The organism is Paenibacillus sp. J22R67 (genome assembly GCF_059692175.1).
Map to the genome: position 1 here is coordinate 57,672 of NZ_JCAUAX010000010.1, position 228,598 is coordinate 286,269.

General features: G+C 48.2%; 229 protein-coding genes, 9 tRNA genes, 1 rRNA gene, 1 other RNA gene, 1 pseudogene and 2 riboswitches. Of the genes and pseudogenes, 77 read left to right on the top strand and 164 right to left on the bottom strand.

Annotation, left to right across the window (positions count from 1 at the left end):
- Positions 1-562: 562 nt before the first annotated feature.
- From AC58VC_RS28955 to AC58VC_RS28970, 4 genes are all read right to left on the bottom strand, one after another.
- Positions 563-1,765 (bottom strand): MFS transporter, encoded by a 1,203-nt coding sequence (locus AC58VC_RS28955; RefSeq protein ID WP_497373913.1) that lies wholly within the window; start codon positions 1,763-1,765, stop codon positions 563-565.
- Positions 1,766-1,915: 150 nt separating this feature from the next.
- Positions 1,916-2,446 (bottom strand): hypothetical protein, encoded by a 531-nt coding sequence (locus tag AC58VC_RS28960; RefSeq protein ID WP_497373915.1) that lies wholly within the window; start codon positions 2,444-2,446, stop codon positions 1,916-1,918.
- Complete coding sequence (locus AC58VC_RS28965; RefSeq protein WP_497373917.1) at positions 2,409-2,903, bottom strand: hypothetical protein; 495 nt, start codon at positions 2,901-2,903, stop codon at positions 2,409-2,411. The genes AC58VC_RS28960 and AC58VC_RS28965 overlap by 38 nt, the downstream gene beginning before the upstream one ends.
- Before the next feature lie 71 nt (positions 2,904-2,974).
- Positions 2,975-4,330, bottom strand: a complete 1,356-nt coding sequence (locus AC58VC_RS28970) for a TrkH family potassium uptake protein (RefSeq protein WP_497373919.1) — start codon at positions 4,328-4,330, stop codon at positions 2,975-2,977.
- A 213-nt stretch (positions 4,331-4,543) separates the two neighbouring features.
- Here AC58VC_RS28970 and AC58VC_RS28975 point away from each other — a divergent pair, with 213 nt between their 5' ends.
- The gene (locus AC58VC_RS28975) at positions 4,544-6,418 is read left to right on the top strand and encodes a PAS domain-containing sensor histidine kinase (RefSeq protein ID WP_497373921.1); all 1,875 of its coding nucleotides are present in this window, start codon (positions 4,544-4,546) and stop codon (positions 6,416-6,418) included.
- 57 nt (positions 6,419-6,475) lie between these two features.
- On the opposite strand, the gene AC58VC_RS28980 is transcribed toward AC58VC_RS28975, so the two are convergent.
- From AC58VC_RS28980 to AC58VC_RS28990, 3 genes are read right to left on the bottom strand one after another with little or no spacing between them, the layout of a single operon-like run.
- Positions 6,476-7,591 (bottom strand): Ger(x)C family spore germination protein, encoded by a 1,116-nt coding sequence (locus AC58VC_RS28980; protein WP_497373923.1) that lies wholly within the window; start codon positions 7,589-7,591, stop codon positions 6,476-6,478.
- Positions 7,591-8,700, bottom strand: a complete 1,110-nt coding sequence (locus AC58VC_RS28985) for a GerAB/ArcD/ProY family transporter (protein WP_497373929.1) — start codon at positions 8,698-8,700, stop codon at positions 7,591-7,593. Before AC58VC_RS28985 ends, AC58VC_RS28980 begins: the two co-directional genes overlap by 1 nt.
- Positions 8,700-10,259: a spore germination protein gene (locus tag AC58VC_RS28990; RefSeq protein ID WP_497373933.1), complete on the bottom strand. Its 1,560-nt coding sequence runs from the start codon at positions 10,257-10,259 to the stop codon at positions 8,700-8,702. The genes AC58VC_RS28985 and AC58VC_RS28990 overlap by 1 nt, the downstream gene beginning before the upstream one ends.
- Before the next feature lie 165 nt (positions 10,260-10,424).
- On the opposite strand from AC58VC_RS28990, the gene yfhS reads away from it, so the two are divergent.
- The 3 genes from yfhS to AC58VC_RS29005 all read left to right on the top strand — a co-directional run bounded on the left by yfhS (position 10,425) and on the right by AC58VC_RS29005 (position 12,207).
- Complete coding sequence (gene yfhS / locus AC58VC_RS28995; protein WP_186456703.1) at positions 10,425-10,631, top strand: mother cell protein YfhS; 207 nt, start codon at positions 10,425-10,427, stop codon at positions 10,629-10,631.
- Positions 10,632-10,718: 87 nt separating this feature from the next.
- On the top strand, positions 10,719-11,330 hold the full coding sequence (locus AC58VC_RS29000) for a superoxide dismutase (protein WP_497373936.1): 612 nt from the start codon (positions 10,719-10,721) through the stop codon (positions 11,328-11,330).
- A gap of 193 nt (positions 11,331-11,523) precedes the next feature.
- Complete coding sequence (locus tag AC58VC_RS29005; protein ID WP_497373937.1) at positions 11,524-12,207, top strand: Crp/Fnr family transcriptional regulator; 684 nt, start codon at positions 11,524-11,526, stop codon at positions 12,205-12,207.
- Between the two features lie 91 nt (positions 12,208-12,298).
- Here AC58VC_RS29005 and mutY read toward each other — a convergent pair whose 3' ends face one another.
- The gene (gene mutY / locus AC58VC_RS29010) at positions 12,299-13,420 is read right to left on the bottom strand and encodes an A/G-specific adenine glycosylase (protein WP_497373939.1); all 1,122 of its coding nucleotides are present in this window, start codon (positions 13,418-13,420) and stop codon (positions 12,299-12,301) included.
- Positions 13,421-13,519: 99 nt separating this feature from the next.
- Here mutY and AC58VC_RS29015 point away from each other — a divergent pair, with 99 nt between their 5' ends.
- Both AC58VC_RS29015 and AC58VC_RS29020 read left to right on the top strand, forming a co-directional pair.
- Entirely contained in the window at positions 13,520-14,077 is a 558-nt protein-coding gene (locus AC58VC_RS29015; protein ID WP_497373941.1) for a hypothetical protein, read from the top strand.
- A 1-nt stretch (position 14,078) separates the two neighbouring features.
- Positions 14,079-14,489: a c-type cytochrome gene (locus AC58VC_RS29020; RefSeq protein ID WP_497373943.1), complete on the top strand. Its 411-nt coding sequence runs from the start codon at positions 14,079-14,081 to the stop codon at positions 14,487-14,489.
- 5 nt (positions 14,490-14,494) lie between these two features.
- On the opposite strand, the gene acpS is transcribed toward AC58VC_RS29020, so the two are convergent.
- The gene (gene acpS / locus AC58VC_RS29025; RefSeq protein WP_497373945.1) at positions 14,495-14,881 is read right to left on the bottom strand and encodes a holo-ACP synthase; all 387 of its coding nucleotides are present in this window, start codon (positions 14,879-14,881) and stop codon (positions 14,495-14,497) included.
- Positions 14,882-15,110: 229 nt separating this feature from the next.
- Here acpS and AC58VC_RS29030 point away from each other — a divergent pair, with 229 nt between their 5' ends.
- Positions 15,111-16,088 (top strand): aldo/keto reductase, encoded by a 978-nt coding sequence (locus tag AC58VC_RS29030; protein ID WP_497373947.1) that lies wholly within the window; start codon positions 15,111-15,113, stop codon positions 16,086-16,088.
- A 170-nt stretch (positions 16,089-16,258) separates the two neighbouring features.
- Here AC58VC_RS29030 and nadE read toward each other — a convergent pair whose 3' ends face one another.
- The 12 genes from nadE to AC58VC_RS29090 form a co-directional block, all read right to left on the bottom strand.
- Complete coding sequence (nadE, locus tag AC58VC_RS29035; protein WP_497373949.1) at positions 16,259-17,068, bottom strand: NAD(+) synthase; 810 nt, start codon at positions 17,066-17,068, stop codon at positions 16,259-16,261.
- Positions 17,069-17,223: 155 nt separating this feature from the next.
- Positions 17,224-17,661: a BrxA/BrxB family bacilliredoxin gene (locus AC58VC_RS29040; RefSeq protein WP_145669054.1), complete on the bottom strand. Its 438-nt coding sequence runs from the start codon at positions 17,659-17,661 to the stop codon at positions 17,224-17,226.
- Positions 17,662-17,767: 106 nt separating this feature from the next.
- On the bottom strand, positions 17,768-19,189 hold the full coding sequence (locus AC58VC_RS29045) for a DUF4179 domain-containing protein (protein ID WP_497373951.1): 1,422 nt from the start codon (positions 19,187-19,189) through the stop codon (positions 17,768-17,770).
- A gap of 35 nt (positions 19,190-19,224) precedes the next feature.
- Positions 19,225-19,566, bottom strand: coding sequence for an RNA polymerase sigma factor (locus AC58VC_RS29050; RefSeq protein WP_497373953.1), 342 nt, complete (start codon positions 19,564-19,566; stop codon positions 19,225-19,227).
- Between the two features lie 122 nt (positions 19,567-19,688).
- Positions 19,689-20,075, bottom strand: a complete 387-nt coding sequence (locus AC58VC_RS29055; protein WP_497373955.1) for a DUF3905 domain-containing protein — start codon at positions 20,073-20,075, stop codon at positions 19,689-19,691.
- A complete protein-coding gene (locus AC58VC_RS29060; protein ID WP_497373957.1) occupies positions 20,072-20,956 on the bottom strand; it encodes a prolipoprotein diacylglyceryl transferase family protein in 885 nt (294 codons plus the stop codon). The genes AC58VC_RS29055 and AC58VC_RS29060 overlap by 4 nt, the downstream gene beginning before the upstream one ends.
- Before the next feature lie 64 nt (positions 20,957-21,020).
- A complete protein-coding gene (locus AC58VC_RS29065; protein WP_497374326.1) occupies positions 21,021-21,674 on the bottom strand; it encodes a polysaccharide deacetylase family protein in 654 nt (217 codons plus the stop codon).
- Positions 21,628-21,882, bottom strand: coding sequence for a hypothetical protein (locus AC58VC_RS29070; protein WP_497373959.1), 255 nt, complete (start codon positions 21,880-21,882; stop codon positions 21,628-21,630). The genes AC58VC_RS29065 and AC58VC_RS29070 overlap by 47 nt, the downstream gene beginning before the upstream one ends.
- A gap of 210 nt (positions 21,883-22,092) precedes the next feature.
- Complete coding sequence (locus AC58VC_RS29075; RefSeq protein WP_497373961.1) at positions 22,093-22,779, bottom strand: PspA/IM30 family protein; 687 nt, start codon at positions 22,777-22,779, stop codon at positions 22,093-22,095.
- Positions 22,780-22,782: 3 nt separating this feature from the next.
- Positions 22,783-23,247, bottom strand: a complete 465-nt coding sequence (locus AC58VC_RS29080) for a PspC domain-containing protein (protein ID WP_497373963.1) — start codon at positions 23,245-23,247, stop codon at positions 22,783-22,785.
- Entirely contained in the window at positions 23,216-23,911 is a 696-nt protein-coding gene (locus tag AC58VC_RS29085) for a PspA/IM30 family protein (RefSeq protein ID WP_497373965.1), read from the bottom strand. Before AC58VC_RS29085 ends, AC58VC_RS29080 begins: the two co-directional genes overlap by 32 nt.
- A 38-nt stretch (positions 23,912-23,949) precedes the next feature.
- Positions 23,950-24,246, bottom strand: coding sequence for a LiaF transmembrane domain-containing protein (locus tag AC58VC_RS29090; protein ID WP_497373967.1), 297 nt, complete (start codon positions 24,244-24,246; stop codon positions 23,950-23,952).
- Positions 24,247-24,460: 214 nt separating this feature from the next.
- Between AC58VC_RS29090 and AC58VC_RS29095 the strand changes: the two genes are divergently transcribed.
- Complete coding sequence (locus AC58VC_RS29095) at positions 24,461-24,691, top strand: spore germination protein (protein WP_145669084.1); 231 nt, start codon at positions 24,461-24,463, stop codon at positions 24,689-24,691.
- Between the two features lie 49 nt (positions 24,692-24,740).
- On the opposite strand, the gene AC58VC_RS29100 is transcribed toward AC58VC_RS29095, so the two are convergent.
- The 3 genes from AC58VC_RS29100 to AC58VC_RS29110 are packed head-to-tail and all read right to left on the bottom strand — an operon-like array spanning position 24,741 to position 26,685.
- Positions 24,741-25,424 carry a hypothetical protein gene (locus AC58VC_RS29100; RefSeq protein WP_497373969.1) on the bottom strand — a complete coding sequence of 228 codons (684 nt, stop codon included), beginning with the start codon at positions 25,422-25,424 and terminating at the stop codon, positions 24,741-24,743.
- Complete coding sequence (locus AC58VC_RS29105) at positions 25,421-26,317, bottom strand: ABC transporter ATP-binding protein (RefSeq protein WP_497373971.1); 897 nt, start codon at positions 26,315-26,317, stop codon at positions 25,421-25,423. The genes AC58VC_RS29100 and AC58VC_RS29105 overlap by 4 nt, the downstream gene beginning before the upstream one ends.
- Positions 26,317-26,685, bottom strand: a complete 369-nt coding sequence (locus tag AC58VC_RS29110; RefSeq protein WP_127458717.1) for a GntR family transcriptional regulator — start codon at positions 26,683-26,685, stop codon at positions 26,317-26,319. Before AC58VC_RS29110 ends, AC58VC_RS29105 begins: the two co-directional genes overlap by 1 nt.
- A gap of 175 nt (positions 26,686-26,860) precedes the next feature.
- Between AC58VC_RS29110 and AC58VC_RS29115 the strand changes: the two genes are divergently transcribed.
- Positions 26,861-27,901, top strand: coding sequence for a metallophosphoesterase family protein (locus tag AC58VC_RS29115; RefSeq protein WP_497373973.1), 1,041 nt, complete (start codon positions 26,861-26,863; stop codon positions 27,899-27,901).
- 55 nt (positions 27,902-27,956) lie between these two features.
- Here AC58VC_RS29115 and AC58VC_RS29120 read toward each other — a convergent pair whose 3' ends face one another.
- From AC58VC_RS29120 to AC58VC_RS29130, 3 genes are all read right to left on the bottom strand, one after another.
- On the bottom strand, positions 27,957-29,039 hold the full coding sequence (locus AC58VC_RS29120; protein WP_497373975.1) for a hypothetical protein: 1,083 nt from the start codon (positions 29,037-29,039) through the stop codon (positions 27,957-27,959).
- A gap of 1,024 nt (positions 29,040-30,063) precedes the next feature.
- On the bottom strand, positions 30,064-31,587 hold the full coding sequence (locus AC58VC_RS29125) for a sensor histidine kinase (protein WP_497373977.1): 1,524 nt from the start codon (positions 31,585-31,587) through the stop codon (positions 30,064-30,066).
- A complete protein-coding gene (locus AC58VC_RS29130; RefSeq protein WP_145669100.1) occupies positions 31,584-32,267 on the bottom strand; it encodes a response regulator transcription factor in 684 nt (227 codons plus the stop codon). Before AC58VC_RS29130 ends, AC58VC_RS29125 begins: the two co-directional genes overlap by 4 nt.
- 243 nt (positions 32,268-32,510) lie before the next feature.
- Between AC58VC_RS29130 and AC58VC_RS29135 the strand changes: the two genes are divergently transcribed.
- Positions 32,511-33,392, top strand: a complete 882-nt coding sequence (locus tag AC58VC_RS29135) for an FAD:protein FMN transferase (RefSeq protein WP_497373979.1) — start codon at positions 32,511-32,513, stop codon at positions 33,390-33,392.
- A 156-nt stretch (positions 33,393-33,548) separates the two neighbouring features.
- Positions 33,549-34,805, top strand: a complete 1,257-nt coding sequence (locus tag AC58VC_RS29140; RefSeq protein WP_497373981.1) for a BaiN/RdsA family NAD(P)/FAD-dependent oxidoreductase — start codon at positions 33,549-33,551, stop codon at positions 34,803-34,805.
- Between the two features lie 185 nt (positions 34,806-34,990).
- Here the strand turns inward: AC58VC_RS29140 and AC58VC_RS29145 are convergent, their stop codons facing one another.
- The 4 genes from AC58VC_RS29145 to AC58VC_RS29160 form a co-directional block, all read right to left on the bottom strand.
- Positions 34,991-36,346: a dicarboxylate/amino acid:cation symporter gene (locus AC58VC_RS29145; RefSeq protein ID WP_497373983.1), complete on the bottom strand. Its 1,356-nt coding sequence runs from the start codon at positions 36,344-36,346 to the stop codon at positions 34,991-34,993.
- Positions 36,347-36,524: 178 nt separating this feature from the next.
- Positions 36,525-37,244 (bottom strand): hypothetical protein, encoded by a 720-nt coding sequence (locus AC58VC_RS29150; RefSeq protein WP_497373985.1) that lies wholly within the window; start codon positions 37,242-37,244, stop codon positions 36,525-36,527.
- Positions 37,245-37,460: 216 nt separating this feature from the next.
- Complete coding sequence (locus AC58VC_RS29155; protein WP_497373987.1) at positions 37,461-37,868, bottom strand: hypothetical protein; 408 nt, start codon at positions 37,866-37,868, stop codon at positions 37,461-37,463.
- 70 nt (positions 37,869-37,938) lie between these two features.
- On the bottom strand, positions 37,939-38,784 hold the full coding sequence (locus tag AC58VC_RS29160) for an inositol monophosphatase family protein (protein ID WP_497373989.1): 846 nt from the start codon (positions 38,782-38,784) through the stop codon (positions 37,939-37,941).
- A 168-nt stretch (positions 38,785-38,952) separates the two neighbouring features.
- On the opposite strand from AC58VC_RS29160, the gene AC58VC_RS29165 reads away from it, so the two are divergent.
- A complete protein-coding gene (locus tag AC58VC_RS29165) occupies positions 38,953-39,918 on the top strand; it encodes an aldolase catalytic domain-containing protein (RefSeq protein WP_497373991.1) in 966 nt (321 codons plus the stop codon).
- A 93-nt stretch (positions 39,919-40,011) separates the two neighbouring features.
- On the opposite strand, the gene AC58VC_RS29170 is transcribed toward AC58VC_RS29165, so the two are convergent.
- Positions 40,012-40,335, bottom strand: a complete 324-nt coding sequence (locus AC58VC_RS29170; protein WP_497373993.1) for a hypothetical protein — start codon at positions 40,333-40,335, stop codon at positions 40,012-40,014.
- A gap of 200 nt (positions 40,336-40,535) precedes the next feature.
- Between AC58VC_RS29170 and AC58VC_RS29175 the strand changes: the two genes are divergently transcribed.
- The 3 genes from AC58VC_RS29175 (at position 40,536) to AC58VC_RS29185 (ending at position 43,382) form a co-directional block, all read left to right on the top strand.
- The gene (locus tag AC58VC_RS29175; protein ID WP_497373995.1) at positions 40,536-41,291 is read left to right on the top strand and encodes a response regulator transcription factor; all 756 of its coding nucleotides are present in this window, start codon (positions 40,536-40,538) and stop codon (positions 41,289-41,291) included.
- On the top strand, positions 41,288-42,655 hold the full coding sequence (locus AC58VC_RS29180; protein ID WP_497373997.1) for a sensor histidine kinase: 1,368 nt from the start codon (positions 41,288-41,290) through the stop codon (positions 42,653-42,655). Before AC58VC_RS29175 ends, AC58VC_RS29180 begins: the two co-directional genes overlap by 4 nt.
- Before the next feature lie 205 nt (positions 42,656-42,860).
- The gene (locus AC58VC_RS29185; RefSeq protein WP_497373999.1) at positions 42,861-43,382 is read left to right on the top strand and encodes a C40 family peptidase; all 522 of its coding nucleotides are present in this window, start codon (positions 42,861-42,863) and stop codon (positions 43,380-43,382) included.
- A gap of 108 nt (positions 43,383-43,490) precedes the next feature.
- Here the strand turns inward: AC58VC_RS29185 and AC58VC_RS29190 are convergent, their stop codons facing one another.
- Positions 43,491-43,949, bottom strand: coding sequence for an Hsp20/alpha crystallin family protein (locus tag AC58VC_RS29190; RefSeq protein WP_497374001.1), 459 nt, complete (start codon positions 43,947-43,949; stop codon positions 43,491-43,493).
- 134 nt (positions 43,950-44,083) lie between these two features.
- On the opposite strand from AC58VC_RS29190, the gene AC58VC_RS29195 reads away from it, so the two are divergent.
- The 5 genes from AC58VC_RS29195 (at position 44,084) to AC58VC_RS29215 (ending at position 46,017) form a co-directional block, all read left to right on the top strand.
- Positions 44,084-44,311 (top strand): spore germination protein, encoded by a 228-nt coding sequence (locus AC58VC_RS29195; RefSeq protein WP_497374003.1) that lies wholly within the window; start codon positions 44,084-44,086, stop codon positions 44,309-44,311.
- A gap of 35 nt (positions 44,312-44,346) precedes the next feature.
- Positions 44,347-44,556 carry a spore germination protein GerPB gene (locus AC58VC_RS29200; RefSeq protein WP_145667757.1) on the top strand — a complete coding sequence of 70 codons (210 nt, stop codon included), beginning with the start codon at positions 44,347-44,349 and terminating at the stop codon, positions 44,554-44,556.
- Positions 44,557-44,627: 71 nt separating this feature from the next.
- Positions 44,628-45,368, top strand: coding sequence for a spore germination protein GerPC (gene gerPC / locus AC58VC_RS29205; protein ID WP_497374006.1), 741 nt, complete (start codon positions 44,628-44,630; stop codon positions 45,366-45,368).
- A gap of 5 nt (positions 45,369-45,373) precedes the next feature.
- Positions 45,374-45,553 (top strand): spore germination protein GerPD, encoded by a 180-nt coding sequence (locus AC58VC_RS29210; protein WP_497374328.1) that lies wholly within the window; start codon positions 45,374-45,376, stop codon positions 45,551-45,553.
- 2 nt (positions 45,554-45,555) lie between these two features.
- Positions 45,556-46,017, top strand: coding sequence for a spore germination protein GerPE (locus AC58VC_RS29215; protein WP_497374008.1), 462 nt, complete (start codon positions 45,556-45,558; stop codon positions 46,015-46,017).
- Positions 46,018-46,076: 59 nt separating this feature from the next.
- Here AC58VC_RS29215 and AC58VC_RS29220 read toward each other — a convergent pair whose 3' ends face one another.
- The gene (locus AC58VC_RS29220) at positions 46,077-47,711 is read right to left on the bottom strand and encodes an S-layer homology domain-containing protein (protein WP_497374010.1); all 1,635 of its coding nucleotides are present in this window, start codon (positions 47,709-47,711) and stop codon (positions 46,077-46,079) included.
- Positions 47,712-47,863: 152 nt separating this feature from the next.
- Positions 47,864-48,793: a diguanylate cyclase domain-containing protein gene (locus AC58VC_RS29225; RefSeq protein ID WP_497374012.1), complete on the bottom strand. Its 930-nt coding sequence runs from the start codon at positions 48,791-48,793 to the stop codon at positions 47,864-47,866.
- A gap of 318 nt (positions 48,794-49,111) precedes the next feature.
- Between AC58VC_RS29225 and AC58VC_RS29230 the strand changes: the two genes are divergently transcribed.
- Positions 49,112-49,813 carry a response regulator gene (locus tag AC58VC_RS29230; RefSeq protein WP_145667767.1) on the top strand — a complete coding sequence of 234 codons (702 nt, stop codon included), beginning with the start codon at positions 49,112-49,114 and terminating at the stop codon, positions 49,811-49,813.
- Here the strand turns inward: AC58VC_RS29230 and AC58VC_RS29235 are convergent.
- Positions 49,810-50,544, bottom strand: coding sequence for a DUF554 domain-containing protein (locus tag AC58VC_RS29235; RefSeq protein WP_497374014.1), 735 nt, complete (start codon positions 50,542-50,544; stop codon positions 49,810-49,812). The two genes, AC58VC_RS29230 and AC58VC_RS29235, sit on opposite strands and share 4 nt — an antisense overlap.
- A 136-nt stretch (positions 50,545-50,680) precedes the next feature.
- On the opposite strand from AC58VC_RS29235, the gene AC58VC_RS29240 reads away from it, so the two are divergent.
- The 4 genes from AC58VC_RS29240 to AC58VC_RS29255 all read left to right on the top strand — a co-directional run bounded on the left by AC58VC_RS29240 (position 50,681) and on the right by AC58VC_RS29255 (position 53,392).
- Positions 50,681-50,914: a hypothetical protein gene (locus tag AC58VC_RS29240; RefSeq protein ID WP_145667771.1), complete on the top strand. Its 234-nt coding sequence runs from the start codon at positions 50,681-50,683 to the stop codon at positions 50,912-50,914.
- Positions 50,915-51,003: 89 nt separating this feature from the next.
- The gene (locus AC58VC_RS29245; RefSeq protein WP_497374016.1) at positions 51,004-51,645 is read left to right on the top strand and encodes a thiamine diphosphokinase; all 642 of its coding nucleotides are present in this window, start codon (positions 51,004-51,006) and stop codon (positions 51,643-51,645) included.
- Between the two features lie 109 nt (positions 51,646-51,754).
- The gene (locus AC58VC_RS29250) at positions 51,755-52,861 is read left to right on the top strand and encodes a polysaccharide deacetylase family protein (protein WP_497374018.1); all 1,107 of its coding nucleotides are present in this window, start codon (positions 51,755-51,757) and stop codon (positions 52,859-52,861) included.
- Positions 52,862-52,942: 81 nt separating this feature from the next.
- The gene (locus tag AC58VC_RS29255; protein ID WP_497374020.1) at positions 52,943-53,392 is read left to right on the top strand and encodes a PilZ domain-containing protein; all 450 of its coding nucleotides are present in this window, start codon (positions 52,943-52,945) and stop codon (positions 53,390-53,392) included.
- Here AC58VC_RS29255 and AC58VC_RS29260 read toward each other — a convergent pair.
- From AC58VC_RS29260 to AC58VC_RS29275, 4 genes are all read right to left on the bottom strand, one after another.
- Complete coding sequence (locus AC58VC_RS29260) at positions 53,385-53,876, bottom strand: GAF domain-containing protein (RefSeq protein WP_497374022.1); 492 nt, start codon at positions 53,874-53,876, stop codon at positions 53,385-53,387. The two genes, AC58VC_RS29255 and AC58VC_RS29260, sit on opposite strands and share 8 nt — an antisense overlap.
- A gap of 260 nt (positions 53,877-54,136) precedes the next feature.
- Complete coding sequence (gene araD / locus AC58VC_RS29265; RefSeq protein ID WP_497374024.1) at positions 54,137-54,826, bottom strand: L-ribulose-5-phosphate 4-epimerase; 690 nt, start codon at positions 54,824-54,826, stop codon at positions 54,137-54,139.
- Positions 54,827-54,966: 140 nt separating this feature from the next.
- Entirely contained in the window at positions 54,967-56,196 is a 1,230-nt protein-coding gene (locus tag AC58VC_RS29270; protein WP_497374026.1) for an S-layer homology domain-containing protein, read from the bottom strand.
- 245 nt (positions 56,197-56,441) lie between these two features.
- Positions 56,442-56,891, bottom strand: coding sequence for a hypothetical protein (locus AC58VC_RS29275; protein WP_497374028.1), 450 nt, complete (start codon positions 56,889-56,891; stop codon positions 56,442-56,444).
- Positions 56,892-57,068: 177 nt separating this feature from the next.
- Between AC58VC_RS29275 and AC58VC_RS29280 the strand changes: the two genes are divergently transcribed.
- The 4 genes from AC58VC_RS29280 (at position 57,069) to AC58VC_RS29295 (ending at position 61,858) form a co-directional block, all read left to right on the top strand.
- On the top strand, positions 57,069-58,331 hold the full coding sequence (locus AC58VC_RS29280; RefSeq protein WP_497374030.1) for a hypothetical protein: 1,263 nt from the start codon (positions 57,069-57,071) through the stop codon (positions 58,329-58,331).
- Positions 58,332-58,599: 268 nt separating this feature from the next.
- Positions 58,600-59,166: an RNA polymerase sigma factor gene (locus tag AC58VC_RS29285; protein ID WP_145667779.1), complete on the top strand. Its 567-nt coding sequence runs from the start codon at positions 58,600-58,602 to the stop codon at positions 59,164-59,166.
- Positions 59,153-60,445: a hypothetical protein gene (locus tag AC58VC_RS29290; RefSeq protein WP_497374032.1), complete on the top strand. Its 1,293-nt coding sequence runs from the start codon at positions 59,153-59,155 to the stop codon at positions 60,443-60,445. Before AC58VC_RS29285 ends, AC58VC_RS29290 begins: the two co-directional genes overlap by 14 nt.
- 141 nt (positions 60,446-60,586) lie before the next feature.
- Entirely contained in the window at positions 60,587-61,858 is a 1,272-nt protein-coding gene (locus AC58VC_RS29295) for a MerR family transcriptional regulator (RefSeq protein WP_497374034.1), read from the top strand.
- A gap of 79 nt (positions 61,859-61,937) precedes the next feature.
- Here AC58VC_RS29295 and AC58VC_RS29300 read toward each other — a convergent pair whose 3' ends face one another.
- The 3 genes from AC58VC_RS29300 to AC58VC_RS29310 form a co-directional block, all read right to left on the bottom strand.
- Positions 61,938-63,455 (bottom strand): HD domain-containing phosphohydrolase, encoded by a 1,518-nt coding sequence (locus tag AC58VC_RS29300; RefSeq protein ID WP_497374036.1) that lies wholly within the window; start codon positions 63,453-63,455, stop codon positions 61,938-61,940.
- 115 nt (positions 63,456-63,570) lie between these two features.
- Positions 63,571-65,016, bottom strand: coding sequence for a flotillin family protein (locus AC58VC_RS29305; RefSeq protein ID WP_497374038.1), 1,446 nt, complete (start codon positions 65,014-65,016; stop codon positions 63,571-63,573).
- Positions 65,017-65,055: 39 nt separating this feature from the next.
- On the bottom strand, positions 65,056-65,583 hold the full coding sequence (locus AC58VC_RS29310; RefSeq protein WP_497374040.1) for an NfeD family membrane protein: 528 nt from the start codon (positions 65,581-65,583) through the stop codon (positions 65,056-65,058).
- Between the two features lie 185 nt (positions 65,584-65,768).
- On the opposite strand from AC58VC_RS29310, the gene AC58VC_RS29315 reads away from it, so the two are divergent.
- Both AC58VC_RS29315 and AC58VC_RS29320 read left to right on the top strand, forming a co-directional pair.
- Entirely contained in the window at positions 65,769-67,328 is a 1,560-nt protein-coding gene (locus tag AC58VC_RS29315) for a copper amine oxidase N-terminal domain-containing protein (protein WP_497374042.1), read from the top strand.
- 114 nt (positions 67,329-67,442) lie between these two features.
- Entirely contained in the window at positions 67,443-67,775 is a 333-nt protein-coding gene (locus AC58VC_RS29320) for a hypothetical protein (RefSeq protein ID WP_497374044.1), read from the top strand.
- Between the two features lie 101 nt (positions 67,776-67,876).
- Here AC58VC_RS29320 and AC58VC_RS29325 read toward each other — a convergent pair whose 3' ends face one another.
- Positions 67,877-69,232, bottom strand: a complete 1,356-nt coding sequence (locus AC58VC_RS29325) for an 8-oxoguanine deaminase (RefSeq protein WP_497374046.1) — start codon at positions 69,230-69,232, stop codon at positions 67,877-67,879.
- Positions 69,233-69,291: 59 nt separating this feature from the next.
- A riboswitch (purine riboswitch) is annotated at positions 69,292-69,388 on the bottom strand.
- Positions 69,389-69,576: 188 nt separating this feature from the next.
- On the opposite strand from AC58VC_RS29325, the gene AC58VC_RS29330 reads away from it, so the two are divergent.
- Positions 69,577-69,777, top strand: a complete 201-nt coding sequence (locus tag AC58VC_RS29330) for a cold-shock protein (protein WP_028555458.1) — start codon at positions 69,577-69,579, stop codon at positions 69,775-69,777.
- A gap of 71 nt (positions 69,778-69,848) precedes the next feature.
- Positions 69,849-70,049, top strand: a complete 201-nt coding sequence (locus AC58VC_RS29335; RefSeq protein ID WP_161406717.1) for a cold-shock protein — start codon at positions 69,849-69,851, stop codon at positions 70,047-70,049.
- Between the two features lie 122 nt (positions 70,050-70,171).
- Here the strand turns inward: AC58VC_RS29335 and AC58VC_RS29340 are convergent, their stop codons facing one another.
- The 10 genes from AC58VC_RS29340 to AC58VC_RS29385 all read right to left on the bottom strand — a co-directional run bounded on the left by AC58VC_RS29340 (position 70,172) and on the right by AC58VC_RS29385 (position 78,695).
- Entirely contained in the window at positions 70,172-70,552 is a 381-nt protein-coding gene (locus AC58VC_RS29340; RefSeq protein ID WP_497374048.1) for a YflT domain-containing protein, read from the bottom strand.
- A gap of 76 nt (positions 70,553-70,628) precedes the next feature.
- Positions 70,629-70,793 carry a DUF1328 domain-containing protein gene (locus AC58VC_RS29345; protein WP_127458160.1) on the bottom strand — a complete coding sequence of 55 codons (165 nt, stop codon included), beginning with the start codon at positions 70,791-70,793 and terminating at the stop codon, positions 70,629-70,631.
- 80 nt (positions 70,794-70,873) lie between these two features.
- On the bottom strand, positions 70,874-71,407 hold the full coding sequence (locus AC58VC_RS29350) for a DUF1003 domain-containing protein (protein ID WP_497374050.1): 534 nt from the start codon (positions 71,405-71,407) through the stop codon (positions 70,874-70,876).
- 648 nt (positions 71,408-72,055) lie between these two features.
- A complete protein-coding gene (locus tag AC58VC_RS29355) occupies positions 72,056-72,949 on the bottom strand; it encodes a CheR family methyltransferase (protein ID WP_497374052.1) in 894 nt (297 codons plus the stop codon).
- Positions 72,919-75,714, bottom strand: a complete 2,796-nt coding sequence (locus AC58VC_RS29360; protein ID WP_497374054.1) for a CHASE3 domain-containing protein — start codon at positions 75,712-75,714, stop codon at positions 72,919-72,921. The genes AC58VC_RS29355 and AC58VC_RS29360 overlap by 31 nt, the downstream gene beginning before the upstream one ends.
- Positions 75,715-75,807: 93 nt before the next feature.
- A complete protein-coding gene (locus AC58VC_RS29365; protein ID WP_497374056.1) occupies positions 75,808-76,623 on the bottom strand; it encodes a PPK2 family polyphosphate kinase in 816 nt (271 codons plus the stop codon).
- A gap of 13 nt (positions 76,624-76,636) precedes the next feature.
- Positions 76,637-77,404, bottom strand: coding sequence for a sigma-70 family RNA polymerase sigma factor (locus AC58VC_RS29370; RefSeq protein WP_497374058.1), 768 nt, complete (start codon positions 77,402-77,404; stop codon positions 76,637-76,639).
- Complete coding sequence (rsbW, locus tag AC58VC_RS29375) at positions 77,401-77,859, bottom strand: anti-sigma B factor RsbW (protein WP_497374060.1); 459 nt, start codon at positions 77,857-77,859, stop codon at positions 77,401-77,403. Before rsbW (AC58VC_RS29375) ends, AC58VC_RS29370 begins: the two co-directional genes overlap by 4 nt.
- Entirely contained in the window at positions 77,856-78,224 is a 369-nt protein-coding gene (locus AC58VC_RS29380) for an STAS domain-containing protein (protein WP_497374062.1), read from the bottom strand. The genes rsbW (AC58VC_RS29375) and AC58VC_RS29380 overlap by 4 nt, the downstream gene beginning before the upstream one ends.
- Positions 78,225-78,239: 15 nt before the next feature.
- On the bottom strand, positions 78,240-78,695 hold the full coding sequence (locus tag AC58VC_RS29385) for a DUF948 domain-containing protein (protein ID WP_497374064.1): 456 nt from the start codon (positions 78,693-78,695) through the stop codon (positions 78,240-78,242).
- A 184-nt stretch (positions 78,696-78,879) separates the two neighbouring features.
- Between AC58VC_RS29385 and AC58VC_RS29390 the strand changes: the two genes are divergently transcribed.
- Positions 78,880-79,338 (top strand): Dps family protein, encoded by a 459-nt coding sequence (locus AC58VC_RS29390; RefSeq protein ID WP_497374066.1) that lies wholly within the window; start codon positions 78,880-78,882, stop codon positions 79,336-79,338.
- 85 nt (positions 79,339-79,423) lie between these two features.
- Here AC58VC_RS29390 and rsbW (AC58VC_RS29395) read toward each other — a convergent pair whose 3' ends face one another.
- The 6 genes from rsbW (AC58VC_RS29395) to AC58VC_RS29420 form a co-directional block, all read right to left on the bottom strand.
- Positions 79,424-79,843 carry an anti-sigma B factor RsbW gene (gene rsbW, locus AC58VC_RS29395; protein ID WP_497374068.1) on the bottom strand — a complete coding sequence of 140 codons (420 nt, stop codon included), beginning with the start codon at positions 79,841-79,843 and terminating at the stop codon, positions 79,424-79,426.
- Positions 79,840-80,172, bottom strand: a complete 333-nt coding sequence (locus AC58VC_RS29400) for an STAS domain-containing protein (RefSeq protein WP_145667817.1) — start codon at positions 80,170-80,172, stop codon at positions 79,840-79,842. Before AC58VC_RS29400 ends, rsbW (AC58VC_RS29395) begins: the two co-directional genes overlap by 4 nt.
- Positions 80,173-80,312: 140 nt before the next feature.
- Complete coding sequence (gene glgD / locus AC58VC_RS29405; RefSeq protein ID WP_497374070.1) at positions 80,313-81,407, bottom strand: glucose-1-phosphate adenylyltransferase subunit GlgD; 1,095 nt, start codon at positions 81,405-81,407, stop codon at positions 80,313-80,315.
- Between the two features lie 50 nt (positions 81,408-81,457).
- Positions 81,458-82,651, bottom strand: a complete 1,194-nt coding sequence (locus AC58VC_RS29410; RefSeq protein WP_497374072.1) for a glucose-1-phosphate adenylyltransferase — start codon at positions 82,649-82,651, stop codon at positions 81,458-81,460.
- Between the two features lie 7 nt (positions 82,652-82,658).
- Complete coding sequence (gene glgB / locus AC58VC_RS29415) at positions 82,659-84,560, bottom strand: 1,4-alpha-glucan branching protein GlgB (protein ID WP_497374074.1); 1,902 nt, start codon at positions 84,558-84,560, stop codon at positions 82,659-82,661.
- Between the two features lie 138 nt (positions 84,561-84,698).
- Positions 84,699-85,838: a SpoIIE family protein phosphatase gene (locus tag AC58VC_RS29420; RefSeq protein WP_497374076.1), complete on the bottom strand. Its 1,140-nt coding sequence runs from the start codon at positions 85,836-85,838 to the stop codon at positions 84,699-84,701.
- A gap of 225 nt (positions 85,839-86,063) precedes the next feature.
- Between AC58VC_RS29420 and AC58VC_RS29425 the strand changes: the two genes are divergently transcribed.
- Together AC58VC_RS29425 and AC58VC_RS29430 are read left to right on the top strand one after the other, a co-directional pair.
- Positions 86,064-86,567 (top strand): YtxH domain-containing protein, encoded by a 504-nt coding sequence (locus AC58VC_RS29425; RefSeq protein ID WP_497374078.1) that lies wholly within the window; start codon positions 86,064-86,066, stop codon positions 86,565-86,567.
- Positions 86,568-86,602: 35 nt separating this feature from the next.
- Positions 86,603-87,016 (top strand): hypothetical protein, encoded by a 414-nt coding sequence (locus tag AC58VC_RS29430; RefSeq protein WP_497374080.1) that lies wholly within the window; start codon positions 86,603-86,605, stop codon positions 87,014-87,016.
- 374 nt (positions 87,017-87,390) lie between these two features.
- On the opposite strand, the gene fumC is transcribed toward AC58VC_RS29430, so the two are convergent.
- Entirely contained in the window at positions 87,391-88,773 is a 1,383-nt protein-coding gene (gene fumC / locus AC58VC_RS29435) for a class II fumarate hydratase (protein ID WP_497374082.1), read from the bottom strand.
- A gap of 209 nt (positions 88,774-88,982) precedes the next feature.
- Here fumC and AC58VC_RS29440 point away from each other — a divergent pair, with 209 nt between their 5' ends.
- Entirely contained in the window at positions 88,983-89,375 is a 393-nt protein-coding gene (locus tag AC58VC_RS29440; protein ID WP_497374084.1) for an acyl-CoA thioesterase, read from the top strand.
- Positions 89,376-89,386: 11 nt separating this feature from the next.
- Here the strand turns inward: AC58VC_RS29440 and AC58VC_RS29445 are convergent, their stop codons facing one another.
- Positions 89,387-89,956, bottom strand: a complete 570-nt coding sequence (locus AC58VC_RS29445) for a pyridoxamine 5'-phosphate oxidase family protein (RefSeq protein WP_497374086.1) — start codon at positions 89,954-89,956, stop codon at positions 89,387-89,389.
- Positions 89,957-90,152: 196 nt separating this feature from the next.
- Here AC58VC_RS29445 and AC58VC_RS29450 point away from each other — a divergent pair, with 196 nt between their 5' ends.
- Together AC58VC_RS29450 and AC58VC_RS29455 are read left to right on the top strand one after the other, a co-directional pair.
- Positions 90,153-90,314, top strand: coding sequence for a hypothetical protein (locus AC58VC_RS29450; protein ID WP_497374088.1), 162 nt, complete (start codon positions 90,153-90,155; stop codon positions 90,312-90,314).
- Between the two features lie 171 nt (positions 90,315-90,485).
- Positions 90,486-91,094, top strand: a complete 609-nt coding sequence (locus AC58VC_RS29455; protein WP_497374090.1) for a DUF3298 and DUF4163 domain-containing protein — start codon at positions 90,486-90,488, stop codon at positions 91,092-91,094.
- Here the strand turns inward: AC58VC_RS29455 and AC58VC_RS29460 are convergent.
- Both AC58VC_RS29460 and AC58VC_RS29465 read right to left on the bottom strand, forming a co-directional pair.
- Entirely contained in the window at positions 91,091-92,065 is a 975-nt protein-coding gene (locus AC58VC_RS29460; RefSeq protein WP_497374092.1) for a TRM11 family SAM-dependent methyltransferase, read from the bottom strand. The genes AC58VC_RS29455 and AC58VC_RS29460 overlap by 4 nt on opposite strands.
- A 34-nt stretch (positions 92,066-92,099) precedes the next feature.
- Positions 92,100-92,996, bottom strand: a complete 897-nt coding sequence (locus tag AC58VC_RS29465; RefSeq protein ID WP_497374094.1) for a LysR family transcriptional regulator — start codon at positions 92,994-92,996, stop codon at positions 92,100-92,102.
- Positions 92,997-93,123: 127 nt separating this feature from the next.
- On the opposite strand from AC58VC_RS29465, the gene AC58VC_RS29470 reads away from it, so the two are divergent.
- Positions 93,124-94,194, top strand: coding sequence for a branched-chain amino acid aminotransferase (locus tag AC58VC_RS29470; RefSeq protein WP_497374098.1), 1,071 nt, complete (start codon positions 93,124-93,126; stop codon positions 94,192-94,194).
- Between the two features lie 326 nt (positions 94,195-94,520).
- On the opposite strand, the gene AC58VC_RS29475 is transcribed toward AC58VC_RS29470, so the two are convergent.
- The 5 genes from AC58VC_RS29475 to AC58VC_RS29495 all read right to left on the bottom strand — a co-directional run bounded on the left by AC58VC_RS29475 (position 94,521) and on the right by AC58VC_RS29495 (position 99,448).
- A complete protein-coding gene (locus AC58VC_RS29475; protein WP_497374104.1) occupies positions 94,521-96,038 on the bottom strand; it encodes a malate:quinone oxidoreductase in 1,518 nt (505 codons plus the stop codon).
- A gap of 346 nt (positions 96,039-96,384) precedes the next feature.
- On the bottom strand, positions 96,385-96,810 hold the full coding sequence (locus tag AC58VC_RS29480; RefSeq protein ID WP_497374106.1) for a YkvA family protein: 426 nt from the start codon (positions 96,808-96,810) through the stop codon (positions 96,385-96,387).
- Positions 96,811-96,895: 85 nt separating this feature from the next.
- Positions 96,896-97,516: a LysE/ArgO family amino acid transporter gene (locus AC58VC_RS29485; RefSeq protein ID WP_497374108.1), complete on the bottom strand. Its 621-nt coding sequence runs from the start codon at positions 97,514-97,516 to the stop codon at positions 96,896-96,898.
- Positions 97,517-97,519: 3 nt separating this feature from the next.
- Positions 97,520-98,395: an N-carbamoylputrescine amidase gene (gene aguB / locus AC58VC_RS29490; protein WP_497374110.1), complete on the bottom strand. Its 876-nt coding sequence runs from the start codon at positions 98,393-98,395 to the stop codon at positions 97,520-97,522.
- A 6-nt stretch (positions 98,396-98,401) separates the two neighbouring features.
- Entirely contained in the window at positions 98,402-99,448 is a 1,047-nt protein-coding gene (locus AC58VC_RS29495; RefSeq protein WP_497374112.1) for an agmatine deiminase family protein, read from the bottom strand.
- A 241-nt stretch (positions 99,449-99,689) separates the two neighbouring features.
- On the opposite strand from AC58VC_RS29495, the gene AC58VC_RS29500 reads away from it, so the two are divergent.
- Complete coding sequence (locus AC58VC_RS29500) at positions 99,690-100,325, top strand: FMN-dependent NADH-azoreductase (RefSeq protein ID WP_497374114.1); 636 nt, start codon at positions 99,690-99,692, stop codon at positions 100,323-100,325.
- Between the two features lie 151 nt (positions 100,326-100,476).
- Here the strand turns inward: AC58VC_RS29500 and AC58VC_RS29505 are convergent, their stop codons facing one another.
- From AC58VC_RS29505 to AC58VC_RS29515, 3 genes are read right to left on the bottom strand one after another with little or no spacing between them, the layout of a single operon-like run.
- On the bottom strand, positions 100,477-100,809 hold the full coding sequence (locus tag AC58VC_RS29505) for a hypothetical protein (RefSeq protein WP_497374116.1): 333 nt from the start codon (positions 100,807-100,809) through the stop codon (positions 100,477-100,479).
- Between the two features lie 3 nt (positions 100,810-100,812).
- Positions 100,813-101,547, bottom strand: coding sequence for a metallophosphoesterase family protein (locus AC58VC_RS29510; RefSeq protein WP_497374118.1), 735 nt, complete (start codon positions 101,545-101,547; stop codon positions 100,813-100,815).
- A gap of 21 nt (positions 101,548-101,568) precedes the next feature.
- On the bottom strand, positions 101,569-103,176 hold the full coding sequence (locus tag AC58VC_RS29515; RefSeq protein ID WP_497374120.1) for a beta/alpha barrel domain-containing protein: 1,608 nt from the start codon (positions 103,174-103,176) through the stop codon (positions 101,569-101,571).
- Between the two features lie 538 nt (positions 103,177-103,714).
- On the opposite strand from AC58VC_RS29515, the gene hmpA reads away from it, so the two are divergent.
- Positions 103,715-104,929, top strand: a complete 1,215-nt coding sequence (gene hmpA / locus AC58VC_RS29520; RefSeq protein ID WP_497374122.1) for an NO-inducible flavohemoprotein — start codon at positions 103,715-103,717, stop codon at positions 104,927-104,929.
- Here the strand turns inward: hmpA and AC58VC_RS29525 are convergent.
- From AC58VC_RS29525 to AC58VC_RS29535, 3 genes are all read right to left on the bottom strand, one after another.
- The gene (locus tag AC58VC_RS29525) at positions 104,924-105,430 is read right to left on the bottom strand and encodes a Crp/Fnr family transcriptional regulator (protein ID WP_497374124.1); all 507 of its coding nucleotides are present in this window, start codon (positions 105,428-105,430) and stop codon (positions 104,924-104,926) included. The two genes, hmpA and AC58VC_RS29525, sit on opposite strands and share 6 nt — an antisense overlap.
- A gap of 61 nt (positions 105,431-105,491) precedes the next feature.
- Positions 105,492-106,007, bottom strand: coding sequence for a hypothetical protein (locus tag AC58VC_RS29530; RefSeq protein WP_497374126.1), 516 nt, complete (start codon positions 106,005-106,007; stop codon positions 105,492-105,494).
- Between the two features lie 125 nt (positions 106,008-106,132).
- Positions 106,133-107,308, bottom strand: a complete 1,176-nt coding sequence (locus AC58VC_RS29535; protein WP_497374128.1) for an ROK family protein — start codon at positions 107,306-107,308, stop codon at positions 106,133-106,135.
- A 172-nt stretch (positions 107,309-107,480) separates the two neighbouring features.
- Here AC58VC_RS29535 and xylA point away from each other — a divergent pair, with 172 nt between their 5' ends.
- Positions 107,481-108,800 (top strand): xylose isomerase, encoded by a 1,320-nt coding sequence (xylA, locus tag AC58VC_RS29540; RefSeq protein WP_497374130.1) that lies wholly within the window; start codon positions 107,481-107,483, stop codon positions 108,798-108,800.
- Between the two features lie 790 nt (positions 108,801-109,590).
- On the opposite strand, the gene AC58VC_RS29545 is transcribed toward xylA, so the two are convergent.
- The 6 genes and pseudogenes from AC58VC_RS29545 to AC58VC_RS29570 form a co-directional block, all read right to left on the bottom strand.
- Positions 109,591-110,091 carry a CBO0543 family protein gene (locus AC58VC_RS29545; protein WP_497374132.1) on the bottom strand — a complete coding sequence of 167 codons (501 nt, stop codon included), beginning with the start codon at positions 110,089-110,091 and terminating at the stop codon, positions 109,591-109,593.
- A 10-nt stretch (positions 110,092-110,101) separates the two neighbouring features.
- Positions 110,102-110,581 (bottom strand): CBO0543 family protein, encoded by a 480-nt coding sequence (locus tag AC58VC_RS29550; RefSeq protein ID WP_497374134.1) that lies wholly within the window; start codon positions 110,579-110,581, stop codon positions 110,102-110,104.
- A gap of 92 nt (positions 110,582-110,673) precedes the next feature.
- Complete coding sequence (locus AC58VC_RS29555) at positions 110,674-110,877, bottom strand: YiaA/YiaB family inner membrane protein (RefSeq protein WP_497374330.1); 204 nt, start codon at positions 110,875-110,877, stop codon at positions 110,674-110,676.
- A 39-nt stretch (positions 110,878-110,916) separates the two neighbouring features.
- Positions 110,917-111,126 (bottom strand): annotated as a pseudogene (locus AC58VC_RS29560) (YiaA/YiaB family inner membrane protein); the annotation flags it as partial.
- 110 nt (positions 111,127-111,236) lie between these two features.
- Positions 111,237-111,692: a hypothetical protein gene (locus tag AC58VC_RS29565; protein ID WP_497374136.1), complete on the bottom strand. Its 456-nt coding sequence runs from the start codon at positions 111,690-111,692 to the stop codon at positions 111,237-111,239.
- Positions 111,693-111,702: 10 nt separating this feature from the next.
- Positions 111,703-112,476, bottom strand: a complete 774-nt coding sequence (locus tag AC58VC_RS29570) for a hypothetical protein (protein ID WP_497374138.1) — start codon at positions 112,474-112,476, stop codon at positions 111,703-111,705.
- A gap of 188 nt (positions 112,477-112,664) precedes the next feature.
- Between AC58VC_RS29570 and AC58VC_RS29575 the strand changes: the two genes are divergently transcribed.
- Positions 112,665-113,954 (top strand): glycosyl hydrolase family 18 protein, encoded by a 1,290-nt coding sequence (locus AC58VC_RS29575; RefSeq protein WP_497374140.1) that lies wholly within the window; start codon positions 112,665-112,667, stop codon positions 113,952-113,954.
- 68 nt (positions 113,955-114,022) lie between these two features.
- On the opposite strand, the gene AC58VC_RS29580 is transcribed toward AC58VC_RS29575, so the two are convergent.
- From AC58VC_RS29580 to AC58VC_RS29605, 6 genes are all read right to left on the bottom strand, one after another.
- Complete coding sequence (locus tag AC58VC_RS29580; protein WP_497374142.1) at positions 114,023-115,564, bottom strand: AraC family transcriptional regulator; 1,542 nt, start codon at positions 115,562-115,564, stop codon at positions 114,023-114,025.
- A 97-nt stretch (positions 115,565-115,661) separates the two neighbouring features.
- Positions 115,662-116,243, bottom strand: coding sequence for a nitroreductase family protein (locus AC58VC_RS29585; protein ID WP_497374144.1), 582 nt, complete (start codon positions 116,241-116,243; stop codon positions 115,662-115,664).
- 45 nt (positions 116,244-116,288) lie between these two features.
- Positions 116,289-117,329 carry a FecCD family ABC transporter permease gene (locus AC58VC_RS29590; RefSeq protein WP_497374146.1) on the bottom strand — a complete coding sequence of 347 codons (1,041 nt, stop codon included), beginning with the start codon at positions 117,327-117,329 and terminating at the stop codon, positions 116,289-116,291.
- On the bottom strand, positions 117,326-118,336 hold the full coding sequence (locus AC58VC_RS29595; RefSeq protein WP_497374148.1) for a FecCD family ABC transporter permease: 1,011 nt from the start codon (positions 118,334-118,336) through the stop codon (positions 117,326-117,328). Before AC58VC_RS29595 ends, AC58VC_RS29590 begins: the two co-directional genes overlap by 4 nt.
- A 66-nt stretch (positions 118,337-118,402) precedes the next feature.
- Entirely contained in the window at positions 118,403-119,395 is a 993-nt protein-coding gene (locus AC58VC_RS29600; RefSeq protein WP_497374150.1) for an ABC transporter substrate-binding protein, read from the bottom strand.
- A 296-nt stretch (positions 119,396-119,691) separates the two neighbouring features.
- Complete coding sequence (locus AC58VC_RS29605; RefSeq protein ID WP_497374152.1) at positions 119,692-121,428, bottom strand: methyl-accepting chemotaxis protein; 1,737 nt, start codon at positions 121,426-121,428, stop codon at positions 119,692-119,694.
- A gap of 269 nt (positions 121,429-121,697) precedes the next feature.
- Between AC58VC_RS29605 and AC58VC_RS29610 the strand changes: the two genes are divergently transcribed.
- From AC58VC_RS29610 to AC58VC_RS29630, 5 genes are all read left to right on the top strand, one after another.
- Positions 121,698-124,289 (top strand): Ig-like domain-containing protein, encoded by a 2,592-nt coding sequence (locus AC58VC_RS29610; RefSeq protein WP_497374154.1) that lies wholly within the window; start codon positions 121,698-121,700, stop codon positions 124,287-124,289.
- Between the two features lie 132 nt (positions 124,290-124,421).
- Positions 124,422-125,039 carry a PH domain-containing protein gene (locus tag AC58VC_RS29615; protein WP_497374156.1) on the top strand — a complete coding sequence of 206 codons (618 nt, stop codon included), beginning with the start codon at positions 124,422-124,424 and terminating at the stop codon, positions 125,037-125,039.
- Between the two features lie 101 nt (positions 125,040-125,140).
- Complete coding sequence (locus AC58VC_RS29620; RefSeq protein WP_497374158.1) at positions 125,141-125,530, top strand: hypothetical protein; 390 nt, start codon at positions 125,141-125,143, stop codon at positions 125,528-125,530.
- Positions 125,531-125,673: 143 nt separating this feature from the next.
- Positions 125,674-126,795 carry a carbohydrate kinase gene (locus AC58VC_RS29625; protein WP_497374160.1) on the top strand — a complete coding sequence of 374 codons (1,122 nt, stop codon included), beginning with the start codon at positions 125,674-125,676 and terminating at the stop codon, positions 126,793-126,795.
- Positions 126,792-127,703, top strand: a complete 912-nt coding sequence (locus tag AC58VC_RS29630; protein WP_497374162.1) for a pseudouridine-5'-phosphate glycosidase — start codon at positions 126,792-126,794, stop codon at positions 127,701-127,703. Before AC58VC_RS29625 ends, AC58VC_RS29630 begins: the two co-directional genes overlap by 4 nt.
- Before the next feature lie 251 nt (positions 127,704-127,954).
- Here AC58VC_RS29630 and AC58VC_RS29635 read toward each other — a convergent pair whose 3' ends face one another.
- Positions 127,955-128,530 carry a nitroreductase family protein gene (locus AC58VC_RS29635; protein WP_497374164.1) on the bottom strand — a complete coding sequence of 192 codons (576 nt, stop codon included), beginning with the start codon at positions 128,528-128,530 and terminating at the stop codon, positions 127,955-127,957.
- Between the two features lie 429 nt (positions 128,531-128,959).
- Between AC58VC_RS29635 and AC58VC_RS29640 the strand changes: the two genes are divergently transcribed.
- A complete protein-coding gene (locus AC58VC_RS29640) occupies positions 128,960-130,570 on the top strand; it encodes an S-layer homology domain-containing protein (protein WP_497374166.1) in 1,611 nt (536 codons plus the stop codon).
- A gap of 147 nt (positions 130,571-130,717) precedes the next feature.
- On the top strand, positions 130,718-131,194 hold the full coding sequence (locus AC58VC_RS29645) for a YuzC family spore coat inner layer protein (protein ID WP_497374167.1): 477 nt from the start codon (positions 130,718-130,720) through the stop codon (positions 131,192-131,194).
- Positions 131,195-131,204: 10 nt separating this feature from the next.
- Here AC58VC_RS29645 and AC58VC_RS29650 read toward each other — a convergent pair whose 3' ends face one another.
- The 4 genes from AC58VC_RS29650 to AC58VC_RS29665 all read right to left on the bottom strand — a co-directional run bounded on the left by AC58VC_RS29650 (position 131,205) and on the right by AC58VC_RS29665 (position 135,807).
- Positions 131,205-132,002 (bottom strand): energy-coupling factor transporter transmembrane component T family protein, encoded by a 798-nt coding sequence (locus tag AC58VC_RS29650; protein ID WP_497374169.1) that lies wholly within the window; start codon positions 132,000-132,002, stop codon positions 131,205-131,207.
- Positions 131,993-133,486, bottom strand: a complete 1,494-nt coding sequence (locus AC58VC_RS29655) for an ABC transporter ATP-binding protein (RefSeq protein ID WP_497374171.1) — start codon at positions 133,484-133,486, stop codon at positions 131,993-131,995. Before AC58VC_RS29655 ends, AC58VC_RS29650 begins: the two co-directional genes overlap by 10 nt.
- 6 nt (positions 133,487-133,492) lie before the next feature.
- Complete coding sequence (locus AC58VC_RS29660; protein ID WP_497374173.1) at positions 133,493-134,089, bottom strand: ECF transporter S component; 597 nt, start codon at positions 134,087-134,089, stop codon at positions 133,493-133,495.
- Between the two features lie 99 nt (positions 134,090-134,188).
- Positions 134,189-134,298: riboswitch (TPP riboswitch) on the bottom strand.
- A gap of 63 nt (positions 134,299-134,361) precedes the next feature.
- Entirely contained in the window at positions 134,362-135,807 is a 1,446-nt protein-coding gene (locus AC58VC_RS29665; RefSeq protein WP_497374174.1) for a methyl-accepting chemotaxis protein, read from the bottom strand.
- Positions 135,808-135,993: 186 nt separating this feature from the next.
- On the opposite strand from AC58VC_RS29665, the gene AC58VC_RS29670 reads away from it, so the two are divergent.
- Positions 135,994-136,725: a DUF3105 domain-containing protein gene (locus tag AC58VC_RS29670; protein WP_497374176.1), complete on the top strand. Its 732-nt coding sequence runs from the start codon at positions 135,994-135,996 to the stop codon at positions 136,723-136,725.
- 19 nt (positions 136,726-136,744) lie between these two features.
- Here AC58VC_RS29670 and AC58VC_RS29675 read toward each other — a convergent pair whose 3' ends face one another.
- The gene (locus AC58VC_RS29675) at positions 136,745-137,527 is read right to left on the bottom strand and encodes an AraC family transcriptional regulator (protein ID WP_497374178.1); all 783 of its coding nucleotides are present in this window, start codon (positions 137,525-137,527) and stop codon (positions 136,745-136,747) included.
- A gap of 119 nt (positions 137,528-137,646) precedes the next feature.
- Here AC58VC_RS29675 and pyk point away from each other — a divergent pair, with 119 nt between their 5' ends.
- Complete coding sequence (gene pyk, locus AC58VC_RS29680) at positions 137,647-139,059, top strand: pyruvate kinase (protein WP_497374180.1); 1,413 nt, start codon at positions 137,647-137,649, stop codon at positions 139,057-139,059.
- Between the two features lie 142 nt (positions 139,060-139,201).
- Entirely contained in the window at positions 139,202-140,158 is a 957-nt protein-coding gene (gene uvsE / locus AC58VC_RS29685) for a UV DNA damage repair endonuclease UvsE (protein ID WP_497374182.1), read from the top strand.
- A 517-nt stretch (positions 140,159-140,675) separates the two neighbouring features.
- Here the strand turns inward: uvsE and AC58VC_RS29690 are convergent.
- On the bottom strand, positions 140,676-141,569 hold the full coding sequence (locus AC58VC_RS29690) for a YihY/virulence factor BrkB family protein (RefSeq protein ID WP_497374184.1): 894 nt from the start codon (positions 141,567-141,569) through the stop codon (positions 140,676-140,678).
- Positions 141,570-141,722: 153 nt separating this feature from the next.
- Here AC58VC_RS29690 and AC58VC_RS29695 point away from each other — a divergent pair, with 153 nt between their 5' ends.
- Together AC58VC_RS29695 and AC58VC_RS29700 are read left to right on the top strand one after the other, a co-directional pair.
- A complete protein-coding gene (locus AC58VC_RS29695) occupies positions 141,723-143,963 on the top strand; it encodes a UvrD-helicase domain-containing protein (RefSeq protein ID WP_497374186.1) in 2,241 nt (746 codons plus the stop codon).
- 61 nt (positions 143,964-144,024) lie between these two features.
- Positions 144,025-144,927: a manganese catalase family protein gene (locus AC58VC_RS29700; RefSeq protein ID WP_497374188.1), complete on the top strand. Its 903-nt coding sequence runs from the start codon at positions 144,025-144,027 to the stop codon at positions 144,925-144,927.
- Between the two features lie 52 nt (positions 144,928-144,979).
- Here the strand turns inward: AC58VC_RS29700 and tpx are convergent, their stop codons facing one another.
- From tpx to trxB (AC58VC_RS29715), 3 genes are all read right to left on the bottom strand, one after another.
- Positions 144,980-145,504, bottom strand: a complete 525-nt coding sequence (gene tpx / locus AC58VC_RS29705; protein ID WP_497374190.1) for a thiol peroxidase — start codon at positions 145,502-145,504, stop codon at positions 144,980-144,982.
- A gap of 65 nt (positions 145,505-145,569) precedes the next feature.
- Positions 145,570-145,881 carry a thioredoxin gene (gene trxA, locus AC58VC_RS29710; RefSeq protein ID WP_497374192.1) on the bottom strand — a complete coding sequence of 104 codons (312 nt, stop codon included), beginning with the start codon at positions 145,879-145,881 and terminating at the stop codon, positions 145,570-145,572.
- A 79-nt stretch (positions 145,882-145,960) separates the two neighbouring features.
- Entirely contained in the window at positions 145,961-146,905 is a 945-nt protein-coding gene (gene trxB / locus AC58VC_RS29715) for a thioredoxin-disulfide reductase (RefSeq protein WP_497374194.1), read from the bottom strand.
- A 332-nt stretch (positions 146,906-147,237) separates the two neighbouring features.
- Between trxB (AC58VC_RS29715) and AC58VC_RS29720 the strand changes: the two genes are divergently transcribed.
- Positions 147,238-148,167, top strand: coding sequence for a peptidyl-prolyl cis-trans isomerase (locus AC58VC_RS29720; RefSeq protein WP_497374195.1), 930 nt, complete (start codon positions 147,238-147,240; stop codon positions 148,165-148,167).
- A gap of 77 nt (positions 148,168-148,244) precedes the next feature.
- Here AC58VC_RS29720 and pdaA read toward each other — a convergent pair whose 3' ends face one another.
- The 4 genes from pdaA to AC58VC_RS29740 form a co-directional block, all read right to left on the bottom strand.
- On the bottom strand, positions 148,245-148,979 hold the full coding sequence (gene pdaA / locus AC58VC_RS29725) for a delta-lactam-biosynthetic de-N-acetylase (protein WP_497374332.1): 735 nt from the start codon (positions 148,977-148,979) through the stop codon (positions 148,245-148,247).
- A gap of 174 nt (positions 148,980-149,153) precedes the next feature.
- Entirely contained in the window at positions 149,154-150,272 is a 1,119-nt protein-coding gene (locus AC58VC_RS29730; RefSeq protein WP_497374197.1) for an HD-GYP domain-containing protein, read from the bottom strand.
- Positions 150,269-150,697, bottom strand: coding sequence for a response regulator (locus AC58VC_RS29735; protein WP_497374199.1), 429 nt, complete (start codon positions 150,695-150,697; stop codon positions 150,269-150,271). The genes AC58VC_RS29730 and AC58VC_RS29735 overlap by 4 nt, the downstream gene beginning before the upstream one ends.
- Positions 150,690-152,243 (bottom strand): sensor histidine kinase, encoded by a 1,554-nt coding sequence (locus AC58VC_RS29740; RefSeq protein WP_497374201.1) that lies wholly within the window; start codon positions 152,241-152,243, stop codon positions 150,690-150,692. The genes AC58VC_RS29735 and AC58VC_RS29740 overlap by 8 nt, the downstream gene beginning before the upstream one ends.
- A 158-nt stretch (positions 152,244-152,401) precedes the next feature.
- Here AC58VC_RS29740 and AC58VC_RS29745 point away from each other — a divergent pair, with 158 nt between their 5' ends.
- Positions 152,402-153,043 (top strand): response regulator, encoded by a 642-nt coding sequence (locus AC58VC_RS29745; RefSeq protein ID WP_497374203.1) that lies wholly within the window; start codon positions 152,402-152,404, stop codon positions 153,041-153,043.
- A gap of 60 nt (positions 153,044-153,103) precedes the next feature.
- On the opposite strand, the gene lepB is transcribed toward AC58VC_RS29745, so the two are convergent.
- The 4 genes from lepB to AC58VC_RS29765 form a co-directional block, all read right to left on the bottom strand.
- A complete protein-coding gene (gene lepB / locus AC58VC_RS29750; protein WP_497374205.1) occupies positions 153,104-153,664 on the bottom strand; it encodes a signal peptidase I in 561 nt (186 codons plus the stop codon).
- A 35-nt stretch (positions 153,665-153,699) separates the two neighbouring features.
- Positions 153,700-154,374, bottom strand: a complete 675-nt coding sequence (locus AC58VC_RS29755; protein ID WP_497374207.1) for a hypothetical protein — start codon at positions 154,372-154,374, stop codon at positions 153,700-153,702.
- A gap of 71 nt (positions 154,375-154,445) precedes the next feature.
- Complete coding sequence (locus tag AC58VC_RS29760; protein ID WP_497374209.1) at positions 154,446-155,216, bottom strand: hypothetical protein; 771 nt, start codon at positions 155,214-155,216, stop codon at positions 154,446-154,448.
- Between the two features lie 58 nt (positions 155,217-155,274).
- Entirely contained in the window at positions 155,275-155,736 is a 462-nt protein-coding gene (locus tag AC58VC_RS29765) for a hypothetical protein (RefSeq protein ID WP_497374211.1), read from the bottom strand.
- Between the two features lie 118 nt (positions 155,737-155,854).
- On the opposite strand from AC58VC_RS29765, the gene AC58VC_RS29770 reads away from it, so the two are divergent.
- The 6 genes from AC58VC_RS29770 (at position 155,855) to AC58VC_RS29795 (ending at position 161,628) form a co-directional block, all read left to right on the top strand.
- Positions 155,855-156,373 (top strand): DUF1761 domain-containing protein, encoded by a 519-nt coding sequence (locus AC58VC_RS29770; RefSeq protein ID WP_497374213.1) that lies wholly within the window; start codon positions 155,855-155,857, stop codon positions 156,371-156,373.
- Between the two features lie 224 nt (positions 156,374-156,597).
- On the top strand, positions 156,598-156,876 hold the full coding sequence (locus tag AC58VC_RS29775; RefSeq protein WP_497374215.1) for a hypothetical protein: 279 nt from the start codon (positions 156,598-156,600) through the stop codon (positions 156,874-156,876).
- Between the two features lie 855 nt (positions 156,877-157,731).
- A complete protein-coding gene (locus tag AC58VC_RS29780) occupies positions 157,732-158,529 on the top strand; it encodes an AraC family transcriptional regulator (protein WP_497374217.1) in 798 nt (265 codons plus the stop codon).
- Positions 158,530-158,637: 108 nt separating this feature from the next.
- Positions 158,638-159,615, top strand: a complete 978-nt coding sequence (locus tag AC58VC_RS29785; protein WP_497374219.1) for an ABC transporter substrate-binding protein — start codon at positions 158,638-158,640, stop codon at positions 159,613-159,615.
- 4 nt (positions 159,616-159,619) lie between these two features.
- The gene (locus AC58VC_RS29790) at positions 159,620-160,633 is read left to right on the top strand and encodes a FecCD family ABC transporter permease (RefSeq protein ID WP_497374221.1); all 1,014 of its coding nucleotides are present in this window, start codon (positions 159,620-159,622) and stop codon (positions 160,631-160,633) included.
- 50 nt (positions 160,634-160,683) lie between these two features.
- Positions 160,684-161,628: a FecCD family ABC transporter permease gene (locus AC58VC_RS29795; protein ID WP_497374334.1), complete on the top strand. Its 945-nt coding sequence runs from the start codon at positions 160,684-160,686 to the stop codon at positions 161,626-161,628.
- 141 nt (positions 161,629-161,769) lie between these two features.
- Here AC58VC_RS29795 and AC58VC_RS29800 read toward each other — a convergent pair whose 3' ends face one another.
- The 4 genes from AC58VC_RS29800 to AC58VC_RS29815 form a co-directional block, all read right to left on the bottom strand.
- The gene (locus AC58VC_RS29800) at positions 161,770-165,345 is read right to left on the bottom strand and encodes an Npt1/Npt2 family nucleotide transporter (RefSeq protein ID WP_497374223.1); all 3,576 of its coding nucleotides are present in this window, start codon (positions 165,343-165,345) and stop codon (positions 161,770-161,772) included.
- A 150-nt stretch (positions 165,346-165,495) separates the two neighbouring features.
- A complete protein-coding gene (locus AC58VC_RS29805) occupies positions 165,496-165,936 on the bottom strand; it encodes a DUF6526 family protein (RefSeq protein WP_497374225.1) in 441 nt (146 codons plus the stop codon).
- On the bottom strand, positions 165,933-166,160 hold the full coding sequence (locus AC58VC_RS29810) for a DNA-binding protein (RefSeq protein ID WP_161406859.1): 228 nt from the start codon (positions 166,158-166,160) through the stop codon (positions 165,933-165,935). Before AC58VC_RS29810 ends, AC58VC_RS29805 begins: the two co-directional genes overlap by 4 nt.
- Positions 166,161-166,244: 84 nt before the next feature.
- Positions 166,245-167,006 (bottom strand): GTP pyrophosphokinase, encoded by a 762-nt coding sequence (locus AC58VC_RS29815; protein WP_497374336.1) that lies wholly within the window; start codon positions 167,004-167,006, stop codon positions 166,245-166,247.
- A gap of 229 nt (positions 167,007-167,235) precedes the next feature.
- Between AC58VC_RS29815 and AC58VC_RS29820 the strand changes: the two genes are divergently transcribed.
- Both AC58VC_RS29820 and AC58VC_RS29825 read left to right on the top strand, forming a co-directional pair.
- A complete protein-coding gene (locus AC58VC_RS29820) occupies positions 167,236-167,619 on the top strand; it encodes a hypothetical protein (protein WP_497374227.1) in 384 nt (127 codons plus the stop codon).
- Entirely contained in the window at positions 167,616-168,011 is a 396-nt protein-coding gene (locus AC58VC_RS29825) for a hypothetical protein (protein WP_497374229.1), read from the top strand. The genes AC58VC_RS29820 and AC58VC_RS29825 overlap by 4 nt, the downstream gene beginning before the upstream one ends.
- Positions 168,012-168,053: 42 nt before the next feature.
- Here AC58VC_RS29825 and AC58VC_RS29830 read toward each other — a convergent pair whose 3' ends face one another.
- Positions 168,054-169,352, bottom strand: a complete 1,299-nt coding sequence (locus tag AC58VC_RS29830; protein WP_497374231.1) for an NCS2 family permease — start codon at positions 169,350-169,352, stop codon at positions 168,054-168,056.
- A 204-nt stretch (positions 169,353-169,556) separates the two neighbouring features.
- Between AC58VC_RS29830 and AC58VC_RS29835 the strand changes: the two genes are divergently transcribed.
- Positions 169,557-170,366, top strand: a complete 810-nt coding sequence (locus AC58VC_RS29835; protein ID WP_497374233.1) for an MBL fold metallo-hydrolase — start codon at positions 169,557-169,559, stop codon at positions 170,364-170,366.
- A gap of 286 nt (positions 170,367-170,652) precedes the next feature.
- Here AC58VC_RS29835 and AC58VC_RS29840 read toward each other — a convergent pair whose 3' ends face one another.
- The 5 genes from AC58VC_RS29840 to AC58VC_RS29860 form a co-directional block, all read right to left on the bottom strand.
- The gene (locus AC58VC_RS29840; protein ID WP_497374235.1) at positions 170,653-172,791 is read right to left on the bottom strand and encodes a CocE/NonD family hydrolase; all 2,139 of its coding nucleotides are present in this window, start codon (positions 172,789-172,791) and stop codon (positions 170,653-170,655) included.
- A 12-nt stretch (positions 172,792-172,803) separates the two neighbouring features.
- Positions 172,804-173,970 carry a dipeptidase gene (locus AC58VC_RS29845; protein ID WP_497374237.1) on the bottom strand — a complete coding sequence of 389 codons (1,167 nt, stop codon included), beginning with the start codon at positions 173,968-173,970 and terminating at the stop codon, positions 172,804-172,806.
- Positions 173,971-173,982: 12 nt separating this feature from the next.
- A complete protein-coding gene (locus tag AC58VC_RS29850) occupies positions 173,983-174,957 on the bottom strand; it encodes an ornithine cyclodeaminase family protein (protein WP_497374239.1) in 975 nt (324 codons plus the stop codon).
- An 83-nt stretch (positions 174,958-175,040) separates the two neighbouring features.
- Complete coding sequence (locus AC58VC_RS29855; protein ID WP_497374241.1) at positions 175,041-177,695, bottom strand: hybrid sensor histidine kinase/response regulator; 2,655 nt, start codon at positions 177,693-177,695, stop codon at positions 175,041-175,043.
- Between the two features lie 175 nt (positions 177,696-177,870).
- Entirely contained in the window at positions 177,871-178,362 is a 492-nt protein-coding gene (locus tag AC58VC_RS29860; protein WP_497374243.1) for a CcdC protein domain-containing protein, read from the bottom strand.
- A 234-nt stretch (positions 178,363-178,596) separates the two neighbouring features.
- On the opposite strand from AC58VC_RS29860, the gene AC58VC_RS29865 reads away from it, so the two are divergent.
- From AC58VC_RS29865 to AC58VC_RS29875, 3 genes are all read left to right on the top strand, one after another.
- Entirely contained in the window at positions 178,597-179,865 is a 1,269-nt protein-coding gene (locus tag AC58VC_RS29865) for an MDR family MFS transporter (protein ID WP_497374245.1), read from the top strand.
- Positions 179,866-180,200: 335 nt separating this feature from the next.
- Positions 180,201-180,608: a CHRD domain-containing protein gene (locus AC58VC_RS29870; protein WP_497374247.1), complete on the top strand. Its 408-nt coding sequence runs from the start codon at positions 180,201-180,203 to the stop codon at positions 180,606-180,608.
- Between the two features lie 173 nt (positions 180,609-180,781).
- Positions 180,782-181,654, top strand: a complete 873-nt coding sequence (locus tag AC58VC_RS29875; RefSeq protein ID WP_497374249.1) for a DNA-primase RepB domain-containing protein — start codon at positions 180,782-180,784, stop codon at positions 181,652-181,654.
- 83 nt (positions 181,655-181,737) lie between these two features.
- Here the strand turns inward: AC58VC_RS29875 and AC58VC_RS29880 are convergent, their stop codons facing one another.
- The 3 genes from AC58VC_RS29880 to AC58VC_RS29890 form a co-directional block, all read right to left on the bottom strand.
- On the bottom strand, positions 181,738-182,271 hold the full coding sequence (locus AC58VC_RS29880; RefSeq protein WP_497374251.1) for a DUF3231 family protein: 534 nt from the start codon (positions 182,269-182,271) through the stop codon (positions 181,738-181,740).
- 171 nt (positions 182,272-182,442) lie between these two features.
- Complete coding sequence (locus AC58VC_RS29885) at positions 182,443-183,450, bottom strand: ABC transporter substrate-binding protein (protein ID WP_497374253.1); 1,008 nt, start codon at positions 183,448-183,450, stop codon at positions 182,443-182,445.
- Between the two features lie 119 nt (positions 183,451-183,569).
- Positions 183,570-184,382, bottom strand: coding sequence for a helix-turn-helix transcriptional regulator (locus tag AC58VC_RS29890; protein WP_497374254.1), 813 nt, complete (start codon positions 184,380-184,382; stop codon positions 183,570-183,572).
- Between the two features lie 203 nt (positions 184,383-184,585).
- Here AC58VC_RS29890 and AC58VC_RS29895 point away from each other — a divergent pair, with 203 nt between their 5' ends.
- Entirely contained in the window at positions 184,586-184,981 is a 396-nt protein-coding gene (locus tag AC58VC_RS29895; RefSeq protein ID WP_497374256.1) for a VOC family protein, read from the top strand.
- Positions 184,982-185,420: 439 nt separating this feature from the next.
- Here AC58VC_RS29895 and ssrA read toward each other — a convergent pair.
- From ssrA to AC58VC_RS29955, 12 genes are all read right to left on the bottom strand, one after another.
- Positions 185,421-185,786, bottom strand: a transfer-messenger RNA (tmRNA) gene (ssrA, locus tag AC58VC_RS29900).
- Positions 185,787-185,953: 167 nt separating this feature from the next.
- Positions 185,954-186,436, bottom strand: coding sequence for an SsrA-binding protein SmpB (gene smpB, locus AC58VC_RS29905; RefSeq protein WP_497374258.1), 483 nt, complete (start codon positions 186,434-186,436; stop codon positions 185,954-185,956).
- A 97-nt stretch (positions 186,437-186,533) separates the two neighbouring features.
- Positions 186,534-189,581: a ribonuclease R gene (gene rnr, locus AC58VC_RS29910; RefSeq protein WP_497374260.1), complete on the bottom strand. Its 3,048-nt coding sequence runs from the start codon at positions 189,579-189,581 to the stop codon at positions 186,534-186,536.
- Between the two features lie 44 nt (positions 189,582-189,625).
- Positions 189,626-190,423, bottom strand: a complete 798-nt coding sequence (locus AC58VC_RS29915) for an alpha/beta hydrolase (RefSeq protein ID WP_497374262.1) — start codon at positions 190,421-190,423, stop codon at positions 189,626-189,628.
- A 74-nt stretch (positions 190,424-190,497) separates the two neighbouring features.
- Complete coding sequence (gene secG / locus AC58VC_RS29920; RefSeq protein ID WP_145668116.1) at positions 190,498-190,734, bottom strand: preprotein translocase subunit SecG; 237 nt, start codon at positions 190,732-190,734, stop codon at positions 190,498-190,500.
- A 112-nt stretch (positions 190,735-190,846) separates the two neighbouring features.
- The gene (locus AC58VC_RS29925; protein WP_497374264.1) at positions 190,847-191,563 is read right to left on the bottom strand and encodes a M50 family metallopeptidase; all 717 of its coding nucleotides are present in this window, start codon (positions 191,561-191,563) and stop codon (positions 190,847-190,849) included.
- Positions 191,564-191,651: 88 nt separating this feature from the next.
- Positions 191,652-192,944 carry a phosphopyruvate hydratase gene (eno, locus tag AC58VC_RS29930; RefSeq protein WP_477502391.1) on the bottom strand — a complete coding sequence of 431 codons (1,293 nt, stop codon included), beginning with the start codon at positions 192,942-192,944 and terminating at the stop codon, positions 191,652-191,654.
- 37 nt (positions 192,945-192,981) lie between these two features.
- Positions 192,982-194,520: a 2,3-bisphosphoglycerate-independent phosphoglycerate mutase gene (gpmI, locus tag AC58VC_RS29935; protein ID WP_497374266.1), complete on the bottom strand. Its 1,539-nt coding sequence runs from the start codon at positions 194,518-194,520 to the stop codon at positions 192,982-192,984.
- A gap of 1 nt (position 194,521) precedes the next feature.
- Positions 194,522-195,274: a triose-phosphate isomerase gene (gene tpiA, locus AC58VC_RS29940; RefSeq protein ID WP_497374268.1), complete on the bottom strand. Its 753-nt coding sequence runs from the start codon at positions 195,272-195,274 to the stop codon at positions 194,522-194,524.
- Positions 195,275-195,301: 27 nt separating this feature from the next.
- Positions 195,302-196,483 (bottom strand): phosphoglycerate kinase, encoded by a 1,182-nt coding sequence (locus tag AC58VC_RS29945; RefSeq protein WP_497374270.1) that lies wholly within the window; start codon positions 196,481-196,483, stop codon positions 195,302-195,304.
- Between the two features lie 136 nt (positions 196,484-196,619).
- The gene (gene gap / locus AC58VC_RS29950) at positions 196,620-197,624 is read right to left on the bottom strand and encodes a type I glyceraldehyde-3-phosphate dehydrogenase (RefSeq protein ID WP_497374272.1); all 1,005 of its coding nucleotides are present in this window, start codon (positions 197,622-197,624) and stop codon (positions 196,620-196,622) included.
- Between the two features lie 79 nt (positions 197,625-197,703).
- Positions 197,704-198,726 carry a sugar-binding transcriptional regulator gene (locus AC58VC_RS29955; RefSeq protein ID WP_497374274.1) on the bottom strand — a complete coding sequence of 341 codons (1,023 nt, stop codon included), beginning with the start codon at positions 198,724-198,726 and terminating at the stop codon, positions 197,704-197,706.
- Between the two features lie 233 nt (positions 198,727-198,959).
- Here AC58VC_RS29955 and AC58VC_RS29960 point away from each other — a divergent pair.
- Both AC58VC_RS29960 and clpP read left to right on the top strand, forming a co-directional pair.
- A tRNA-Arg gene (locus tag AC58VC_RS29960) sits at positions 198,960-199,031 on the top strand.
- Positions 199,032-199,256: 225 nt separating this feature from the next.
- The gene (gene clpP, locus AC58VC_RS29965; protein ID WP_029195996.1) at positions 199,257-199,838 is read left to right on the top strand and encodes an ATP-dependent Clp endopeptidase proteolytic subunit ClpP; all 582 of its coding nucleotides are present in this window, start codon (positions 199,257-199,259) and stop codon (positions 199,836-199,838) included.
- A gap of 114 nt (positions 199,839-199,952) precedes the next feature.
- Here the strand turns inward: clpP and AC58VC_RS29970 are convergent, their stop codons facing one another.
- The 25 genes from AC58VC_RS29970 to AC58VC_RS30090 all read right to left on the bottom strand — a co-directional run bounded on the left by AC58VC_RS29970 (position 199,953) and on the right by AC58VC_RS30090 (position 224,322).
- Positions 199,953-200,150 carry a hypothetical protein gene (locus AC58VC_RS29970; protein ID WP_497374276.1) on the bottom strand — a complete coding sequence of 66 codons (198 nt, stop codon included), beginning with the start codon at positions 200,148-200,150 and terminating at the stop codon, positions 199,953-199,955.
- Positions 200,151-200,208: 58 nt separating this feature from the next.
- The gene (locus AC58VC_RS29975) at positions 200,209-201,978 is read right to left on the bottom strand and encodes a stalk domain-containing protein (RefSeq protein ID WP_497374278.1); all 1,770 of its coding nucleotides are present in this window, start codon (positions 201,976-201,978) and stop codon (positions 200,209-200,211) included.
- A gap of 217 nt (positions 201,979-202,195) precedes the next feature.
- Positions 202,196-202,465, bottom strand: coding sequence for an HPr family phosphocarrier protein (locus tag AC58VC_RS29980; protein WP_028555561.1), 270 nt, complete (start codon positions 202,463-202,465; stop codon positions 202,196-202,198).
- A gap of 148 nt (positions 202,466-202,613) precedes the next feature.
- Positions 202,614-203,546 carry a DNA-binding protein WhiA gene (whiA, locus tag AC58VC_RS29985; RefSeq protein WP_497374280.1) on the bottom strand — a complete coding sequence of 311 codons (933 nt, stop codon included), beginning with the start codon at positions 203,544-203,546 and terminating at the stop codon, positions 202,614-202,616.
- 5 nt (positions 203,547-203,551) lie between these two features.
- Positions 203,552-204,535: a YvcK family protein gene (locus AC58VC_RS29990; RefSeq protein WP_145668143.1), complete on the bottom strand. Its 984-nt coding sequence runs from the start codon at positions 204,533-204,535 to the stop codon at positions 203,552-203,554.
- 31 nt (positions 204,536-204,566) lie between these two features.
- Positions 204,567-205,454 carry an RNase adapter RapZ gene (rapZ, locus tag AC58VC_RS29995; RefSeq protein WP_127458363.1) on the bottom strand — a complete coding sequence of 296 codons (888 nt, stop codon included), beginning with the start codon at positions 205,452-205,454 and terminating at the stop codon, positions 204,567-204,569.
- An 84-nt stretch (positions 205,455-205,538) separates the two neighbouring features.
- The gene (locus AC58VC_RS30000) at positions 205,539-206,486 is read right to left on the bottom strand and encodes an ROK family glucokinase (RefSeq protein WP_497374283.1); all 948 of its coding nucleotides are present in this window, start codon (positions 206,484-206,486) and stop codon (positions 205,539-205,541) included.
- Positions 206,487-206,640: 154 nt separating this feature from the next.
- The gene (trxB, locus tag AC58VC_RS30005; RefSeq protein ID WP_497374285.1) at positions 206,641-207,588 is read right to left on the bottom strand and encodes a thioredoxin-disulfide reductase; all 948 of its coding nucleotides are present in this window, start codon (positions 207,586-207,588) and stop codon (positions 206,641-206,643) included.
- A gap of 101 nt (positions 207,589-207,689) precedes the next feature.
- A complete protein-coding gene (locus AC58VC_RS30010) occupies positions 207,690-209,426 on the bottom strand; it encodes a tetratricopeptide repeat protein (protein WP_497374287.1) in 1,737 nt (578 codons plus the stop codon).
- 103 nt (positions 209,427-209,529) lie between these two features.
- Positions 209,530-210,480, bottom strand: a complete 951-nt coding sequence (locus tag AC58VC_RS30015) for a ribose-phosphate diphosphokinase (RefSeq protein ID WP_127458367.1) — start codon at positions 210,478-210,480, stop codon at positions 209,530-209,532.
- Between the two features lie 75 nt (positions 210,481-210,555).
- On the bottom strand, positions 210,556-211,362 hold the full coding sequence (gene hisJ / locus AC58VC_RS30020; RefSeq protein ID WP_497374290.1) for a histidinol-phosphatase HisJ: 807 nt from the start codon (positions 211,360-211,362) through the stop codon (positions 210,556-210,558).
- 26 nt (positions 211,363-211,388) lie between these two features.
- Positions 211,389-212,045 carry a bifunctional phosphoribosyl-AMP cyclohydrolase/phosphoribosyl-ATP diphosphatase HisIE gene (gene hisIE / locus AC58VC_RS30025; RefSeq protein WP_127458369.1) on the bottom strand — a complete coding sequence of 219 codons (657 nt, stop codon included), beginning with the start codon at positions 212,043-212,045 and terminating at the stop codon, positions 211,389-211,391.
- Positions 212,042-212,800, bottom strand: a complete 759-nt coding sequence (gene hisF, locus AC58VC_RS30030; RefSeq protein ID WP_497374292.1) for an imidazole glycerol phosphate synthase subunit HisF — start codon at positions 212,798-212,800, stop codon at positions 212,042-212,044. The genes hisIE and hisF overlap by 4 nt, the downstream gene beginning before the upstream one ends.
- Before the next feature lie 254 nt (positions 212,801-213,054).
- Positions 213,055-213,657, bottom strand: coding sequence for an imidazole glycerol phosphate synthase subunit HisH (gene hisH, locus AC58VC_RS30035; protein WP_497374294.1), 603 nt, complete (start codon positions 213,655-213,657; stop codon positions 213,055-213,057).
- Positions 213,658-213,659: 2 nt separating this feature from the next.
- Positions 213,660-214,268: an imidazoleglycerol-phosphate dehydratase HisB gene (gene hisB, locus AC58VC_RS30040; RefSeq protein ID WP_497374296.1), complete on the bottom strand. Its 609-nt coding sequence runs from the start codon at positions 214,266-214,268 to the stop codon at positions 213,660-213,662.
- Entirely contained in the window at positions 214,268-215,554 is a 1,287-nt protein-coding gene (gene hisD / locus AC58VC_RS30045; RefSeq protein ID WP_497374338.1) for a histidinol dehydrogenase, read from the bottom strand. Before hisD ends, hisB begins: the two co-directional genes overlap by 1 nt.
- 19 nt (positions 215,555-215,573) lie before the next feature.
- Positions 215,574-216,212, bottom strand: coding sequence for an ATP phosphoribosyltransferase (hisG, locus tag AC58VC_RS30050; RefSeq protein WP_145668163.1), 639 nt, complete (start codon positions 216,210-216,212; stop codon positions 215,574-215,576).
- A 74-nt stretch (positions 216,213-216,286) separates the two neighbouring features.
- Positions 216,287-217,498, bottom strand: a complete 1,212-nt coding sequence (locus AC58VC_RS30055; RefSeq protein WP_497374298.1) for an ATP phosphoribosyltransferase regulatory subunit — start codon at positions 217,496-217,498, stop codon at positions 216,287-216,289.
- Between the two features lie 217 nt (positions 217,499-217,715).
- On the bottom strand, positions 217,716-218,210 hold the full coding sequence (locus AC58VC_RS30060; protein ID WP_497374300.1) for an acyltransferase: 495 nt from the start codon (positions 218,208-218,210) through the stop codon (positions 217,716-217,718).
- The gene (gene ppaX, locus AC58VC_RS30065) at positions 218,207-218,866 is read right to left on the bottom strand and encodes a pyrophosphatase PpaX (RefSeq protein WP_497374302.1); all 660 of its coding nucleotides are present in this window, start codon (positions 218,864-218,866) and stop codon (positions 218,207-218,209) included. Before ppaX ends, AC58VC_RS30060 begins: the two co-directional genes overlap by 4 nt.
- Complete coding sequence (gene lgt / locus AC58VC_RS30070; RefSeq protein WP_497374304.1) at positions 218,844-219,821, bottom strand: prolipoprotein diacylglyceryl transferase; 978 nt, start codon at positions 219,819-219,821, stop codon at positions 218,844-218,846. Before lgt ends, ppaX begins: the two co-directional genes overlap by 23 nt.
- 42 nt (positions 219,822-219,863) lie before the next feature.
- Positions 219,864-220,805, bottom strand: a complete 942-nt coding sequence (hprK, locus tag AC58VC_RS30075; protein ID WP_161406842.1) for an HPr(Ser) kinase/phosphatase — start codon at positions 220,803-220,805, stop codon at positions 219,864-219,866.
- A 183-nt stretch (positions 220,806-220,988) separates the two neighbouring features.
- Positions 220,989-222,110, bottom strand: coding sequence for an ABC transporter ATP-binding protein (locus tag AC58VC_RS30080; RefSeq protein ID WP_497374306.1), 1,122 nt, complete (start codon positions 222,108-222,110; stop codon positions 220,989-220,991).
- A gap of 113 nt (positions 222,111-222,223) precedes the next feature.
- Positions 222,224-223,339, bottom strand: a complete 1,116-nt coding sequence (locus tag AC58VC_RS30085) for a PucR family transcriptional regulator (RefSeq protein ID WP_497374308.1) — start codon at positions 223,337-223,339, stop codon at positions 222,224-222,226.
- A gap of 131 nt (positions 223,340-223,470) precedes the next feature.
- Positions 223,471-224,322 carry an NlpC/P60 family protein gene (locus tag AC58VC_RS30090; protein ID WP_497374310.1) on the bottom strand — a complete coding sequence of 284 codons (852 nt, stop codon included), beginning with the start codon at positions 224,320-224,322 and terminating at the stop codon, positions 223,471-223,473.
- Between the two features lie 234 nt (positions 224,323-224,556).
- Between AC58VC_RS30090 and AC58VC_RS30095 the strand changes: the two genes are divergently transcribed.
- The 4 genes from AC58VC_RS30095 to AC58VC_RS30110 all read left to right on the top strand — a co-directional run bounded on the left by AC58VC_RS30095 (position 224,557) and on the right by AC58VC_RS30110 (position 227,508).
- Positions 224,557-224,949: a hypothetical protein gene (locus AC58VC_RS30095; RefSeq protein ID WP_497374312.1), complete on the top strand. Its 393-nt coding sequence runs from the start codon at positions 224,557-224,559 to the stop codon at positions 224,947-224,949.
- Between the two features lie 3 nt (positions 224,950-224,952).
- Positions 224,953-225,552 (top strand): gluconate 2-dehydrogenase subunit 3 family protein, encoded by a 600-nt coding sequence (locus tag AC58VC_RS30100; protein WP_497374314.1) that lies wholly within the window; start codon positions 224,953-224,955, stop codon positions 225,550-225,552.
- Positions 225,549-227,111 (top strand): GMC family oxidoreductase, encoded by a 1,563-nt coding sequence (locus tag AC58VC_RS30105; protein ID WP_497374316.1) that lies wholly within the window; start codon positions 225,549-225,551, stop codon positions 227,109-227,111. Before AC58VC_RS30100 ends, AC58VC_RS30105 begins: the two co-directional genes overlap by 4 nt.
- A gap of 94 nt (positions 227,112-227,205) precedes the next feature.
- Complete coding sequence (locus AC58VC_RS30110; protein WP_497374318.1) at positions 227,206-227,508, top strand: MTH1187 family thiamine-binding protein; 303 nt, start codon at positions 227,206-227,208, stop codon at positions 227,506-227,508.
- A gap of 100 nt (positions 227,509-227,608) precedes the next feature.
- Here the strand turns inward: AC58VC_RS30110 and AC58VC_RS30115 are convergent.
- The 9 genes from AC58VC_RS30115 to AC58VC_RS30155 all read right to left on the bottom strand — a co-directional run.
- A tRNA-Lys gene (locus AC58VC_RS30115) sits at positions 227,609-227,681 on the bottom strand.
- A gap of 9 nt (positions 227,682-227,690) precedes the next feature.
- Positions 227,691-227,772, bottom strand: a tRNA-Tyr gene (locus AC58VC_RS30120).
- A gap of 47 nt (positions 227,773-227,819) precedes the next feature.
- Positions 227,820-227,892: transfer RNA gene (locus AC58VC_RS30125), tRNA-Phe, on the bottom strand.
- A gap of 44 nt (positions 227,893-227,936) precedes the next feature.
- Positions 227,937-228,013, bottom strand: a tRNA-Asp gene (locus AC58VC_RS30130).
- Between the two features lie 27 nt (positions 228,014-228,040).
- Positions 228,041-228,116: transfer RNA gene (locus tag AC58VC_RS30135), tRNA-Thr, on the bottom strand.
- A 13-nt stretch (positions 228,117-228,129) separates the two neighbouring features.
- Positions 228,130-228,205 (bottom strand) — tRNA-Val (locus AC58VC_RS30140).
- Between the two features lie 16 nt (positions 228,206-228,221).
- Positions 228,222-228,298, bottom strand: a tRNA-Met gene (locus AC58VC_RS30145).
- A 29-nt stretch (positions 228,299-228,327) separates the two neighbouring features.
- Positions 228,328-228,419 (bottom strand) — tRNA-Ser (locus AC58VC_RS30150).
- Between the two features lie 76 nt (positions 228,420-228,495).
- Positions 228,496-228,598: ribosomal RNA gene (locus AC58VC_RS30155) — 23S ribosomal RNA — on the bottom strand; the annotation flags it as partial.

The following is a 228,598-nucleotide window of genomic DNA, read 5'->3' on the forward strand; positions in this document are numbered from 1 at the left end:
TTTAGTAAATACGACAAAAAAGGACGGAATCCTGCTGAAAATGTGTTAAAATTCACAAAAATCTTTGTTTTTTTCTAAAAACCTCGTGAAAGCGCTTAAATGCAAGCGTTTTCAACAAATTGCGCGCGATTCGTCCACTTATCCCCTGGCTTGACGGGGATTGGAGATCGACCTGATGTGGGATTACCTGCATATTTGGATTGGAAACATCATTCGATGGAACGTGGAACACTGCGGAGGCATCTGCAACGATGAGAAACATCGTTCGGCATCCCCCGTGATACATTGAAGGCATCTCTAACGATGTAAATCATCCTTGCAGACCGCGTACGGCGCGAAGGTTGACCTTTTCTCATGCTGCAACGATGAGAAACATCATTCCGCATCCCCCGTGATACGTTGAAGGCATCTGTAACGATGTAAATCATCCTTGCAGACCGCTTACGGGCGCGAAGCTGACCTTTTCTCATCGTTGTTATCCGCGCATAGCGGAGGCGTCCTGCTTCAGCAAAAAAGCTACCCAGAATGTCTTTACAGACACTCATGGATAACTTTTATCAGGCTAAGTCGCTGTCGACTCTTTAACGACCACTTGCGGGCCGCGATATTTGTAGAAAAATGCCACGCCGATCAGCGCAAGTCCGTTGATGGCAAAAACCAGAGGGATGCCGAGCCAGCCGCCCAAGAAGCCACCGATGATCGGCCCGCTCATCGTCCCAAGCTGCGTAGCTGATTGGTTGAGGCTGAAGGCCCTGCCCCGAAAGCTGGGGTCGGTAAATTTCACAATCAATGCGTTTAACGCCGGATAGACGGCCGCGAAGAACAGCCCATAACTAAACCTCAGAATGCCAAACGCCAGCAAATGATGAGTGCCCAGCTGCAGCAGATTACCAATCCCTCCGCCTAGCAGCCCGATGAACAGTGTTTTGGAGTAGCTGAGCTTTTGCCCAAGCTTGCCCCATCGAGGCGCAGCGATGACTGTCGCTACACCAACCGCTGAGAAGATGATGCCTGAGCTTAGCGACGCAGAACTTTGGGTGCCTCCCATTTGGAGCACATAGATGGTAAGCAGCGGCTCAACGATCATGACCGAGGTAGCCACCAGCATGGTGACGCCGAGGATCATCATGAATGAGCGGTTGTGCGCAGCCGATTTCAAGTCATCCCAGACGCTGGAACGCACGGCTGAGCGGTTGAAGTTTTTCTCCTTGGCTCCGAATAGGCCGATGAAGGCCGCGACCAATACGACACAGCCAGACACCAGGAAAGACTCCCTGTTCCCTACCCAGTGGCTGACAAAACCGCCAACTAGAGGGCCAATCACGCTTCCAGCAGCCCCTGCCGTAGACATAACGCCAAGGGCGTAACCGACTTCTTTCTCCGGAGTGTTCGTGGCAACTAGCGCAATGGCGGCTGGAACGAAGCCGGCAAGCAGTCCCTGCAGGATTCGTACACCTAAGAACAAATAAGGATCATGCACGAAAAACGTCGCAAAATAAAGAACGCTTAAACTGAACCCTGAGCGGATGAGCATCGGTTTGCGACCATATTTGTCGGCAAGCGATCCCCAGTAGGGTGCAATTAAAGCGCTGGCAAGAAAAGTAATCCCAAATGTTATGCCCGACCATGCTTCGAGCCCTTTATCAATCCCAAGCTCCGTGTGCAGGAATATCGGCAAGAATGGAACCGATATGGTATAAGCCATCCCACAGAAAAAAACGCCGATCCACAATGTAACCAGATTTCGCTTCCAAGAAAATTCCATGTCATTTCCCCTCCTAATGATTTTTTCTGCACGTAAGTGCTCGTCCACTCTCTTATCTCTCCCGACAACCGCGAAACGATAACCTTATTTTATCATCTTTATCCCTATAGTAGAAATTTTAAATCAACCAAATAAAAAAGCCACCTGATTTCAGTGGCTCCGAGCTTTATATTCCCTCAATACTTTTTCTGTCACATGATAAACAATCATGTATAACGTGAACACGACAAGATACACAAAAGGTGAGTACCACAGCTTCCATCCATTAAACGTGAACACGTGACAAAGGCAGGCCAACCATTCAAATAATACGGACAGCCCCGAGAATACGCCCACATATATGATCCGGACTATACCTGTAAATTTCCATTTATCATAAAAATACAAAAAGATGTAGGTGTATGGAGGATAGCTAATATAGTAAATAACAATGTCCATCAGCTCATACTTGGAGCTATCATTTACATCGTACATATCGAAGGGTTTAACAGCAATCAGCGAATCAACCGACTGCGATATACATACTGTAAACACGGTATATACAGTAATCGCAATGGGAGAGAAACGTTTGGGCAGCAGAAAAGCGATGGTTACTGTGACAGCGAGTGAAATCAAGGTGAACCACTCATTGATATCAAAGCGTTCAGGTGGATACAGGATCATGGCTGTCACACTTTCCAAGCATTTTTCTAAAGACCAGGCAGAAGCAGGTTGATTCCAGCAAAGCGATATACCAGATCACCGCGGAATAACCGACGTTCCACCCCGTTAATTTCAAAATACCAAAGAGCTGAAATAAATGATAAGAACCCGTTAAGGCTGAAAACCAGATGCCTATATAGAGGATTTTGATCAGAAAACGTGTATTCGCCTGAAAAATAGGAACGAGCAGCCACAAGGTGGCAATCGGGAAAATAATGATTTGAACGAGCTTATAAAAGAAAAAGGCCGAATACGATTCGGTAAATTGTATCAATTTGAAATTATCTACAATCGCTGAGTGCAGTTGTTCAATCGCAATTAAGATGACCATGTAGTACACCCATTTTTCGAATCGGTCAAAAAGCTTGGGTATCTTTCTCAAGGAAACCACTGCGCCAATGGCTATCAATGTCGTGCAAACATTTAATAAGAACACGGTAGAAAAAACCTCCAATTAGGAAAAGTTTTACCTTACTATTCCCAGTTGAAGGCTCTGTATTCAATAAGTTATCCAATCGTAATCTTCCCTTCCGGGTAGCGATAATGCTCTTTCTCCGGCAGCGGAATCAAAATGTAGGCGAGTGTAACGGGCCCAAGCCGCCCAATGAACATCAGAACCGCAAGAAAAACCTTGCCGAATTCCGTCAACTGCGATGTTAACCCCATGGACATCCCTGCTGTCGCATAAGCCGATGTGACCTCAAACAATACGCCAAGGAACGGATAGCTCTCTGTTATGGTAAGAACAATGGTGGCAATGACAATTAATGAAAAGGAAAGCAGCGTAAATGTAATCGCCTTATAGATCCGATCCTTCGAAATACGCCGGCGGAACAGCACAATCTCCTCATTGCCTCGCATCATCGCGATGACGGCGCCGACAAGAATAACGAAGGTCGTCACCTTGATGCCCCCTCCGGAGGAACCAGGCGAAGCCCCGATAAACATCATGATAATGATGAAGAATTGCGTTGCCTGACGCATTAGTGGAATATCGATCGTATTAATGCCTGCTGAACGTGACGAAACGGACTGCAGCAGAGAGCTGAGCAGCTTGCCCATAGGCGAGAGAGGTTGCAGTGTATGCGTATTCGTGAACTCGAAAATAAGGATGACAAGAGCGCCGATGAATATGAGCGCAGCCGAAGCACTAAGCACCACCTTGCTGTGCAGGGTTAGCTTTCTATTCTTGGGATAGGTCAGCAAGTCGGAAATCACGATAAATCCGATTCCGCCTAGAATGACAAGAAGCATAGAGACGATGTTAATGACAGGATCTTCGACATAATGCATCAAACTACCGGGTCGGTCAGGCAAGCTGCCAAATAGATCGAACCCGGCATTGTTGAATATCGAGATGCTGTGGAAAATGCCGAAGTACACGGCCTGGCCGATAGGCATCTCAAACGACCAGCGAATCGCGTACAGCACAGCGCCAGCCAGCTCAATGTAGAGCGCGTAAATCAAGACTTTTCGCACAAGCCGAACGATCCCTTCCGTGGACTCATGGTTCATCGCTTCCTGCAGAATGAGACGCTCCTGGAAAGAGATGCGTCTGCGCAGAACGAGTGCAATGAGTGTGGACATGGTCATAAAACCAAGACCGCCAATTTGAACAAGAAGAATAAGTACAATTTCCCCAAAGTTTGATAAATGCGCGCCTGTATTGATCACAGACAACCCCGTTACACAGGTGGCAGAGGTTGCCATGAACAGGGCGTCGTTCCAGGTCATTTGGCCTTCCCCCTCTAAGGAAATGGGCAAAGACAGCAGGATAGACCCTACGAAAATGATCAAAACAAACCCAATAGCGAGCACTTGAGGGGGACTTAAGCGGAATTTCTTTCTCGAATTATTTATCATTGCGGGCAGCTCCGTAAGTAAATGAGTTTGCGATCATTGTATAATTTGGTAGAAGCAATGTAAAGAACTGTCAGTTTAAGAGGAATCCTCGCCTCATTCTAAGACTTTCCACCTAAATTATAAGTCGTAGAGGCAGGAATAAGCCCCTCCCTAGTAGAACACTTCATTGGAATCATGCGTTAAGTTAAGCCCGTAGCGGAGGTAGTTTTGGCCATGTCCATAGACCGAAGATTAATAAATGAATCTTTATTTATACAAGCTTTTGAATATGCTCCGATCGGCATGGTTCTCGTTGCATTGAATGGGCGCTTTCTCAAAGCTAATCCAGCTATTTGCTCCATCCTAGGGTATTCGGAGTTGGAGTTGTCCACCCTGACTTTTCAGGAGATCACCCATCCGGAGGACTTGGTCCTTGATCTACAATTAATGACAGAACTGCTTGCAGGCAAACGGGATTCCTACCAAATGGAAAAAAGGTACTTTCATAAAGACGGACGTATCGTCTGGTCTCTATTGGCTGTTTCCCTTGCTCAAGATGAGGATAGTCATTCGCCCTTCTTCGTATCTCAAATTATCGATATCAGCGATCGAAAGCAAGCGGAAATCGAGCTGCGGGAGAAAGAACGCCTTCTCCATGAAAAGGACGCCCACTATCGTGTCAGCATGATGATACATTTAGAACAGGTTCATGAACTATATCGTATTATTTCCGATCATGCTCTGGACATCATTACAATTGCCTCACCAGAGGGTGTAACTCGTCATATTTCTCCGGCTGTACGTAATTTGCTTGGCTATGAAATGGACGAAATCGTAGGAAATAGAATGATGGATCTTTGGCATCCGGATGATCTGCTTGCTTTGGATGAGCGCTGTCTCCTTAAAAACTCGGATGTCGATATGTTTATATGCCGTGTTCGTCATAAACAGGGCCATTACGTTTGGTTCGAAACGACTGTCAAAATGATTCGCAATGAAGCCGGCGATGTCGAGAAGATCGTTGCCGTCGGCCGAGATATTACGAAACGTAAACAAGCCGAAGATGAACTCTGCTCGACTAAGGAAAGACTTGAATCTTTCATCAAGAACAATGGGGACGCGATTTGGGTCATCGACCGTGACGAAAAGGTCGTTGAAGCCAATGCGGCATTCGGTAAGCTTTTTCAGTGGAAATCAGAAGAAATTATTCATCAATCGCTGCCCATTACCCCACCAAATCTCGTTGATCAGACAAGGGCACTTCACGAACAGGTCCTCTCCGGGCAATCGGTGATCGGTTTCGAAACGATTAGACTGCGCAAAGACGGAACTATGGTTGATGTGAGCACGACGCTATCTCCTATTCATGACACGACTGGCCATATTATTGGCATAGCTGGTACCTGTCACGACATTACGGAAAAGAAACAGGCTGAGCAGTTGCTAATTAACTCGGAGAAGCTGTCTATCGCTGGTCAATTGGCTGCGGGAATCGCCCATGAGATCCGCAATCCGATCACAGCGATTAAAGGCTTCATTCAGCTCATGAAATCAGGGGTTTCCGAGAAGAAATTGTATTATGAGATTATGTCATCGGAGATCGAGCGTATCGAAATGATTCTCAGCGAGCTGCTAATTCTGGCTAAGCCTCAGATGATCCACTCCGATCGCAAAGATATTCGCAATATTCTTGCTCAAGTCACTACATTGCTAGAATCCCAAGCGATTCTTAATAATGTCGAAATCATAACGGAATGTGAATCTGGTCTTTCCCCGATTTTGTGCGATCAGAATCAATTGAAGCAGGTTTGCATTAATTTCATTAAGAACGCGATAGAGGCTATGTCACTTGGCGGAACCCTCCTCATTCAAGTGAAAACATGGAACGAGAACAGCCTCATTCTGCGTTTCATCGATCATGGTTGCGGAATCCCCGAGCACATTTTGTCGAAGCTTGGACAGCCCTTCTACACAACTAAGGAGAAAGGCACAGGCCTTGGATTCATGGTCAGCAAAAAAATTATTGAAAGCCACCATGGAACGGTAAGCGTATTCAGTAAAGAGAATGAAGGAACAACGGTCGAAGTTTGCCTTCCAACTTTTAGCTAGTTATGTGCTATCAGAGACTTAGAGCCATTCTGCCTCCAGGATGGCTCTTTCTCTACCCTACTTAACTTCACCTACATCTTTGACTATCGGATTTACATGCACGTTCACTTCCGCCTTGGCGAATACCTCTCCCCAACGATCATCTACCTTCTTCCATGCTTCATATTCATGAGCACGTGCGAACAAACCAAGTCCAATTGGATCGATTTGGTGCTTCTGAAATTTGTCGGTAAGTTCTTTCATCTGCTTGTCCAGTTGCGTCTTGATCATCTTCTCCAGTTTCTTGCCCTCCTTATCTGCATCCAAAGCAAATAACTTCTCTGTTATGAAAATAGGCAGATTCAGCACGACATCGAAATGGAACTGATCTTGCGAATAAGTCACCTTCACTTTCCTCGTAAAATGGAGGATATAAAAAGTGACCGCTCCTTCCGAAAAAAGGTCGTCACTACTCTCTTCCGGCAAATGAAGGGTAAAGGAAAGGCTTCCTTCTATCCCTCCTTGAAGCAATAGCAGAAGTTGATTTTCTCTAGAGTTCAACTTCTCTACATATTTTCCTTTCTTATTCAGCAGTGCGGTTCCCGTCGCGACAATTTCTCCATTTTTGCGTAATTGCGGCAGGTATGGCGTTATCCCCTTCTCATACACCTGACTGTGCAGATTATGCAGGGTTGTCGCCGTAATCAGATTTCTTTCCTTCGCTGTATCAATTAGCGTAGCCACATGCAGAGGAAGCCTCCGTTTATTCGGGGGCTTAAAGAACATGATGTCCTCAACCGGACCGTCGACAGCAATAACCTTCGCCAAAATATTCGATTTGGAATCTCGGAAACAGATATCCAGCATCTTAAGCCATCCCTCATGCTCTAAAACGCGCGATCCAACGAGAATACTTTGGACCTTACCAGAACTTATAAGCGCTGAAACACGAGCATCCAATTCGTTTCTTGCTCCTCTCACAGTTGGGGAATACACCTTGGTTTGCTCATTTTTTTCCTTCGCCTCCTTATTAAATACCGGGCTTGAAGAATAAAACACAAGATGATTGTCCTTATCCAGATCAATACCTAACATAAGAAGAAGGGAGATGTCCTCCAAGTCAACCCGATCATCACATCCTGGAAGTACCAACAGCACAGCAATCAGGAGCAACATAGCTCGTCGAAACCGCATCAATTCCGCCACCTTGCTATTCGATTCTTCACCATAAGAAGTCCCCATAAACCAAAAGGAAGCAAGTAAGCTATGACCACTCCTAGCTGATTAAAACGTGCGATCCAAACTTTACTTTGGTGCCAACTCAGATCCCAAAAGAAGGTGAGCACGATCATGCCAGCCAGCATAATAATCATATGTGCATTCGTTTTCCCCCTTGCAACCAATTGTTCCGTGCATTGCACGGCAATAAGAAGTGCAGGAAACCACGTTTTACAAATGAGGAGTACATACACGGATAAAAAGATAATATCGAATCTCTCCAGAAAACGAAATTCAATGATTTTCGCAGCGGAAAGCGGTGATAGCGGATATTGGGTGATTTCGTCCGGGCTGAAGACAACAAAACAAATGATCGTCACAAATAAGTAAACCGCAAGAGTTAGGGTGTTAGCGATTACCACGTTGGCGGAAGCTGTCTTCTTATTTTCTAAATAAGGGTAAAAAAACAACACCCCTTCAAATCCCAAAAAGGAAAGGATCGTTGAGCTTACACTGTGCCAGACCGGCATCCAACCTTCTTTTAGAACCGGTAGAAGATTTATCCAATTTGCCTCCTTAAATACATATAGCAGGATGAACGGCATCCAAATGGTGCTTAAAATTACGACTTCCGCGAAACGTCCTAAACTTCGGACGCCTCCCTTCACGACCATAAAGGCTGGTACAACAAACAGCAACATGAGCACATACGTATAAGATTGCTGCATGATCCACGTTTTGATGAGAAGAGCCATTCTGCTAAAAATTAAATAGGCGAACATCATCATATAGGCCGCAAAGATTACGGTTAAAAGAGTGCCGGACCATTTGCCAAAGTGATGCCTCACCAATTGAATAACGGTGCCATTTGGGTATTTCTTCATAACTTGGATCATCGCCAGACTCGCCAATACGGAACATACCCAGCCCCCAAAAATGGCGATCCACCCATCTGTACCGCTAATTTCCGCCAAAACGGATGGCATCGTTATCACGCCTACCCCTACCTGCATCCCATGAATCAAAAAGATAAACTGTAAACGTGTTATTTTGTTGTTTTCATAGGTATTTCCTGTTTGTGGCATTAGTTGTCATCACCTTCTGCGCGTTTTGGAGCCATCTTCTTTTTCTGAAGAGTTCTTATACTTTGGGGGCGCATAACCATCTTCCACAGTGGCAGGCGTACGAAACTGTCTTTCCAATCCTCTAGTCGTAGGGGAGCAATCGGTGAGGTATAGGACTGACCAAGTGATTTTAAATTTACGAGATGCGCGACCAGAACCATGTATCCTGCTATGATCCCGACGATGCCAAATATCGAGGCAATAATCATCATAGGAAATCGAATCAACCGAATGGAAGAGGCCATGTCATAGTTAGGCAGAATAAAGGAAGCCACTGCTGTAGAGGCCACAATCACGACCATAAGGTTGCTGACGAGCCCGGCTTGAACTGCCGCTTGTCCGATGACAATCCCACCAACGATGCCTACCGTCTGGCCCACAGGAGCTGGCAATCGAATACCGGCTTCACGGAGCATTTCGAGCATAATCTCCATAATTAATGCTTCGATAAGCGGCGGATATGGAACAGCTGCCCTAAATTCACCAATAGATAAAATGAGATCTAAAGGAATCACTTCATGATTGAAGGAAATGCAGGCAATATAGATACCTGGCAGGAAGGCAGCAACAAAACAGGCCAATATGCGCAGCAGCCGAAGGAAAGTCGCAATGGGCCAACGCATGCTGTAATCGTCAATCCCCTGAAAAAAAGAGACAAGACTCATCGGCGCAACCAAGACACTCGACGAGCGGTCCAACACCACACAAATTCTTCCTTGCAAAATTTGAGAAGCTGCCGTATCCGGACGTTCTGTCGTAACAAATTGCGGGAACAAGGAGAAGGTATTATCCTCGATATATTCAGCTAGTTCTCCTGTATTTAGGATGCAATCCACATCCAGCTTCGTAATCCTGTTTTCCATTTCCTGCAATAGTTCTGGCAAAGCAACATCTTCTAAATACAAAATAGAAACCTTGCTGCTAGCTCTTCGACCAACGTAGTACTCCTTAATTTTCAGTTCCGTGCTGCTGATATACCGGCGGATTAATGCAATATTTTGACCGTCTGTCTCGACGAATCCTTGGTGAGCTCCTTTTAAAGACGCTTCGATCTGCGAATCCGTAATTGCTCTCTGAGGCCAACCCTGCGTATCCATGGCATAGGCATGAGGCAGCCCATCAATGAACAGGACGCTATACCCGTGCAAGATGGATGTCTCTATTTGCTCCCATGTCGTTATCGTGATCATAAGTCCAAGCGTTACAGGCAGTTCACCATCTACTGCTTCCACCTTGTGAAACATGAGCTGGTGCAGGACATTGTTGTTAATGGCATTTTTATCTACAAGTCCGGACAGATACACAAGTGCAGCTTGACTCTCCGTTTGTTTATAAACGAAAGTGCGGACAACCAAATCTGGTGTTTTGTTAAAAATCGCTTGTAGTGCCATTACATTCTCTGTAAGAGTTGTATGCAGCAAGTTGCTCGCTGGTGCAAAATTGCTGTTCTGCCCCGGTTCGGCCGCTTGAATGAATATTCGGTTCGTCCAGCGAAATAATCGGCGAACAAAACTCATCATGTACACCCTCTTACCTCATCCATTGTTGTCGTCTCATTTTCCCTTGAATTTCCATGGATTATTCATGCTTTTTTCACTGGACTAGAGAAATTCAGCTTTCTGCAAATAACGTGTATAAAAAGTGGAAAAATTTCGGATGTTATAGAAGGAATGCGAGGTGAAACCATGTCTACCCACGAGGAATCCAATTCAGAATATCCGCGGAAAATCCGCGACTTCCAAGTACTAAGCACGATAAAGCCCAGTGAATGGACGGAAATTGAACTCCACAACAGCCACAGGCAAATGAGCGATTTATCCCCTTGGCTCAATGAGCAGGGCACCCATATCCACAGTCAAGTCATTCAGGAAATCGAACGTCGCGGCGTCTGACTTAGTAAACATAGATGTTGCTTTATTATCGAAATTCCTTCATAATGAAGAAGTTGAATCTACATAATTTTAGGAGGTATTTATACAATGGCACATCAACTACCAGCTCTTCCTTATGCGAACGATGCACTTGAGCCACACATCGATGCTAAAACGATGGAAATTCACCACGATCGTCACCATAACGCTTACGTGACTAACTTGAATGCAGCTTTGGACAAGCATCCTGCTCTGCATGATAAATCCCTTAACGACCTGATCGCTGACCTGAACAGCCTTCCTGAAGATATTCGCACTGCTGTTCGCAACAACGGCGGCGGACACGCGAACCACTCCCTATTCTGGGAAGTCATCGGACCAGAAGCTGGCGGAGCACCTACAGGTACGCTTGCAGCAGCTATTGAGAGCGAGCTTGGCGGTTTTGACAAATTCAAAGCTGACTTCGCTGCAGCAGCAACAACACGCTTTGGTTCTGGCTGGGCTTTCCTAGCTGTTGACAAAGCTGGCAAATTGAAAGTATACAGCTTGCCTAACCAAGACAGCCCGATCATGGAAGGCGAAACGCCAATCCTTGGTCTTGATGTTTGGGAGCACGCTTACTACCTGAACTACCAAAACAAACGTCCTGATTACATCGCAGCGTTCTGGAACGTTGTGAACTGGGCTGAAGTTGGCAATCGTTACGACGCTGCGAAATAAGCTAGCCATACAAGGAGCTGTCCTACGAGTAGATCTTTCTACTTGGGGGCAGCTCTTTTTTATTTGAGGCACAGGGTGGTGACCTAGCGACATCCTCCTTTGGGACTATTAATGATGGAAATTGTTTACGGGTTTTCGGGAAAGTAGTACGATAACGGTAACCAATATTATCCTGAAATGAGATGAGAGCCCGGTGAAAACAATCGTCCCCCTACTTCAAAACGTTCCTCTTTTTCAAGAACTCTCACAAGCTGATTTATTAGGCATTGCCCCTCTATTCGTAGAAAAGAAAGTGAAGAAGGGCAGCATTCTATTCTTGGAAGGCGATGCAGGCGAGGAGCTATTCCTGATCAAATCAGGTGTCGTCAAAATATATCGGTTGGATGAAGCTAAGGAAATCATTCTGGCTTTGTTTCGGGACGGGGATTTTTTTGGCGAAATGTCTCTAATAAGCGCTGGGCTTACCCGATCGGCAACCGCTGAAACGCTGGAAGCCTGCACACTCTATGCTTTGAAACGCACCTCCTTCGTGCAATACATGGAAAAGAGCCCCAGGCTATGCCTAAAGCTCTTGGAAACCACTATGGGGCGACTTCGTCAAGCCAATGACCAAATCTACGATCTAACGTTTCTGGGTGTACGCTCACGAATCATTAAAACGATCATCCGCCTGTCCGAGCAGCATGGTATTCCTGCACAGGACGGCCTTCTGATTAATGTCAAACTGACTCATCAGCAGCTCGCCAATATGGTTGGCACCGTGCGAGAGTCCGTTACCAAAGTGCTGCAAGAGCTGCAGGACGATGACCTCATACAAATCGATAAAAAATTAATCACATTAATCAATGTGGATGCTATTAAGGCCGAAATTCGCTAATACCTGAGGATTAGGAAGCCATTGAGCATTGGAGAGGTGGGTCATTGGGTCATTGGACCAGTGGATCAGGGATCAGGGGATCAGGGAGCACCTACTCGTTGCTCTCCTGCCACTCTTTCATAATCCGAATGAACACATTCGGGAAAGCGTATTGCTGCAGCTCATCCGGGCCAACCCAGCGGTAATGGAACGGGATCCATTCTCCCCCGCTTGTGGGGTGGCTCAGGCTGGTCAGCTTCGCGCGAAATACTTTCATTTTCCAAACAATATGGCTGAAAATATGTTCCGTATCCATGAACCATTCGCCAGGCTGGATGATGATTTGCTCTTGGTCTGCAAGCGCTTTGCGCAGCACATCCTTGTTCTCCTCATCGGCGAGCCATCCTTCAGACTCCCAAGACACATGCGGCAGCTCCCACATACGGGCGAGCAAACCCTCCTGCGGACGCTGTCTGATCAGCCATTTCCCCTCATTCTCGCCCGTGCCTTCGATCAAAGCCACTGCCCGCAGCTCAGGACGAGGCGGCTTGGCTTTTTTCTTGATGGGCAGGGCTTCTTCCATGCCGGCTTCACGCGCAGAGCAATGCGCCATGACGGGACACGTCAAGCAGTGCGGCGACCGAGGCGTGCATACCATGGCCCCAAGCTCCATCAGCGCTTGATTAAAGTCACTCGCTGTTCCTTCCAGAATCAGCTCGCGCGCCAGCTTCTCCATGCGGGTCCGAGTCGCCGGCTTCATAATATCTTCTTCAATAAGGAAATAACGCGACAACACACGCATGACATTACCGTCTACAGCCGGCTCCGGCTTATTGTAGGCGATGCTTAGAACCGCTCCAGACGTATAGGGACCAACACCTTTTAACGATGAAATCTCTTCTTTCGTCTGTGGAACGATGCCGCCATAACGCTCGTGAACTTCACGTACCGCATTTTGAAGATTCCTCGCACGCGAATAATAGCCTAGTCCCTCCCAGGCTTTCAGAACATTCTCCTCAGGTGCAGTCGCAAGGGCTTCTACCGTTGGAAATTGATCGATGAACCGGTGGAAATAAGGAATGACCGTATCCACTCGGGTTTGCTGCAGCATGACTTCGGAAATCCATATATAATAAGGGTTTTTACTTCTTCGCCATGGTAAATCACGTTTGTGCGTATGGTACCAATCCAGTAAATTTGTGGAAAAATAAAGCATTTGTTCTTGACTGTACATGAGCTCTCCTTCTCTATGGGGCGCGTTCCAGTTATAATGAATGAATGGACATGACTCCATTATACGAGAATTGCGGAACATAAAACTAGAGGTGAATGTATGCAAAACGAGAAGCAAGTACATAAAAGGAAATTATGGATCGGCGAAGCACGTGCCCTCCTCCCTCTGCTCTTCATCTGGGGTGCGGAGTGGATATTCAGTGCGCTTGTGGATATAGCGATCTATTGGCACGACCTGGATTGGCTCAAACAGGCCGCACTCCTTACGGCTGTCATAGCGAGCTTGGTGCAGCTATGGAGTTTGCGGAAGGATTTCCGCGCTGACGGGGAAGGCTTGAAGGACCAGAGCGGCTGGGGGCACCCGGCTCTGCTGCTGCTGACAGGCGTGATGCTGATCGCTGCTATCGCTTTGCTCGAGGCAATTGGCGCTATCGGGCCTTTATTCGCCCCTGTGCTGCGAGCTTTCATTCTCGCGATTGGATTTGTACAGATCGGGCTGCTTCTGGGCAGACCTTTGATTTATTTGGGATTGTGGCTGTTCGCCCTGTCCGCTGTGATGGGCGTGTGGTATTTAGGTTATTCCGCCGTCATACTCGAGGGCATGGGCGGTATCAGTCTGATCGTAAGCGGATATATGCTGCGCGTTTGGGGGCGTTAGGATGGATAGGACATCCGCTATGGAAGAAGCCATGCTGCGTACAGCATGGCGGAGAAGAATTGGCGCACTCTTCGTTGCGCCGATGGTGCTCGCGTTAGCCGCGTGCGGCGGGGCTTCAAGTGGCGAAGCCACACCGAAGCCTCCAGCAGCCACCGCAGCAAGCGAGAGCAACCCTGCGTTCGTGAAGGCGCAGGAGCTCTTCACAGCGAACAAGTGCATCAGCTGCCACGGCGTTGATCTGGCTGGCAGAGCCGGTGCCAAGACCAATTTGACAAAGGTCGGCAGCCAAATGACCAAAGAGCAAATTGCGGGCCAGATCAAAAACGGCGGCGGCGGCATGCCTGCGTACAGCAGTAAGCTGTCCGAAGAAGAAGTTGGACTGCTGAGCGACTGGCTCAGCTCCAAAAAATAGCAGCCCTAGAGCTGCTCCACAATCGCGTAGGCGGCAGCCATCGATTCCGTATGCGTAATGCTGATATGGATGCGGTGGCTGCCTATTAAGCCTGCCCGCAGCAGCGCTTCCTCGCGCACGTGGCATACCGGTTTGCCTAGCCCATCGGGCAGCACCTCTACATCCTGAAAGCCAATCTGCTTGCCGATGCCGCAGCCGATTGCTTTGACAACAGCTTCCTTTGCCGCAAAACGGCCCGAAGCAAACTCCGCTAACCGTCCTCGCCGTTTATGCGCAAGCTCTCTCTCCTGAGGCGTCAAAATCCGTTCCAGAAACCTCTCGCCCGCTGAACCTTCCAGCATCTTGCGCACTCGCGCAATTTCCACTAAATCCGTTCCGACGCCAATAATCATCGCCCGTGAGCACCACTTTTCTGCTGCGTTTTGCGTCCACTGTACACGATTCGGTCCTCACGGTCAAGGGGACTGTTTACTTACAGGGTGTTTGCAGGGTGCATCTAAGTTACTTACAAACCACTTCTAGTTACTTCCAGGTAAGTAAGTTACCCTATTTTCAGTTCTTCTGCCAAGCAGGAACTAGGCGTATACTGTACATAGATTAAATGCTGGGAGGCCTACATTAATGAGAATAATGCCACTTGAAAAACGTGGAATATCGAATAGCCGAATTGCTTTTGGATGTATGAGCCTTGGCGGGGATTGGACAGCAGCTCCCTTGACCAAAGAAGATTATATCGTTGCTGAGAAAGCTGTGGAAGCTGCGCTTTCCATTGGCATTACCATGTTCGATCATGCGGATATTTATAAAAGAGGAAAGTCCGAGGTTGTCTTCGGGGAAGTCCTTAAGAAAAGACCCGATCTTCGCGATCAAATCATTCTCCAATCCAAAGTGGGCATTCGTTTCCAGGATGATGTGCATCCACAGCGTTTTGATTTTAGCAAAAATCACATGATTCCCGCCGTCGATGGCATTCTTAGCCGTCTAGGCGTGGAGCACCTGGATGTCCTGCTGCTTCACCGTCCAGATCCACTTATGGATCCGGAAGAGATCGCAGAAGCTTTTAATCTTTTGCGCTCTTCTGGCAAAGTGCGTCACTTCGGCGTCTCCAATATGACCGCTGCACAAATGCGCTTCATTCAAAATTCCTTGCCGGAACCGCTTGTCGTGAACCAGCTGGAATTAAGCTTGGCACGCCTGGACTGGATTGAACAAGGTATCCTTGTCAATCAAAAGGCCGGCGTAGGCGTCAATTTCGCCGATGGCATCCTAGAGCACTGCCAGATGGCAGATATTCAAATTCAGGCTTGGGGCCCGCTGGCTAAAGGCATCTTCTCCGGCAAAGTGTTGGAAAATGCGCCGGACAACGTCGTAAAAACGTCAGCCCTCGTTAAGCAACTGGCTGCCGAAAAAGAAACAAGCTTAGAAGCCATCGTGCTTGGCTGGTTAATGAAGCATCCGGCTCGCATTCAGCCGGTTATCGGCACTTCATCTGTTGAACGCATACTGGCTAGCCAAGATGCGATCCGCGTCTCTGAAAATATGACACGCGAAGAGTGGTATACGCTGCTTGAGAGCTCACGTGGTGTGCGCGTTCCATAGGCTCCACGCACGCTTGCTTGCATGCGAGCTCTCCCGCTCGTGCAAATAGATGGAATTCCTATCGCTAAATTCTTGGGTGTTGCGGCCACTCGGTCGCTCCCTTGAAGATCACTCCAGAGCAAACAAACAACCCCCGACCTGAAAAGGCCGGGGGTATTTATTTTACAGGCTTAAACACCCGGAATCGGAATGCGTTTATGCTCCGTTTTGAGATATTGCTTCTCCAGCTTCTCTTGGACGGCTGGATCGATTTGCTTGCCTTCCAAGTAGTCGCTGTTATCGCCATATGTAATGCCGAGCTCATTCTCATCCGTCTGACCGTCCCATAGGCCGGCAGTCGGCGCTTTATCCAGAACGCTTTGCGGAACGCCTAGCTTCGCTGCAAGAGCACGCACCTGCCGCTTATTCAGCGTGCTCAGCGGTGTGATGTCGACGGCGCCGTCGCCATATTTGGTAAAGAACCCCGTAATCGCTTCGGAGGCATGGTCTGTGCCCACAACGATTAATCCCAGTTCAAAAGCAAGAGCATACTGCATCACCATGCGCGTCCGCGCTTTGATGTTGCCTTTGCCGCCACGGCTTACATGCTGATGAACGCCGATATGCTTGAGCCCGTACTCGACCTCAATGGCAATTTCGTCGACAGCTTCTTCAATATTGTTCTCGATTTGATATTTCAAATCGAATGCTTTGGCCACCGCGTAGCTATCTTCGATGTCTACTTGCTGACCGTATGGTTGAAATACGCCGACCGTCTTGTACTCGGTGCCTTTCTCCGCAGTCAGCTCGTCTGTTGCCTGCTTGCACAAACCTGTCGCTACAGCGCTGTCGATTCCGCCGCTGATTGCGATCAGCAGACCGTTTGCTTTCGCGCCAAGCACATAATTTTTCAGAAAGTCCACACGTTTGCGGATTTCTTCGTCACTATCAATTTCCGGCTTAACCCCAAGCTTCGCGATAATTTCTGCTTGCAAACTCATGCCTCTCTCCACCTTTTCTATAGTGTGAAACACAACCTTCTTTGAAATCTAGTATAGACTTTCAACCCCAAAATTTCAAAGAATAATCGCATTTTTCTGCCCATAAAAAGGAAAAGACCCGCCATGCATCAGCTGCAATAGCGGGTCTTGATTCCTTATTTGCAATATTCGTTGAAAGCACCGATCAAATCGCCAGCGATCATATCAGCGGAACGGTCTTCAATTTGGTGACGTTGGATGAAGTGAGTAAGCTCACCATTCTTGAACAATGCGATGGATGGGGATGATGGCGGGTATGGTGCCAAATACTCACGAGCCTTCGCTGTTGCATCCTTCTCTTGACCTGCGAACACAGTGTATGTGTACGTTGGCAGTGTATCATTTTGAAGCGCTTTGGCTACACCCGGACGACATTGACCTGCTGCACATCCGCAAACGGAATTGATAACTAGCAGCATCGTGCCATCTTTGGACTTCTCAATCGCTTCGTCCACTTGCTCCGGAGTCAGAAGCTCCGTAATTCCCAGACGAGTCAAATCTTCCCTCATCGGTTTAACCATATCTTTCATGTAAGAATCAAAAGACATTGCCATATGTTCCACCCCTTAGGATTTAATAGTTACTCTCAAAACGTAATCGTTACAACTTATATTATACATCCGATGGCGGCGAATGCAAAGTACTAGTCGACCTGTTCCATTAATTCGCAGGGAATACTTGAACCATTTTAATCTGATACGGTTTCTCCGTATAGTACCAGAAGATGCCTAGCTCATCTTCTGTTCCTTCATAATTGGCATACATATCAATAGCTTTATTATTGCCATCACCGCCAAAATTAGCCGTTACTTGCTTGCCCACGAGGCGCTGCGCGCCTTTCCCCATGTAAGTCTGATTCACCCCGCCAAAACTCGGGTCTGCGCATTCGCTTTGCACATACAAATTGTTACCCTGCTTATAGTACGTCCAAACAACGGAATAATTGCCCACCCTGGTGGTCATGGTCTGTTTCTGTTCACTAATATTCGTAAGTTTGATTGGGTCTTTAGCGTCTTTATGCTCTTCTACAAGATGACTGGCTATAAAATGGATAATAGTATCCTCATTAATCTCCATACTTATAGGCCGTTCAAATCGAAAAATGGTCTCGGTAGGGTCATCCTCATTATACTGAAAACCCCCTTCCAGTTTTGTTCCATTCATATCGATCGCATAGTTCATATAAGGAAATCTTGCGTATTTCTCATGCTTGGCAATGATTCGAATTTGCGTAGGTGTTATTACCATTTCTTTGAGGAGCATAGCAACCCCTGATTCCATCATTGGAATGTTCATTTCGCGCTTTATCGTCCCGCTAAGCATCTGTTTTTTATCCAGGTGAAGCTTGTAAGTCCACTCGTTATCGAACCTTCTAGACTCTTTCGTATAACTAAGTTTATAGACAATACCTGCTGACTTCAGTTCTTCTGCGCTGTAAAACTGTTGTCCTGTATACTCCCCGTGCTCCCCTGGCGCTCCGAATGCACCAATACTGGCTTCCTTCAAAAGAACTCCGTCTTTATAGACAGCAATGTGAGGAAATGCGACGGCTTTCGCCTCGTCGTTTTGGAATGTAATCGCAGACTTGAATAGCATCTTCTCCCCTTGCTCAAAAGTTTGCAGCTTCAAATTTTCAATGCCGTCTTGACGAATCGTATATTCCCCCACTTGCCCCTCTGTAGGATTAAAATCTATTTCACGCTCTACGGAGGAAAAAGCTTGCAGCTTCTGAGCCGTTAACTGCACCTCAGCATCCTGCTGCGAGGGGGTCCACTCCGTTTCGAAATACCCATTCATGGATTGGGTAGCTTCCTCCCACCTTTGATAATGATTGCCCTCAATGATTTTCCCTTGGCTATCCTTCATGGTCATTTGGGAAAAATATAAATCCTTCGCTGAATTTACTTCACTGCTCAGACTGTATAAAATAACCGTTCGATTATCGTCGACAATGGCTTTATTGATCGTAAGCTTAATACCCTGCTGCGTGACTGACTCATCCATCACTTGTCCAAGTCCCATTTGCATAGCTGACCCTATGCCGATGCGGTGCGCGAAAAATTGCTCCCAATTCATGGACATCGCCGCATAGACCGGCGTTGCGGCCAGAATAGCTGCTAGTACGGCAATTGCTCAAGCAGATGGGCGCATTCCGACGCTAACTCCTTTTCTGCAAAAATGGCATCCAGCGTTTTCGCCGATACAAGAGCTTGAGCTTGCTGCCATTTGACTTGCTTCGCATGGTCTCGCGAGTCCTTTTTCAGATTGTTTAGACACTGATTGACGGCTACTCGCAAGATCCATGTCTTCAAGTGCTCGACTTGACGCCACTGATGTTTAAATACATTCATAAATACTTCCTGGCATACATCTTCAGCGTCTGCTTCATTCTGCAGCATGTAATAACAAGTTCGATAAACTTCTTTGTTATATAAGTGGAATAATTCCTTTTCAGTCACTCACTCCTCTCTTTACCCCTATAAACAATTCCAATTGGTAAAAGGTTCATTTTTCACAAAAAAAAAGACCTCCCGAATACGATCGGCAGGTCTCTATAGCTGTATGAAAATTTGGCCTGTGTCTATGCCTCATCCTTCTTCTTCTTACTAGAAGCCTCTCCCGGCTCAAATGAAACATCCTTATCCGGATGCGTAAAAATTCCGCTTTGCGGCAAGATGCCTTCTTCGAAATATTCGCGGTTCTCGGCGCTTTGAAACCCAATGTCCTTATACGGATGAACCCATTCATCGCCTGCCATGACTTCGGGATCGGTCTCAGCCGTCCACTGCTCCAGCGGGGAATTATCCGATTCGTACTCATGATCACCGATGACGACACCGTGTTCGTTCACGAACGCCTCACGCGGACCGCGCCCCTGCTCAAATTGCGGGAGAAAATCGATCTCGAACGGATCGAGATTGCTTTGGTCCTCAGCGGACTCAGCTGCCTTCTTCGGATCCTTGCTCATGTCGATGGCCGGTTGGGTCCGTCCAGTTTTTTGTCCACAAAGCCCTCTTTACCTGCGCCTGATGACTTCTCGCGTTCCTTGTTTTGCTGCTCTTGTTGAATTTGGGTTTTGGAATCGTTTTGACTCATTAAACTCAGCTCCCTTCTGCCAGTATTATGTGCCAAAGCAGGTAGAAGCATTCCAACTACGAGCATGAAAAGAAAGATCAGTTGTGCCAAGCTTAGATAAAGTAGTTCTGGCTTTGCAGCGGCAAAAAAACTGGCTAGCATGCCTGCCGCGCCACCATAAATCAGCGAGTATTTCAGTAAAATCCCGCTTCCCAAGCGATTTCGCCGTCCCTCATACCCTATCTGCCAAATAAGCAGCGGCACAAGCAGCAGCGAATAATAGGCCCGATAAGGATGAAAACGGGAAATCGTGCCTTCAATACCGATGCCCCATGGCCATGTGGTCGGTAATCCGTATGCTGGGATCAACGCACAATATACAAATACGGCCGCAGTCAGACCCGTTACGAATATATTAAGAAATACGTATAGCGGTATACGCTGTTTTCGTATTTGAACGTACATATAAATACAGGCCAATAGCAGTCCAAGCACTATTTCTGTGCTAGAGCCTACCACCATAAGCAGTTTCAATGGGCTTGTCCAAAGCAATGAGGGCTGTGTAACGATAACGCCAAGCTTCCATGTGAGCAATACAATGATAGCCCCAACAAAAACAATATCATCTAACGGTTTTGTCGTAGGGGTCTCTTCTCGACTACTTAATTGCCGCGCTGCTCTTCGAATCAACCATAAGCCCAAAGCGCAGGCTAGAAGCAACGCCACCAGCTTCCCTTGCAGCTGGAGCGGTCCGAGCTGAAATACATCTGGCATCATTTACGCCATCCTCTCTTTCAATTACTTCCATCGTAACGAGAGGAGACGAGATGTGCAACTATCAAGGCCCTAGGAACTGAAAGGTAAATGAGGATTTCTGCAATTTCTCAAAACGGAAGCCGGCTGCTTTCAGCCTTCTGATCACGATAGGAAGCGCCTCAAGAGTCGTTGTCTTATACGTGTTATCGTGCATAAGTACGATGATACGCTTCTTCCCCTTGCTTGCGCTCAGTACAGAGTCGATTATCATGTCTCTATCCTGCACGGGTGCAGCTGCGTCCGTCGAGCTTACGTTCCAGTCAAAATACTGGTAGCCCTGCGCTTTCACCTCGGCCGCCACCTTACGCATGACTCCCTTGCCGCCGGACTTACGGCTCAAATGATTGTCAGAACCTCCTGGAAACCTTAGAATATCAGGTCGATAGCCGACCGTCTCCTCCAGGAGTTGATCCAATTTGCGCACATCTTTCATGAAGGCTTCAGGTAATTTGTAAATGCGGTTATAGTTATGCGAATAGGTATGATTGCCAAGTGCGTGACCTGCCGTAGCGATTTCCTTATATATCGATTTGCCCTCGCTCGTTTCTGTGCCTATGACGAAGAAAGTTGCTGTTACCCCATAGGTTTTTAAAATATGTAAAATCTTCCTTGTACTGTTTGACGGTCCGTCATCGAACGGGATAAGGCTTGTGGTGTGGAGGTCCCGTGTAAAAATGTCTCGTTTCCACGGCTGTTATTTCTATGTCTTCTGTCGCCGGAGCAGGACTTCCCTCCAATACCTCACTCGCTATTTGTCCTGGCAACTGTTTAGGCACTTGTGCCGCTTGCTCTGTATGTATTTGTTCAGCCGCACACCCTACTAAATTGGCACTAATCATTAACCCTATTAAATAAACGGCTGTTCGCCGTTTCTGATCGCCCATGGATGCTCCCCCTCTTCATGCGTTTCCTGCGCTATTTTAGTATGGCTATCCTCGCTTTCGACATTAAACCCAATATTTCCCGGGAAATCCGACAGGAACTGCCTTATCCCCTCTTTATGTGACTATCTCTCACTGATCTAGCAAGAGTAAAGAAAAAGCCTATCCTCAGGTAAATTTCTACCCAAGGATAGGCCTATCGTAACCAGCTAATTACTCAGCAACGTTGCCGTTTAATTTCTCTTTCAGCAGGTTCATCTGCTCATCAACCTTTGCTTGCTTCGCCACATCAACAGGTGTATAGCTGCCTACTGTACCCGCCGGTACATATGGCTTGCGAGCGATTTCTGCTTCAACTTCCAATTGAATGATCTTTTCTTCCATGCGTTGGAAGCCACGGGATGCGCTGCCGCTCTCAATAACGCCGTTGTAGGAAACTTGCGCCATTTGTTTTTTCGCTTTGGCAAGCTGAGCACGGGACACAAGCTCGTTGCGCTTGTTGCGCATTTTGTAGAATTCATCTTTCATTTCATGAAGCTGTTGCGTCAACTCATCAGCATGCGCTTTGGCAGAAGCATATAAATCCGTGTACTCGACAATTTTATCTTCATGATACAATTTTTCTTCAACGGCTTGGCGAGCAATGCCTTCTTGACCGTTTTTGATCGCTGTGGAAGCTTTCACTTCACGGTCAGCTACTAAACGAACGGACTCCTCAAGGCGTTGTTTCAATTTACGCTCACTTGCAATTTGTCTTGCTACTGTTACTTCAGCCTGTGCAATTTCTTGCTCCATGTCACGCAGATACTGATTCAACATGACGATCGGATCCTCAATTTTATCCAATACCTCGTGAATTGATGCTTTTGTCATATCCTTCATTCTTGTAAATACTCCCATGGTTTACACGTCTCCTTTTTTAATATCAATTGGTTGTTGTTCAAAACGAGCGACTTTGGCTCTTAGTTCTTCCACTTCTCTTTGCAAAGCTTTCTTCTCGATATCTTTCATCATTTCATCGATGTTGTTAGTGGTTTTGTTTGCCTCATAAGCAGCGTTATAGCCTGCGTGATGCGGCGGTACGTGACCTGGGTGCGGCTTGTGAGCCGTCGTGTTCCAACCACCGTTGTACGGAGGGCGGGAATACGAGCCCGCATAAGGATCGAACGGCGGATGATCGTAGCCAGGTTCCTTCGGGATCACAATCGCGGCGATAAAGTAGATGAAGATGACCGTTCCACCTGTGAAAAATGTCGTGATGACTACTAGCAGTCTTAGCAGCGTAGCATCAACATTCATAGCTTCGGCAAGTCCACCACAAAGACCGGTTACCTTTTTATCTCTTCGTGAGCGGTATATTTTGCTCATGATTGCTTGTTCCCTCCTGATTCAGCTTATTCCGTAGGGCCTCAAGCTCAGCGTCTACTGCCGGATTCCCCGCACCGTAATAGCTTTCGCGGCCCATACGTCGTACATCTCGGAGCGTTCTTGCATGAAGCTCCATATCGGATACGCGCTCTTCCAAGCGACCGAACATCCGTGGTGACGCATCCTGCGACACACTGCTGCGAGCATGTAATCTTTGCTGCAAACGGGCGGATTCCATTCGTGCTAGGTAGTAGCTACGTTTATCTGCCACTTCTTTGTAATCTGCTCTGAGCTGCTGCAGCTCTTCATCCAAGTCTAGGATGGATTGCTTAGCTTGCTCATATAATTCGCGATATTGCTCGCTTTTCTCCTCAGCTTGCAGTTTCTCTTGAAGCACGATTCGTGCCATATGTTCTTCGCCGGCCTTCAAAGCCAGGAGCGCTTGCTGCTCGCGCTTCTCTTTGGTTTCTAACGCCGTCAGATATTGCTGTCTTAGCGAAGCTGCGTGAGTGACGCATTGCTGGTACAGCCTCTCGGATTGCTGAAGCTGTTCGCGCTGAGCAGCTAAGTATTGGTCGATCAATCGAACCGGATCTTCGGACCGTTCCAAATGTTCATTCAGGGATGCTACGGTAATGTCTCTCATTCGCCTCAATAGGCTCATCTCTCATACCACCTTTTCCACTCTGTTTTTCCAACCTATTAAACGGTTCTTCTTGTCAACATCGAAACCCCGTAACCAATCAATCCAATCGCCAGAAGAATAATGATCCAGCCCGCTAATTTGCCGACCAGGATGATACCTCCAATCCCTGCAATTAACCAACCGAATTTATTGCCATTCTGAATGCCAATATATCCTAGACCGACCATACCAATCGGGATTAGGTATCCCATCACCGAGCCAATAAAGGGTCCCATGTGAAGTCCCAGCTTGTTAAGCAGAATCAGTGCGCCGAATGCAATTAGCAGTGCGGCTAAGCCTGTATTTCTTTTCATGATTTCGTCACCGCCTTTCGTCATGTGCTGAGCTCTTGTTCATGTCTTTATTCTAGGTAAAATCGCGCCTTTCCAAAACGGACCGTGGACGGTATTTGATACTAGACCTTAGTCGGGGCGCTTCTAAGACCTCTGTTCGGAGCACAAATATAGCGGTGGCAGATAGGCTTCCGTATACATACAATAAGAAGTGATTGGGAAGGGGGCCGAACCAATGCCTTCAGTGGTCTATGGTGGTGTCAAAATTCTAAGTGTGAACTCGGGTTCGAATGTCCAGTTTGGTGATACCGCCTTAATACGGCTATCGAGTAATTCCAAGATTTATGCGGGCGCCAACTCATTTTCCCCGGGGGATAGCTTCGGAAGTGTCCAGAACGTTCTAAACGGCAGTGCCAACACGGTTGATCCGGATCTCATCGATACGAATACCAATAATGTGGTGTAACGCAAAATGAACCCAGGAACAAGTTCCCGGGTTCATTTCTTATTCACGATTAAGCTGCTGCCCTGCGCAACAAGCCATACGCGGCAAGTAAATAAACAGCAAGCAAAGGTACCAACCACCAAAACAACGCTAGATAATGTTGGATGATCCAGGAGAAAATACTTCCCCACATCCCGAATTGGGACAGTAACATAGATCCTCCAGTACCTATTAGAAGCGCTACAACGAAGAAAATTATCATGCCTAACGCTCCGAAACGTCTATGAATGCTGGAAATGGCAAAGCCGAGAAAGTACATTTGCAGCAGGAGAATCAAATACATACCGAAAACCGCGATGGGAGAGATATCTCCCAAAAATGCGACTTTGAAAATATGCAAGCGAACTCCCCATCCACCCGTGCCTTCTTCAATTACTGCCAAAATCACGAGCAGTGCCGCTGTACAGATACTGTAGAGGAAAGTCGTTAAAGCCGTTCCAACGAAATAGTCCTTTCTACGGATGCTGAGTCCCAAAGCAAATGGGAATGTATCCTTGAGGGTCACGGCGCCTGAAACTAACGTGTAAATAAATATGGAAAACAGGCCACCTGTATTCATGGTCTCTTCCTCGCTCAGGGACAGCGCAATGATAAAGCTGATAACAAAGTTCAATCCAAGAATCATCCAAGGGACTATTAACCACGACATTTTATTCCTCATATGAAGCTTAATGACGTTACTTACTCGATTCATACCCGCTCAGACCCCTTTCCCACAAGTGGAGTACGTGTCAGATGCACAATAAGCTGCTGCAGGGATACTGGCGCAAACTCCAGCCCCAGCGACTCCGCTTCTCTCCGTTCATGATCAGTTAAAGCACCAAGAATCGTGGCCGTTGCAGCAGCACCCAAGTACTGACGTTCGAGCACTTCCTTGCCTCTTGAGAACGCGTCTATCGCCGTAGCCAAGCCAGATACTGTGCAAGCGCGGCCGCGCAGCGCATCCGCATCTTCATCAAGAATCAGCTTACCGTCATCGATTACCAATATATGCTCAAGCAGACGGCTTACTTCGTCAATCAAATGCGTAGAAAGAATCACCGTTCGTGGATACTCCGCATAATCCTCCAGCAGGCGGTCGTAGAATAAGGCTCTAGCCACGGCATCCAAGCCTAAATACGGCTCATCAAAGATCGTAAGCGGCGCACGGCTAGCCAAACCAACCACAATGCCAACAGAGGAGAGCATCCCTCTGGACAATTTCTTTACTCTTCTTTTCAGCGGCAGCCGAAAATCCTCAATCAGCGACTTGGCATACGCATCGTCCCAATCTGGATAAAGCGTTTTGGCAATCTCCATCACATCTGCGACACGATAGCTCTCCGGATATTTCTGGCTTTCCTTAATGAAGCAAATTTGATTCAAAACACGGCTATTTTCAAAGGGGTCTTCGCCAAATACCTTCAACTCGCCACTTGTAGCAAACTGCTGGGCTGAAAGGATATGCATGATCGTTGTTTTCCCAGCACCGTTTCTGCCTAGTAAACCATAAATTTTATTCACTTCTACCTTGAAGCTAACATGATCAACTGCTGTTACGTTTCCATAGGACTTCGTCAGCCCGTTTACTTCCACGATGTGGGTCATCACACTTTCCCTCCTCTTCGCACCATTTCAGTTAGCTGCTCCACCGTTATACCTAGCTTTTCAGCTTCTTTCACCATCGCCACAACATACTGTTCATAAAATAATTCTTTTCTCTTCTCCATCAGCTTCGTTCGCGCTCCCTCCGCTACAAACATGCCAATCCCGCGTTTCTTATACAAAATGCCTTGGTCCACCAACAAATTTACACCTTTCGCCGCGGTCGCCGGATTAATTTGATAAAAAGCTGCGAATTGATTCGTAGAAGGTACCTGCGATTCCTCCGGCATTCTTGCCTCAATGATGTCATCCTCAATTCGTTCCGCGATCTGTACAAAAATCGGGCGGCTGTCATCCATCGTCAAACCCATTTCCTCACCACCACATTGGTTAGTTACTCATGTAATTAACCATACAACCAAAGGACTTAATTGTCAACAGGCAACACGTATTTTGGGCAGTCCTTCAAACATAAATCCCCTCCAAACTGGGAATACCACTAGAACAAACCGTCATCTACTACTCACATGAGAGGTAAATCAGCCTATGTTTTTATCTAAAATACGACTAACCTTCGTTGCCCTGATGCTTGTATCAACGTCAGTAGCCGCCTATAGTGCAGAGTCACAAGTACAAGAGGTGCAGAGCGCTGGGAGCCACCATGCCGAAAGCAAAACAAACGAGGCTCCCTCTAACCTGCAGGCAACCCCGTTGTTTTCCTTCTCCGTGCTTAGTGATACTCATATCATGACCACGGATAATGTATCTCAAGTGCTGCTCAGTCGCGCGCTGGCGGATCATCACAAGCTGCGCCCCGAGAGCAAACTGCTCGTCCTCAATGGCGACCTGACCGGGGGCACCGAGGGCGACTATCGCAGCTTGATGGGGCTGCTTGGCAGCCAGCCGCATGCCCCTGTGCACGCGACCATGGGCAACCACGACTACTACGGCGTATGGCGTACGCCGGAGGGTGGCATGGATACATCGAAGATGAATCCAGCCTGGTCCAGTAAGCAAGCGGTTGCGTTATTCGACCGCGTATGGGGCTATGATAAGCCGTATCACGAGCTTATCGTAGAGGGCTACCGCTTCCTCTTCCTTAGCGGGGAAGCGTATCGTGACGTGAACGCATCCAATAAGGAAGATGCGTTCCTCTCTCCCGAGCAGCTCACTTGGCTGCGCGATAGGCTTACGGCCGCGGGCACGGCGGATGCCGGCAAGCCCGTGTTCGTGTTCCTCCATCAGCCGCTGCCGCAGACGCTGGATGGCACGGATCGGGAGCTGGGCGTCGTCCAGCACCAGGAACTTCGGGAGCTGCTTGATGCGCACCCGAACGTTATTTTGTTCAGCGGCCATACTCACTGGAACCTGGAGACGACCAACCAAGTCAAGCAGCTGAAGTTTCTGGCTGCTTCCAGTGCCTCCATCCGCGAGGTATGGAACGCGCAGAACGAACCGGAGACGATTGGCGTCAGCCAGAGTCTCATCGTGGACGTCTACAAGGACCGCGTGGTTATCATGCGGCGTGAGCATACGACGAAGCGCTGGATTGAGCCTTCCATCGCCAAAGGCTACGACGTCAAATAAAAAAAGCCGCACTCCAATCCCCTATTCTTGGGGAAGGAGTGCGGCTTTTTTTCGATTAGTTTGTCGTAGCCGGAGCTTGCGCTGCCTCATCTTTGCTAGGCTTGTCTTTAGGACCGAAGCCTTTTTGCTCGACTTGCTTTTTGATGCTATCTGTCATGCTGTCTTTGATTTTGCTGATCAGATCATCTTCGCTGATGCCTTTGGCAGAAGCCACTTCAGCAAGAGATTTCCCCGCTTCTAGTTCGGTTCTCAGCTCCTCTTGGGTCATGCCCAGAATCTGTGTTACCGCTTCAGGGTTGCCGAAGAATCCAGGGCCAAAACCGCCAGGACCTCGGTGATCGCCGCCTCTGCCTTCAGGACCGCCCTCAGGACGAGTGCTTTGCACTTGTTTCGTAATACGGTCGGATAGATCGGAAAGCATTTTATCCGCTTGCTCTTGTGTCAGCTTGCCAGCAGCAACCTCCGCGTTGACCGCCGTTGTCTCGGCAGCAACTAGCTTCGCTACGAGATCTGCTTCTGTCAGGCCTTTTTCAACCGCGAATGCTGATAACGTTTTTCCTGCCTTTAAAGCTTCCTGCACTGCGCTTGGCTCAACGCTAAGGATGGTTGCTGTTTGCTCAAGAAGTTTGTCTCCACCATGCCCTTTGCCGCCTCGGTTACCACCTGGGAAGCCGCCTTTGAAACCTGTTCCATCAATTTGTTTCGTCAATTGGTCAGAGAGACCACTCACAATCTTGTCCGCTTGCTCTTGCGTAAGTTTACCCGCTGTCACCTGAGCTGTAATCGATGTCGTCTCTGCTGCGACTAGTTTTTGCAGGTAGTCGGCTTTCGTCAAGCCCTTCTCTTCTGCGAATGCGGACAGTGTTTTGCCTGCTTTCAATGCCTCTTGCACAGCGCTTTCCTCAACACCTAGGATCGTTGCTGTTTCTTTCAGCACATTCCCGCCACGGAAGCCTCCGCGATCACCGAAATCTCTTCCTCCCTTGCCTTGACCTGCTTTATGAGTCATGTCGTTCGCGGAAGTGCTTGTTGGTGTAGCTGCAAATGCTTGATTATGTAGGGCTCCAACAAAACCGACACCAAGTACAAAAGAAGCGATTAATGAACCTGTAAGAATTTTTCTGGAGATAGTTTTCATCGTTTGTTCCACCTTTTCTTTCAATTATTTTTGTTTGTTGCTTACAAAACCAAGTATAGATGCCTAACCTGAATTTGATCTGAGTATAAACTGAAGGTTGGTTGAGAAGTTTCTGAGAATTGGCTGAAAAAGGAAAAGTCTTAGGATGCGTGCATGGACAGATTCGGTTGGGGAACTATAGTCCTTTATTTTGCGGGGAATCCGTGTTTCCGCCAGTCAAAGGGAACTGGGGGCTGCTATTTTGCCAATAAGTGCTTGTATGTAAGCTTTTGAAGGTGAATTAGACCCTCTAGTTCCCCCCGAAACTGAAATGAGCTTATTTCGCTCGATTAAGACCCTGTAGTTCCGCTACAAGCGTTGTGGTTTGGGTTGGAGACCGTTTGCTGCGGGGATATGCTAGGGAGGGCTAACTGATAAGCTGCTATTGGCGGGTTTATGGCACTTTAACTAGTTAGCTGCTATTGGTGGGCTTCATGGCACTTTAACTAGTTAGCTACTATTGGTGGGTTTATGGCACTTTGGCTAGTTAGCTACTATTAGTGGGTTTATTGCACTTTAACTAGTTAGCTAATTGTCGGTGGGGGCATATTACTTCAACCGCCAGATAACCGCCTTATGAGCATTTCTATGGGCTAACGGACTGAGGTGACTCTACTTGCTGTTTTGGGGATAGGATTAGCAGCTAACGGACTCACGAGCCGCTAATCGCCATGAAACTTCCTATACCAGTTACAAATCAGTAGATAACGGCTCCTTAGTCCGTTAGCTCCCAAATTCAGCTGAATTTGGCAATATAACGGCTTCTGAGTCCGTTAGAAGTGCTGCCTCCGAGAGAGAGGGGGTTCGGGTTCGGGTTCGGGTTCGGGTTCGGGTTCGGGTTCGGGTTCGGGTTCGGGTTCGGGTTCGGGTTCGGGTTCGGGTTCGGGTTCGGGTTCGGGTTAGTCTGGGGCCTTGGGCTCGGCTTTGGCTTGTAGCCAATCCCCAAAACAAAAAACCTACCCCGGCATCCCGCCGAGATAGGTTCTCATTTCACCCAAGGGAGAATCACTTTAAAGGTGGTTCCCTCTCCCACGATACTATGCACTTCAATCAACCCGCCGTGGAGCTGGACAATCGAATGTGTGATCGATAAGCCCAGCCCGGCGCCGCCGCTCCGTCTTGCACGCGAGGTATCGATGCGGTAAAACCGGTCAAACAAATGAGGAAGATGCTCGGGGGCAATGCCCTCCCCATTGTCATGGATCGCAATTTCAACACCAGTTGGCGTTTGAGTTAGTGTAAGACCGACCTGCCCGGTCATCGGGTGCGTATGCTGCACAGCATTGTGGAACAGGTTAAGCACAACCTGCTTGATTTTATCCGGATCATACAGACATCGGGTCTGGGGCGCTAGGTGGAAGGTAACTTTCCTGTCTCCTGCCAGTAGACGAAGCTGAGGCTCCATCTCATGCAGCATCTCATCAAGCACTCCTTCCGTCTTCTGGAAAGAGGGGGAACGGTCAAGCCGCGCCAGCAAAAGGAGATCCTCGACAAGTTTGTTAATTCTCACAGATTCCCCGTGCATACTTTTTAATGCTTTCAGCAATGGCTCCGGCTGCTGATACGCTCCGCGAAGCAGCACCTCCAGGAAGCCGTGTATGGACGTTAGCGGTGTGCGAAGCTCATGCGAAGCATCTGCCGCAAAACGGCGCATCTGCTCCTTCGCTTCCTTTTCCGCCTCAAAAGACACCTCCAACCGTTCTAGCATCCCATTAAATGAGGCGGCCAGACGATCCATTTCCAACTGTCCTTGATGTGCGGGGAACCGTTCGTTTAGGTTACCTGCATCAATCTGCTTGACCGTATCCACCATGTTGGAGAGAGGAACCAGCGTTCGGCGTAAGACGGGAAGGAAGCCTAGAAGACCAAACACCATGGCTAACAAGGATAGAAAAATAAAGGTCAACAGCTGCTGTACCAGCACATCACGAATCGGTGCAACACTGGTGCTGGCTTGGATAATGCCCTGAAAACCTGGCCCGCCGGGACCGCCCCGGGATCGTTCAGGCTCACCGCCAACTTGATGAAAAACCACTAGCTGCTCATTGCCCTTTTCATCTTTGATGATGCGGTGCTCTAACTTCATTTTTTTCTTTGTCAGAAGACTCAGATATTCCTCTTGGCTTAGTTGTGGCGTTGGCTGCTCAAAAGGTGAGGAGATCAGCTTATAATTCCCTTTGTCATCAATAAAAGCAATCGATAATTCCGATACGAAAATCCGCTCCTGCTCGCCCGTAAGCCCAGGACGGTTATCACGGTTTGAGGGAAACACGGGACTTTGCCCGTCTCCAGCTCCCAAGCCCAGACGCAGCATATTCGGGGGCAGCGCAGCAAGCTGATTGCGGATCGTCTCCGCTTTATTTTGGTACATGAAGCGCTGCATAACCACATACTGAAACACACCAATGAGAAGCAGCAGCACGGAAAGTACCAGTAAGGTTCTAGAAAGCAGTTGAAATTTCAGAGAGCCTGTCACAAAAAGATCGGCAAACCGGCCCTTCCTTTTCATGTCAAATCCATCCGGTAGCCAGCCCCGCGAATCGTGCGAATCAGCTTATGTTCCTTATCGTTCAGCTTATCGCGCAGCGACCGGATGTACACCTCCACAATGTTCTCTTCGCCTCCAAAGTCATATCCCCAAACTTTATCGAGAATCATCGATTTGCTGAGCACAAGCCCATGATTAATCGCCATAAATTTGAGCAGCTCATACTCGGTTGGGGATAGCTCCAGCACTTTGTCATGCAGGCTAATCTCTTTGCGCCGGTCATCCATACGGAGTGGTCCAATGACAACCTCGCCGAACAGGTTTGGAAAATGATTGCGTATCCGCGCATAAATGCGAGCAAGCAGCTCTTCAAAGCTGAACGGTTTGACCATGTAATCGTCCGCACCGATGGTAAGTCCTTTGACCCGGTCATCGATCTCGTCCTTGGCTGTCAGCATGATAACGGCGACATTTTCCGTCTTTTTGATCATACGGCAGACTTCGAATCCGTCCATTCCCGGCATCATCACATCCAGAATCGCGATATGCGGCTGAAATTTATTGCACGTCGTGATAGCGGAAAGTCCATCCGACGCTGTCATGACCTCGAAGCCTTCATTCGTCAGGCCTAATTCTAAAAATTCCAAAATATGAGGCTCGTCATCTACGAGCAGAATTTTGATTCCTTTTAACTGACGCATGGGGTTGTTCCTCCCGGGTTCAATTCGATACAAGACATTTTCTATAGTCAGTATCCCATATCCTGCCTAAAAGCAACCTGAGCACAAGCTGAAAGGTTGCTGAATACTTTTGCCGACAGACCCCAATTCCGCTTGAATCCGAACTTTTCAGTAATTTTTCAGCTAACTATCAATTGAATCTCAGGTAACACTTCTATAATTAAATCATCAAAGTAAGGACACCAAAGAAAAGAGGAAACACTTATGGAGCCATTTGCCCCCTCCTTCCATTCGTTTCATTTCCAATCACTCAGATCTGAGATCGAATTATTGCTCCGCTGTGATGATCAAGAACACACGCTCATTACTAAATTAACTGATGATTGGTTTCGCAATGTCGATAAGCGTTTCAGCCCCACTCTTGCTGACAGTGAAATCTCTCTACTAAATACATTGGCCGGGGAAAATTGCATGGTTTCGAATACGATGTTAGAGGTTCTTTTTTTAGCTGAAATGTACCAAGCTGTAACCGATGGCTATTATAATCCACTCCATGCGAAAGGTTTGCAGGCCGCCGCCCTTCTGGAATGGGAAGTAGATCCCTCTATGAAATCGATTAAGCTCCCCCACAATACCAACATTCATTTGAGAGGGCTGGAACAGAGTTGGGCGGTCAAACGATTAGCTGAATATATGCAAAAAAAGCTTTCCCTAGAGCAAGGATTAATCCTTGCGGGAGGAGAAATCACCGTCTGGGGTCGAAGCTCGCGGGGGATAGATCCTTGGATTATTGGTATTCAAAATCCCTGGCATGCCAATACCAAACTAGGCGCCATCGCTTTACCCGAGGGTTCCCTTTCTACCTACAGTCAATTCGAAGAACCGGATGCAGGCTGCGCCCATGATGTCGTGCAGTGCACGGTTGCCGGCCAGGATCTTGTGGAATGCCAGGTGTGGGCTAGGACACTTGCAAAACTTGGTGTTAATGAAGGGCTGGCGCTACTGGCTAAGCGCACCTCCGTGTGTGAAGCGGTCGTGGTCACTGCCGAACAGGAGCTTCACTATTTCGGGAAAAAAGCCTCTCTCCACCGAAGATGGCTGGATATGCGAATCGATCACTATCACTTTCAGGATAAGGTATCTTAAGTCTCTGGTACCTTTATCCACAAACTTGCGCACATTATCCACATTCTTAAGATGATTTACCCACAAAGATGGTTATTTTATTAACAAGTTATCCACAGGTTGTTAGTAAGAACGAAAACATGATACAATTTTTCAAAAATGAACTAGAGGTATCGTATGAAGTATGATGTCATTGTCATCGGCGGAGGCTCGGCTGGCCTCATGGCCAGTATTGCCGCAAGCCGCCAAGGCGCGAAGGTTCTCCTCCTCGACAAAGGAGATAAACTCGGCCGTAAGCTTGGCATCTCCGGAGGCGGCAGGTGCAACGTAACGAATAACAAAGACATGGATGAGCTTATTCAGCATATCCCGGGCAACGGGCGCTTCCTATATAGTGCTTTGACGCAGTTCGGCAACAAGCACATTATCGATTTCTTTGAAAGTCTCGGAATCCGTCTGAAAGAAGAGGATAACGGACGTATGTTTCCCGTCAGCGACAAGGCCAAAACCGTCGTAGACGCGTTGGTCGGCCAAGTTCGCTCGCAGGGTGTGGAGATCCGGACGAACAGTCCGGTCAAAAGGGTCCTTTTCCAGGACGGCAACGTCCAAGGCGTCCAGCTCCACTCCGGCGAGAAGATGGACAGCCGTGCTGTCATCATCGCCTCAGGCGGATGCTCCGTTCCGCATACAGGCTCCACGGGAGACGGTTATGCGTGGGCTGAGGCGGGCGGGCATACGATCACGCAGCTTTTCCCAACCGAGGTGCCGCTAACCTCGAAGGAAGCTTGGATCCGCAGCCGCGAGCTGCAGGGGCTTTCTTTGCGGGACGTGACACTTTCGGTGTGGAACGCCAAAGGAAAGGCTGTCATCTCCCACCGAGGGGATATGCTGTTCACACACTTCGGGCTATCCGGCCCGATTGCCCTGCGCTGCAGCCAGTTCGTCGTGAAGGAACTAGCCAAAACCGAGCGCAAGGAAGTTCTGCTCACCGTAGATCTCTTCCCTGATCTGAGCATGGATGAGCTGTACAAAGAAAGCATGGCTCTTACGAAGGCTGAGGCCAAGAAAGCAATCAAGAACGTGCTGAAGCCCCTCCTATCCGAGCGTCTGATTCCTATGCTGCTGGAGCGATCCGGTCTGGACGATCAGCTTACACACGACAACATTCCGAAGCAGAAATGGCTCGACATGTGCAAGCTCATGAAAGCCTTTCCCGTGCACATACACGGGACGCTTTCTATTGAAGAAGCCTTCGTCACGGGCGGCGGCGTGCACCTCAAAGAAGTCGACCCCAGCACGATGGCGTCGAAATTGGTACATGGACTTTATTTCTGCGGAGAAGTCCTTGATATTCACGGCTATACAGGCGGTTATAACATCACCGCTGCTTTCTCTACTGGCTTTATGGCCGGCCAAAATGCGGCGCAGCAGTAGGCAGGTGGGGGTCTCTGGCTGTTCCTATCTCGCTCCCTGCCTCTGAGCAGCTCGGATTAACGGTAGTTAATCCAGTTAATTGCCTTGGCTTGAAATAACGGGACGGGAGGATTCCCCGTTCCTATACCCAACTAAAAAGGACCCGCATCCCATGGATGCAGGTCCTTTCATCTTTTTACAAGAGATTAAGCTGTTGCCGCTTCGAGATCATCTTCCTCATCACGATCAAATGACGCGCGGTCGAATTCGCCTTCGGACTCAGCTACAAGCAAAGCTGTAACTGTTGTACCAGTTGCGTTAACGGCTGTACGACCCATGTCGATCAGCGCCTCGACGCCAAGTACAAGACCCATACCTTCCAGAGGCAAACCAAGAGCTGTCAATACAACGGTCGTCGAAATCGCAGCAGGTCCCGGAACACCGGCAACACCGATGGAGGAAATTACGCTTACTAAGATAAGGATAAAATAGTCAGATCCGCTAAGCGGCAGGTTGTAAACTTTCGCTACGAAAATCGCTACAACCGCTGGCCACACACCGCCGCAACCGTTGAAGTTCATTGTCGCGCCGAGTGGTGCTACGAAGCTGGCAATACGCGGTGAGATGCGCAGACGCTTCGTGATAACTTCCAAGTTCACTGGCAGCGTTGCATAGCTGCTTCGTGTTGTAAACGCGACAGCGATCGTCGGATACGCTTTTTTGAAAAACTTAATAGGGTTAACCTTCGCTACGAGAAGGACCAAACCACCGAAAATCAATACGAAATGAATGATAAGTGCTACATAAGAAGTTAAGATAATTTTAGCAAGCGGAGCAAGTGTATCTAAGCCATATTTCGCCGCCATACCTGCGATCAATGCATATACGCCATATGGTGTCAGACGAATAACATACTTAACAACTTGGTGAATCACAGCTGTTGCTGATGTAATGAACGATTTAACAGCTGCTACGCTCTCAGGCTTCTTGGAACCAACGTGTACAATGGCTACAGCCACGAAGATTGCGAAGATCAGAACCGGTACAACTTTTCCTGTCGCCATATCGTTAATCGGGTTGGACGGCACCAGATCCAGAATAACTTGGGAGAACGTCGGAATTTCTTTTGCTTTAAAATCTTTTGGCACAGCCTGTGCAATCCCGTTACCCGGATCGAACGCCAGCGCAATAAGCAAACCAATCACGGATGCAATCCCTGTTGTTAGCAAGAACCAGCCGATCGTTTTCAAACCTAATTTACGAAGCTGACCAAGACTGGATAAAGAAGAAATACTATTAATAACTAGGATAAGGACCAGAGGCATTACGAGCATTTTGATCAAGTTAACGTAAATCGTTCCGATCGTACTTACACTTTTGTACTCCAAATGCAGTTGGTTAAACGCTACACCGGCGACTAGACCAAGACCTAACCCGATGAAAACGCGATTACCAAAGCTTACTCTTTTTCTCCCCAAGAAAACGAGCAAACCAATAATTAATATTGATACGACTAAGCTGACCCAGTTCGATGACAATGCGGTGACTAGGTTATTTTTCACTAGAATCATCTCCTTAATTCCTACGAGCTTACTTGGTTTAATGGAATTAGAATATGACATTAGAAGTTACATGTCAATGGTTAATTTAAAAAAACCTAAAAAAACCGAACTTTACACTCGGAAACCCGAGGTAAAATGCGGTTTTTTCGCATAATATTTAGAAAATAACGAATGAAATTTACATTGTATGCTGATCATGTACGATAGCGACCAAAAACCACTGCCCGCCCGAGTTCTCGAACACGAGCCTTAAACTGGTCCAGTCCATCCCCTGATATTGCGGATCAAGCCCAGGAAAATGATACTCCACGGTAATATATGTCGACGTCGGATAAGTGCTGAATACATTATTAATCATGTTTCCTTTTCCAAGTATCGCGTTATAGCTGATTTGTGGTGCTGCTGCAAAGTCTTGATTATAGACGAATTTATCCCAATAATCCGGAAAAGTAAGATCGATCGGATCGCCAGAGCCGTCGTACTCTCCCCAATGGGTTGTACCGGTATTCGCCCACAGTGCGGCTAGCCCGCTGCCCATAACCTGAACATCACTGGTTGTATGAATGTAGGAATACGGCGAGAACTGCACGCCTTTCTTCGGATGGATCAACTCGGCAAGCTTCGCCATGTCATGCTCTTTCAGCACTTTTATCGTTTCCTTGGCACGCTGCTCGATCGCTTTCTTGGCATCAGCTTCTTTGGCATAAGAGCTTAATGTTGGCGTAGTAGATGGAGTAGTAGTTGGAGTAGTAGTTGGAGTAGTGCTGGGTATTGGTGATGATGTAGAACTCGGACTGGAAGATGTGCTGCTTGTGTTTGTATTTGCTGCCTCCATACATCCTGACATCACACATGCTAAAGCCGTTACCAGAACAATCCCTGCGATGCGCCCTCCCATATGACCCACTCCTCCATATTGCTCGCTTCCTTCTAACTACCAGACGTTTCCAAACCTTCAAATGTTACAGAACCTGAAGTATCTACAATAAAAATAGGCGCTTGCCTTTCGCGCAGACGAAAAGGGCTACCCTAGGTCATGCCTGACCAAATGGACAGCCCCCATCTACTTCGCTTAACTCCGACTCAAAAGCCTGTGTGACAAGACAACCTCATCTCAGATCCGAATACCGGCGCTGAAATGATTATAGTCGTCAGAAGACGGGTCAAAAGCCGCCTCTTCCTCGCTCGGCACGGTATCTGCATCACGCGACGAAGCATAATTGTCAGGCCAATCCTCATTCACAGTGTGCGCCGGGATGCGGATAGAGCCCTCCAGATCATACGCCATAGCGAAGGTATCTGGCTCTGACTGCGTAGGTTGCCGCTCCACTAGACGGCCGCCGTGTGACTGCGCGATTTCGAGCGCTGAGGTCATCTCCTGGTCGTCGAGGTGGATGTGCAGCGTCGTCCGTTCTCCTTCCAGCAGCTCCGGCTTATAGCCGAGCTCCTCCAGGGTATCCAGCGCAAGCAGCGCATCCCGCTCCTTATCAAAACCAAAAAAGATAGGAACAAAGTTCTTCATCGCATAGCATCCTTTCTTCCTCCAAATGAAAAGTCTGCCATTAGCTTCTGCAACTTGTACCCTGCCTATTCTACTTTAACGCTTCCTGCACGAATTTGAGCAGCTCCGCATGGTATTCAGGTACTGCGGCAACGATGTAAGCCGCTTTCCCGTGCTCATCCCCCGCTCCAGCACCAGAAACCTCCGTCCCGCCTAGATGAGCAAGCGGATTCCCCTCGTAATCCGTCACCTTCACACCCGCCTCCTGCGCTAACAGCAGTCCCGCGTACAAATCCTCCCCTTCGGAATTGTATAGGACAATGCCGTGCAGGTCGCCTCTAGCAAGCATCGCCCAAGTCAAAGACGGCGCCCACATACGCAGCACTCTCTTCACCGAATGCTCGAGATGATGCCGGAGCCTTAGTGCCCCGTGATCATTTTTACCGACCGCATGGCCTTGAATCCATGAGATGGTGGATTTCACAAGCGCTCCGCTGGGCTTAGCCGCAAGCTTCGTCCCATCCTGCCAAGCGCCTTCCCCCTGCAAAGCAGCATAATTAAGCCCGAGCGCCGAATCATGGATCACACCGAGTACAATCCGGCCCTGATAGCTGAGCGAGATGGAAACTCCGTAAAGGGGTATCCCGAGAGCGAAATTATTCGTTCCATCCAGCGGATCTACGTGCCAAACCCACTCACTTGCCGCACCGCCTTCACCAGCTTCTTCACTATAAATACGATGGGTTGGAAATACCGCCATGATCTCATCTACAATGAGGCGATCCGCTTTCACATCAACCTCGGTCACCAAGTCACCGCGCTCATCCTTGTGCTGAATCTTGAGCTTACTGCCAAAGTGCTCCCTTGCCAATTCTCCAGCCTTGGACGCTGCTTTCACTGCAACTTCTCTAGCTAATGTCCACTCATTACGATTCATATCCCGGGGCCCCTTTGTACAGACATTATTAAATGTAACCATTTTACCATATGTTCCCTACGAAAGTTGCCTTGTGTGAAGTGCCCTGCATTGACAAGCAGCCTCTTCATAAGTGATAATATAGCAAAATCTTAAGCGATATGAGCAGTCGAAAGGGGCATTACGAGCATGGTAAAGCATCATCAACACAAGATTTTGGATTGTACGATTCGGGACGGCGGTTTGGTGAACGATTGGGATTTTAGCGTGGAGTTTGTCCAAGACATGTATCGCGGCTTAAGTGCAGCCGGCGTAGAGTATATGGAGATTGGCTACAAGAACTCGGAAAAGCTGCTGAAAGGCGGAGCATCCGGTCCATGGAGATTTTTGAATGAGTCTTTCCTGCGTGATGTCATTACCAAAAAGACGGATACGAAGCTATCTGCGCTAGTAGACATCGGCCGTGTCGACGAGAAAGACATTTTACCCCGTGAAGATAGCTTACTTGATCTAATCCGTGTCGCTTGTTATATCAAAGATGTGGACAAAGGTCTTGAGCTTGTTCAAAAGTTCAACGACATGGGTTACGAAACATCTCTGAATATTATGGCGCTTTCCCACGTGATGGAAAATGAGCTGATTGAAGCTTTCGAAGAAATTAATAGAAGCCCCGTTGACGTTGTCTACATCGTAGACTCCTACGGCAGCATGGCTCCTAAGGATATTGATTACCTAGTAACGAAATTCCAGCGCCTGCTTCCTGAGAAAGAGCTTGGCCTGCATATGCATAACAACATGCAGCTTGCTTTCGCTAACACGATTACTGGCGCATCCAGTGGCGTAACCTACTTGGATTCCTCCGTGTACGGCATGGGCCGCGCGGCAGGAAACTGTACGACAGAATTGCTGCTTAGCCATTTGAAAGGCGCGCGCTACGATATTCGTCCTGTACTCGAAATCATTGAGAAACACATGATCACGATGCGTGAGAAATGGGATTGGGGTTACCTCATCCCTTACATGATCGTAGGTGCGCTCGATGAGCACCCACGCACAGCCATGGCGCAACTCAGCTCTGCGGAAAGAAATAACTTTGTCGATTTCTATGACCGTTTGACTTCCGTTGAGACCGTACCTGCTTCTCACAAAGGCTAATTCATTCGCCTAAAGAAACCCCTTGTCAGCTTATTTCCAAGGCATTGCCTTCGGAAGAGCAACAAGGGGTTTTTCGTATGGCCACGAAACGGGTTATTTGATGATTTTGGCTGACACAACGTAATCCTCGGCAAATTCCCGATCAATGAGGAATGTGAAATCCTCTTCGTCCCGGCGAGTGCTCCCCCTTTTGCGGAACACCTCGATATATTCACTGTCAATAAGCTTCGTGCAATCCTCGTCCGTATAAATCAGGCCGCCGTCCAACCGTTTGATCGCTTCAGCCATCACTTCGCGTGACTTTAAACCACCCTCAATTTGCACGTAAACTCTTCCTATCGCATCTTGATCCTGCAGTAAAATCACTACTTTCTGTATAGCTTTGGCGCGGATTCTTTTATTCGGCGATATGCTCATCTGTTCAGCTCCTTTATCGGCATTCTCTGTGCTAGTTTATGTCACTAAGGCTAAACGCGGACTAGGCTAATGATCACACTATGCAAGACTGGGCAGCAAGGAACTGAGCACTCATGTATGTAAAAGTATCTTACCTGAGAAACTAAGACGATGAATTGATGCCGCTGTTCTGGCGGAGCTGGGAGTGAACATTTTTCCGAATGAGCCGCATATTGCTGATCGAGGACGAAGAACGTATCGCCCGCGTGCTGAAGCTTGAGCTTGAGCATGAGGGCTATGAAGTACATACGAAGTCAGACGGGCGCGCAGGACTAGATGCTGCCTTGTCTGGGACCGAGTGGGATCTTATCTTGTTAGATGTCATGCTGCCGGAACTAAACGGTCTAGAAGTGCTGCGCCGTATACGCCAGGTTAATGCTACATTGCCTATTATTCTGCTGACTGCCAGAGATGCTGTGTCGGACAGGGTCAGCGGATTGGATCAAGGCGCTAATGATTATGTGACGAAGCCTTTTGCCACGGTTGAACTGTTAGCACGCATACGCAGCTTGCTACGGCAGCGTAGTCTACAGGATCAGCCGGCTGAGCAGCCCCATTTGCTGAAAATTGATGACTTAACCATGGACTTGAAAAGTAGATCCGTAGTCCGCGAGGGAACTACTATTGAGCTAACCCCGACTGAGTTTGAACTGCTGCGTTTCCTGATTCAACATCAAGATGAAGTCATGACGAGGGAACAGATTATTTCCGAGGTTTGGGGATATGATTTTGTAGGGGACACGAACGTCGTTGACGTCTATATACGTTATCTTCGGCAAAAAGTGGACAAACCTTTTTCCTCCAAGCTTATACAAACTATTCGGGGAATCGGTTATTTGATCAAAGTTGATTCGGCGCAAGCATCCAAAGAAACAGACGAAGCATCGGGTGCTGCCCACAAAGAGAAGTCATTATGAGTCTTAAGCTGAAAATTACCCTTGGCGTTACCGTCGGTCTCATGTTGATTCTTTTTATCAGCTTTACCTTTGCCTACTACATGTTCATTCGGGTTACCACCAAAGGCGAAGCCGATTTGCTCAAAGAAAAAGCAAGGTCGCTGCTGCTAAAAGATTTGCCCAATCACCCTGAGTATTGGAAGGACAATTCCCAGATGGAAGAACTCCTCATCCCTCAGGAAATGCTGCGCTATATCGGCCCGGATTCCAAGGTGATTTATCAAATCTTTTCCGATGAGACGTTAACTCGCTATCCCGTCACCTATGTGAACAAAGATACCATAACCGTAGAAACAGCTTCGGACGGCATCTATGTCTTTGTGAAAATGCCCGTTTTTAAAGAGGGCCATCAGATTGCCACTCTCGAAATCGGCCGCAGTCTGCGTAGATTAGGTCAATATGCGGACATGCTTATCTCTGTCCTCCTTTTGACCTCCACGGGTACGCTGATTCTTGCTCTTGTCGGGGGTTATTTCTATACGAATGTTCTCTTCCGGCCTCTTCAAGACTTCGTATGCACGATGCAAAACATTGAGCAGAGCGGCTCCTTCCGGCATATCAACCTGCCAGCGAAGGCGACGAACGATGAACTGGTGATACTGGGCGCGACATTCAACCGAATGATCGACAGACTGCAGGATATGTTTCAGAAGCAGGAACAATTTCTTGCTGATGCTTCCCACGAGCTGCGCACACCACTGACCATCATTGAGAGCTACGCGAGCTTACTCAGAAGATGGGCTTTCCATGATGAAAAGTTGCGGGAGGAAGCGCTCGAAGCGATTATTTCCGAATCAGCTCAGTTGAAGCAGCTTACGCAAAATCTGCTCTCTCTCACGGACGTTGTTCGTGAAAACTGTGAGCAAGAGGTCACCTTCGACCTGCTTCCTCTCGCCCGCCAAACCGCGGCTTCCCTTCGCATCACATCTGGAAGAGAAATTATAGTGCAGCTCGCTTCGGACTGGCAAGAGCTTCTTATGACGGGTGACTCTTATAAAATTAAGCAGTTACTTATTATCTTGTTAGATAACGCACTAAAATATAGTCAGCAAAAGATCGTTATGCATATCAATCTCACGGAAGATAATTGGGTCATTCTTAAAGTCATCGATCATGGCATCGGTATTGCTGAAAGTGATATCCCCCATCTCTTTGACAGGTTCTATCGCAGTGATAAGGCAAGGAATCGCAAGCAGGGCGGTGTCGGGCTGGGACTGGCAATAGCCCTGCATATCGTGCAGAAGCATAAAGGGACTATTGAGCTTCAAAGCCGTTTGGGAGAAGGGACTACGGTGATTGTGAAGTTACCGGCATCGTGTCAATAAAAATATATTAATAGGATTTTCATCATTCTCTCAGAAAGCGAAGGAAAACCAGGAACAGCATAGTGAAAGGGCTTTCAAGGTAAATATTAGGGTGAATTTCATCTGCTATACTTGAGGCATGTCAAACGTAACAGACATAACGTCACTCAATAGATAAGTCTGGTGAAGCAATATCAAACAACTAAGGTTCTAGGGGGCTACTACGATGAATAAGCAAACCAACTGGTACAAGAAATTAGTCGTTACGGCGTTGACAGTTTCCATAGGACTCTCCACGGGAATGATATCTGCACCTCATCAAGCTGACGCAGCCACAGCTTCAACGACTGCCGCCTCGATCACAGCAACCTCCCGTGGCAACAGCGTCATCAGCATTGGTCGAAACTATTTGGGAACACCTTATCTGTTCGGTTCTAGATCAGGCCAAACGAACACATTCGACTGTTCATCCTTCACCCAATATGTATTCAAGCGCGTAGGCGTCAACTTGCCGCGAACATCTAAGAGTCAAGCTCATGTGGGCAGCTATGTATCTAGAAGCAATCTTCGCGCTGGTGATCTCGTGTTTTTCTCGAATCCGGGCAAGCCAGGCGTCATTAACCATGTTGCGATCTACATGGGCGGTGGAAACCTCCTGCAAACTTACGGGGCAGGCGGCGTACGCATAACGAACATTCATAGCGGAACTTGGTCATCCCGTTACATGACAGCTCGCCGCGTATTGTAAGATTCACACCACACACGATTAACCAAAAACCGTTCTTTAGTAAGATGGGGGTACCTTAGGTACACCACCCCCACTTACGATAGGAACGGTTTTTTTGCTTCAAAGCTGCTAATACCGAATATAGGCTTCCGTATAGTTCTCTTTTAATCCTCTTTTACGCACTTTTATCTGGAGTAAACGCTGCTTGTAACTAACTCTCGCCGATCTTGGAAGCACAAGCGTCGGAAATTTGATAATTCGGCCTTTACCGCTGGTGAATCCCGTCAGCTTCAACTGATTTGATTTTACAAACACGCGAAGTGCCTTAGGATCTTCGCCTTTGGCGATTTTTACTTTGATAATGACATGTTCATGCGTTTCAAAAATTTCTGCACCTGACGGTCCCTGCGAAGAAATGCTTGCATCCATGCCCGGCATAGCTTTTTTCAGCATGTCCTGTACATATCCCTCAACCCACGTCATATTATCTAGAAAGGTCTGCCCTTTTTCAGCGAAAGGCAGCTTTTGCCCGAGAAACTTCTCTACATGATCCCATTTCAGCCAAGGATGGCGATTAAACCCGCTCAAGCCTATCACCTCGTTTTCTCTTGCAGTATATGTGCCTATGCCCTGATGTGACACCAATCTGAAAAACAGATCACCTCTGGGCGAATACCCTCATATACTGAAGGTGTGAGAAGCCTGAAGTCAGGGAGGCCGATATGCCATCTATTGTAGGGAATGTGAAAATCATCAGCGTTGGTTCTAGCTCAGTTGTCCACTTCGGCGATACCTTTATCATCGCACCTAACAGTTCTTCCAAAACATTCGCAGGAGCAGGCTCCTTTAATACGGGTGATTTCCCTCGTGTCTATAATGCATACAGCACTACCATCACTAATGATTCGGATCTCATCGAAGCGAACGCCACCAGCGGAGTGATCGTCTAGAATGAGCGATGTCAAACACAGCGAGGTGTTCCTCTATGAACATGATCATTCACCAAACCATCATGATTCAGCAGCTGAAAGTGAACTCCGTTGCCAACTCCTCTGTGCTTCAAATCGGTACCGCAGGTTCTATCCGCTCCTTATCAAACCTGTATAATACAGGCGGTTTTGTTGAACCTACGCCAGAGCTTGGTTCAAGTGAAGTGAATCCCGTTTCGCTCGTTCGTTTGCCGCCGCCTACCTGATAGCCGCTATGAAGTGACCATCATGCTTGTCATAAAAGGTTTTCTACCGAAACCGGAAGGAGGTGCCATATATGCATAACTCAATCACGTGGCAGCAATGGGCCCAGCAGCTTACCGCCTATATTGACATGCAGAAGCAGCGTATTGATAAGTTGGAAGAAACCGTCACGAAACTGCAATCCGACCTCGATGCTCTAAAAGTCCAAAAACGGGTACACATCGATAAAATCGAATATAATTTCGATCAACTGAAAGTGGAAAAACTGGACGGAACCTTAACCATAGGCATCAGCCCGAGCTCGCTAGATAATGTCGACGACTTCACAGTCAATGGCGCCTCAGTAGGCAAGGATGCTGGGCAATATCCAAATCAAAATCAGAATCCTTTTACCCAGGGACAAGGGATGGGGATAGGGCAAGGTCAGGGGCAAGAACTCGGAATTGGACCTATGCAGACCGATAACATGAGAAAGCAGCAAGGCACTGAAGGGCAAGCCCAACCAGGAGCTGCGATGCAGCAGGACGTTTCGAAAGGCATTGCGCATTATCTGCAATATGGGCTAGAGTCCGATATGCTCAATCTAGAAAACAAATACCAGTACCACTTGGACGAAGATTATAAAGAGCTTATCGTGGACGATATTCGCAAACAATTGGATGCCCGTATCCAGCATTACGTCAATCAATACCGCGGAGTAGGATTTAAAGAACCTATGGAAGCTGTAACGACCAGCATTATTGATAAAACAAAACAAGACATTATCAGCGCAGTTGAAAGCTACATATCAAGTCTGCCAAGAAATGAGGGCTAATTATGATGAACTTACATGTGGAAAACAAGCAAATTTTCGTAGGTGATGTACGCATCGTCGGGGTGGCCAGCTCCTCCGTCTTTCTCATCGGTGACACAGAAGTCATCTCCTTGTCTTCGATGTTCGACACACCTCCGGAATCCGTCATCATCTCGCCATTCGTCCCGCTTCCACCTGAGTTATAAGGATGGCTCGCCTATCCATTGTCGGCTATGTCTATGTGAATTCCATTGGTGCAAGCAGCGTCATGCAGGTTGGAGATAATGTCACCACCGCTCTGGAAAACAGGGTCTTCGCTGTGCAGCGCGAAGTTCCGATTTATTACGGAAATGAAGGCAGCTTCGCAGCTTATCCTTTCTATCGACGCCCTATTCCCACACCTCAACCACCTGAGCCATTTACAATGTGTGTGGATAACTGGGGATCTTTTATCCGGGTGCGGGGCATCAAAGTTCTAGGCATTAATTCCACCTCCGTGCTCCAGATCGGCAGCAACCGTCTGATCGGAAGCGAAGCCCGAATTAAAAACATCCGTCAATTCGTTACCGACAAGCCCGGTCCCCATAAAAAGGAAACCTTTATTAAACTGGGCTCCGAAGACGTCATCGGCGAAGTCCTGCCCGCCATCAAGCCGCCGCCTGGCTTGTAAAGATTACAAATCAAAGAACCGCCCCCACCCTACTCGGTGGAAGCGGTTCTTTGGCGTGCTCACTTCGTGAGCAGCGGCTGCGCGCGGCTTAGCAGCGCAGCCATCTCCGCGCGCGTCAAGGACGCGCTAGGGCGGAACGTGCCGTTCGCGTAGCCGTCGACAAGGCCATTGCTGCTCATCGCAGCAATAGCCTCCGACGACCAGCTGCCTGCCGGCACGTCAGAGAAGCTCTTCGCAGCGGCTGAGCCGCTCTGCGAAGTCAAGTGCAGAGCGCGGGAGAGCAGCATGCTCATCTCCTCCCGCGTAATGATCTGATCCGGTGCGAAGCGCTCGTCGCTGATCCCTTGGATCAGCCCGCTGCTCTTCGCGATCCGGATATCCTGCCAGGCCCAGTGGCTGGCAGGCACATCCGTGAACGAGGCGCTGCTGGCTGCCTCGCCTTGCAAGCCCAGCGCGCGCACGATGATCGTCGCGGCTTCTGCTCTTGTGAGTGCCGCGTCCGGCGCGAACCGGTCTGCGGCAGTGCCTAGCATCCAGCCGCGGTTCGCAGCGGCGAGTACAGCCTCTTTCGCCCAGTGCTGCTGTACGTCTGTGAAATAGAAGCCGTCAGCCCATAGACCATAATAATCCCAGGTATCCGCTGTTTCCTGATTGAGACTCCAGCTTCCAGTACCTTTCAAATTATACTTGCTGACCAGCTTCAACTTCGCTTTCAACGATTGTTCGTTCTCAAACCAAACCGTGTAATCGCCTGGCTCTAGGTTATTGCCGTTAATGCTAAACGGCTCATCCGTTGGACGAATTGTAAAAGAGGCAACGGGAGACTGGCTAGCGGTGTCGAAACGAACCGTGCCCCCATACGTTTGGGTAAGCTTGCTTAGAGTTTGAGCAGACACGCCTGCTCCGTTATCAGCAGCATTTTGATTCCAATACCTTCCGTAAAACGGTATCCCGAGCACGATTTTATCCACAGGGGCTTGTGAAATCGCATATTGAATCGACTTCTCTACAAAGGGCAAACTAGCCACAGGTCCAGGCGTCGTGTCGCCAGGATAGCTTTCGTCATAAGCCATGACCATTAAGTAATCACTAACAGCGGCTAACGCCTTATAATCATACAGACCTGTCCATCCTTGTGTTGTACCCGTTGGATTAGCCGCCACTGCGACGGAAACTTCCTTATCACCGCTTAGTTTTTCGCGAATGATTTTCACCAGATCGGTGTATTTATCCCGGTAAGCGGCATCCACATTTTCGATATCGAATTGAATCCCATCGAGGTTGTTATCCTGAATGGCCTTAACAATTTGATCCGCCAGCGCTTCGCGATTATCGATCGCTTTCTCTCCAAGTGACCGATCAAAATCATTGCTAAGAAACGGAACAACCCGTTTTCCCCTCTGATGCATGTCTGCAATGAAAGAAGCTAGCAGGGAATCGGATAGTTCCAAGCTGCCATCTGTGTTTAAATGAAAATAGCTAGGAGCAACAACATCGAGCGTTTGCCCACTTTTGTCCACTTGTGATGTATACGTACTCGGATTTCCAAAATACATATATGACATATTGAATTTACCCTGCTCCGAACTAGCTTGGGCCAGAGCATCGTGAGGTTCTGAGCTTGCTGCTATCGTCAGTATCCCCGCTGCTGCTAGTATAGCAACGAATTTACGCCATCGCTTGTTCGTCGGCATTTACACTCATTCCCTTCTCTAGCAATCTCTGAAATCGTCATTACTCTATCATCTTAGAAAGCGCATTAAATCGCTAGTTGTAAATATTGGTGAACGCAAAAAAACCGCTATACAGCAGGCTATTGCCCCTATAGCGGTTAATTGAAAAGTCTCTATTCGTCTATCGTTTCTTGATAAAATTGGAAGTGGTTTCGGCCCTTGCTCTTCACTTGATAGAGCGCGATATCCACTTCTTTCATCATTTGCGATGCGTCCGCCTTGTCTGCGTTATACATCGTAATTCCCATGCTGACCGTAGCTCTAAACAGATGGCCTAGAACATCCCATGGCTGATCCACGCCATGCAGGATTCGCTTAGCCACGCTATTCACATGCTCCCCGCAATCTACGGACGGCAGCAGAATTGCGAATTCATCTCCACCCATCCGGGCAAATAAATCGACCTCGCGAAGGCAGCCTTGAATACGATTGGCAAAGTTCTGCAAGAAGGCGTCGCCCACATCGTGACCCATCGTGTCATTGATCATTTTAAAATCATCGATATCTACATATAAAAGCGCGAAAGGCCTATTCGTTCGTTTAGCCTGCAAAAACATTTGCTGCAATTGCTCCTTGAACAGCCGCCGGTTAGGCAAACCCGTCAATGGATCATGGAAAGCCATGGCGATTAGCCGGCTCTCATGATTCTTGCGCAGCGTAATGTCGTTAAGCATGAAACAAATCTCTGTGAGGTTTCCTTCCTCATTACAAATCGGTATCGCGGTACATTCAAACCAGTTGAAGCTCTCACTGGTCCCTTTCATACGAAACTCCAGCTTACTGCTGCTGCTCGTCTGCAAGGTTTTGATAAACATTTTATGGATATCCATCCGATATTCAGAATCGACAAAGTCTACAATTTGTTGAAAATCCTCAGGGATAAGGCCGATCACGGGGTTAAAGCTCTTGGACGCATAGGTTAAATTTCCATGAATATCGAACATGCAAAACAAATCCCAAGCCCGCTCAATAAATTGGCGTACGAAGTTATCCTTCTGCAACCATGGATGTGTGACCGAATTCAAATCAGTCGAATGACTCATTACTTTCGTCGCCCCCTTCTCTACTCATGCATAGAGACAAGGGTAGATTAGCATGGGAACATAAAGATTTCATAAAGGCAAGCTAAAATTTGCGTCAAATAAAGCTTGTTTTCGTCCATTTTCTTCCTTTTTTGCTAAAGTTCGCGCTAGCAATAGGGCAAAGTACCCTCTTTCTACTAGAAACCACACCAAATCTCGCGATCTGTCAATAAAAGGATAGAAATTTTTAGGAGAATCGTTCTATAATGAAGGTAATATTTGTGAGCGGATTCTCCGCTCCCATCATGAGCCGTTCCGTTACCGAGGAGGATTTCTAGTATGGCAGGAGAAACAATTTTAGTCGTGGATGATGAACAAGAAATTGTGCAACTGATCCAACTCTATTTAGCAAGAGAAGGATACAAAGTCATCAGCGCCAACAATGGACAAGATGTTTTTGAGATCGTTAAGGAATATAAACCCGATCTAATTGTTCTGGACATTCTGCTGCCAGGACTTGATGGCATAGAAGTTTGCCGACAGCTCCGCAAAACCAGTAATACGCCAATTCTGTTCATCTCCTGTAAAAGCGAGGATATCGATATCATTCTTGGACTCAGCATGGGCGGCGACGATTATATGACGAAACCTTTCAGCCCTAGTCAGCTTGTTGCAAGGGTGAAGGCCCTTCTACGCCGCAATTCGATCCGCGAACAGCATCAGGATGATCCGCAGTTGGTGAAGTTTCCTGGTCTTGAGATTGATCTAGTGAGCCACATCGTTCGTGTGAATGGGCAGACCATCTCGTTATCCGCCAAAGAATTCGATTTACTTTCCCTTATGGCCAAGACTCCTAACCGAGTTTACAAAATCGAGCATTTGTTTGAGCTTATCTGGAGCCTGGATAGTATGGGTGACCCGCGAACGCTCATTGTACATATCAGCAATCTACGCAAGAAAATTGAAGTGAATCCGGCTGATCCTCGGTACATTATCACTGTACGCGGTGTCGGCTACAAATTTAACGGTTCTGCGGTCTAGAACAATCGCTCCCACCAAGCGGAGAAATGATTCTGCAGAGGCACGGCGGCTGCCGCTATAACAAGAGCCGGAAGCATATTAGCAACATTTATTTTTCTAATTTGAAGAATGTTGATGCCTACGCCAATTACCAGAATACCGCCAACGGCTGTAATTTGAATGATCATCGCATCCAGTGACGCTTGGCTAAATGCCATGGCGATCAAAGTTGCGGCCAATGCAATCGTTCCTTGCATGATGAAAACGGATACGGCTGAGAAGATCACACCTACGCCTAAAGTTGAAGCGAAGATAATGGATAGGAAGCCATCCAGCAACGCTTTCGTGTACAAAATATCATGATTATGCCGCAAGCCGCTGTCCAGCGGACCCAGAATCGCCATAGCTCCGATGCAATAGATCAGCGTGCATGTTACGAAACCTTCGGATACGCTGCCGTGGTGTTGCGAAGAGCGTTTGTGCATTTGCGCCTGCAGCCAGTCACCAAGCTGACCTAACCGGTATTCGATGCGGAGCAGTTCTCCCAGAATGCCTCCGATGACGACGCTTAAAATGACTAGTACAATTTGACTCGATTTCAAAGCCATGGTAATCCCCAGCACAGTAATTGCGAGGCCTAGGCCCTGCATGACTGTGCTTTTTATGCCTTCCGAGATACGCGGCAGAAGCAGCCCCAATAATCCCCCTAGGATAATGGCGGCAGCATTCACGATCGTTCCCCATAATGCCATTCTGTTCATTTCCTTTCTGCCTGACAAAAGTATGTATTCCGTATATGACAACCTTATCATTCTACATGATTCTACTCATAATTTCCTCCATCCTTGGAAATGGTATGGGTAAGCAACAGGAAAGGAGGAATACGGCATGGCTAAAGACAAAACAATGGAACCGATGACAGGCGATATTGTGGAGACAGACGGTATTTATGCCAATGAGGCAGGGCAAGAGGTTACCCTCAAACGCGGTGATGAATTTCCTGCGGACCTCGTGCTTGGCCGAACAACTTGGGAATTGCAGGGCTTCGCGGAAGAAGCCGAGATTGATCACGATCAAACAGAGCTTAATCCTATGCGCAAGCGCGTCGATAACCGAACCTAATCTTAGAACCGGGCTGCTAGGATGCAGCTCGGTTTTTTGCCTCAATATGGTATACTAAGGGGATGATACTAAGCGCTGGGGGAACAAGCATGAACGGGAAACGAATTATTATTGTAACTGGCGGTACACTTGGGGATTGGGCTCTGGGTATCATTCAAGAGGACGATGTGCTAGTTGGCTCAGACCGCGGTGCCTTGTATTTGATTCAGCATGGCTATAAGCCTCATATTTCACTAGGGGATTTCGACTCAGTAACAGCTGAAGAGTTAGGCCTTATTCGTTCTTCAAGCGTTTCGTTTATCGAATGCGATCCTATTCATAAAGATTTGACGGACACAGAGATGGCCTTCAATTGGGCTCTAGCTGAGCAGCCTGAACAAATCATCCTGCTGGGTGCCCTGGGCACTCGTTTTGATCATTCATTAGCTAATGTTCATCTGCTTCGCAAAGGAACGGAGCTTGGCATTGCCTGCTCCATTATCGATGCCAACAACCAAATTATCGTTATGAATCAAACGACTCGCATTGAGCGTGGAAGCTATTCGCACATCTCTCTGCTTCCGCTCAGTCTAGAAGTTACCGGAATTACACTCCATGGCTTCGCATATCCGCTTCATCAAGCGACGTTAGAGATCGGCCAATCCCTCGGGATCAGTAATATACTCAAGGAACCAGAAGGTCTCATCGAGCTTCAGACAGGCCTCCTCCTGGTTATTCAAAGCAAAGATTAACAAGTTTCGGTATTTCCAGTAATCTCTTCAACGGATTAGGTATAATTCTTCCAACCATTGCTTACAAATAGAGTAATAGAATATTCCTCTAGAAATGGTTGGTGTGCCTATGAGCTTTCGAAGAAAGGAAATCCTGTCGTTTTCGTTATTTATCGGGATTTTCACGATATTGCTGCTGCTCTTAGTTAGCTGCCTTCCCGCCGCGAACTACGGAACTGAGGAGGCAGCTGACGTAGCTGCTGCTGATGATGTGCGGCCGGAGCTCCCCGCTCTACAAGCGGACGAGCCCCAGCTAAAAGGTGAACCTGTTACGGCGTCTAGTCCGGTACCAGATGCGGCGTCCGATACAGTGCCTAATTCTGTGCCCGATGCTGATCCTAGCGCTGAACCTGGCGCCGAACCTGGTGCCGAACTCGAGCAAGATTCCAACGCAGGGTATACGCTGTTTCTTCCACTCTCCGTGGACACGAAGCCGACTCCCCCCTCCGTAACTACGAACATTTATGTCCCTATTGTTCCACAAAAGATCACGGGCAAGCCTTCGTCCAAAGTCGGCATTCCCGTGCTCAACTACCACAGTGTAGCGATAGATCCAGGGAATATTGTCGTCATAACTCCGGAGAAGCTGGCAGAGCAAATGGCGTATTTGCACGATCATGGCTACACGCCGCTCTCATTAGAAGCATTTATTCGTCTTCTGGAAGGAGACATATCCGAGAAAGCCCCAGAGAAGCCTGTACTGCTAACATTCGATGACGGCTATCTCGATAACTATGAGCAGGCTATGCCGATACTGGCTAAATACGGGTTCCCTGCCACTCTCTTTGTTTCCCCTGGCATGACGGAGCAGGACGGCTATCTCAATTGGGAGCAGATTAAGAAGATGCAAGCAGGAGGCTGGGCTATTCAGCCGCACGGCATGTCGCATCCTCACCTCCCCAAGCTGACGGCAGAGGAGCAAGCCTACGAAATCGTAGAAGCCAGAAAGCTCATTGAGGAGCATCTGGGAACGAAAGCCGATGTCTTTTGCTATCCATACGGTGAACGTAACAAAACGACGCTGAAGCTTTTAAAACAGCATGGATTTCGATATGCTTTTACAATCGATCAAGGATTAGCAACAAATGAGCAGTCCCCTTTCCTGCTGAAAAGGCTTTTTGTTAATGGAGAAGAAGATTTACAAGCATTCGAAGCCAAGCTCCTTAAGCTCAAATAAGGGGCTTTTCTTTGTGGATATACGGTTCAAAATATCTGCTCTTATAGTATAATATACCTATTAATTAAGAGGAGCATCTTCATGTCACAACCAAATAAACGCTCCAGTTTCCGGCTGCATCTCCAAATACCCTTAACCGCCCTTTTCAAGATTATAGGGATCAAAAATAAAGCTACAGACACGAAGCATTCCAAAATCATGATTAAGGATATCAGCTCAGGCGGCATTCGCATGCACACGCCCTTGAATCTTCCTACCGAGATGAGCTTGCTATTGGAATTTACTTTTCATCTGTTTCATCAAGAAATGAAAATACTAGGGATCATTAAACGAAAAACGATGCTGAACCCCTCCCTCTATGAATACGGGATTGAATTCAGCATCGCAGACAAGGCGATCGAACATCAGTTGACTAGTCACCTGATTATGTTAGGTTCTCGCTTAAGGCATACCAACGTACTGGCAAGCTGCAGCTTTACTTCCGATGAAGATATGGAAGATATTTATTCGATGTCCTACGACATTACATAGCAGCAGCGAGCGCCTGCACGAACTGCTCCAAATAGCGCTGATCAAGTTCATCAAAACGGTTGAGACTAGGGCTATCGATATCCAGCACACCGATCAACTCATCCCCGAGAAGGATAGGAACGACAATTTCCGATTGCGAAGCGGCATCGCAGGCAATATGACCCGGGAACGCATGAACGTCCGGTACAAGCACCGTTTCCCGAAGCTGAGCAGACGTACCGCAAACTCCTTTACCTAGCGGAATCCGTACGCATGCCGGCAATCCTTGGAAAGGCCCCAGAACGAGCTCTTCCTTCTCTTGCGTCTTGTCCACCAGGTAGAAACCTACCCAATTCACATCTGTCAAAAACTGTCCGAGCAGCGACGCTGCATTCGCCAAGTTGGCAATTCGGTTCGGTTCATCATGTATCAATGCTTTAACTTGCTGAATCAGCAAGGTATAATTCTCTTCTCTTGTTCCTTCATAACCTGACTTTGCAAACATCACTGATCATCCTTCTTCCCCTTAACATTCTTACTCTCTCATCATACCAAAAAGTGTACATCTCCGCCAAAGGATAAGATTTACTTCACTATCCACCTAAATTAGATCGCTGGGCTACTGAGTGCCTTAGTCTGACCGTCCCCTGGGCGCTGGGCCACTCAGCTATTTCAATTGAGGCGCCTTATAGACAGCACCGTTCCTTGCTCCAAGGGCAATAAAAAAAAACAGCCAGCATCCGCGAGATGCCAACTGTCCTGCTTTTATTTCTGCCCGTAATACGCGTTAACTCCGTGTTTTCTCAGGAAGTGCCGATCCAGCAGCGTTTGATCCATTGGCTGGATCGCCGGGTTCAACTGGAAGGTGCGATAAGCGATCTTCGCCACCTCTTCGAGCACAACCGCGTTATGCACCGCATTGTGCGGATCCTTCCCCCAACTGAACGGGGCATGGCAGTTCACCAGCACACCCGGCACCATCGCCGGGTCGAGATCTCGGAACGTCTCGATGATGACGTTGCCCGTCTCCAGCTCGTAGGCTCCTTTAATCTCAGCCTCCGTCATGAGACGTGTGCAGGGCACTTCGCCATAGAAGTAGTCCGCATGGGTTGTCCCCAGCGCAGGGATGCCTCTCCCGGCCTGCGCCCAGCTTGTCGCCCACGGCGAATGCGTGTGGACAATCCCGCCAATGGCCGGGAATGCCCGGTACAACGCCAAATGGGTTGGCGTATCTGAGGAAGGCTTCAGCGTGCCTTCTACAACTCGGCCTTCCAGATCAACGACAACAAGATCTTCGGCCTTCAAGTCCTCGTAAGGCACACCGCTAGGCTTGATCACAACAAGCCCTTGCTCCCGGTCAATCCCGCTGACATTGCCCCACGTAAATGTTACGAGCCGATATTTCGGCAAATCCAAATTTGCTTCCAGTACCGCTTGTTTCAAACTCTCCAGCACGTGTACTCAACACCTTCCGATAGGAATGTACGTATAATGTACTATTATACACTTGTACGTACATGTTATCTAGATAGTGAGGAGATAAAGTTTGAGGTGTACAACTTGTATGTACACCTCAAACTTTATGCCGTTAATGATTAAGCATGTATGATTGAAAAAATAATGGTTTTGCCATCTGGCTCAAGCCGCGTTTCTACGGAGAAACTGCCAATTTGCTTCGTCGTTGTTTCCAATACGCCCTTCGCTGCTGCGCGCTCACACGCATCCGTGAAATGGCGGTAGAAGATATCCGCATCATATCCAAAAAGGAAATCCGTAAACTTGCGAATGCTTTCCATATTGCGGGCTAGAGTTCCATCCTCAAGGCGAACCGTTACGCCATAAGTCAGAAATTGAGGATCAAGCCACAGCGAAGCCTCATTGCTATTACGCACACCAGCCGTCGCTCCGTTCACGGCGAGTGCTTTGGCATCCGCATCCCGGAACAGGCGGAGCGTTGTTTCTTCCAAATCGTAGTTCGTCCCGCGAAGCTTGCCTGCATCTTCCATCATGCTATAGGCATCAAGCATACGCTGATCAGGGAATATCAGCTTTTTATAGCTGCCATCCTTGGTTGGAACGACTTTGATGAAAGCGTCCCCTTCGTTCTTCACACTGATCCGCTTGGACTTCGTCTGCAATCGAGTAATAATTTGCAAGGCTTCCGCACGGGTAACATCTCGACCCACACCAAAATACCCATTTGGGTACCCTTCCATAATCCCCTTCGTCATAGCTTCGCCAATAAATTTCTGCTGCCTGGTCGTCGCACTTTGCAGATCACCGAATTGAGAAGCTGCTTTGAGGCTGTATACCTCATCTTCCAAATACTCTGTTTCCTTCAGCAGGTAATACAAAATCTCCGCTACGTCTTCGCGTTTCAGCTTCGCCTTATAGTCCGTAAATTGTCCCTTACTAATGAAATGAAGATCGCTGGCCAGATCCAAGTACGGCTTCGCCCAATACCCGACCGTGCTTGGCTTGAACGTGAAATCCCGGTAATCCTGTTTCAAAATGCTCTGATTGCCCGCGCTTAATGCTTGCAGAAAGCTTGTTTTCCAATTGCGCTCGCCATTCGGAAACTTGTCTGTAAAAGCAAGTAAAACGATTTTCACAAATTGGTCAGCCGTCACGGCATCATCTGGTCGAAACGTCCCATCTGGGAAGCCGTCCAGCAGCCCTTGCTGCGCCATCTGGGTAATTGTCTGCTCTGCCCAGTGACCTCGCACGTCTGACAGACCCGCCGCTTCACTTCTTGTTTGTCCAACCCCTATGGTCATTACACAGCAAACCACTGCTATGGCTATCCATTTATTCAACTGCCCCATGTTAAGATTCTCCGCTCTCTACAAATTTTCGGTACCAACTTGTACCATTCTCTAGGATAAGGCTTCTATTAACCTTTGAGAATAGCCTTAAAGCCTAGTAAGAGAGACGCGCCAAGCACTAGCAGGCGTGGGTCTATAGCCGCAGGGCCTAGTTTAAATAAGAGAAGCTGACTCCGTCTTTCTGCATATCAAAAAGGACCATATCCTCTACATACGTAGATAATATAGTCCCACTATGCCAGCACCTAGCCTAACTTTCTGCCAGCGCCTACGGTTTTCATTGAATTATAGTAACGCAGCCAATCGGTTATGTATAACATTTTCGTCAGGAAGTCCGGCGCATTCCCTTGCAGGTAGGCATATTTCTCCTGCTGCAGCAGCTGATGCATCTCGAAGCTTTTCAGGAATATGGCTTTCACAAAAGCCTCTTCTGTTTGGGGCTTGTGAAGATCCGTTCCCCGAGAGAGTTCAATCTCCTCAAAAATCACACCTCTGTAGTAAGGATGCACATTGACCTGTCGCCCCATATCTACATATGCAAGACCTGTATATTCAAAAGGCAGCCAAATTAAATTCGTCTTCTTATCTTCCAGTTTAACGGTATACACTAAGCCCAAATTCAAAGCAACTGGCTGAGGGTAATTGTTAATGACTCCGGAACGCAGGTGATCCATGACATGCTCAACGAAATTCATCGTGTTCTTCCTCTCCATAGGACCTGATTTACATGCAGTATCCTTCCTACATATTGCGTGCTAATACCTAATATTGTCAAGGCTGCAATTCAGTTTCGGCCTATGATTTGCATAAAAAATACCAATAATTGTGATACTAGTCCAAAGACATTTTGAAGTGAAGAGGACGGGTTTTCTTTGCCAACACATTCCACCCCCAGATGGACAATGGCTGCTGTCAGAAGGTTCGATATTATCTATGCCCAGCGACGTAACCCCTACATGGTTGCCTGGTGGTCGGCCTCCTTCCCTGGCTTTGGACATCTGCTCATGTACAAAAATGCGACAGGTGTTCTGTTAACGCTTTCTGAAGTCATTATTAATTCATTGGCCAAAATCAATCTAGCTATGGTGTATTCGTTTAGCGGGAATTTCGCGATGGCAAAGCAAGTTTTGCATCCTGGGTGGCTATTTGGTTATATGTTTATTTATTTCTTTGCGATCTGGGACAGCTATCGCTGTTCTATCGAAGTCAATAAGCACTACGAGCTGGCTATCTTAGAAAACGGGAGAATCCCCGTACATCTCATGCGTTCAACCGGCATCCAGTTTCTTGAGAAGAAGAGACCACTTATTGCCGCCTATTGCTCATTCCTTTTTCCAGGTCTTGGGCAGCTTTACAACAAGCACATTTGGCTTGGCTTTTACGGGATTCTCTGGTGGTGGATTTATCTCACATTTTCTCACTTCTATGAGGCGCTTATGGCTCTCATCTTGGGACATAATCAAATGGTTGTCAGTATTCTGAACCCTCAGTGGCTCATGTTCATGCCTTCCGTTCTAGGAGGTGCTATGTACCACTCTTATACAAGTGCGATTGAACAAAATCGGCTCTTCCGCATCACACAGCGCCAATATTTAACCGATTATTATGAGAAGGCCAGGATAGCACCGATGAATGGTACCGAAATGAACTCCCCTTTGTTGATGATTGGCACATTTGAGCATTGTACGGAGTTAGAACAAGCTTTAAGCATGCTGGAGCACAGAGGTATTCATCCAAGCCGGATTCGTCCTGTCCTCATGGATGCCCATGCAGACAAATCACTATCCATTGTTGATCAACGCTTTGATCAAACAGCTAAATCCGTTGAAATTGGCTTTGCCAGCGCAACAGCCTGCAGTGTCTTAGGGATCAGTCTAGGCTTCATCTTAGAATGGGGTCCAATCATTTGGGGACTTATCTACGGTTTTGGCGGCTTCCTGCTTGGGTTTGGCATCGGGCTCCTCATCAAATCCAAGCATAGCCTCCCTCATCAAAAGCATAAACTTCCCGAAGTGACCGTTCTTGTACAGTATCTAAATGAAGAAGAAGCTGCGCTTATTCATGAAACTTTTTGGCGTTACAAAGCTATTACAGTGGGGAAAATCGATCGCAAACACGCTGATTCTGCCCTTTAAACGGCTGAACAACACGTTAGAACACTTTAGCCGTTTCGGCCAGACAGTTGCAGAACGCGCCTTTTCTATATAAAGGAACGATTCTCTTCCCCAGCGCCAATCTCCTCTTGATTCCGACCTATCTCTTTCTCCAAATTTAACTTCATTCTCCGACTCTTGCGGCAATATCCTTGCGAATGATATAGGTATGGGATTGTTCCGTAAAATATTTTGGGCGTTTTGCGAACTTTTTCTAACCTGCAAGCGTCTAATTCAGTGAGGTGAGAGAATGGAGACGACCGGTGTCCATGTATTTGAGTATTTAAAGTACGTATCTGAAACGACGGATCAAAAAGTAATTCTTCGTAATTTGATGGAGACCTATGGAAATGATGTTTGGAATTACGCCTTCAGCATTTGCCGTAACTCCGATTTGGCTGATGATATTGCCCAAGATGCCTTCCTAAAAGTTTATCGCAATCTTACTACATTCCGCGGCGAGGCTTCGGTCAAAACCTGGCTTCTTACCATTACACGTAATACAACTTATGACTATTTACGCAAAGCTTTCTGGCGCAAAGTGACCCTTGTTGGCTTCATTCAATCAGCGGGTACATCGAACTCCGCCGAAACAGAAGCAATGGAGAAATTATACGCTAGCGATATTTGGAAAAAAGTAATTTCCCTCCCACCGAAATATCGGGAAATTCTTATTTTGCATGCCCACTATCAGCTCTCAACGAAAGAAATGGCGTCTATTCTTAATATTTCGGAGGGAACCGTTAAATCACGGCTTCATCACGCCAGACTCAAGGTGGTCAAATTGAAGGAGCGTGAGGCTCTTGAACAATCCTGATCCGGATGATTTACGCAAGCAATTGGAATCAGGACCGCTAGAGCGCCCCGGCTTTACTTCCAAGCTTCAGCGTGATATTGAAGAAGCGGTTGAGCGCAAAGAACGAACGAAGCCAAGGATCAAACCCGTGCTTTGCTTCGCAGGCGTCGGTGCGATCGCTGCCGTAATCTTGCTTTTCCCTTGGAATACGTTACATACCCAAAGTGATGCCGCACCTGCGACAGATACAGCCGTCACGGCAACAACAGCATCCTTAAGCCTCTCTCCTGCGCCGATTACCACGGCTCTGTTGATTGGTTTAAGAACGGAGCATGAACCTGCCAGCGAACCTGGACGCGTGCTGAAACCCATGCGCTATAGTACTTATCGCACGATGCTGATCGCGCCAGTTCGCGGGCAGCTGCAGAAAACTTCCGAAGGCACAGGAATTCTTATGCCTTATAAGCAAAACTTCTGGAAGATCGATTCGCTAGTCCATCGAACCAAAACGGATGAGTTCCACTATTTATCCGCTCATTTGGCGGATCAGCCTGTGAAGCCGGAAGCTTTCCCTGATCAGGAAAGCGAACAGCTCAATCGGACAGAAACCCTGCTGTTTGCGGGGAATCAATATGTATCTATTGCCGAGTCGGAACAGACTTTGCGTGGCGGCGCGCCCTATCAAGCGGATCGCATCTGGGTCCGCAGTCTGCCGCAATTAAAAGAAGGGCACACCGTCGAGTTCTACAATAAACCGGTGGACAAGAATCATGTGTCTATCGCCGATGTCTACGGCACTAACACGAATATCAGCGGTGTGCTTGCAAGTATATCCAGCAGTTTGCGCGGCGAGGTGTCTGGCCAAAGCTGGACGGTTCAGCGCGAACCGGGCCATTGGGTTGGCAAGGTCGCTGAAACACCGCATGTCACAGCCGCTGCGGCAGCACCAGACAGCTATGCACTGCATGACTTCCCGCGAGAGCTGCCCGATAAAGTCGTCAACCATGACGATCTATGCTGCAACTGGAACGGGATTCAGTCCTCTTGGCCGCAAGCGACCGACGCTCTGACTTCACCGATGAACGATATGCTCGTCATCTTTGAGGATGGCAAGCTCAAGTTCTATCCCTACGGTCAGGCACCAGGCAATGATCCGCAGCTCATGCTGGATCTTCTCCCCGGCGAGCAGCTTGTTATGGCGCAGTGGGCCACAGACCATTACGTCGAGGAATGGATCGATAAGGTTGGCCGATATTTAGCACCAGAGACGGATAAGCTTGTTCCGTCGATTGACTATTAAGCAGATTAAGGATCCGTTCTCCAGTTACTGGGAACGGATCTTTTTTTTTCATTGTCATTTGTTTCATGTCCTGAATACAATGTTACAGCTAAATGCCTAAGCCTAAAGAACTTAAGGACGAAAGGATGACGATAAAGGACAATGAAAAGATCATATAAACTCACCGAAATCGCTGGCAAAATCGGAAAAACACGTGCATCTGTGGTGGAATGGTCAAATCACTTTCGCGAATTTCTTCCGATCGTAGCTGTTAACGGATCACTCCGGTACACAGAGGAAGCCATCGAAATGTTTCAGACCATTGCCAAAATGAAAGATGCCAATAAACCACTTAAGTTTATTAAAGAACAGTTACAGGAAATGTGTGATAAGGAAACTCTGGCTATTCCCAAAGAAATACAGCCTGCACCTCCTGCGCCCTCCACTACTGTGAGTTCCAATTTACCTCCGCTAGCTGTTAACAAATCGAACTCGCAGTTTAGTAATGAAACAATTGAATTACGTAATTCGGTGCAACTCCTCAAGCAAAAAATAGAGTCAAATAAAACACCAGAAAAGTTAAAGGACTATGCGGATAACCTCAATCAAAAGGCTAATATAGCTTCCATTGCGGCAACCAAGGCCTCCTCCCCTGTGATGGATCACTCCAACTTTCAATTCGACCTGTTAACGCATAAATTTACAGAGCTAAGTGCCATCGTCCATTCGCTCATGCAGAAGGTCATACAAACGCCAGAACAAACAACTAAGGAAGAAAACTTGATAACCACAGTTGAAGCATTGAATACGCGGTATCATACGGTTTCGGATGAAATCGCGGACCTGCGTAACGAAATTCAAACTCTCGTGCAAGCACAAGCACAAGCAGAAGCACAAGCACAAGCAGAAGATCAGCCCGATGTTTCGGAAACGGACCTCAAGGGTGAGATACTTGCCGCCGCAACGGAGCTATTGAGTCCACAATTCGAGGGTGTTTCGGAGGAAGTACAGAAGCTGGGCAACCGATGTGATGCGCTTACCGAAGAAGTAACAGAGCTGAACAGCGCCAATCAGATTCTCGTTAACAAGATCGCTGAGCTCATTGAACAGGACATCCGAAGTGAAGTTGCTACAACAATTGAATTACTACACAGACAATTTGAAGGCACTTCTATCAAAGTAAAAGGACTGCAGAATGTAATCCAAGCCGTTCAACAACAGATTCAGGAAACTTCGGAACAAGACCTCAAAGGGGAAATACTTAAAGCCACAACGGAGCTGCTGAACCAGCAGTATGAAGGCGTTACTGGGGATATGAAAGAACTGAAAGAAGATCTAGACAGAAAATACGATGACATGTTTCAAAAAATGAACGCACAGCAACGATTACTTGATAGGATCGCCGAATTCTTAGGCTATCCGGTTATTAATTAATCATCATTGATTGCATAAATAATAGAACTTTCACGCAGCTAGCGGGCTCTATTATTTATGCTCTTGCTGTTTCATGCGTTCAGCTTACATTTGAAGTCGTTTTCACATGGTATGAGCTCATGAATACATCCATAAACGTCTGCGCATATCGGGGATCCCACTGCGTCCCCTTGCCTTCCGCGAGAATGGCCATAGCCTTCTCGACAGCCATCCCCTTCCGATAAGGACGATCGGAAGTCATGGCATCGAACGCATCAGCTACTGCAATAATGCGTCCAAATTCTGGGATTTCCTGGCCTTTCAGGCCGTCCGGATATCCCTTGCCATCATAGCGCTCATGGTGCGAGCGCACGCCTGGAAGCAAAGGCGCCATCGCCTCCGCCGGCTCAATTTGCTTCAAGATCGATTCGCCCAGCACCGGATGCAGCTTGATTTTCTCAAACTCCTCATCCGTCAATCGGCCTTCCTTCAGCAGTACATTGTCGCGCACGCCAATCTTCCCTATGTCATGCAGCAGCGCTGTTTTGTTCAATAAATCGAGATCCTGCTCACTTAGAGCCACAGCTTTCCCAATCAGTAGAGAGTACTGCGCAACGCGTGTGGAATGCCCCGCCGTATAAGCATCTCGGGCATCGAGGGCAGCCGCTAATGTGGAATAATAGCTCTGCAGCAGCTGATTATTCATACTCTCACGGGCTTCAAGTCCCTTGACCATATGATTAAAGCCCGTAACCAATCTTGAAAATTCATCCGAATATAAATCCGAAGCTCTAACCTGCAAATCCCCGGATTGCACTTCTTTCATTGCTCGGTGCAAATCCTCGATAGGCTGTTGAATATCTCTGGCCAACATACGTGCCCCAAGAGAGGAAAACCCCACGCCAAGCAGCAAAATGATGCCCGCCCATTTCCAATAATCCACCGTGAAATTCGACGACTGTGAGATAAGACGAATTTGCGTAGCTAAGCTGAAGAGAAACAGCGGCATCGTTCCAATCAGGAACGCGCTCAGCTGGAACTTGCGTTGAATGGAGACAATCACATGCCCATCCAAAGAGACGTCCTCGCCGTAAAGTCGCTGACCTACCTCACGTATATGTATAAGAACCGGTCGGATCGCCTGCGCTGTCGTGAAAAACTCAAGCAAAGCATGCATGCTCGCCACAAGCACAGCACCTATTCCAGCAAGCCCAATGTAATAAGCCGGCAGTGATAGCCAGCCCATCGCAATCCCGATAGACGCCATCGTCATAGCTGGAATCGACAGACCAAGAAAATGAGGACCCAGAATCCGTCTCACGGAGAGCGCTGGAAAGCGGTGTGTTTGCAAATAAGCGTTCCGAATGGCCGTTAAATTAGGAGACTCCTGCTCCAGCATGGCGCGAATGGGTTGCATGTGCCGGCGAAACACCAGCAGCTCCGCCAACATCATTACTCCTAGGGAAATGATCATAATGATGAAAATACGCAACATTTCTGCATTCGAAATGGATAATGTCGTTGATATAATGACCCCGCCCACCACAACAACAGCAATACCCGAACCTATGATATAATTGCGGATCAAATCTCGTAGAAACCTTTGGTAGATCATCATGATTAATGCCTCATTTCACTCTAAACTTAGTCCTTATTGTATAGCAATTCGACCTTTTACGCTTATAAAAAAAGCCCCCGACCTGATAGGTCGAGGACGCATTGCTACTGTGAAATCATTCCGTTTCCTTATTCAAATTAGTCACAATGTCCTTGCCAAGGAAGGCGCGAGCAAGCTCCGTCACACTCTGACCTGTTAATGTCTGAGTAATTTCAGGCACCTGGGCGATCATTTTGACAATGTCGCCTGTTATCTTGTTCACGCCGGATGTCGCGCCGTCTTGGGAAATCACCGTGATTTTGTCCACGTTGCTCAGTGGTGCCGCAATCTTCTCCGCTAGCTCCGGCAGAATGCGAAGAATCTCCACCGTCACCGCCGCCTGCGTGTACTGCTTGTAAGCTTCCGCCTTCTTCTCCAGCGCCTCCGCTTCAGCCAGACCTGCCAAGCGAACGACTTCCGCATTCGCTTTCCCTATGGCGAGCTCCGCCTCGGCCGTCGCTTCACCGCGCTTTCTCGTTGACTCGGCATCAGCCTCGGCTTCGAGAATTTGCCGCTGTTTGCTCACCTCGGCGCGCATAATTGCCGCCTGCTTTTCTGCTTCCGCTGGCTTAATGACAGACGCCTCGAGTTCCTTTTGCTTCAGCTCAACCTCAATCTGCCGAACGGTCTTATTAGCTTCAGCTTCCATCTGTCTAATCTTCACCTGTTCCGTCACAAGTGATTGCTGAATCTGTTTCTGCTTCAGCTCATAGGCCAAGTCCGCTTCGGCCTGCCGGCTCGTCGTTTCCTGCTTAAATTCTGCTTCTCGCATGCTAAGTTCCTTGCGGTACTGCGCTTCTTTGGCCGATGCAACCGTTTCGGCTTCGATCTTAAGCTGGTGCGCTTCTGCTTTGCGAATAGCGGATTCTTTCTCCGTATCGGCTTGACGAATCTGTATGTCTCGTTCAACCTCAGCTCTGGCAATGCTGGCGCTTTTGCGAATGCGCTCCACTTCCGGTACGCCAAGGTTCTCAATATAACCTTGATCATCCGCCACACGTTTGAGGACGAAGGAGATCAAGCTCAGCCCCATTTTATCCAAATCCTCTGAGCACGTTTCCCTCATCTTGCTGTTCAACTCATCTGGATTCTTAAGAATGGATTCCACCGTCAATTGCCCTACTAAACCGCGCAGATGTCCTTCTACGGAATGCAAAATCATCATCTCTCGCTCGAGCAGCGTATGGTCCAGAAACTGCTCGGAGGCTGTGCCAATGGCGATAGGGTCGCTTTGAATTTTGATTTGAGCGACCGCCTCGATTTTGAGTCGAATCCCCTGTTGGGAAAACATCGGTTGATCGGGCTTGACGTCGAAACTCATGAGCATCATCGAGATCGTTTTGAAGCTCTGGAAGCCTGGGATCACGAACGTTCCTCCGCCCTGTACGACGCGTTTGCCGCCTAAACCGAACACAATCATCGCCTCATTCGGCGGAACTTTCTTATAAGCTCTAACAATGGTAGTAAGTAGAATGAAAATAACAACTACAATCGCAACAACCGTATACATAACCGTTAACATGATCGAATAACCTCCCGGAAGTTAGTAGTACCTCAAAGCTTAGTCGCTAAATTGACTTACTGTAGCGACTCCTTTGTCCATATGAAGAATGACCACTCTCGCTCCTTTGGCTATTGATTCTCCAAGCTCAGATCGCGCGCTGATGGATCGTTTGGTCCCCTGCATGACAATCACCATCTCGCCGATGCCCTTCCCGTTTATGGGCACAATCAGCTTCCCTAACTGTCCATTGAGTTCAAAATCGCTTTCTTTCATACTGTCATCATGCTTATAGATGACTTTGGCATAGAAAAGGAAGAACAGCCACCCCACGAAAAGCCCGGCACCAATGGCAATGAGCAGGACGAGTAAACTGTTGGTCACTCCTACCTCACTCAGCATATACCCCATCCCGCCGAATACCGTTAAGCTCGCTAAGAGGGAAGACAAGTTGAAAAAGGATGGTCCCCCATGACCATGGGCTCCTCCGGTATCTCCGTGGACTTCGAAGAAATCACCGCCAAAAAATGTAACAAGAACAGTTAGTACAAGGCCTACAAAAAAACATACGGCAAACAAAGTCATCATAGACGTCACCTCCTTGCGGCCTCCTTCAGGAAGCATATTCCATCTAATAAATATAGACGAAATTGGTAATAAAAGGTTTCGGTAAAAAATAAACCGTTTGCGTGCGAATCCTTCTTCTGAGCGTCGCGTATAATTATTGAACGTCTTTTTGATATTTCTATTAAAACTAAGGAGTAGATTAGCACATGTACAAAAAGAAAATGACTTGGTGGGTATCCGCCGCCATGGTGTTCCTGCTGCTTACGCTGACAGGCTGCCAAGCTGTACAAGGCTTAGACATTGCTGCGGCGATCAAAAACAGTGCAACCGTAAAGTCCTCCGAATCCAAAGGCACCTTGCAGATTGAACTAGTGCCCGGCGACACCTCCAAGCTAACAGCTGACGAGCAAAAATCGCTCAATGCTCTGCAAAACGTAAAAGTTGAGCTTACGAACGTGAAAACACAGAATGCACAACAGGTTTCTGCAGAGGGTACAATTACATATGGAAAAGGCTCCATCCCATTCAAGCTTGCCACTGAAGGCACGAAGATTATTTTGAATATCGAAGGTGAGAAAAAACCGATTGTTTATGATCTCTTAAGCGGATCGAATGTAACGTTCATGAACATGCTGCCAACCGTCCTTCAGGAACAGTTCGGAAACAAAATAGCCGAGATTAAACCGTCGATTATTGGACTTATTTTAGCGAATACGGCAAATCCTTCAAACATCACAGTCTCAGCGGTTACGGACAAAGTTAACGGTGCTGACCTGTCTCTCCAGCAAGCACATATAGAATTAAACGGCACTGAGCTCGCCTCTCTGTTACGTACACTGTTCAGTAATATCCTGGCAGACGAAGCCGGATTAAAAGAGCTGCTGAGCCAATTGTACGATGCTTTGTTACCTGTAATTGAAGAGCAAATCAATGCTGGCTCCGCAGACTTCTCCTTAAAGATTTTGAGCAACAAGCAATTAGCCGTTGGACTCGTCTACGAGCCTATCCGTGACTTCCTGGAGAAAACGGCAGCTTCTTTCGAAGAGGCCATTACCGGGGATGCCGAGCAAGGCGTAATGCCCCTTAACGGCTTATTTGACAGCAAAACCACGCTGCAAGCTGATATTTACATGGATGCCGACACATTCATTCGCAAGCAAACACTTGCTGTGAGCATGCCGCTTCCGGATAAAGGCACTGGCGTTGCAGGGCTTAAACTTTCCTTCGCTAGCGAAACTTGGAATATGAATAAGCCGGTTACAGCCGAAACAATTGATATCTCTGGCGGTGCGGTACTAGTTGGAAAGGACGCATCCTCCATCTACCACGTACTGGATAACTTGGATAAACAGTCCCTTTTCTACAAAATGCTTCGCGAAGATATGAAAGTAACGAAGAAGGAAGTTAACTTGAAGCTGACGGATGGCGGGGCTGGTTCAACAAGCGATACTCCGCAGCCATTCATTAACGCAGACAACAAAACAATGGTGCCGGTGCGCTTTATTTCCGAAAAGCTTGGCGCTGAGGTTGGCTGGAACGGCGACTTACAGGAAGTCACCATCAAAGATTTGTTATCCGGTAAGACGATTGTTCTGAAACTGGACAGTAAAATAGCTACGGTGGACGGTGCTTCAATAGAGTTGGAGAGCGCTGCAACGCTCCATAATGGATCTACCTTCGTGCCGATTCGTTTCATCGCTGAATCGCTTGGCGGTAAAGTATCCTTCAACGATGAGACCCGTGTAGTGACAATTAAACGTGATTAACCTCTGATAAGAGATTAGGCTAATGCACCTTTTTCTGACGACTGAATAGTCTGTAGTGAACCTAGGCAATAAGCCTACCGCTGCGCGCAGCCGTACGAAAAAGGAGCGAAAGCCATGTATATGAATCCGTCGCAACACCCTGGACATCACGGACCTCAAGTTCTTTATCAAGCAGACCCCAACTGGCAGCATCAGATGATGCAAAAGAGGAATACCCTCATGGGTGCTCTTCACCCCCATGTTGGTCGTACGATTCGTGTCACAACTATTGACGGGCATACGCATGAAGGTGTGCTGGTGAACGTGGATGGGCATCACGCTTATCTGCAAGTCAACACGCATGCTCAGCCTCACGGGCATCATAGACCTATTTATACTCCTGCCCAGTACAATCAAATTTTGACGTTAGTGCTGTTCGAGTTGCTAGTCATTCTACTGCTTGCTTAAAATGAAAGTTCGCCCTCACCCGGCCTACAAAGACCTTGGGTGAGGGGCGGGCTTTTTTTTGAGATTGAAGACTGTCGCGCGTGGCGGGGAATGGATGTGATCTACTGCTGCATAAATCGTTCAAATGAAGCTTGGCAGTCACTCGCAAGCCGTTCCTCATCTTCCCCAACAAGCCTGCCGTTCTCGACGACGACCTTCCCAGCCACAATGGTGTAGTCCACTGGACGTTTAAGGCCGACCGTTGCCAACCATGATTTGGGGTCAGTCTGCGTCCCTACAGCGTCAATATGGTCTACACGAACCATGAACAAATCCGCTGCCTTCCCTACCTCTAGCGATCCAATATCGCTTCTCCCTAATATCTCAGCGCCGCCTCTGGTGGCGATCTTCAATAAATCATAGCCGCTTGGCGCTTGGGCGCTAGATTGAAGTCTGTGCAGCAAATACGCTACCCTGAGCTCCTCAAGCAGGTTCGATCCGTCATTGGAAGCACTGCCATCCACTGCTAAACCTACGGGAATCCCCAAGTCCAGCATTTCCGGGACTCTGGCGATACCCGACGAAAGCTTCATGTTGGAAATCGGGCAATGCGCGATGCCTGTTTTGGTTTGCGCGAGCAGCTTCATTTCCTCATCGTTAAAATGGATGCCATGGGCGAACCACACGTCAGGTCCTAACCAGTCCAGGCTTTCCATGTAAGCCAGCGGTCTCATCCCGAACCTTTCAAGCGTGTAGGCTTCTTCATTTTTCGTCTCAGCGAGGTGTGTGTGAAGCCGCACTCCCTTAGCTCTAGCCAGCTTCGCTGATTCCCGCATCATCTCTGCGGAAACGCTGAACGGTGAGCAAGGCGCCAGCACCACTTGGCGCATCGAGCCTGCGCTGGCATCGTGATAAAGATCAATCAGCCTCTCGCTGTCAGCAAGGATCGTATCCAGATCCTGTACGACGCTCATAGGGGGCAGCCCCCCTTGATCCTTGCCAAGCGTCATGGACCCTCTGGATGCAACGAAGCGAATGCCTAAGCGCTTAGCTGCTTCAAACTGTTTATCGATGAAATGGACGCTATTTTGCTGTGGGAACACATAATGATGGTCGAAGACCGTGGTACAGCCGTTTTTCATGAGATCGGCAATGCCCGTTAGGGAGCTGTGATAGACAGTATCAGGCGTGATCCCTTTCCAAATTTCGTATAGATAGCGGAGCCAGTCGAATAACTCCAGCTTTTGTACCTGCGGCAAATTGCGCGTAAACGTTTGATACAAATGATGATGTACGTTAATTAGGCCTGGGTACACAAACATTTGCGAGGCGTCAATGACCCTGTCTGCTTCATACAAATCCTTACCCATCTTCGCAATCCGATTCCCCTCAATGAGGATATTCGCCCGTTCCAATACGCGATCCTCGGCATCCACCGTAACAATAGCTTGAGCATTACGAATCAATATTGAACCCATCTTCATTCCTCCTCAACGTAAATAAGGGAACAAAAAATCCTAACCAACAAACACAATATATGGACATATATTGTGTTCGTAGTTAGGATTTAGGTTCCCAGTAGAGCCCCCGAACCAAATTATCGAGGTTATACGAACTATGAAATTATGTGGCGCAACGATATTTAGCCTCAGTATAGGCAACTTTTGGCAGCACGTCAATTGGTTTGAAATGAATTTTTCATGAAATTGGAATAAGCTCCCTTCTAATTGGATATATTATCAAAGCTGCGTTAACAAGCTGTCAGGTTCTGAATGATCCAGAAGCAATACGCAGGAACAAATTATTGGAGGTTTATGTCTACATGGAAACAGGTACGGTTAAATGGTTTAATGCAGAAAAAGGATTTGGTTTTATCGAAATGGAAGGCGGCAATGATGTGTTCGTTCACTTCAGCGCTATTACGGGGGAAGGTTTCAAAAGCTTGGATGAAGGCCAACGCGTACAATTTGAAGTTGTTCAAGGTAACCGCGGACCGCAAGCTGAAAATGTAGTCAAGCTGTAGTCCTTACCACATATTGCTATACACTGCTTGCGAGTCTGAGGCTGAGTCTATAATGACAAGGAGGAGTTCATATGTACTTTTCAAAGAAATCGATGGAACCTGTGCCCGAAGAGCAAACGAACATTTGGACCTGCAGCACAGAACAGTGCTCATGTTGGATGAGAGATAACTTTTCATTCGCCGAAAGTCCGGAATGTCCGATTTGTCATTCTGCCATGGTCAAGGATTCAAAGATGCTCCCAACCTTATCGAACACAAGCAGCAGGCGATAATTTAGTAATAGCAGCCTACGGCAGTACCCAAAGCCCTAATTGTCTTCGTAATGGAGGCAATTAGGGCTTTGCTATTATCAGAAGGAAAAGGAGACCCGCTAAGGAGTCTCCCTTGTCCATTTTTATAAAATCGTTCGTTGAAAGTCTGCTTCATCATAGGCTGTGTACTCACTGGAGGGCTTCGCCAGAACAAGGATTTTCCCTCTATCCAGCTCACCTTCCAAACGACTAGCCTCCATCTCGGGTACGCCGAGTGCCTTCATCTTCGCCCTAAGCTCATCGCCGCGGGAACGGAAAAGATTCGCAATGGCTGTCAGCATACCCTCCTCCTCCAATGTAATTTGCTCTGCACCCGTATAATTCGCGACGAAATCGGTACCTTCAGCACTATGCGTCAGCACATAAATGTGTTCTCTCGAAAAGCCTTCCCTGTACAATTGCTGTACTTTGTCCTGCGCTTCTTGAAGATTGGTTGTCACACTCACTCTTGTGTACGTACTCATGGTAATTCCTCCTCTTTCGATTGATTTTATAGGGTAAAGCGATTGTTACTGCGGGTTCATGTGGACTAGTTGCGGATTAGATGCCTCTGCGTCTGCCGAAAATCAACGATACGACAAACATGATCAGGAATACGAAGAACAATACTTTGGCAATTCCTACTGCCGCTGAAACAATTCCAAAAAATCCGAATACACCAGCTACAAGAGCAATGATTAGAAACATGACAGCCCAGCCTAACATAGGAAACACCCTCTTTTCATCGGTAATTTGTGTTGCTTGGCTATGCTATCTATTAACCGCTTGTCCTTAGAATGAAACACTTATTGGTGAAAAATCTCCCGCTCAATTCTCTCCAGCCTCTGATCCATCCGCTCGAGCAGCTCCTTCATCTCCATATTCTCCTGTTCAGCCCGATAGTTAATGGCAAAATCAAGAATAGCCTCCTGCTTATCTCGATTCGCCTGGCGATTCTGGCTCATGAGAATAACCGGCGCCTGAAACGCTGATATGCAGGAAAGTATCAAATTGAGCAAAATGAACGGCGGCTTATCGTAGGCGAAGCGCGTCAGATTGAGCGCCATCCAGCTCACCAGAAACAGACCAAACAGCAAGATAAACGTCCAGCTTCCTCCGAAAAGCGCGATACGGTCGGCAATGCGGTCCGCCCAGGACGACTTTTTGGCCTGCTGCTGCGTCAAATGCGACTTGATATTCCCTTGATACTCTCTGACCATAGCGGTAATCCGGGTTAATTGCTCTATGTTAAGCTTGGCATTCGTTTCATTGTCCAACTCTTCAATCAGCTTGTCGGGCATGCGCTCATCTGGAGATAAATGCTCGTCTTCTGTGCTCATTGTGATCCCCTTCTTTCTGTTGATTTATAACATAGTTTAACCGCCGCCGCTGTGGGCGAAACAGGGGAAGGCGCGGTAGGGCGCGCCTTCGGAGAACTTCTAACGATGTTTCTCATCGTTGGGGGGACTCTACCGCGGCTCTCGTGCTCTCCAACGATGTTTTTCATCGGTGCAAGTAGGAGTCGCTCTCGGCTTCTCGCTACGCGGAGGCTTCTAACGATGTTTCTCATCGTTAGGGGGCCTCTGACGCGGCTCTCGCTCTCTCCAACGATGTTTTTCATCGGTACACGTGGGAGTCGCTCTCGGCTTCTCGCTTCTCGGAGCCCCTAACGATGTTTCTCATCGTTGGGGGGCCCCTGATGCGGCTCTCGCCCTCTCCAACGATGTTTTTCATCGGAGCAAGTAGGAGTCGCTCTCAGCTTCTCGCTACGCGGAGGCTTCTAACGATGTTTCTCATCGTTGGGGGGCCTCTGAGGCGGCTCTCGCCCTCTCCAACGATGTTTTTCATCGGTGCAAGTAGGAGTCGCTCTCGGCTTCTCGCTACGCGGAGCCCCTAACGATGTTTCTCATCGTTTGGGAACTCTGCCTTGCCGCTCGCGCACAACAAAAAAACCACTTGAGACGATACCCTCATCGTCTCAAGTGGTTTTATTTCTTACGATATATACGTTCCTGTGGAACATACTCTTCATAATGCACGCCTTCAGGCACGAAAAGGATGGACTCCTTCTTGCCTAACCCCAGATACCCTCCTCCTACTAAGCTGTCGTGAAACAAGCTGTGTACCTGTGTCTGCAGCTTATGATCGAAGTAGATCAAGACATTGCGGCACAATATCACATGAAACTCGTTAAAAGAACCGTCCGTTGCCAGATTGTGCTGCGCAAACATCAAGTTATCCTTCATGACCGGCTGGAAATAGGCATACTGATGATCCGTCGTGTAATATTCGGAGAAAGCTTTGGTTCCGCCAGAATCCAAATAATTCTTAGTGAAGTATTGCATCTGCTTAAGCGGGAATGCTCCTTTTTGCGCAGCATCAATCGCCTTCTCGTTCATATCCGTTGCATAGATCTTCGTTCTCTCCGCCAAACCCTCTTCCTGCATCAGGATGGCCATGGAGTACACTTCCTCCCCCGTGGCACAGCCAGCGTGCCAGATGCGAATCTCGGGGTACTGTCTGAGCTCAGGCACGACCAAATTGCGAAAAGCACGAAAAAAGCTAGGATCCCGGAACATCTCGGTGACGCGGATCGACATGTCATTGAGCAAGCGATCCACGAAGCCAGGTTCATGCAGAACCTTCTCCAATAGCGCCGTGACATTCGGCAGCTTCTCTGCTTTCATACGGTTAAGGACCCGCCTCCGTAAGGAAGACCTGACATAGTGCCGGAAGTCAAACCCGTACATTTGATACAGGCCTTCTAGGAGGAGATTAATCTCAATGTTTTGTCGTTCATCCTCATACGGTGGTTTCTCCAAATCGACGGGCTCCTCCACAGGCTTACGATTCAATGTTTCTTCACCTGCTTCGTTAGCCATACACGCATGAGCGAAAATAGCTGATCCATATTTAGCGGCTTCGTAATATAATCGGAAGCGCCGGCTTCCAGACATTTCTCTTTCTCACTTTTCATCGCTTTGGCCGTAAGGGCGATGATTGGCAGCTCACGCATGTGCAGTTCTCCTCGAATCGCCTGCATGGCTTCATAACCGTCCATGACCGGCATCATGATGTCCATCAAAATGAGATCGTAGTCGGCATCTTCGCTTAACATCTCCAAAGCATCTTTCCCGTGATCTGCCACATCCACGGTAACACCCTTCGTCTCCAGCGCTGTAACGAGCGCAAAAACGTTACGCGCATCATCATCGACGAGCAGCACTCTTTTGCCGTGGAACAACTGCGTATCCGAATGGATGACTTCCACGTCCGAGATGATCGTTTCAACCGACGAAACGCCAGAACTCGGCTCCGGGGCTTGTGTAGAGATAATCGTTCGCTCTTCAACGGCTGCAGCAATTTCTCCCTCATGTGGGTCCTTGCCAGACGTCTCATTCTCCTGCTCCGTTTCAGCTGCGTTAGGCACGTAAAGCGTAAACGTACTGCCTTTGTGCACCTCGCTTTTCACAACAATAGAGCCTCCGAGCAGACGCGTAAACTCGCGGCATATCGATAAACCAAGCCCTGTTCCGCCAAATTGGCGGTTTGTTGTCCCATCCACCTGGCGGAATGCTTCGAAAATGACCTGCTGCTTGTCGATTGGAATCCCGATACCCGTATCCGTAATCGAGATGGCAAGCACTTTCTCTGCCGGGTCCCTGTGCAGGAGTTCCTTCACACGAACCGGGTCAGCAAGCGCAATTTTCATCATGACGGAGCCTTGTTCGGTAAATTTAAACGCATTGGAGAGCAGGTTCTTCAATATTTGCTGAAGTCGCTGACCATCCGTTTGAATGACATTCGGCACATCTGGTTCCAAGCTGACGTCGAAATCGAGCCCCTTTTTCTCCGCAACAGGCGCAAACATTAGCTTCATCAGTTGCGGCAGTTCGGTCACATTGAAATCGTCCGTCATTATTTCTATTTTGCCCGCTTCAACTTTGGATAAATCCAGGATATCGTCGATCAGCGCCAGCAGATCTTTCCCTGCGGCATTAACCACGCGCGAATACTCCACAATCTCTGACATTTGCAGATCGCCATTATTCTCCGCGAGCATCTGTGACAAAATCATGATGCTGTTCAGAGGTGTGCGCAGCTCATGCGACATATTCGCCAGAAAATCGGATTTGTACTGGGAGCTTGTCTCCAGCTTTAGTGAATAATCCTCCAGCTCGTCTTTCGCTTTCTTTAATTCCAACGCCTTTTGCTCAGAGAAATGGTTCTGCTCCTCTAAGAATTCGTTGGTCATGCGCAGCTGCTCCTGCTGCATATGCAACTCTTCCGACTGAGCTTGAAGCTCCTCGGATTGCGCTTGAAGCTCTTCCGTCAACATCTGAGACTCGGATAACAGTCGATCTACTTCCATTCGGCTGCGCACATTCGTGATGGCCGTGCCGAATTTCTCCTGCAACGAGTCAACCAAGGTTAAATGCTGAGCTTGAAACGTATGAAGAGACGCTAACTCGATTACAGCCTCTGTACGGCCATCCACGAGAATAGGTGCTACCAGCAAGGTACGAGGGGCAGAGGCACCTAAACCAGACGTTAGTTTTACATGATTTTCAGGCAGGTTATCAATCAGGAATATGCGCTGATCCAGTGCACATTGACCAATCAAACCTTCCCCCAACCGAAAAACAGTCGCAGAAGGGTCCTTCCCAGATGCCGCATAACCGGCTACTTTCACATAGCGGGCTTCCTCCTCGATATTTTCTCGTAGGTAGACAACGCCATATACACTATCAAGCATCGGCGCCAGCTTGCTTATAAAGGTTCCGCCCAACGTGCTGATATCATTGATCCCTTGGTACAAAGTGGCGACTTCAGCGATATTCGTTTGAATCCAGTTTTGCTTCTCCAAGTCCCCCAACATATCATTGGTGGCTTCTGCCAACTCTCTTATTTCATCGTGACTGGTCAGTTCGATTCTTGATGCCAAATTCCCTTCGGAAGAAGTAATATATCGAATCATTCTCGTAACTTGCTTTATCGTATTCGTAATAGAGTTAGATAAGATTAGAGCGACTACGATAGCAAAAATAGAAATGACGCCTAGAAGGGTAAAAAGGACAATTCTAAGATTTTCATTACTTTGAGCAAGCTGATCGGCCCTGGCCTTCGTCAACTGCTTCTCGGCCGCGAGAAAAGAATCAAACTGTGTGCGCAGTTGATCCATCAGTTTTTTTCCTGAGTTCTGCTTAAAATAGTCGTCGATTGCCGCTTGCTTGTTTTCTTTCTTTAACTGAATGACATTATCCCCAGCCGTGCGGACCCAGCTTTGAATCGTTGGCTTAATACGCTCTAAACTTTCCTTCTGAGCTGGGTTATAGCTGATTAACTGTAGTAGTTTATTATAATTATCGAGCCACGTTTTGTTGGCTGTGTCATAGGGTTCCAAGTACTGAGCGTCTCCTGTGATGATGTAGCCCCGCATGCCGGTTTCCATATCCACCATGTTTTTCTGTATGGCGTTAATAAGATCATGCGCTTCCAAATCGTGGCTGGCGACGAAATCCACTTCCTTCTGCAGCGAGCTGACACGACCGCTCACAATGAGAAGAGCTATTCCTAAGCATATGATAATAAATACATATCCCATAATAATTTTTGCACGTATATTCATACGAAAAAATTTGCCCATAGCTGCCTCCTAGTACAGTTGCTAGAGAACGTATGTTAACATTCTACTATTCTAACTATACCATAATTGCGGAGGTAGAGAGAAAAACTACGCCTATTCCTGTAGTTTTTCTAGTATTAAATCAAGCTCCGGATCCGATTCCGGAAATGCTAGATTCATGCTCTCAAGTGCTTCTACCGCGATTTGCAGCACAGCCCAATCCCGGTACCAGCGGTGATTAGCTGGCACTATGTACCATGGTGCTGATTCAGAGCTGCAATGCTTAAATACGGCTTCATAGGCTTCCTCATATTCGGCCCATGACTCCCGCTCTACCAAATCATTCTTATCAAATTTCCAATGTTTTGTGGGGTCTGTCAGCCGATTCCGCAGTCTGGCAAGTTGGAAATCCTTCGAGATGTGGAGAAAAATCTTCACGATTTTCACGCCGCCGCTCTCTAGCAATTTCTCAAACCGATTAATATGCTTGAATCTGCTCTTCACTTCCTGCCCGCTAATCCAATTATGGACTCTCGTAATGAGCACATCTTCGTAATACGAACGAATGAAGGCTCCGATCATCCCTTTGGCAGGTGCAATCTGATGAGCGCGCCATAAGAAGTCATGCGCTGTTTCCTCTTCCGTAGGCGCACGGAAACTGTTTACCTTAAACCCCTGCGGATGCAAGCCGCCAAGAGCACGCTTAACTAAGCCGTCTTTACCACTGCAATCCATCCCCTGGATAACAAAGAGAACGGATTGCTTCTTCCCGGCGTACAGCTTATTCTGCAAAGCTTCCAGCTGCTCTTTCAAGCGCTCCATTTCAGCTTCTACTTCTTCCCTTTCATGTTGGGCCCCTGTATCATTTGGGTCGATACTCGCTAAACGAATTTTTTTACCATGTTCCAATTTAAAATGCTGGACTGGCATAGGCCGGCCTCCTCTAAGGATTGGGTGTAAGAACTGCCTTCAACTTCAGTATTGCCCGCTTCTGAATGCGGGAAACACTCATCTGGGAGATCCCTAGCTGATCCGCAATTTGACGCTGTGAAAGCCCTTCTTGATAGATGAGGTGAATGACTTTCTTCTCTTCCTCTTTCAAGCAGGTCATCGCCTCTTCCAAATCCATTCGTCGCTCCAGAGATTGATACTCGTCGGTCGAACCGGCAATCATATCACCAATCGTCGCACTATCCCCTTCACTATTAAGCGGCGTATCCAACGAGGTGTAGTGGTAATAGTCACGACCAGCCAGAATTTCTATGGTCTCTTCCGTGCTCAGCTCCAAATAAGCCGCCATTTCATCGATATTCGGCGAGCGTTCAAGCTTAACGGTGAGCTCATCCAAGGCTCTCTGGACAAGAGCCCCCTTTTCCTTAATTCTTCGTGGGACCTGTATGTACCATGACTTGTCACGCAAATAATTCTTCAGGTGACCGATCAGGCTTTTCATCGCATAGGCTTCAAAGGGAGTTTCCAGTGTACTATCGTACTGGGTGAACAGCCGCAGCAAGGACATCTGCCCGACTTGATACAGATCTTCATATAAATCAGGACGGCTCCGTGACATCTTGCCGACTGCCATACGAACGATAGGTTCATAGTGCAGCAGCAGTGCCGTAGCCGTCTCTTCGCATGCTGTTTCTTTGTAAATTTTCATTTTCAAATACATGTCATATAGAGGTTTGGAGGATGATGCATTCACATTCATACCATTTCCTCTTTTCTATTCATTTGCCCTATTAGCTGCTTCTTCAAAACAACCTGAGTACCTCTTCCGCTATCCGTTAGCACCTGCACATCATCCATTAAAGCCTGCATGAGGAACAATCCTAACCCCCCCACCGCCGCTTCATTAATGGATTTGTGATGCAAAGCAGCCGTCTCTGATTCGGCTTGCACGTAATGAAAGCTGTTCCCTTCATCCCTGACGCTAATTTGCAAAAAACCATCCTGCTGCTCGTACTGAATCTCAATTGTTCCTGACTGTCCTTGCTCATAAGCATGCAGAATGGCATTATTGCAAGCTTCTGCTACAGCTACTTTCATATCTTCAATATCTTCAAATGAGAAGCCCGCTTTCGAGGCTACACCGTATAAGGTAAGTCGAACAATATCTAGATATTCCGCCTGTGCGGGGATCGTAAGACCGATGTATGGGTTCATATTATTTCTTCTTTCCTTTCTGCTCTGCCTTGATTGTGAATTTGCAGTTCACCGTCCACCAAATAGCGGGTAACACCCGTGATTTCAAATAAACGCTGAATTCTGGCGGGAATATGCTGAATACGGAAGGATGCGCCCATCGCAGCTCTTACTTTGAGCACCGAAACGATCAAGCCGATCCCCGTGCTGTCAATATAGCGTAACTCTTTTAAATCTAACGTTAAGCTCTGATCGCCTAGGGAGACGACAGAATCTAGGACGGCCGCAAGCTCGGATGCTGCTGACAAATCAAGTTCCCCGCTTAAGTATATAATATTTTCTTCCCCATTCGATTGCTTATAAACCGTAAATTTGCGTATGTTCACAAAGATAGCTCCTCTCTATTTCATGCTGCCCATATGTGGTGTCTTTTTGGCTTTGAATTTTTTCCACATCTCCATCGAGACTGCTGCGCCCTGCAAAATGGTTTGCCATCTGCGGCTTAATGTCGGCGTATCCTTAGGCAACCGCGTTTGTTTCACCGCGTCGATGAAGCCTGTAGCTGATTGTTTCATAGAAGACGTAAGTTCGTGAACGACTTGACCGACGTCGTTCACTGAGCTGAATAGATGATTCAGCTTAGCCAGCTTCGCACGAACATCTATAGCCATCTCATTGGTATTGAGAATAACGTCCTGTACTTCGGAAGAAATCTGTGTGACCTCGTCCTTCATTTGTCCCATCGTCAGAGTGATCTGATCCAGGGATATCTTCAGTGATTTCAAGGTTTGAATCAAATAGAAGACAAGGAATACGAAAGCTATGGCTGCAAGGACTGCGCTAAGTTCGACTAACATGTCAATCACCCCTGTTCGCTTGATTAGTTTACTTGATTACTTATCGTTACCCGTATTTCTGAGGAATGAAACAGCCCCTCATCAATTTCCAGATGTTTCTACGTCTGTTTCAAAAGTGGAGCTTCCGGGTAAAGATGAGATAGGAACAATCAACAATCCTATAAATTGAATGGAGGAATTCCACATGGTGAAAACCGCTTTGAAAGAAAGTGCTATGACAGAAACGTTGGACAAGCAGGTAGCGAACTTCTCAATTCTATATATGAAGCTGCACAACTATCATTGGTACGTAAAAGGTGAGAATTTCTTCACCCTGCATCTGAAATTCGAAGAACTGTACGTAGAGGCTGCGCTGCATCTGGACGTCATCGCGGAGCGAATGCTTTCGCTGCGCGCCATACCAACAGCTACCTTGCAGGAGCATCTCGAGCTTGCTTCCATCAAAGAAGCGAGCAAAGGGGCATCCGCATCGGAGATGGTGAAGCAGCTGGCAAGCGACTTCACCTTGATCTGCACCGAGCTGACCGAGGGAATCGCGCTTGCCGAAGAGAGCAAGGATCAGCCGACAGCTGACATGCTGATCAAGATTCGCGCTTCACTCGAGAAGCACAGCTGGATGCTGGAATCTTTCCTCGGTCGCTAGGGTTCCGGGTTGAACGTAGTTCCCACAATCAAAAAGGGCTATCTCCATAAGGTCATGCCTGACCTTGTGAGATAGCCCCTTTATTTTATACATATTTGACGAGTGTGACTTCCGTCCCTTGCTCGGTGTTCACCGTCACTTCATCCATCAACGCTTGCATGAGATAAATGCCAAGGCCACCGGACTGCAGCTCGCTGACGGTCTGGCCAACCGGCGGTTCCGCCGACTGCTCTTGTTGACTCTGATAATCAAAGCCAGGGCCGTCATCTTTCACTTTCACAATCAGCCTGCCTTCACCGAGCTCATAGCTAATATAGATTTGCCCCAGAATGGCCGACGTCTCCCCATGAAGCACCGCATTGTTGCAGGCTTCCGAAACCGCTACTTTCATATCCTCGATGTCCTCATAGGAAAAGCCCAGCTTAGAGGCAACCCCGTAAAGACTAAGCCTGACGATGTCTAGGTACTCCGCTGCTGCGGGTATGTGCAGACGAACGACGTTCATGCGGTTCCTTCGATCCCTTCGTTAAGAAATCCGGAGATGCCTGTAAGGTCAAAAAGCCTTTTGATACCGGACGGAATATGGCGCACTGCGAACGGCGCTTTCAACTCATCCCGTATTTTCAAAGCAGAGACCACAATACCAATCCCCGTGCTATCGATATATGTTAACTCACCTACGTCTAGAATTAATGCTTTGTCAGTCCTATGAACAACCGCCTCAAGCGCATGACGGAACGTTAAAGCCGCTGCCAAATCGAGTTCACCACGGATATGAAGCTGTATAGATTTCTCCAATTCTTCTTGATCAACTTGGAACTTTTCAACAGACATGAGCCACACTCCTTCTATGTGATTTGCTCCCTCAAGTGTAACAAGAGCCTAACCTTTATACAAGCTTTATGGCCAAAAGCCTGACATGTCAGGCTTTTCGCAGACATGCAACGAAGCCGGCCAATCCGGCCAGCCTCCTCTTACAACACTCCGCTCTTCTCCGCTACAAAAGGATGGGCGTATTCACCGCAAATGATCGCCCCCTGCTCCACCATAACCTGTTTGTCCAAAATAACCCTGTCCAAATAAGCGCCTGCCTGGATGATGCAATCCTGCATGATCACGCTGTTTTTGACATGTGACCCCGGATGAACGACCACCCCCGGGAACAAGATGCTATTCTCCACGTAGCCTTCTATTCGGCAACCTGGCGCGACGAACGTATTGCGAATCAAGGCTTGCTGATGGCAAGCGATCGCAGCCTCGTCCTCTTTTCGCGTATACACAGATTCTTGATGCTTCATGAACTGCCTCCATCCTTGCGGCTGCAGAAGCTGCATACTGTGCGCATAGTAGCTGTCGACGGAATCCATGATCGCCATGTAGCCATGGTTGGCATAACCCTGTACATGAAGCTGGGTCAGCTGCTCCCAAATAACCTGTTTCAGATCCATGTCTTTTCCCGGCTTCATGCTCATCTCAATGAGATCAATCAACAGCTTTCGCTCCAGTACCATCGTATCCAGATCAATGTTTTGCGGGGCGAGACTCGGCATCGCATGGTAGGTGGGAGCGGCACGAACGACGCGGCCTTGATCATTCATCTCTAGGCTATAAGCATGTCCAATATGCGCATGGCGGTCCATCTCGGTCAAATGTTTGAAGAGCGTCGTAATCTCCGCTCCACTGCTGAGATGGTAATCGATCATTTGATCATAATGAGAATGATAAATAATCCGGCTGGATGCAAGCAAAACGTACTTCTCAGCTCGCGATTTCAAGTAAGCTAGATGGTTGTCCAATTGAGGCTGGTTGCCGTGCTGGGCAGTCAGCGTGTGCAGCGCCTCCAAACCGTAATGCTGCCCGTTTCCGATATGATGGAGCAGCGATTCCGCCTTCGGAGTCGCCAGCACCACCACCTCATGAATACCTGCGTTGCTCATATTGGAAAGGGCAAAATCTGCTAACCGGTAGCGACCGGCAAAAGGCACCGCGCCTACACACCGGTCACGGGTAAGTGTAGACAAATCACTTTGTTCGTTCATGAGATTAATCAAGCCAAGAACATTCTCCATACGGCATTCCTCCTCCGAATTCTGCTTGGTCAGAAAAACTAGACGAGTGCTTAAACGAAATTCAGCCGCGTACCGGTCAATTTAGCAGGTATGGAGGCTGGGTAGTGACGGCCAATCACGGATCTCTCACCGACAACCGTAACTCCTGGATTCCCCGGTTTGCCTACAATAGCGCCATCTTTAATAATCGATCCTTCCCCGATAATGGCATTAAGGATAAGTGCATGCTTCCCGATCTGAACGCCGGGCATAATGACGCTGTTCAGCACCCGGCTATGCTCGCCAACCGTCACACCATCGAAGAGCACCGAGTGGCTGACATTCCCGTAAATAGAGACACCGTCTCCAATTTCGGCATTATTGACCCGCGCGTCAAGCGCCACTTCGCTTTTGGGGAGATCCCGCTTTGCCGTCCATACTGGCCATGCCTCCTGATTCATTTGCAGCCTCGGATAATAACCAAGTAAATCCATGTGAGATTCCCACAGGCTTTCTATCGTACCGACGTCCTTCCAGTATCCTTCAAATGGATAGGCCGATACATGCGCCCCAGCAGCCAGCAGGCCGGGAATAATGTCATGGCCAAAATCATGGCTCGAAGCCGGATTATCTGCATCCTGCTCCAGACAGGACTTCAGGAACTCCCAGTTAAATACGTATATCCCCATGGAGGCCAAGTTGCTGGCTGGTTTGAACGGCTTTTCCGCAAAAGCGGTAATCCGGTGCTGCTCATCTGCGCTAACAATCCCAAACCGGCTGGTTTCCTCCCATTTCACAGGCATAACCGAAATCGTAGCATCTGCACCGGTTGCCTGATGATGTTCCAGCATCGTCCGATAATCCATGTTATAGATATGATCGCCTGAGAGGATTAACACATAGCTCGGGTTATGCTTCTGCAAGTAAGCTAAGTTTTGATAAATAGCATCTGCGGTTCCTTTATATGCATTAGGTGCCCCGGCTTGCCGTTCCAGGATAGAGATGCTGCTATTACCGCTGTTACCACCTTCCACCTGCCAAACGTCCCCGCTCCCGATGTGCGCATGCAGAACAGCCGGCTTATACTGCGTCAGCACACCAACCGTACCGATCCCTGAATTACGGCAATTGCTTAAGGCAAAATCAATCATGCGGTATTTCGCTCCAAAATGAACGGCTGGCTTCGCCATATACTTCGTTAACGGGCGAAGCCTGCTGCCTTCACCGCCAGCTAACAGCATAGCCACACATTCCTGCTTTTTCATCATCATCTCATCCTTCCATTTGGTTTTTTTTGAAAATGACAGCCGCCAGTGGCGGTATCGTTACCGTAATACTGTAAGGTTGGTTCTGACACGACCACTCTTCCGCAGTCCGTGCAGACTCGTTAATCACGCCCGATCCGCCGAAATCTGAGTGATCACTGTTCAATACTTCGCGGTATTGCGCAGGCTCCTTAACCCCGATGCGATAACCTTCGTGAGTCTCAGGTCTGAAGTTGCAGACCATGATGAGAGCTTCGTCCTCCTCCCCTTTCCGGCCAAACAGCACCAATCCATCAGCCTTATCCTCAAAATCAATCCCTTCAAACCCGTCAGGCGCGTAATCCCGCTCCCACAGAGCCTTCTCCGATATGTAAAAATGATTCCATGTTTTCACAAAATGTTGGAACTGTTCATGTTCACGATCCTGCAGAACGTCCCAAGAAAGTGCAGCTTCCGAGTCCCAATCCTGCTCCTGGCCGAACTCGCTGCCCATGAATAGGAGTTTTTTACCTGGATGCCCGATCAGATAAGCGTACAGCACACGCAGATTGGCAAATCGCTGCCAACTGTCGCTTCCCGACATTTTACCCAGCAGAGATTTATCAGGATGGGCCATCTCATCATGCGCATAAGGGAGGATGTAATTCTCATTCCTCGGCAGCTGCAGCGACTTTGTCAACTGCGGCTCCAGTCCGCTGCGCTGCTCTTGATTCTTCTTCATATAATCGAGTGTGTTCCACGTAAAACTTAAATCCCACTTGTAATTAAAACCTAATCCTCCCTGCTCAACCGGCTTCGTTACTCCCGGGAATGAACTGGAGTCCTCCGCCATCATCAAGGCGTTCGGGTATCTGGCGAATATGACGGCATTCAGCTTTTGGAGAAAAGCTATGCCTTCCAAATTTTCCTCGCCACCCTCGTTATTCGTGATGCGGTCTTCTTCCGACCTGTCGAAATTCAGCGTCAGCATACTGTACACCGCATCGACGCGCAAGCCGTCAATATGATAAACATCCATCCAGAACAAAGCATTGGAAATTAAAAAGCTATGCACCTCAGGTTTCCCATAATCGAAAATATGAGTCCCCCACGTCGGATGCTCACCTTTGCGGCTATCCGCATATTCATAAAGCGGTACGCCATCGAATCGGGATAATCCATGAGCGTCTTTGCAGAAATGCGCCGGGACCCAATCCATAATGACGCCGATCCCCATCTGATGGCAGCGATCCACCAGATACATGAATTCCTGCGGTGTGCCAAAACGGCTAGTCACCGAGTAATAACCTGTTATCTGATAGCCCCAGGATTTATCCAGCGGATGCTCCATAAGCGGCATAAGCTCGATGTGGGTAAAGCCATGCTCCACAACATAGTTGACCAACTCGTTAGCCAATTCACCATAACTGTAGAAACCGCCGTCCTCCTTGCGCTTCCAGCTGCCCAGATGCACTTCATAAATCAGAAGCGGCTGCTGTAAAAATTGGTGCGAGGTCTTCCTTGCAAGCCAATCTTCATCCTGCCAAGCGTAACCTTCCAAGGAAGTTACAATGGAAGCGGTTCCCGGTCTAAGTTCCGAAGAAAACGCGTAGGGGTCTGACTTCAAATAACAATCATCGTCTGGCGTAATGATTTCGTATTTGTATAAAGTACCTTCCTTCAATTCGGGGATAAAAAGCGACCACACACCATCTGACACCGCCATCGCGTGATTTCGGCCATCCCAGCCGTTGAAGCTGCCCGATACGTTCACTTGCTTCGCATTTGGCGCCCAAACAGCAAATTGGACACCCCTCACAGCATCTCTTTCTTCCAAGTGAGAGCCCAGAAACCGGTAACTTTGATATTGCGTACCCTCATGAAACAGATATAAAGCGTCCGAACTGGGTGACGATGTCATCGTTGTCATCCATTTTCCTCCCCGCCATCGAATGATTTCATACCTCTTATTACCCCCAATCCCGCCTATTGAAACAAAAAATGCACAAGTTGCCCATTTTCTGGGACGAACTCGTGCATGTATCCTTTTTGTATACATAAGTGACACTTACGAAATGCTGATCATGACCAGGCACATGTCGTCCTGTGGAGCCCCGCTTTTGTCATGCGGATAGACGCGCTCCACTAGCTCCTCTGGGTCGTGAGCGCTGCCAGAAGACTGCAAACCTTGCCGTATTTTCGCGATACCGTCCTGCTCCTCATCATCCAGCCATTCCGATAGACCGTCTGTGAATAGAACAATACGTGCTTCTTGCTCATAACGAATGACACCTTTCGTCACTTCAATTCCCTCAAAGAAACCAATGGCGCAGCACCCTTCCGTCAACAGCTTCACCTCGCCGTCGAGCATCGCAATGCCAGCCGGATGCCCCGCATTCACATACTCAATCGTCCGTTCATCCGTATCGAGCACCATATAGATCGCCGTAAAATAATAATTGATCAAACTGTCCGATTGGTGCAGCTGATTCATCCGTCCGTTCAGCTCGCGCATCACACCCTCCGGATCGCAAATATGCGTAATGGTATCCTTCAATGCCGAGTAAATATACATACATACTAAGGAAGATGAAATACCGTGCCCCATCATATCCAGCAAAATAACCCCATACCGATTCGGCCCAATCGGATACCACGCGTAGAAGTCCCCCGCCAATTCCGACGATGGCTTATACACCGCAGAGATGCGGATATCTTCCTCCTCTATGGGGTTGCTGAGCACGCTGCGCTGTACCTGTTTCGCCAAATCCAACTCATATTTAATCCGCTTATCCCGCTCTTTGTGCCAATCCTTCTCATATTTCAAACGGAGCGTCGAACGGATTCGGGCGAGCAGCTCCACCTTATTAATCGGCTTCATCACATAATCAAGCGCCCCTGCATCCAAAGCCTCAGCGAGCTTATTGGAATCCCCCATCGCCGTCACGAAGATAATCGGAATATCCCGCAGCCTCTCATCCGCTTGAATCGTACGGCAGGCCTCTACACCATCGATTTCCGGCATCATCATATCCATTAAAATAAGATCTACCGGCACCTCCGCTGGACTGGGTGAATGCATATCTAATAATTGATACAGCTCTTTTGCCGAGGACACCATTTGGAGATCTGTGTATCCGGCTTTAAGCAGAATTTTTTCGATAATTAGTAAATTTGTCGCGTTATCGTCCACAATGACAATACCCATCGTCATAACCCCTTTCGGGTAAAAGTTAACTGGAACCCTCACCTAGTTTACCATATTTTAAAAACAAACAGCTTCCCTATGTACTACCCGCCTGCGAAAGTTTCAATCATTACCAACGGACCTCCACGCATAAAAAATACCTTCCCTGTTTCAAAACCACGGAATAGGGTTACATCCTAGTATAAGGCATGACCCACTATACCCCAATCGAAGGAGAGATGACTCATGAGTGAAACTGTCGAAACAAACAGAAGCGGACTATTGTTAGGCCTAGTAATCGGTGGTGCGGTAGGCGCTGTAGCCTCATTGTTATTAGCCCCGAAAAAGGGAGCAGAGCTGCGAGACAACCTCACAACAACATATCGGAATTTATATGATAAAACAAACGAATTTGCCGCAGCTCTAGGACAAAAGACGAAGGAAATGGCTGCCAAAACCGGTGACAAAACCGAAGAGATGGCGGAAAAGATGAGCGATAAAGTGCAGGACATGGCCGAAATGACAGGTGATAAGGTGCAGGAATTTGGTGAAAAGGCAAGTGACAAAGCACAGGAGTTTGGCGAGCGAGCTAGGGACATCAGCGAACAAACTAGTGAGAAAGCAAAAGACATTGGCGAGAAGGCTAGTGAAAAAACGCGGGACTTCGCTGAGAAAGCGAGTAGTAAGGTGCAAGAGGTTGCCGCCCCTTTGCAGTCGACGAAACCGGAGTACTCAAGCAATCGGCACTAAACTCGTTAGCCACCTTTTGAAAGGAGTGATCTGAAATGGATAAAGGCATGCTGCATCGACAGCTAACCGACCTAGGATTAGAACGTGTGAAATATACGGAGAAGGCCGTCTATCAATACAATATTTATAGTGAGGCTACAGCAGCCTCCTATCCGCTTACATTGATAATGCTCACCTCCGAGCTTGGAAATACCACTGTGCACTTCCATGAGGCTGACTTTCCGGACCATAAATTCGTTCCGCTGGAAGTCCGCCGGGCCGCCCTGGACAAGCTGATCGAACTTGAAAGGCTGTGCAACGGTTCCTCTGGTAAAACCTTGGAGGAAGCCAATAACAGCTCCATGGCCCAGGATTTGGACGAGATCAAGAAGCTCGGCAATGAAATGAAGCACATGAAGACCAACAGTGAGCTGATCGAGAAGAATCTGATTCCGGATCCGATTCAATAAAAAAAGGTTGGACAGGACAATCCTCCTGTTCAACCTTTTTTGTTTCCAGACGTCTTCATGATCCAAAACAATTTTTTCATATGAGAACTCGCAGAAACCTAACTTTTAGGAGCGCCGCCATAGATTAACGGGAGATACTACCGCTATTTAATTGAGTAACACAGCTACTGGGTGAATACATGGAATTTCTCCTGTTAATGGAGAAGATTGAGCCAGAAGTAGATGAGTTGGAATGAATTAACGGTATTTCTTCCAGTTATCTGTTTTTTCAAACCGGAATTGCATTAATAACGGGAGTTTTTCCCGTTAATCTTAAAACAAATATAAAAAGAGGCCGTCCCAAGTCATCTTATGACCGCGGGACAGCCTCATTTTTATTTCGGCTGCACCATATCCTCCGGCCGTACGTAAGTGTCGAACTGCTCCGCCGTCAAGTAGCCGCTGCGAACAGCTGACTCCTTCAACGTCAGCCCTTCCTTGTGGGCTTGCTTCGCAATGCTGGCCGCTTTCTCATACCCGATATACGGGTTGAGCGCAGTAACCAGCATGAGCGACTGCTCGAGATTGCGCTGAATCACCTCGCGATTCGGCTCCATCCCCACGAGGCAGTTATCGTTGAACGAGCGCATGCTATCTGCCAGCAGCCGCACGGACTGCAGGAAGTTGTGGATGATGACGGGCTTGAACACGTTCAGCTCGAAATTGCCCTGGCTGGCGGCGAAGCCGATGGCCGCATCGTTGCCCATCACCTGGCACACGACCATCGTCATCGCTTCGCTCTGGGTCGGGTTGACCTTGCCCGGCATAATCGAGGAGCCGGGCTCGTTCTCTGGGATCGTAATTTCACCGATCCCGCAGCGGGGACCGCTCGATAGCCACCGCACATCGTTGGCTATCTTCATTAAATTCGCCGCGAGCGCCTTCAGCGCGCCGTGAGCGTACACGATCTGATCATGGCTAGTCAGCGCATGAAACTTGTTCGCCGCCGAGACGAAGCGTGTGCCCGTCTCGCGCGAGAGCTCTTCGGCGACCTTAGCGCCGAACTCCGGATGCGCGTTCAGCCCGGTGCCCACCGCGGTGCCGCCTATGGCCAGCTCGCGCATCGTATCGACGCTGCTGCGCACCATGCGCGCGCTCTGCTCCAGCATCGCCCACCAGCCGCTGATCTCCTGTCCCAGCGTCAGCGGGGTTGCGTCCTGCAGGTGGGTACGGCCGATTTTGACGATGGAGGCATAGGCCTCCATCTTGCTGTGCAGTGTAGCCTTCAAATGCTCTATCGCAGGCAGAAGCTCTTCCTCCACCGCGAGAACGCCGGCAACGTGCATCGCGGTAGGGAACGTATCGTTCGAGCTCTGCGAACGATTCACGTCATCATTGGGATGGATGCGCACCCCATTCCCGAGAAATTCGCTGCCGCGATGCGCAATCACCTCGTTGACGTTCATGTTCGACTGCGTTCCGCTGCCAGTCTGCCAGACAACGAGCGGGAACTCGCCGCTCAAGCGGCCCTGCACGATTTCGTCCGCCGCTTGCGAGATAGCCTTCGCCTTCTCCGGCGTTAACCCGCCAAGCTCATAGTTGACAAGGGCAGCCGCCTTTTTCAACAAAGCAAAAGCCCCTATCAATCGCTCCGGCATCCGCTCGGTTCCAATTTTAAAATTCTCAAAACTGCGCTGCGTCTGAGCCCCCCACAACTTATCCACAGGTACTCTGATTTCCCCCATCGTATCTCGTTCAATCCGGAATTGCTGCTCCAATCTAATCTTCCTCCTTAGTAGGCGCTGACCGCCAATACCTTCTGTTAACCAGCCAATAGCTAGCGTCAAACACATGAAGTATAGTTTGCCCAACTGATGGAACGCTATGAGCCATAAACTGGTTTTCTCCCCTGCAATCGAGCTATAATCAAAGATAAATACCAACAACATGTGCCCCTGGACAGGGGTAGGCAAAGGAGCTCTCACGCATGGAATCCAGACTTGATATCATCGTCCGCTCAACGGAAATCGATGTGAACGGCCACGTTAACAATGCCAAATACTTGGAATATCTGGAATGGGGCCGTGAAGAATGGTACGAGCTTTCCCAGCTGTCCTACGAGACCTTTGGCTCGATGGGCATTCAAACCGTAACGGTGAACATCAACATTAATTACAAAAAAGAGTGCAAGCAAGGTGAACACCTCACCATTACCTGCCGCCCGGATAAAATGGGACGCTCCAGCTACGTGCTGAAGCAGGAAATTTATAACGAGCATGGGGCGCTATGCGCAGATGCTCTGGTAACCAGCGTCACTATGGATAGCTCGACACGCAAAAGTGTGGAAGCGCCCGAGGCGCTGCGGAAACATTTTAGCTGAAAAAGAATGCTTTAATGGCTCTTTGTGGATAACTTTTCCCCGAGAGGTGTCGGCATGCCGTCCATGCTGATCATGTTTTTCTCCTGCCAATATGCCAGCAGACCTTCTTCGCCTTTAGTCACAGCCCATTTCTGCAGCGTATTACGCTCCCCCTCATAATTGTAATAAGGTACGCTGAAACCGCAGGAGGTCTTGACCTCATGAACTTGAACATTGATGATTTGCCGAGCTCCAGGCAGCATAGTGAACATGGGGGCTAACGCCTCCCACTCCGGGGTTTCCGGCAGAACGACGCGCCCTTGCCCATATAAGCGCAAAATCATCGGCGGCCCTTCGAATGCCGTGAACATAACCGTAATTCGGCCGTTCTCTTCGAGATGCGCACTCGTTTCGTTCCCGCTCCCCGTTAAATCCAAGTAGGCCACTTCATTCGCATTAATAATACGCAGAACGTCATGGCCTTTCGGTGATAAATTCACATGCCCCTCCCCCGACAGTGGGGCCGATCCTACGAAAAAGATGTGCTGTTTCGCAATAAACGCCGCATGCTCCGGCAGTATGGCCTCAAATGATTTCCCCATTGCGTTTTCCACCTTTCCATTTTCTTCTATTATGCTCCTCCTTACTCTATTTGTGAAATACATTTCTTAGACATGCTTGATAGTTATTACCTATGGATCTGCCGTATAACTTTCAAAAAAACATGGAAATATTTTGTATAATTTGAGAACCTTGGAGACATACTTAGTTGGTAGAAAAATGAGGAGGTGAGTGTTCATGTCAACGAACAATCAAAACGATGTGGTAAGTCATGCCATCAATGCGGCCCAGGCCAATGCGGAAGACAGCCAAGCGCAGCAGCAGGTGGAAGAGCTAAGCTCAATGCTGCAAAGCTCAACGGCCGATGCCAATGAGGATACGTCCTCTGAAGAGGAGTAGTACAACGCTATTTTTACATGAGACAAAAAAGAGCTTTCCCACAGGTCATCTGGACCTAGGGAGAGCTCTTTTTATATCCAGCAGGACTAGGTTCTCTACCTCCTTCCCCATGAACCAAACGCCCATCCGCGGAATAAATTGTAGCAAAAACGTTAGGGATGGATGTTAAGCATGGACGGATTAGATCACCCCGTAGGTATACAAACCTATCAACTGCTTCGCGACAAATTAAAATTGTTATACCCCGCCGTTATCCATCACACGCCTTACACGGCGGAGCGCGCCATGAACGTAGCGATTGTTAATGCCGTTAACAAGCAGCTTCGCGATCAAGGCTACCCCAAAAATCCGATGACAGACGTTACCGCCTATTATGAACTGAAAAATAATCAGCGGGGCGTGCTCAGCCTGACCTTATGGAATTATGCATTTTCCGGCGGCGCGCATGGTCTCACGATTCAAAACGCTTTAACTTTCAATACAGAAACCGGCAAGGCTTATGCGCTAAAAGATCTATTTAAACCGGGCAGCAATTATGTTGGCAAGCTAAGCGAAATGATTCAAGCTGAAATTAAACTGCGGGATATTCCGTTGCTGGTTGATTTTAAGGAAATTCGGCCGGATCAGGATTTTTATATCGCTGATAAGTCGCTCGTTATCTATTTTCAAGTCTATGAGCTGGCAGCTTATGTGTACGGTTTTCTTTATTTTCCTATTTCTGTGTATGCCATTCAAGACATCATTGCCGAAGATGGTCCACTGGGTAAAATGTTCAGTTAAACGCAGACGATAATTTGTCGGCTGAACTTTCCTTTGTTGACTGCGCAGCGCTCCGCAATGTGGAAGCCCGCCATCTCGATGAGCGGATCGATCTGCTCCGTCGTAATAATGACCGCACGCAGCGCCAAGCGGCGTGCGGACTGCAGCATTTGCAACTGCTCGTCCTCTGGCAGCTTCGAGCATAGGTTGTACGGCATGTCGAGGATTAGCGCGTCATAGCGGCTCTGTGCGCTGCCAGTGGGGGCAGCAGCTGAGGTAGGGGAGGTCGCTGGCAGGCCCAGCGACCTCATGTCTGCGAGCGTGACCACGTTCGGCATGCCGAAGTGGGCCAGATTCACCCGCGTACCGCGCACAGCCAGCGGGTTCATGTCATTGCCGACGATGTCGATGCCCATCGACATCGCTTCCACCAGCACCGTGCCGATGCCGCAGCACGGGTCAATGACCCGCGTGCCCTCCGTGACGGGCACGGCAATGTTCACCACCGCCCGCGCTACGCGCGTACTCAGGGCGGTGGAATAGTTCTGCGGCTTCTGTTGATGCAGAAGCCAAACGGCTTCGCCGTAAGAGCAGTCGCCGAATAACCAGCGGCCTCCCAGCTGCGTCACGGCGAACCACTGCTCCGGCTTCCGCATCTCCGCTTTGCCGCCGAGATGCCGGCCTAGTTCGCGTTCGACGTCCCGCCGCCGGTCATAGCCCACCGGCGTGTCCGTCTCCGCGAACACAACCTTGAACGTTGACCCGCGCACGGTCAACGTCTGGACCTGCGAGGCCAGTTCCGACAGACTGCCGGCCTCGAACACAACATCCAGCCGCAGCTTCAGGAACGGGCTGCGGCTTGGTTCCACCCTGCGCGGGCTGATCGCGTAGCCCGCGCCGAGCACGGTTCCTGCGCCCAGTAAGGTGCGCAGCTCTAACTGACATAACGCCTGCTCGTCTTCATGGCAGGCGTAAATATATATATGTTCCATAGATAAGTTTCCCTCATTTAAATATAAATCTGTGTTAGGCGGTGACATCTTTGCTTTCGCTTAGGAATTGCTCCGTAACCTGCTTCATGAAGGTTCTGGTCGTCTGACACAGGAACATATCCTTGCGATATACAATGCCAACTTCCTTTTGCGGCACAGGGTTCATAATCGGAATGCAGCGGATCTCGCTGCTCTGAATGCTTGCTACATAGGAGCCAGGCAAAACCGCGCCGCACACATTATTTTTAGCCATTTGCAGTAAAGATTCCAACGTGGACAACTCCAACACCGGCTTACATAGCAAATCCGCTTGTTTGCAGCATGCCTCTATCATATGCCGGACGTAAAATTTCTTAGGAAGCATAGCTACTGGAAGCTGAACAAGATCCTCTAGCCGAATCTCCTTGGCGCCAGATAACGGATGATCTTTCGAGACGACTAACCGTAGTTTTTCCTTATACAAAGGAATCTGAACAAGCTGCTCATTCTCTTCCGGCAAAAAAACAACGCCTAAGTCCAGCTGATTGTTCAGCAATCCTTCTATCGTCTCTTCGGTGGCCAGCTCGGCTACCGACAGCTCTATTTTCGGATACTTGGCGTGAAAAGCCATAATCGTAGCCGTCAGCAGATGATTGCCTGAGCAGCCAATTCGCAGCCGTCCCCGCTGCATGCCTTGAATCTCATTGAAAGCAGCCTGCGCTTGGTCCAGCTCATGGAAAATATTCCGGCTGTGCTTAAGCAGAATCTCTCCCGCCTCTGTCACGTAAACTTTTTTGCCGATGCGCTGGAAAAGAGGTGAACCGACCCGCTGCTCCAAGGTGCGAATTTGCTGACTTAACGTCGGCTGACTAATCCCTAGCTTCTCGGCGGCTTTCGTGAAATGCAGTTCTTCGCATACAGCCAAAAAGTAGGCCAATAACCGATAATCCATCCTCTTAGCCTCCGTTCATAGCGATTAACTATGATCGTAATTGAAATTTCACAATTGATCAATGATTGTTATTTTTCTATAGTATAGAATAACGGTTAAGATCGTAAACGAAAGGTGGTTACTTACCATGTATGGACAAATTCGATTTGAACGCAATCCGCACCTCAAAACAAAACCAGGCATCCAGGATGACTTAGGATTTGGACGTATCTTCACAGACCATATGTTTGTACTGGACTACGAGCAAGGACAAGGTTGGCACGATCCGCGGATCATTCCTTATGCACCGCTCTCTTATGACCCTGCCGCGATGATTTTTCATTATGGGCAAGCTGTTTTTGAAGGGTTAAAAGCATTTCGGACCGAAAGCGGTGAGATCCAAATTTTCCGCCCGGACCAGAATGCCAAACGACTCAATCGTTCGAGTGAACGCCTTAATATGCCTCCGATCGATGAGACATTCATCGTAAACGCCATTCAGGAGCTCGTTCGTGTCGATGCGGACTGGGTACCAAGCAAACAAGGCGCGTCTCTCTATATTCGTCCCTTCGTGATTGCTACCGAAGCCGGTCTAGGTGTACGCCCTTCTTCGCGCTACTCCTTCGTCGTCATTATGTCGCCAGTTGGCGCTTACTATGAGGAAGGCCTTCAGCCCGTCAAAATCCTCGTAGAGAGCCACTACGCTAGAGCAGTTCAAGGCGGCACTGGCGGCGCCAAAGCTGCTGGTAACTACGCAGCTAGCTTGAAGGCGCAAGTGCTCGCTAAGGAGCATGACTGCGCTCAAGTGCTGTGGCTGGACGCTATCGATAAGAAAAGCTTAGAGGAAGTCGGCAGCATGAACGTCTTTTTCAAAATCGGCGGGGAAGTTGTGACGCCAAGCCTCAGCGGCTCCATCTTGGAGGGTATCACCCGCAAAAGCATCATCCACTTGCTGAACGATTGGGGCATCCCCGTCACGGAGCGGAGAATCTCCATCGATGAAATCGTGCAAGCCTATGAAAACGGCACGCTGGAAGAGGCCTTCGGCACTGGCACAGCCGCCGTTGTCTCGCCTATTGGCAGCCTGCTGTGGCAGGGCACTCCAATGATCATTAACAATGGCGAGATCGGTGAGCTCGTCCACAAGCTTTACGACACGATCACTGGCATCCAGTACGGCCGTATCGCGGATAAACACGGTTGGATGGTAACTTGCTAAACCTACCCGGATATATTGAAGAACCTTTCCTTCCACACAGGTGGCTTGAAAGGTTCTTTTTTCGTCCCCCTCCAGCACCACCCCGTCACACTATTCACCTATAGCCAACTTCCACCTCACCAGCCACTAACAAATTTCAAAAACCTAGCGAGAATTTCGCTAAGGCTTTATCTCAGGGAACTTGAATCCAGGTTGGAGAAAGAGTTGCGGGTTTGCGGGCTACCGAATGGATGGATTCCTCGCAATTAATGCCAATTACTCCTGGCACTTCCACCAACACAAATAAAATAAGGGTTAAGCTTCCGCTCAACCCTTATTTCGTTTATTTATGATACGGTGCGGCTTGCTACCTTTAACGGCACGTTCTCAACGAGACCAAGCGCCCGCGCTGTTGAAGAATCAATTTGTTTGATAAGCTCAGGGTTTTTCAAAAGTGACACTCCGAAAGAAGGAATCATCTCTTTGATTTTTGGTTCCCACGCTTTTACCTGTTGCGGGAAGCACTTTTTGATTAGGTCAAGCATAACGGAAACCGCAGTAGATGCCCCCGGAGAAGCGCCTAGCAACGCAGCGATTGAACCGTCAGCGGCACTAACAAGCTCTGTACCAAATTGAAGTGTTCCTTTGCCGGCAGCCGTATCTTTGATAACCTGCACACGCTGGCCAGCGATGACCAAATCCCAATCCTCGCTTTTGGCGTTCGGCACAAACTCACGCAAAGCTTCCATGCGCTGTTCTTTGGATAACATAACTTCCTTGATCAGGTATTTCGTTAATGACATGTTTTTGCTACCCGCCGCAAGCATCGTTACAAGATTATCCGTTTTGACCGAAGTAATTAAATCAAACATGGAGCCGGTTTTTAAGAACTTCGGTGAGAAGCCTGCGAATGGTCCAAAGAACAATGACTTTTTCTTGTCGATAAATCTTGTGTCCAGATGAGGAACCGACATCGGAGGAGCACCTACTGGCGCTTTGCCGTATACTTTTGCAAAATGCTGTTCTACAATTTCCGGTTTCTGACACACCATAAATATGCCGCTTACCGGGAATCCGCCGATCCCTCTTCCTTCAGGGATACCGGATTTTTGCAGCAAATGCAAACTTCCTCCGCCTGCGCCGATAAAGACAAATTTCGCTGTATGATGATCGACGTTACCGCTATCGAGGTTCCGCACTTTCAGCTCCCACGAGCCATCGTTCGTACGTTTCATATCATCCACGCTATGTTTGAACTTAATATCGACGTTTTGGCTCTTTAGGTGAGTAAACAAGTTCCGCGTTAATGCGCCAAAGTTGACATCAGTGCCTGATTCAATTCTTGTTGCCGCGATTGGTTCATTCAATTCCCGATCTTTCATAATAAGTGGAATCCATTCCGCTAGTTTAACCGGGTCATCGGAAAATTCCATCCCTTGAAACAATGGATTGCTTGTCAGTGCGTCAAAGCGTTTTTTCAAAAATGCTACATTCTGTGCCCCTTGTACTAGACTCATATGAGGCAGCGGTGCGATAAAGTCTTGTGGATTGCGAATCAAATTGCTATTGACCAGGTAAGACCAGAATTGTTTGGAAATCTGAAACTCTTCATTCGTTTTGATAGCTTTGCTAATATCTATGGATCCGTCCGCTTGTTCGACGGTGTAGTTAAGCTCACATAATGAAGAATGTCCCGTTCCCGCGTTATTCCATTCGTTAGAGCTTTCCTCTCCAGCGCTTGCGAGTTTCTCAATCACTGTAATTTCCCATTCCGGCACTAACTCTTTCAACAGTGACCCCAAGGTCGCACTCATGATTCCGGCACCAATTAAGATAACATCTGTTTTAATTTGTCTGTTGCTCATTTTAACCGTCCTTATACCCTAAGATTTGCAGAAAGGATGTAGGCGTTCTTGGTTAGACGCTACAGCAAGCCAGGGAGCAAGCTAGTCACACATCTTTTCTGGATCAAAACTAACCCAATTTCATAAAATATTTATTTAACTATTATATGATAGTTATAAGCCATACGACAAGAAGTAAGGCAAAGAAGCCTTGCAGGATAATCCTTACAGCCTGCCAATAAGCTTCCACGAAAGCCATTTCAGTGGCATTTATACCTATCTTTACATAGTAATTTGATGCAATTTATCGTATTTAACCCCGCAGTAGTAGACTGCGGGGCGAATTCTGTTACAGCGACGTGAACTCTCAGTGCTGCTCAGGCGCTTCTTTCTTTTCCTGATCAGCCACGATTTTCCCGTCAATATCGATAATATCCTTGGATTTCACAGCTTCATCTCCGAAAAAGTCTCTCAGCTTGTTCTTTGCCTTGAGCTTCACGTCGTCATCGATGTTCTTCGCGACAACGGCGAGAGCTAATCCAAGGGCGCTCAGATCATCGACATAGCCAACAACCGGCAGTAAATCCGGGATAAGATCCAGCGGCAGGATGAGATAGCCAAGTGTCCCGTAGATTTGTACTTTAGCTTTGAGTGGTGTTCTTGGACTTTCAACCGCATAGTAAAGCAGCAAACCGCTGTAGACCGCTTTGCTTCCTACCTTTTTAGCGCCTTTTTTCAGTTTGGACCAGAAATCGTCCGGATTGAAATACTTTTGATATTTAGAAGCGTCCATATTGATCACTCCATTCTTATCCCAATTATACCATTATTGATGGCAATGAGCGAAATCATACCCTCTCGCACCCACAGCACAAAGGCTACTCCCCTAGGAGCAGCCCGATAATGGCCACAAGGCCAAATATAGTTAAAGTGATACCTGATATCCGGTTAATCCAGCGATACACGGACTCATGAATGCGATCGCGAAACATCCCGATCACGAAGCTAAGCGCCAACCACCACAAAGCAGAGCCGGCGAATACGCCAATCACCAAAGCGATAGCCGCAGCCATGCCGGTTTGCGCGCTACCCATACCTAAGCCGGCAAATGCGCCGAGGAAGGACATGATGGTCATTGGGTTGGTGATAGTGAGCATAAGAGTCGACGCATACGATTTGAGCAGCGTGTCGCCAGTGGCTTTGGCCGCTTCTGTAGCAGGCCGAGAACGAAAGGTTTGCACGCCTAAGTAGATCAGGAATAAACCGCCCACCGCTTGCAGCAACACTTTCTGGTCAAGGAGAAAGCCGGTGACAAGTGTCAGACCGAAACCAGCGATAAAGCCGTAGAAAGCGTCTGCTGTCGCAGCACCCAGCCCTGACAGAAAGCCATGCAAGCGGCCCAAGGCGATTGTTCTTCGAATGCATAAGATACCAATGGGTCCGACCGGCGCTGCGATCGAGAGCCCAAGTAAAATACCTTTCAACAATGGAATGAGCATAAATTACAGCACCTGATCTCCATCGTAGGTAGCAATTTTTTTGTAAAGATCCGGACGACGGTCGCGGAAAATGCCCCACTCGATCCGTTGAATTTCCAACTGATCCAGGTCGAACTCAGCGACAAGCACTGTCTCTTCCGTGCGGCCTGCCTCCTCGATCATGTTGCCTTGCGGGCCGGCAATGAAAGATGAGCCATAAAAGTCGATGCTGGAATCCTCATCCACTTCTTTGCCAATGCGATTCGAAGCAATAACCGGCATCAGGTTCGACGCGGCGTGTCCGCGCATACACATTTGCCAGTGATCTTTCGAATCAATGGAGCCGTCCTGCGGCTCAGAGCCGATTGCCGTTGGGTAGAACAGCAGCTCTGCACCCATCAAAGCCATCACTCTTGCAGCTTCCGGGTACCATTGATCCCAACAAACGCCTACGCCGATTTTGGCGTAACGGGTTTTCCACACTTTGAAGCCGGTGTCGCCAGGATTGAAATAGAACTTTTCTTCATACCCCGGACCGTCCGGAATGTGGCTTTTGCGGTATGTGCCAAGCACTTGACCATCGGCGTCAATTACAGCTAGCGAGTTGTAACGTGCATAATTCTTTTTCTCATAAAAAGAAATTGGCAGCACAACTTGAAGCTCTTTGGCAATTTCGCGGAAATGATTGATTGCTTTATTATTCTCTAGTTCTGTAGCGTAAATGTAATAATCCGATTTTTCTTTTTGGCAGAAATAAGGCGTCTCAAACAGCTCTTGAATCAAAATAATTTGCGCGCCTTTCGCGGCCGCTTGGCGAACTAACGCCTCTGCTTTGCGAATGTTTTCATCTATGTTTGTGGAGCAACTCATTTGCGTTGCCGCTACTTTGACATTTCTCACCATTCATCACCCTTTCTGGCTTACAGGCATTTGTTGCGTTGTACAGTGGACGTTTCCGCCTTCTTTGATAATGGACATGCCATTGATTTTGCGAATTCTGCGATCCGGGAACGCCGCGCTCAGCACTTCTTCTGCTTTGCGATCCGTCTCTTCTGCTGTCCCACCGAACACCGGCAAAATGATACCGCCATTTACAAAATAAAAGTTCAAATAGCTTAGCGTTAAACGCTGCTCTTCAAAAAACGTGAGGGGTGGCTGTTCGATTTGGATAATCTCGAAGGAACGGCCTTTGGCATCTGTCGCATTGCGCAGAATCTCTAGGTTTTCCTGTGTGATGGCATAATTGGCATCGGAAGGGTCATTGCACACTTGCAAAATGACTTTGCCCGGAGCAGCAAAGCAGGCGATGTTGTCGACATGACCGTCTGTTTCGTCCCCGTCGAGTCCCTTGTTCAGCCAGATGATTTTCTCAACATTCACGAAGTCCTTAACAAGTCCTTCAATCGCTTCACGACTGAGTTCCGGGTTACGGTTCGTGTTCAGCAAACATTCTTCTGTCGTCAAAAGCGTGCCTTCTCCATCGACATGAATGGAGCCGCCCTCCATCACTAGCGGAGCGTCAAAACGCTTCACACCATGATGCTCCAAAATTTGCGGAGCCACGTTATCATCAAGGTCCCAAGGCGCGTATTTGCCACCCCATGCGTTGAATTTCCAATTGACCGCGGCAATCTCTTGCTGCTCGTTCAGCAAAAAGGTAGGGCCGTTGTCACGGAACCAGGCATCATTATGTTCAATCATTAGGAAATCAACATTATGCTCAGTAAACATCGCTTTGACCTGATCGGCATCGGCAGGGTTTACAATGACTGTCACAGGCTCGAACTCAGCGATAGCTTTCGCCAAATCCGCATAGCCTTTCGTTACAACGGCATGATCTTCTGGGTACACCATGGAAGCTTGGACAGGCCACGAAATGAATGTGCGTTCATGTGTTGTCCACTCTGCGGGCATTTTATAGAGTAAATCCTTAGGTTTCGTCAATTCATCCATCTCACTTTATATAAAATTTATTGGGTTGATCCTGATTATACGAATTTGAGGCCAAAAAGCACCGTCTTTCATCATATAACAAAAGGGGCTTCCACTCAATGTATAGAGGTTTACAATTTTAGAATGTCATGCTAATCCGTATTCAAAGTCCATCCAGAATTAACTTCGTATAGTTTGCTTCCAGTTAATGAACATTAAAAAGGCTTGAACAGCGCACAACACATTAGGGAGGATGACGACTTTGGCAACTATTTTACACATTACCGCACACCCTCATGATCATCAGACTTCCTTCAGTATGGCTGTAGGGAAATCCTTTATCGACGCTTATCGGGAAGCCAATCCTAACGACGAAGTGATCCCAATCGACTTATACAAAATCTCGGTACCCCACATTGACGCCGATGTGTTCAGCGGATGGGGCAAGTTAAGGAGCGGCCAAGAATTTAATTCGCTAAGCAAAGACGAACAGGCCAAGGTGGCTCGACTTGGAGAATTAACCGACCAGTTTGTCGCCGCGGATAAATACGTTTTTGTAACTCCGATGTGGAACTTTTCCTTTCCTCCAATTATGAAAGCCTATCTCGATTCGTTGTGTACAGCAGGTAAAACCTTCAAATACACAGAAAGTGGTCCAGTCGGCTTATTGCCTGATAAAAAGGCGCTGCACATCCAAGCCCGAGGCGGCGTGTATACCGAAGGTCCGGCAGCTGCTATGGAGATGGGACATCGGTATATTGGCATCATTATGTCCTTCTTTGGCATTACCGACTTCCAAGGGCTTTTTGTGGAGGGACATGCTCAGTTTGCTGATAAAGCGCAGCAAATTAAAGAAGAGGCGATTGCTAAGGCCAAGGTTTTGGCGAAGAGCTTCTAGCGGCCTCTTTCTAGAGACATCCACCTTGCTTAACACATAATGAAATCAAAAAAAAAAGTCTGTCCCAGAAGTAGCTAATCGTAGCACTTCTGGAACAGACTCAAGTAGTTTTTAAATGAGGGGCTAAGCGGCTTGTATGTGCTTAGCTCCTTTATTTTGTTGAGGGAGCACAGAGCGGGTAATGCTGCGGTTTTTCAGAGCTGTAACGATGAAAAACAGCGTTACAGTGCTTCCCTGCCGCTACTGAGGCCGCTTTAACGATGTATAACATCGTTAAAGTCAGTGCAGAGCGAGCAACGCCGCCCTTCTCCAGGCTGTAACGATGAAAAACAGCGTTACAGTGCTTCCCTGCCGCTGCTGAGGCCGCTTTAACGATGTATAACATCGTTAAAGTCAGTGCAGAGCGGGCAACGCCGCCCTTCTCCAGGCTGTAACGATGAAAAACAGCATTACAGTGCGTGCCAATGTTGTGGGACAGAGACATGGTTTATGTTTTTTTGCGGCCCCGGTATTGCCCCGTACGCAGCTCCAGAATGTAAGCATCGGCATCAAGCATCTGCTCATCCTTGGCATGCTGCACAGCAAGCTCGATATCGTAGGGAACCCTCACATGCTGCAGATTAAACGTACCAGGCTGCTTGCTGTGATAATGCCCTTCCAATAGGACATAAGAAGCCTGCGTCATATCTAACGGGTTGCCTACGCTGCCAGTATTGAAAAGCATTCGTCCCTTGAGAATTTGCAGAAAAGCATTGTGGACATCGGCGTAGCCTGCCACATCCGCTTCCCTAGGATCCCCGCAAGCCTCTGAGGATTCGAACATCGACAAGCGACTCTCCATAGAATCCCACGGCTGGATGCGTTCATAGACGCTCCTTGGTGAAGCGTGGAACAATCTCACAAACTTACCGCTCATCCAAAATTCATAGGAAAAAGGCAGCTCTTTTAAATACGTCGTCCGTTCTTTCCCTAACCGTTCCTGCTGCCAAAGTAAAATCGGGTCCGTCACCTTGTTTCCAATGAAATCATCCCAATTTCCTTTGATCACCACATCACAGGTTTCCCGTACACGGTCCACGACCTGTTCGGAATGCGGTCCTTTGCCGACGAGATCGCCGAGACAAATGATTTGCGTCACATTCCGTTCCTGAATATCGTGCATGACCGCTTCATATGCAGGCATATTGCCATGGATATCTGAAATAAGGGCTAGTTTCTCCATCAAGCTGCACCTGCCTTTAGGTTAAAATGGTTCCTCCGCTGGTTTTGCTGACACTGACAATTCCGCCCCTCTACCTGCCCTCCGAACCAGAAATGGGTACATCAGGTATAGGCCAAATCCATACAGCAGCACAGCTATGTAAACGGGAAGCAAATGAATGAAATCTGTATAACCAATGTGAAAATGGACCAGTAACCCCGCTGTAAAGCCTGGTATTCCGCCCCACAGAAATGTCCACCAGAGCCAGCTTTCGCCTTGGTTCACTCCCCAGAGGGCTGAACCTGCAATCGCTACAGCCAATGAAAATAAGGCGCCCCCAAAACCCGCCCTATCATGCGCGATAAGCGGAATAAGATGCTCGTTCCAATCAGCAAGAAGCTGAGCGGTTACACCGAGATAAGCTAAATCGGTCGGCACGAACACTTGAGTGATCCCGACGAAAGCAATGGTCAACCCGCCTATCGCCAGACCAAATCCAAGCACGACGAAGCAGCACTGCCCCCACTGGGCTCTGCGCCAGACCGCGTCATTCCGTAAGCCCGGCGGTTTCCGAGAAGGGTAATCTTTCAACCCGCGTAGGGTGAGCAGCAGCATGGGAAGGAGCACGGCGGCTGCGATAGCATGCAGCGGATCGAAATAGCCATAGCCGAGATACAAGAAAAAGCTGCTGAACCCTACTGTACATGAGGCAAGGAGCGCGGTGCGAGCCCAGTGCGAGCCAAACCGCAGACCATGTGTGGCTAGTTGGTAATAAAAAATGCCAAGCGAGATCATCGTCCCCGCTAAGGTAATACGGTCATGGGACATGAAATGTATAATATGCCCATTAAATCGATTTATGACACTTCGGCTCACGCCAAGGAAGGTTTCATCATAAGGCAATAGCACGCTGGTTGAGGCGATCAGCCAAGCCAGCACACCGCCGATCATCATGGCAATGCCGAGCAAGCTCATCCAGCCCCAATTCGCCCAAAACGACGGCGGCTCTGGCTCCACTATTTCACGAATGCGCTCATAGAGAACCGCTTCGTTCATTCGCTTAGGCAGCCCTGGCCCCGCGTAGACAAGCCCGCTGTGCAGCTGCACGCTATTCGCGCCTGCGGCCAGCAGCTCTAGGGCATCCTGCGGCTGGCCGGCAGCGCCAGCCGCAACGATCGTGGCCGTCCCAGCTGCGCGGAGCCGGCGAACCAGGCTCAGCTGTGCGCTGAGGACAGCATAGCCGCCAACGCTGATGCGGCGGCTTCCCTCCTCGCGCAGCGCTTCGCCGACGACGACCCCGCTCCAGCTCGCCAGCTGGGCGGTGAGTTCCCGCAGCATCCCTTCGGGCAGCTGCGGCGGCACATACAGCAGCGCAGGCTTGCCCGCTGCTGCTGCTAGCTGGCGTACCTCCGTGAGGTACGCCAAAGCTTCATCCGGTGGCCAGCCTTCGGCGAGGCCATCGATATAGAAGCCAGCCGCGTACGGCGCCAGCTTCTCCAGCAGCTCCTGCTGCTGAAGCAGCGCCTCGGGCGGCGAGCTGCCCGGCATCGGCCGCAGCCGCACGAAGTGCGGCAGGCGATGCCCTGTGCCCTTGCGCAGCCGCTCAGCGAGCGCATCTGCGCCAGCGTTGGCATAGCCATCGGGGTACACGATGGCTTCCTGCTCGGGGACGCGCTCGATAGGCGCGTCGCAGCGCACCTCGCGCACGGTGACGGGGCCGAGCTCGATGAAGCCGATCCCGAGCTGGGCCAGCGCTTTGTGCGCGGTGCCCGCAGGATCGAGCGCTCCGCTCAAGCCGACGGGACACGAAATAGGCACCCCTGCGATTTCATCTTGCAGCAGGGCCGACTGTTCGAAATGTCCCATCGTTTTGATGACGAAGGTACCGCCCGGCATGCGGCTTAGACCGCCCATCGTCTGTAAAGTAAGGTCTCTCGCGATCTTAGACGGCAAACGAAACAAAATGGGTTTGAATATCGAATGATAAGACCAGTCAGGCATCTATGCACTCCTGTCTCTTATAATGATATGGAAATTTGTTCATTTCTAGTATAACGCGAAAAAGATTGAAATGAATACAGACACAGATTGTTGTCTTTTCATGTGATTACAATCACATCTCAGCCATTTGCTTTTTACTATACTTACTTCATAACCACCAAAACTTTGAGAAGTGAGGCGATTCCCTATGCTAAGTCAACAGGCTATCGATATCATTAAATCCACAGTTCCCGTATTAGAAATACATGGTACAGCCATCACGAAACGCTTCTATGAAATGTTATTCACTTCCCACCCCGAACTGCTCAACATATTTAACCATGCTAATCAAAAACAAGGCAGACAGCAAACAGCTTTGGCTAATGCGGTTTACGCGGCTGCGCTGCACATTGACCGGCTCGAAGCCATTTTGCCAGTCGTGAAGCAGATTTCTCATAAACACCGCAGCCTTGGGGTGAAGCCTGAGCATTACCCGATTGTAGGCCAGCATCTCCTTGCCGCCATTCAAGAGGTGCTTGGAGAAGCGGCTACGCCAGAGATTCTTCAAGCTTGGGCCGAAGCCTATGGCCTCATTGCTGATGCTTTTATCGGAGTTGAAGCAGATATGTATCACCAAACAGAATCTCAAAAGGGCGGCTGGTCGGATTTCAAACGGTTTCGAATTGCTCGGAAGGTGAAGGAAAGCGATGTGATTACTTCATTCTATCTTATGCCTGAGGACGGGGCTCCACTCCCAGCATTTGAACCGGGGCAATATATCAGCGTCAAACTCGAGATTCCTGGCGATGCGTACACGCATATCCGCCAATACAGTCTCTCCGACGCTCCAGGAAAACCTTATTACCGAATTTCTGTGAAACGGGAAGAACGGATTGCAGATCGCCCTGAGGGAAAAGTTTCGATGTTCCTGCACCAAGGGACAAAGGAAGGCGATGCTGTGCTGCTCTCTGCGCCAGCTGGAGATTTCACGCTGGATCAACAAGATACCCGTCCTGTGGTACTCATCAGCGGCGGCGTGGGATTGACACCGATGGTCAGCATGCTGCAAACACTAGCCAGCACGAATCCCGAGCGCCAAGTGACGTTCATTCATGCCGCTCAGAACGGGCAGCATCATGCCTTCAAGGGACATATTGAAGAGCTTGCCTTGCAACATCCTGCACTTAATGTTTATTGGTGCTACGATAAGCCTACGGCTTCGGATCGGGCAGAGAACACTTTTCATAGAGAAGGTTACATGACACTGGACTGGCTTCAAAGCGTTGTGCCTACGTCCGCAGCAAGCTTCTACTTCTGTGGTCCTGTCCCTTTCATGAAAACGATCAACAACGCCCTGTACGAGTGGGGGATTCCTGAAGAGGATCGACACTTTGAGTTTTTCGGTCCTGCCGGAAGCCTATAATTTAGCAACTTTCTCCCGCAGGAGCCTGTTCACGGTCTCCCGCCGCAGCCCAATCAATTGGCCGATCTCTTCTTGTGTTAGCACATCAGTTAAAACTGTAGTGCCTAGGTAACTGTGCATCCACTTTTCTAGCTTTTGCAGTTTCACCGTCGGTGTTACTTCGGTCAATTGATCAATGCGCTGCTGCATCATCCTTAGCTTCTCTTGGAGCTGCTGCGCAATGATTCGAAAGCGCTCAGGGTTGTGATCCAGCTCACGATACCATTCGTCGGAAGGAATGGTTTCGATCTCACTAGCCACTAGGGCAACCGCCGTTCCATAATAGGGCTTGGGACTAATCAGAGAATGGTGAGGAATCGTCTCCTCTGGCACAATGATATTGACAAGTGTGGCATGGCCATCTTCATGTACACGGACAATTTTGAGCAGTCCGCTCTTGAGCCGATACAAGCCTCCTGATTCCCCTTGGCGAAACAGCGTCTCGCCTTTATGCAGCTTCATACTTCAGTCTCCTCTACGAGAAAAAGCGACAGCAGTTCTTATGCTGGTCGCTTTTATTTGTTTACAGTTCTTTTTTAATAGCTGTTGGTGTTGGCGTTAGTTTGCTCAGTCTGCTGCGAAACTGCGAGAAAGCTTCCGACCATTTGGTGATGACCGGCACTTGCTCGACTTTCCCAATGAGCCAAACAAACATGATTAGACCCAGCAGGGAAACCAAAACGGCAATTGGCAGAGCCCAAATCGAAGTCGTGTGCGCAAAAAAAGGAATGAACGACACCGACAAGATCGGAGCTGCGTTCCATTTAAAAACTTGAATAAGTGAAATCGTAATAATCGCTGTAAGAAAAAAAGAGAGCGTGCCGTGACTAATGCTGTACATCACACTTCCGAGGGTGACCGCAATAATCGCTCCCATCGTAATTCGCCCGACATCTTTAATTTGATCAACCCGATGCATGAAGAGGAAGCTGAAGGCACCGAGCGTTGGATAAAAGACCATCCGGAGTGATGGAAAATGATAGGATGCCCAGTAAGCACCCATTAAATAGCAGCAAACGACGAGCGAACGTAAAAGCATCGTTGATTTCCGTCCTTTAATTATAAGTCATAAGAGGCTTCAAAACCCTTCTTATTTTACAAAAGATCGGATAGGGGGTCAAATGCAATTTCATATATCTCATGCATTATTAACCACATTAATTACTAATTACCATCGATAGAAACCGTCGTTGAAGCAAAAAACTTCGATACCGCAAAGGAGGCTGCACCTAGAACAGTTGAACGGTCGCTAAGCTGGGAGAACTCCACGTTCAGAAGCTTCCGCGGAAGCGGCAATGAGCGTTTCTCCAACAGTTGGAGCAGCGGCTTCATGAGCCACTTCTCGGCTCCTGCCAAACGGCCTCCGAGAATGATGAACTCGGGGTTATAACCGTTAATGATGTTAACGACACCAACTCCGAGGTAATAGCCAAGCCGCTCGAACAGAGCGATGACCTTCTCATCGCCAGCTTCCGCCTTACTCAGCAGCCTATCTAGCTGAACGGGTTCCCCCAATTCTAGGCGAGCTTGCTCCAGCAGCGCATGCTCGGAGGCGTACAGCTCCCAGCAGCCTAAGCTGCCGCAGCGGCACTTCGGTCCGTCATGCTGGATCGAAATGTGCCCGATCTCGCCCGAGAATCCGGTCGCTCCACGGTACAGTTCACCCTTAATGATGATGCCTGCGCCGATCCCGATCCCAATCGAGATGTACACGAGGTTGGCTGTGTCTTTCCCCGCCCCGAACTGTTTCTCTCCTACAGCTCCCGCATTCGCTTCATTATCAATAACGACAGGAATGTTGAACGCTTCCTCGATATCCTTTTGCAGTGGCACGTTTTCCCAGCTTAGGTTAGGAGCGAAGAGCAGATTTCCGTCATCATCGCAGATGCCCGGCACACCAATACCGATGCCTATGATGCCGTAGGTGCTCTGCGGCGCACTGTCGATCAGCTCGCGGATCGTTGTCTTCAGAAGCTGAATGACAGCTTCAACGGACGCGTTGTCATGCTGAACTCTTTTTTCGCTGATCACCTTTCCGGTTAAGTCTGTCAAAACAGCCAATATATCATGGACGCCCAGATCGACACCGATGGCATATCCTGCCGTCCCATTGAATAAGAGCATCATCGGCTTACGACCGCCGCTGGATTCGCCGGCGCCGATTTCTTCGACTAGGCTGCTTTCGATCAATTCGTTCACGAGGCTGGATACCGTCGCCTTCGTAAGTCCTGTAATCTCCGCGATCCGTGCGCGGGATATGGGCGAATCCGTGCGAATATGGTGCAGCACGATGGATTTATTTATTTTTTTCACTAAATTCAGATCGCCTGTTTGTTTCATAGCTAGCCCCCACACCGCTCCAATAGCTTATCTTTTCTTGTAATTGAACTGATTTTAACACGAATGACATCCTCACGCACTAACTAAGTTTGTTTAATGAATTTACAAACTTTGCGAATGATGCTATGATGACTGCATAAGCATTTATAAACTCATTTTGGAGGCTGAATTCATGAGCTACTTTGATAACATCCAACAAATTAAATACGAAGGCCGCACATCGACGAACCCGCTGGCATTTAAATTTTATAACCCTGACCAAGTGATTCTTGGCAAAACGATGCGTGAACATATGCGTTTTGCAATCGCTTACTGGCACTCCTTCTCTGCTAACGGTTCTGACCCATTCGGCAGCGGTACAGCTGTTCGCGCTTGGGATCAATACTCCGGCCTGGAGCTGGCAAAAGCGCGCGTTGACGCATGCTTCGAGCTGCTGAACATTCTTGATGTTGACTACTTCGCTTTCCATGACCGCGACATCGCGCCAGAAGGCAGCACACTGCAAGAAACGAATCAATACCTGGATGAGATCGTAGGTCTAATCAAAGACAAAATGCAAGCTACAGGTAAAAAATTGCTGTGGAACACAGCGAACATGTTCACGAACCCACGTTTCGTGCACGGCGCTGCTACGACGAACAATGCTGACGTTTTTGCTTATGCTGCTGCACAAGTGAAAAAAGCTTTGGATCATGCCAAAGAACTCGGCTCTGAGAACTATGTTTTCTGGGGCGGTCGTGAAGGGTATGAAACGCTGCTGAACACGGATCTGGGTCTTGAGCTCGACAACCTTGCCCGCTTCTTGCACATGGCAGTTGATTATGCCAAAGAAATTGGCTACACAGGCCAATTCTTGATCGAGCCTAAGCCGAAAGAGCCATCCAAGCATCAGTACGATTTCGATGCAGCTACGACGCTTTCATTCTTGCAAAAATACGACCTGCTTCCGTATTTCAAATTAAACCTGGAAGCTAACCATGCTACGCTGGCTGGTCACACTTTCGAGCACGAGCTTCGCGTTGCCCGTATTAACGGTGTTCTTGGTTCCATCGATGCGAACCAAGGTGATCTATTGCTCGGCTGGGATACCGACGAGTTCCCGACAGACCTGTACGCAACAACACTCGCGATGTACGAAATCCTTCTTAACGAAGGCGGAATCGGCAGCGGTGGCGTGAACTTCGACGCCAAGGTTCGCCGTACGTCCTTCGAGCCAATTGATGTGGTGTATGCTCACATCGCAGGTATGGACTCCTTTGCACGCGGTTTGGAAGTTGCTGCAAAAATGATCGAAGACCGCGTATTCGATAACATTCTCGACACGCGTTACGCTTCCTTCAAATCCGGCATCGGCGCGGATATCGTGTCCGGCAAAGCAAACTTCAAGACACTTGAAGCTTACGCGCTTGAGAACAGCCACAACATTGTTAACCAATCCGGCCGTTTGGAATTGATTAAGGCTACGGTTAACCAATACCTGATTAACTCCTAATTACACTTGCCCAGCTGGGTGGAACTCACGCTGGATAATGAGGCTGTCTCCGAAGGTCAGAAATGACCTTCGGAGACAGTCTTTTTCGTCTGTTTTACGCTGGTGCCTATGGGAACGGATCTGCAAGCTCTCTATGTTGTACTCAGTACAATATAATGAGGGGTTGATCCGGTATTTCTCCCCTTCATTGTACAAAGTGCAATGAAATCACAGGATTTATGCTCAAACATTAGCTTTTGAGGGCAAATGGTTGCAGAAAGTGCAGTGTAGCTTACTCAAGCCTGGCAGTTACAGCCAACTAGTTGTAGAAAGTGTAACATAGGGCGACTTGGACTCGGCCGTTGGGGGGAACACGGCGGGTATGGGCGTCCACGTGGATATCACCTGCCAACTTCGATTCCGCCGCTGTATCGATATTTTTCATCGCTAACGCAAGTAACACGCATCAAGTGCCCACTGTAACGATGTAAAACATCGTTAACTGTCGTGGAAGTTCCCGGGATTGGGCTTTCACGTGGCAGCTAAGCTTGTTTTACAGCGTTAACGCAGACTTTTCGAGCGTTGAGCACACTTTAGCGCTGAAAACAGCATTACAGCGGGAAACAAGGCGGGATTGGGCTTCCACGCGACAGCTAAGCTTGTTTTACAGCGTTAACGCAGACTTTTCGAGCGTTGAGCACACTTTAGCGTTGAAAAACAGCGTTACAACGGGAAACACCGCGGGGATTGAGCATCCACGCGGCAGTTAAGTTACAGCGTTCACACAGACTTTTCGAGCGCTGAGCACACTTTAGCGCGGGACCTCCGCCTGTGCCCCCGCATCCCCATCGTCACGCCCAAAAAACCAACGATTAAATACAAGTGAAAGCAGCAAAGTCACCCAAATGCTAATAAACGTCCAATACCAGTTCCAAGCATGATATTTGATCAACTCAGTTTGCGTTTCAAGTATAATTTCGACCACCGTAATCGCTGTCGGAAAGGCCAGCACGAAGAAAAAGCGTGCCCATCCCTTTTTCACCTTTGGGTAATAAATATTCAAATACACGGCAATGATCGGGTACCCAATAAATTCAAACGTTAGACTCGAATAATTGCGTTGAAGCTCTCTTACCGGATATTCCAACCATCTGTGTTCCACAACGATAAGACCTAGAATCCAGTTTAAAAACTGCTGAAATAGAAAAGCAACATGCGCTTTACGACGGTAGCGTTTGGGCACAAGGAGCATTCCAATGGCAGAAATCGCCCACACAGCTAAGATAATGAGATAGTCTACCTTAACATTCATACCCGTCGTTCTACCCTTCCTTCTGTATCTTCCTTTGAAAAAACCATTCCGCATACCTTCTTACCGCATTCAAGACCAGCCATAAGAGAACCACGTGAAGGACAATATTGAAATGCACATATTTCAGAATTTCTGTATAGCTGGAAATAAACATTAAATAGATCGCCAAGAACAAGACGACACGAATGTGATAAAAAAACCTGATTACCCCCGACTTCTGACTTGGATAATAAAGTGCAAACAATGTTGAAACCAGCGGGAAAAAGAGATAATTATTGGTAAAGTTACTCCCCGAGGCAGCCGGAAATTCGCGTACTGGATTCTCAATGGCCTGCCACTCGACTAACAGCAAGCTCATGATCCAAGTGATCATCTGCGTAAATAGGAATAACAGAACGGCCTCCCGAGTTCGATGTTTCGGTATCTTGATCGGTATGATAATGAGACAAACGATCCAAACGATGATCAAAATAACTCGTTCCATTGCCATGGTTCTCAGCCTTTCTGCATGAAATCTCCTAATTCCCAATATGCCCGAATTACTTCCAATTATCCCCGAGATAAAAAAAGAAGAGCTTCAACTTACAGCTCTTCAATATTTTTTTCTGCTGGTTGCAGCGGCTCATCGTCGTTGTTGTCACGAACTGTTTTTTGGAGTACGAAAGAAGACATGGTTAGGAATAAGGCCGTAACTGCGTAATACCCTTTTACAGAAAGCAGTTGTTCGAGATTAATGATGCCAATGAACATGCCCAGCAGCGCAAGTGCGAAGGAGCTCCAGGCCAAGAAGGTGAAAGCCGATGTGTTGCGTTTCCGGGAATCGTAGCTGTCTTCTAAATTATCGCGGATGACCTTTTGCAGCACGAACGCCGACATCGTCAGGAATAAGGCGCATACCGCGAAATAACCTTTTACACTTAGTGACTCCTCTAGCGTATATATACCGATAAACATGGCCAGAAAAGCGCCGATAAAAGATGCCCATGCCATAAAAGTAAATGCCGTTGTATTCCGTTTGCGAGTACTCTGTATCATCTTTGAAATCCTCCTGTGGCTGCCGCTGCAACCATTTAGTATCTTGCTCTTGATACTTATTATAGGAGAAGGAAAACATTCCAAATAGTACTATTTACCACTAGTACCGATCAATCGCAAACAGCCACACCTAACGCCATATGCTCCCAAAACATCGTCTGGATGTACTTGGCCTCCTCCTTGGTACAGTTGACGAGGACAACCACTTCGGTCTTCTTACCCGGTGCTGGATTCTTCACACCTTTCTTCTTTTTATGCAAAATATCAATAAGGAGCCCTAGCGTGAACCCCACAGCTGCGCCAATAAGCCCCCAAAGAATCGCTCCTCCTTTTAATACAAACCCATAAGTGGAACCTATGACCGTGAAGGCTGTTGCCAAGGCAGCGCCCGCATCAAATAAACTAACGCCATCAGATCCATGGATGCTGTCGAACATCCTCTTCTTGCTTGGTCTTTCCTGAAGCGGCACCGCATAGATATTTTCCTTGAGAATACCCGCTTCTTCAACAGCCGTTATCGCCAACTCCAAATAAATTGAATGTTCAAATGACGCTATGACATGCATGGTATCCTCCTCATTTGCGCAGCGGTGATTTAGGAAATGAAAATTGCCCAGGCTGATAGCCATTTTTTAACATTACGGCCTGTTCATGATCAAATAGCTTGTTGTACTCGACCGTATTAACGTACGCATCGTAAACCGCGAACCCATAAATGGAAGGCAGAAAGAGAATCCAATGCATATGCAGAACGCTGCCCGCTCTAGTTAGATCCCAATACAGGAGATAATGAATGCCTTCAAGCAAATGAGACCAATAAGATACAAGAATCCAGTTCCCGAGAACAAAGAAGGCATTAATAATACGATGTGTATAGAGCTGCCCCATCCCCGGCATCAACAGGGACCAGACAATCGCCAGCCAAGGGGACCGTTTGTCTAGATAATTTATTTCCATTCCAGACATTTTGAAGGGTTCAATCGGTGCGTTTTCCCGTCTGGCAAGCAAATATTGATGGTTCATATCCACAGCCGTGCGATAAGTATCATAGATGGAAAATAAATAAACAGGAGCATAAAGGGACATCCACCGGATGTTTAGCACCTCATTGGCCCTCTCGAATTGCCCTGTAAAGGTGTACACAATAGCTTCGTTTAAATGCATCTCGCTGTTGATCAGCATCTCCCAACCAATTAGCATAAAGCCGCGAAAGTACTTGGATAGCAGCAGGTGTCCAAAGCCTGGAAAAGCCGCAGACCACCAAGCAATAATGTAGGGATTTCGCAAATGCAGCTGGGTAATGCCTAATAAACTGACGAAAGCAATTTGACGGCGGGGTTTCTGTGGCATGTGCAGCATCCTTATGAAGAATATGTTTCCAGTTATTCTATTATCTTCGCTGGTGGGCAAGATATGCATCCGTTTTCAACAATTGTTTGCGTGTAGACATACACCCACCTGCTTCACCTCGAATATGGTAAAGAAAAAAGTAGGCTCGGATATGGTTCCTTGCTTACGTTAGAAAGTGAGGAATCCCCATGCAAATCCACGTTGTCCAAAGGGGACAGACGTTATATCGCATTTCACAAACATACGGTGTGTCCGTGGATACGATTGCAGCAGCCAATGAGATGACGCCCAGTCAATCACTGGTCATCGGACAGGCATTGGTCATTCCAATCGTAGGCTCGTACTATTGGGTGCAGCCCGGCGAAAGCCTCTATTCGATTACTCATAAGCTCGGTCTTGATCTCAATGAGCTCGCATCTATCAATGGACTCACCTTGTACCAGCCATTACCCGTGGGTTTCCGGCTATATATCCCGCCAACTCCCCGCACACAAGCGGAAGTAAATGCCTACTTGGAGGCAAGGGGGAACGAGGTGTCACCCTCCCTGCTTCAAGCCGCTAGGGAAGCAGCTCCACACCTTACCTATTTAGCCCCCTTCTCCTTCCGCATTCAGCGGGATGGCACTTTGCAGCCTCCACCTCTCAACGAGCTTGGGGGAATCGCCTCGCAGTACGGGGCCACTCTGATGATGGTTGTGACCAACCTGGAGAATGATCAGTTCAGCGCGGAGCTCGGGCATATTATTCTCACGGACGAAACCGTTCAGGACCGCTTGCTCCAAACCATTTTATCCACGGCTAAGGAGCTTGGCTTCAAAGATATTCACTTCGATATTGAGCATCTATATCCGGATGATCGCGATGCTTATTCCCGCTTCCTGCGGAAAGCGGCGGATCAAATTCATCAACAAGGCTACTTGATGTCCACGGCCCTCGCGCCCAAGACCAGCGCAACCCAAGCCGGCGAGTGGTACTCCGCTCACGACTACAGGGCGCATGGCCAAATCGCGGACTTCGTCGTGATTATGACTTACGAGTGGGGCTACAGCGGCGGTCCCCCTATGGCAGTCTCTCCCATCGGTCCTGTGCGCAAAGTGCTCGAGTATGCCATAAGTGAAATGCCAGCGTCCAAAGTAATGATGGGTCAGAACCTGTACGGTTATGACTGGACGCTGCCTTTCGTGAAAGGCGGCCCATTCGCCAAGGCTGTCTCCCCGCAAGCTGCGATTGATTTGGCTCGCAAGTACAATGCACAAATCTTATACGATTACACAGCGCAAGCTCCTCACTTCAACTATTGGGATGATGCCGGCAAGGAACATACGGTCTGGTTTGAAGATGCCCGCTCCATTCAGGCAAAGTTCCGTTTGCTGAAAGAGCTTGGCTTACGAGGTATCAGTTACTGGAAGCTGGGGCTTAGATTCCCTCAAAACTGGCTGCTGCTGGAGGAGAATTTCAAAGTCGTTAAACGTGCATGACAGCAGCATAAAACATTAAAAAACCGTCAGGGATCCCTGACGGTTTCGGTTATAACGGCAATGTTGGATTAATCCTCCCATTGCTCCAATCTATCGATGATTTGATGCTGACCAGTCGGCACCCAGCTCATTCTGACCCAGTTCGGTATGAGATACGTTTTCAGTTTCTGAGCAGCTAAAGTTCGGTGCCCGGTTGGTATCTTCAGCAACTGGCTGTCCGCCAGCGAGTCCTCGTACACCAACAAATAATCGGTTTCGGACGACATCAAGCTCTCATACGTAACATCCTTATTCCTTTGGTTCCAGGGCACACAGTTGCCCGGCTGCAGCCCCAACTCGTCGTACAGGAGATTATTCAATGGATGATCTTTTCTCCCTTGGAGACGAATCTTCCCGGCTTGCAGCCTGATCATAGAAACCGTTCTATTGCCGAACGTATGGGAAAGACGCTCCCTCGCTGTTAACACTCTGGCAGCAAGTTGAAGGCAGTTATGCCTTGCCTCCGTTTCTCGACCAATCAATTCGGCTAATTGCATATAACCCATCCGCCAGTCCATGCTGAGACGAAGAACAACCGTAGGTGCAATCTGTTTCAGCTGCTCATAGATAGGCAGATGCCGAACATCGGCAAGGATAACATCCGGGCGATATTCCCGCATTTGCTCCAGTTGAAGTTCCACAAGGTGCCTATCCTCCCCTGAACGAATGAACCGATATGCGCTCAACTCATAAGTATCCTCTACACCCAAGGAGTGCAAGCAGTCTTTATACCCGAAGCAGGAGGCTGAAGCTACCTTCAATTGCTTTCTTTTGATATAAAGAGTTGGTGATAAGCCAACAGACTTCTTGAACATCCTGCTAAAATAAAACTCGCTGCCCATACCGACGGCGCTGGCGGCTGATTTGACCGAGCATCCGGGTTCATCCAAGAGCCGTTTGGCGGAATCCATGCGGATTTGGTTCAGATATTCAACCGGGGACATATTTTTGGCTTTCTTAAAGCTCCTCGAATACGAGGTTGGCGTAAGGCCTACGAGATTCGACAAGGTCTCCAGCTTGATCTTTTCATTGTAATGTTGATGCATATAGCTAAGAGTCTCATCAATACCGCCTAAGGCCTCCCCTGCTTCACGCTGCGCGCCAAACTTCTCATTCATCTCGCATAAAAGGCTCTGGAAACGCATTTGCAGTCCGGCGTCCGTTAAGCTGCGGCCTCTGCTCTCTTCATACAGGCGCTCAACGTCGTCTAGCATCGGCCTCATCATGACAGAATTCAGCTTGCCTGACGGCTTAACAGTCTGCGGCGAGCAGCTCCAATCACCTTTGCGTCTAGCCACAGTCAGCTTATGGACGGCAAGGAGATATACTTCCACAGTCTCCGACTCCTGCCGTACGTCGAACTTCTGGTTTGGCATCAGCCATAGGCATTGCCCCGGCTTAATGGGAACCGTTTGATGCTCGGTGTAGAGATAGCCCTTCCCGTGAGTCACGATGACCAGCAGTTCACCTGGACTTATCCTTGTCTGCAAGGAATTCTGGTTGTGATAGCAGCGCTTACGGATCGAAGAGAAATAGACGAAAGCGAATTCGGAACCCGAAGCCGGAAACATGCTGTATTTCCCCCTTTGCAAATCGAAGAATGAGAATCATTATCATATATATGCTATATTAAATGCTCGTTCTCGACTTGAAAAGGTTTTTTGCCGTTTATTTATCGATAATCGTCAACAACTCTTCTGCAGGCGTGCGCTTCTGTACAGACGGAATGACTTCTGGATAGCCAATATGCAGGACACCAACAATCTTCTCCTCCCGTTGAATGCCGATCGCTTCCCGGAAATCCGCTTCATAATTGTAGTGGTTTGTTTTCCAAACGACGCCTAGGCCTTGTTCCCATGCAGCAAGCTGGAAATTTTGAATGAGCGCGCAAGCTGCTGCGTAATCTTCATCCCACTGTTTTTGACGCGTATCCTCTTTCAGCACCACGACTAGATGGACAGGCACCTCCAGGAAATATTCACGCTTGCGCTTCCCATATTTTTCGCGTTCCTCACCTGAGTAAGTTTGCAGCATCGCATCTGCCAGAGCAGCCCGCCCCTCGCCTTTGTACAAAAGAAAACGCCAGGGCTGTCTGTTCTCATGATTCGGCGCCCAAATCGCGACATTCAGCAGTTCCAACAGCAATTCGTCTGAGACCGGTGTGTCCTTAAACGTCCTGATCGTTCTTCTACCTTTAATGACCTTGGCAATTGGGCTGCCTTGGTTCAATATAGATTCGGATAAGCTCATCCTTATGCCCCTCTCTCGTTTCGGTAAAATAAGCAACCACTTTTATCATGAGTTCCGTTTGGTATACAGCAAATAAATGAAGAATGGCGCGCCGATGGCAGAGGTAAATACCCCAACCGGAACATCAAGCGGAAGGAAAAGCGTGCGGCCCACAAGATCCGCCAGCATGACAACCGTACCACCGAGTAAAGCAGCGACGGGCAGCACATTTTCAAAGCTGGAGCCAACCAGCTTTCGGGCCATATGCGGTGCAATCAGCCCAACGAAACCCACGCCGCCCGCCACGGAAACTGCTGAACCAGCAAGCGCCACACTGATCAGCAGCAGGATCAGGCGATTTCTCTCCACAGCGCTGCCAGCACTAGTCGCGAGTTCATCGCCTAGCTGACCGATATTGATATGCCGAGCCATGATGAACGCAAGCGGGAGCAGCAGCACCGTCCATGGCAATACAGTGAGGACATTCTCCCAGTTCGACGCATACACCGAACCTGTCAACCAAAGGTACACTTGCGCCGGATCATTCGTCGGACTGAACACAAGCATCATCGTTGTCGCTGCCGACATCAAAGCGGCCATGCCGACACCGACTAGAACCAGCCGTACTGGCGTGATCCCTTTTTTCCAAGCGAGCGTATAGAGGATAATGGAAACAATGGCCGCCCCCAGCATCGCCGCAACCGGCAGCCAGCGGATACTGAAGATGCCAAGAAAATACGTCAGGAACGTCACCGCACCGACGGAAGCTCCGCCAGTGACGCCCATAATATCAGGGGATGCTAACGGATTACGAATAATACCTTGCAGAATTGCACCTGCCGCTGCCAAAGAAGCGCCGACCAAGAGGGCTACGATGATACGGGGAAGACGGATCTTCTGAATCACCATCGTATGATCTTCCGCACCGATACCGAAAAGGCTGCGAACTACATTCAGCGGAGATATGACCATTTCCCCGAGCCCCGTGCTGACGATTGCTATGACAATACAAGCAATCAGCAGCATGAACGTGACGCGTAGGGATTTCCGATGTACAAGGAGCGAGATAGCTCCGCCCTTGAACCGAATTGTGTTGTATAGCTTCATGATTTGGCCAGCCCCTTTCGCGCTATATAGATGAAGAAAGGAACTCCGATGACTGCGGTCATGACCCCGACCGGCATTTCCTCGGGAATCGCAATGAACCGTGCGCCAATATCCGCCAGCATGAGCAGGATCGCTCCGAGCACCCCACAATACGGAATAACCCACCGGTGGTCTAAGCCGCCGAAAAATCTTGAAATATGCGGGATAACGATACCGATAAAACCGATAGGACCTGCAACGGATACGGAGCAGCCCGCTAGCACAACAATGAAAATGCCAGCAAGGGACTTAATAAACACCGTCTTTTGCCCTAGCCCCTTCGCCGCTTCTTCCCCCATCTGCAGCAAATTCATATCCTTGGAGAGCAGCCAAGCGCCAACCCATGCGATGGCCAAGTACGGCAGCACGACAATGAGAAAATCAGGAGAACGTCCTGCAACCGTACCTGTCAGCCAGAAGAGCACCGTACCGATCCCCTGCTGATTCAATACTAGAACGGCCTGAGTAAAGGATGCGAACAGCGCCGTCATAGCTGAGCCGGCCAGCACGATCTTAAGCGGCGTCAGGCCATCCCTCCCGATAGATCCCAGCATGTAGACCGTAACAGCACCTACTGCCGCTCCGATAAAAGCAATCCACATCAACGCCTGCAGCGATGAAACTGAGAACGTAACCGCAGCCAGTACGACGAAGAAGGAGGCTCCCGCATTTACGCCCAGCACGCTTGGTGACGCCAACGGATTGCGGGTTAGCGTTTGCATCAGAGCACCGGCAATGGCCAAGCTGGCGCCAACCGCTGAGGCAATGCAAGCTCTCGGTAATCTTGTCGTGCGCAAAATAATTTGCTCATTCACTGTCTCGTCATAGTGAAAAATCGACGACCACGCCGTCGCCATATCGTACCGCGTAGTGCCAAAAAGAATGCTCGCGACAAAGCATCCGAGCATAACAAGGACAAAAACCAGCAACCAACCAGCTCTCCATAAGCTCGTTTTATTAAAATTCATCTCGAGAGTCTCCCTATGCTCGTAAAGGAATGAGCAATTAGATCGCTCATTCCTTTACGTATTTCATTATTTAATATCAAAGTATTTGTAGAGGTCAGCCAACATGGCTTGAGCAGCCATCGAGCCTCCCGCCAAGTTCCATGTAATTGCGTCAACTTTGAAGTACTTGCCGTTCTTAACACCCTTTAGATTTTTCCAGAGAGGATGCGCGGTCCAATCGTTCTGGGATTTCTCAACCGCTGGCTCTTCAGCATTCAGCCTTGTGATGTCGAATATGTAATCCCCATCCAGCGATGACATTTGTTCCTTGGTCGTCAAGTTCAGAACAGCCTTGCCTGGTTCAAGGATTTGCGCTTTCGGACGCGCTAGGCCTAATTCTTTGAAGATCGTACCGGCAAAACCTGTTGCATAGAAACGTGAGCTGCCGTCTCTTTCAAAGCGGACGATCGAAACTTCCGTTTTCGCCAGTTTATCACCTGCTTTTTGCTTAAATTCGGCAACCTTCTTATCCCAATCGGCGAGGATTTTATCCCCTTCTTCTTTCTTGTACAGCGCGTCAGAGGCATATTTCAAATTCGCTTTCCAGTCGAAAATTTCTTCAGTAATAATCGTTGGCGCGACGCTGCTAAGCTGCGGGTAAAGCTTCTCATGACGGGCTTTCGTCCCGATAATCAGATCCGGCTTAAGCGCAATGATTGCCTCGATGTTCGGCTGCGTCTCTTCCCCAAGATCCTTCACCCCGTCCATCTTGGCGCGAAGATAGTTGTACCATGGCTTCTCTTCCCAAGATTGAACCGAACCTACCGGTTTCACACCTAGATGAGCGGTAATATCCGTCATGCCGTTGAACAAAACGACAACGCGCTCAGGTTTCTTCTTGAGCGTCACTGTACCCATCGCATGCTTGATCGTTTTCTCTCCTGTATCCGTCTGTGGTGCGGCAGTTGCTGCCGGAGCGGCAGGACTGCTTGCGCTTTCCTTCGTTGTCGTTGCGGATGTTCCGCAGGCCGATAGTGCAAGTGTCAACACTAAGGCAAGTACGAATTGTAATGCTCTCATTTTCTTTCTTCCTCCTTGTTCAGCAAGGCAACCAAAGACGATGATCGAGTCATCTCTATTTGAATGCGAATGCTAGCCCCTATTTAATTGATAATAATTATCATTATCATTATATAGGGGTAATTTAGCATTGTACATATCCGATTTTATCTATTTTCTTGTCTTATTCTTTCCCATGTGTGGTAAATGAGCGACTTCAGTCCTAGGCTGCGTATCAGATGAAGCAGAAATTAACACCAAAAAGAGGCTGTCCCAAGTCATCCAATGACCGCGCAACAGCCTCTCCTATCCTCCGTTTACACCCGGTAACGGTCAACTGCTTGTTGAAGCTGCCCTGCCATGTCAGACAACGTCCTGGAGGAGGTAGAGAACTCCTCCATCATAGCAAGCTGTTCTTCATTCGCTGCCGCTGAATCCTGGCTCGCAGCTGCACCTATATTCGCTGACTCTGTAACGCGCTCCATATGCGTAACGACTTCGTCGCTACGGGTCGTGACTTGAGCGATCGCTGCGCTCACATCCTCCACTTTCATTAAGACCCCGCCAAATGCTTCTTTCATCGACAAAAGCGAATCATTCACTTGCTGCGAAGCAATCACACCGTCTTCCGTCAGCTTCATACCTTGACTCATCGCCGTATCCACGTCCCCTGCTTTGCCCTCGATCTCATTCAGAAGACTTGCGATTTGTTTCGCCGCATCATTCGTTTGCCCGGATAGCTTCTGTACCTCTCCCGCTACAATACTGAATCCTCTGCCCGCTTCCCCCGCTCTGGCAGCTTCAATAGCAGCATTCAAGGCCAACATGTTTGTTTGCTTCGCAATCTCCGTAATAACACGAATGATGGAGCTTATTTGACCACAGCTGTAGCGTAGTTCGTTCGCAGTTGTCCCAGCCGCCAAAACTTTGTCAGAAACAAGCCCTATTCGCTCCCGCATTCTCTCTACAGCATCCATTCCGGCTATTGAAGCATCTGCCGCCGATTCCGCCAGCTGCGCCATATGACGACTGTCTTCGCTAATAGCAGCCATTTCATCTTTCACAACCTGGATGGTATATAACGTCTCTGTGACAATCGCTACTTGCTCTTGGATGCCTTGCGACAAAGAGTCTGTCGAAACAGCAATCGTTTCCGCAGCCAGCTTGCTTTGCTCAGCATTGCTGGCGAACTGCTCAGCCTGCTGTGTGAGGACATGCGCGCCTTGCTGAACATTCCCGATAAATGCTCGCAGGCTGATTAACATGGATTGGAACGAGCGCTGCAAATTACCGACTTCATCTTTCGAAACAACACTCTCTAATGAAATGGAAAGATTGCCTGCTTCCGCTTCGGCCATGAGCTGCTGCATCGCATGCAGCGGTCTGATAATGAGCGCAGACAGCCATCTGCCTATCACATAAAAAATCCCGATCGCGCAAATCGAAGAGATAATCAATGTCCAGATCAAGCGCTGATACTGCTGGTTACGCTCTTTGTTTAACGTCTCTGAAGTTTCCAGCCGGTCCTGCTGCAAGCTGTCCATATAACCGCCGATGTCCTCCATCTTGCTTTTGATCCGTGTTTTATAGTATTGATAAGCCTCTTGTGTCTGCCCTGTTGCCGACAAAGTCTCCACTTTTCGCTGATCTTCCTCATAGGCGACTAGTGCTGCCTTTAACTTAGACATCCATAATGTCCCTACGGGTTCCCCCTCCAAGGATTCTTCGTAATCCTTCAATAACTGACTGGTTTTTACGCGAGTTTTGGTGATCTCATTATCTAGAACGTTCTTGTAGTGGCTATCCGGTGTTAAAATATGTTCCAGGAGCCTATCGTTCATGGTATGAACGTTGCTCTCCACTTCATTAATCCAAGTTGTTGGCAAATAATCGCTTTCGTACATCTTTTCCGCTTTTTTGTTGATATCACTGAGAAAAAAGAAGCTTGTCACCGTCAGGATGATGAGGAAAACGACAGCCAACATATTCAACGCCAATATTTTCATACTAATTTTTAAATTTCCCACCACGCCCATAAACCTGATCTTCTTCACTTTCTCATCTCCCCATGAGTAATCTGCTTTAAATATACAGGTCATTCAAAAAGTTAACAATAAACACAACTGAATTTTATTTATTTTATTTTTATTAATTGCTTTTTGTTGTTTTACGAAAAAGTAGAACTAGATTTATCATCCTAAGGTTAAAATTCGGTAGATATTGTGACAGCTATTCATTTCATCCCATTAATATCCGATACTAAATAGGTTCCCAGTTTTTTATTCATAACTTATTACGGAACGATATCGGAGGGATTATTAACGTGAGGTTTAGACACAGCAAGTGGTTATCCTTGGTCTTCATTTTCATTCTAGCCAGTCAATCTTTAGTCGCAGGAAACGCCTTTGCCGCTGATGAGATTTCCAAACTCGTCCTGAACAAGAATGAGCTTGCTTTGCAAGTTGGGGATACTGCGAATCTGACAGCAACCGCTATTTTCGTAAGTGGATCTACCGAGAATGCAACGGTCAAAACGGATTGGAATTCCGGCACGACAGATGTTGCTTCCGTCTATGCAGGTGTAGTGACAGCCAAAAAAGAAGGAAAAGCCGTTATTACCGCTACTTATATGGGTAAAACCGAGATCGTGAATGTCACTGTAAGCAAAAAAGTAAAATCGTTAACGACAGACAAACGCTCTCTCGAGCTGCGTCTTAATGCAACAGAACAGCTATTAATTACCGCCTACTACGATGACGGCACATCCGAGAATGTGACGAATAAAGCAGACTACACGGTAGATACAAGCTCTATCGTTACGGTTACGAACGGTTTGGTTAAGGGACAAAATCCGGGAAGTGCAACCGTAACGGTCAAATATATGAATCAATCACTAACCCTGCCTGTTGATGTTGAGGTTGTCCGCCGGATTGACGCTGAAAGCTCAAGCGTATCCTTACTGCTGAACGGAACAGCAGATATTAAAATTATGGCAACTTATCCGAACGGCGACATTGCCGACGTCTCAGAGAAAGTTGTCTGGACAACAGATAAAGCCAATGTTGCTGATGCTATCAAGGGCAAGGTTACGGGCTATAGTGCGGGAAAGGCCAACTTAACGGCAACTTACGGCACTAAATCTACGACGATAACGGTTGATGTAGATAGCACCCTTAAACTTGAATTAGATAAGCAGAATTTGCTTCTGAAGAAAAATACTTCTGGTGAATTGAAATTAACCGCTACCTATGCTGATGGAAAAACGGAAGATATCACAGATCGCGCCGAGTGGGCGTCCAGTGACGAGGATATCGTCCAAGTTTCAAAAGGAAAGCTCTCTGCGATCGCAATCGGCGAAGCGAAGGTTTACGCGAAATACGGGGATAAAGCCGTTGTAGCCAATATAGACGTGGAAGTTCCGCGCCGATTGGTTGTAGATACCGATCTTGTTTCCTTGCAAGCAGGAACAGATCAAACCCTAGTTCTTTATGCTACCTATGCTGACGGCACAAGCGCAGACGTTACGCAAAGCGCCGAGTGGAGCGTGGATGATGAGAATGTTGCTTTCGTCATCAAAGGAAAAATCACGACTTACAAAGCCGGCGTCGCTACAATAACAGCGAAATACGGCGGCAAAACAACGACCACGAAAGTGGAAGTCGATATCCCTACCATCATCACACCAACCAAGAAAACCGTTAACCTACAAATCGGCGGTTCCGATAAAATCAAATTAATGGCTTCTTTCAAAGACGGACGTGAGGTTGATGTCACGAGCAAAGCCGAGTGGACAACCAGCTCCAAGGATATTGCCGAGGCACGGGACGGCGAAATCTTCGGTCTTGCGACCGGCGCAGCGACCATTACTGCGAAATATGGAACACGCACAGCGGTCATTCAAGTGTCTGTAGGCGTTTTGAAGACCCTCACGATTAGCCAGGAAAAACTGATTATGAAAAAAGGCGACTCAGTTACCTTGAAAGCCGAAGCCCTTTACACCGATGAAACGAAAAAAGATGTTACCTCCGACGTGATCTGGACCAGCAGCAATGTGAAATCGGCGACGGTTGACGGCGGAGTAGTGAAGGCTATCGCTTCTGGAGAAGCTACATTGACAGCTCAGCTAGACAGCAAAACAGTAACTATTCCTGTCCAAATCGATATGGCAAGCGATCTTACGGCGAATGTAGCTAATCTAGTTTTTGATATGAATGAAACACGTACTATCGTTCTGACGGCTACAGATTCCTCAGGTGCATCGCGTACAGTTACCAACGATGCAGAGTGGAAATCAAGCAATAGCGCTATTGTGCTAGTGTCCAAAGGGGTTGTAACCCCGGTATCACGTGGGAAAGCAACCATTACCGCAACTTATGGCGGTAAAAATATTTCTATACCGGTTGAAATCGGCGTAGTTGCAGGACTCGTTGCGGATAAGACTTTCATCGTGACCAAAAGAGGCGATCAAGTTCAAATTAAATTGACCGCGACGCTCTCGAACGGCACAACCAAAGATGTCACGGAATCCGCGACATGGAAAGTTAGCGCCTATAAGCTGGGTACCGTTACGAATGGACTGTTCACACCAACAGCTTCAGGTAAAACGACAATCACCGGATCTTTCGGCGGCAAAATGGTTGCCATTCCAGTGGAAATCGACTCTCTTAAATATTTGAAAACCGATGTTGTCAAAGTCGAGCTCAAAGAAGGCAGCACAGCCAACATCGAAGCTCTAGCCACATACACGGATGGATCAGAAGAGGAAGTCACGAAGCCAGCTTTGTGGACATCGTCGAATATCATGATCGCGGATGTGAAAGACGGCATTATCAAAGCAACCGGCAAAGGAACTGCGAGAATTACAGTGACGTATTCTAACATGAGAACAACGGTTCAAGTGACAGTTACCAAATAAAACAAAGGCTATCCCTCAAGTAGATACTTCTACTTCGGGATAGCCCTTTTTTTATGTCATAACACTCGCCTGAATTCCATAATTTGTACTATACTTAATAGGTATTTATTTGCTCAGGAGAGGATTGATATTATGTTCGGTAGAGTAGCAGCTGACATTCTGGGGTTAAGTGATGTAGGTTCAGTGATTAAGCCTGAAAATTACGATAAGGTAGATAGCGATGATTACGTTCTGCATGAGGATAACGAGAAGATTTTCTTTTTGATTAAGTCCAAGTCGGATGAATACTGCTTCACGAATCAAGCTTTAATTCATCTCGACGGCACAAGCGCCGTAAGCAAGAAACGTGTGCTGCACCGCTACCCTTACAGCAAATATGCCATTTCCCAAGTTTCCTTGGAAACAGCAGGCACGGTGGATCTCGATGTGGAGATCAAATTCGTGCTGGGTTCCGTCATCTTCTCCATTGATGTGCACAAAAAGCATGTAGAAGAATTGAAGGACCTGTATAAAGCCCTGATCAAAATTTCGGAAATCACGCAGGAAAATGAGCACTTCCTTGACTATGCGAAGCAAAGTATCGAGCTGGCTTCCGCCACATTAAACCGTACGACGAAAACCGAAGGGCAGAAGCTTTCCGAGGAATTCAAGATGGTCAATCAAGGCGCTTTCGACTGGCTCGTGAGCACGCATAAGCAGTACAAAGTGAAGGATTTCGGTTTTGTTTTTGAGAAATTCATTAATCAATAGTATGTCCTAATTTGTTGATACATAAGTTTTCGTACATAGGGGAATATATCCATACCTGCATTTACAGGCTACTATTTAAGAAGTGCTTGGAGGTATGGACCATGTTTCCCCGATTTGTAAAACTAGCTTTGATTTCTTTTCTGTGCATTACCGTCCTGCTTGGGGCTCATCATTATCGGAAACATCCGCATAATCAACAAATGGTATCCAATGCTGGAGGCTGGGAGGCGGCCAAGCAAGGTTCACCTACTTTTTATCAGACAAATCCATTCGGTATGCCTGGCGCAGACTCAAGGCTGCATATGACTACGGATATGAATCAGCATGCCGCGGCCTATGGACTTACACCGCCAACCTCGATGAAGGCTTTAATGGTTCATACGCAGGAAAAAGCAGATAAGGGATGGGGCGGTTGGAGTTATATCGGCCTGTTGGGACTGCTAGGGCTGCTCGGCATCAGAAGCCGTTCGGAGTCTACTTATTCAGAATAAACGATTAAAGGAGCACTGTTTCCGGTTTGGGAAGCAGGCTCCTTTTCATTTGCGAACGCAATACGGACAAATGTCTAATGTTTGGACTTTTGTCCATCGCTGTTATAAACTAAAGATAGTCAACGATCGAAAGGAGCCATTTCATGGATCGTGAACAGCAAATTTTAGCGCTCATTCGTCAGAATCCATTCATCTCTCAGCATGAAATTGCCAGCATCATCGGTATTTCAAGGTCCGCTGTCGCCGGCTACATCGCTGCCCTGACCAAGAAGGGGACGATTCGCGGGCGTGCTTACGTGACATCGGATGAGAATACGGTCATGTGTATCGGCGGTGCGAACCTAGACAGCAAAGCGACTAGCAAGCAAGCCATTCGCCTAGCCTCTTCGAATCCAGTCACCGTAACGGAATCCTGCGGGGGTGTTGCCCGCAATATCGCGGAGACGCTGGCAGGACTAGCATGCGGGGCGGCGCTGCTCACGGTTGTTGGCGATGACAAGGCCGGCCAATGGGTGTTGGAAGAAACGCGGAAGCGCGGCGTTGACGTCAGCCAAGCCATCGTACTCCAAGGTGAAAACACCGGAACGTACACGGCTCTGCTCGACGCGACAGGCGAGATGTTTCTCGCTTTTGCTAATATGGACATCTACGATAAATGTACACCAGCCCTGCTCCGGGACAAATGGCCGCATGTAGCCTCTGCCAAGCTCGTCATTGCGGATACGAATTTACCCGCTGAGACACTTGCCGAACTGATTGATCGGTGCAGGGAAGAAAACCTACCGCTATTTATTGATCCTGTCTCTTCGGAAAAGGCCAAAAAACTGCCGCAAGAACTGCACGGTGTAACGGCGATTTTCCCCAATTTGGAGGAAGCTTGCCAACTGGCAGGTATCGCGCCAGACAGCAATAGCAGCAACGACGATTATAGCCTGATTACAGGAGCGATCCGCGCACGCGGCGTCCGTCATGTCTTCCTTACACTCGGCAGCCAAGGCGTGATATATGCTGGCGAGGAAGGCGAGCGGCATTTCCCGCCCATTCCCACCAAGGTTGTGGAGGTCACCGGCGCAGGCGATGCTTTTGTCGCTGGTATTGCTTATGGGGTCATGCGGCAATCCACCTATATGGAATCCTGCATTTACGGACTCGCCGCTTCTCACATTACACTGCAAACCGATCAATCTGTCGCGAGCGAACTGACGGTAGAACGACTGCAACATACCTTACTTCACCTGACAAAAGGAGACGAATCCACATTATGAATACAACTTACCTAACGTTTACTGATGAAGTTAAAGAGGCTTTGGCAAACAATAAACCTGTCGTGGCGCTAGAGACCACAATCATTTCTCACGGGATGCCTTATCCGCAAAACATAGAAATGGCCAAAAAGGTTGAACAAATTATCCGCGATAACGGTGCCGTTCCGGCTACGATCGGGATCATGGATGGCAAGATCAAAATCGGCTTGAATGAGCAGGAGCTCGAAGCTTTTGCGACGAATCCACATGTGGAAAAAGTCAGCCGCCGCGACTTCCCCTACATCCTCTCATCCGGCCAAATCGGCGCGACAACCGTTGCAGCCACAATGATCGGCGCGGCGCTGGCGGGCATCGAAGTATTCGCTACCGGCGGCATTGGCGGCGTTCACCGTGAGGGCGAAGTGACGATGGACGTCTCCGCCGACTTGACGGAACTGGCACAGACGAACGTTGCCGTTGTCTGCGCAGGCGTGAAGTCCATTCTTGATATTGGCCGCACGCTCGAGTATTTGGAAACCCACGGCGTTCCCGTGGTTGGTTATAAGACGAGCGAGTTCCCGTCCTTCTACGCCCGCGAAAGCGGCTACGGCGTAGACTTCCGCCTCGATGAGGCAGCAGGCATTGCGGCCATGCTCCGCACGAAGTGGGAGCTCGGCCTTGCCGGAGGCGCCATCATCGCCAATCCGGTCCCTGCGGAATCCGCTATGGACCATGTCGAGATCGAAAGCTTCATCCAGCAGGCGCTTGCTGAAGCCAAAGATCAGAACGTGACCGGCAAGAAGGTCACGCCTTTCCTGCTAGCGCGCATCAAACAGCTGACCGAAGGTCGCAGCTTAGAGACGAATATCGCGCTGGTGTACCACAATGCCGAAACCGCCGCGAAGGTTGCGGTTGCGCTGAAGAACTAACAAAGCTAACCCTCCATCTCCACAATATTTGTGGAAATCGGAGGGTTTTCTTACATACAAAAAGTGCAGTAAATTCAGCTCGCGCCAGCGACTTAAGGCCAAATCATGTAAAACCTACATCTAATTCCATCAAATCCCCCCATTCAAGGCGATAAAACGAAAATTTGATGTACATATTACATGACTTTCTCTCAAGTCGCGTAAGCACGGAGAATTTGCTGCACTTTTTGTAGTCATTTAATCAGCGAACCCTATTCGCTGACCCAAAGTGTTTTTTGCTCGAATGGGGTGCGCACAGCTCTCGACGGAGCCATGTCCGGGTAGCCGAGGTAAACGAAGCCTACGAGCTCCTCTTTCGCGCCTAGGCCGAAGGCTTCGCGCATCTTCGTATGATAGGTCGGCGCTCCCGTCCGCCAGATTGTGCCCAGACCAAGCGCGTGCGCGGTCAGAAGCATATTGTGGACAGCAGCATGTGCAGCCGCGTATTCTTCAATCTCTGGCACAATGGCTTGTGCAGAAGGCGTAACCGCCACAGCGATAACCACTGGCGCGCGGAATGCTTTCTTCATCTGAGCACCTTTTAGCACAGCCAACTCTTCCTCAGTCAATGCCGGATCAGCTTCAGAGGCCGCTACCTCAGCATAGCCCTTCCCTAACAGTCCCCGACCTTCGCCCGTCATCACCCAAAATCTCCACGGTTCAGTATGGCAATGGTTTGGCGCCCAAGTGCCTGCTTCCAATATTTCTTCAATCAGCGCTTTGTCAACAGGGTCTTGTTTCACTTTCCCGATACTCCGGCGATTGCGAATGGCTTCTTTTAATTCCATGTTTCTCCCACTCCACTCCTTGAATTACACTTCATTATGTTCCTACTCTAAGTCTATTGTGATATGAGCGATCCTGCAACAGCAAACATACAGGTCATTCAAAAATAATGGAATAGGACAACAAGACGATAAGAAAACCTAATGGGTCGGGGTAATCTCTTGCTCCATCAGGCTTGGGTATCTAGTGAGAATTTCTTTGGGAAGCTTAGCAGAACTACAGAAACTTTTTTAGCCATAATGACGTCTATGTTAGATGAAAGTGAAAAAATAGCGGACTATCGTTCACTTTTAGCACTCTCGCTCTTCGACTGCCAAGAATTTGACAATGACAAGGGCTATCAGGCAAGCTATAGTTATAGCAACAGTACGAACAAAAATGCTTGCTAGAATCATAATCATATATTTATACCTAGGAGGTACTACATCTAAATGAAAAAACTAACGATGATCGCGACAGCTGCTATGGCTTTCTCTTTATTAACTTCCGCTGTCCTAACTCACCCAGCTTCTGCTGCTGGCAAAACGAGTGCTGATTTCACCGATTTGACCGGTGTCGATGCTTCATTAAAAGCCAAAATCGATGCTATGCTGGCATCCGATATATTCGAAGGCGTATCCGACAACACGTTCGGCATTACGCAAAATATGACTCGCGCACAATTTGCAAAAGTAGCAACACTTATCTATGACATTCCTGTAGATCTTACTGTTAAGGTGTCCAGCTTTACCGATGTTCAGGCGGACGATTCCGCTAACGGTTGGGCAATTCCTTACATCGAGGCTGCGAAAAAAGCCGGACTTATCGACGGTATTACCGACACAACTTTCGTTCCTGGCGATTCCGTAACTGCGGGTCAGCTCGATACTTTGCTTCTTAAAGGACTTGGGAAAACAGTTTCCGTAACAGGTACACCTTGGTACGCGGATGCCGTGAAACAGGCCACAGAGCTTGGCATTCATCCTTCTGGCAAATCCGGAGATCAAGCTGCTAACCGCGCTGACCTTGTTACAAGCTCTTATGTTGCACAGCAAGCTTTTGACAATGACAACCAAGCACTCATTTCGATCTCAAAAGTTCAAGCTTCATCCGACTATAAACAAGTTCAAGTTACACTGAACAAAAAAGTAGACACAACAGCAGCAACTCTCACGCTTAAAAATGGTACCACAACCGTTCCTGCAACGACGACTTGGTCGACAGATGGCCTTACAGCAACACTTGCAGTTGACTCTGCCCTTGCCGTGGGTGATTATACAGTAACACTTGGCGGACTTGATGCATCTACGATCAAAACAGCTACTGGAAGCTTCAGCGTAGCTCCTGTCGACACTGGCAATGTTTCTATTGAAGATAACTACACATTGGCAGCTGTCATCGATAGCGGGCTGACAGATTCAGCGACTGGTTCGATCACTAAGGCGATTGCCGAGGATCCTACACAAAGTAAATTTGCTAAAGAAATCAAAATTCAAGTAAAAAACGCTAGCGGCGACATTGTTGCCGTTCCGGGGATTGTTCAGTCCGCATTCTCATCGAACTCTGGTATTGCTAAAGTAGGTGTTTCTGCTGACCATCACGCTTACGTACTCGGCAACAAAGCTGGTACCGCAGATGTCACTGTGGTTGTCAAAATCGGTAACAACGATTCCAAACAACTGCACGTAGCTGTAACGGTTACTAACGATGCTATTAGTGTGAAAGAAATTAAAGCAGATGAAACTTCCATCACCAAAACGATGACGGTTAGTAACGGCGTCTACACAGCTGATATTAATCCATATACGGAGATGGATCTTACTCTGACAGACAATTTTGGCAACGAATATGAAAACACAGAGATTGCAGATTACAACTTTGGACTAGGTACACTTGTTGTCACCAGAGCTGTAAAAGGTAACGGAGTTGACCCAGTAGGTACTGTAACGGTAAGCGAAAATGGGCTAGTTCACGTTGAAGGCAATGTCGTGTCTTTTGAATTGTCAGTTATAGCACCATCAGGCGAACAAGCAGTAAGCTATGTAACGCTAAAACGCAACTAATCACTTTTACGGCCGCCCCTAAGTAGTTAATCTACTTGAGGGCGGCTTTTTTTGCGTTCAGCGCGGCTCATGCACCAACACGCCTATTTTACATATATTGCTAATGCGCACTTTAGCTCAATTTTCCCAAGAAAAGGGGTCCGTCCCATGTACAACTACCCTGCTTATTACTTTGAACAACAGCCCTTCTATCCTTATCCCCCGACTGTACCTGCTTCCCCCAATTATCGACTTTATGGCTTAAATGAACATCAAGATCAGCCAGAAGTTTGGTCAGGTTGGGAGCAGCATTATCCCCATTTATATACAAATACGACCATAGCCCGTGATTATCCAACCGTCGATTCTAAAATACTTTCTAACTCGATTGCGTCTTCTAATCATCTGCTCAAGGACGCTTCCCTTCTCGTTCAAAAGCTTGCTGAACCCGCCATCGCTCGTGAGTTAATGACGCAGGCTCAGCAAGGAAATCAAAAAGAAGTGGATCGTATCGTCCACTCCTTCGGCTGCAAATCTATTGTTGTGACCAGCTATTCACCAAGCTCCGTGAAGTTTACAATTAATCCCCAATCGAATGACATGCCTTGCTGTGAGGTTACGCTATCGCTCAAATGGGGTCAATAGGCCACTTCGTCTATCGTACGTCAAAGGCATGCCAAATCGGTAACGCCGTCCCCGCCCAAAACGCGAATGCAACAAGAAGAAGCCAGTAAACCATAAAATAAATATCTAACTTGGAGTAGCTGGATTGATAGTAATAAGTCCGTTTGGTATGTGTGGAGAAACGCTTCGCTTCCATCGCCACAGCTGTTCGGTGAGCGCGGCGGATACTCTGGGCAAGGAGTGGAATGGCGTACATGCGCATCGTTGTGTACCAGCCTGTTAGCCAGTTGCGCCTCCGTTTCCTGCCTCGCACCTTAAGTGCATAGCGCAGTGTTTGGAATTCCTCCACCATAAGCGGCAGCATGCGCAGAGCGGCAAGGAAGCTGTAGGCGTACTTCGGCGCCACCTTCCACTGCTGCATCAGTGCATAAAACAGGGCAACCGGCCGGGTCGTCAAGCTGAACAGCAAACCGACAGCCGCGACCTGGAGACCTCGGAAACCCAGATGCAAGCCTCGGTAGAAGCTTTCTTCCGTGATTCGAATGAATCCGAGGCGAAACCACTCCGTGTCCCCGTTGCCGAACATCATCATCCCCGCCGCAGAGGAGATGAAGATGAGCAGGAACGGCGAAGCATACAGCAGCAGACGGTGCAGCGGCTGGCCTGAAAAAAGGAACAGCGGCACCAGCGCACCCGCTGTTAAATACATCATTGTATTCAGATTATGCGTGAATACAACAAGAACAAACAGAAGCAGGGATAGGACAAGCTTCACTCCTGGATTGACCCGATGCAGCCAGGTTTCACGGTACGTGAACGTTATTTGCATACCACCGGCGCTCCTTCCCTGGCGTGTGTTGCGAAAGTCGCAGACTGTTCCTTCACACAGCCGGCTTCAACCTGCCAAACGCGCGTGGCACAGCGTTTGACGATCTCCTCATCGTGCGTCACCATCACGATGACTGTGCCCCCTGCGCGCAGCCGTTCCAGCTGCTCCAGCATGCGCATCGTACCGCGTGCGTCGAGCCCGAAGGTGGGCTCATCCAGCAGCAGGATACGCGGGCTGCGAACCATCGCAGAAGCTACGCTTAAGCGGCGCTTCTGGCCCATCGAGAGCTGGAACGGATGCCGCTTGCGCAGCGCGAGCAGATCGTACTGCCGCAGCAGCTCCTCCAGAGCAGCCTGCTGTGCGCCTTTCCCCTCCTCCGCCTCCGGCAAGGAGTAGAGCAGCTCTTCTTCCACCGAATTCGTCACGAATTGGAATTCGGGGTTTTGAAACACGAAGCCGACTTGCTCGGCAAGCTGCTCGATTCTGCTGCCCTTCACACCGTCGATCCAGCAGCTGCCCTTCGTCGGGATGAGCCGCATAATGGCGAGCAGGAGCGAGCTTTTGCCTGCGCCGTTAGCACCAATGACCGTGATCCAGTCACCGAAATAAACATTCAAGTTATCCACAGAGGTCTTGATTTGTCCGCCGCGAAGCCCTGTGAAATCGCAAAAAGACATGATTGGCTGCCGATTCTCAGCAGCAACATCAGCTTTACCCTCCACAGCCGCCTTATTCCCACTTAAGCGTTCGATACGGCTATCGTCCCAAACGCCAGGATACCAAATGCCATAGTCGGCTAACTGCTTTTTATACCGTTCAAACACGACTTGTGGAGAGCCATCAGCCAGTATCTCTCCTTCTGGAGAGATGACAATCAGGCGATCAATGAGATCGAGTATGCCGCTGATTTTATGCTCCACAATGACTAAGGTTTTATCAGCGCTAATGGACCGGATCGTTTCCCATACTAGCCCCGTGCCCTCTTCATCTAACAGCGCCGTAGGCTCATCCAGAAATAGTACTTCAGGCTCCAAGGCGAGGACACTTGCAATCGCCAACCGCTGTTTCATCCCCTGTGACAGTTGGTTGATTAAGGTATGAGCATCTTCCAGCTGCAGCCCCACTAAGAACAGATAATGCGCAATTCGCTCCGGCATTTCCTCACGGGGGACCTGCCTATTTTCCAAAACAAAAGCAATTTCCTCATCCACATAAGGCATGCAGAACTGAGCGTCTGGATCTTGAAACACATACCCCCAGCGACTTGGCGTTACAAGTTTATCCGCCTTAAGCGGAATCTCGATAATATCGGGGACGATCCCGCTCAGCACTTGCAGCAGCGTCGATTTGCCGCAGCCGCTTGGCCCGAGCAGCAGCACCTTTTCCCCTGGCATCACCGAAAAGGAAACCCCTTGAAATAACAGGGGGACCTCCTCACCAGGATATTTTAAACGCAGGTTGGTAACACCGATTGCCTCGCTCATCACGCATTACCCCAGTACATCGTAATCTTTCTTAGAAACGGGACGAACTAAGTTAAGCACTCCGGTACGAGCCAATGCTTTGGCCAAGTAATAGGCGAATACGCCAGCGATAATGGCAGAACCAGCGAGACGAAGTCCAATAAATAAGCAATAATTCCAGAAGGTTAGCTGATCAATATAGCCATAATATTTATCTATAAACAGGGAGAGCACGGCGGACGCGAATGACGCGAGCACCGTTACACCCACATTCGCCCGACGATACAGGAAAAGCGCGAAGATCAGTTCTGCTCCAAGCCCCTGAAGGATGCCGTATGCAAGCGTCGCTGCCCCCCATGTTCCTCCAAAAAGCGCTTCAATCGTCGCGGCTGCAACTTCCGCCAATAACGCGACCCCTGGCTTCCTAATAACCAGAAAAGCAAATGTGGCCGCCATGAACCACATACCGTAACTTAGCTGATCGACGTGCAGACCGATCGGTTTGAGACTGTCATATATCGGACCCCATATGCGATAAATCACCCCAAATACAGCCGCGATCACGATCGTGACCAAGATGTCGGTCAATTTTAACCCTTTTGCTCTTGTTTCTTTTTGTGCCATTTCTTCTTCCCACTCCTTCTCTTGGATCCAATTTGTAAAATGAGATAGACGAACACGACAAAAAAAGCCTACCGGGATGCGGCAGGCATAAAATTAGTGCAGAAAGGCACTCCAATTCTCTACGCTGGCATTACCCAGATCAGATTAACGGTCAGTGGCATAGGGCCACTATCTCAGCCTGACTTCATCAAGCACCCGTGTTGCTATTCATTTGGCTTAACTGTATCGGATTAACCGATATTTGGCAATGCCTTTGGGGAAATTATTTTTCATTATTTTTCAATCAAAAGCTTTAGATCCAGCGTCAATCCATACAGCTGGCGGATGCTGTCAACTATATCTTCCACCCGCTTCTGCTGAACTTCCGCACTAGCAAGTACTTGCTGCACGGATGCGGCCGACTCTTCGGTTATCGCTGCGACAGATGTCATTTCCTCAGCAACCTTCTGGGACGACATTTGCAATTGCTGATTCATACGCTGTAAATTCTCCGCTTGCTCCATGACTTCCGCTGTATTTATGTTAATAACTTCGAATAGCTGATCAACACTTTCCGCTGATTTTTTACCCGATTCTACCGCTATTTTACCATCTGCCACTTTCTCTACGGCTATTTCAACTTTTTGCTGAATAGAGCCCAGAATCTCTGAGATATCTGTTGAAGCCACGTGTGCGTTCTGCGCAAGCTTCCGAATCTCGCCAGCAACCACGGCAAAACCTTTACCATGTTCTCCTGCTCGAGCAGCTTCAATGGAAGCATTGAGGGAGAGGAGATTCGTTTGTTTAGCAATGTCGGCAATCGTTGTTACGATATTTCCAATTTTCACATTTTCTTCGTTCACTTCATTCATGATGTTCGACGTTTCCGTTACGATGACGGTAATGTCCTTGATTTTATGCGTCAGATCTTCCATTTGATTCTTGCCTTCATTCGTTATACGGGCTGTATCGCGGGACCTGCTGCTCATTGTATCCGATGCGGAGGAGGTCATCTCCACCGTCTCATTCACTTCCTGGATTGCCGTTGTTATGTCTGTGATGGAAGTTGCTTGCGACTCAATGCCAATCGAGATCTCTTGGAAAGCCGCAACGACTTCTTCTGTGATTCTACCGGTTACGGATGCATTGTCATGAAGCGTATTACTGGAAGTTCCTAGTACCTCCGTTGTCGTACGGATACCTGTCAGTACCTCTTCCGTCTTCATCCTCGACACCTCAGACTCCCGAGCACTCTGGGCTACACGGCTTAATAATCTGCTTCCAATCTGACCTTGACCAATAAGCGCCATGATCACTAGCACATAAAAAACATTGATCGCAATGTAGTCAATTGGACCTGACAACGTGGAACAGAAGTAGTTCAAATTAACGATCCCGATCACCCCATTAAGCAGCAGTGGCCTATAATCCATATACAAGGAGACAAGCGCTAAACTTAAATACAAGATAAGCATGCTCGACAAAGTCACATTATGTGTCATAAAGAAATATGAAATCACATTAAGGCCTATGGCAATGACATACTTGGTATAAGTGACCCCGATTTTCCTCCAGATCAGCAACGTACACAGCAGCGCAATAGGCGCTCCAAAAGCGAGTAACGTCGTTACTACTCCCATAGATCTGTAGGAAGCTCCCATTCCTAACACCAAACAAGCCCACAATAGCTTCACCATTAATGCGTTTCTTTTATGTAGTTCTAGCAACTGTGCTGTCATCTGGTCATCCCCCTTTTTTTTCTACAAAAACAGACATTTTGTTACATGATTCAACATTGATAAGGGAAATTCCTCCTTTTTTCAAGCTGGAGACGGGAACATCACAAAGAATTTGACTTCTTGTCTCTATCGAAACTACAATATGTAGTGTATGAAGGAATATAAACGTAAAGGAGCTCATATCAAATGGACAATTCCACCATGCAGAGCGGATCGGATATTACTGCAATTTTGCTTTATATAGGGGCAGCCCTTTTCATTGTGGCCATCATTGGTTATGTGCTTGCCGCTAAGACGAACAAAGCGAACACGAGCAAGCTTAAAAAGGCCGAGAAACAGGCCCTCCACAAAAAGCGCAAGACCTGGCTGATTCTCTCCCATACTCTGTTGATTTTGGCCGTCTGCTCTTTGGGAACTTCTCTGATCCAGTCCTCATCCAACAAATATAGCGTAGATAAGCTTAATTATAATGCGCCCATAGAGGTCACCACGGATAAAGATTACGGGCGCGGTCACGATGAGGGTATGCTGACCTACGAGATGAAAATTCCAACTTCAGGCACGCACAGTCCGCATGACTTGAAGTTCGGCTTTTACAAGGAAAGACCGACGTATGCGATGCTTGTCCATAATTTAGAGCATGGCGATATCATTATCTATTACCATCCCGATGCGCCTCAAGAGCTCAAGGACCGTCTCGAATATTTAAGCCATTTCAAGCAAGCGGGCGCTGGTGTGCTGGCTGTACCTAATCCAGATGTGCCCAGCGATAAAGAGGTTGTCGTAACCGCCTGGACGAAGACGATGCAGCTTCCAAAGTTTGACGAAGCCAGCGTCGGCACTTTCATTTACCAGAATATTGATAAAGGTCCTGAAAAGATCCCACCTGAAGTGCGTCGCGGCGGCGGAACGATGTAAGTCAAAGGACCAATTCTCTCTACTTACGAACATTCTCGCGATCAGAGACCAAATCAGTTGGCACTAGTCCCGTTAATCTTTTAAACACACGATAAAAATAAGACGGATCATTGTAGCCGATGAAATCGGATATTTCCGTCACCGTTAATGCCGAATGCCTGAGCATGTAGACAGCCGTTTTGATCCTGGCAGCATGCACGCATTCACTGATCGTCTGGCCGGTCACTTTGCGAAAAAGGGTCGCCGCGTAGTTCGGTGATCTACTAATGCAAGTACCCAACTCCTCCTTGGTGACATGCTCCCGGTAATGGTTCTGGATATAGCTCTTCATGTGCTCGACTAGTTGCAGTGTAGCACTCGTTGCAGACTCCTGGTCCCACTCTCTATGCAAATAAACGAACAGCTCTGTTAGCAGCGCTTCACACAGCGTCTGATAATAGGGCTGTTTGTCTTGCCATTGCTGGTGGATATGGCGCAGCCGGTCGAGAATCAGTTCATACTTGCTCGTGAACCGGCTTGCGGCTCCGGACAGCTTGAAAAGCGGGAATGACGCTTGAACAGCTTCCGGATCAAATTGAACGACATATTTTTCGTGCAGCATGGTTGGAACACTTCGCCCGTAAAAGGGAATACTGCTCGGGATGAGCAGCCATTGCCCCTTCTCCAGCACTTGTTTTTTTTCCTCGATCCAATAAACGCAGCGGCCGTAAGTAACAAATACAAGCGTCCAATCCTGGCACGTCTCCTGTGATTCCCCGTACCAATTGCTGCTTTTATCATACGTGTAACTTGTTACCTTCATTTTCCACCGCCTGAATACTATATTTCATATAGCATACTATATTTCATAGAGTTTTGTCGAAAAAAGGCATATAATGAAGCCAAAATTGATTCGTCCACTACGAAAGGAAGTCCTGAACAATGCGTAAAACGAAGATTATTTGCACCATGGGACCTGCTTGCGATTCGATCCCGACTCTGAAGGAATTAATCCGCTCCGGTATGAGCGTTGCCCGACTAAATATGGCGCACGGCGATTTGGAAGAGCACCGCGGACGCATTCAGCGCGTACGTCAAGCCGCTCAGGAGTTAGGGGTTGTCGTGCCGATTCTGATGGATATCAAAGGACCGGAAATCCGCATCGGACAACTGAAAGATGCTTCTTATGATTTGAAAACCGGTGATCGCATCGTCTTGACGACAGAACAAATCATTGGCGACGGCAGCCGTGTTTCTGTGAATTACCCTGGCCTCCCGCAGGACGTTAAACCAGGCAACCTTATCCTCATCGATGACGGCTCCATTGAGCTTCGTGTTGAAGCAATCGATGGCACGGAAGTGATCTGCAGCGTCTTGAACCAAAGTGTTCTGAAGCAGCGCAAAGGTGTGAACTTGCCAGGTGTACGCACATCTCTACCGGGTGTAACAGAGCGTGACGTGATGCACATTAAATTCGGTGTCGAAGAAAATATCTCCATCGTCGCGATGTCCTTCGTACGTAACGGCAACGATGTTCAGGAAGTTCGCGGAATTCTAGAGCAGCATGGCGCAGGCCATACACCGATTATCTCAAAAATTGAGAACGAAGAAGGCATGACGAACTTCGCTTCAATTCTTGAGGCTTCTGACGGTATCATGGTTGCGCGCGGTGATCTTGGGGTAGAAATTCCTACAGAAGAAGTGCCGATCGCGCAAAAAGATATGATCCGTGCTTGTAATCTAGCCGGCAAGCCGGTTATTACAGCAACGCAAATGCTTGACTCCATGCAGCGTAACCCGCGTCCGACGCGCGCTGAAGTGAGCGATGTCGCGAACGCCGTACTTGACGGCAGTGACATGGTCATGCTTTCCGGCGAAACCGCCGCGGGTAAATATCCCGTCGAGTCCGTGACGATGATGGCGACAATTGCCGAGCGCGTTGAGCAAACAATGGAGCGCAGCTCCATGATCGACGCACAGCTGCAATCGAACAATGAAGTGACGGAAGTGCTGTGCCAAGCGGTTGTATCCTCCGCGAATAAACTGAAGGCTGCGGCGATTCTGACACCGACAGAGAGCGGCTTCACCGCACGGATGATCGCCAAGTATCGTCCGGAAGCACCGATAATCGCGGTGACTTCCAACGAGTACGCAATTAATTTGCTTAGCATGGTACAGGGTGTGATCCCGATCTATGGCGAGTTCTGCGACTCAACCGATGCGATGATTCGTTCGGCTATCACTCAGGCCGAAACGCTCGGCTATGTGAAAAAGGGCGACCTTACTGTCGTTTCCGCAGGTGTTCCTGTAGGGAAATCGGGGACTACGAACCTGTTGAAGGTTGAGCGGGTTTAAGTTGGTTTCGTTTATAGATAAAACAAATCGGACAGAGATAAAGACACCTTTCGGGTGTCTTTTCTTGCTTTTTATGCCTTAAAATATTAGCTAGAGGGCACATTAACGATAACTTTATAAGTCACTTTTAACGGGAGGTTCCATGATTATCCGACTCGGCTTCGTATCGATTGCACTCGCGATTTTTAATAATACACCTAGCTCGACGTTTACGTATAAGCTGTTCTCCCAGCGTCCGCGTGAGGAAGCCATTCAGCGTGCGATTGCTATCGGTCGCAAGAACCTCGAGGCAACGCAGCGCATCCTCTTTTACAATGCCGCTCATGGCATTCGCTTGTTTCGTCTCTCTTCGTCGCTCATTCCCTTAGCCACTCATCCAGATGTGCAAATTGACGTAGCCAGCGAATACAAAGACGAGCTCAAAAAGCTCGGCGACTTCACTCAGGCGCATGACATTCGCCTCAGCATGCATCCCAACCAGTTCACGCTGTTGAACGGGAGTGACTCGGTCGTAGCGGCTGCGATTCAAGATTTGCGGTACCATGCGGCGATTCTCGATGGGATGGGACTTGATGAATCGGCCATCATCAACATCCACGTCGGAGGCGTGTACGGTGACAAAGGAGCCGCGACGGAGCGGCTGTTCGCGAAGACACCCGAGGTGCCGGATCCTATCATGCGGCGGCTCACTTTTGAAAATGACGATAAAACCTACACGCTCGAGGAAACCCTCGCCGTGAGCCAGAAGCTCCAGCGTCCCTGCATGCTGGATTTGCATCATGATTGGTGCAACCCTTCGGGGGCCACGCCTCAGGAGCTGCTCCCGCAGATCGCGAAGACTTGGGGCGATATCCCCATGAAAATTCATGTTTCGTCTCCGAAGTCTCCAAAGGATACGAAGGAATTCCGCTCCCATGCTGACTACATCGAGCCGGAGCAGTTGGTCGCTTTTCTCAAAAGCTGCAAGGAAGCAGGACTGGGCCGCGTCGACGTCATGATTGAGGCGAAGATGAAGGATCTTTCCTTGTTCCGGCTGGCGGAACAGCTCAGCAAGATCCGTGGCATTAAGCGGATTGATGGCGGCATTTTGCAGTGGTAGAGGTGGAAGAAAAAGAGAAAGAGAAAGACGGTAGAATTAAGCGGTTCCGCTTGGTTCTGCCGTCTTTTTGTATGCTATGAAAGCTAGTTTGGCCGAGTGGAGCTAAGCTAGCAGAGAGCTGATGCTATTAGGGAGTCGGTCTACTGAGCGGCTGGACAGCTGATGAGCCGCACCACTGAACAGCCGTTCAGCTCATTAGCTGAGCAGCTGGGTTGCCGACAAATTGATTACTTGTATTAACGCCGATTACTCCTGCTATTTTCCACATTTGATCCACTTTAGCGCAAGTAGATGGAATTTCTACCGCTAATTCCTCCAAATCCACTAACTTTGCTTCAATACCTGCGATTTAGATGGAGTTTATCCAGTTATATCCTCTCTGGGACCGTCGCACCTCCAATTAACGGGAGATTTTCCAGTTATTTTGCGGGACGGGGACGAGGCGGGCGAAGTGGAGCTTCACCCTTGAAAGTTAATGGCGTGGGAGCTTGCTTTTGAAAGCTGGGCGGAAGAAGCTTCACCGCAATATCTTATCCTGCTTATCCATCCCCTTATCTCCACTAAGCTTATCCTGCTTATCCAGCGAAACCGTATGAACATGCTCCTGCATCTTCACATGCTTCAGAGCATTAATCTCTCCCCCGATAATAATAAGCAGCGCCGAAATATAGAACCAAGTCATGAGGACAATGATCCCCCCAACACTGCCATAAGTAGCACTATAATTCGTAAAGTTATTCACGTAGAAGGAGAAGCCCAGCCCAGTCCCCTGCCAGCCCAGGGAGGCGAACAAGGCACCGGGGAGCACACTTTTACACGTCAGACAGGTGTTCGGAGCTATGTAATAAATGCCTGTGAAAACAATGAACAAGATGATGAAATTCACAATCCAGCGGAGATTGTTCCATACGTTAACCTTCGTTGTCGCCAGATGAACATGCGCTTGTACCCAGTCCCCAATCCAATGGCCAAAAACGCTCAGAAGCAGCGCAGAAGCAATCACAATAAGCATGCCCAGTGTCAGCATAACGGCCAGAAAACGCGAGTGAATAAAGCTTTTGCGCTCCGGCAAGCCGTAGGCTTTGTTCACGGCTATCACGATGGCGTTCATCGCTGCGCTAGCGCTCACTAAGGCAAGGATGATCCCGAAGGACAACGTCCCTCCTCTTTTTACATCGAGCAAATTGCTTAAAGTATCCTCAAGCCAGTTGGAGACGGCGCCCGGTATGTAGTCTCTGATCAGCGTCACCACATCGTCCGATGAGAATGGCAAGTACCCAAGCAAACTCAGAATAAAGAGCAGAAACGGGAAGAGCGACAGCAGGAAATAGTAGGCACACTGTGCAGCCAGCCCCGTAGCATCGTGCTTTTGGAATTGGTGCCAGAGCAATTTCAAGTTAGATATAACCATCGGCGGAGTTATCCTTTCATTGCTCAAGAATTGTGATAAAATAGGTAGTTCAGTCCTGCAAGGAACAGGTGATTACCAATGAACTCTCTTTCTATTTACCCTACTCCAATAAGCTCTAAACCAGCCACTGAGCAAAAGGTTCCGCATGCGCAGATGGCACGGTTAACGAATAGCTCGGATTTTGTACCCGACGAGGATCAGGATGCTTATTTTTTCCGCGATTTGGAACGCCACCGCATTTTGTTGAATCAAGCGCAGGTACAGGCTGTGCGCCATTTCAAAGGCCCTCTTCTCACGTTAGCGGGAGCAGGTTCTGGGAAAACAACGGTGCTGGTATGCCGAGTCGCTTATTTGCTGCGCGTTCACCGAGTACACCCGTCGAATGTGCTGCTGATTACTTTTTCGAAAAAAGCCGCTGAAGAAATGCGGGAGCGCCTCGCCTCCCTCCCAGGTATAGATACAAGTATCACCCACTCGATGCAAGTCAGAACGTTCCATGCCTTCTGTCTGCGCTTGCTGCGGATGAACGGGTTCAATCAGGAGATTCTGAGCGACGGCCGCTATCAACAGATTGTTTTCAAACGTATCATGCTGAGCATGGGCCTTCAGGATACCTACCAGCCCGAGGTGCTTATCTCCATTCTTTCCTCCTATAAAATGCAGCTAATCGACGTCAGTGACCTTCCCGAAGATACGGAAGAAGATCAGGAGATGAAGCGAATTTTTCTGCAATATGAGCAGTGGAAAATGGAGCAGATGAAGATCGACTTTGACGATATTTTGATCCTTGCCTACCAACTGCTGAAAGACAATGGTGCTATCCTGCGCTCACTGGAGCGAAAATTTTCTTACATCAGCGTCGATGAATTTCAGGATACGAACACCGTGCAGTATGAGATTATTAAAATGATAGCTCGAAATCATCAAAATTTGATGGTCGTCGGTGATGATGACCAGACCATTTATTCGTTTAACGGGGCTCGGAATGAATTTATTTTACAATTTCATGAGCAGTATCCCGCAGCGACGACGGTCACGCTTGATATTAACTATCGATCCACCTCAAGCATCGTTGGGCTAGGTAATGCCATCATTAAGCATAACGTCCAGCGCAAAAACAAGACGCTGCTCGCCACCAAGCAAAGTGATACGAAACCGCTGTATGTAAGGCCTGCCAGCAGCGACGACGAGGCGGATTGGTTAATCAACGATATTCGGGTCAAAGTCGCCGAAGGTGGCTGTGCGTTTGGGGATTTTGCCATTCTGTACCGGACCCAAAGCAACAGCAGGGCTATTATTGAGCAGTTGATCCTGCATAATTTACCTTTTGTCGACTACGGCAGCAGTGATTCCTTCTATGAACAGTGGATGGTAAAGCCGATTATCGATCATCTTCGGATTGCTCATGAGCGCCGCAATTTCGAAGCGATAGAGGGTGTCCTACCTTCATTATATATAGGGCGTGACCAAGGCATGCGGATTATTCAAGAACAGGAGGCGATTCAGGCTAAAAAGTGGCCGCTGATCCACCTCTTGGGCTTGCCGCAGCTGAAGGATTTTCAGAAAGAAAAGCTCAAAAGCCGCATCCGTCTCATTAAAACGCTCGCTGAAATGAAGCCGCTGGAAGCCATCCAAGCGATTCGTAAAGATTTCTACGATGCGTTCTTGGAGACGAATAAGCGCAGCAAGCTTACGCATCACCGGGAAATGCTGAAGGAGACGCTGGATGAACTAGAGTCCTCTGCCAAGCGTTTTGATTCGGTGGAGCAGTTCCTTTATTTTATCCATGAAGTCGCAATAAAACGCACCGAAATGAGCGCACTGCAAAAAGGCCATGCTGCGAACCGAATTTCGCTGATGACAATTCACAAATCGAAAGGCCTCGAGTTCAAGGTGGTCTACTTGCTCTGTGCGATTGAGGGCAACATGCCGCATAGTTCGGCACTCGAGGCGAATCAGCTGAACGATGTTCAGCTGGCCGGTGTCACCGCGCGCGACAAAACCGCCGCCGCGCTAGAGGAAGAACGGCGACTCGCCTACGTCGCCGTCACGCGCGCCAAGGCCGAGCTGCTGATCAGCTCGCCGGCGTATTATCGCGGGAAGAAGGCTGAGCCTTCCCGCTTCCTGCTGTCCGCGTTCCCTGGCGCGGACGTGACCGACAGCCGCAAGCCTGCGGCGGCTGTTACGAAGCCAGCCGCGCCGCGGACGGCTGCTGCTGCTGTGAAGCCCGCGCCGACGGAGTTGGTCGCGGCGTGGGTTTGCGGCCAGGCCGGCTGCAAGGCCTGGTCGCGCATTTCTTCGCCGCAGGAATCGCAGCGAACGGCGAAGGCGTGCCCCTTGTGCGGCGGGGCCATGGTCAAGGGCAATAGGCTCGTCCCGCTCGCCCGCAAGTAGTATGATTTGCTCCCAGCTTGGTTAGAATACATCCGTATCTGACCAGTTGGAGGGGATCATTTTGATCAAAAGATTCAATCGCTTAGCCATTGAACTGCCGCAGCCGACAACCGCCGACCCGAACGCAGCAGCCGCTGTCCAGGAGCTGCTTGGCGGTAAATTCGGCGAAATGTCCACGCTGAACAATTACATGTTTCAATCGTTTAATTTCAAGAACAAGACGAAATTGAAGCCTTTTTATGACCTTATTTCTAGCATTACAGCGGAGGAATTCGGCCATGTTGAGCTCGTTTCACACACGATTAACTTGTGCTTGGCTGGTGCAACGAAACCCGGCGACCCTGATTCAACACCTTTGGCAGCTGCCAAGGATGTGCGTAATACGCAGCATTTCATCTTTGCCGGTCAAAATGCGCTCCCGGTGGACTCCATGGGCAAAGCTTGGACCGGGGAGAATGTGTTCAACAGCGGCAATCTCATCTTAGATTTGCTGCATAACTTCTTCTTGGAGTGCGGAGCCCGCACACACAAGATGCGCGTCTACGAAATGACCAGTCACCCCGTTGCCCGCGCTATGATCGGTTACTTGCTGGTTCGAGGAGGCGTTCATGTGGTAGCTTACGCCAAAGCACTTGAGGTGGCTACCGGCGCTGACGTGACCAAGCTCATACCCATTCCGAGTCTGGATAACAGAGCCTTCAATGAGACTCGCAAGTATGAGGAAAAAGGGGTACACCGGGTCTTGTACCGTTTCAGCGATGAGGACTACCGGGACCTGGAGCAGATCTGGAAAGGCGTCCATCCCGAGGATGGCGGCGAATTGATCGTCAAGGAAGGCATCCCGGAAGGCGGTCCGATTCCAGAATACGCCGATACGCCGGAAGAATTCGCCCCTGGCATATTCCCTGAGGATTTCATGAAAATTGCCGCTAGACTCCAGCAGTCTGCCGGTATTCACGTATAAACAAAAAAGGACAAAGCAGGAATGACCTGCTTCGTCCTTTTTTCATATTTATTTATACAAGCTCTTTCAATGCTTCAAGTGCCGCGTCATAATTCGGATGCTCTTTCATTTCGCTCAAATATTCAACATAACGAACGGTATTGTCAGCATCTACAAGGAAAATAGCTCGTTGATCCAGCTGAATTTCTTTAATCAATACGCCATACGCTTGGCCGAAGTTACGATGTTTGTAGTCAGAAAGTGTAATGACTTTATCAATACCAGCAGCCCCACAGAAACGACTTTGTGCAAAAGGAAGATCCACCGAAATCGTCAGGATAACAACGTTATCCCCAAGTTTATCTGCTTCCACATTAAATCGGCGCGTTTGCGCATCACAAGTTGCTGTGTCAACGGAAGGAACAACGGAAATCAGCTTAATTTTGCCTGCATAATCGGACAGACTCACTTCAGTCATAAGATCTTTATTCACCTTGAAATCAGGCGCTTGATCGCCAACTTTAATTTCTGGGCCAAGCAGGGTTACTGGATTTCCCCCAACTGTTGCTACTCCTGTGCGCTCTTGTACTTGTGTCATTGTAGTGCCTCCTGAATAATTTAGTAGTTTGGTAGTCTATATGTGTTGATGCTGGAAAAAGGTTATTAAGCTTGCTCGATGACAGCTTTAAGTTTCTCTTTGGGTTGCACGCCTACTAGCTGATCCACGACTTGCCCGTCTTTGAAAACTAGCAAAGTCGGAATGCTCATAACGTTATATTTAGCAGCGGACTCCGGATTGTCGTCCACGTTGATTTTTACGATTTTGGCTTTGTCGCTAACCTCATTAGAGAGTTCATCCAGGATCGGAGCGATCATTTTACAAGGGCCGCACCATGGGGCCCAGAAGTCGACGAGTACAGTTCCACTACTTGTTTCACTTTGAAATGTTGCATCGGAAATTTGGTTAACTGACATGAGTAATTCCTCCTAGAATTTAAGTTTATTTAATAGTTATTTCATGTTATCTGACTGTTATTTGGTTGTTATTCAGGTGTTATTTGCTAGTTACAAGCGCAGTAAGTTCTGAAATATACCGCTCAGCATCTAGTGCCGCCATAGCACCGCTTCCTGCTGATGTGATGGCTTGTCGGTAAATGTGATCCTGTACGTCACCGCAGGCGAATACGCCTGGTACTCCTGTTTTGGACGTTCCCGGAATGACCTGCAGGTAACCGAGTTCATCGGTTGGCAGTTGCCCGCCTAAGAAACCTGTATTCGGCGTATGTCCGATAGCAAGGAAAATGCCATCTGCCTCAAGAAACTCTTCCTCGCCAGTCTCGTTGTTGCGTACTTTGAGCCCTTTTACACCGAGCGGTCCAGCCTCAACTTCCAGCGGCGTGCGGTTCAAGCTCCAAGCCACTTTGTCATTGCCACGGGCGTGATCTTGCATGATTTTCGATGCTTTCAGGTCATCACGACGATGCACCACTCGTACTTCAGAAGCGAACCTAGTCAAAAATTGTGCCTCTTCCATCGCGGTATCCCCGCCGCCAATCACGATAATTTTCTTATTCCTGAAGAAAAATCCGTCACAAGTTGCACATGTGCTGACGCCTTTTCCGATATTCTCAGACTCCCCAGGGATACCTAGCTTTTTAGCCGAAGCGCCTGTGGAAATAACGATGGAGTCCGCGGTCAACTGACCCCCGCCTTCCAAGAATAAAGTGAATGGTCGTTTCGACATATCCACTTCCGTCACACGCCCCGACTGGATTTTGGCGCCGAAGCGTAGCGCCTGCTTCCTCATGTTGTCCATAAGTTCAGGGCCCATAATCCCGTCCGGGAAGCCTGGAAAGTTATCCACTTCTGTTGTTGTGGTTAATTGGCCGCCAGGCTGTATGCCTTCGATGACAAGAGGCTCGATGCTCGCTCTAGCTAAATATATGGCAGCCGTTAATCCGGCTGGTCCCGTTCCGATAATGATCGCTTTATGATGCATATGAATGCCTCCTTATTGATCGTTGTTTCGTTGTTTGTTGGATTTTAAAAGGTTAAGTTGCTTTGTTTATTTCTTGTTTCTCGCCACTGTTTTGTTAACAAATTAATTTGATGCAAACCTTATGAATGAATCATACCAATTCCATTTAACTTTGTCAACAATTAAATTGCATACAAGTTAAAATGAAGCACTAGTCCCTAGCACTAACCCTACTGCTTCCATAATCCGGCTAAGCCTTCATGAAACTTTCAGTTAGACTTCATATAGGCTTCAGATTCCATAGGCATAATAAGAGCATGTCATCCAGAGACTCACAATTGAAGGGAGCAAATATGAATAATAAACAGCTACGGTCAAATCCCACATGGAAATGGGTATCAGCTATCCTGCTGATCTGCCTTATCGCATATATTGCCTTCTACCCACCGACTAAGCAAACAGCGAATATTGCGGGTGCTGTCGAACCCGTTGCCAAAGTCAATGGTGTCAGCATCAACTCTGACCAGTTATATCAAGCCATGCTAGCTAGCGGTGGTGCGCAGACCCTTGATTCCATGATCTCGGAGGAGCTCATTAATCAGGAGGGTCAAAAAGCAGGCGTTACCGTCACTGATGAAGATATTGAGAAAGAAATTGCCAATGTAAAAGGCTCCTATGGCTCTGACGCAGAGTTCGAGCAAGCACTCACTTCTTACGGTATGACCCTAGACGATCTCAAGAAAAGCATGAAATCACAAGTCCTATTGAAAAAGATATTAACACCACAAATCACGATTACAGACGATGAGATCAAAAAATATTACGATGAAAACCTCGAAACCTTGAAGGTTCCGGAGCAAGTTCAGGCCTCCCACATCTCCGTCGCGACGAAAGAAGAGGCAGATGCGATTGTGGCCGATTTGAAAAATGGCGCAGATTTTGCCGCGTTAGCTAAAAGCAAATCTTTAGACACGGCTACCAAAGATAATGCTGGTTCTCTTGGTTTTATCGCTAGCGGCAGCATGGACGAGGCTTTCGACACCGCGGCTTTTGCTCTAAAAGCGGGCGAAACCAGTGGCGCTGTTAAGACAAGCACTGGTTACGACATCATTAAAGTAACGGATCGCAAAGCAGCCTCCACACCGACGATGGAGGAGAAAAAAGAGGACATTAAGTCATCGATCACCACACAGAAGCTGGCTTCTCTCTCGACAACATGGCTGGAGGATAAGAAATCCCAGTCGACGGTTGAGAACTATTTGAGCAAGGCTCCGGGAGCTTAAAGTAAGGCATCAGCTGCAAATTCTACCGCTAATCAAAACAAAAAAGGATGCCCCTACCCCAGGGCATCCTTTTTCTATTACGGTGTACGAGTTCTCATCTCGTCCAGACTCTTGAACTGATAGCCCTGACTTCTGGCGTCGTCAATGATTTTGGCGAGAGCCTCCGTGTTGTCTTTGGATACGGAATGCAGCAAAATCACCGCGCCTGGGTGCAGCTGCGCCATCACATTCCTGTACGCATACTCCCAGCCCCTCTGCTGCTTGGGCTCCCAGTCACGGTACGCAATGGACCAGAACACGTTCGTGTAGCCAAGCTGCTGGCTGACAGCTAGCGACTGGCCGCTAAAGATGCCCCGCGGCGTGCGCAAATAATGCATCTCCTTCTGCCCAGTGACGGCGCTAACGCCATCTCTCACTTGATCGAGCTCTTTCTTGATGCGCTCAGCCGAGATTTGACTCATATCCGGATGGCTCCAAGAATGATTGCCAATCAGATGGCCCTCTTGCGCCATGCGCTTAAGGAGTTCCGGCTCTGTTTTGATATAATGGCCCGTCACAAAAAAGATGGCTGGCACTTGCTTTTCTTTCAGCACATCCAAAATTTTGCCGGTATACCCCTGCTCATACCCATTATCAAACGTCAGGAACAATTCTTTGACCGCTAGATCGCCTGTAAAAATAGCCCCATGCTGCTTCAACAGATTCTTGAAGCCTTCTTCATCAATGGAAGGACGCTGTCCGTTGGCGCTTTTTTTGAAGCCGAAATGGTAAGACCCGTCAGCGGATACGAGCGTGGCCTGTCCAAGCAGCATCGCAATCACGACGGTAAGGATACGGATGTATTTCACGGGTGCAGATTCACTCCTTGCCTTCTGTGGTTGAGTTAAGCCTTCATAGACTGTTACTAATATTCCACAGGAAAGGCTAGAGTAGGCGTGCTTCTAGCAGGGTAATATTGGATGTTGGACACCGCCGGGCTAATCGTATCAATCGATTACTTTTCCGAAAATCTCCACGATATCGGCGCGGAACGAATGCCCTACCAGCTTCTGAATTTCTGCATAAGCCTCCCACTGGGACATTTCCTGCCTGTAAGAACGCGGCGTCGTTAGCGCCAAGAATACTTCCACTAATCCAAGCATCTGCGACAGCAACGGGATCTGATCTCCTGCAAGCCGATACGGGTAGCCGGTGCCGTCTACTTTTTCATGATGATACAGGAATGCCTTCTCCACCTCTTTAAAATCCGGGATGCCTTCACATAATTCCTTGGCCATATAGCAGTGTTCCTGAACGACTTCGTATTCGAATTCAGACAGCTTGCCTTCCTTTTCGAACATATAATCCGGCAGCTTGACCCTGCTGACAAAATGCAGAAGCGACAACAGATCAATCTCCCACTCCTGCACGCGTAATCCACCATAAGCCTTCACAAGCGATTTGAGCAGCTTGCTCATCTCTCCAATTTCTTTCCGCGACGTTTGGGTTTTCCGCTCTCCAACGGGAATAAAACTTTGCAGAAGATTAATCACTTGCTGTTTCTGCTGCTGAAATGCCAAAGCTTCAACACGCTTTTTATACTGTTTACGTGAAATAAGGATGATACCGCCAAGAATCGTACTTCCTAATGTATAAACACCTCTGGTTATTGCCGCAATCATTGGCGAGATGTCCCCGACTATAACAGAAGTAGGCCCGAATATAGAGAGGAGCACGACGTACATCATAACAATGAGACAGCCGTATACATATATTTTGGAATCGACCAGCAAACTAAGGAGAATGGGGCAAAAGGCAATCGCCACCCACATGTGCCACAAAGACAAAGGGTTGTACAGGGTAGTCACAACAACAACAACAAAGATAATGACCGGAGATATGAGCTTCGTATACACATTTTCTTTGGGCAGGTTCTTCTGAATCACGAGAATTCCCCAAGCGAAAAGCGACACGGTAAGCGAAGTTACCATATATAGATATGATTCTGAGTCTCTGCTAACCAGCCAATAGAATATTCCACTAATCGTGCATACCGAAGCCATACTGGCGATTATGAACATCATCAGTTGATCGATGGGCTGATTCTCGAGGCGCTGCAAGTTCATATGAGTGAACTCCTTTGGGAGGCGGGATAGGTTCCGTACTCTTTGCTTTGGAAATAAGATATTCCTTTCATGACCTCATCAATGGTGGACAATATAACCTCAGGGCTCGTATCTTTCATTAAATAACCATCCACACCTGCTTGAAAAGCACGATAAATATCTTCACTTTCATCAAATGCGGTTAGGATAATGATTTTCATCTGCGGATATATGTTTTTAAGCGACTTTGCCCCTTCGATGATCGGTATGCCGGGCATCTTGAGATCTGTCAGCAGTAAATCCGGCACTAAAGATAGGGACTGCTCAATCGCTTCATTCCCATTGGTGGCCACGCCTGTTACTGCATAAGCGCCACAGCTATCAAGCAGGATTTGAAGACCTGCCCTTACAATCGAGCTGTCATCAGCAATAATGACCTTATACATAAGCTGTACTCCTTTCGCGTGGTATAAATGCGGTAATTGTAGTTCCCGCGGCCTCCTCAGATTGGAATGAGATTGTACCGTTCAAAGCTCTAATTCGGCCCTCCATGCCGCCTAATCCAAACCTTCCTTCTTGATGCCTATCAACGGTCTTCATTCCGATTCCGTCATCCTTAATCCTAACCATCCATTGTACACTCGTTACTTCAATTGTCACGTGAAGATGCTTGGCTTTCGCGTGTTTGATGACGTTGTTAGCCGCTTCCTCCACCAAATGATAGATCGCGCCTTCGATATCCACCTGTTCCTGCGAAACCCAACCGATATGTTCAAAAATCGGCTTCACTCCTGTGTTTTCTGTAATACGATGCAGTAGTTTATCAATGGCATAATGGAGATTAACCGTTCTCTTCTCATCTTTAAGTTCAATAATGAATTGGCGAATATTGCGGTGGCTTTCTTTCACCTTTTTCTCGATCTCAGTTACATAAGGGAGCATTTCTTCGCGCGCATGTACCGGTAGTGCATTTTTCAACTGAAACAGCTGTATCGAGATGAAAAACAACTCTTGCGTGATGCCGTCATGGATGTTCTGGGCAATCGTACCGCGCTCAATCGCGACCGCTGCCTCTTCTGCTTCTAGCAGTTCCCCATCGCTGAAATGAATAGCTTCCAACCTCATAAGAATGCATTGGATATATATTTTGTGCAGGATAGATAATTCATTTTTCTCCGCCTTCACCAACAGCCAACCATAAGACTCCCCGCTGCGGTCGAGCAGTGTCTGGATGTACAGCGACTCTAGTTCCCCTGTTGGTGATGGCAATTTGGCGTACATCCTCTGACCGTTCAGAGATACATTTTGCTTCATGTAGTTTGTGAAATAAGTATGCTTCCAACTATGTACTTTCTCGTTCTGTCTATCGCTTTCCATACAGAGAATGACTTCGCGCTCGTCCAAAATCTTCTTAAGCAGCCCTTCTAAATAAGGAATACTCCCTTGGTTCCTCGGCTGCCGCGCCATAAAACGAGACGAATAAATCATCACCAGCTTGCGGTATTGTTTACGCACTACTTGTATAGTGTAGTGGGCAAAACTTATCAAACAGAAGTACCCGAGCACAATAAAGCTGTAATCAAAATGGTTCAGGAGATACATATACGCGGCACGATCAGAAGTCGCTGCAAAGATCATCGGGAGGAACAGCGCATAACAGAACGAGAATGAGTAATACCTTCTCCATGTCACAAACCGCTTAAGCATCAATAACCCAGTAAAACAGTAGATTAGGAATGGAGAGGACAACCCCCCTGTTAACCAAAGCAAATAAACCCCGAAACCAATATCAACAGCAGATGCTGCTATTGCCGCGTTTTTACCCATTTTAAACAGATATAACAGGCTGTAAGCCGTGTGAAAAAGGACCGCAGCTAACAACAAGCCCGGAGTTACGTTGCCCGATTTGGTATAGATCAGGAGACCCATCAACAGCAGCACCCATCTGCCTCCAAAAAATACATACAAACCCGATTTGTTCGATAAACTCATGCTGAAATACCCCTAAACTTTATGAATTCTTAATGGTTTTTCGACTGTTTTTGTTATACAATGAATCAGTCACCTACAATTATAGGTAAAAAGCACTAGGATTTTGTACCTAGTTTCAGTATATCATAGATCGCAACACTTTGGAGGGAACCCGATCGATGAATATGATTATCCTTGATGATCACCCGCTTGTTCGCAAAGGCATATGTACCATTGTTTCATCTGGTCAATTCATGAATATTGTTGGGGAAGCAGCGAATACGAAGGAGGCTCTACGGCTTCTGGATCAGACAAACCCCGATCTTGTGCTCGTAGATTTGAATTTAGGAAATGAGAACGGAATCGATTTTATTCAAGAGGCACGCAGGGCAGGACATGCTTGTAAATATATAATCTTAACTTCATCCATCACTCAAAGTGAGCTTCATCTCGCACAGTCCATGCAGATTGATGGCGTCTGTTTAAAGGAAGCGTTTCCAGAAGACTTGTTGTACGGCATCGAAGTTGTAGCTCGTGGTCGTAAGTACTACGATCCGGTGTTAATGGGGTCCATCATGGACCATAAGTCAGGCAGAGAAAAGCAGGAACTGTCCGAGCTGACGCCCAAAGAACTTGAAGTATTAATGTCGCTTGGCAAAGGCCGCTCAAACAAAGAGATTGCAAACGCCCTCTACATCACAGAGTTTACTGTCAAAAAGCATGTGAGCCAGGTTCTAGCCAAGTTAGAACTAGCCGATCGGACGCAAGCCGCCTTATACGCTTTGTCCAAAGGGTTGGTTCAATTCGAAATGCAGCGTTAACCGCCTACACATAAGAAAGATCCGTCGGGATTAGGATAACCCGCCGGATCTTTTTTGGCTTTACAGGTCAAGAGGCTCTGCAATTTGATGCATCGGCAGTAAGGAGAAGACCGCATAACCCTTCACATCTTTGATGTGTACAGGACCCAGCGAGGGATCACGGCTATCCTTACTTTCACCCAGGTTCCGATTGTCTCCGACCACGAATAGATGGCCGCTTGGAATCGTCTGTACGTCCATATTCTCTGACTTGCCGGCTGTATACAGCTCAGGCAGCGGTGTTTCGTTGACGTAGATAACGCCATCCCGAATGAATACGCGATCGCCTTGAACGGCAATGACACGTTTAATAATGCTGAATTCTAACCGTTCATCCTTGATAACAACCACGTCGCCGTACTTTGGTGTTTTAAAAAATAGCGATACTTTATTCATTAGCAAAATATTACCGCTTTCCAGCGTCGGATTCATGGAATTACCAGAGACCCTCGTGAGCCCTATCATGTTATTAATCAATATAAAGGCTAGTGAGAGTAGTAAAATGAATCGAACCCAGCCCCAGAATTCACTTTTTTGCTTAGTCTCTACTGACTTCTTACGTTCCAAAACCCCATCTGTCATGATGCTTTCCCACCCTCACTAGCTCTAACGCTAAATTATGATTGATTGTACGTGACATGACTTACACTCGCATCTGCTTGCTGCCCATATACATCCGAAATGACCGTCGGCGGTGGCGCCGCCGGTGGCAACTCAGGCGTAGTCACTGGTGGTACTGCAGGTGGCATCACAGGTAGCGTCACTGGTGGTAACACGGGTGCGCTAGCTGGCGGTGGCACCAAAATTACAGGCGGACTCTGTGTGAACACCATAGCTGGTGGTACATAACTAGCCGCTAAGGTGTCCATGGCACCCTTGGCGCTGTCGAGAATGGCCTGCAACTTATTCAAAATTTGTATGCGATCCTGCTCAGTTTTCACATCGGTGGCGGCAAGCAGACTTTGTGCATGCTGCTCAAGTGCCTGCAGATGAAGTTGTTTCTGCGTATCTGTGAAAGATTCAAGGCTTCTAGTGGATGCTTCAAGTCGAAGCTGCAATTCTTTCTTTAACATTTCCTTCTGCGCATCCGTCTCTGATTTCATGGATTGATCCAGCCCTTGGATGACTTGCTCTGTTTTCTTGTTGAACCAAGAAGCCATAGCGCCGGCAATATCCATATCCGCATAGGAAATTCCGGCGGATGCCGTGAGAACGACAGTTAAAGAAACAATTCCGGCTGCGACAATTCGCTTGGACTTCATCTTACGTTTCTTCTCATTTCTCTTCATCATGTTCATTCCTCCCTTATCTCAAAGTAAGCGTAAGGCCCCGAAGCCGGGGCCAGTCCGCTTAAGGCATTTTATTATTTCAAACCGTTAAGTACGATGTTCTCGAGAGCTGTTTTACCGGAAGCTTCAAGAGCGTCGCCTTTGTTCGTGATTGTTTGAATGTTAGCTGCTTCCAGATCATCAGCAAGCTTCTGAAGTTCTGCTAATTTAGCTGCAATTTTTGATGTTAAGTTGTCTTTAATTTCTTGGGTTGCTGCCGTTCTTTCTTGGCTAAGCAAGTTGTTCAGTTCCGTTTTTGTCGTTTCAATTTTCGTTGTCAATGTCGCTGCCGCTTGCGTTTGCGTTGTTGCAACATTGCTTTCCAGAGCACTTACAGACTTCTTACCTTGCTCGTTTACATCGTGGATGATGTCTAATTTACCAGCAAAACCAAGACCATCAATAACGCCATTGTTAAAGTTATTGGCATCATTTACGAGTTTGTCGTACTCACCAGGCATACCAGCTGCAATAGTTCCTTTTTTCGTGTCAATGGCATTGGAGTACGTCGTTACTTGACCGTTGATAGCACCTTGCGTTTGCGTTGTTTCTGTTGTACCCGCTGTTTTCACATCATTAACAGCACCATTGTTGATCGCTTTGTAATCCGCAACCAACTTGTCGTTATTGGAAGCAACGAAGCTTGCTACATCTCCAGCTACTAAAGCTTTGGTTACTTTCGTTGCGCTGTTATACCAGCTTTGAAGCTGACCGCCAGCGTCTGTTGCTGCAAAAGCTGTACCCATACCTGCTACTAATCCTGTTGCGATAACCCCAACTGCTAATTTACTTTTCAATGCTTTCATCGTTCATCAATCTCCCTTGTTATCATTTTATTTGGTGAACCATAATTCAAATGACTGACTACTTCCCCGGCGTTAACGTTAATTCCTGAAGCACTTGGACGGCCAACTGATCTACTTCAAGGTTAAACTTCTCGCTCGAAGCATGGACATACTTGTCGAACTGAGCGGGCCCTTCCGCCTTCGTCAGTTCTTCCGCTTTGCTCTCTATCTGACTGACGTAGTCTCGGTTAGCAGCCTCTACGCGATTCTTCGCTTGCTGACTCTTGACATCCTGAACCTGTTTCAGGTTGGCGATTCTACCTGAGAGCAACTCATCCGCCGATGCTTTCATGTCCTGCTTGCTTTCGTTCAAACCACGAATAGCTTTGCTATTCACTTCATTCTTGCCCAGCTGAAAATTTGCTTTGTACCAGCTTTGCAGCGGGACACTCGCATCGGAGTAGGCATATGCCGTACCCATGATGAGGAAAGTCGAGAGGCTCAATGAACCGATCATCACTTTGCGTTTTAAACGGATCATCTCGCTGCCCTGCCTCCTTCTTGTTCTGCACCTGCTTACAAACTTATTGTAGCTCAGCATACAGTTTGCGCCTTCCCACACAAGGGTAATTTATTATTGCTACCTTAGAGGGGGATGAATGGTATACTTTCGTACCAGATCGACTAGAACCATCATTTACAAGAATCCAGCGCAACGATACAATTCATCTATAATCGATCTATCATTCATCCGCTATGGGGGTCTTATCTTGAACTTATTAGAAGTGAACTATCTCGCTGTGCTTGTCGCTACAGTGGTCACTATGGTACTCGGTTTTCTGTGGTATTCACCTGTTTTATTCGGTCATGCATGGGCCAAGCAGCGTAATGTGAAAATGAAAGAGATGTCCGGAGGAGGTCCGCTCACCTACATCCTTACCGCATTAACGGCTCTTGGCGGCTCCTTTATTCTTGCTCTTCTATTGACCATGGGCGGTGAGACCACCTGGGCAACAGGGCTCGCGGTCGGCGCGTTGATCGGCCTGAGTATCTCTCTAAAAATCGGCATGAACTACCTATTCGAAAATGCCAAGCTACCGCTGTACTTCATCACAGTCGGCTACCACCTGGTTGCCTACCTCATTGGCGGCATCATCATTGGCGCTTGGCAGGGCTAGGAAAACATCACAAAGAGCTGTCCCAAAAAGATCTTGCTTGCAAGATTTTGGGATAGCTCTTTTTTGCTTTTATCCGTGATTCAATCACACCCAACCTGTGTAATAAGGTAAGTCCCCAAGCCAGATCGCGAACTCCTGCATATACTGGAGCAGGACCCTTTGGGAACACAAGCCTCCAGCTGACTGGGCAGCTGGACTATAACCTATGTACGGTGGTATCTATGATGAAAAAACAATTTATAGCTGCAAAATATGACCTGCTCCATGTTCTTGGGCTAGCTTCCGAGGAAGACATCTACAACGCCCAATATAATGGGCTGTCACTCGCCGATATCGCTGAAGCGAATAAGGTCGATGTCCAAAAAGTAATTGATCTTCAGCTCGCAGAGCTCATTGAACAGCTCGATGAGCGCCTGTCCAGCGGCAGTATCACGCCTGAGCAGTACTACGCTCAGCAAGCCGAGCTGCCCGAAATCATTATGAGAAGCGTCTATGCATTATAAAATGTGGGTAAATACCCACAATTCGCGCTAGCAGCTTGGCAAGCAACTCCGCGCGGGTTGAGAGAGGCTGTCTCGAAAGTAGAATCTTCTACTTTTGGGATAGCCTTTTTTTATTTGAGCGTATTAGGGAATGTTGCGATTATAAGTTGTGCAAGCGATGGGGAACTACAGGCCGTTATTTGAACGAAATCATCCATTTTCGTGGTTCAGCGGAACTACAAGGTGTTATTTACCCTCAACAGCATACATGTTGGCTGAAATGGCTGAAAAGCGGACCACAGTTCCCTCCATCTCGCCGATGTGCCCCAGATCTGACGAATAGCGGATCATAGTTCCCACCACGTTCCTCCCTCCCACCTAAACCGGTCTGGCCCGTTAATACTGTAGAATTCCAATGTTAAACAGTCCTTCTCTTAGGCTTGTTTAACACAGTCCATAAAGGCTGCGCCGGCTGCAAATGTACATCACCAATGGTAGCCAACTAGTTAAACTGCCACGAATCCCACCAATAGCAGCTCATCCTTCAGCTCCCCAAGTAACCACTGTTCTGTTACGGACTCAGAAGCCGTTATTCTGCCAAATCCGGCTGGATTCGAGGTGCTATCGGACTGAGGGGGCGTTAGTTATGGATTTTGTCGCTGTTTTAGGCAATTCCATGGCCAATAGCGTCTCTTGAGTCCGTTAATGCTAGTCCTCTCCCAAAAGCAGCAAATATTGTCATCTCTGTCCGTTACCAGACAGCGAGTCGAGGAGCTCCCTCCACTCCACATTTACATATTTTCTCCACTTGTTGCAAAACCCTTTCTGTGTCACTATCAAAGAAAAGCATGTCTAGGATTGGAAAGGATTCCGTTTATGAATTTTCAACAGCTTATTCCCCTCGTCCCGCTCATCGAGCAGATCGAGACTTGCAGCTCCCCCCTTACGCTTGGATGTCCTGCTGGCATGTACCAGCTTATTATTGTTCGTCGCGGCCATATAACGCTGCATCAGAATAACCAGGAACCACTGGTTTGTTCGCAAGCTTATGCTTGCCATCCCGAGTATGGTCCCTACGCCATCCAGGTCCCCAAAACCAAAACTGCCGAATACATCGTCATCACCTACCGGATGATACCTGACGGTTATCCATGGTCCCTGCACGGCCCTCTCACTACTTTAAGTGAAATCAAAATCCACTATATGTTGGACGAGTTGCTCCGAACGGCGGAGGACATCCATCCACTATCGGATGAGGAAATAGCCGCCCAAACGATTCGAAAGCGCATGATGCTAGAGCGCATTCTTTTCATTTATCTATATGAATCCCATTTAACTCAGGACAAGAAGTCATCAAGCGAATCCATCGAGGAGATTCTTTCCTATATGAATGAGCACTACATGCTGGAGCTTTCCCTTCCGATGCTGGCTAGACGAGCAGGCATGAGTGTTGGCTATTTTACGGTTCTATTCAAAAAACAAACCGGGGTGACGATGATGAATTACTTGTACACCTTACGTATTGAGAAAGCAAAGCAAATGTTTCTTCACACCGATTTACTTGCCAAAGAAGTGGCAGGGCGTGTCGGATTCATCGACTATTTCCATTTCAGCAAAGTATTCAAGAAGAAGACCGGCACCTCCCCGTCGGAATTTGTCGCTAACCAAGATTAATCTAATAATTAGACATGCTGATTATACAAATCAGACATGTCCTTACGCGGAAATTGAGCGTATTATTTCAAATGAGAATAATAATCATTGTCATGGGGGAGTCAACAAATGAAACACTATTTTACTCGCTTTAGCCTGATCGCACTGATCACCGTGTTTGCACTAAGCCTAGCAGCTTGCGGCAAATCGACGAATACCGAATCAGCAGCAGCAACTACTACGCCTGCCGCAGCAAGTCAGAAGCCTGCCGCTCAAGCGGACGGTAAAATCACCGTGCAAGATGCTACAGGAACATTTGAACTACCTAAGAAACCAGAACGCATCGTTGCTATGGAATTCGGATTCACTGACATCCTTGTCACACTTGGCGTACAGCCAGTTGGTGTTGCCGATGATGACAGCCCGGATCTTTTGATGGACTCTGTCAAAGCCCAACTCAAATCCTACAAGTCCGTAGGTTCCCGTTACGAGCCGAACATTGAACTGATTTCCTCACTGAAACCTGATCTGATCATTGCAGACATCAACAAGCATAAGAATGCTATCGCCCAGCTAAAAGGCATTGCACCAGTTCTCGTATTGGACGATTTCCAAGCCGACTACAACCAAATGCTGAAAAACGTTGGCATCATCGCCAAAGCCGTTGGTAAGGAAGAGGAAGGCAAGAAACGTCTGGCAGAGCACCAAGCTAAAGTAGATACGGTGAAAAAGAAACTAACCGCTACCAATCTTCGTGTACTTCCAGCTGTTGTGAATCCCAAAGGATTCTTCGCGCACTCAGATCACGCTTACAGCGGTTCTTTCCTAGCCATGCTTGGTTACACAGATCCAGTAAAAAATGCTGCTGCCTATCCGCAAATTACACTTGAGCAGCTCGTGGAAGCAAACCCGCAAGTCCTGTTCCTGATGCCAACTGAGAAAGAAACGATTGTTAAACAATGGGAAACAAACCCGCTTTGGCAGAAGATTGACGCTGTAGCTAATAAGAAAGTATATACGGTAGAGCGTCGTGACTGGTCTCTATCACGCGGATTCCTTGGATCCGAGAAAATTCTTGATGATGTAATGAAGAATCTGGGGCAATAGTCCAATGAAGCCTATAACTGAGAAGCAGAGCCAGAAATGGCCTCTGCTCTTCCTATTTTCTGCCACTGTTCTCGTGATGCTGATCGGCGTGATTTGCAACTTGAAGTGGGGCCAAGCCTATGTCTCTTGGCGCACCTTGTTCGAAGCGGTAACTTATCAGGGCAGCGATAAAGCCCATCTGTATATCCAAACGCTTCGTCTACCACGCGCTATCATGGCGTGTATCGTTGGCATGCAGCTCGCTTTGGCCGGCATGTTGACCCAGATCACAACCAAAAACCCACTGGCATCCCCGCATATATTCGGGATTAATGCCGGTGCGGCGTTAGCCGTTGTGATCGGGCTGGTCGCTTTGCCTCATTTCGGAAACTTCGGACTCATCGGCTTTGCCTTTGTTGGGGCTGCCCTAAGCGCACTGCTGATCTGGTCTTTAGCAGGCGCAGGACGCCAGCAGTATGTGCGTCTGGCGTTAGCCGGAATCACGATCCACTTCCTCATGTCTTCTTTGACGGAAGGTTTCATTATTATGAATCAGCATGCCACGGACAGCATGATTTTCTGGCTGGTCGGCTCCCTGAATCTGGCAGGCTGGTCGGATGTTCGAATCATTTTGCCTTTCTTCATAGGCGGGATGGTGTTATTCACCCTCATGCTGCCAGCGTTCAAGCTGCTGTTGCTTGATGACGACATTGCGGCAGGCCTAGGCCAGCGCGTAAACATCGTGCGCGGCGTCAGTATCGTACTTGTTCTCATACTCGCCGGCTCTGCCGTAGCCCTATGCGGCCCGATCGGCTTCATTTGTTTGCTTGTCCCGCACATCGCTCGCGCTTTGATTGGGCCGAACTTGCCTATTCTAGGGCCAATGACCGCCCTGCTCGGCGGAATCTTGCTCGTCTATGCCGACTTTCTCAGCCGGTTCATCGCTTTCCCCTTCGAATCACCGGTGGGCATCGTGACCGCCGTGATTGGCGCGCCATATTTCATTTACTTGGCCCGCAAGCAAGGAGGTGCGAAGTGAGAAGATTCACACACACCTCTGCCCTCTCTCTGATAGTGGCTCTGATTATCATGATTGTATTAACAGCCCTTTATGTCCATGTAGGCGCTGTGCGTATTCCTTTTGGCGAGGTATGGTCCGGCTTAACAGATGCACAAAGCCAGTCTTACTTCATCGTGCATCAAGTCCGCTTACCCCGCGTTCTAGTCGCGATACTAGCGGGCTTCGGATTAGCCGTGGGCGGCGTCATTCTGCAAGGCCTAGTGCGAAATCCGCTTGCCAGCCCAGACGTCGTGGGAATTACGAAAGGGGCCGGCTTCATGGCGGCTGCCGTGATCTTTCTGTTCCCCAAATCGCCAAGCTACGTCTTGCCGATTGCCGCTTTCGCCGGCGCCTTCCTGGCGTTCCTGCTCCTGCTGCTGCTCAGCCGCCGGTTAACACTTAGCCCATCCACGTTAGCCTTGGTGGGCGTAGCGATTGGTACTGTGTTCCAAGCAGGCACACAGTACTTGATTGTCAGGCACCCCAGCGATATCAACATGGCGCTGCTCTGGCTCTCAGGCAGCTTATGGAGCCGCAGCTGGCACGATGTCTACACCCTGCTGCCGTGGATCGCAGTGCTCCTGCCCATCGTGTGGGCGAACTTCGCCAAGCTGAATGTGTTTCTGCTTGGCGACGACATCACCGCCTCGCTGGGCCTCAACATCGTGAAGCAGCGTTTCCTGCTGCTGCTGCTTGCCGTTGCTTTGGCCGGCATCTCCGTGTCGGCCGTGGGCGCGATCGGCTTCATCGGCCTGATCGCCCCGCACATCGCGCGCAGCCTCGTCGGCAGCCGGCACCAGTGGCTGATCCCGCTGGCGGCTGTCATCGGGGCGGATTTGATGCTGCTCGGCGACCTCCTCGGCCGCATCATCATCCTCCCGCGCGAAGTGCCTGTGGGAATCATGACCGCCGTGATCGGCGCGCCGTATTTTATTTACCTGCTGCGCAAGGAACGTCTGCGCAACCAAGGATAAACGACTTCGTCGTCCTTTTAGGACGAGCGCGTTTGTCAAGGTAGAGCGAAGCTAAAGTAAAAAACTTATACTTTCTTATCTACAAATAAAGGGGCTCTCCCAGAAGGTCAGGCAAGGCCATTCTGGGAAGCCCCTTAGCTTTTAATTCATACTCCGCAGTCGTTCCGCAATCACTCGCATCATACTGCGCAAGACGTCGATGTTCTGGAAGCAGAAGGTCATTACCTGATCCCGATGGAGCTGCAGCAGCAAGGTTGGTTCCTTCGCCGTGCAGTCAGCCGAACGAGGTCCGCTGTCAATAATGGCCATCTCGCCGAAGAAATCCCCTTCCCGAAGGACGGCGTACTCTTCACTGCCTCGATGCACACGAATGCTGCCTGCGATAATGCCATACATGGTATCTCCGAAGTCGCCTGTGCGGCATATCGCTTCTCCCGCTTCATAGGCCACCTCATCCACCATTTGGGCTAACCAAAGGAAATCATCCTGCGCCAAATGCTGGAACAATTCAATCTTCTGCAGAACCAAGATTCGCCGCAACAGCGCCTCATCGCGTGTCAGCTCTTGAACCGCCGGCTTAGCCGCAACTGAATGTTCTTGCGTTGCCGCAGCGACTTCAGCCCGCATAAGCTTAGCATCTGAGGAAGAATCCGCCGCGGGTACCCGCGCTAGCTCAGTCCTCAGTCTGCGAGAAAGCAGCTTCATCATTTCTACGGCAATGCTCGTCTGATCGAAAATCATATCGTAGAAGGCAGTTGAATCCAGCCGCCAAAGTTGAACATCCTCTTCGGCCCGAATCGTCGCGGTACGCGGACCCTGGCTGAGCAGTGCCATCTCGCCGAAACAATCGCCCTGCTTCAGATCACCTAGCCGCTGCTCACCTCGATAAACGCCCGCTTTGCCCCTTTCCATAATCATCAGAGAATCGCCTGAATCCCCTTCCTGGATCATAACGCTTCCTTGCCCAAAACTCAGCTTGTCTAAACGCTGGGCTATGTGCGAAAGATCCCGGCTTGTCATCCCTTTGAAAAGCGTCACATGCCGCAACAACTGAACGCGGTCCATCAAATCATAATCCTGTGTAGTAGAGTTATCCACAGCAGAGGTTTCTGCGAGAAACTTTATGTTTTGCGTCAGCCAGGCATCCTGCCCGCTTGCAAGCCAGTCAAGATGCTCTTGGAAAGTGCCATTGCCAACGTTACTACGCACCAGACTGCGCGATGCCGCCATGAACTTAGCCATCTCCGTGCGTAGGGCGCCCTGCAGGGTTTGATCCATAACTTCTTCCGCATTCGCCTGCTGGCGCGAATCTCCTTCTGACCAATCGATGAACACAGCCTTCATCGTCTGCTCCTCATAGATGAAGGACAATAACTGGAAGATACGCTTGCTTATCGCCTCTCGAATTTCCTTTATCAATGCTTCGATGCCTTGATACCCCTCTTCGCCGATGACACGAGCACCGTGCTCAGCGAACTGTTCGTACAACTGCAATTCTAGGAAAATATAGGATTCCACTCTCTTACTATTCACCTGAGGTAATCTCCGATGCATACGAAGTAGCGTTTCCAGCATGCGATCCCGCATCTCGTACTGAGCTTCCTCATAAGAATTAAACAAGAGATCGAAGGCGGACTGCGTCCCGATTTGTTCAAGTACGGCAGGCATATATAGCCCCACATCCTGCCGCTCCAAATACGGTGCCAACTGCGGCAGCACATCCTCCTCATCATAGGCTGCTAGGGCCTTAGTGGCGTATCGCCGGGTTTGGCTATCTTTTAACATGGTAATGATCGGTACAATTAATGGCGACACATGAAGAATAGCGGCCGATTCCAACGCGCGGATTCTGACCTGAGGACTACGATCTTGCATAAGTGAAATAAGCGGCTTATAAAAGGTTTTCACGCGAATTTGCCCGAATAAAGCAGCCATCGCTATGCGTTCTTCTTCTTTCCCGCTTTCCATCATGGCTTTCAGCTTGCCTACCGCCCGGAACATGCCCTCGATGCTGTAATATTTCACTAGACCCGCAATCGCTGCAGCCTGCACTTCCACTTCGGGAGCCTCCAGCTGCGCCGTAATTTCATCCAGATAGGCTTCATTGGCATAAGCAGCAAGTGCCAGCAAAGCCTTCGCTCTTACCTGATCATGGGACTCCGCCGTTAACGCCAGCTCATGCAAGGTGGGCTGCAGGCCTTCGGGCATCATTTGCTCCACATAAGATAAGACTTCTATCCGCATGTCTGGCATCGGGTGATGGAGCAAGTCAGCCAGATGAGGCGTTAAGTCGAAGCCCTCCATTTTACGCAAAAGACCAAAAGCATATAAAGCTTGCTGCTTGTCCGGGCTGGACAGCGCATCGATTAACATCTTCCGGCTCACCGCATCCATCAGATTCAGCTCGACCTTTTGCACATCGTCTCCTCCTGTTTTCAGGTTGGAGAGAAGGGTGTGCAGGTACGCTTTTTTTACCTTAATCCCTGCTAGAATGCCTACAACAAGAAGCGCGAGAACGATGTAACTGAGCTGCTCAGGAGCAAGCAGACGCGAAACGATCAGTAAGCAGATGGCTGCTAACCCTTTTGCCCCGTTGCGCACGATCCCGTCCAGGAAGCTTTTGGCCTTGCCTCGCCATTCCGGCGGAACAGGAAACATCACCAATTGGCTGACCGAAGAGTAGAGCGTGTCCCCGACAACCTTATCGCTTCCCTTCACGACAACTGCCATTGCGAGCACCGGGAGCGCTAGAATCCCCAAGCTGCCTGCTAACAGGGTTATGGGGAAAATGAGCAACGCCGTCATGACCCCATAACGCGTCAAAATGCGTCCCGAAACAAATAATTGAAAGCCTAATGCAATTAAACCAGAGAACCCATAGAAACTCCCCATGAATCCTGCAAGAGCCTCGTTCTGCAAGGTTCCTCTTAGGATAACTTTAAATTGATAGTCGATTAAAGTCAGGGATAGGACAAGCGCTGCCGATAGAATCGCGACATATTTCAGATGCGGCACACTCGCAAAAAGACCAGACTTCCGCTGCACGTTTGGCTTCGGCAATACGGTTCTAGGCTGTGCCGTCTTGCTTTCGACCGAATCTTTTGCGGCCTTACTAATTAAATATACAGCAGCAAACCCAAGCAGTTGCAAGCCTGCATAGAAGTAAATTAGATTCGCTGTACCTACGAGCGGAACGAGCGCTTTTAACCCAAAACCGCTGAGAATGCCGCCTGTAATCCCCCCGCTACCAACGATCCCAATCATTTGCTTCGCTTTCCGTTGGTCCATCACAGATGTGGCGAACTGCCAGAAACAGACGATCATTAGGAAATTGAACACATCATAGCCGATGTAGATGACCGGGAACACCCAGCGCAGCTCCAGGCCAACGCCAAATCTGGACACCAGAACGAGCATGGAAATCAGCGGAATCAAGCACTTCATAAGGCTTTCCAACCGCACCCTCGGTGAGAATCGTTGAAAAAGGACGCCAGCCGTAATCATGACAATGGCTTGAGGCAAGTACATGATTGATAAGTAGGAGTTATCGAACCGACTTAGAAATAACGTATCCGCCGCCGTCCTTCCAATCGTCGAAGCTGATACGACACAGAACAGATAGCCGAATAGAAGGAAAACTTTTCTATACTCCTTGGTATCTCCCGCAAACTTATGTAGTAAGGTTTGATACAATTTATTTGATAGCTTACTGCTCATGATACACCTCATGTATGGGGACGTTTTTCAATTCACATATATGAAGTGTACCAGAAGTCCTAGGATAAAATAACTATTTTTCTATCTGAACAGATATTTTTCAACAAAAAAAGACATATCCCTCAGGGATATGCCTCTTTCTTTTACAACCTATATGCGATATCCGTCGCTTCTCCAGCTCTTGATGGATTTCTTAATCGCATCAGATGACCATTGCCCGTCAGCCGCTTTCTCACAAAGAGCAGGAAACTCTTCGTCGGAGGCAAAGCGCAACGCAGCGATCTGACTAACCGTTAGTCTCGAATCCAGCAGCTTTTGAGTCAAAACATAGTGCCTGAGGTTCTCTTCTGCACGAATTGCACGATCCTGTGCTTTCATTGGATAGGAACGAATCAGCACGAATACAATGACCACAATGATAGAAATGAGTAGAAAAAGAAACGAAGGCAGCAATTGATCCCCTAGTTGTATGGATCTAATTAGCTCTACGATCGAAGTAACCAATAGAACTAACGCTAACAAAGAGAATACAAAGTGAAATAATGGATGCATTCTGCGATGATTCGCATACGTTTGTTGGCCGTTATTCATGATTTCCTCACAATCTCATCAATCTCGCTTTTCAATAGCAAGTAGCGATGAACACTCCTCATAATTGGCACTTTGGTTAAATTGTTTTTGTCTACATACTGCTTCATCTGATCTTTGGTGAGACCTAACGATTTCCCAGCTTCCATCACCGTTAATACAACTTCATTACTCGTCGCATTGAACGTTGATTTCACTTTTTGATTCCAATCTTCAAATACCTGCATGTCCGAAGCAACACCCTTCTGTTCCAATCTTTTAATTATAACACAGAAGTGCTCAGACACAGCATCCATTTGTAGGATACAATCTTACTTGCCGTCATCATCATTCAAAAGCCCTAGTAACGCCTGTGGCAGCGCAAACTGCTGGTTGTTAATCACAATCTTATTGAGCACGTCGCTCGCCACAATTTCGGAGGTCTGCTCTTCCTTGATCTCTGCTATTTCTGCATGCAGACGTTCCATTTGCAAATCCAGTGCAGACGCCGCGACAGCCGCTTGTTTAAGCTCCTCCAACAATCGCGCAGGTACCGTTTGATTGCCTTCATTGAACTTATAAAATATTTTATGCTCCAAGCTGGCCCAAAAGTCCATCGCGATTGTACGAATCTGAATTTCTATGCACACACTCTCTTGACGATCCGTCAAATGCACCGGCACTTCCACCAGCAAATGAAGACTTTGATAGCCATTCGGTTTCGGATGCTTAATATAATCCTTCTCTCCCAGCACTTTCAGGTCGCTTTGGTTTTTCAGCATATTAGAGATCGCATAGATATCCGAGACAAAGGAACACGTAATTCGCATACCCGCAATATCCTTAATACATGCTTTTATCCCGTCAAAAGACATATCCCCGCCCTTCCTGCTAAGCTTATAAAAAATGCTCTCCGGCGACTTCAAGCGGGACTTGGTATGCTCGATGGGGTTATATTCATGCAGCATCTCGAATTCCTGCACTAAGATTTCTACGCGGGTTTCCATGGCGTCCAACGCGAATTTGTACGTCATCATAAATCTTGTAATTTCGTGCTTAAATCGTTTTAAATCATTCATAGAAAGTTGATTCATCATGGCGGTTCCATCCTTTGGTCGTGGTTATTTTACCAGTCTTAACTAGTGTAAGGTACGAATGGCCCGTGAGCAAATTTGGCGTTCGTATTGACACTTTGCAAGGTCGCTTGATATAGTACATCTATCATATTTCGAGTGAAAACTTTACGTGGAAGCACCCGTAGGATAAGGCCTAGTCCTTTTCTTGCAGGTGCTTTTTTTGTATTTCCTCGAAAATTAAGGAGGCTTGTATCTGAAAACACTCACTTCTCTTGTCGCCGCTTTTGTTCTAGTCTCCGTCCTTGCGGGGGAAGCGCTAGCAGCAGCTCCATTCAACTTCACAGCCGGACTCTTGGACAAAACGCTAGCCGCTTCGAGCCAAACTCAAGCTAATCGTATCCACTCCATGCAAGGCGAGCTGCTCACCCTTCAGAAGCAAGAACAAGAGTGGGATCATTCGATTACGCTGCAGCACGGCCAAAATAAAGAGGCACTGACAGCGCTAAGCAAACAGTCTAAAGCCATTGACGCTGCCCAACTACGAGGGAGCGTTACAAACCATTATTATCCCGTTACACCGCCGTTAATAAACAAATCGAAGATGTGCGGCCGCTCAAAATCAAAAGCTTGAACACCCTGCTGCGCCTTCAGGCCACAGCATTGAAAATTCCTGCCCAGTTAGCGCGCGCAGATATTCATTCGAAGGAGCAGGCCCACCAAGCAGCCAAGGATAAAGCCTCCAAAGCAGCTAAGAACATACGGGGCCGCCTCGAAGACATCGATCCAACTAACGTACAAATTAAGGCCAAAATGAGCGCTGTCAATTCGTCCCGCAAAAGCTTGTCCCCGTTATGGAGCGCCTTAAAAAAAAGCGCTAAAAAAGGAGATGCGATCGGTGTCCAAAGCACCCTCAGCTCCATGGTTACCCTTCTGCGTCAGATCAATGACGAGAAGCAGCGAATCTACAAGCTGGAGACCTCCGTCCGCGATAAACTAGCCGCTATTAAAAAAGACACCGGCTAGGGTGCCTTCTGTTACATTTTGTTTTTGAAAACTCCGTAAGATTCAATGATTGAAAAACACGATCTGAATAAAGAACAATACGGCAAATAAATAAAAAATAGGATGAACATCACTGCGTTTTCCGCGAAGCAGCTTTAATACTGGATATACGATAAATCCGATGCCAATTCCGGTTGCGATACTGTACGTTAAGGGCATCAACACCACGATTAGAAAAGCTGGAAAGGCTTCCTCCAAGTCCTGCCACTCTATTTTGCGCAGTACATTCATCATTAGGAAACCTACAATAATTAGCGCAGGAGCGGTAATGGCCGGAATGCTGGCAAGCACGGCAATAATTGGTGAGAAAAACAGCGTTAAGGCCAGTAGAACGCACACTGTGATCGCCGTTAGCCCCGTTCTCCCGCCAACAGCGACGCCAGAACTGGACTCAACATATGCGGAGGTGGGACTCGTTCCAAGCAGGGCGCCTGTCGAGGTTCCTATCGCATCAGCCAGCAGTGCGCCTCTTGAGCGCGGGAATTTATTGTCCTTGAGAAGCCCCGCTTGCTCGGCGACCCCAAGCATCGTTCCCGTTGTATCAAACAACGTAATCAGCAAAAATGTAAAAATAACAGCGTACATCCCACCCGAGAAAACACCGTTGATGTCCAGCTGAAAAGCCGTGGCAGCAAGACCTGTCGGCGCTGAAACGAATGTCTCCGGCATCGCCAGCAATCCCATCAACCAGGCCAATACAGCAGTAATTAACATGCCGAAGAACAAAAAGCCGCGCACCTGATAAGCCATCAGAATCAGCGAAGCAATAAGGCCAATGATCGTCAACGCCGTCATGGGTTCTCTGAGATTACCCAGTGTCAGCAGCGTTGCTGGAGAAGATACGATGACTTTAGCATTTTGCAAACCGATAAATGTGATAAACAAACCGATACCCGCCGTGATGGCGTGCTTCAAACTTGTAGGAATTGCGTCCAGCAGCATATATCGGAATGAAGTTAACGATAACACGATGAACAAGGCTCCTGCGACAAAAACAGCGCCAAGCGCAGTTTGCCAGCTCACACCGCTTCCTCCCACGACGCTAAAAGCAAAGTATGCATTCAACCCCATGCCTGGCGCAAGCACAATCGGGTAATTCGCAAAAAGACCCATAATCAGCGTCGCCACAATACTAGCCAGCACCGTTGCAATGAACACCCCGTGGAAATCCATCCCTGCCTTACTTAGAATCCCTGGATTTACAATCACAATATAGACCATTGTCAAAAACGTCGTGACCCCCGCCATGAGCTCCGTCGGCACCGTTGTGCCCCGTTCTTTCAACTTAAATAACGTGTTCATTGCTGATTACCTCCAACCAACGGGATTTGTTTTTTTATTCTTCCCTTTGTTTGGAACCTTAGTAATCATTTTTCTCCATTGACAGCGTTGCCAAGCGGGGATACAATTGGCACTAAACAACAAGAATCCAACAACATTCATACAATAAACAACACTAAATTATCATGAAACAACAACGTTTAAGGCGCCAAGGAGGTCTCATCTATGAAGGTTCATTTTCTGGGAACAGCAGCATTTGAGGGCATACCCTCGCTGTTCTGCCAATGCCTCACCTGCAAACAAGCCCGCGAACGCGGAGGGAAAAATATTCGTTCCCGCACCTCTGTTATGTTTGACCACGACTTGAAGGTCGATTTCCCACCCGACACCCTGATGCATTCGCTTCAATATGGACTTGATATGAACAGCGTAAAGGATCTGCTCATCACCCATTCGCACTCTGATCATCTCTACGCTGAGGACATGGCCATTCGCGCGAAAGGTTATGCCCACTCAGGTGATGAAGCCATGCATGTTTACGGACATGACCTTCCTTTCCGACTTATCTTTCAAGCGCTGAATGGACTGGAGCACAACTATAAGTTCCACCGTGTAATCCCGTTTCAGCCTGTCCAGACGCAAACGGCAACGATCGTACCGCTGTTGGCGGATCACGATCCACTGGAAACCTGCTTACTCTATGCCATCGAAAAAAACGGAAAAACAGTCTTGTATGGCAACGACAGCGGATGGTTTCCGAATGAAACGTGGGCTTGGCTGAAGGATAAGCAGTTCGATCTGGTCATTCTGGAATGCACAACAGGCCGAGTGGGTCATAGAAACAACCATATGAACGTGGATGCTGTGCTCGAAACGAAAACATGGATGGATGAAGTCGGGGCATTGAAGCCGGGAGCCAAAGTGTTCGTGACGCATTTCTCTCATAATGCGGGGCTGCTGCATGAGGATTTAGTTGAAATTTTTCAACCTCATGGGATTGAGGTTGCTTATGATGGTTTGATCGTGGAGCTGTGAGTTAGCATAGCGTTTTCTCTTTCTTCTAGCTTCTAACGATGTTTTACATCGTTCTAGCTGCCTTCGCAGTGTGGATTGCTCGTATAACGATGTTTCTCATCGTTAAGGATGGGAACCGGCATGACTTTCTCTCTCACTTAGCTTCTAACGATGTTTTACATCGTTCTAGCTGCCTTCGCGGTGTGGATTGCTCACTATAACGATGTTTCTCATCGTTCTAGCGGGCAATCAGACTGAAAAAAGACACCTTAACAGGTGTCTTCTCTTCTCCACACTTCTCTCCCGCTTACGAAATAATCGGAAGCTTTACATGACTAGGATACTCCTCCGAGTGGTAAATCATTTGCTGCACGATCACAGGCTTCGGATCCTCATAAGGATTGACGCCGGTATTCGTGTTCGGAAACGCGATGAACTTGCTCGATGATGTAACCGTGAACCGCAGCTGGTGGCCTTGGCGGAATGTGTGAGCGATATTTTGCATGAATATCGCATACTTTTCCACCTTACCAGGCGTGAGCAGCTCTGGCGCATCCAATCCGCCCCGGTACTTCGCCCGGACGATATAATTGGAGAGCTTGATCGAATTTCCCTGCGCATCGACATCACTTAGAGTAACGACCCAGTCCGTATCGACTCCGGTGCTCGCCGCATACAATTCACAAGACAGCTCGCCAGCTACGGTTAAATCACTCTCCAAAACAGCGCTAGTGTACACGAGAATGTCGCTGCGAAGTTCATGTTTGCGCATGTTCTCCGGTTCTCTTTCGCCGCTATCGGCTACAGGATCCTCTGGGTTATACACATACGTATCCGCAGGACTGTGCCGAGGAGGCGTCTCCATCAGCACACCATCTCCATGGCTGGAGTTCGCACGACCATTACTCCCCAAATAAAAGTTCCTAAATTCCGCTTCCACAGGCGTCCAATCCTCGGACGTTCGCCATTCGTTGCTACCAACAATGTAATACTTCGCTCTTGGCTCTTGATCGATGCCGTTTGGCAGCCCTTTGAGGAACCTGTCGAACCAGCGCAGCACATTTACGTCATAATCGTAAACAACCGCATCGTTGCTGAAGCTGGTACCGAGTAGATCTCTTGCTCGGTTAGGGCCGTGTTCCCACGGTCCGAGCCATATTTTCCGGTTGGGGACGTCGTGCTTGGTCAGCATGCTCCATGTCTCCGAGACGCCTGCGCTATCCCCGTCGTACCAACCGGAGATGACAAACATCGGCACCTTGACCTGGTCGCCTCGCTCCGTAAAGGTGCAATTTCTCCAGAAATCATCATACTCCGGATGCTCACTCCACAGATCCCAAGGGCCAGAGGCTCTGCCTATCATCTGCTGGGGTATCTCCCTGATCGGTCTGGCGTCCACGGCTTTCTCCGGATTAACGGTTTTACCTGCGAAGATATCAAAATCCGTCCTTGTTCCAACGGACTGCGCCAGCGTCCAGCAGAGCAAAGGCCAAGAGCAAACAGTACCGCCTTTGCGTACCGTATCCACGAACGGTGAGCCGACGTTTACTTCGTTGACGACCGCCTTCAAATTCGGGTGTCCACTTGTAGAGGCTGCGGTCACAACATATCCGAGATAGGAGGCCCCCCACATGCCGACGTCGCCGTTTGACCATTCCTGCGACACAATCCAATTGATTGTATCGGCGCTGTCGTCCCGCTCGTAGTAGAACGGAACCAGCTCTCCCTCGGAATCCGCGCGCCCTCTGACATCCTGATTGACGACGGCGTACCCTTTGTTCGCCCAACGCTTGAAAAACTCTTTTCGCAAGTTGCGATCATAGCACGTGCGAATGAGTATGGTTGGCAGTCCTTGCGCCGATTGAACTCCCTCAGGCAGGTAAACGTCCGTTGCCAAACGCACACCATCCCGCATCGGGACGAGGAAGGTGCCAAGATCATTCACGCCGAACTCCGGCTTGGAGAGGAGCGGATCTTCGTACACCACAAGCGGAGTCAACGCTTCGTACCCTTCCGCAACGAGCACCTCCATACCGTACCGGTTCGGTGCTACGAACGCTATGATACGTCCATCCACAGTCACGATGTCGAGCGCCGTATCCTTCCGCATCGCCCAAACCTGAGATGTCATCTCTTGCCCTGATCCTCCCGGTTGCCCCGCCACGAAAGCCGTATATCGAACATGCCGTGCATAAAGATCGCCATTGCCGAGCGTAACCTCGTCCCCCTGCCAAACAGCCCCAGCATAATGTGGCAAGGACATCTTTATTTTAACGAAAGGCAGTATGTACGGTGTCCTCTCCTGCAGGACATTCTCCTGCATTTGCGTCCTCCTGCGAGCGTCCACCCTGGCATGCATTATCCCATTTTCGCCAAAACGGATTTTCCCCTCATACACACCAGCACAATACAAATTGAACGTCATTGACTGAAAATATGTGCTCATCCCTGTTACCTCCTATCCCCAGACTTGTTCAAAAACACGCAGCCAGTTCCCGCCAATAATCTTCTGAATGTCCTCATCGCTATATCCTCTTGCAACCAAGCCACGTGTGAAGTTGATGAAATAACTGTACTTCTCCAGCCCCTTCACCGTCTCAGTCGACGGACCGTCCCCTTTGGCAAAGCCAATTCTCGGTGCAATATGCTCTTTAAAATACACCAGAGACCACTCCACATCGCTCATCGGCCAATCCGTTCCAATGCCCACATGATCAACGCCGACCAGCCGAACCACATAATCGATATGATCAAGCACATGCTCGATAGTCGTCTCATTCGGATCCTGATAGACGAACCACGGCATCGCAAAGATGCCAATTACACCGCCGGTTCCAGCAATCGCCCGGAGCTCTTCATCGCTTTTGCAGCGCATGTGGCCAAATAGCGCCTCGACGCCAGTATGGGAAGCGATGACCGGCGCTGCCGAAAGCCGGCAAGCATCCAGCGTCGTTTGTTTCCCGCAGTGGCTGGTGTCGACGATGATGCCAAGCTCGTTCATTCTGCTAATGAAGCGCGCACCGAAGTTGCTTACGCCGCCATTCGCCTGCTCCGCACAGCCCGAAGCAATGTAATTCTGATTGTTGTACGTAAGCTGCAAAACACGCAGACCGAAATAATAAAGCGCGTCAAGCAAGGCGAGATTTTTGCCTAGTCCATCCGTTTCCTGCGCGGTTATGATACCCGCCTTCTGATTACTGCTTTTGGCGGCGCGAATATCTTCCGCTTTCAGCACTTTGACCATCCAATCCATCGCGTCGAATTGGCGCTGTATTTCTCCCATGCTGGTCACAATGCTCTCTATATTAGACACGTCCAATTGGCGGTTGCCCGCGGTAATACCAGAACGGTACCACTCCTCCTTGAACGCCGGGAGCTCCCCTCGAACCGCCATATCATGAATAATTTTGCTTGGCATGCCGCTATACACCATAGGCTCATCCCGGTAAGGCTCGCAGGCTTCACGGATGTTTTCGGAGATATGCGCAGGGATCGCGTTGGGCGACAAAGGCCCTTGGAACAGCAGATCGATAATGATACTGCTTTCGTGAAGCCGGCTCGCACGGTCCTCCTGCTCTGGCGTTAAGTGAAAAGGATACAGTCCATCCGTGAGATTCGTCTTCATCTATCATCGCTCCTAAAATACAATTTGTGTGCCCTTATTCCTACGTACTGCTTCTTGAACAATATAATGAGCAGCTGCTAAATCCTCGCAGGCAAGCCCCAATGATTTAAAAAGTGTAATCGCTGCGCTAGAACTCCTACCTGGCTTAAGCCCAACCGCTAATTCTCCGATTTCGCCTAAAATGTGCCCTTCCCCGATTGCCCCTTCGTGCAGGGGAATCAAGTAATCTCCCGCTTCGTTCACGGCGGACTCGCGGCGATCAACGAACAACTCCGCTTGACGCACGAGTTCGGTATCCAGCTCTCTGTCTTTTGCCCGGCAGGCACCGACAGCGTTGATGTGAGCGCCTTCCTTGATCCACGCTCCATGCAAAATAGGCGTTGTCGACGCTGTGACCGTGCAAATAATGTCCGCGTCCCATACCGCTTGCGCCGCGGAAGATGCGACCTCGACAGGAAGGTTGTACCGACCTTCCGTCTCTTCCTTCAACTTCTGGGCATGGGCCGGGTTCGGTCCCCATACTTGGATCCGCTCGATCGGACGAACCAGACTCATCGCCTCGATGTGCGTTCTAGCTTGCTCGCCTGTTCCGATCATCGCTAGCGTGCTCGCTTCTGGTCTCGCCAGCAGCTGAGTCGCTACCGCGCTGACGGCCGCTGTGCGGATCGCGGTGATTTTGGTGCCATCAACAATAGCTTCCAATTGACCATTGGTTGAATTGAACAAAGAAACAAACCCTTGATGCGAAGGCATCCCTTTGGCATGATTATCCGGCAGCACCGTAATCACTTTGGCGCCCACTCGCGCTTCCCGTTTCAAGTATGCTGGCATGAGTCCCATAACATGACTCCCCTGCAGTGGAACAACACTTCTTAGCGATTGAATGGCCTGTCCATTCGTCAAGTCTGCCAAAACAGCCTGCATGATTTCAATGCAAGCTGACATGGACAGCAATTCCAGAACCTCGCGTTGATTGATGACTAGCATATCTGAATGATCACCCGCTTCGTTAGTAGTTGCCTTTTAATTATAGCAAAACACGCTCCAGATGGCTTGCAGAGCAGCGCGTTCTATTTCACGTCCGGCGCGCCTGCCGTCTCCGACGAAGCTGCGATTTGTTTATACCCCTTCACTGTCGAAGTCTGAATCAGCCGCTGAAGCAATCCGAACAGTTGAATGGGATCGAAAGGTTTCGTTATATAGCCGCTCATGCCCGCTTCAAGCACTTCATCCTTCACGCCTTTCATAGCATCCGCCGTCATCGCAATAATCGGAATATCCTTCGCATGCTCCAGCTGGCGGATGTGCTTGGTCGCCTCGTAGCCGCCCATCACAGGCATTTGCAAATCCATCAGAATCGCATCATAACGCCTCAGCTTCGCACGAGAGACAGCTTCGAGACCATTTTCAGCCACATCGACGACCACTCCAACTTCTTTCAGCATTTCCGTAGCAACTAATTGATTGATCTCGTTATCTTCCACAAGCAAAACACTCGCATACTGCAGCGCTTTGAAACGCTCCGATTTCTCAGGATCGGGTCCTGTGACTTGCTTGGCCACAAAATGCTGTTGAAACAAGCTGATAAGCTCGTTATACAATTGCGATTGGCTGATCGGGTAGTTCAGCACCTTATCTATGGCTTGCGAACGGATGCGCGTTTGCAGCTCTGGTTCATGATACGCGGTAACCATCACGATGACCTGCATCGGTGAGGAGAATTCGAGCTGTATTCGCTCAGCAAGCGGAACAGCAACAGAATTCCTCAGCTTCCAATCTACGATTACCAAATCATAGCGGCCATTGCGGTAAATTTGTTCAATTGCGCCACTCTCGGAATCTGCCGTGTTGACAATGAACTGGAACTGTTCAAGCTGGTGTTTGAGGACCAGCTGCATGTCAGCATCGTTACATACCAAGAGCACTCTAAGCAATTTCAACTGTGAGTCTTGATTCATTGACGTGAGCCGCGCTCCCGTACTTTGTCCGAAATTCGCTGTAAAGGAGAACGAGCTGCCCTGACCAGCTTGACTCTCTACACCTATGGCTCCGCCCATAAGCTCGACAAGATTTTTACTGATCACCAGGCCTAGCCCTGTCCCGCCATACTTCCGGGTTGTCGACATATCTGCTTGTGTAAAATGGTGGAACAGCTGCTCCTGCTGTTCTTCCGTAATGCCGATTCCTGTGTCACGGACCGTAAATCCGAGAGTGACACCCCTTTCGCTTTTGGATAAAAGGCAGATTTCAAAAGAGATCTCTCCCTGTTCCGTGAACTTCACAGCATTATTCGACAGGTTGATCAAAATTTGATTCAAACGAAAAGGGTCGCCAATAAGCATTTGCGGGACCTCGTGATGAATGGAGAAATGCAGCTTCAATCCTTTGTCATAAGCTTTCATCCCAATTAGATTGGAAATCTGATTCAGTACATCATATAGGTCAAAATCGACTTGCTCGATGACCAGCTTTTTTGCTTCTATTTTCGAGAAATCCAGAACATCATTGATGAGTGCGATCAAGTTTTTGGCCGAAATAATCGTTTTATCCACATAGACCTGCTGCTGTTCGGATAACTCTGTTTGCTGGAGCAAATAACTTAAACCAATCACCGCATTAAGCGGCGTGCGGATTTCGTGACTCATATTGGCCAGAAACTCGCCTTTCGCGCGATTCGCGGACTCGGCCATCTCTTTGGCTTCCGCCAGCTCTGACGTGCGAGCCTCTACCAGTTCCTCGAGGTGGCCTTTGTATTGGTGAAGCGCCTTCTCTTGCTGCCTAAGCTCAGTAATATCATGACCGGTTCCCGTTACTTCCACGATCTCCTTGTTCCGATTAAAAATCGGTGAAATGGTGTAGTGCATACACTTATTTTCACCACAAGGCATGAGACCTTCCGCTTCGAACGACTTGGATTCCTTGGTGCTCAGCACTTCGTTAAGCGCTTGCATCCACTGTTGGCGAACCTTCTCGGATGCCATCAAATCCAGCATATTTCGCCCGAGCAAATCCTGTTCTCTCATTTTCAAAAAATGTGACATCTTGTTATTTACCTGAGTAATCGTCCCGTCCAGGTCGCAGCAATAGACGAGGTCAGGGGAGTTTTGCACCAGCGTTCGATACCGGCTCTCGCTCTCGCGCAGCTTGATCTCCGTCTCGAAACTTCTGATTTCGTAAGCGATCAAAGAGTAGTAAAGTGGAATAGCTACTGTATAAAAAATCACATAACTGACTGAAAAATCTGTCAGAAAATAGTTCATCGTCTCCGGCGGCGCGAGGAGCGCCCAGCCTACCGTGTGAAGGCCGATTACCAGGCCTAGCAGCCAGCCATATCTCTCCATGAGCTTTCTATTTTTAATACTCCATCGATGAACGGCTATGCTGATCAACATCGTAGTCACTAGAGAACCTAGTGGAAAAAGCAGTTGTCCCCCAAGACTGATGCGATAAGCGCCAATCATCAGAGTTGTGAGGATAGCAGATAGAGGCCCGCCAAAAATAGCCGAAAATATAACGCTTACAAATCGGACATCCATATGCAATCCGTGAGCAACATTTAATGGCATTTGCATAATAATCAGACCGAAGATTCCGAAAGCGATTCCGAAAATGACCGACTGCGCTCTTTTGGAGAATTTTACATAGTAGGGGTACAGCCATCTTAATAAAAAAACAAAAGTCACGATTAATGCACTGCATTGTGCAAAATAGAACAGAAATTTCATGTGACACCTCACCCCATTTTACCTACTCGCTGCGCGAAAAAATTGTCATATCTTGTCTAATATATATTACAACATTACGTTCAGATCTTCTACTGATATATCGTGTGCACCCTACTTTTTGGCCAAAATAAAAAGCCCCAAGCTGCCAGCAGCCCGGGTACTCCTCAGTCACGATTTAGTTCACACTAGCCTTGCGGTATTTCATGAAACTGCCGATGCGCCAAACTGAAATGTATAAGTACGCCATTAACATAGTAAGAACCGTGAATTCTGTATAATCCAGCCCTTTAAAATACTGTGAAAGCACAATACGAATGACCAAAACGGCAATGATCACATACTTGAAATTCTTGTTTGGCCTCGAATAAACGTAACCGTCTTCCCGCTTCTCATAACCGGTATGATACAGCATAATACTGCCAAGCCCGACGCCAAGCAGCATGGCGCACAGCATCTCCCAGATTACGGGCAAATGAAAAGGATGATCAGGAATTTGCGTTAACGAATAAATAGAAAAACCAAATAGAATAGGCAGTATAATGACAGGAATTAGAATTCCCATGCCTTTATTTTTGATTGGACGTGTTTTGCCCCGGGTTCTGAGCCATATTACCAATATGATGACCAGTGCGCCAATGCCATACCCAACCAACGTTCCAGCATTCATGATAAAAGTTCCTCCTGTTGCTGCTTTTTTTATATAAGTATACACGATCTATCACGGAATTCATTCAGACGCAGGGCATATTCCTTCTCGGTCTCCAGACCGATACGTTTTCCTTGCAAAAAAATGCCTTTCGACTCAAATAATCCGATTATCCGCATGTTCTTCCTTCGTTTTGTTTATTTAGCAAGAATGGTAGTATGTAAGTAAACACTATCAACTAGAGGTAACAGCCAGATGAGAATGAGAGATTGGGATATTAATTTAAAAATCCGCCTTGGCGGAGAGACCGCTTTTAATGTTATTTTTTGGACCTTTTTTCCGTTTCTATCGATCTATTTTGCGAATTCCTTCGGTAAGGGCTGGACGGGAGTTCTGCTGATTTTGTCACAAACGTTGTCTGTTTTCGCCAACTTAATGGGTGGCTACTGCGCTGACCGTTTCGGACGCAAACGGATGATGGTCCTTGCGGCATGCGGACAAGGCATCGGGTACGGCATTTTCGCTCTTGCCGCTTCGCCTCTGCTTGCGATGCCCGTTCTTGGCTTCATCGGATTCAGCTTCGCCAGCATGTCCGGTTCCATCTATTGGCCTGCCAGCCAAGCGATGGTAGCCGATGTTGTGAAAGAGGAGCACCGCTCCAGCGTCTTTGCCATCTTCTATACAGCAGCGAACGTGTCTGTCGTTGTCGGCCCGCTGCTCGGATCTATCACATACGATGATAATCCGTACATCGTGCTTTTCGCTGCTTCGGTGTTCTGCCTTCTCCTCTCTTTGACGATGAGCCGCACCATACACGAAACGCTGCCGGAGAAGCTTGTAGAGCGCAACCGCTCCGCTGCCGGTGAGCCTTGGTACCGGTTCCTCGCCGCACAGCTGCGGGACTACAAGATCATTGCAGCTGACCGTGTCTTTCTGCTGTTCATCCTCGCGGGTGTGCTGCTGTCCCAGACCTTCATGCAGCTGGATTTGCTGTTCCCTGTTTTCATGGAGGAAACCGTGAAGTTATCGACGATCTTCTCCTACGGCGACTGGAACCTACAGTTATCGGGCAAGCAGTTGTTCGGCCTGATTGTATCGGAGAACGGGCTGTTCGTAGCCCTATTTACCGTGCTTGTCACCAAGTGGATGCTCGCTTATCGTGACCGCTACGTATTCATCGGCGGTGCGCTTTTCTATGCGCTTGGTATCGCCATGTTCGGCCACATGTCCACCTTCTGGGGCTTCACCCTCGCTATTGCCGTATTCACACTGGCTGAGCTTATGTCGGCTGGCCCTCAGCAAGCTTTCGTCTCCCGGCTGGCTCCCGAGCATATGCGCGGCCAATATTTTGCCGCTGGCAGCTTACGCTACACGCTTGGGCGCACCTTAGCGCCGTTATCGATCCCGATCTCTTCGTGGATCGGCTTCACATGGACGTTCATTCTGCTTGCGGGAATAGCTGTTATTTCGGCGGTCCTGTACAACATCATGTTCAACTTGCATGATCGCCAGAGTGCTGTTTAGAGGGTACTCACTACAGCCTACTTCCCCCATCACCGGCAAATAATCAAAATTCAGAGAGCCTGGCGGTGAATTCCTCTAGGATTTTATTTAACGGAACTGCAGTCCGCTATTTGAAGGAAATTGGGTAATTTCCTCTTCTAGCGGAACTACAGGGCCTTATTTGTGCTTAGAGCCGTAATTTTCAGTCAAGGTGCCATTTCCCCGCCAAAATTGGACTATAGTTCCCCTAGCACCCCCTCGCATGATGAAATTCTTATCATCTAGGCCTATTAATAAGCAAATCTCTCAATCTATGAATACATAGAAGTATTACTAGATAAGGAGAGTGAAGACCTATGCCTACTATATTCAAAGCCTTTCTCAATGGTAGAAACGAAGTCCCCCCCGTACAAACTGCAGCCACCGGAGATGCCATATTCGAGCTGAACAGCAGCGGAACTCAGCTAAGATTTGCATTGATCATACGCAATATTTCTCGCGCCACCCAAGGCCATATTCATCTTGGACGAATAGGCCGCAACGGACCGGTAGCTGTATTCCTATTTGGACCCAACAAATTCGGTATTTCCGTCAGACGAGGTGTCGTTCGAGGCACTTTGACGAACCAGGATTTAATCGGTCCACTGCAAGGCAAGACGCTTAGAGACTTAATCACTGAATTCGAAGACGGCAATGCCTATGTCAACGTGCACACCAGCCGGAATCCAGATGGTGAAATTCGCGGCCAAGTTAAACAGTCCTAATGATGTGTGAAAAGGCACCCTTGCGGGTGTCTTTCTTTATGAGAGCGAACATCCCCCCATGCCCCATGAAAATAGGTTCCAAAGTTTACACTAGTTTGGCCCTCTCAGAATATGAATGTTTAGAATGCCAATCACGTAGGTGACAGTAATCTAGACAAAGGGGATGTGGCCTGATGAAAAATAGATCAACTCTTTATTCTTCTCTGGTTAAGCGCAGTTCCAGCCATATGCATCATTTTATTCATAGACTTTGCCCCAAAGGGGATGAGCAACTTCATTTTATCTTAGTTAATGATGCTGAGCGCACGAAACAGAACCAGGCCAAATCCGCACATTCTGCGCACTCTTTGAATTCATCTGGCGACAAACAAGCTGTCCTGCTGCATAAGCCCCTCTTACTGTTGGAAAAACAAGTCCCTCGAATCGAACTGCTCTCCAAAAACAACAAATCAATCCATTTACTTAGTCAAAATGCTAAAGGCTACGCGGTATTCATGGAAATAAACCGCAGGGATGAAAAAACTCGCGAAATCAAAGAAATCAGAGCACAGTTTATCGATGTTGATCTTAATAAAATATCCGAACAATACCCAACCAAAGAACAATTAAAAGAACGAATCAAACAACTCAAATCAGACCCCTTGGAACGGATACAATCCATTGCAATCAAAAAAGGAAAACAAGGGCAATATCTGCTTAAAGCTCATCGCGCCGAAGATCGAGTTGCCCTTCTGAAAAAGAGCTTCCTGAAAAAACACTGGCACCAGATCAAGAATGCGATGATCGTTGAAACTAAGAATGGCTATCACATCTATTGGGTCATTCAAGGCGGCTCCGTAAATAAATTCGTTCCTATCCAAAAAGCGCTAGCCAGCAAATTTGGGTCAGACCCTATGATTACAAACTTAACGAGAGTCATGCGAATTCCTGGGTTTTACCATATGAAAAATCCGGATAAGCCCTACCTGGTCAAAGTCATCCATTCAGGAAGAAAGCAACCTTTTACGCAAGAGGAACTTATCCACACACTATTATTAAAACCATGAGCTATTGCAAAAAAGCACCCTCCACAGGTGCTTCTTTCTTTATATAGCAGGGAGCCGCGGTATCCCATTTGTAACAATTCGTTTCATGCTTCCGGTCTATAATCCGGCGGAGCCAGCAACCATCCTTTGCGCATCAGCATATCCTTAAACGTTATCGAAAAAATTAACTTTTTCATCTGAAACTTGGCAAACATCATGGCCACATCCGGCCGTACGGCTTCTGTTAACCCCCGACAAGCATAATTGATTCCCAGTACTAAATTGAAGCTAAGCAGATTCGCTATTTCCTCATCTGACAACTTCGAGCCCTCCGGAATATGTCGAAAATCGCCAACCGGTTTATCCGAAGACGCTGCTGGCACTGGGATACCTTCAACTTTTAAAAATTCGGTTAAATCCTCGAGTATCGGCCGATGCACATCATTAATGACCTCTCTCAGCTTCTCTTTCAGTTCAGGATCCTCAGCAATATTAAAAGATACCTGCTCACCGCGCATCGTTTGATCGGTTGCATTGAAATAAAACCAGAGATTCATAACTTCTCCTACATTTAAAGGAGGCTTTTCCCCATCCAGAAATGGCTTTATTGTATCGCCGAGTACCTCCAAGATATTCATATTTCCCAACTCCTTTTGCTAATAGCGTACCCATTGGCATTTATTTTATAAGGGTGATCATGGAAGCCCCTCATACATCCAGAATGCAAAAAGGAGCCTATCACTGAATTTCAGTGATAAAGCTCCTTATCGTTTTGCAAATCTCAGTCATGCATACTGCTCCTTGATTGGTTACTTCATCGCCTTCACAATGGCGTCCGTCCCATAAGTCCTACTAATCGGACCAAATCCGTAAGCAATCGATCCGTCGATTTTGTATACATGATTTTCCTTCACAGCCTTGAGCGTTTTCCAAACTTCACTTTTTTCCCATTCGTCTGCAAGAGCAGGCAGAGAGCTATCTCTGTAATTAAAGTAACCCAGGAAAATATGATCCGGATTGATCTGTACCAAACCTTCAAGCGTAAGCGCTGCGCCTTCCCCTCTCGCTTGCTCCGGTGCTTTTAAACCGAGCGGCTCATAATAATGACTGGCATATTGCGTACCTTGCAGCCACATCGTTTTCTCCCTCACCTGGAGATAAGCAACATTGCCTTGCACATCTTTCAGTTGGTCCTTCGCCTCTGCAAACTTGGCATTAAACTTATCGATAGCCTGCTTCGCTTTATCTTCCTGTCCGAGCATTTCACCGAACTTCGTCATGACTCCTGGCCAGTCATTCCAAACGTCCATCTTCGCTTCATCAATGAAAACGGTTGGCGCAATCTTTGACAATTGGTCCGCAACCTTCTGATTCGTATCCGTACCTGCGATGATGAGGTCAGGGCCATATTGCAGTAGTTTTTCAATATTGACTTCCGTATTCTCGCCGACAATCGTTACTTCCTTATACTTGCTCATATAAGGCTTGTACAACTCGCTGCCAAGCAGGGACTGCTTTTCCGTAAATGGAAGCGCAATGCCAATGGATGGGATATCAAAACTGAGTAGATCCTCGGTCAATCCCCAATGAACAAGCGCAACCTTTTCCGGTTTCTTCGCGATCGTCACTTGTTCGCCTTTGGCGCTGGTTATCGTTCTAGGAAAGCTTGCACTGGCTGTCGATGCACTAGCTGCAGGTGTCGCGGATGGGCTGCTGCTCTCCGTGTTAGATTTGGAACTGCTGGAGCATGCGCTGGCTAGTATAAGGAATACCATCATCACGCACGCTGTCAGAAGCGGCATAACTTGTTTTTTCATCATGATCTTCCTCTCGCGGAGCAAATAAATGATAACGATTATCATTATCGAATTTATCTTACCACTCAGATCCGCCCACGCAAATAGAGATTTTCCCGATACCCAGATGGATTTATTCCTCATTCACTCCGCTTCAGCGAGGTTGGCGACATGCCATAATGCTTTTTGAACAGCCTGCTAAAATAGTAAGCATCGGAGTACCCGACATTTCGGGCAATGTCCCGCACGGCAAAAGGCGTCGTCATCAGAAGCTCATAGGCAACCTTCATACGATATTCAATCAAGTAATGAATCGGCCCGATCCCTGTATATTTCTGAAATAGATGCGAAAAATATTTACCCTTTATCCCATGCTGCTCCGCCAAGCCTTCCAAAGTGAGCGGCTCCATGTAATGCTGCCGAATGTGCTCAATCGTCTGCTCCATCATCGAATGGCTCTCACTATTTTGCAAGTAGCGCTCGTACGTCAACGTCTTATTTACCAACTGGTAAAATAACGTTTTCTTCTCAAGCAGCTCAATATGCCCCAGCTCGGTGGAATACCGCCTCAATTGCTTCATCAGCTGCAGCAGCCCCGCATCCATGTCGATATGCAGCTGATGCACCTCCCTCACCAGATGAGCCTTGTCCATATTGGGAGCCACCGGCAGAAAATGAACCAAGAAATACTCAAACTCGGCAGAGTTTACGATGATCTCAAAGTGCCGGTTAAAACCGCCGATGATCGCCTTCCCCGGACTCATCAGATAGTTTACCCCATCGTATATAAAAGTGGCCTCACCCTTCAGCGCGATGAGCACCCCGCCTTTCGTTGTTGGCTGCGCCTTGTGGCCTTGATACATGCCATTCTTGAGGTTGGTTTGAAATACGCCGAATATGTCGATGGGCACCTGCAGAAAAAAGCCGGCCAACGCATCATATTGATTTTCCACAGAGATCCCCCCTATCTTGGACAGTTATTTCCTTATTGTAGTCTAGAAATGGGGTCGGCTCAATTTTTCATCTATAGCTCTTCAATACCTAAAATAGAATAATTTTCTATACTTATTTCAATACTGAAAAAGGAAATCAAAACTATAGGTAGAAACATGATAACAGGTATATAAAGTAAAAAACTGGGAGGAGAACAGAAATCATGGGTAGATTAGTTCATTTCGAAGTTCATGTAGATGACATGGAGCGTGCTAAGAAGTTTTACGGAGAAGTATTTGGATGGAAATTTGAAGATTGGAGCAGCTATGCCGGAATGCCTTATTTTGGAGCTGTGACAGGCGAAGCAAACGAGCTTGGCATTAATGGAGCTTTGGTTAAACGGCAAGGTGCTTCCCCAGAACCAGGCCAGGCTTTGAATGGCTATGCATGTACAATGGGCGTGGGCGATTACGATGCCACTGAAGCAAAAATCCTTAATAATGGAGGCAAGCTTGCATTGCCAAAATATGCTCTACCTGGAATGGCGTGGCAAGGGTATTATATAGATACAGAAGGAAATATTTTTGGTATTCATCAGCCTGATGAGAACGCAAAATAGATTTTTTTGAATATGTATTCAATATATCCATATAGGTGAGGGGAGTATTGAAATGTCCATCTAACTTACTATCGAAGCCCACTCACCGATGACTAACCTAGCGGTACATTTCAATGCCGTGCTCCCTACGCTCTCGCTACGGTCCGCGCTGGCGAACCTGCGAGGGGTTCTCCTCCTGCCTCACCTCCTAAATACAAAAGAAAAAGCACCCTCAACGGGTGCTTCTTTCTTTTGTATGGAGGTGAGGGGAGTATTGAAATGTCCATCTAACTTACTATCGAAGCCCACTCACCGGTGACCAACCTAGCGGTACATTTCAATGCCGTGCTCCCTACGCTCTCGCTCCGGTCCGCGCGGGCGAACCCGCGAGGGGTTCTCCTCCTGCCTCACCTCCTAAATACAAAAGAAAAAGCACCCTGAACGGGTGCTTCTTTCTTTTGTATGGAGGTGAGGGGAGTCGAACCCCTGTCCGAAAATATCGCCACACAGGCATCTACGGGTGTAGTCACAGTTTTGATGTCACCCGAGCAGCGCCCCGTAACCGGCTATGCGTTGGGTCAGCCTGATTGTCTTCCTACGTCCGACCCCAGGCGGAGACCAAACGTCGTATCCCACTATAGTTGAGCCCCTATCCCAGTCACATGGGCGATGCTGAGTAGAAGCACGCTAACAGGTTATTAAGCTGCTAAAGCGTAGTTGTTTTGTGTTTTGCCATTTAATAGGCTTTAGCGTTGTTATAGTGGACGCGTCCCCACTACCCGCAACCCGCGCTCGAACTATCCCCGTCGAATCCAAGAACACCCCCGGATTGCCTTCATTTCCGCCAATAGAGCGGAGAAGGTAAAAGACGAGCTGTTGGAGCGAAATTGCTTTTAAAAACTAAATCACTTGCTGTAGACCTAGTATATCACAAGCTGTACAAAAATGAACGCGCAGGTTTGTGGAAGTCTAGGTGCTGCTTACCAATACGGATTATCTAGCAATCTTCTGCTTCTCGCGCAGCGCACGTTGAATATCGCGTTGTGCATCCTTTTTCGCAGCCGATTCACGTTTGTCGTACTGTTTCTTTCCTTTACCGATACCGACTAGAAGCTTAGCGTATCCATTACGGATATAAACCTTCAACGGCACAAGTGTGTAACCCTCCTGCTTCGCTTGTCCCAACATCTTGGCGATTTGTGCCTTTTTCAAAAGCAGCTTCCGCGTCCGAGTAGGATCATCTGGGTTACTCCGGTTACCTTGATCAAAAGGGCTAATGTGCATATTATGAACAAAAGCTTCACCATTACGAATAGTCGAAAAGCTATCGCCAATGTTCGCTTTACCTGCCCGTAAGGATTTGATCTCCGTGCCGGTCAAGACAAGACCAGCTTCGTACGTTTCTTCAATAAAGTAATCGTGTGAAGCCTTTTTATTCTGGGCAAGTACCTTGCCATCTGCCTTCTTCGTTGCCACGTGAGATCCTCCTCCCGCATACTGATGACGCAGGTAAATAATGCTACAATGTGCATCCTATTGTAGCAAGATCAAGACCGAAAAGCAAGAAGCGGCGTTATCTCCGCCGCTTCTTGCTACCGCCACCGTCGCCATCACTCCGGCGACGACCACCCTTGGCGAGCGCGTTCACGCCGCTCGCCCAATCACTGCCGCCGCTGCTACGCTCTGCAGCGGAACCACCACCCGCTTGGGCTTCGCCCCCAAGCGCAATGCCTCCGCGGCCTCGCTTGCCTTCGCCGCGCCCAGAGCCGCTATCTGTCCGCCCTGCGCCGACAGATTCAAGTCTCGAGCTCAAGCTGCCGCCTTCGCTCAGCTTAGGACCACGCGCCTTCCCGCGACCACCGCCGGCTTTGCCGCGGTTTTCGCTCCACGGCGTGTTACCGCCCTTACCTTTGCGCGGCTTGCCTTGCCCTTGGCCTGCGCCTTCAGTACGTTCTTGACCTGTTCTCGTACGTCCTGCGCCTTCACCACGCTCTTGACCTGCTCTAGCACGTCCCTCAGCGCCATCACCACCACGAGGTGCTCTTCCTTCTTGCCCTTCAACACGGCCGCGCCCAGCCCCGCCTTCACTTCGGTCTTGACCTGCCCTTACACGCCTTGCGGCCCCGCTAGTTCCCTCTTGCCCTGCTCTCGCACGCCCTGCACCGTTAGCTCCGCCTTCACCGCGCTCTTGCCCGTCTCTAACACGCCTTGCTGCTCCACTAGTTCCCTCTTGACCCGCTCTCGCTCCAGCTCCACCTTCACGACCAGCACGGGCTCCATCAGTCGCACCAACAACACTACCATCACTACGTCTGCGCCCAGTGCTCTCACCCTGAGACTTAGCAAAGCCGCCTTTACCTTTGGTATAGCCGCCCTTACCCTTCTCCGGTTTGCCTTTACCGCCACGGAAGCCCTTAAACCCAGCAGATCCTTTGAACGGCTTGCCGCTTCCGCCACCTCGATTAAAGACACCCTCTTTGCGAGGCTTCATATCCAGCAATTCAAAATCAATCGTATGCTCCTCCATATTCACGCGAGCCACACGAACTTTAATTTCATCCCCGATCCGATAGATCTTGGACGTACGTTCCCCAACAAGAGCAAATTGTCTCTCATGGAAATTATAATAATCATCAGTTAGATCACTTAACCGGATCAAACCTTCTACTGTATTATCAAGTTCCACGAACATACCGAAGCCTGTCACGCTGGAAATAATACCCTCGAACTCTTCACCGACTTTATCAATCATATACTGGGCTTTTTTAAGTGCCTCTGTTTCACGCTCTGCATCTACAGCTACACGCTCGCGTTCCGATGATTGTTGCGCAATATCGCTCATGCGGGAAGCTAGATATTCATGACGAGTATCAGACAGAGTACCGCTTTCCAACACTTCGCGAATGACCCTATGAATGATCAGATCGGGATACCGACGAATCGGAGAGGTAAAGTGCGAATAGAATTCCGCCGCCAAACCAAAATGCCCCAAGCTCTGCGCATCATAACGAGCCTGCTTCATCGAGCGAAGCATGACTTTGCTAACGACAGTCTCCTCTGGTGTTCCCTTGATATCTTCCAATAAGCTCTGCAAAGCACGCGGATGTACGGAGTTACCCTTGCCTTTGACCGCATACCCGAAGTTCGTCACGAACTCCATGAAATTCATCAACTTCTCAGAATCAGGATCTTCATGGACACGATATAAGAATGGTACTTTCATCCACGAAAAATGTTCAGCAACTGTTTCATTCGCAGCAAGCATGAACTCTTCAATCATCATTTCCGCGACAGAGCGCTCTCTTTTAATGATATCGGTCGGTTTACCGTCCGCATCCACGATAATTTTAGACTCATCAAAGTCAAAATCAATCGCTCCGCGCTTCATCCGCCTGGAACGCAGTCTAGCTGCCAATTCTTCCATCCTTTTAAAATCTTCCATCAAATACGCATACCGCTCCACAAGCTCAGGCTCAGCCTCACCCGTCAGAAGCTTGCGCACATTGGTATATGTCATACGTTCACTAGTCTTAATTACACTTGTGAAAATCTCATGGTTTACGACTTTGAGGTTCTCATCGAATTCCATCTCGCAAGACATCGTTAAGCGGTCTACTTTCGGGTTAAGCGAACAAATCCCGTTCGACAGTCGGTGTGGCAGCATCGGAATGACGCGATCCGTTAAATACACGGAACATCCGCGGTTATAGGCTTCAATATCCAGAGCGGTGCCTTCACGCACATAGTAGCTCACATCAGCGATATGAACGCCTAAGCGGAAGTTGCCATTTTCCAATAACTCCACATTAACCGCATCGTCCAAATCCTTGGCATCTTCACCATCAATGGTAACAATCCGTTTCGACCTGAGATCGCGGCGCCCTTGGCCAATAATCTCTTCCTCCGTAATCGAATCCGGTGCAGCCTCTGCTTCTTCCAATACGTCCTCTTTGAAAGCCTCAGGCAACTGGAACTTGCGCACAATCCCCAGAATATCAACACCTGGATCATCCTTATGACCAAGCACTTCAATAACTTCTCCTTCAGCCGCAGAGCGCCCTTCTGGATAGCTCACGATCTTTACAACAACCTTCTGCCCAGTGACAGCGCCATTAAAAGCATGCTGAGGAATGAAAATATCTCTCGTAACACGCTTATCATCAGCAATAACGAAGGCATACGTATCCTGTCCCTGAAAAATCCCTACGATCTGCGTATTAGCACGCTTAATCACACGCACGACTTCGCCTTCCAAGCGACCCCCGCCTTGGCTTCTGGATGTCACTTTCACGAAAACGATGTCACCGTTCATAGCGGTATTCAAATCATGTGCATTAATATAAACATCCGGGTGCTCCCGGTCTTCCGGAATTAAGAATGCGAAACCTTTGGCATGCGCTTGCAGTCTTCCCCTTACTAGGTTCATGCGTTCTGGCACGCCATAACGGTCATTCCCGCCTCGGACCACGTGACCGCTTTCCTCTAATTGATTCAATAATTTAATAAAATCCTTGAACTCTTCCGCGCCTGCAATCTGGAAATGCTTTTCGAGCTCTTTATAGGACATAGGCTTATAAGCCTCATCTTGCATCAAACTAATAATATCTTGATTTGTTATCATATAACCTCTTCACCTTCTTGTTGTTGTTGAGCATCGTTCCTACGTCACCGTACTCGTTCCTTTACTCCATAGTATGCCACTTGTAGAGAAAGGATAAACGCTGCAATATCGGCATAAACAAGCTCTCTCTCCTGATCCAGCAGCAAACCGTGCGATGACTTCGCATAATAGCGAAGCTCTTTACTTTTGGAGCGAATACGTTCATATAAAAACGCTGCGCTTCCCTGATGGACGACACCATCCTTGCCCCCCTGCCCGATCCATATCGGCGCTTCCACTTGAGGCAGCAAACTTTTCACATGTTTTAAAAGCTTTCGCAAACTAACGACGCAGCGAATCGGCGTTTTGGTATATGCACATGACTCATCTAATAGCGTGGAGAATGTTTTGGGCTTCTTATTTATGTATTTGATAAAATACTGCATAATGACCGCCAGCGCAGATTTTCTTGACGTAAGGAAAATCGGAGTAGCCAGTGAAACCACACCCGCTACTTGACGTTCGACAGCCAATTTAAGGGCCAAGAGACCACCCATCGAATGTCCCATCACGACGACATTTTTGCATTTCGCCGCTAGCGCGTCGTAATTCTCCAGCACATGCCCATACCAATCCGTCCATCCGGTTCGTAACATATCTTCCGGTGACGTTCCATGTCCGGGAAGCCTCACTGCCTGGATGGTGTAGCCCTCATCCCGCAGTTCATACCCAATCCGCCGAAATTCGGAGGGGGATCCCGTGAACCCGTGAATCATTAATATGCCTGTCGTCTGCTTCGTACCCTTGCCTGTCCAGAAAAAAGGCTCGGTCGATTTGTAAACTTTGCTCTCGATGGTAAACATCTCCTACCTATAACCCGTTTAAAATGAAAAAACAGCAGGAGTAGATTTCCCCTGCTGTTATCGTTTTATGTGTGTTAGGCCTTCACTACGTATGCTACGACAATGGAAAGAATGAAAAATGCAGCAGCAAGCCCCATCGTGAAACGGGACAAGAAAAGTTCCAAACCGCGTGCTTTTTGTTTACCAAATAAGTGCTCCGCACCACCGGAAATGGCACCAGACAACCCTGCGCTCTTACCTTTTTGAAGAAGAACAATCGCAATTAATCCGACCGAAGCTATGATCAACAAAATTTTCATAAAGATTAACATGTTTATTAGCACCCCAATTGCCTGTACTTTTGCTTATATAACTAGCATGAGTATTTTAACACAGTTCGTCCTAGAATACAATAAAAGAGGTTTTTGGACGTTTTCTTACGTTTTAGTCACGATAGGAATACGCGGATGACTGCCGATTGGCGCTTCTTGGCCGCTTGTTTCGCCCTAGAAAAGCCTGCACGGCTCGCTTCGCGCACCATAACGCAAAGAGCGTAAAGATAATCGCCCATACCATCGTCGGAACCCCCGTATGAAGCGCCAAATTCGTGGCATCTCCAGCTTGGCGCGTATTTCTCGATGCGGCCTGGATCAAATAAATAGGTCCGAATACCGACTCCTCCAAGCATAAAAAAGCGAGCAGCAAGTAATAGAAGTTGCGCAGCCATTTCAGAGGAATAGCCATCATGATAATCGTCAAGGCAATAAAGCCGATTAAGAACATGATGCCGAAGCCATTGCGAACGAATAAGAGCAAGGAGATGGTGGATATCGCAATCATGACCAGAAAACCGATCTGCTGCTTCCCTCTAGCAAAGGCTGAGAACAGGAACCACGCAAATACGGAAGCTGTCGTATACCCCGCCAAAGCTACAGGAATGATCGACCACGATCTAGCCTGAGAAATCGCCGAAAGTGTGACACCGCTATGATTGGCGTACAGCTCGATGCGCTGCACTTGACCAGACAGCGCTAGTGTCACCACCGCGTGCCCAAACTCATGAACCATAGTATCCAGGTTACGAAAAAAAGAAGAGGGGATCCAATGCGTGAGCAATGCGGAACCTATCAGAAATAAAATAGTCTTCACCCAATTGCTCATTACAATGACCCCCTCGGTCGCTTAGGCTGCAGATGACAGAAGTCATCGTCAGCCTCTGCTGTTATTTAGTTATTTACTACGAACCAACTTATTTAAAGTTTCTCAAGTTGTAAAAAGCTTTTTTGCCTGCATATTGAGCTACGCTGAACAACTCGTCTTCGATACGAAGAAGTTGGTTGTACTTCGCAACGCGGTCTGTACGGGAAGGAGCACCTGTTTTGATTTGACCAGCGTTTGTAGCTACTGCGATATCAGCGATTGTGCTGTCTTCGCTTTCGCCGGAACGGTGGGAAATAACGGCTGTGTAACCAGCGCGTTTTGCCATTTCGATCGCATCAAAAGTCTCAGTAAGCGTACCGATTTGGTTCACTTTTACCAAGATGGAGTTACCGATGTTTTGCTCGATACCTGTGGAAAGACGCTCCGTGTTCGTAACGAACAGATCGTCACCAACGAGTTGAACTTTGTTACCCAATTTCTCAGTAAGCAATTTCCAACCTTCCCAGTCATCTTCGGAACAACCGTCTTCAACCGTGATGATTGGGTATTTATCAACCCAAGCTGCAAGGAAGTCAACCCACTCAGCGGATGTGAAGGATTTGCCTTCGCCTTCAAGTACGTATTTACCGTCTTTGAAGAACTCAGTGGAAGCAACGTCCATACCCAAGAATACGTCAACACCTGGTTTGTAACCAGCTTTTTCAATCGCTGTAAGGATTGTTGTGATCGCTTCTTCGTTGGATGTGAAGTTAGGAGCGAATCCGCCTTCGTCGCCAACAGCTGTGTTAAGGCCTTTGTCTTTCAATACGGATTTCAAGCTATGGAAAATCTCCGCGCCAATGCGAAGAGCTTCTTTGAAAGTAGGAGCGCCAACAGGCAGAACCATGAACTCTTGAACGTCAACGTTGTTATCGGCATGAGCACCACCGTTGATGATGTTCATCATTGGAACTGGAAGTGTTTTGGCGTTGAATCCACCAAGGTATGTGTACAAAGGAACATCCAATGCGTCAGCAGCAGCGCGAGCTACAGCCATGGAAACAGCTAGGATTGCGTTTGCGCCTAATTTTGCTTTGTTCGGCGTACCGTCTAGCTCGATCATTTTCGTGTCAATGCCAACTTGATCAAGTGCATCCAAACCAATGATTTCAGGAGCGATGATTTCGTTTACGTTCTCAACGGCTTTCAGAACGCCTTTACCAAGGTAACGGCCTTTGTCACCATCACGAAGCTCAACAGCCTCGTATGCGCCTGTGGATGCACCTGATGGAACGATAGCGCGGCCGAAAGCGCCGGACTCTAGATATACTTCAACTTCAACCGTTGGGTTACCGCGGGAATCCAATACTTCACGTGCATAAACATCAGAAATAATAGTCATTGTAGAAAACACTCCTTTTATATAATTAATTTGGTTGCTATTTCTTAAGGATCGTTGTCCCGGTCATTTGCTCCGGTTGTTTAACCTCTAAGAAGTCAAGCAGTGTTGGGGCAATATCTGCCAAAATTCCGCCGTCTCTTAGTGTAACAGATTTGTCCGTAACAATAAAAGGGACCGGATTCGTTGTATGTGCCGTGTTGCGTGAGCCGTCTGCATTCGTAACGACATCCGCATTCCCGTGATCGGCTGTGATGCAGACAACCCCGCCTTTGGCGAGAACAGCTTCCACCACTTTGCCCAGACACTCGTCTGTCGCTTCGATCGCTTTCACCGTTGGCTCCAGCAAACCGGAGTGGCCAACCATGTCAGGGTTTGCGAAGTTAAGGATGATCGCATCATGACGTTCTGCTTCGATCTCTTTCACTACCGCATCAGCCAGCTCGTAAGCGCTCATCTCTGGCTGAAGGTCATATGTAGCAACCTTCGGCGAAGGAATAAGTAAACGAGTTTCGCCCGGCAGTTCCGCGTCGCGGCCGCCGCTGAAGAAGAACGTTACGTGCGGATATTTCTCAGTTTCCGCTGCACGAAGCTGCTTCAGACCGTTCTGAGCCAGCACCTCGCCAAGCGTGTTGTCGAGATCCTTCGGTTTGTAAGCTACGAAACCGTCTACAGACTCGCTGAACAATGTCAGACAGACGTAGTACAAGTTCTTAGCCACTTTAGGACCACGGTCAAAGCCACGGAAGTCTTCATTCGTGAAGACTTGAGAAAGCTGAATCGCACGGTCCGGACGGAAGTTGAAGAAGATAACCGCATCGCCGGATTCAACAAGACCTACCGGTTTGCTATCCTCACCAACGATAACCGTTGGCATAACGAACTCGTCGAAGATGGACTTTTCGTAGGATTCAACAATAGCTTTCATCGGGTCGGTGTATGCTGGACCTTCACCGTAAACCATGGCGCGGTAGGATTTCTCCGTACGCTCCCAACGCTTATCGCGATCCATGGCATAATAGCGTCCTTGAACGGTTGCAATTTTGCCTACGCCGACCTCATTAATTTTTTGCAGCAGACTTGCCATGTAGCTTTTCGCGGAATCCGGAGCCACGTCGCGGCCGTCGAGGAATGCATGAATGTACACTTCATGGAACTCTTCCTTCTTAGCTAGGTCAAGCAAAGCGAACAAATGCTGAATGTGACTGTGCACGCCACCATCGGAAAGCAGCCCGTATAGGTGCAACTTCTTCCCGTTTGCTTTCGCATGACGAACAGCGCCGAGAATCGTTTCATTGTCGTAGAATTCACCGTCACGAATCGATTTGGAAATCCGCGTCAGATCCTGATAAACGATACGGCCCGCGCCGATATTCAGGTGTCCTACTTCAGAATTCCCCATCTGGCCTTCAGGCAAACCTACCGCTTCACCGCATGCTGTTAACGTTGTATGTGGATAACTTGACCAGTAACGGTCATAGTTAGGCTTTTTGGCATGAGCAACGGCATTCCCCTGCTCTTCCGAACGAAGTCCGAAGCCATCGAGAATGATGAGTGCTACCGGTTTCGGTCTGGACATATTACTTCGCCCCCTGGACGAGTTGGATGTAGGAAGCAGACTCTAGGCTTGCTCCACCAACAAGTGCACCATCGATATCAGGTTGTGCCATGTATTCAGCAATGTTGTTAGGCTTCACGCTGCCGCCGTATTGGATACGAACCGCATCTGCTACGGAAGCGCCGTATAGACCGCTCACAAGCTCACGGATATAGCCGATAACGTCTTGTGCGTCAGCTGCTGTAGAGGACTTGCCAGTTCCGATAGCCCAGATTGGCTCGTAAGCGATAACTACTTGTGCCGCTTGCTCTGCACTAAGACCAGCAAAAGCTGCTTCTGTTTGTACTTTGCAAACATCTTTCGTTTGACCCGCTTCACGCTCTTCCAACTTCTCGCCTACGCAAAGGATTGGCTTCAAGCCGTGTTTGAAAGCCGCAACGACTTTCTTGTTCACGATTTCATCGGACTCAGCGAAATAAGCTCTACGCTCGGAGTGACCGATAATGACATACTCTACGCCAAGATCTTTCAGCATAACGCCGGAGATTTCGCCAGTGAATGCGCCATTGTCTTCAAAATGCAGGTTTTGTGCGCCTACATGCACGTCTGTGCCTTTTACAGCTTCAACTAGTGCCGGCAGGTTTGTGAAAGGAGAACAAATTACGCTTTCTACGCCTTGGGTGGTGCTGCCTTTTACTTCGTTCACGAAGCTAACAGCTTCGGAAACAGTTTTGAACATTTTCCAGTTACCCGCGATAATCGGTTTTCTGCTCATTCGGATATGCTCTCCTTTAAAAATAAATTATTTATCGTTCAAGGCTACAACGCCTGGCAATGCTTTACCTTCCATGAACTCCAAGGAAGCTCCGCCGCCCGTGGACATGTGGTTCATTTGCTCAGCCAAGTGGAATTTCTCTGTTGCTGCAGCAGAGTCGCCGCCGCCGATTACCGTGTACCCTTCTGTTGTTGCACAAGCTTGTGCTACAGCACGTGTACCATGAGAGAAAGGCTCGATTTCAAATACGCCCATCGGTCCGTTCCAAACAACCAGTTTGGATTTCGCGATAACGTCTGCATAAAGTTCACGCGTTTTAGGTCCGATGTCAATGCCTTCCCAATCTGCTGGAATGCTGTCAATATCAACGATACGCGTGTTCGCGTCTGCGCTGAATTTATCCGTAACAACGATATCTACCGGAAGCAGGAAGTTAACACCTTTTTCTTTGGCTTTCGCAATAAAGCTAAGCGCCAAATCAAGCTTCGAATTGTCAAGAAGCGATTTACCGATTTCATAGCCTTGTGCTTTCAAGAAAGTATAGGACAGACCGCCGCCAATCAAGACGTTGTCTGCAATGTTCAGGAGGTTTTCAATCACAGCGATTTTGTCTTTTACTTTGGATCCGCCGACGATCGCAGTGAAAGGACGCTCAGGATTGTTCAGCGCTTTGCCTAGAACATCAAGCTCTTTCTCCATCAAAAGACCGGAAACAGCCGGGATGTAAGCTGCGATGCCTGAAGTGGAAGCATGTGCACGGTGAGCAGCACCGAATGCATCATTCACGAACAGATCAGCTAGATCAGCGAAAGCTTTTGCCAATTCAGGATCATTTTTCTCTTCACCTTCGTTGAAACGAACGTTTTCAAGCAAGAGAACGTCGCCATTTTCAAGCGCATCCACTTGTGCTTTCACGATTTCTCCAACGGATTGATCCGCTTTGATCACGTTTTGACCAAGAAGCTCAGCCAATTTTGCAGCAACTGGTGTTAAACGAAGCTCTTCAACCACTTGTCCGTTTGGACGACCAAAGTGCGCAGCAAGAATGACTTTAGCGCCTTGCTCTACCAAGAATTTAATCGTAGGGAGCGTTTCTCTGATTCGTGTATCGTCAGTGATTTGACCATTCTCTACAGGTACATTGAAATCAACGCGGACGAATACTCTTTTACCAGCTACTTCAACATCGCGAACACTTTTCTTACTCATAAGTTAAAGCCTCCTGAACGTGTATGGTTTACTTCGTACTTCCTGCTTCCGATCAACCCTATATAGGCAACAATCGCACATAAAGAGGAGAATCGCTTCTCCTCTTCATGTGGTTGTTAGTGTGTGTTTTATGAAATTACAGACCTTTTTTTGCGATAAAAGCAGCCAAGTCAACTACACGGTTGGAGTAACCCCACTCGTTGTCGTACCAGGAAACTACTTTCAACATGTTGTCGCCAACTACCATTGTGGACAAAGCATCGATTGTGGAAGACGCTGGGTCACCATTGAAGTCGCTGGATACAAGCGGCTCTTCGGAGTAGTTCAGAATGCCTTTAAGAGGGCCTTCGGAAGCTTGTTTCAGAGCTGTGTTAACTTCGTCAACAGTTACGTTAACTTTAAGTTCAACAACCAAGTCAGTTACGGATACGTTAGGTGTGGGAACACGCATAGCCATACCGTTCAATTTGCCTTTAAGTTCTGGAAGAACCAGACCGATTGCTTTTGCTGCGCCAGTGCTGGAAGGAATGATGTTCTCAGCTGCTGCACGAGCACGACGAAGGTCTTTATGAGGAACGTCAAGCACGGATTGGTCATTTGTGTAAGAGTGAACTGTCGTCATCATACCTTTTACGATTCCGAAGCTATCGTTGATAACTTTCGCGAAAGGAGCCAAGCAGTTTGTTGTACAAGATGCGTTGGAGATGATTGTGTGAGCTGCTGGATCGTATTTGTCTTCGTTAACACCAAGTACGATTGTGATATCTTCGTCGGATGCAGGAGCGGAAATGATAACTTTCTTAGCTCCGCCTTTCAAGTGAAGGGATGCTTTGTCTTTCGCTGTGAAGATACCAGTGGATTCAACAACGATTTCAGCGCCTACGGATGCCCATGGCAGGTTCCCAGGGTCACGCTCAGCAAAAACTTTGATGGAACGACCGTTAACGATCAATTCGCCTTCGCCAGCTTCAACTGTTGCGTCTAGTTTACCGTGAGTTGTGTCATATTTAAGCAAATGTGCCAGTGTTTTAACGTCAGTCAAATCATTTACTGCCACGATTTGTACTTCTGTGCTGTTCAAAGCTGCACGAAACACGTTACGACCAATACGTCCGAAACCGTTAATACCTACTTTTACCATAGCGAATTCCTCCTAAGATTAAAAAAGATTTATTTATTTCAAAACGCAGCTGGTACAAGCCCACGTTATGATGTCTCATTTATACATGTTTCATAATTTCAATTGCCGCCGCTTCATCCGTTACCAGCACATCTTCTTGCCCATGCCTTAGAACGGAAGCGATCGCTTCACCCTTGCTTTTACCGCCTGCTACGCCAATCACGACCTCTGTCCGCTGCAGATCCTCCAGACGAAGCCCGACTGTAGGCATCTTGTGCACGACATTTCCTTGGCGGTCAAAATAGTACCCGAATGCTTCTGCCAGAGCGCCATCGCCTTGCAAGCTGCGAGTCGTTTCGGCATCTACCTTACGCCTTCGAGCCATGACCATAGCATCTCCGATACCATGAACAACGATGCGACAACTGCGAACAGCGTCAACAACTTCCTGAATCTGTGGATCTTGGATAAGGGTCTGGTACGCTTCCTCGCCTAAGTGATCCGGCACATGAAGCAGTCTGTATTTCCCGCCTGTCTTCTTGGCCATAATAGATGCGATCGTATTTGCCTGCATATCCACGCTTTCGCCAAGTCCACCGCGAGCCGGTACGAACCAGTTGCCTTTCATGGAAGAGGAAATCGTCAGGTTATTCGCAATCTGCGCCATTGTTGAGCCGCCGGTTACTGCAATAATGTCGCCTTTGGCTACATATTTGCGCAGTGCCGCTGCTCCAGCGCGTCCAAGCTCCTTCTTCGTAAAGACCGAAGTGTCCGTGTCGCCAGGGACTACAATGACTTGTGAGAGACCGTACGCTTTCGCGATGCTTTCTTCCAAATCCGTCAATCCAAAAGCGATCTTGATGATCGGCAGCATATCTTCGAGCAGTTGACGACCGGATTCACTGATCTTCATCCCCGAGGCATCCGATTCCAAAAGCCCATGCTCCTTAAGGAAGTCGACTTCTCCGCGGAGCACCCGCTCCGTCATATCGAGCGAAGAAGCTAGCGTTCTGCGTCCGACAACACCAGAGATTAAGATATGATGCAGAATCGAGTACCTCTTCTTCATGATGTCCATGAGATCCGGCAAGAGCTTTTTCTGAATGTCTAGAATTTCTCTCATATAACGACGTTCGACGCTCCTGATCCAGTGATGGACGTTTTGTGTCCCGGGTATGCGTTTTGCGTCCCACCCGGGTGAAAAAAAATGGCCTTACACGCTTATTATAACCAATATCACTTTAACATTCAACAATTGTTCAAACAATTTCAACAAAATGTGCTGTAAGGGCTTACGGTATTGCTTTTTGTGCAGAGGTGACATATAATAACCCTTGCTTCGCTTTTTTGAAACATGCGCCCGTGGTCCAATGGATATGACGTAGGCCTCCGAAGCCTGAGATAAAGGTTCGATTCCTTTCGGGCGCGTAAACAACGTGAATACTAGAGAAATATCAGAGAAATCAGTCAGCCGACTGATTTTTTTTAATGTTAGTTTGACCTTCCTTGACCTTCGAAGGTTTTTTCGTTATCATACTTGTAGATACTGTAAATAGTATGTACACGGGAGATCAATTTCATAACTCATAGCATGACATTGGCCCCAGGCATCAATCTTTTAAACCATCTACCCACCCCAAGGAGGTCATTCTCATGAGTTTTATCCCTATGGTCGTCGAACAGGACGCACGCGGTGAAAGAGGATATGACATCTACTCTCGCTTGCTGAAAGACCGCATTATTTTCTTAGGCACGGGTGTCAACGATGTTGTGGCAAACTCCATCATTGCTCAGTTACTTTTCTTGGCCGCACAAGATCCTGATAAAGATATCTCGCTATACATTAACAGCCCTGGCGGTTCCATCACAGCCGGTATGGCGATCTTCGACACGATGCAGTTCATCAAGCCGGATGTCTCCACGATCTGCGTAGGTATGGCTGCTTCGATGGGCGCTTTCCTTCTCACAGCTGGCGCCAAAGGCAAGCGTTACGCGCTTCCGAACAGCGAAGTCATGATTCACCAACCGCTTGGCGGCGCTGAAGGTCAAGCCTCCGACATCGAAATTCGCGCGAAGCGTATTTTGAAAATGAGAGACAACCTGAACAAAATCCTTGCAGAGCGCACAGGACAAACGTTCGAGCGCATCGAAAAAGATACAGACCGCGATAATTTCATGAGTGCTGCAGAAGCAGCCGAGTACGGACTCATCGATAAAGTGATCGAGCGCGTATAAGAACACAAAACCAACTTGCTTGACTGCTCTTCTGAGCGGTCAAGCGGCTGGTTTTTTTGTTTCTAGGCTGGCTTAATCTGATGTAACGATGAGAAACATCGTTACTGCGGGCAGCTAGCACGACCGGGCCGCCGCAGCGATGTAAAACATCGTTGCAAGCCACTCTGCGAGTGTTAACCAGGCATTTCCTCTTCTGTAACGATGCAAAACATCGTTACGGCAAGCAGCTAGCTCGGCCGGGCCACCGCAGCGATGTAAAACATCGTTGCAAGCCTTCGCCGTCAGGCAAAAAAAAGCCCCAGAGACTCCCATCTGCCCGAAAATCTTCCGATTTCCAAGCGATAGGGCCTCCAGGGCTCTTAATGATCATTTACTTTTTCTCATCCAATGGATAGAAAATAAGGTCAATCGGGAACGCTGAGCCAGCCGGAGGCGTGAACTCAATGTCGAGCGCGTCTTCCTTACCTGTCGTACGAGCCAGCACTTCCATGCCGTCAAACGCCGTAATGACACCGGAATTCGGAACCGGAATAATCTCGCCGTTAATTTTGAACGGCCCTTTGAACACGCCGCCTCTTGCCATAATCATAACGGCCATTTTGCGCGGCTTATCCGAATGGATTTTATAAACCACACCATAGTTTCCGCCGTTCTCTACATTCTGCTTGCGCATCACGTCATAACCTTTGACGAATGGGTCGGTCTTATTATCGCCTATCGTCAGCACAGACGTCTTGGCAAAGCTCGCCGCATCAATATCCCACTTGATCTCCGATACCGGGAAAGTTCCCCTCACATGACCATTAAAGGCCAACAAAGGAAGCTCCTTCACCGTATTCGACGTTAATCTTTGGTCTGTAACCGCGAAAGACAATTGCAACTCGCCATCTGTTTCAACATCATAGAACAAGTTCACGCCTTGCCCTGGGTAAAAGTCTGGAAGTTTCGCATACACATATGTCTCATGCGGAGCAACCGTCATTTGATCTGTATACACATTGTTCAACAGGAAGTCTACGGAGGCCTCACTGCCAATCAAATTAGCATAAACGGAAGGGTAAACCTCCCCTTTATTCGTCGTCTTGATTGTCACCGGTTTATCTGTATTATTCGTGGCGAAGATCGCCATCGTCATAATTTGCTTCGTCCCGTTAATATGGTCAGCATACAATCGAGCTTTCCCATTGATTTTATCTTGATACAGAATCCCTTTTTCCGTGAACTCTTCGGGACTATCGCTTACTAGCAATGTGCGGTCAGTAACTTCTGTTACTTTCTTTGGAAGGAGCGGCAAATCGTTGAAATGGGACCAAATGGTTCCCCAGTCCGACTTGATGAAGCTGCCCACCGGAGCTGTATAAATCGGATATTCCACTTGACTCAAATAAGGTACATCCTCAACCGTTACATAACTTTGGAATAATTTACTTACGTGTCCATGGCCATCCTTCACGGTCAAAGTAACCGGATATTTGCCTGGTTTGAAGAACGCTTCCTCTTTGCCAACCCAATCATAGGATGCAATACCTTCCGCATCGGGATCGTAGCTCAAGTCCAGATACTTCACAGGCTCTCCAAGACGGTACGCAGGCTTCGCAGTTGCAAACTTAGCTACTGGTCTGGAATTACTATCTTGATCAACGTAGATACCCTCAGGCGTCTTAAAATGGACAATCTCTACGCGACGCAGTTCATTGTTGTACGTATACTTTGCGCCCATGTAATCCGCAAGCCATGTCAGCTTAACCAGAAGCTTCCCGTTCACAATCGCAGCAACCGAGTTAAAAGGCGTGTCCACGCCATTGTTTGTCACTGTCTTATGGTCGGCATCCAGCACGATATTGTATCCCGGAGGTGTCATTTGAATCGTCCGGGAATCATTATTCCACTCTACCTTGAACCCCATGGTATCGCCCAAGAATTTGGCAGGAACGTACGTGCTACCGTTAATAATGGTAGATGGGGATTCCAAATGAATCTGATCCTCATTCACGAAAGCTTCTGCCTTATCGATATAAAGTAAAATAAATGACGAACTCGCCGATACGGCATGCGCTGCTGGTGCTGAAATCGCACTAGCCAGAAACACTAGAAAAGCGAGCATAACAGTAATTTCTTTCCTTAAAGCATTCCATTTCATTCTCTCTCTAACTCCTTTTGCCTTAGTATGCGAGGTATGCGAGATAGAGGGCAAAGCAAATAGCCCTTTCCTTCATTGACCACGTTCATTAGACGCTGCCAAGAGAAAAAGGTTGCTAATTCCTCTGAAAGTTAACAAGATAGACACTTATTAACCGTAACTGCCTGAGCAGCGGTTAATTGCAAAAAAGCCTCCTCGAAAGGAAGCTTTTGAAGGATTATTGGTTTTCCAATTCTTCCTTGCTAACTAACGTGACTAAAGCGTTTACAGCCTGCTCTGCATCCGAACCTTCTGCACTTATGAAGACTTCGGTCCCTGTGCTGATCGCGAGACTCATAATTCCCATGATGCTCTTGGCATTCACTTTCTTCTCATCTTTCTCAACAAAAATCTCAGATGAAAACTTATTCGCCTCTTGAACAAACAATGCCGCAGGTCTGGCATGAAGTCCTGTTCTCAACTTCACAACGACTGGACGTCTGGACATGGAACTAATTCCCCCTAGTGTGGCGCTTATATGAATTACTACTGATAACAGTGCTATTCCTTATGTTATAACATTATACCATTTTTCCCTCAAGTACACTAGAAAAAATGAGAAAAACTTATTTACATCGTGTTCAATCCCATAAAAGCTAGGAATTTCGCTGTTTTTCAGCCAATTCGTCTATTTTTCGCAGACGATGATTGACACCGGATTTACTGACATTGCCCTTGAGCATATCGCCAACTTCCTTGAGATTCAGATCAGGATGCTGAAGTCTAATTTCGGCAACCTCTCTCAGCTTCTCAGGCAAACTGTCAAGTCCAACCTCTCTTTGCAAAAGACGGATGTTCTCAATCTGTCTTACCGCAGCTCCGATCGTCTTGTTCAGATTCGCTGTTTCACAATTGACAATCCGATTCACCGAGTTCCGCATATCCTTCATGATCCGGACATCCTCAAAGCGCAGTAACGCTTGATGAGCCCCAATGATGCTAAGAAACTCAATGATCTTCTCACCTTCTTTGATATACAGCACGAATCCTTTCTTACGCTCGATAAAGCGGGCATTCAAGTCGAATTTGTTAGCGAGATTCGCCAGCGCCTTACAATGCTCCTCATAAATCGAGGCAATTTCAAGATGATAGGAAGATCCCTCGGGATTATTCACCGAGCCGCCAGCCATGAAAGCCCCGCGGAGATAAGCGCGTTTGCAGCAGTTGCCCTTAATAATCTCTTTGTTGATTCCTGTCGTAAAGATAAACCCTTCAGAAACGATTTTCAGATCACTGAGCAGCTCTTGCACTTGACCAGGTACTCTAACAATATATACATTATTCTTCTTCAAACGCATTTTCTTGCGCACGAGCAGTTCTGTGTGCAGTTTGTACGTCTTCTTGATGAGCGAGTATATACGTCTGGCGATAGCAGCGTTTTCGGTGGAAATATCGAGAACAACGCGTTGGTTCGTTAACTGAACCGATCCATTCATGCGAATTAAAGCAGATAACTCCGCTTTTTCACAACACGCTTCCGCTTCGGTTATTAAGGTCAATTCTTTTTTGGTTGTTGCCGCAAAGGACATGAGACTCACTTCTTCCTTGACATCCAGCTTTCGACAAGCTGATAAATATGGTCACTCAATTTCTCAGCGTCATGACGAAGGTACGTGCGGAATAGCACAAGTCGGTCAGCAATGACCTGATACCCTCTTTTCGTGACTTCATCCAAATCCAAGTGAACCGCTTTCGAACCTTTTTCGGCATATCTCGCCTGAACTTGCGGTGGAATTTCGCCATTGTTTACGATCACATAATCAAATAGGTGCTGCTTGAGATGATCATACACCGCATCAAGGTGATCACTGACCGAATAGTCGTCGGTTTCCCCGGGCTGCGTCATAACATTGCAAATGAACATTTTGACGGCTTTCGATTTGGCAATTTCCTCGGCAATACCGGGAACAAGCAGATTCGGCAGCAAGCTGGTGTATAAACTGCCTGGACCGCAAAGAATCGCATCCGCATCGCGTATAGCAAGAATTGCGTCCGCAAGCGGCGTCACGTTAGCGGGTTCTATGAACACGCGCTTAATGCGTCCTTCCGCTTTTGGAATTTTGGATTCCCCTATGACTAAAGTACCATCTTCCATTATCGCTTTCAACACGATAGCTTGGTTGGAAGCCGGAATAACCCGCCCCCGAACCGCGAATACTCGGTTCATCTCTTGCACGGCCGTTACAAAATCACCGGTAATGTCAGTGAGAGCCGCTAATATTAGATTTCCCAGACTGTGTCCAGCTAAACCTGTCCCCACCTGAAATCGATACTGCAGCATTAACGACAGCAGCGGCTCGACATCAGCAAGTGAGGTCAGTACATTTCGAATGTCACCCGGAGGGGGCATCTGCATCTCATTGCGGAGAATGCCAGAGCTTCCTCCGTCGTCAGCTACCGTTACGATAGCTGTAATATCAACTGGCTTTTCCTTCAAACCTCTAAGCATTACTGAAAGACCTGTGCCGCCGCCGATTACGACTATTCTGGGAGTGCGCTGTGATTTCTCATGTTTCATCCTTCATTCACCCTCTTAATCGTTAGGACGCTTATACCCGGTCCCGCTCGGCATCTCGATGACTCAAACGCACAGCTTCCGTTTCACTGTTCCCCAGAACTTTGCCCAGGTATTCGGTAATGGCTACGGAACGATGTTTTCCTCCTGTACAGCCAATCCCTACAACGACCTGACTTTTGCCTTCCTTCTTGTACTGAGGCATTAAGAAGTTCAGCATATCGAGCAGTTTCGTTAGGAACTCTTGCGTCTCGGTCCATTTCATCACGTAGTCGTACACATCGGGGTCTTGACCTGTCTGCGGGCGAAGCTGTTCCACATAGTGGGGATTCGGCAAGAAGCGAACATCGAAGATTAAATCTGCATCAATTGGTACACCATACTTAAATCCGAAAGAGATTACATTTATAGATATGCGATTGGTTTCCAAATTGGTAAACCGGGAAATAATTCTTTCTTTGAGCTGCACTGGCTTTAACGTACTAGTGTCAATAACCTGAGTAGCAAGACCCTTTAGCTCCTCAAGCAGCTTGCGTTCAAGCCCAATGCCTTCAAGTGGAGCACCTTCAGGCGCAAGCGGATGACGACGCCGGCTTTCTTTGTAACGTTGAACAAGTGTCGCATCGGTAGCATCTAAGAAAAGAATTTCATAACTTAACGTGTAATTCTCATGGATATATCGAAGCGACTCCTGAAGTGCAGTGAAAAATTCACGCCCCCGCAAATCAATCACCAGTGCGACTTTGCCGATTTTCCCCATCGACTGTACGATCAACTCAGCGAATTTAGGAATAAGGACAGGCGGTAAATTATCGACGCAGAAAAATCCGAGATCCTCAAGACTCTGCACCGCAATTGTCTTTCCAGCACCCGACATTCCTGTAATAATGACCAGTTTCGCTAAAGGGTGGTTCTCTTCCATGAATGACACCTTCCTTTGGAGTGCTTTCGCAGGCCGAAGTCTCCGCCATCAGCCATGCGAACCTGATCTTGTCAATCTAGCATTCTAACGTAAGTTCAAACCGGCAGCTCCTACGACGCCAGCATCATTACCAAGCGTAGCAGCAACAATCTCAACGCCTTCAGCCGCTGCTTCTGGTGTGTATTTCCTGAATGTATCGCGGATCGGTTGGAACAGAATTTCGCCTGCCTTGGATACGCCACCGCCGAGAATGAAACGTTTCGGGTTAACAACAACAGCGAGTGCTGCCATAGAGCGTCCAAGGTAGTAGGCAGCACGGTTCACGATGCGCAGAGAGACTTCGTCTCCGCTTTTTGCAGCGTCGAATACATGCTTAGCTTCAATCTTCTCATGAAGGGCAAGAGAAGTACGCTCACCGCGTTCTACGGCTTCCTTAGCCATACGAACGATACCTGTTGCGGAGGATACTGTCTCTAGACAACCCATTTGTCCGCATCCACATTGAATCGCTTCGATATCAGGGACAACCGACATATGACCAAGCTCGCCAGCCATACCCGCGGAACCTTGGTAGATTTTACCATTAATAATAATACCGCCGCCAACACCTGTTCCGAGCGTATAGCAAACTACATTCGGGATCCCTGCGCCTGCTCCAGCCCATGCTTCACCTAACGCTGCAACATTGGCATCGTTGTCGATTTTCACGGTTTTGCCTAGAAGCGTTTCCAACATTTTCTTGGCAGGGACATTATGCCAATTCAAATTTGGAGAGAATTTGACGAATCCTTCCGGAATATCCATGAATCCGGCTAGCCCTGCGCCGATACCCGCAACTTGCTCCCACTCATAAGGGGATTCTTCGACAATTTGTCGCACTTGCTGCGCAATTCGTCCAATTACTGACTCAGCGCCGTTCTCTGCGCCTGTAGGTCCTTCTAACGTTTGCAGCAGCTTCCCCTGCTCGTCGCAGATACCGACTTTGATGTTGGTACCGCCTAAATCTACACCGATATAAATCTGATTTGACATTGCAAGGTCACCTCATGAATAATCATTAAAATTTTCGGGCATATGCTCCTGCTTAAACTATAAGACAACCCTGTATACAGGTCAAGATTCAACTATTCGCCAGAAGAAATGAGAAAACGTGGAAAGCATAGCCTTCCACGTTTTCTGTACCCTCTTACAGCGATTGACTCCAATCGTGTACGATATGGCCTTCAAGGAATTTCTCAGCTTCCAATGCTGCTGCGCAGCCGCTTCCCGCTGCTGTGATCGCTTGGCGATACTTCGTATCTTGAACGTCACCGCAAGCGAAAACGCCAGGAATATTCGTTTCCGTTGTGCCTGGCTTCACAATAATGTAGCCATGCTCATCCGTATCAATTTGTCCGCCTAGGAACTTCGTATTCGGTGTATGACCGATCGCTACGAAAATACCATCTGTTTCGATAATTTCTTCTTCACCAGTGGTATTATTTTTCACTTTCAGGCCTGTTACACCTTTCTCACCGGAAACAACTTCAAGTGGCGTATTGTTCAGTGCCCACTTCACTTTTTCGTTGCCGCGTGCGCGATCTTGCATGATTTTGGAAGCGCGAAGCTCATCGCGACGATGAACCAAACGTACCTCGGAAGCAAAGCGAGTCAAGAAGTTCGCCTCTTCCATAGCGGAGTCTCCGCCACCAACGACGATAATCTTTTTGCCGCGGAAAAAGAAGCCGTCACACGTTGCGCAAGTACTCACGCCGCGTCCGATATTTTCTTTTTCATTGCCGATACCAAGAAGTCTTGCGGAGGCGCCAGTGGAGATGATCAAAGTTTCTGTTTCAATCTCGCCCACACCTTCAACTTGCAGCTTAAATGGACGATTGGTTAGTTCAACCGAATTGACCCAGCCTGTTTTGAATTCAGCGCCAAAGCGTTCTGCTTGTTTGCGCATATTTTCCATCAATTCAGGACCCATGATGCCTTCAGGGAAACCCGGGAAGTTCTCTACCTCTGTGGTAGTGGTCAATTGCCCGCCCGGCTCTGGTCCCTCGATAACGAGTGGGCTGAGGTTAGCGCGAGCTAAGTAAATGGCTGCTGTTAGACCGGATGGTCCTGTTCCTACGACGACTGATTTGTACAATTGGTTTCCCTCCTAGTTGCTTTCCACCAAGAAAGCTATCTTTAGTATGCATACATCTATGTATGAAAGCCGGGTCTCGCGACACGGCAAAAACCCAGCTATCAAATGCTCGTAAATTTGTCGAAAATGGCTTCCATCTTCTCGCGCAAGCCGCAAGTATCATCAATCAGCTTTACGTTGCGACTGACCGTAGAAACTGTCACGCCATAACGCGTAGAAACCTCTTGATACGAAATTGCTCGGCGATGCATCTTGGCAATCAAGTATTCCAACGCCGCTGCCCAGCCTTCCGACTTCTGAATTTTGGGAACAGACGGATATATCTTCGTCAGAAATTCAACCCACAGTATTTCTAAATCATACTGTTGCACCATATCGTAACGCTTATGCATATGGGAAAGCGCGGTTTCCATTACGCTTTGCCATTTGACATCCCAAATGGGCAAGTGCGGCGAGTAGGGTGAAGCTTCGACCATAATTTCTTCATTTTCAAGAAAAGCAGGAATGGACTCTCGGATCCCCATGCTGCGAAGCACAAAAATGGCTACCTTCTTCAAATAGTCATCTTCGTGACGATCCAGAATGAAGTCCTGCAGCGCATCTCTCACTTCACCGTCGGCAATTAGACCAAAGGCCTGAATAACCTGCAGCTTCGTTTCGATATCCCCATGACGCAATGCCCAGAAGAAGGAGGAACGCACGAGCGGATCTTTCTTCAATTGGTCAGGAATGCCCTGCGTGGATTTCTCCAACACACGGAACTGCTCTTCAAAGGGCAAATGGTAATGGTAGCTCCAAGTTAATGGGCCTTCCGCCTTCTCTCTTGTGCGCAGTTGATCCAAGTAAAACTTGGATATTTCCGCGCCAGGATCCAGCTTCTGCGTTTGCTTCCAATACCGGTAGGCTTCATCGAATCGACCCAGATGAGAAGCAGCTACAGCTGCATAGTGATACAAGCATGGGTCTGCCGCACCATCTCCAGCCTTCAGCAGACGCTTGAACAGATGGTACGCTTTCTCGTGCTGAGAAAGAATCCCCATCGTCGTGGCAAGCTTAAATACATGATCCTGCTGAAACGGATACGTTTTGCACAAGAGCTCCGTTAACTCGCCTAGCTCTTTCTTGTTACCGAAATGCTGATGGAAGATGGCCATATTACACAGCGCATGCAAGTTCCCAGCATCAATTTCGAGTACACCGCGAATTGTTTCCATCGCCTTTTCGAATTGACCCATATAATAATAAGCGAGGGCCAAGTTGTTCCGTGCTGCAGTGAATTCAGGCTGATTCTTCACCAGCTTCTCCAGCTGCCTCACGGCCTCGGCGAATTTCCCTTCTTCTAGAAGGGCGCGGGCTTTATCATGCTCGAAGAGCCCTTCTCGACTCTTGATGCTAGTGAGAGGGGCGGGCCGTTCAAGCTCGTAGCTCAGCATCTCCATCATTTCTTCGGATTCATCCATAAATTGACCCGTAGGGTCAGTTTCCAAATACCGAACTAATGCTTGTTCTGCCTGCTCGAAATTTTCCATATTGGCATAGTTGTTTGCCATATAAAAGTGACATTCCGTCATCTCGGGATCGATCGTTTCAAGGATATGCTGCAAAATTTGGTTCGACTCGTCGTAATTGCCCATTTCGGAGAGAACTCCCGCGAGGTTGCAGTGATTCACAGGATTATCCTGCTCATACTCCGCAGCCCGCCGGAAATATTTCAATGCCTTATCATAATGAAACCGATCCAAAGATTGAACCGCTCTCTCGAAAAAGAATGCGGCATCCATATTTATTGAGATTACTTTAGGTTTTGGCGCTTCGGACACACGCTTAATCTTTTCCATAGCAAGACACCTCCGGCAATTTGATTACAACTCAAATTATACCATAGATCGCTTGGAAGCCAAAAACATTATCCGAAGGTAAGATCTGGTCTATACAATTGGCTTATACGCCGCCGTATTTAAACAAGGATGACAAGGAACCGCCATCATTAATAATACGAATCGCATCAGACAACAACGGAGCTACGGAAAGCACATTAAATTTATCGGAATGCCCCTCCGGGATCGCGATGGAATCCGTAATGATAACTTCTTTGATGTTCGGGTGATCCAAGCGCTGCAGAGCAGGTCCTGAGAAAACAGGATGCGTTGCACAAATGTAAACGTCGTGCGCGCCTCTTTCCTTCAAGCTTTCCACAACGTTAACGATCGTCGTTCCCGTATCAATCAGATCCTCAATAATAATCGGCGTACGGCCTACAACATCACCAATGACGTGAGTAATCACGGACTCATTGTGCTCCGGACGCTTCTTGATCATCATCGCGAACGGCGCATCTAGGATATTCGCCATTTTCTCAGCCGTCGTTGCACGGCCTGCATCTGGAGAAACGATGATTGGGTTATGCAGATTTTTCTTTTTGATGCAATCACTGATGACGTCAAGAGCCGTCAGATGATCCACCGGAATATTGAAAAAGCCTTGAATTGCCGGTGCATGCAGGTCAATCGTAACAACACGGTGTGCGCCTGCCGCACTGAACAAGTCAGCGACTAATTTAGCAGAAATCGGCTCACGCGGAGCAGCTTTGCGTTCTTGACGAGAGTAACCATAATATGGGATGACAAGGTTGATCGTTTTTGCAGAAGCTCTTTTTGCCGCATCCATCATGACCAAGAGTTCCATCATATGTTCATTAATCGGATGGGAGAAGGTTTGTACCAGGAATACGTCACAGTTACGAATCGTTTCTTCGTAGAGACAGTAGATTTCTCCGCTTTTAAAACGGGATAATTTGATTTGTCCAAGCGGCTGGCCGAGCTCTTTACAAATACGTTCCGCAAGCTTCGGATTCGAAGATCCGGAAAAAATTTTAACATTGTCGCTATGCATGGTTAATGGTTACCTCCGAAGGTTCATTAAATAGATTGTTCACGCCCTACTCATTATACATGAAAGCTGTCGAATTTAAAAAGTCACAAGTTGTCGATTTCGTGCATGAAATGTGGCTATTTCGTTAAATCCAATCATTTTGAGCAGCGATCTTGCTTCATCCAAATATTGGCCTAACCGCTCCGGCTGATGAGCATCCGATCCAAGCGTCACTGGGATTCCCACCTTATGGCAATATTCCAGCATGCGGCGGCTCGGAAACATCTCTTTGCACGGATGACGCAGCCCGGATGCATTCAGCTCAATCGCAAGCCCGCACTCCTTCACAGTGTCTAGCGCCGCTTTCTCCAGCTCCCATGTATCGCGATCCGGTACATAACCAAATCGCTTGATCATATCAAGATGACCCAGGTAATCATACAGCCCAGTACGGGCTGCTTTCTTCACTGCCTCGTAGTATTGGGTATAAACCGCATAAATATCCTTACCTTCCCAACCTGCGATCTGGCGAAAATCAGAAATATCCCACTCGCCCAGAAAATGGACGGAACCAATCACATAATCCCATGGATACGCTTTAATAATGGCCTCAATTTCCGACTCATAACCTTCGATATAATCGCCTTCGAGACCGACACGGATATCAATCTGATCCTTGTACTTGTCTTTCAGATGCAGGCACTCTTCAACATAGCGGGGCAGCTCCTCCATAGGCATAGCCATCTCGGGCCAATAGGTCTGCGGATTCACATGCAAAAGCGGCATATGATCAGACAGCCCTAGTTGCGTGAGCCCGATCTCGATGCCGCGTTTGACGTACTCCTCTAGTTCCCCAGAGGCATGACCGCAGCGCACATGATGTGTATGATAATCAATCAACATCGTGAATTCACTCCAGGTCTTTTTATTTATTTTTTAACATGTCGATTCGCTAGCTCTTTCATAATATCATCCAATGGCAATTTATTATTACGCAAAAGAACCATTAAGTGAAAAATGAGATCACTCGCTTCATAACGAAGCTCGTCGTTGTCTTTATTTTTAGCAGCAATAATGACTTCAGCCGTTTCTTCGCCTACCTTTTTGAGAATCTTATCGACACCTTTTTCGAAAAGGTACGTCGTATAAGCCCCCTCCGGACGCTCAGCATCACGTGAAGCGATGACCGCTTCCAGCTCGCCAAGGATGGCAAAGCGATCTCCGGAGACCGCAGGCTCCGTTCCTTCTTGCGCTGCCCCTTCAACCGGAATGCTTTCTGTGAAGCATGTATAAGTACCATTGTGGCAAGCTGGCCCCACTTGCTCTACAAGAACAAGCAGCGTATCCGCGTCGCAGTCGTAGCGTAGTGCTTTAACCTTTTGCGTATGACCGGAAGTAGCCCCTTTGTTCCACAGTTCCTCACGGGAACGGCTCCAGAACCAAGTGTCTCCTGTTTGAATCGTACGCTGCAAAGATTCGCTGTTCATATAGGCCAGCATGAGCACTTCTTTGCTAACGGCATCCTGTACAATGGCAGGTACTAGTCCATGTGCATCATATTTAATCTGTTCCAGTGAAAATGTCATCGAATTTCAACCCCTTTACCTTTCAGGTCAGCCTTGACCCCATGAATCGATAGCTCTTTATAGTGAAAAATCGTAGCTGCCAGCCCTGCATCGGCTTTGCCTTCGGTAAATACATCGTAGAAATGTTCCGTTTTACCCGCTCCGCCAGAAGCAATCACAGGAATGGTAAGCAGTTCAGAAACAGCGCGTGTCAGCTTCAGGTCGAACCCATCCTTCGTTCCGTCCGCGTCCATGCTCGTCAGCAGGATTTCGCCAGCGCCGAGCTCTTCCATGCGCTTCGCCCACTCTAGCGTCTTAATGCCAGTGGCATTACGTCCGCCATGCGTGAACACTTCCCACTCGCCCCACTCCGCGTTAAACTTCGCGTCAATCGCCACGACGATGCACTGAGAGCCGAACTTGCGCGCTCCATCAGACACAAGCTGTGGATTGCGAACCGCCGCCGTGTTGATGCCGATCTTATCCGCTCCTGCACGAAGCAGGCGCTTCATATCATCCACACTGGAGATGCCTCCACCTACTGTGAAAGGAATCGTGATTTCCCCTGCCGTTTGCCGGACAACCTCCACCATCGTTGCGCGTCCTTCAACAGAAGCCGAAATATCGAGGAAAACGAGCTCATCCGCGCCTTCTTTATCATAAATCGCCGCTAGCTCCACGGGATCGCCCGCATCTCGTAAATTCACAAAATTTACGCCCTTGACCACCCGACCATCCTTGACATCGAGGCAAGGAATAATTCTTTTGGCTAACATGATGGCACCTCCTTCTTAACTTAAGAGCCCCTGGATTCTATTTTTGCAAAATAGGAGTTTCTGGAGGCTTCTAATTTAGGAAAAACGACCAGGTCCGCTAAAATAAGAGTCTTTTGAGTCTTCTATTTGGCTTAATGGAGGGCAATTTCCACCCCAACTTCCGGATAAGAGCCTCCAAAGACTTCTATTCCTGCTCAAACTGTCCCATTCCATGAAATAAGAGACCTTTAGGACCTCTATTCCCCCGCCTATTCCTAACACATCGCTAGAAAATTTTGCAACAGCTGCATGCCGATATCGCCGCTCTTCTCGGGGTGAAATTGCATGCCGTACACGTTGTCTCTGCCGACAATCGCCGTCACTGGCTGATAGTAATCCGTCACCGCCAGCAAGTCGCTCTCGCGCTCCGGCTTCGCATGATAGGAATGCACGAAGTATACGTGTCCTTCTTCAATTCCTTCAAAGATGGGACTCGCGCTTTGCTTGTAGCTCAGCTTATTCCAGCCCATATGCGGTACTTTGTAGTCACCGCGGAAACGTACAACGGATCCGGGCAAAAGGCCCAGCCCCTCATGGTCCCCATGCTCTTCGCTGCTGGCGAACAGCAGCTGCATGCCGAGGCAAATGCCGAGCAACGGCTTGCCCGATTCTGCGTAGCGCAGAACGACATCGTTCAGCCCTGACTCGCGCAGCTGCTCCATCGCATCGCCGAAAGCGCCAACTCCTGGCAGGATTGCCCCTTCTGCAGCAAGAATCTGCTCCGCATCACCTGTAACCACAGCTTCATAACCAAGCCTCTCAACGGCTTTGCTGACGCTATGTAGATTCCCCATGCCATAATCAATAATCGCGATCATCCTTACAGCACTCCCTTCGTCGAAGGAACCCCCTGAACGCGAGGATCAATCGATGTCGCTTCATCTATTGCGCGGCCTAACGCTTTGAACACCGCTTCAATCATGTGGTGGGTGTTATGCCCGTAATGCACGATCACATGAAGCGTGATGCGAGCTTCCAGCGCCAGCTTCCATAGGAACTCGTGAACAAGCTGCGTCTCGAAGCTGCCCACGTTAGCCGTAGGATACTGAGCTCGATACTCGAAATGAGGTCGGTTGCTGATGTCGATAACGACCTGTGCGAGCGCCTCATCCATTGGCACAAACACACTGGCATAACGTTTGATTCCTCTTTTATCACCTAACGCTTCACGTAACGTTTGCCCTAAGCAAATCCCGATATCCTCAACCGTGTGATGGTCGTCAATTTCGATATCGCCTTTAGCGTCAACGTTCAGGTCGAAATGTCCGTGTTTCGTGAACAAATCCAGCATGTGATTCAAGAAAGGAACATCCGTTTGAATTTCCGAAATCCCTGTCCCATCCACCTGGAACGAAAGTTTGATATCTGTTTCATTCGTTTTGCGTGCTACACTCGCCGAGCGGGCGATCCCTTTGTCCTGTTCAGCCATTATTTCAACTTCCCTTCCTTCTTGAGTCGTACTTCCACCGCTCTCGCGTGACCTTCGAGCCCTTCGTTGCGGGCGAGTGTCATAATCATTTCGCCGTTCGCGATGAGCGCTTCCTTGCTATAGTGAATAACGCTTGATTTTTTCAGAAAATCGTCCACATTCAGTGGGGATGAAAAGCGGGCTGTGCCGTTAGTCGGCAGCACATGGTTCGGCCCGGCGAAGTAATCGCCGACAGGCTCTGTGCTGTATGCCCCCAAGAAGATTGCACCAGCATTCTCAATGCGCGGCAGCAGGTTAAAAGGCTCCTGCACCAACAGCTCGCAGTGTTCAGGCGCCAAGCGGTTGACTACGTCAACGCCCTCGTCCAAGCTGTCCACGAGAAGGATGGCTCCTCTGGTCGCTGTGGAAACCGCAGCGATCGCTTTCTTCGGCAGCACGTCCAGCTGTCGCCATAGCTCTAGCCGAACCGATTCGGCTAGCTCCTGCGACGTTGTCACCAGAATGGCCGGTGACATCTCATCATGCTCGGCTTGCGCCAGCAAATCAGCCGCCACGTATTCAGGGTCGGCGTATTCATCCGCCAGCACGACGATGTCCGTTGGCCCGGCGATCATGTCGATATCGACGACACCGAACACGAAGCGCTTCGCCAGCGCGACGTAGATGTTGCCAGGGCCGACGATTTTATCGACCGGCTGGATTGATTCCGTGCCGTAGGCCAGCGCGGCTACCGCCTGCGCCCCGCCTGCGCGGTAGATCTCTCTCACACCCGCTTCGGCTGCTGCCACGAGAATATGCGGGTTGATGCCCTCTTCCCCAGCGGTGGCCGGAGGCGTCACCATCGCGATCTCCGGCACCCCCGCCACGATTGCGGGGATGGCATTCATAAGCACAGAGGATGGGTATGCCGCCTTCCCTCCGGGCACGTACAAGCCGACCCGCTTCAGCGGTCGGATGATTTGACCCAGCAGGCTGCCGTCCGGCTGCAGGTCCATCCATGACGTGCGTTTCTGCTTCTCATGAAACGCACGAATGTTTGCGGCTGCTTGACGCAGCGCTGCCAGGAACTCGGCGTCGACCTGTGCGTACGCCGCCTGGATCTCTTCGTCGCTGACGCGTAGCTCAGCGACTTCGACACGGTCGAATTCCTTCGCCATGCGACGAAGCGCGGCATCGCCGTCCTGACGCACCTCTTCGATGATGCGGCGGACGGTTTCATTTTGCTCCGGTGAGCCGTATTCGACTTCGCGTTTCAATTCAAATTCAGAGGCGGGTAGTATCCGCATATCCATTCTCCCTCTCTTTCTAAACCTTCGTCAGCACAGGAAGCACCGCCTGCAGCATATCACACAACCGCTGAATGGATTCGTTCTTCATGCGGTAGCTAACCCGATTCGCTATTAAGCGGCTCGTAATTTGGAAAATCTCCTCTTGCTCCACGAGTCCGTTCTCTTTGAGCGTCTGTCCCGTCTCTACCATGTCCACAATACGGTCAGCAAGACCGATAAGCGGCGCCAGCTCGATAGAGCCGTTCAACTTAATGACTTCCACCTGCTGTCCTTGCTCGCGGAAATACTGTGACGCGACGTTCGGATACTTCGTCGCTACCCGTGGATTAATCACTTGCTTCCAGTCCGGCAACCCGATCACCGACATGCGGCAGCGTGCAATCCCCAGATCCAGCAGCTCGTAAACGTTACGGTTTTCCTCCATCAGCACGTCCTTGCCGACCACGCCGATATCCGCTACCCCGTACTCGACATACGTCGGAACGTCCACGGGCTTAGCCAAGATGAATTCCATTCTCGCTTCATGTACGGGAATAATTAATCGGCGTCCTTCTTCCAAATCCTCCGGAATCGGCAGCCCCGCTTTATGAAAAAGCTTCGCTGCCTGTTTATAAATACGGCCTTTCGGCATCGCTACTTTAAGTATGTCATCCACCACTCCAACCTACCTTCCGATCGCCGGGAGGAAAAGCGCTTAATCTGCGCTAACCTTCCTGCTTTGTGTTTGCCTTAACGTACCAACAACGCTATAACTTCCTGATACACGATGCCGCTCACCTCATATGAACCATCTGCCTTGGCCAACTGTGCCTTCGTCCAAGCTTCTGGCTCGCTCACCAGCTGCGTAATCACAACAGCCGTCTCCTCACTGCTCCGCTTAGCTTTGGCTTGTTGGAGTGCTTCTTCACGGTGCTCTGCATCGTAAGCAATCAACACGCGCTTAGGAGTCGCAACAGCTTCTCCACCGGTCACCTCAAGAATGCGGTTCGTCTTGAGCGCAAAACCTGTCGCCGGCGCAGGGCGCCCGAACTGGCTCAGCAGATTATCGTATCTGCCTCCACTGCATACAGGGAAACCTAGATCCGCCGCATATCCTTCGAATGTCATACCTGTATAGTAGGAGAAATCTCCAATCATCGTTAAATCTATAACAACATGTTCGCTTACTCCATATGCTTGAAGGACATCCCATACTTCACATAGATGTCGAATTGCATCCTGAGCGATAGGATGTTGCGATACCATCCGAGCTTGCTCGCAGATTTCATCTCCGCCTCTAAGCCTTAACACGCCGATTAACTCCCGTTCCACTTCTGGCGTAAGCGCCAGTGACTTAATAGCTTCACGGTATCCGACATAATCACGACCGAGCAAATGTTCTTTCAAGCTCAGCTGCGCCTCACTGCGGCCTTCCAGTGTTTCCTGGAACAATCCGTTCAAGAAACCTACATGGCCAAGCGCAATCTTGAATGTTCCAACGCCTGCCGCTTGCAGAGAAGCAATCGCCAAGGCTACCACTTCAGCGTCAGCCTCTGATGAAGCATCCCCGATGAGTTCCACACCTGTTTGGTAAAATTCTGAATCGCGCCCTGCTTCCTCTTCTATCGCGCGAAACACATTCGAATGATAGGATAAACGCAATGGGAACGCCTGTTCTTTCAATAATGATGAAGCTACACGTGCGATCGGAGCAGTCAATTCAGAACGCAAAACCAGCGTTTGACCCTTACGATCTAGCAGTTTGAACAGCTTCTTATCTTCTGTGGAGCTTGCCACTCCAACGGTATCGTAATATTCAAGTGTAGGTGTCAGGATCTGGTTATATCCCCAGCGTTCCATACAAGCCAGTACACGGTATTCTATGTTGCGCAGCTTCGTTACCGCTTCAGGTAAGTAATCCTTGACCCCTAACGGCTTTTCAAATACTTTTGGCTTTGACACCGTCTCACCTCAACATCTTGGAATTCAGTTCTGTTTTCTCTCTCTTTTCTTACTTTAGTGCGTTAACGTGCTACCATACTACCAAAATAAAGAATGTAGGGTTATTTTATCACGTAACCTTAGGACCGTCAATTGCCTCTTTCATTAGTTCCCTACATTTACAAGCTCTTTACATGCACAAAGAAAAAGAGCTGTACAGCTTAATAGCGCACAACTCTTAGTTCTCATTTTGTATTTGACGAATCGTTTGCAGCGGATTTCCTGCGACGAAGCTATGCGGGGCTACATCCTTGTGAACGACGGAACCAGCGCCAATAATCGCGTAGTCTCCAATCGTTACACCTGGAAGAATCGTCGTGTTTGCCCCCACCATCACATGGGACCCGATATGAACATCGCCAAGCCTGTATTCCTTGGTCAAATATTCATGAGCCAATATTGTCGTGTTGTAGCCGATAATCGTATTATTGCCAATATGTATCTTCTCTGGAAAAAACACATCCACCATCACCATTAAGGCAAATGCCGAGTGTTCCCCCACAGTCATCCCAAGGATATGCCGGTAGATCCAGTTTTTCATCCGCAGCGAAGGCGAGTACCGCGTGATCTGGATGAATACGAAATTGCGAATCGCCTTCCATTTGCTGACGGTATGATAGATTTGCCATAGGGCATTAGGACCCTCAACCGGGTACTTGTCCGTTTTTCTCAATGAGCATCCACATCCGACGCGAGACCCACGATAGGCAGCAGGTCGAACATATCGTCAATCAGATGATCCGGGCTGTACTCTTCCAAGTAAGAGCGGCCTTTCCACGACCAAGTAACGCCGACTGAGATGACACCCGCATTTTTCGCGGCCTCAATGTCGTAATGGCTGTCGCCCACCATCACAGCTTGATCCGGCGTCCCGCCTAATACCTTAAGCGCAGCGATTATGCCTTCTGGGTGTGGTTTCGCTTCCTTGACATCTTCAACGGTAACGATCGTGCTCACGAACTCGTCTAGTCCGCACAATTTAAGGCCCATTAGGGTCGTTTGTCTGATTTTGCTGGTTACGATACCGATTTTAATCCCATTTTCATGCAATTTCTTCATGACAACTCGCACGTTAGGGAACTCTTTAACAAGCTCATCATGCTTAGATAGGTTAAACGTCCTATACTTCTTGATTAGCTCTTCCACTTCTTTTTTGCCTGTAAAAAACTCCATCTGTTCCACAAGCGGACGCCCCATATTCGGGATAATTAGCTCCCTGCTTACAGGTTCTGCCGTTTCGCCTTCTAAGCTATGCAAAAAGGACTGCACAATCAACTCATTGGTATCCACAATTGTGCCATCCAGGTCAAACAGTACGGTTTGAATCATAATCTGCTCCTTTATCTTGCTGCTCTTGATCTTTCACTACTCTGTTTTTGTCTAATGTTTTGGAGGACACAATAGGGTCCGCATAACGAACATTGGCATACCCTTTTTTCCTTCTAACGATAATTAAGATTGCCATTCCGATGACTAGCAGAAGTGCTAACAACTGTGAGAATCTCACGTTGCCGCCATAAGTCATCACACCCGGCTCAAAGACGATTTTCATCGGCGACCACAGCGCATTAATAAACGAAGCTAGCCATGCAGGGCCTGTGATATCCAGACTGTCCGTGCGCACGCCCTCAATGAAGAAACGCCCTATGGAGTACCAGATGAAGTAGCCGAAGAAGAGCTCTCCTGCACGCAAGAATGGTCTGCGGCGAAGCCATAGAAGCACACACAATCCTACAATGTTCCATAACGACTCATACAGAAACGCAGGGTGATAGAACGTACCCTCAATATTCATTTGATTCACAATAAAATTCGGCAAATGCAACGTGTCACGCAGGAAAGACTCCGAAACAGGACCTCCGTGCGCTTCCTGATTCATGAAGTTACCCCAACGTCCAATAGCTTGACCAACAATTAAGCCTGGTGCACAAATATCCGCAATCCGCAAGAAACCGTAGCCTTTCGCTCTAACATAAAAGTATACGCCGATAATAGCCCCGATTAACGCCCCATAGATGGCGATTCCGCCGTGCCAGATCATGAAAATTTCAGCCAAATTGTTCTTATAATCGGACCACTGGAAGGCCACATAGTATATTCTTGCCCCAATAATCGCTGAAGGCACGCCAATCAGCAACAAATCCATGAAAAAGTCAGGGATAATATTGAATCGTTTCCCTTCTCGAATCGCCAATAATAGCCCGATTAATGCTGCTGTACCTAAAATAATGCCATACCACCGGACATGAATGGGTCCAAGGGAGAACGCAACACTTTCTAACATAGTTTCACTCCTTCAGATGTAAGCTGTCTCTCTATAAAGACCTCAATCAAAATCTTCATAATCTTCGTTCAGCGATTCGGTCAATTTATTCGTAAACTGAAGCGCCGCGTTATACCCCATCCGCTTCAAACGATAGTTCATCGCAGCTACTTCTACGATAACCGCTAAGTTGCGCCCTGGTCGTACTGGTATTGTAACGAGCGGCAGATCCGTGTCAATGATGCGTGTAAGCTCTTCATCTAAGCCTAGACGATCATACTGCTTGTCCTGCTGCCAATTTTCCAATTTCACCACGACAGAAATTTTCTTAACATTACGAACTGCCCCAGCACCGAACAGCGTCATCACATTGATAATACCGACACCGCGGATCTCGAGCAAATGACGGATCAACTCCGGTGCATTCCCTGTCAGCACTTTATCCCCGTTTTGTCGTATTTCAACGGCATCATCAGCGATCAGACGGTGCCCTCTTTTTACAAGCTCAAGAGCAGTTTCGCTTTTCCCGATCCCGCTGCTACCTGTAATCAGCATACCGATTCCATAAACATCGACGAGTACACCATGAATCGTCGTGCTTGGTGCTAATTTATTTTCCAAAAACCCCGTTAATCGGCTTGCAAAAATCGTTGTCGACATTTGACTGCGAAGCACGGGAAGATCACGTTTTGTTGCTTCTTCCAAGAGCTCACTCGGAATATCCAGTCCTCTTGTCACGATGATGCAAGGTGTTTCCTCTGGAGCACATAGCTGCTCTACTCGGTTTCTACGAACACCTGTCGTTAACATCTCCATGAAGGTGATTTCTGTCTTCCCTAGCATTTGAATTCGTTCTCTCGGATGATAATTGAAATATCCCGCCATCTCGAGACCCGGACGGTACAAATCTCCGGTTGTTATCGCACGTTTGAGCCCAGATTCACCTGCAAGAACCTCCATATGGAGTTGTTCCACTAACTCGGAAACCTTCACCTTTTTGGCCATCGTCCTATCTCCTCTACGTTTTGCCTGAGCAAAACTGCTTCATCTGCTCATACTCATTTCTTTCCAATAGTTTCATCGTAATGGAATACGATATCGAAATCAACTAAAGTGTTCACAAACTTGCTGTTTCTTCTTAAACAGCAAAAAAGCCAGCCGATCACGGCTGGCCTTTCAGTTCCAAACTTATTTAACTAAGATGGACAATGTGGACTCTTTATCGAAGAAATGAACTTTGTTCATATCCAAAGCCAATTTCACGTTTGTGCCTTCTTTGATTCCGGAACGGCCATCTACACGTGCGATAACTGTGTTAGCGCCGATACCGTTCAGGTACAAGTACATTTCGTGACCCAAGTTCTCAGTCAACTCAACGTTTACGTTGAATACTGTGTTCGGGGAAGCTTCCAAGAATACTGGCTCTTCGTGAATGTCTTCTGGACGAACTCCCAGAATCACTTCTTTACCAACATATCCTTTGTCTTTCAATACTTGTGCTTTACCAGCTGGAACTTCAACGTTAACAGTACCTGCTTTGAAGAAAATTCCGCCGCCTTCTTGTGCCAATGTACCTGTCATGAAGTTCATGGATGGGGATCCAATGAAGCCCGCAACGAAGATATTCACTGGGAAGTTGTAGATTTCTTCAGGTGTAGCTGCTTGTTGAATGATACCTTTATCCATAACAACGATGCGATCGCCCATTGTCATTGCTTCGATTTGGTCATGCGTTACGTAGATTGTCGTAACACCAAGACGTTTTGTTAATTTTGTGATTTCCGCACGCATTTGTACACGAAGTTTCGCATCCAAGTTGGAAAGCGGCTCATCCATTAAGAATACTTGTGGTTCACGAACAATCGCACGACCCAAGGCAACACGTTGACGTTGACCACCGGAAAGAGCTTTTGGTTTGCGGTCCAGCAAGTGAACGATATCCAAGATTTTCGCTGCTTCGCGAACACGAGCATCGATATCAGCTTTTTTGAATTTACGAAGTTTCAAACCGAATGCCATGTTTTGATAAACAGTCATATGCGGGTAAAGGGCATAAGATTGGAATACCATCGCGATATCGCGGTCTTTAGGAGCGACATCATTAACTAGGCGGTCTCCGATGTAAAGTTCACCCTCAGTGATTTCCTCTAATCCTGCGATCATACGAAGAGTTGTGGATTTTCCGCAACCGGATGCTCCAACCAATACGACGAACTCTTTATCTGCAACTTCAAGATGGAAATCTTTAACTGTAGATTCTTCTGCACCAGAATATCTTTTAACGATATGATTTAAACGTACGCCTGCCATGTGTTCATTCCCCCTACGGTTTATCGATGTACACTACTTGTTCATCAACTTTTGACTATACTCATCTTACCCCACGAAGGCCGGACTGACTATGCACAATACCTACAAAAAAATCACTTTCTTTTCGTTACTTTGTACAATAATAGTGCGAGTCTCACTAATACCGCGTGATTGAACGTCCGGACATCCAGTCCGGTCTCATTTTTGAACTTGTCCAATCGATATAGCAGCGTGTTCCTGTGAATATAAAGCTTCTTCGCAGTTTCACTAACATTGCAGTCTAATGTGAAGAAATGTTCAAGGGTTGTAACCGTTTCCGTATCCAGCGCATGGTCAGTGCCGCGCAGTACCTGTTCAAGGAATTCTGCCTTCTCCTCTTCCTCAATGAGATGCAGCAGCTTCTCCAAACGAAGCTCCCAACGAAGATGAATGAAACTTCCTACATGAAAGGAACGGCCCAGCATAATTGTTTCCCTTAGCTTGAGAATGGTAGCAAACAGCGATTTCGCGGGTTTCACCGGATAATCGATCGCGAGATGACACTCTCCCACCCATTCATTGGCGAGCATTTCATATAAACCTGAACCTAGGGCGTCCAGAATTTGTTCTACACTTTCTTCTTCGTCGCCCTCGCGTTCCTCGCTACCGCTCGTTAATAAGCCTTCTGGCGCTAGAATCAGCCATTCTTTGTCCATTAAAGGTATCAGAATGATCTCCGCTTCAAAGAAAGACTCCAGCAGCTTCTTCAGCTCCGCGTAAGAAACGCTTTGGCTTTGGGAGTAATCCCCGTATAAGAGCAGCGGAATTTTCGTTGAGTACAGAGAGGATTGTGATGCAAGGGCATCCGGAAGCTCCGCATAAGTTGAACCGAGTTCCATTTGTTGAAGCAGCCAATCCCTTAACTGATGAGCTTTTCTTTCATCTTCAGACAGGTAAGTGCCACGCTGTTTCTTTTCCTGTGTTTGCTTAGACTCAACTGTCATTTCAACGAGTTTACGCTCAGATGCCGTCAGTTTTGCTCCAGCTACCTGTAATACGCGTATATCCTTGTGTTCCTTAGCTAAATAAAACAACACATCTTGCCCACGTTCAATACTTCGACAAAAGCTCGCCGGATATTCGGCTTGTTCTTCGGATAAGTGCAACCAATCTGCTTCAGAGATCAAACTAACGTGCATAGGTGTCTGTAAAACCGCTTCCAAACGTTCTTTTATGCGCTCCCAATCCATCTGCGTCTCTCCTTACTCCTAGCTTCTTCTATGTCTATCTCCCTATTGTACCATATATAGGAGGTTTCATGGAAAAGAACCCTTCTGCAACTAGACTGCAAAAGGGTTCTCTTTCATGAATAGCTATTCTCCTAGTCTAAAACCCGGCGTGCCGTCACATAATGATCCGCCCACCATTCTTTGTTCATGGAGGTAAATTTCACGCCGCCTTCACCGTACGTATGGATCATGTTCCCATTGCCTACATATATCCCAACATGTCCAATATTTTTTCCTGAATCCACGGTTGTAAAGAAAACTAAATCACCGGTCTGCAAATTGCTTTTGCTTACAAACTTACCTTCTTTGGCTTGATCGCGAGATACCCGCGGCAGCGTAATGTCATACTCAGCAAACACAGTCTTCACAAAAGACGAACAATCCATCGTTTTGGTTTGTCCATATTTGGCTCCAAAGACGTACGGTGTGCCCAAATACTTCTGAGCAGTCAGAATAAGCTCTGCTTTCAACCGATCCTTGGAGGAAAGAATGCTTTTCCCACCAATGAAACTGCTCTTATAGTCGCTAACACTGCGAGTGACGACTTCGTCTTTGCTCTGGGAAGACATGACCATTTTACCTTGACCGACATAGATCCCGGCAAATGATGGCTTCTCACCACTGCCAAAGAACAAAACGTCACCTGGTTCCGCATTAGACATATTCGTAATTTTCTTTTTATTCATTTTAAATTGATCAGCAAGCGTTCTCGGAATAGCGTAATCCAATGTTTGGTAGACATAGTAAATCAAGCCCGAGGAATCAAACCCCGCACCTGGTGTTTCGTTACTTTTGGAATAATCAACCCCTACCATTTTATTCGCTAGTGAAACTGCATCCATATCATCGTTTGCGGCATATGCGGAGATAGCTGTTGTCGCTGACAGAGCAATCGTTATCGCTGCCGTAATCCCAAATGTGCGTCTTGCAAGAATCTTTATCATCATAAATCCTCCAGTACGTATTTGTTAGTAGATATGGAAAAGTCCATATAATCTAGTACAAGATTACCATGGTTATGAAAAGTCTTTCATTCCTAAAATGTTTCCTATCCCGCACATGATTGGTAAACCTAACAAATCTTTCATCCATGTGTCATTAGAGGCGGCGTACTCATAAACTTCGTAATTTTGGAAATAATTGTACAAGGGATATTCGTCCTATAGGAGGTACTACATATGGTATGGACGCAATGGTCTTTGGACCGTGTCATCATTCTCTTGGTTGGAGTCGCCTATCTCCTCTTATGGATTCAAGTGACTTTATCGCACTATCGTCAAAACTTTCACAAAAAAATAATGTGGAGTCCAGTCATCCTGTCTCTTCTTATCAGTCTAGTCTCCATAATAGGCACGCTGATAAATCGTCATGGCTGGTATACGGCTTCGCATATCATCTTTTGGCTCGGTGTCCTTCAAGGGTTGATCGGATTTGGTTTTCACGTAAATGGTGTGCGTAAAAGAGTGGGCGGTTTGGCATTACGTAACTTTCTCACAGGACCGCCTGTGCTAATGCCTCTACTATTTTCATTTCTAAGTATTCTTGGACTTACTGCTATTTATGGAGGTTGATTGATGATGACAACTCATAGCTATTATCCGACTTATAATGTCATGGATGAGCAAAAAGAATGGGATGCCAACACTCGGAATATCGTAAACGCTCGTTTACATCGTGAAACCATGTATCAGTTCCTCACACATGTCGAGGCAGAAACACTGCGGGCTTGGTGCACGCTGCTAATGGATGATAATCGAGGCGATATCATTCAATATGTTCTCTGTCATATTGACGAGGTTCTCACACAAGACAAAGGCGAGGGACAGCGAAAGGCGAATGTCCCCCCTATACGTACACTTTTGCGACAAGGACTTAAAGCCATTGATGAAACTGGCTGGATAGATAGCAGCAAACCTTTTTTCCAACTAGATGAACCTTCTCAGCGGCAGATCATGCTGCAAATCAGCAGCGACATCTATCCTCCGACAGCAAATTGGGAGGGCATCCCGCAGAAAGCTCTATTCCAAAAACTATTAAAGCTTAGTGTTGAAGCTTATTATTCTCATCCTTTGGTATGGTCGGAGATTGGTTTTGGCGGTCCTGCCTATCCGCGTGGTTATGTTCGTGCTGAGACAGGCCAGCTTGACCCCTGGGAGGCTGTGAAAGAGCAATGAAGAGGAGATTCGAGCAAGATGCCGTTGATATCTTAATCGTTGGAGCAGGCGCTGCCGGCGGAGTTCTCGCCAAAGAACTAAGTGAGGCTGGGCTGAGCGTTGTTGTTTTGGATGCTGGCCCATGGCGGGATCCTCAGAAAAACTTTGCCAGCGACGAGTTGAGCATGCGGCAGTTGGGATGGGAAGATACTCGGCTTGTAGATGGGACAGTCCCGTTAAGCATGGGCTACTCTAATTCGGGCCGGGGGGTTGGTGGGGGGACGCAAAACTTCACAGGTGTATTCTTACGATTTCATGAGTCTGATTTCAAAACCAAATCCATCGATGGTGTTGGAGAAGACTGGCCTATTCATTACAAAGACCTTGAACCTTACTATAATCGAATCGAGAAAGAAATTGCCGTTTCTGGTCCCAAACACTTTCCGTGGGGCAACTTTCAGGGGCCTTATCCTTATCCAGAACGAGATCCCTTAAGTCCCAATGCTTATCTGTTTCAAAAAGGCTGCGAAGTACTTGGCATTCAATCTGCCGTTACACCGTTAGCCATTTTATCTGCTCCCTTTGATGGTCGTCCTCCTTGCATCAATCGCGGTTTCTGCATCCAAGGCTGCATACCGAATGCCAAATTCAGTACCTTGACCGTACATATCCCCAAAGCGGTGAAAGCCGGGGCGGAGATTCTCGCCGATTGCATGGTCACTCAAATCGAAGTGGATGCTAACGGTCATGTCAGCGGTGTGCTCTTCAACCATCAAGGAACCGAGTACCGGCAGCGTGCCAAAACAGTTATTCTTTGCGCACATGCTGTCGAGACGCCTCGTCTGCTGCTCCACTCCACGTCGCCGCAATTTCCTGATGGTCTAGCCAATTCCAGCGGATGGGTAGGCCGAGCGATTATGACTCATAGCAGCAACGATGTTTATGCCAAATTTGAGCAGGAAGTTCGTTTGTACAAAGGAACCCCTGTGCTAGCATCTACGCAGGATTTCTATGAAACGGATCCTCGGCGCGGCTACGCTCGTGGCTATACGATTCACTCTCACGGCTCTAGACCCATTGATATGGCTGATGGAATAAGCAAAGCTACACAAGAGCCCCTATGGGGATCAGGACTTAGACAAGCTATGCTTAATTACAACCACTACGGACGGCTAACAATGGTGGGAGAGGTACTACCTCAATGGGACAACCATATCTCTTTATCTGATGAAAAAGATGACTATGGCATGCCGCGTGCTGCCGTCACCTTTAATTATGGAGATAATGATCGCAAGCTCATTGATCACGCCGTGGACAATATGCAGCTGATCCTCAAAGCTGCCGGAGGCGAAATTGCCTTCGTCGTTCCGGATACGCAGCACTTCATGGGGGGATGCCGCATGGGAAATAATCCTGCTACTTCCGTCGTTAACACGTACGGTCAGAGCCACGATATACCGAACCTGTTCATCTGCGATGCGAGTCTATTCGTGACCTCTAGCGGCTGTAATCCCACCAATACGGTTATGGCTTTGGCAGCAAGAACCGCGGATTATATAATCGAACTCGCTAGCATTTAAAGCAGCTGATCTTTCCACAGATTAGTTGCATCTCGAGTATCCTAACATCTACAATAGAACTTAACAGACAAGATGAAAGGAGTACCGATACGTCATGGCTATCGCAGAATTTACGATTATCCCTATCGGCACAACAACCACCAGCCTTAGCGGTTATGTAGCTGATCTCCACAAAGAACTAGAAAAGCACGCCGACATTACCTTCGAAATGACCCCTATGGGAACTATTTTGGAAGGCTCCTTAGATCGAATTCTGGAGGTCATTCGTGCTGTGCATGAAGTTCCCTTCACTAATGGTGCGCAGCGCGTCTCTACTACGATCAAAATTGATGATCGCCGTGATATAGCAGCCTCCATGTCACAAAAAATGCAGTCGGTTGCAGATAAGTTGAAATAAAAAAAGCATCCCTCGTTGGGATGCTTTTTTGTATGAAAGAGATCTAACACCATAAAAACAAAAAAAGACCGTCGCGGCCTTGTGTGTTTACTTATAAAAGTGAGCCATGTAGGATTCGAACCTACGACACCCTGATTAAAAGTCAGGTGCTCTACCAACTGAGCTAATGGCTCATAGGGAAATGGAGGCTGATGGATTCGAACCACCGAACTCGGAGAGAGCAGATTTACAGTCTGCCGTGTTTAGCCACTTCACTAAGCCTCCATATTGCGAGATAACCGTGCTGCTTTGTAGCAGCACAACCATCTCAATGGCTCGGGACGGAATCGAACCGCCGACACGAGGATTTTCAGTCCTCTGCTCTACCGACTGAGCTACCGAGCCTTATGTACTTCATTTAGATTGTCCCATTCAATGAAAAACATGAATGGCGGAGCCGACGGGATTCGAACCCGCGGTCTCCTGCGTGACAGGCAGGCATGTTAGGCCTCTACACCACGGCTCCATGACAATTCAAGTTGCACCAAATGAATGGTGCCGTCGAGAGGACTTGAACCCCCAACCTACTGATTACAAGTCAGTTGCTCTACCAGTTGAGCTACAACGGCATGTGAAGAAAGATGGTGGAGGCTGACGGGATCGAACCGCCGACCCTCTGCTTGTAAGGCAGATGCTCTCCCAGCTGAGCTAAGCCTCCATCTGGATTGGTTTTATGGTAGCGGCAGAGGGGCTCGAACCCCCGACCTTACGGGTATGAACCGTACGCTCTAGCCAGCTGAGCTACGCCGCCACATAAAATCTGTTATATATGTTTGGAACTGGCGGAGAGAGAGGGATTCGAACCCTCGCACCACTTACGCAGTCTAACCCCTTAGCAGAGGGTCCCCTTATAGCCACTTGGGTATCTCTCCAAGACATATATACTCAGGAAATATTATTCCCTGAAAACTAGATACGAAACTTGCGTAAAGGTAACAACTAGGTTTATTGGTTAAGCCCTCGACCGATTAGTATTCGTCAGCTGCATACGTTGCCGCACTTCCACCTCGAACCTATCAACCTCGTCGTCTACAAGGGGTCTTACATACTG

Bases quoted from the DNA above. Each gene is read 5' to 3' on its own strand.
- AC58VC_RS28975 (WP_497373921.1), top strand. From the start codon at position 4,544: ATGTCCATAGACCGAAGATTAATAAATGAATCTTTATTTATACAAGCT.
- AC58VC_RS29175 (WP_497373995.1), top strand. From the start codon at position 40,536: ATGAGCCGCATATTGCTGATCGAGGACGAAGAACGTATCGCCCGCGTG.
- AC58VC_RS29675 (WP_497374178.1), bottom strand. From the start codon at position 137,527: ATGAAGGTAACAAGTTACACGTATGATAAAAGCAGCAATTGGTACGGG.
- AC58VC_RS29425 (WP_497374078.1), top strand. From the start codon at position 86,064: ATGAGTGAAACTGTCGAAACAAACAGAAGCGGACTATTGTTAGGCCTA.
- gap (WP_497374272.1), bottom strand. From the start codon at position 197,624: ATGGTAAAAGTAGGTATTAACGGTTTCGGACGTATTGGTCGTAACGTG.
- xylA (WP_497374130.1), top strand. From the start codon at position 107,481: ATGAGCTACTTTGATAACATCCAACAAATTAAATACGAAGGCCGCACA.
- AC58VC_RS29310 (WP_497374040.1), bottom strand. From the start codon at position 65,583: ATGATGACTTTGTTTGCCGTATGTTTTTTTGTAGGCCTTGTACTAACT.
- gpmI (WP_497374266.1), bottom strand. From the start codon at position 194,520: ATGTCCAGACCGAAACCGGTAGCACTCATCATTCTCGATGGCTTCGGA.
- AC58VC_RS29245 (WP_497374016.1), top strand. From the start codon at position 51,004: ATGAACGGGAAACGAATTATTATTGTAACTGGCGGTACACTTGGGGAT.
- AC58VC_RS29880 (WP_497374251.1), bottom strand. From the start codon at position 182,271: ATGAATATCTTGGAGGTACTCGGCGATACAATAAAGCCATTTCTGGAT.
- AC58VC_RS29400 (WP_145667817.1), bottom strand. From the start codon at position 80,172: ATGTCTGTTGAAAAGTTCCAAGTTGATCAAGAAGAATTGGAGAAATCT.
- AC58VC_RS29800 (WP_497374223.1), bottom strand. From the start codon at position 165,345: ATGAGCAGTAAGCTATCAAATAAATTGTATCAAACCTTACTACATAAG.
- AC58VC_RS29730 (WP_497374197.1), bottom strand. From the start codon at position 150,272: ATGAACTTGCAGCGCCTCGAGAATCAGCCCATCGATCAACTGATGATG.
- AC58VC_RS29275 (WP_497374028.1), bottom strand. From the start codon at position 56,891: ATGAATTTCGTTGAGCATGTCATGGATCACCTGCGTTCCGGAGTCATT.
- AC58VC_RS29840 (WP_497374235.1), bottom strand. From the start codon at position 172,791: ATGAGCACATATTTTCAGTCAATGACGTTCAATTTGTATTGTGCTGGT.
- AC58VC_RS29575 (WP_497374140.1), top strand. From the start codon at position 112,665: ATGCAAATCCACGTTGTCCAAAGGGGACAGACGTTATATCGCATTTCA.
- tpx (WP_497374190.1), bottom strand. From the start codon at position 145,504: ATGACACAAGTACAAGAGCGCACAGGAGTAGCAACAGTTGGGGGAAAT.
- AC58VC_RS29510 (WP_497374118.1), bottom strand. From the start codon at position 101,547: ATGGAGAAACTAGCCCTTATTTCAGATATCCATGGCAATATGCCTGCA.
- AC58VC_RS29860 (WP_497374243.1), bottom strand. From the start codon at position 178,362: ATGAATGCTGGAACGTTGGTTGGGTATGGCATTGGCGCACTGGTCATC.
- AC58VC_RS29225 (WP_497374012.1), bottom strand. From the start codon at position 48,793: ATGAGTCATTCGACTGATTTGAATTCGGTCACACATCCATGGTTGCAG.
- AC58VC_RS29325 (WP_497374046.1), bottom strand. From the start codon at position 69,232: ATGGGTTCAATATTGATTCGTAATGCTCAAGCTATTGTTACGGTGGAT.
- AC58VC_RS29855 (WP_497374241.1), bottom strand. From the start codon at position 177,695: ATGAAATTTCTGTTCTATTTTGCACAATGCAGTGCATTAATCGTGACT.
- AC58VC_RS29270 (WP_497374026.1), bottom strand. From the start codon at position 56,196: ATGGGGCAGTTGAATAAATGGATAGCCATAGCAGTGGTTTGCTGTGTA.
- AC58VC_RS29925 (WP_497374264.1), bottom strand. From the start codon at position 191,563: ATGAGCAATTGGGTGAAGACTATTTTATTTCTGATAGGTTCCGCATTG.
- AC58VC_RS29165 (WP_497373991.1), top strand. From the start codon at position 38,953: ATGGTAAAGCATCATCAACACAAGATTTTGGATTGTACGATTCGGGAC.
- AC58VC_RS29390 (WP_497374066.1), top strand. From the start codon at position 78,880: ATGGTGAAAACCGCTTTGAAAGAAAGTGCTATGACAGAAACGTTGGAC.
- AC58VC_RS29990 (WP_145668143.1), bottom strand. From the start codon at position 204,535: ATGAAACATGAGAAATCACAGCGCACTCCCAGAATAGTCGTAATCGGC.
- AC58VC_RS29060 (WP_497373957.1), bottom strand. From the start codon at position 20,956: ATGCCAGATGTATTTCAGCTCGGACCGCTCCAGCTGCAAGGGAAGCTG.
- lepB (WP_497374205.1), bottom strand. From the start codon at position 153,664: ATGACAGATGGGGTTTTGGAACGTAAGAAGTCAGTAGAGACTAAGCAA.
- AC58VC_RS29235 (WP_497374014.1), bottom strand. From the start codon at position 50,544: ATGGCATTATGGGGAACGATCGTGAATGCTGCCGCCATTATCCTAGGG.
- AC58VC_RS29195 (WP_497374003.1), top strand. From the start codon at position 44,084: ATGCCATCTATTGTAGGGAATGTGAAAATCATCAGCGTTGGTTCTAGC.
- AC58VC_RS30080 (WP_497374306.1), bottom strand. From the start codon at position 222,110: ATGGCAGGCGTACGTTTAAATCATATCGTTAAAAGATATTCTGGTGCA.
- AC58VC_RS30100 (WP_497374314.1), top strand. From the start codon at position 224,953: ATGATGACAACTCATAGCTATTATCCGACTTATAATGTCATGGATGAG.
- AC58VC_RS29450 (WP_497374088.1), top strand. From the start codon at position 90,153: ATGTCAACGAACAATCAAAACGATGTGGTAAGTCATGCCATCAATGCG.
- hisD (WP_497374338.1), bottom strand. From the start codon at position 215,554: ATGCGGATACTACCCGCCTCTGAATTTGAATTGAAACGCGAAGTCGAA.
- AC58VC_RS29470 (WP_497374098.1), top strand. From the start codon at position 93,124: ATGTATGGACAAATTCGATTTGAACGCAATCCGCACCTCAAAACAAAA.
- AC58VC_RS29200 (WP_145667757.1), top strand. From the start codon at position 44,347: ATGAACATGATCATTCACCAAACCATCATGATTCAGCAGCTGAAAGTG.
- AC58VC_RS29695 (WP_497374186.1), top strand. From the start codon at position 141,723: ATGGCACGGTTAACGAATAGCTCGGATTTTGTACCCGACGAGGATCAG.
- hisH (WP_497374294.1), bottom strand. From the start codon at position 213,657: ATGATCGCGATTATTGATTATGGCATGGGGAATCTACATAGCGTCAGC.
- AC58VC_RS29445 (WP_497374086.1), bottom strand. From the start codon at position 89,956: ATGGGGAAATCATTTGAGGCCATACTGCCGGAGCATGCGGCGTTTATT.
- AC58VC_RS29640 (WP_497374166.1), top strand. From the start codon at position 128,960: ATGAAAAAACTAACGATGATCGCGACAGCTGCTATGGCTTTCTCTTTA.
- pdaA (WP_497374332.1), bottom strand. From the start codon at position 148,979: ATGCTGCTTGGACAGGCCACGCTCGTATCCGCTGACGGGTCTTACCAT.
- yfhS (WP_186456703.1), top strand. From the start codon at position 10,425: ATGTCTACCCACGAGGAATCCAATTCAGAATATCCGCGGAAAATCCGC.
- AC58VC_RS29780 (WP_497374217.1), top strand. From the start codon at position 157,732: ATGAATTTTCAACAGCTTATTCCCCTCGTCCCGCTCATCGAGCAGATC.
- AC58VC_RS29630 (WP_497374162.1), top strand. From the start codon at position 126,792: ATGAATACAACTTACCTAACGTTTACTGATGAAGTTAAAGAGGCTTTG.
- AC58VC_RS29790 (WP_497374221.1), top strand. From the start codon at position 159,620: ATGAAGCCTATAACTGAGAAGCAGAGCCAGAAATGGCCTCTGCTCTTC.
- AC58VC_RS29110 (WP_127458717.1), bottom strand. From the start codon at position 26,685: ATGGGTTTGACGATGGATGACAGCCGCCCGATTTTTGTACAGATCGCG.
- AC58VC_RS29975 (WP_497374278.1), bottom strand. From the start codon at position 201,978: ATGAAATGGAATGCTTTAAGGAAAGAAATTACTGTTATGCTCGCTTTT.
- AC58VC_RS29330 (WP_028555458.1), top strand. From the start codon at position 69,577: ATGGAAACAGGTACGGTTAAATGGTTTAATGCAGAAAAAGGATTTGGT.
- AC58VC_RS28970 (WP_497373919.1), bottom strand. From the start codon at position 4,330: ATGATAAATAATTCGAGAAAGAAATTCCGCTTAAGTCCCCCTCAAGTG.
- nadE (WP_497373949.1), bottom strand. From the start codon at position 17,068: ATGAGTTTGCAAGCAGAAATTATCGCGAAGCTTGGGGTTAAGCCGGAA.
- AC58VC_RS29345 (WP_127458160.1), bottom strand. From the start codon at position 70,793: ATGTTAGGCTGGGCTGTCATGTTTCTAATCATTGCTCTTGTAGCTGGT.
- AC58VC_RS30090 (WP_497374310.1), bottom strand. From the start codon at position 224,322: ATGATAAAGATTCTTGCAAGACGCACATTTGGGATTACGGCAGCGATA.
- AC58VC_RS29810 (WP_161406859.1), bottom strand. From the start codon at position 166,160: ATGCAGGTATTTGAAGATTGGAATCAAAAAGTGAAATCAACGTTCAAT.
- AC58VC_RS29150 (WP_497373985.1), bottom strand. From the start codon at position 37,244: ATGGGAGGGCGCATCGCAGGGATTGTTCTGGTAACGGCTTTAGCATGT.
- AC58VC_RS29240 (WP_145667771.1), top strand. From the start codon at position 50,681: ATGGCTAAAGACAAAACAATGGAACCGATGACAGGCGATATTGTGGAG.
- AC58VC_RS30085 (WP_497374308.1), bottom strand. From the start codon at position 223,339: ATGGATTGGGAGCGCATAAAAGAACGTTTGGAAGCGGTTTTACAGACA.
- AC58VC_RS29870 (WP_497374247.1), top strand. From the start codon at position 180,201: ATGCCTACTATATTCAAAGCCTTTCTCAATGGTAGAAACGAAGTCCCC.
- AC58VC_RS29320 (WP_497374044.1), top strand. From the start codon at position 67,443: ATGTATATGAATCCGTCGCAACACCCTGGACATCACGGACCTCAAGTT.
- AC58VC_RS29525 (WP_497374124.1), bottom strand. From the start codon at position 105,430: ATGAAGCTGCATAAAGGCGAGACGCTGTTTCGCCAAGGGGAATCAGGA.
- AC58VC_RS30010 (WP_497374287.1), bottom strand. From the start codon at position 209,426: ATGGAAAAGATTAAGCGTGTGTCCGAAGCGCCAAAACCTAAAGTAATC.
- AC58VC_RS29350 (WP_497374050.1), bottom strand. From the start codon at position 71,407: ATGAGCACAGAAGACGAGCATTTATCTCCAGATGAGCGCATGCCCGAC.
- AC58VC_RS29830 (WP_497374231.1), bottom strand. From the start codon at position 169,352: ATGAACACGTTATTTAAGTTGAAAGAACGGGGCACAACGGTGCCGACG.
- AC58VC_RS29080 (WP_497373963.1), bottom strand. From the start codon at position 23,247: ATGAGCAAAATATACCGCTCACGAAGAGATAAAAAGGTAACCGGTCTT.
- pyk (WP_497374180.1), top strand. From the start codon at position 137,647: ATGCGTAAAACGAAGATTATTTGCACCATGGGACCTGCTTGCGATTCG.
- secG (WP_145668116.1), bottom strand. From the start codon at position 190,734: ATGTTAATCTTTATGAAAATTTTGTTGATCATAGCTTCGGTCGGATTA.
- AC58VC_RS29120 (WP_497373975.1), bottom strand. From the start codon at position 29,039: ATGAAAACTATCTCCAGAAAAATTCTTACAGGTTCATTAATCGCTTCT.
- AC58VC_RS29100 (WP_497373969.1), bottom strand. From the start codon at position 25,424: ATGAATCGAGTAAGTAACGTCATTAAGCTTCATATGAGGAATAAAATG.
- AC58VC_RS29475 (WP_497374104.1), bottom strand. From the start codon at position 96,038: ATGAGCAACAGACAAATTAAAACAGATGTTATCTTAATTGGTGCCGGA.
- AC58VC_RS29625 (WP_497374160.1), top strand. From the start codon at position 125,674: ATGGATCGTGAACAGCAAATTTTAGCGCTCATTCGTCAGAATCCATTC.
- AC58VC_RS29485 (WP_497374108.1), bottom strand. From the start codon at position 97,516: ATGCTCATTCCATTGTTGAAAGGTATTTTACTTGGGCTCTCGATCGCA.
- AC58VC_RS29460 (WP_497374092.1), bottom strand. From the start codon at position 92,065: ATGGAACATATATATATTTACGCCTGCCATGAAGACGAGCAGGCGTTA.
- AC58VC_RS29865 (WP_497374245.1), top strand. From the start codon at position 178,597: ATGAGAATGAGAGATTGGGATATTAATTTAAAAATCCGCCTTGGCGGA.
- AC58VC_RS29125 (WP_497373977.1), bottom strand. From the start codon at position 31,587: ATGAAAAGGAAGGGCCGGTTTGCCGATCTTTTTGTGACAGGCTCTCTG.
- AC58VC_RS29545 (WP_497374132.1), bottom strand. From the start codon at position 110,091: ATGAATGTTAAGGTAGACTATCTCATTATCTTAGCTGTGTGGGCGATT.
- AC58VC_RS29130 (WP_145669100.1), bottom strand. From the start codon at position 32,267: ATGCGTCAGTTAAAAGGAATCAAAATTCTGCTCGTAGATGACGAGCCT.
- AC58VC_RS29365 (WP_497374056.1), bottom strand. From the start codon at position 76,623: ATGCCAGTCCAGCATTTTAAATTGGAACATGGTAAAAAAATTCGTTTA.
- AC58VC_RS29670 (WP_497374176.1), top strand. From the start codon at position 135,994: ATGGACAATTCCACCATGCAGAGCGGATCGGATATTACTGCAATTTTG.
- AC58VC_RS29775 (WP_497374215.1), top strand. From the start codon at position 156,598: ATGAAAAAACAATTTATAGCTGCAAAATATGACCTGCTCCATGTTCTT.
- hprK (WP_161406842.1), bottom strand. From the start codon at position 220,805: ATGGCCAAAAAGGTGAAGGTTTCCGAGTTAGTGGAACAACTCCATATG.
- AC58VC_RS29000 (WP_497373936.1), top strand. From the start codon at position 10,719: ATGGCACATCAACTACCAGCTCTTCCTTATGCGAACGATGCACTTGAG.
- AC58VC_RS30105 (WP_497374316.1), top strand. From the start codon at position 225,549: ATGAAGAGGAGATTCGAGCAAGATGCCGTTGATATCTTAATCGTTGGA.
- AC58VC_RS29185 (WP_497373999.1), top strand. From the start codon at position 42,861: ATGAATAAGCAAACCAACTGGTACAAGAAATTAGTCGTTACGGCGTTG.
- AC58VC_RS29945 (WP_497374270.1), bottom strand. From the start codon at position 196,483: ATGAGTAAGAAAAGTGTTCGCGATGTTGAAGTAGCTGGTAAAAGAGTA.
- AC58VC_RS29505 (WP_497374116.1), bottom strand. From the start codon at position 100,809: ATGTCTCTGTCCCACAACATTGGCACGCACTGTAATGCTGTTTTTCAT.
- trxA (WP_497374192.1), bottom strand. From the start codon at position 145,881: ATGTCAGTTAACCAAATTTCCGATGCAACATTTCAAAGTGAAACAAGT.
- AC58VC_RS29600 (WP_497374150.1), bottom strand. From the start codon at position 119,395: ATGAGAGCATTACAATTCGTACTTGCCTTAGTGTTGACACTTGCACTA.
- AC58VC_RS29090 (WP_497373967.1), bottom strand. From the start codon at position 24,246: ATGAAAAGAAATACAGGCTTAGCCGCACTGCTAATTGCATTCGGCGCA.
- AC58VC_RS29170 (WP_497373993.1), bottom strand. From the start codon at position 40,335: ATGAGCATATCGCCGAATAAAAGAATCCGCGCCAAAGCTATACAGAAA.
- AC58VC_RS29895 (WP_497374256.1), top strand. From the start codon at position 184,586: ATGGGTAGATTAGTTCATTTCGAAGTTCATGTAGATGACATGGAGCGT.
- AC58VC_RS29805 (WP_497374225.1), bottom strand. From the start codon at position 165,936: ATGAATAACGGCCAACAAACGTATGCGAATCATCGCAGAATGCATCCA.
- AC58VC_RS29620 (WP_497374158.1), top strand. From the start codon at position 125,141: ATGTTTCCCCGATTTGTAAAACTAGCTTTGATTTCTTTTCTGTGCATT.
- hmpA (WP_497374122.1), top strand. From the start codon at position 103,715: ATGCTAAGTCAACAGGCTATCGATATCATTAAATCCACAGTTCCCGTA.
- AC58VC_RS29740 (WP_497374201.1), bottom strand. From the start codon at position 152,243: ATGAGTTTATCGAACAAATCGGGTTTGTATGTATTTTTTGGAGGCAGA.
- AC58VC_RS29875 (WP_497374249.1), top strand. From the start codon at position 180,782: ATGAAAAATAGATCAACTCTTTATTCTTCTCTGGTTAAGCGCAGTTCC.
- AC58VC_RS29095 (WP_145669084.1), top strand. From the start codon at position 24,461: ATGCCTTCAGTGGTCTATGGTGGTGTCAAAATTCTAAGTGTGAACTCG.
- hisIE (WP_127458369.1), bottom strand. From the start codon at position 212,045: ATGACATTTTCACTGGAACAGATTAAATATGATGCACATGGACTAGTA.
- ppaX (WP_497374302.1), bottom strand. From the start codon at position 218,866: ATGATTCAAACCGTACTGTTTGACCTGGATGGCACAATTGTGGATACC.
- AC58VC_RS29645 (WP_497374167.1), top strand. From the start codon at position 130,718: ATGTACAACTACCCTGCTTATTACTTTGAACAACAGCCCTTCTATCCT.
- AC58VC_RS29720 (WP_497374195.1), top strand. From the start codon at position 147,238: ATGAATAATAAACAGCTACGGTCAAATCCCACATGGAAATGGGTATCA.
- AC58VC_RS28980 (WP_497373923.1), bottom strand. From the start codon at position 7,591: ATGCGGTTTCGACGAGCTATGTTGCTCCTGATTGCTGTGCTGTTGGTA.
- AC58VC_RS29070 (WP_497373959.1), bottom strand. From the start codon at position 21,882: ATGGGCGATCAGAAACGGCGAACAGCCGTTTATTTAATAGGGTTAATG.
- AC58VC_RS29230 (WP_145667767.1), top strand. From the start codon at position 49,112: ATGGCAGGAGAAACAATTTTAGTCGTGGATGATGAACAAGAAATTGTG.
- AC58VC_RS29155 (WP_497373987.1), bottom strand. From the start codon at position 37,868: ATGAAGAACTTTGTTCCTATCTTTTTTGGTTTTGATAAGGAGCGGGAT.
- AC58VC_RS29285 (WP_145667779.1), top strand. From the start codon at position 58,600: ATGGAGACGACCGGTGTCCATGTATTTGAGTATTTAAAGTACGTATCT.
- AC58VC_RS29440 (WP_497374084.1), top strand. From the start codon at position 88,983: ATGGAATCCAGACTTGATATCATCGTCCGCTCAACGGAAATCGATGTG.
- AC58VC_RS29085 (WP_497373965.1), bottom strand. From the start codon at position 23,911: ATGAGCCTATTGAGGCGAATGAGAGACATTACCGTAGCATCCCTGAAT.
- hisJ (WP_497374290.1), bottom strand. From the start codon at position 211,362: ATGTTGATTGATTATCATACACATCATGTGCGCTGCGGTCATGCCTCT.
- AC58VC_RS29040 (WP_145669054.1), bottom strand. From the start codon at position 17,661: ATGGCAATGTCTTTTGATTCTTACATGAAAGATATGGTTAAACCGATG.
- AC58VC_RS28990 (WP_497373933.1), bottom strand. From the start codon at position 10,259: ATGATGAGTTTTGTTCGCCGATTATTTCGCTGGACGAACCGAATATTC.
- AC58VC_RS29215 (WP_497374008.1), top strand. From the start codon at position 45,556: ATGGCTCGCCTATCCATTGTCGGCTATGTCTATGTGAATTCCATTGGT.
- AC58VC_RS29690 (WP_497374184.1), bottom strand. From the start codon at position 141,569: ATGGTTATATCTAACTTGAAATTGCTCTGGCACCAATTCCAAAAGCAC.
- AC58VC_RS29075 (WP_497373961.1), bottom strand. From the start codon at position 22,779: ATGGGAGTATTTACAAGAATGAAGGATATGACAAAAGCATCAATTCAC.
- AC58VC_RS30015 (WP_127458367.1), bottom strand. From the start codon at position 210,480: ATGCATAGCGACAATGTTAAAATTTTTTCCGGATCTTCGAATCCGAAG.
- AC58VC_RS29030 (WP_497373947.1), top strand. From the start codon at position 15,111: ATGAGAATAATGCCACTTGAAAAACGTGGAATATCGAATAGCCGAATT.
- AC58VC_RS29480 (WP_497374106.1), bottom strand. From the start codon at position 96,810: ATGGACGCTTCTAAATATCAAAAGTATTTCAATCCGGACGATTTCTGG.
- AC58VC_RS29815 (WP_497374336.1), bottom strand. From the start codon at position 167,006: ATGAATCAACTTTCTATGAATGATTTAAAACGATTTAAGCACGAAATT.
- AC58VC_RS29260 (WP_497374022.1), bottom strand. From the start codon at position 53,876: ATGTTTGCAAAGTCAGGTTATGAAGGAACAAGAGAAGAGAATTATACC.
- AC58VC_RS29335 (WP_161406717.1), top strand. From the start codon at position 69,849: ATGTACTTTTCAAAGAAATCGATGGAACCTGTGCCCGAAGAGCAAACG.
- AC58VC_RS29250 (WP_497374018.1), top strand. From the start codon at position 51,755: ATGAGCTTTCGAAGAAAGGAAATCCTGTCGTTTTCGTTATTTATCGGG.
- AC58VC_RS29305 (WP_497374038.1), bottom strand. From the start codon at position 65,016: ATGTTAACGGTTATGTATACGGTTGTTGCGATTGTAGTTGTTATTTTC.
- AC58VC_RS29835 (WP_497374233.1), top strand. From the start codon at position 169,557: ATGAAGGTTCATTTTCTGGGAACAGCAGCATTTGAGGGCATACCCTCG.
- AC58VC_RS29210 (WP_497374328.1), top strand. From the start codon at position 45,374: ATGAACTTACATGTGGAAAACAAGCAAATTTTCGTAGGTGATGTACGC.
- AC58VC_RS29655 (WP_497374171.1), bottom strand. From the start codon at position 133,486: ATGAGCGAGGCAATCGGTGTTACCAACCTGCGTTTAAAATATCCTGGT.
- AC58VC_RS29160 (WP_497373989.1), bottom strand. From the start codon at position 38,784: ATGAATCGTAATGAGTGGACATTAGCTAGAGAAGTTGCAGTGAAAGCA.
- acpS (WP_497373945.1), bottom strand. From the start codon at position 14,881: ATGATTATTGGCGTCGGAACGGATTTAGTGGAAATTGCGCGAGTGCGC.
- AC58VC_RS29055 (WP_497373955.1), bottom strand. From the start codon at position 20,075: ATGAGCAAGGATCCGAAGAAGGCAGCTGAGTCCGCTGAGGACCAAAGC.
- rapZ (WP_127458363.1), bottom strand. From the start codon at position 205,454: ATGGAAGAGAACCACCCTTTAGCGAAACTGGTCATTATTACAGGAATG.
- AC58VC_RS29665 (WP_497374174.1), bottom strand. From the start codon at position 135,807: ATGACAGCACAGTTGCTAGAACTACATAAAAGAAACGCATTAATGGTG.
- AC58VC_RS29535 (WP_497374128.1), bottom strand. From the start codon at position 107,308: ATGAAACAAACAGGCGATCTGAATTTAGTGAAAAAAATAAATAAATCC.
- AC58VC_RS29015 (WP_497373941.1), top strand. From the start codon at position 13,520: ATGCAAAACGAGAAGCAAGTACATAAAAGGAAATTATGGATCGGCGAA.
- AC58VC_RS29295 (WP_497374034.1), top strand. From the start codon at position 60,587: ATGAAAAGATCATATAAACTCACCGAAATCGCTGGCAAAATCGGAAAA.
- AC58VC_RS29580 (WP_497374142.1), bottom strand. From the start codon at position 115,564: ATGTTTCCGGCTTCGGGTTCCGAATTCGCTTTCGTCTATTTCTCTTCG.
- lgt (WP_497374304.1), bottom strand. From the start codon at position 219,821: ATGTTAGAAAGTGTTGCGTTCTCCCTTGGACCCATTCATGTCCGGTGG.
- glgD (WP_497374070.1), bottom strand. From the start codon at position 81,407: ATGGAGAATGTTCTTGGCTTGATTAATCTCATGAACGAACAAAGTGAT.
- AC58VC_RS29755 (WP_497374207.1), bottom strand. From the start codon at position 154,374: ATGATGAAGAGAAATGAGAAGAAACGTAAGATGAAGTCCAAGCGAATT.
- AC58VC_RS29045 (WP_497373951.1), bottom strand. From the start codon at position 19,189: ATGTCCATGAATTGGGAGCAATTTTTCGCGCACCGCATCGGCATAGGG.
- AC58VC_RS29845 (WP_497374237.1), bottom strand. From the start codon at position 173,970: ATGAAGACGAATCTCACGGATGGACTGTATCCTTTTCACTTAACGCCA.
- rsbW (WP_497374060.1), bottom strand. From the start codon at position 77,859: ATGAACCCATACATCGGTCTTACGATCCCCGCACAGGCGGAATATCTA.
- rnr (WP_497374260.1), bottom strand. From the start codon at position 189,581: ATGATAACAAATCAAGATATTATTAGTTTGATGCAAGATGAGGCTTAT.
- AC58VC_RS28955 (WP_497373913.1), bottom strand. From the start codon at position 1,765: ATGGAATTTTCTTGGAAGCGAAATCTGGTTACATTGTGGATCGGCGTT.
- AC58VC_RS29530 (WP_497374126.1), bottom strand. From the start codon at position 106,007: ATGCTTTTACGTTCGCTCGTCGTTTGCTGCTATTTAATGGGTGCTTAC.
- AC58VC_RS29615 (WP_497374156.1), top strand. From the start codon at position 124,422: ATGTTCGGTAGAGTAGCAGCTGACATTCTGGGGTTAAGTGATGTAGGT.
- AC58VC_RS29765 (WP_497374211.1), bottom strand. From the start codon at position 155,736: ATGATCCGTTTAAAACGCAAAGTGATGATCGGTTCATTGAGCCTCTCG.
- AC58VC_RS29340 (WP_497374048.1), bottom strand. From the start codon at position 70,552: ATGAGTACGTACACAAGAGTGAGTGTGACAACCAATCTTCAAGAAGCG.
- hisF (WP_497374292.1), bottom strand. From the start codon at position 212,800: ATGTTAGCCAAAAGAATTATTCCTTGCCTCGATGTCAAGGATGGTCGG.
- AC58VC_RS29770 (WP_497374213.1), top strand. From the start codon at position 155,855: ATGGTATACTTTCGTACCAGATCGACTAGAACCATCATTTACAAGAAT.
- AC58VC_RS29745 (WP_497374203.1), top strand. From the start codon at position 152,402: ATGAATATGATTATCCTTGATGATCACCCGCTTGTTCGCAAAGGCATA.
- AC58VC_RS29385 (WP_497374064.1), bottom strand. From the start codon at position 78,695: ATGTTAGTCGAACTTAGCGCAGTCCTTGCAGCCATAGCTTTCGTATTC.
- mutY (WP_497373939.1), bottom strand. From the start codon at position 13,420: ATGTACAGTCAAGAACAAATGCTTTATTTTTCCACAAATTTACTGGAT.
- AC58VC_RS29355 (WP_497374052.1), bottom strand. From the start codon at position 72,949: ATGGCTAACGAAGCAGGTGAAGAAACATTGAATCGTAAGCCTGTGGAG.
- AC58VC_RS29360 (WP_497374054.1), bottom strand. From the start codon at position 75,714: ATGGGCAAATTTTTTCGTATGAATATACGTGCAAAAATTATTATGGGA.
- rsbW (WP_497374068.1), bottom strand. From the start codon at position 79,843: ATGAACGTCGTTCGTCTGCACATACCCGCAGCAGCGGAGTACCTAGAC.
- AC58VC_RS29660 (WP_497374173.1), bottom strand. From the start codon at position 134,089: ATGGCACAAAAAGAAACAAGAGCAAAAGGGTTAAAATTGACCGACATC.
- AC58VC_RS29255 (WP_497374020.1), top strand. From the start codon at position 52,943: ATGTCACAACCAAATAAACGCTCCAGTTTCCGGCTGCATCTCCAAATA.
- AC58VC_RS29850 (WP_497374239.1), bottom strand. From the start codon at position 174,957: ATGCTAGTCATCAATCAACGCGAGGTTCTGGAATTGCTGTCCATGTCA.
- AC58VC_RS30000 (WP_497374283.1), bottom strand. From the start codon at position 206,486: ATGTCAAATCAGATTTATATCGGTGTAGATTTAGGCGGTACCAACATC.
- AC58VC_RS29760 (WP_497374209.1), bottom strand. From the start codon at position 155,216: ATGAAAGCATTGAAAAGTAAATTAGCAGTTGGGGTTATCGCAACAGGA.
- AC58VC_RS29020 (WP_497373943.1), top strand. From the start codon at position 14,079: ATGGATAGGACATCCGCTATGGAAGAAGCCATGCTGCGTACAGCATGG.
- AC58VC_RS29495 (WP_497374112.1), bottom strand. From the start codon at position 99,448: ATGGATGAATTGACGAAACCTAAGGATTTACTCTATAAAATGCCCGCA.
- AC58VC_RS29635 (WP_497374164.1), bottom strand. From the start codon at position 128,530: ATGGAATTAAAAGAAGCCATTCGCAATCGCCGGAGTATCGGGAAAGTG.
- AC58VC_RS29115 (WP_497373973.1), top strand. From the start codon at position 26,861: ATGTTTTTATCTAAAATACGACTAACCTTCGTTGCCCTGATGCTTGTA.
- AC58VC_RS29315 (WP_497374042.1), top strand. From the start codon at position 65,769: ATGTACAAAAAGAAAATGACTTGGTGGGTATCCGCCGCCATGGTGTTC.
- AC58VC_RS29735 (WP_497374199.1), bottom strand. From the start codon at position 150,697: ATGTATAAGGTCATTATTGCTGATGACAGCTCGATTGTAAGGGCAGGT.
- hisB (WP_497374296.1), bottom strand. From the start codon at position 214,268: ATGGCTGAACAGGACAAAGGGATCGCCCGCTCGGCGAGTGTAGCACGC.
- AC58VC_RS29180 (WP_497373997.1), top strand. From the start codon at position 41,288: ATGAGTCTTAAGCTGAAAATTACCCTTGGCGTTACCGTCGGTCTCATG.
- AC58VC_RS29370 (WP_497374058.1), bottom strand. From the start codon at position 77,404: ATGAATGTGAATGCATCATCCTCCAAACCTCTATATGACATGTATTTG.
- eno (WP_477502391.1), bottom strand. From the start codon at position 192,944: ATGACTATTATTTCTGATGTTTATGCACGTGAAGTATTGGATTCCCGC.
- AC58VC_RS29980 (WP_028555561.1), bottom strand. From the start codon at position 202,465: ATGTCCAGACGTCCAGTCGTTGTGAAGTTGAGAACAGGACTTCATGCC.
- AC58VC_RS29885 (WP_497374253.1), bottom strand. From the start codon at position 183,450: ATGAAAAAACAAGTTATGCCGCTTCTGACAGCGTGCGTGATGATGGTA.
- AC58VC_RS29650 (WP_497374169.1), bottom strand. From the start codon at position 132,002: ATGCAAATAACGTTCACGTACCGTGAAACCTGGCTGCATCGGGTCAAT.
- AC58VC_RS28985 (WP_497373929.1), bottom strand. From the start codon at position 8,700: ATGCCACAAACAGGAAATACCTATGAAAACAACAAAATAACACGTTTA.
- AC58VC_RS29410 (WP_497374072.1), bottom strand. From the start codon at position 82,651: ATGAAAAAGCAGGAATGTGTGGCTATGCTGTTAGCTGGCGGTGAAGGC.
- AC58VC_RS30095 (WP_497374312.1), top strand. From the start codon at position 224,557: ATGGTATGGACGCAATGGTCTTTGGACCGTGTCATCATTCTCTTGGTT.
- uvsE (WP_497374182.1), top strand. From the start codon at position 139,202: ATGATTATCCGACTCGGCTTCGTATCGATTGCACTCGCGATTTTTAAT.
- AC58VC_RS29795 (WP_497374334.1), top strand. From the start codon at position 160,684: ATGATTGTATTAACAGCCCTTTATGTCCATGTAGGCGCTGTGCGTATT.
- gerPC (WP_497374006.1), top strand. From the start codon at position 44,628: ATGCATAACTCAATCACGTGGCAGCAATGGGCCCAGCAGCTTACCGCC.
- AC58VC_RS30110 (WP_497374318.1), top strand. From the start codon at position 227,206: ATGGCTATCGCAGAATTTACGATTATCCCTATCGGCACAACAACCACC.
- trxB (WP_497374194.1), bottom strand. From the start codon at position 146,905: ATGCATCATAAAGCGATCATTATCGGAACGGGACCAGCCGGATTAACG.
- AC58VC_RS29915 (WP_497374262.1), bottom strand. From the start codon at position 190,423: ATGTTTACCATCGAGAGCAAAGTTTACAAATCGACCGAGCCTTTTTTC.
- AC58VC_RS29105 (WP_497373971.1), bottom strand. From the start codon at position 26,317: ATGACCCACATCGTGGAAGTAAACGGGCTGACGAAGTCCTATGGAAAC.
- AC58VC_RS29430 (WP_497374080.1), top strand. From the start codon at position 86,603: ATGGATAAAGGCATGCTGCATCGACAGCTAACCGACCTAGGATTAGAA.
- AC58VC_RS29550 (WP_497374134.1), bottom strand. From the start codon at position 110,581: ATGGCAATGGAACGAGTTATTTTGATCATCGTTTGGATCGTTTGTCTC.
- AC58VC_RS29565 (WP_497374136.1), bottom strand. From the start codon at position 111,692: ATGCATGTCATAGCGTCATTTGAACATTCAATTTATTTGGAGTTGGCG.
- AC58VC_RS29135 (WP_497373979.1), top strand. From the start codon at position 32,511: ATGGAGCCATTTGCCCCCTCCTTCCATTCGTTTCATTTCCAATCACTC.
- AC58VC_RS29140 (WP_497373981.1), top strand. From the start codon at position 33,549: ATGAAGTATGATGTCATTGTCATCGGCGGAGGCTCGGCTGGCCTCATG.
- AC58VC_RS29785 (WP_497374219.1), top strand. From the start codon at position 158,638: ATGAAACACTATTTTACTCGCTTTAGCCTGATCGCACTGATCACCGTG.
- AC58VC_RS29590 (WP_497374146.1), bottom strand. From the start codon at position 117,329: ATGAAGCTATACAACACAATTCGGTTCAAGGGCGGAGCTATCTCGCTC.
- AC58VC_RS29465 (WP_497374094.1), bottom strand. From the start codon at position 92,996: ATGGATTATCGGTTATTGGCCTACTTTTTGGCTGTATGCGAAGAACTG.
- AC58VC_RS29585 (WP_497374144.1), bottom strand. From the start codon at position 116,243: ATGAGCTTATCCGAATCTATATTGAACCAAGGCAGCCCAATTGCCAAG.
- AC58VC_RS29455 (WP_497374090.1), top strand. From the start codon at position 90,486: ATGGACGGATTAGATCACCCCGTAGGTATACAAACCTATCAACTGCTT.
- clpP (WP_029195996.1), top strand. From the start codon at position 199,257: ATGAGTTTTATCCCTATGGTCGTCGAACAGGACGCACGCGGTGAAAGA.
- AC58VC_RS29300 (WP_497374036.1), bottom strand. From the start codon at position 63,455: ATGATGATCTACCAAAGGTTTCTACGAGATTTGATCCGCAATTATATC.
- tpiA (WP_497374268.1), bottom strand. From the start codon at position 195,274: ATGAGCAGAAAACCGATTATCGCGGGTAACTGGAAAATGTTCAAAACT.
- AC58VC_RS29955 (WP_497374274.1), bottom strand. From the start codon at position 198,726: ATGAGAGAAATTCTAGACATTCAGAAAAAGCTCTTGCCGGATCTCATG.
- AC58VC_RS29970 (WP_497374276.1), bottom strand. From the start codon at position 200,150: ATGGGAGTCTCTGGGGCTTTTTTTTGCCTGACGGCGAAGGCTTGCAAC.
- AC58VC_RS29420 (WP_497374076.1), bottom strand. From the start codon at position 85,838: ATGGGTATTGTCATTGTGGACGATAACGCGACAAATTTACTAATTATC.
- AC58VC_RS29595 (WP_497374148.1), bottom strand. From the start codon at position 118,336: ATGAATTTTAATAAAACGAGCTTATGGAGAGCTGGTTGGTTGCTGGTT.
- whiA (WP_497374280.1), bottom strand. From the start codon at position 203,546: ATGTCCTTTGCGGCAACAACCAAAAAAGAATTGACCTTAATAACCGAA.
- glgB (WP_497374074.1), bottom strand. From the start codon at position 84,560: ATGACAACGATGACATCGTCACCCAGTTCGGACGCTTTATATCTGTTT.
- AC58VC_RS29570 (WP_497374138.1), bottom strand. From the start codon at position 112,476: ATGCCACAGAAACCCCGCCGTCAAATTGCTTTCGTCAGTTTATTAGGC.
- AC58VC_RS29220 (WP_497374010.1), bottom strand. From the start codon at position 47,711: ATGCCGACGAACAAGCGATGGCGTAAATTCGTTGCTATACTAGCAGCA.